230 protein-coding genes, 1 tRNA gene, 1 pseudogene and 1 riboswitch (2 of these 233 running past the window's edge) are annotated in these 230,686 nt (G+C 38.2%); of the genes and pseudogenes, 187 read left to right on the top strand and 45 right to left on the bottom strand.

Features of this window, described 5'->3' with window-relative positions; translation table 11 throughout:
• Positions 1-364, top strand: partial view of a beta-phosphoglucomutase gene (gene pgmB, locus OZX60_05405; protein WEV44874.1) — the 3' portion only. The gene continues 305 nt to the left of window position 1, outside the view; only the last 364 of its 669 coding nucleotides appear in the window; its start codon lies beyond the left edge, outside the window; the stop codon is at positions 362-364.
• A gap of 35 nt (positions 365-399) precedes the next feature.
• The gene (locus OZX60_05400) at positions 400-744 is read left to right on the top strand and encodes an arsenate reductase family protein (GenBank protein ID WEV44873.1); all 345 of its coding nucleotides are present in this window, start codon (positions 400-402) and stop codon (positions 742-744) included.
• Between the two features lie 35 nt (positions 745-779).
• On the opposite strand, the gene OZX60_05395 is transcribed toward OZX60_05400, so the two are convergent.
• Positions 780-1,607: an exodeoxyribonuclease III gene (locus tag OZX60_05395; protein ID WEV44872.1), complete on the bottom strand. Its 828-nt coding sequence runs from the start codon at positions 1,605-1,607 to the stop codon at positions 780-782.
• A gap of 101 nt (positions 1,608-1,708) precedes the next feature.
• Here OZX60_05395 and metG point away from each other — a divergent pair, with 101 nt between their 5' ends.
• From metG to gyrB, 22 genes are all read left to right on the top strand, one after another.
• A complete protein-coding gene (metG, locus tag OZX60_05390; protein ID WEV44871.1) occupies positions 1,709-3,712 on the top strand; it encodes a methionine--tRNA ligase in 2,004 nt (667 codons plus the stop codon).
• 3 nt (positions 3,713-3,715) lie between these two features.
• Positions 3,716-3,955, top strand: a complete 240-nt coding sequence (locus OZX60_05385; GenBank protein ID WEV44870.1) for a DUF2829 domain-containing protein — start codon at positions 3,716-3,718, stop codon at positions 3,953-3,955.
• The gene (locus OZX60_05380) at positions 3,948-4,664 is read left to right on the top strand and encodes a 3-oxoacyl-ACP reductase (protein ID WEV44869.1); all 717 of its coding nucleotides are present in this window, start codon (positions 3,948-3,950) and stop codon (positions 4,662-4,664) included. Before OZX60_05385 ends, OZX60_05380 begins: the two co-directional genes overlap by 8 nt.
• A 251-nt stretch (positions 4,665-4,915) precedes the next feature.
• Entirely contained in the window at positions 4,916-5,956 is a 1,041-nt protein-coding gene (locus OZX60_05375) for a PhnD/SsuA/transferrin family substrate-binding protein (GenBank protein WEV44868.1), read from the top strand.
• Positions 5,957-6,041: 85 nt separating this feature from the next.
• The gene (gene phnC / locus OZX60_05370; protein WEV44867.1) at positions 6,042-6,800 is read left to right on the top strand and encodes a phosphonate ABC transporter ATP-binding protein; all 759 of its coding nucleotides are present in this window, start codon (positions 6,042-6,044) and stop codon (positions 6,798-6,800) included.
• Complete coding sequence (phnE, locus tag OZX60_05365) at positions 6,787-7,608, top strand: phosphonate ABC transporter, permease protein PhnE (protein ID WEV44866.1); 822 nt, start codon at positions 6,787-6,789, stop codon at positions 7,606-7,608. The genes phnC and phnE (OZX60_05365) overlap by 14 nt, the downstream gene beginning before the upstream one ends.
• Before the next feature lie 19 nt (positions 7,609-7,627).
• Positions 7,628-8,452, top strand: coding sequence for a phosphonate ABC transporter, permease protein PhnE (phnE, locus tag OZX60_05360; GenBank protein WEV44865.1), 825 nt, complete (start codon positions 7,628-7,630; stop codon positions 8,450-8,452).
• A 132-nt stretch (positions 8,453-8,584) separates the two neighbouring features.
• A complete protein-coding gene (manA, locus tag OZX60_05355; protein ID WEV44864.1) occupies positions 8,585-9,535 on the top strand; it encodes a mannose-6-phosphate isomerase, class I in 951 nt (316 codons plus the stop codon).
• A 154-nt stretch (positions 9,536-9,689) separates the two neighbouring features.
• Positions 9,690-12,809 carry a DEAD/DEAH box helicase gene (locus tag OZX60_05350; protein ID WEV44863.1) on the top strand — a complete coding sequence of 1,040 codons (3,120 nt, stop codon included), beginning with the start codon at positions 9,690-9,692 and terminating at the stop codon, positions 12,807-12,809.
• Between the two features lie 55 nt (positions 12,810-12,864).
• A complete protein-coding gene (locus OZX60_05345; protein ID WEV44862.1) occupies positions 12,865-13,530 on the top strand; it encodes a hypothetical protein in 666 nt (221 codons plus the stop codon).
• A 25-nt stretch (positions 13,531-13,555) separates the two neighbouring features.
• Positions 13,556-14,887, top strand: coding sequence for a UDP-N-acetylmuramate--L-alanine ligase (gene murC, locus OZX60_05340; GenBank protein ID WEV44861.1), 1,332 nt, complete (start codon positions 13,556-13,558; stop codon positions 14,885-14,887).
• Between the two features lie 241 nt (positions 14,888-15,128).
• Positions 15,129-15,704, top strand: coding sequence for a cell wall-active antibiotics response protein LiaF (gene liaF, locus OZX60_05335; GenBank protein ID WEV44860.1), 576 nt, complete (start codon positions 15,129-15,131; stop codon positions 15,702-15,704).
• Complete coding sequence (locus tag OZX60_05330; protein ID WEV44859.1) at positions 15,701-16,687, top strand: sensor histidine kinase; 987 nt, start codon at positions 15,701-15,703, stop codon at positions 16,685-16,687. Before liaF ends, OZX60_05330 begins: the two co-directional genes overlap by 4 nt.
• Entirely contained in the window at positions 16,662-17,291 is a 630-nt protein-coding gene (locus OZX60_05325) for a response regulator transcription factor (GenBank protein WEV44858.1), read from the top strand. The genes OZX60_05330 and OZX60_05325 overlap by 26 nt, the downstream gene beginning before the upstream one ends.
• A 78-nt stretch (positions 17,292-17,369) precedes the next feature.
• Entirely contained in the window at positions 17,370-18,170 is an 801-nt protein-coding gene (locus OZX60_05320; GenBank protein ID WEV44857.1) for a Cof-type HAD-IIB family hydrolase, read from the top strand.
• A gap of 12 nt (positions 18,171-18,182) precedes the next feature.
• Positions 18,183-18,824, top strand: a complete 642-nt coding sequence (locus OZX60_05315) for a peptidylprolyl isomerase (GenBank protein WEV44856.1) — start codon at positions 18,183-18,185, stop codon at positions 18,822-18,824.
• Positions 18,791-19,201, top strand: a complete 411-nt coding sequence (locus tag OZX60_05310; GenBank protein WEV45888.1) for a CvfD/Ygs/GSP13 family RNA-binding post-transcriptional regulator — start codon at positions 18,791-18,793, stop codon at positions 19,199-19,201. The genes OZX60_05315 and OZX60_05310 overlap by 34 nt, the downstream gene beginning before the upstream one ends.
• 18 nt (positions 19,202-19,219) lie before the next feature.
• Positions 19,220-19,816, top strand: coding sequence for a TVP38/TMEM64 family protein (locus OZX60_05305; protein WEV44855.1), 597 nt, complete (start codon positions 19,220-19,222; stop codon positions 19,814-19,816).
• Positions 19,817-19,896: 80 nt separating this feature from the next.
• On the top strand, positions 19,897-21,132 hold the full coding sequence (locus OZX60_05300) for an FtsW/RodA/SpoVE family cell cycle protein (GenBank protein WEV44854.1): 1,236 nt from the start codon (positions 19,897-19,899) through the stop codon (positions 21,130-21,132).
• Between the two features lie 154 nt (positions 21,133-21,286).
• Entirely contained in the window at positions 21,287-21,595 is a 309-nt protein-coding gene (locus OZX60_05295) for a PTS sugar transporter subunit IIB (GenBank protein WEV44853.1), read from the top strand.
• A 67-nt stretch (positions 21,596-21,662) separates the two neighbouring features.
• Positions 21,663-22,256: an HAD-IA family hydrolase gene (locus tag OZX60_05290; GenBank protein WEV44852.1), complete on the top strand. Its 594-nt coding sequence runs from the start codon at positions 21,663-21,665 to the stop codon at positions 22,254-22,256.
• A 116-nt stretch (positions 22,257-22,372) separates the two neighbouring features.
• Positions 22,373-24,322, top strand: coding sequence for a DNA topoisomerase (ATP-hydrolyzing) subunit B (gene gyrB, locus OZX60_05285; GenBank protein WEV45887.1), 1,950 nt, complete (start codon positions 22,373-22,375; stop codon positions 24,320-24,322).
• A gap of 43 nt (positions 24,323-24,365) precedes the next feature.
• On the opposite strand, the gene OZX60_05280 is transcribed toward gyrB, so the two are convergent.
• Positions 24,366-26,570 carry an LTA synthase family protein gene (locus tag OZX60_05280; protein ID WEV44851.1) on the bottom strand — a complete coding sequence of 735 codons (2,205 nt, stop codon included), beginning with the start codon at positions 26,568-26,570 and terminating at the stop codon, positions 24,366-24,368.
• 274 nt (positions 26,571-26,844) lie between these two features.
• Here OZX60_05280 and OZX60_05275 point away from each other — a divergent pair, with 274 nt between their 5' ends.
• The 12 genes from OZX60_05275 to OZX60_05220 all read left to right on the top strand — a co-directional run bounded on the left by OZX60_05275 (position 26,845) and on the right by OZX60_05220 (position 38,876).
• The gene (locus tag OZX60_05275) at positions 26,845-28,002 is read left to right on the top strand and encodes a class I SAM-dependent rRNA methyltransferase (GenBank protein WEV44850.1); all 1,158 of its coding nucleotides are present in this window, start codon (positions 26,845-26,847) and stop codon (positions 28,000-28,002) included.
• Positions 27,999-28,676 carry a type I 3-dehydroquinate dehydratase gene (aroD, locus tag OZX60_05270; protein WEV44849.1) on the top strand — a complete coding sequence of 226 codons (678 nt, stop codon included), beginning with the start codon at positions 27,999-28,001 and terminating at the stop codon, positions 28,674-28,676. Before OZX60_05275 ends, aroD begins: the two co-directional genes overlap by 4 nt.
• 12 nt (positions 28,677-28,688) lie before the next feature.
• Positions 28,689-29,561, top strand: a complete 873-nt coding sequence (gene aroE / locus OZX60_05265) for a shikimate dehydrogenase (protein WEV44848.1) — start codon at positions 28,689-28,691, stop codon at positions 29,559-29,561.
• Positions 29,545-30,612: a 3-dehydroquinate synthase gene (gene aroB, locus OZX60_05260; protein WEV44847.1), complete on the top strand. Its 1,068-nt coding sequence runs from the start codon at positions 29,545-29,547 to the stop codon at positions 30,610-30,612. Before aroE ends, aroB begins: the two co-directional genes overlap by 17 nt.
• A 121-nt stretch (positions 30,613-30,733) precedes the next feature.
• The gene (gene aroC / locus OZX60_05255) at positions 30,734-31,900 is read left to right on the top strand and encodes a chorismate synthase (protein ID WEV44846.1); all 1,167 of its coding nucleotides are present in this window, start codon (positions 30,734-30,736) and stop codon (positions 31,898-31,900) included.
• Between the two features lies 1 nt (position 31,901).
• Entirely contained in the window at positions 31,902-33,011 is a 1,110-nt protein-coding gene (locus OZX60_05250) for a prephenate dehydrogenase (GenBank protein WEV44845.1), read from the top strand.
• On the top strand, positions 33,001-34,290 hold the full coding sequence (gene aroA, locus OZX60_05245) for a 3-phosphoshikimate 1-carboxyvinyltransferase (protein ID WEV44844.1): 1,290 nt from the start codon (positions 33,001-33,003) through the stop codon (positions 34,288-34,290). Before OZX60_05250 ends, aroA begins: the two co-directional genes overlap by 11 nt.
• Positions 34,291-34,800, top strand: coding sequence for a shikimate kinase (locus OZX60_05240; GenBank protein ID WEV44843.1), 510 nt, complete (start codon positions 34,291-34,293; stop codon positions 34,798-34,800).
• Positions 34,797-35,636, top strand: a complete 840-nt coding sequence (gene pheA / locus OZX60_05235) for a prephenate dehydratase (GenBank protein WEV44842.1) — start codon at positions 34,797-34,799, stop codon at positions 35,634-35,636. Before OZX60_05240 ends, pheA begins: the two co-directional genes overlap by 4 nt.
• Before the next feature lie 113 nt (positions 35,637-35,749).
• Positions 35,750-36,094: a YxeA family protein gene (locus OZX60_05230; protein ID WEV44841.1), complete on the top strand. Its 345-nt coding sequence runs from the start codon at positions 35,750-35,752 to the stop codon at positions 36,092-36,094.
• 25 nt (positions 36,095-36,119) lie between these two features.
• Complete coding sequence (locus OZX60_05225) at positions 36,120-36,872, top strand: ABC transporter ATP-binding protein (GenBank protein ID WEV44840.1); 753 nt, start codon at positions 36,120-36,122, stop codon at positions 36,870-36,872.
• Entirely contained in the window at positions 36,873-38,876 is a 2,004-nt protein-coding gene (locus OZX60_05220; GenBank protein WEV44839.1) for an FtsX-like permease family protein, read from the top strand. It begins immediately after the preceding gene.
• Between the two features lie 33 nt (positions 38,877-38,909).
• Here the strand turns inward: OZX60_05220 and OZX60_05215 are convergent, their stop codons facing one another.
• Both OZX60_05215 and OZX60_05210 read right to left on the bottom strand, forming a co-directional pair.
• Complete coding sequence (locus OZX60_05215; protein ID WEV44838.1) at positions 38,910-39,236, bottom strand: AzlD domain-containing protein; 327 nt, start codon at positions 39,234-39,236, stop codon at positions 38,910-38,912.
• A complete protein-coding gene (locus tag OZX60_05210; GenBank protein WEV44837.1) occupies positions 39,223-39,930 on the bottom strand; it encodes an AzlC family ABC transporter permease in 708 nt (235 codons plus the stop codon). The genes OZX60_05215 and OZX60_05210 overlap by 14 nt, the downstream gene beginning before the upstream one ends.
• Positions 39,931-40,131: 201 nt before the next feature.
• On the opposite strand from OZX60_05210, the gene OZX60_05205 reads away from it, so the two are divergent.
• Genes OZX60_05205 through OZX60_05190 form a run of 4 tightly spaced genes read left to right on the top strand, consistent with a single transcriptional unit; the run spans position 40,132 to position 43,278 of the window.
• A complete protein-coding gene (locus tag OZX60_05205; GenBank protein WEV44836.1) occupies positions 40,132-40,683 on the top strand; it encodes a helix-turn-helix domain-containing protein in 552 nt (183 codons plus the stop codon).
• Between the two features lie 8 nt (positions 40,684-40,691).
• A complete protein-coding gene (locus tag OZX60_05200; protein WEV44835.1) occupies positions 40,692-41,732 on the top strand; it encodes a VanZ family protein in 1,041 nt (346 codons plus the stop codon).
• A gap of 8 nt (positions 41,733-41,740) precedes the next feature.
• Entirely contained in the window at positions 41,741-42,397 is a 657-nt protein-coding gene (locus OZX60_05195) for a response regulator transcription factor (GenBank protein WEV44834.1), read from the top strand.
• A complete protein-coding gene (locus OZX60_05190) occupies positions 42,394-43,278 on the top strand; it encodes a sensor histidine kinase (protein ID WEV44833.1) in 885 nt (294 codons plus the stop codon). Before OZX60_05195 ends, OZX60_05190 begins: the two co-directional genes overlap by 4 nt.
• 22 nt (positions 43,279-43,300) lie before the next feature.
• Here OZX60_05190 and serS read toward each other — a convergent pair whose 3' ends face one another.
• The 6 genes from serS to OZX60_05160 all read right to left on the bottom strand — a co-directional run bounded on the left by serS (position 43,301) and on the right by OZX60_05160 (position 48,045).
• Positions 43,301-44,569 carry a serine--tRNA ligase gene (serS, locus tag OZX60_05185; protein WEV44832.1) on the bottom strand — a complete coding sequence of 423 codons (1,269 nt, stop codon included), beginning with the start codon at positions 44,567-44,569 and terminating at the stop codon, positions 43,301-43,303.
• An 84-nt stretch (positions 44,570-44,653) separates the two neighbouring features.
• Positions 44,654-44,809: a hypothetical protein gene (locus tag OZX60_05180; GenBank protein ID WEV44831.1), complete on the bottom strand. Its 156-nt coding sequence runs from the start codon at positions 44,807-44,809 to the stop codon at positions 44,654-44,656.
• A gap of 59 nt (positions 44,810-44,868) precedes the next feature.
• Positions 44,869-45,234, bottom strand: coding sequence for a DUF956 family protein (locus OZX60_05175; GenBank protein WEV44830.1), 366 nt, complete (start codon positions 45,232-45,234; stop codon positions 44,869-44,871).
• 50 nt (positions 45,235-45,284) lie between these two features.
• Positions 45,285-46,196, bottom strand: a complete 912-nt coding sequence (locus OZX60_05170) for a PTS system mannose/fructose/sorbose family transporter subunit IID (protein WEV44829.1) — start codon at positions 46,194-46,196, stop codon at positions 45,285-45,287.
• 13 nt (positions 46,197-46,209) lie between these two features.
• Entirely contained in the window at positions 46,210-47,040 is an 831-nt protein-coding gene (locus OZX60_05165; protein ID WEV44828.1) for a PTS mannose/fructose/sorbose transporter subunit IIC, read from the bottom strand.
• A gap of 21 nt (positions 47,041-47,061) precedes the next feature.
• Positions 47,062-48,045: a mannose/fructose/sorbose PTS transporter subunit IIA gene (locus OZX60_05160; protein ID WEV44827.1), complete on the bottom strand. Its 984-nt coding sequence runs from the start codon at positions 48,043-48,045 to the stop codon at positions 47,062-47,064.
• Positions 48,046-48,495: 450 nt separating this feature from the next.
• Between OZX60_05160 and OZX60_05155 the strand changes: the two genes are divergently transcribed.
• From OZX60_05155 to OZX60_05145, 3 genes are read left to right on the top strand one after another with little or no spacing between them, the layout of a single operon-like run.
• Complete coding sequence (locus OZX60_05155; GenBank protein WEV44826.1) at positions 48,496-48,999, top strand: tRNA (cytidine(34)-2'-O)-methyltransferase; 504 nt, start codon at positions 48,496-48,498, stop codon at positions 48,997-48,999.
• Complete coding sequence (locus tag OZX60_05150) at positions 48,996-49,619, top strand: histidine phosphatase family protein (GenBank protein ID WEV44825.1); 624 nt, start codon at positions 48,996-48,998, stop codon at positions 49,617-49,619. The genes OZX60_05155 and OZX60_05150 overlap by 4 nt, the downstream gene beginning before the upstream one ends.
• 60 nt (positions 49,620-49,679) lie before the next feature.
• The gene (locus OZX60_05145) at positions 49,680-52,151 is read left to right on the top strand and encodes an ATP-dependent RecD-like DNA helicase (protein WEV45886.1); all 2,472 of its coding nucleotides are present in this window, start codon (positions 49,680-49,682) and stop codon (positions 52,149-52,151) included.
• Positions 52,152-52,216: 65 nt separating this feature from the next.
• Here OZX60_05145 and rpsT read toward each other — a convergent pair whose 3' ends face one another.
• The gene (gene rpsT, locus OZX60_05140) at positions 52,217-52,471 is read right to left on the bottom strand and encodes a 30S ribosomal protein S20 (protein ID WEV44824.1); all 255 of its coding nucleotides are present in this window, start codon (positions 52,469-52,471) and stop codon (positions 52,217-52,219) included.
• A gap of 275 nt (positions 52,472-52,746) precedes the next feature.
• Here rpsT and OZX60_05135 point away from each other — a divergent pair, with 275 nt between their 5' ends.
• Both OZX60_05135 and OZX60_05130 read left to right on the top strand, forming a co-directional pair.
• A complete protein-coding gene (locus tag OZX60_05135; GenBank protein ID WEV44823.1) occupies positions 52,747-53,352 on the top strand; it encodes an aromatic acid exporter family protein in 606 nt (201 codons plus the stop codon).
• The gene (locus tag OZX60_05130) at positions 53,349-54,044 is read left to right on the top strand and encodes a GntR family transcriptional regulator (GenBank protein WEV44822.1); all 696 of its coding nucleotides are present in this window, start codon (positions 53,349-53,351) and stop codon (positions 54,042-54,044) included. The genes OZX60_05135 and OZX60_05130 overlap by 4 nt, the downstream gene beginning before the upstream one ends.
• A 58-nt stretch (positions 54,045-54,102) precedes the next feature.
• Here OZX60_05130 and OZX60_05125 read toward each other — a convergent pair whose 3' ends face one another.
• Together OZX60_05125 and OZX60_05120 are read right to left on the bottom strand one after the other, a co-directional pair.
• Complete coding sequence (locus OZX60_05125; protein WEV44821.1) at positions 54,103-54,378, bottom strand: LapA family protein; 276 nt, start codon at positions 54,376-54,378, stop codon at positions 54,103-54,105.
• A gap of 72 nt (positions 54,379-54,450) precedes the next feature.
• On the bottom strand, positions 54,451-55,368 hold the full coding sequence (locus OZX60_05120) for a hypothetical protein (GenBank protein WEV44820.1): 918 nt from the start codon (positions 55,366-55,368) through the stop codon (positions 54,451-54,453).
• A 113-nt stretch (positions 55,369-55,481) separates the two neighbouring features.
• On the opposite strand from OZX60_05120, the gene OZX60_05115 reads away from it, so the two are divergent.
• The 6 genes from OZX60_05115 (at position 55,482) to tkt (ending at position 63,299) form a co-directional block, all read left to right on the top strand.
• Positions 55,482-55,811, top strand: a complete 330-nt coding sequence (locus OZX60_05115) for a putative DNA-binding protein (GenBank protein WEV44819.1) — start codon at positions 55,482-55,484, stop codon at positions 55,809-55,811.
• A 31-nt stretch (positions 55,812-55,842) separates the two neighbouring features.
• Positions 55,843-57,390, top strand: a complete 1,548-nt coding sequence (gene ffh / locus OZX60_05110) for a signal recognition particle protein (GenBank protein WEV44818.1) — start codon at positions 55,843-55,845, stop codon at positions 57,388-57,390.
• A 487-nt stretch (positions 57,391-57,877) separates the two neighbouring features.
• Positions 57,878-58,828, top strand: a complete 951-nt coding sequence (glyQ, locus tag OZX60_05105; GenBank protein WEV44817.1) for a glycine--tRNA ligase subunit alpha — start codon at positions 57,878-57,880, stop codon at positions 58,826-58,828.
• Positions 58,828-60,858, top strand: coding sequence for a glycine--tRNA ligase subunit beta (gene glyS / locus OZX60_05100; protein ID WEV44816.1), 2,031 nt, complete (start codon positions 58,828-58,830; stop codon positions 60,856-60,858). Before glyQ ends, glyS begins: the two co-directional genes overlap by 1 nt.
• 77 nt (positions 60,859-60,935) lie before the next feature.
• Positions 60,936-61,199 (top strand): DUF896 family protein, encoded by a 264-nt coding sequence (locus OZX60_05095; GenBank protein WEV45885.1) that lies wholly within the window; start codon positions 60,936-60,938, stop codon positions 61,197-61,199.
• A gap of 114 nt (positions 61,200-61,313) precedes the next feature.
• Entirely contained in the window at positions 61,314-63,299 is a 1,986-nt protein-coding gene (gene tkt / locus OZX60_05090; GenBank protein ID WEV44815.1) for a transketolase, read from the top strand.
• 96 nt (positions 63,300-63,395) lie between these two features.
• On the opposite strand, the gene yidC is transcribed toward tkt, so the two are convergent.
• Together yidC and OZX60_05080 are read right to left on the bottom strand one after the other, a co-directional pair.
• Positions 63,396-64,331 (bottom strand): membrane protein insertase YidC, encoded by a 936-nt coding sequence (gene yidC, locus OZX60_05085; protein WEV44814.1) that lies wholly within the window; start codon positions 64,329-64,331, stop codon positions 63,396-63,398.
• 83 nt (positions 64,332-64,414) lie between these two features.
• Entirely contained in the window at positions 64,415-64,690 is a 276-nt protein-coding gene (locus OZX60_05080) for an acylphosphatase (protein WEV44813.1), read from the bottom strand.
• A 98-nt stretch (positions 64,691-64,788) separates the two neighbouring features.
• On the opposite strand from OZX60_05080, the gene OZX60_05075 reads away from it, so the two are divergent.
• The 3 genes from OZX60_05075 (at position 64,789) to OZX60_05065 (ending at position 67,022) form a co-directional block, all read left to right on the top strand.
• Positions 64,789-65,523, top strand: coding sequence for an RNA methyltransferase (locus tag OZX60_05075; protein WEV44812.1), 735 nt, complete (start codon positions 64,789-64,791; stop codon positions 65,521-65,523).
• Positions 65,524-65,671: 148 nt separating this feature from the next.
• A complete protein-coding gene (locus OZX60_05070; protein ID WEV44811.1) occupies positions 65,672-66,184 on the top strand; it encodes an HD domain-containing protein in 513 nt (170 codons plus the stop codon).
• Positions 66,185-66,335: 151 nt separating this feature from the next.
• Positions 66,336-67,022, top strand: a complete 687-nt coding sequence (locus OZX60_05065; protein WEV44810.1) for a Bax inhibitor-1/YccA family protein — start codon at positions 66,336-66,338, stop codon at positions 67,020-67,022.
• A 92-nt stretch (positions 67,023-67,114) separates the two neighbouring features.
• Here the strand turns inward: OZX60_05065 and OZX60_05060 are convergent, their stop codons facing one another.
• Positions 67,115-67,558 (bottom strand): flavodoxin, encoded by a 444-nt coding sequence (locus tag OZX60_05060; GenBank protein ID WEV44809.1) that lies wholly within the window; start codon positions 67,556-67,558, stop codon positions 67,115-67,117.
• A 328-nt stretch (positions 67,559-67,886) separates the two neighbouring features.
• Between OZX60_05060 and OZX60_05055 the strand changes: the two genes are divergently transcribed.
• The 3 genes from OZX60_05055 to OZX60_05045 all read left to right on the top strand — a co-directional run bounded on the left by OZX60_05055 (position 67,887) and on the right by OZX60_05045 (position 71,358).
• Positions 67,887-69,338 (top strand): peptide MFS transporter, encoded by a 1,452-nt coding sequence (locus OZX60_05055; GenBank protein ID WEV44808.1) that lies wholly within the window; start codon positions 67,887-67,889, stop codon positions 69,336-69,338.
• Between the two features lie 113 nt (positions 69,339-69,451).
• Positions 69,452-70,306, top strand: coding sequence for a methionyl aminopeptidase (locus tag OZX60_05050; protein ID WEV44807.1), 855 nt, complete (start codon positions 69,452-69,454; stop codon positions 70,304-70,306).
• Positions 70,307-70,461: 155 nt separating this feature from the next.
• The gene (locus OZX60_05045) at positions 70,462-71,358 is read left to right on the top strand and encodes a YihY/virulence factor BrkB family protein (GenBank protein WEV44806.1); all 897 of its coding nucleotides are present in this window, start codon (positions 70,462-70,464) and stop codon (positions 71,356-71,358) included.
• 21 nt (positions 71,359-71,379) lie between these two features.
• Here the strand turns inward: OZX60_05045 and OZX60_05040 are convergent, their stop codons facing one another.
• Positions 71,380-71,814 (bottom strand): GtrA family protein, encoded by a 435-nt coding sequence (locus OZX60_05040; protein ID WEV44805.1) that lies wholly within the window; start codon positions 71,812-71,814, stop codon positions 71,380-71,382.
• Positions 71,815-71,842: 28 nt separating this feature from the next.
• Positions 71,843-71,954, top strand: a riboswitch (PreQ1 riboswitch).
• Between OZX60_05040 and OZX60_05035 the strand changes: the two genes are divergently transcribed.
• The 8 genes from OZX60_05035 to rpoE all read left to right on the top strand — a co-directional run bounded on the left by OZX60_05035 (position 71,952) and on the right by rpoE (position 77,603).
• Complete coding sequence (locus OZX60_05035; GenBank protein ID WEV44804.1) at positions 71,952-72,461, top strand: QueT transporter family protein; 510 nt, start codon at positions 71,952-71,954, stop codon at positions 72,459-72,461. It overlaps the preceding riboswitch by 3 nt.
• A gap of 87 nt (positions 72,462-72,548) precedes the next feature.
• Positions 72,549-72,953, top strand: coding sequence for a transcriptional regulator SpxA (spxA, locus tag OZX60_05030; GenBank protein WEV44803.1), 405 nt, complete (start codon positions 72,549-72,551; stop codon positions 72,951-72,953).
• A gap of 21 nt (positions 72,954-72,974) precedes the next feature.
• On the top strand, positions 72,975-73,253 hold the full coding sequence (locus tag OZX60_05025) for a UPF0223 family protein (protein ID WEV44802.1): 279 nt from the start codon (positions 72,975-72,977) through the stop codon (positions 73,251-73,253).
• Complete coding sequence (locus OZX60_05020) at positions 73,222-73,995, top strand: inositol monophosphatase family protein (GenBank protein WEV44801.1); 774 nt, start codon at positions 73,222-73,224, stop codon at positions 73,993-73,995. The genes OZX60_05025 and OZX60_05020 overlap by 32 nt, the downstream gene beginning before the upstream one ends.
• A 76-nt stretch (positions 73,996-74,071) precedes the next feature.
• Positions 74,072-75,340: a UDP-N-acetylglucosamine 1-carboxyvinyltransferase gene (gene murA, locus OZX60_05015; GenBank protein ID WEV44800.1), complete on the top strand. Its 1,269-nt coding sequence runs from the start codon at positions 74,072-74,074 to the stop codon at positions 75,338-75,340.
• 9 nt (positions 75,341-75,349) lie between these two features.
• On the top strand, positions 75,350-75,526 hold the full coding sequence (locus OZX60_05010; GenBank protein WEV44799.1) for a DNA-directed RNA polymerase subunit beta: 177 nt from the start codon (positions 75,350-75,352) through the stop codon (positions 75,524-75,526).
• Positions 75,527-75,636: 110 nt separating this feature from the next.
• Positions 75,637-76,920, top strand: a complete 1,284-nt coding sequence (gene tig, locus OZX60_05005) for a trigger factor (GenBank protein WEV44798.1) — start codon at positions 75,637-75,639, stop codon at positions 76,918-76,920.
• A 104-nt stretch (positions 76,921-77,024) separates the two neighbouring features.
• Positions 77,025-77,603, top strand: coding sequence for a DNA-directed RNA polymerase subunit delta (rpoE, locus tag OZX60_05000; protein ID WEV44797.1), 579 nt, complete (start codon positions 77,025-77,027; stop codon positions 77,601-77,603).
• A gap of 38 nt (positions 77,604-77,641) precedes the next feature.
• Here rpoE and OZX60_04995 read toward each other — a convergent pair whose 3' ends face one another.
• Positions 77,642-78,991, bottom strand: coding sequence for an aspartate kinase (locus OZX60_04995; protein ID WEV44796.1), 1,350 nt, complete (start codon positions 78,989-78,991; stop codon positions 77,642-77,644).
• A gap of 93 nt (positions 78,992-79,084) precedes the next feature.
• Here OZX60_04995 and OZX60_04990 point away from each other — a divergent pair, with 93 nt between their 5' ends.
• From OZX60_04990 to sufB, 8 genes are all read left to right on the top strand, one after another.
• Positions 79,085-79,729 (top strand): HAD family phosphatase, encoded by a 645-nt coding sequence (locus OZX60_04990; protein ID WEV44795.1) that lies wholly within the window; start codon positions 79,085-79,087, stop codon positions 79,727-79,729.
• Between the two features lie 51 nt (positions 79,730-79,780).
• A complete protein-coding gene (locus OZX60_04985; GenBank protein WEV44794.1) occupies positions 79,781-80,494 on the top strand; it encodes an adaptor protein MecA in 714 nt (237 codons plus the stop codon).
• Positions 80,495-80,587: 93 nt separating this feature from the next.
• The gene (locus OZX60_04980; protein WEV45884.1) at positions 80,588-81,748 is read left to right on the top strand and encodes an MraY family glycosyltransferase; all 1,161 of its coding nucleotides are present in this window, start codon (positions 80,588-80,590) and stop codon (positions 81,746-81,748) included.
• Between the two features lie 122 nt (positions 81,749-81,870).
• A complete protein-coding gene (sufC, locus tag OZX60_04975; GenBank protein WEV44793.1) occupies positions 81,871-82,644 on the top strand; it encodes a Fe-S cluster assembly ATPase SufC in 774 nt (257 codons plus the stop codon).
• A 10-nt stretch (positions 82,645-82,654) separates the two neighbouring features.
• A complete protein-coding gene (sufD, locus tag OZX60_04970; protein WEV44792.1) occupies positions 82,655-83,944 on the top strand; it encodes a Fe-S cluster assembly protein SufD in 1,290 nt (429 codons plus the stop codon).
• On the top strand, positions 83,941-85,170 hold the full coding sequence (locus OZX60_04965; protein WEV44791.1) for a cysteine desulfurase: 1,230 nt from the start codon (positions 83,941-83,943) through the stop codon (positions 85,168-85,170). The genes sufD and OZX60_04965 overlap by 4 nt, the downstream gene beginning before the upstream one ends.
• The gene (locus OZX60_04960) at positions 85,157-85,615 is read left to right on the top strand and encodes an SUF system NifU family Fe-S cluster assembly protein (protein WEV44790.1); all 459 of its coding nucleotides are present in this window, start codon (positions 85,157-85,159) and stop codon (positions 85,613-85,615) included. The genes OZX60_04965 and OZX60_04960 overlap by 14 nt, the downstream gene beginning before the upstream one ends.
• Positions 85,616-85,666: 51 nt before the next feature.
• Entirely contained in the window at positions 85,667-87,061 is a 1,395-nt protein-coding gene (gene sufB, locus OZX60_04955; protein ID WEV44789.1) for a Fe-S cluster assembly protein SufB, read from the top strand.
• Positions 87,062-87,109: 48 nt separating this feature from the next.
• Here sufB and OZX60_04950 read toward each other — a convergent pair whose 3' ends face one another.
• Positions 87,110-88,099, bottom strand: coding sequence for an ETX/MTX2 family pore-forming toxin (locus OZX60_04950; GenBank protein WEV44788.1), 990 nt, complete (start codon positions 88,097-88,099; stop codon positions 87,110-87,112).
• A gap of 477 nt (positions 88,100-88,576) precedes the next feature.
• Between OZX60_04950 and OZX60_04945 the strand changes: the two are divergent.
• Both OZX60_04945 and OZX60_04940 read left to right on the top strand, forming a co-directional pair.
• Positions 88,577-88,786, top strand: a pseudogene (locus OZX60_04945) (SufD family Fe-S cluster assembly protein).
• Positions 88,787-89,016: 230 nt separating this feature from the next.
• On the top strand, positions 89,017-89,307 hold the full coding sequence (locus OZX60_04940; GenBank protein ID WEV44787.1) for a hypothetical protein: 291 nt from the start codon (positions 89,017-89,019) through the stop codon (positions 89,305-89,307).
• A gap of 28 nt (positions 89,308-89,335) precedes the next feature.
• Here the strand turns inward: OZX60_04940 and OZX60_04935 are convergent, their stop codons facing one another.
• Positions 89,336-90,415, bottom strand: a complete 1,080-nt coding sequence (locus OZX60_04935; protein ID WEV44786.1) for an LD-carboxypeptidase — start codon at positions 90,413-90,415, stop codon at positions 89,336-89,338.
• A gap of 169 nt (positions 90,416-90,584) precedes the next feature.
• Between OZX60_04935 and OZX60_04930 the strand changes: the two genes are divergently transcribed.
• Positions 90,585-91,118 (top strand): DUF4865 family protein, encoded by a 534-nt coding sequence (locus tag OZX60_04930; GenBank protein WEV44785.1) that lies wholly within the window; start codon positions 90,585-90,587, stop codon positions 91,116-91,118.
• A gap of 85 nt (positions 91,119-91,203) precedes the next feature.
• Here OZX60_04930 and OZX60_04925 read toward each other — a convergent pair whose 3' ends face one another.
• Entirely contained in the window at positions 91,204-91,869 is a 666-nt protein-coding gene (locus OZX60_04925) for a DUF4767 domain-containing protein (GenBank protein WEV44784.1), read from the bottom strand.
• Positions 91,870-92,354: 485 nt separating this feature from the next.
• Here OZX60_04925 and OZX60_04920 point away from each other — a divergent pair, with 485 nt between their 5' ends.
• Positions 92,355-94,259, top strand: a complete 1,905-nt coding sequence (locus OZX60_04920; protein WEV44783.1) for a beta-glucoside-specific PTS transporter subunit IIABC — start codon at positions 92,355-92,357, stop codon at positions 94,257-94,259.
• Positions 94,260-94,366: 107 nt separating this feature from the next.
• Here the strand turns inward: OZX60_04920 and OZX60_04915 are convergent, their stop codons facing one another.
• Complete coding sequence (locus OZX60_04915) at positions 94,367-95,464, bottom strand: hypothetical protein (GenBank protein ID WEV44782.1); 1,098 nt, start codon at positions 95,462-95,464, stop codon at positions 94,367-94,369.
• 157 nt (positions 95,465-95,621) lie between these two features.
• Between OZX60_04915 and OZX60_04910 the strand changes: the two genes are divergently transcribed.
• The 10 genes from OZX60_04910 to OZX60_04865 all read left to right on the top strand — a co-directional run bounded on the left by OZX60_04910 (position 95,622) and on the right by OZX60_04865 (position 106,386).
• Positions 95,622-96,029, top strand: coding sequence for an NUDIX hydrolase (locus tag OZX60_04910; GenBank protein ID WEV44781.1), 408 nt, complete (start codon positions 95,622-95,624; stop codon positions 96,027-96,029).
• Between the two features lie 182 nt (positions 96,030-96,211).
• On the top strand, positions 96,212-99,349 hold the full coding sequence (locus tag OZX60_04905; GenBank protein ID WEV44780.1) for an HsdR family type I site-specific deoxyribonuclease: 3,138 nt from the start codon (positions 96,212-96,214) through the stop codon (positions 99,347-99,349).
• A 64-nt stretch (positions 99,350-99,413) separates the two neighbouring features.
• Positions 99,414-101,087 (top strand): type I restriction-modification system subunit M, encoded by a 1,674-nt coding sequence (locus OZX60_04900; protein WEV44779.1) that lies wholly within the window; start codon positions 99,414-99,416, stop codon positions 101,085-101,087.
• Complete coding sequence (locus OZX60_04895) at positions 101,087-102,286, top strand: restriction endonuclease subunit S (protein WEV44778.1); 1,200 nt, start codon at positions 101,087-101,089, stop codon at positions 102,284-102,286. The genes OZX60_04900 and OZX60_04895 overlap by 1 nt, the downstream gene beginning before the upstream one ends.
• A gap of 170 nt (positions 102,287-102,456) precedes the next feature.
• Entirely contained in the window at positions 102,457-102,915 is a 459-nt protein-coding gene (locus tag OZX60_04890) for a TFIIB-type zinc ribbon-containing protein (GenBank protein WEV44777.1), read from the top strand.
• Positions 102,905-103,717: a hypothetical protein gene (locus OZX60_04885; GenBank protein ID WEV44776.1), complete on the top strand. Its 813-nt coding sequence runs from the start codon at positions 102,905-102,907 to the stop codon at positions 103,715-103,717. The genes OZX60_04890 and OZX60_04885 overlap by 11 nt, the downstream gene beginning before the upstream one ends.
• Positions 103,718-103,901: 184 nt before the next feature.
• Positions 103,902-104,597: a DUF4767 domain-containing protein gene (locus OZX60_04880; GenBank protein WEV44775.1), complete on the top strand. Its 696-nt coding sequence runs from the start codon at positions 103,902-103,904 to the stop codon at positions 104,595-104,597.
• A gap of 202 nt (positions 104,598-104,799) precedes the next feature.
• Positions 104,800-105,606 carry an MBL fold metallo-hydrolase gene (locus tag OZX60_04875; protein ID WEV44774.1) on the top strand — a complete coding sequence of 269 codons (807 nt, stop codon included), beginning with the start codon at positions 104,800-104,802 and terminating at the stop codon, positions 105,604-105,606.
• A gap of 21 nt (positions 105,607-105,627) precedes the next feature.
• Positions 105,628-105,972, top strand: a complete 345-nt coding sequence (locus tag OZX60_04870) for a MoaF N-terminal domain-containing protein (protein ID WEV44773.1) — start codon at positions 105,628-105,630, stop codon at positions 105,970-105,972.
• A gap of 69 nt (positions 105,973-106,041) precedes the next feature.
• Positions 106,042-106,386, top strand: a complete 345-nt coding sequence (locus tag OZX60_04865; protein ID WEV44772.1) for a DUF4357 domain-containing protein — start codon at positions 106,042-106,044, stop codon at positions 106,384-106,386.
• 228 nt (positions 106,387-106,614) lie between these two features.
• Here the strand turns inward: OZX60_04865 and OZX60_04860 are convergent, their stop codons facing one another.
• Together OZX60_04860 and OZX60_04855 are read right to left on the bottom strand one after the other, a co-directional pair.
• Entirely contained in the window at positions 106,615-107,865 is a 1,251-nt protein-coding gene (locus OZX60_04860) for a CapA family protein (protein WEV44771.1), read from the bottom strand.
• Positions 107,866-107,943: 78 nt separating this feature from the next.
• Entirely contained in the window at positions 107,944-108,798 is an 855-nt protein-coding gene (locus tag OZX60_04855; GenBank protein WEV44770.1) for a hypothetical protein, read from the bottom strand.
• A gap of 170 nt (positions 108,799-108,968) precedes the next feature.
• Between OZX60_04855 and OZX60_04850 the strand changes: the two genes are divergently transcribed.
• From OZX60_04850 to OZX60_04800, 11 genes are all read left to right on the top strand, one after another.
• Positions 108,969-109,040, top strand: a tRNA-Arg gene (locus OZX60_04850).
• 309 nt (positions 109,041-109,349) lie between these two features.
• Positions 109,350-110,279 (top strand): ribonuclease Z, encoded by a 930-nt coding sequence (gene rnz / locus OZX60_04845; GenBank protein WEV44769.1) that lies wholly within the window; start codon positions 109,350-109,352, stop codon positions 110,277-110,279.
• The gene (locus OZX60_04840; GenBank protein WEV44768.1) at positions 110,279-111,040 is read left to right on the top strand and encodes an SDR family oxidoreductase; all 762 of its coding nucleotides are present in this window, start codon (positions 110,279-110,281) and stop codon (positions 111,038-111,040) included. The genes rnz and OZX60_04840 overlap by 1 nt, the downstream gene beginning before the upstream one ends.
• Positions 111,041-111,063: 23 nt before the next feature.
• On the top strand, positions 111,064-113,286 hold the full coding sequence (gene recJ, locus OZX60_04835) for a single-stranded-DNA-specific exonuclease RecJ (protein ID WEV44767.1): 2,223 nt from the start codon (positions 111,064-111,066) through the stop codon (positions 113,284-113,286).
• Positions 113,276-113,788: an adenine phosphoribosyltransferase gene (locus OZX60_04830; GenBank protein ID WEV44766.1), complete on the top strand. Its 513-nt coding sequence runs from the start codon at positions 113,276-113,278 to the stop codon at positions 113,786-113,788. Before recJ ends, OZX60_04830 begins: the two co-directional genes overlap by 11 nt.
• Before the next feature lie 100 nt (positions 113,789-113,888).
• Positions 113,889-114,602: a DnaD domain-containing protein gene (locus tag OZX60_04825; GenBank protein ID WEV44765.1), complete on the top strand. Its 714-nt coding sequence runs from the start codon at positions 113,889-113,891 to the stop codon at positions 114,600-114,602.
• A 20-nt stretch (positions 114,603-114,622) separates the two neighbouring features.
• Positions 114,623-115,282, top strand: coding sequence for an endonuclease III (nth, locus tag OZX60_04820; protein WEV44764.1), 660 nt, complete (start codon positions 114,623-114,625; stop codon positions 115,280-115,282).
• Positions 115,269-115,955, top strand: a complete 687-nt coding sequence (locus OZX60_04815; protein ID WEV44763.1) for a tRNA (adenine(22)-N(1))-methyltransferase TrmK — start codon at positions 115,269-115,271, stop codon at positions 115,953-115,955. Before nth ends, OZX60_04815 begins: the two co-directional genes overlap by 14 nt.
• Positions 115,952-116,734: a Nif3-like dinuclear metal center hexameric protein gene (locus OZX60_04810; protein WEV44762.1), complete on the top strand. Its 783-nt coding sequence runs from the start codon at positions 115,952-115,954 to the stop codon at positions 116,732-116,734. Before OZX60_04815 ends, OZX60_04810 begins: the two co-directional genes overlap by 4 nt.
• Before the next feature lie 139 nt (positions 116,735-116,873).
• Positions 116,874-118,100: a peptidase T gene (pepT, locus tag OZX60_04805; GenBank protein WEV44761.1), complete on the top strand. Its 1,227-nt coding sequence runs from the start codon at positions 116,874-116,876 to the stop codon at positions 118,098-118,100.
• Positions 118,101-118,179: 79 nt separating this feature from the next.
• The gene (locus OZX60_04800) at positions 118,180-118,686 is read left to right on the top strand and encodes an EbsA protein (protein ID WEV44760.1); all 507 of its coding nucleotides are present in this window, start codon (positions 118,180-118,182) and stop codon (positions 118,684-118,686) included.
• Here the strand turns inward: OZX60_04800 and OZX60_04795 are convergent.
• Entirely contained in the window at positions 118,676-118,882 is a 207-nt protein-coding gene (locus OZX60_04795; GenBank protein ID WEV44759.1) for a ferredoxin, read from the bottom strand. The genes OZX60_04800 and OZX60_04795 overlap by 11 nt on opposite strands.
• A 57-nt stretch (positions 118,883-118,939) precedes the next feature.
• Here OZX60_04795 and OZX60_04790 point away from each other — a divergent pair, with 57 nt between their 5' ends.
• Together OZX60_04790 and cmk are read left to right on the top strand one after the other, a co-directional pair.
• A complete protein-coding gene (locus tag OZX60_04790) occupies positions 118,940-119,491 on the top strand; it encodes a LysM domain-containing protein (GenBank protein WEV44758.1) in 552 nt (183 codons plus the stop codon).
• Positions 119,492-119,499: 8 nt separating this feature from the next.
• The gene (gene cmk / locus OZX60_04785) at positions 119,500-120,168 is read left to right on the top strand and encodes a (d)CMP kinase (protein ID WEV44757.1); all 669 of its coding nucleotides are present in this window, start codon (positions 119,500-119,502) and stop codon (positions 120,166-120,168) included.
• 50 nt (positions 120,169-120,218) lie between these two features.
• Here cmk and OZX60_04780 read toward each other — a convergent pair whose 3' ends face one another.
• Positions 120,219-121,028 carry a Cof-type HAD-IIB family hydrolase gene (locus OZX60_04780; GenBank protein ID WEV44756.1) on the bottom strand — a complete coding sequence of 270 codons (810 nt, stop codon included), beginning with the start codon at positions 121,026-121,028 and terminating at the stop codon, positions 120,219-120,221.
• Positions 121,029-121,217: 189 nt separating this feature from the next.
• On the opposite strand from OZX60_04780, the gene OZX60_04775 reads away from it, so the two are divergent.
• The gene (locus OZX60_04775; GenBank protein ID WEV44755.1) at positions 121,218-122,663 is read left to right on the top strand and encodes an NCS2 family permease; all 1,446 of its coding nucleotides are present in this window, start codon (positions 121,218-121,220) and stop codon (positions 122,661-122,663) included.
• Between the two features lie 96 nt (positions 122,664-122,759).
• On the opposite strand, the gene OZX60_04770 is transcribed toward OZX60_04775, so the two are convergent.
• Positions 122,760-123,290: a DUF402 domain-containing protein gene (locus OZX60_04770; protein ID WEV44754.1), complete on the bottom strand. Its 531-nt coding sequence runs from the start codon at positions 123,288-123,290 to the stop codon at positions 122,760-122,762.
• 143 nt (positions 123,291-123,433) lie between these two features.
• Between OZX60_04770 and queG the strand changes: the two genes are divergently transcribed.
• From queG to ftsX, 4 genes are all read left to right on the top strand, one after another.
• Entirely contained in the window at positions 123,434-124,558 is a 1,125-nt protein-coding gene (gene queG / locus OZX60_04765) for a tRNA epoxyqueuosine(34) reductase QueG (protein WEV44753.1), read from the top strand.
• Positions 124,559-124,588: 30 nt separating this feature from the next.
• Entirely contained in the window at positions 124,589-125,686 is a 1,098-nt protein-coding gene (gene prfB / locus OZX60_04760; protein WEV44752.1) for a peptide chain release factor 2, read from the top strand.
• Between the two features lie 148 nt (positions 125,687-125,834).
• Entirely contained in the window at positions 125,835-126,527 is a 693-nt protein-coding gene (gene ftsE, locus OZX60_04755; protein ID WEV44751.1) for a cell division ATP-binding protein FtsE, read from the top strand.
• Positions 126,520-127,455 (top strand): permease-like cell division protein FtsX, encoded by a 936-nt coding sequence (gene ftsX, locus OZX60_04750; GenBank protein ID WEV45883.1) that lies wholly within the window; start codon positions 126,520-126,522, stop codon positions 127,453-127,455. The genes ftsE and ftsX overlap by 8 nt, the downstream gene beginning before the upstream one ends.
• 39 nt (positions 127,456-127,494) lie before the next feature.
• Here the strand turns inward: ftsX and lepB are convergent, their stop codons facing one another.
• Both lepB and rnhC read right to left on the bottom strand, forming a co-directional pair.
• The gene (lepB, locus tag OZX60_04745; GenBank protein WEV45882.1) at positions 127,495-128,085 is read right to left on the bottom strand and encodes a signal peptidase I; all 591 of its coding nucleotides are present in this window, start codon (positions 128,083-128,085) and stop codon (positions 127,495-127,497) included.
• Between the two features lie 12 nt (positions 128,086-128,097).
• Positions 128,098-129,018: a ribonuclease HIII gene (gene rnhC / locus OZX60_04740; protein ID WEV44750.1), complete on the bottom strand. Its 921-nt coding sequence runs from the start codon at positions 129,016-129,018 to the stop codon at positions 128,098-128,100.
• 105 nt (positions 129,019-129,123) lie between these two features.
• Here rnhC and OZX60_04735 point away from each other — a divergent pair, with 105 nt between their 5' ends.
• The 4 genes from OZX60_04735 (at position 129,124) to OZX60_04720 (ending at position 132,680) form a co-directional block, all read left to right on the top strand.
• On the top strand, positions 129,124-129,687 hold the full coding sequence (locus OZX60_04735) for a CvpA family protein (GenBank protein ID WEV44749.1): 564 nt from the start codon (positions 129,124-129,126) through the stop codon (positions 129,685-129,687).
• Between the two features lie 34 nt (positions 129,688-129,721).
• On the top strand, positions 129,722-132,058 hold the full coding sequence (locus OZX60_04730; protein ID WEV44748.1) for an endonuclease MutS2: 2,337 nt from the start codon (positions 129,722-129,724) through the stop codon (positions 132,056-132,058).
• A gap of 91 nt (positions 132,059-132,149) precedes the next feature.
• Positions 132,150-132,467: a thioredoxin gene (trxA, locus tag OZX60_04725; GenBank protein WEV44747.1), complete on the top strand. Its 318-nt coding sequence runs from the start codon at positions 132,150-132,152 to the stop codon at positions 132,465-132,467.
• Between the two features lie 87 nt (positions 132,468-132,554).
• Positions 132,555-132,680, top strand: a complete 126-nt coding sequence (locus OZX60_04720) for a DUF4044 domain-containing protein (GenBank protein WEV44746.1) — start codon at positions 132,555-132,557, stop codon at positions 132,678-132,680.
• A 116-nt stretch (positions 132,681-132,796) separates the two neighbouring features.
• Here the strand turns inward: OZX60_04720 and OZX60_04715 are convergent, their stop codons facing one another.
• The 6 genes from OZX60_04715 to OZX60_04690 form a co-directional block, all read right to left on the bottom strand.
• The gene (locus OZX60_04715; GenBank protein WEV44745.1) at positions 132,797-134,515 is read right to left on the bottom strand and encodes a phospho-sugar mutase; all 1,719 of its coding nucleotides are present in this window, start codon (positions 134,513-134,515) and stop codon (positions 132,797-132,799) included.
• Between the two features lie 76 nt (positions 134,516-134,591).
• A complete protein-coding gene (locus OZX60_04710; GenBank protein WEV44744.1) occupies positions 134,592-135,182 on the bottom strand; it encodes an ECF transporter S component in 591 nt (196 codons plus the stop codon).
• Positions 135,169-135,723 (bottom strand): phosphopantothenoylcysteine decarboxylase, encoded by a 555-nt coding sequence (coaC, locus tag OZX60_04705; protein ID WEV45881.1) that lies wholly within the window; start codon positions 135,721-135,723, stop codon positions 135,169-135,171. The genes OZX60_04710 and coaC overlap by 14 nt, the downstream gene beginning before the upstream one ends.
• Positions 135,720-136,418 (bottom strand): phosphopantothenate--cysteine ligase, encoded by a 699-nt coding sequence (locus OZX60_04700; GenBank protein ID WEV44743.1) that lies wholly within the window; start codon positions 136,416-136,418, stop codon positions 135,720-135,722. The genes coaC and OZX60_04700 overlap by 4 nt, the downstream gene beginning before the upstream one ends.
• Positions 136,419-136,481: 63 nt before the next feature.
• Positions 136,482-137,678 (bottom strand): cation:proton antiporter, encoded by a 1,197-nt coding sequence (locus OZX60_04695; protein ID WEV44742.1) that lies wholly within the window; start codon positions 137,676-137,678, stop codon positions 136,482-136,484.
• Between the two features lie 47 nt (positions 137,679-137,725).
• Entirely contained in the window at positions 137,726-137,908 is a 183-nt protein-coding gene (locus tag OZX60_04690; GenBank protein ID WEV44741.1) for a 4-oxalocrotonate tautomerase, read from the bottom strand.
• A gap of 176 nt (positions 137,909-138,084) precedes the next feature.
• Here OZX60_04690 and OZX60_04685 point away from each other — a divergent pair, with 176 nt between their 5' ends.
• From OZX60_04685 to OZX60_04570, 24 genes are all read left to right on the top strand, one after another.
• Positions 138,085-138,666: a thymidine kinase gene (locus OZX60_04685; protein ID WEV44740.1), complete on the top strand. Its 582-nt coding sequence runs from the start codon at positions 138,085-138,087 to the stop codon at positions 138,664-138,666.
• Positions 138,666-139,739: a peptide chain release factor 1 gene (prfA, locus tag OZX60_04680; GenBank protein WEV44739.1), complete on the top strand. Its 1,074-nt coding sequence runs from the start codon at positions 138,666-138,668 to the stop codon at positions 139,737-139,739. Before OZX60_04685 ends, prfA begins: the two co-directional genes overlap by 1 nt.
• A 15-nt stretch (positions 139,740-139,754) precedes the next feature.
• Entirely contained in the window at positions 139,755-140,573 is an 819-nt protein-coding gene (gene prmC, locus OZX60_04675) for a peptide chain release factor N(5)-glutamine methyltransferase (protein ID WEV44738.1), read from the top strand.
• A complete protein-coding gene (locus tag OZX60_04670) occupies positions 140,563-141,171 on the top strand; it encodes an L-threonylcarbamoyladenylate synthase (protein ID WEV44737.1) in 609 nt (202 codons plus the stop codon). Before prmC ends, OZX60_04670 begins: the two co-directional genes overlap by 11 nt.
• Positions 141,168-142,421 carry a serine hydroxymethyltransferase gene (locus OZX60_04665; protein ID WEV44736.1) on the top strand — a complete coding sequence of 418 codons (1,254 nt, stop codon included), beginning with the start codon at positions 141,168-141,170 and terminating at the stop codon, positions 142,419-142,421. The genes OZX60_04670 and OZX60_04665 overlap by 4 nt, the downstream gene beginning before the upstream one ends.
• A 7-nt stretch (positions 142,422-142,428) precedes the next feature.
• Positions 142,429-143,409, top strand: coding sequence for a nucleoid-associated protein (locus OZX60_04660; protein WEV44735.1), 981 nt, complete (start codon positions 142,429-142,431; stop codon positions 143,407-143,409).
• Between the two features lie 27 nt (positions 143,410-143,436).
• The gene (locus tag OZX60_04655) at positions 143,437-144,048 is read left to right on the top strand and encodes a lysozyme family protein (protein ID WEV44734.1); all 612 of its coding nucleotides are present in this window, start codon (positions 143,437-143,439) and stop codon (positions 144,046-144,048) included.
• Positions 144,049-144,180: 132 nt separating this feature from the next.
• Positions 144,181-144,870 carry a phosphoglycerate mutase family protein gene (locus OZX60_04650; protein ID WEV44733.1) on the top strand — a complete coding sequence of 230 codons (690 nt, stop codon included), beginning with the start codon at positions 144,181-144,183 and terminating at the stop codon, positions 144,868-144,870.
• A gap of 34 nt (positions 144,871-144,904) precedes the next feature.
• The gene (locus OZX60_04645) at positions 144,905-145,510 is read left to right on the top strand and encodes a glycoside hydrolase family 73 protein (GenBank protein WEV44732.1); all 606 of its coding nucleotides are present in this window, start codon (positions 144,905-144,907) and stop codon (positions 145,508-145,510) included.
• Positions 145,511-145,628: 118 nt separating this feature from the next.
• Complete coding sequence (gene hrcA, locus OZX60_04640) at positions 145,629-146,666, top strand: heat-inducible transcriptional repressor HrcA (protein ID WEV44731.1); 1,038 nt, start codon at positions 145,629-145,631, stop codon at positions 146,664-146,666.
• A 22-nt stretch (positions 146,667-146,688) separates the two neighbouring features.
• Positions 146,689-147,216: a nucleotide exchange factor GrpE gene (gene grpE / locus OZX60_04635; protein ID WEV44730.1), complete on the top strand. Its 528-nt coding sequence runs from the start codon at positions 146,689-146,691 to the stop codon at positions 147,214-147,216.
• A gap of 89 nt (positions 147,217-147,305) precedes the next feature.
• Positions 147,306-149,129, top strand: a complete 1,824-nt coding sequence (gene dnaK, locus OZX60_04630; GenBank protein WEV44729.1) for a molecular chaperone DnaK — start codon at positions 147,306-147,308, stop codon at positions 149,127-149,129.
• Between the two features lie 160 nt (positions 149,130-149,289).
• Positions 149,290-150,189 carry an ABC transporter ATP-binding protein gene (locus OZX60_04625; protein ID WEV44728.1) on the top strand — a complete coding sequence of 300 codons (900 nt, stop codon included), beginning with the start codon at positions 149,290-149,292 and terminating at the stop codon, positions 150,187-150,189.
• Positions 150,182-151,411, top strand: coding sequence for an ABC transporter permease (locus tag OZX60_04620; protein ID WEV44727.1), 1,230 nt, complete (start codon positions 150,182-150,184; stop codon positions 151,409-151,411). Before OZX60_04625 ends, OZX60_04620 begins: the two co-directional genes overlap by 8 nt.
• A gap of 66 nt (positions 151,412-151,477) precedes the next feature.
• Positions 151,478-152,146: a helix-hairpin-helix domain-containing protein gene (locus OZX60_04615; GenBank protein ID WEV44726.1), complete on the top strand. Its 669-nt coding sequence runs from the start codon at positions 151,478-151,480 to the stop codon at positions 152,144-152,146.
• Between the two features lie 11 nt (positions 152,147-152,157).
• Positions 152,158-154,386, top strand: coding sequence for a DNA internalization-related competence protein ComEC/Rec2 (locus OZX60_04610; GenBank protein WEV44725.1), 2,229 nt, complete (start codon positions 152,158-152,160; stop codon positions 154,384-154,386).
• Between the two features lie 198 nt (positions 154,387-154,584).
• On the top strand, positions 154,585-154,800 hold the full coding sequence (gene atpE, locus OZX60_04605) for a F0F1 ATP synthase subunit C (protein ID WEV44724.1): 216 nt from the start codon (positions 154,585-154,587) through the stop codon (positions 154,798-154,800).
• Positions 154,801-154,827: 27 nt separating this feature from the next.
• The gene (gene atpB / locus OZX60_04600; GenBank protein WEV44723.1) at positions 154,828-155,544 is read left to right on the top strand and encodes a F0F1 ATP synthase subunit A; all 717 of its coding nucleotides are present in this window, start codon (positions 154,828-154,830) and stop codon (positions 155,542-155,544) included.
• Positions 155,545-155,556: 12 nt separating this feature from the next.
• Positions 155,557-156,066: a F0F1 ATP synthase subunit B gene (gene atpF, locus OZX60_04595; protein WEV44722.1), complete on the top strand. Its 510-nt coding sequence runs from the start codon at positions 155,557-155,559 to the stop codon at positions 156,064-156,066.
• Between the two features lie 8 nt (positions 156,067-156,074).
• Entirely contained in the window at positions 156,075-156,602 is a 528-nt protein-coding gene (locus tag OZX60_04590) for a F0F1 ATP synthase subunit delta (GenBank protein WEV44721.1), read from the top strand.
• A gap of 15 nt (positions 156,603-156,617) precedes the next feature.
• Positions 156,618-158,123, top strand: coding sequence for a F0F1 ATP synthase subunit alpha (atpA, locus tag OZX60_04585; protein ID WEV44720.1), 1,506 nt, complete (start codon positions 156,618-156,620; stop codon positions 158,121-158,123).
• 11 nt (positions 158,124-158,134) lie between these two features.
• Positions 158,135-159,010, top strand: coding sequence for a F0F1 ATP synthase subunit gamma (locus OZX60_04580; protein WEV44719.1), 876 nt, complete (start codon positions 158,135-158,137; stop codon positions 159,008-159,010).
• A 41-nt stretch (positions 159,011-159,051) separates the two neighbouring features.
• A complete protein-coding gene (gene atpD, locus OZX60_04575) occupies positions 159,052-160,458 on the top strand; it encodes a F0F1 ATP synthase subunit beta (GenBank protein ID WEV44718.1) in 1,407 nt (468 codons plus the stop codon).
• 32 nt (positions 160,459-160,490) lie between these two features.
• The gene (locus OZX60_04570; protein ID WEV44717.1) at positions 160,491-160,913 is read left to right on the top strand and encodes a F0F1 ATP synthase subunit epsilon; all 423 of its coding nucleotides are present in this window, start codon (positions 160,491-160,493) and stop codon (positions 160,911-160,913) included.
• A gap of 14 nt (positions 160,914-160,927) precedes the next feature.
• On the opposite strand, the gene OZX60_04565 is transcribed toward OZX60_04570, so the two are convergent.
• The gene (locus OZX60_04565) at positions 160,928-162,517 is read right to left on the bottom strand and encodes an ATP-binding protein (GenBank protein ID WEV44716.1); all 1,590 of its coding nucleotides are present in this window, start codon (positions 162,515-162,517) and stop codon (positions 160,928-160,930) included.
• 3 nt (positions 162,518-162,520) lie between these two features.
• The gene (locus OZX60_04560) at positions 162,521-163,216 is read right to left on the bottom strand and encodes a response regulator transcription factor (protein ID WEV44715.1); all 696 of its coding nucleotides are present in this window, start codon (positions 163,214-163,216) and stop codon (positions 162,521-162,523) included.
• Between the two features lie 181 nt (positions 163,217-163,397).
• Here OZX60_04560 and OZX60_04555 point away from each other — a divergent pair, with 181 nt between their 5' ends.
• From OZX60_04555 to OZX60_04515, 9 genes are all read left to right on the top strand, one after another.
• Positions 163,398-164,276 carry a phosphate ABC transporter substrate-binding protein gene (locus tag OZX60_04555; GenBank protein WEV44714.1) on the top strand — a complete coding sequence of 293 codons (879 nt, stop codon included), beginning with the start codon at positions 163,398-163,400 and terminating at the stop codon, positions 164,274-164,276.
• A 139-nt stretch (positions 164,277-164,415) separates the two neighbouring features.
• Positions 164,416-165,276: a phosphate ABC transporter substrate-binding protein PstS gene (locus OZX60_04550; protein ID WEV44713.1), complete on the top strand. Its 861-nt coding sequence runs from the start codon at positions 164,416-164,418 to the stop codon at positions 165,274-165,276.
• Positions 165,277-165,306: 30 nt separating this feature from the next.
• The gene (gene pstC, locus OZX60_04545; protein ID WEV44712.1) at positions 165,307-166,230 is read left to right on the top strand and encodes a phosphate ABC transporter permease subunit PstC; all 924 of its coding nucleotides are present in this window, start codon (positions 165,307-165,309) and stop codon (positions 166,228-166,230) included.
• Positions 166,231-166,254: 24 nt separating this feature from the next.
• A complete protein-coding gene (gene pstA / locus OZX60_04540; protein ID WEV44711.1) occupies positions 166,255-167,145 on the top strand; it encodes a phosphate ABC transporter permease PstA in 891 nt (296 codons plus the stop codon).
• A gap of 2 nt (positions 167,146-167,147) precedes the next feature.
• On the top strand, positions 167,148-167,951 hold the full coding sequence (gene pstB / locus OZX60_04535; protein WEV44710.1) for a phosphate ABC transporter ATP-binding protein PstB: 804 nt from the start codon (positions 167,148-167,150) through the stop codon (positions 167,949-167,951).
• 9 nt (positions 167,952-167,960) lie between these two features.
• The gene (gene pstB / locus OZX60_04530; GenBank protein ID WEV44709.1) at positions 167,961-168,719 is read left to right on the top strand and encodes a phosphate ABC transporter ATP-binding protein PstB; all 759 of its coding nucleotides are present in this window, start codon (positions 167,961-167,963) and stop codon (positions 168,717-168,719) included.
• Between the two features lie 32 nt (positions 168,720-168,751).
• The gene (gene phoU / locus OZX60_04525; GenBank protein WEV44708.1) at positions 168,752-169,405 is read left to right on the top strand and encodes a phosphate signaling complex protein PhoU; all 654 of its coding nucleotides are present in this window, start codon (positions 168,752-168,754) and stop codon (positions 169,403-169,405) included.
• 179 nt (positions 169,406-169,584) lie between these two features.
• Positions 169,585-173,010 (top strand): pyruvate carboxylase, encoded by a 3,426-nt coding sequence (locus OZX60_04520; protein ID WEV44707.1) that lies wholly within the window; start codon positions 169,585-169,587, stop codon positions 173,008-173,010.
• 41 nt (positions 173,011-173,051) lie between these two features.
• Positions 173,052-173,249 (top strand): hypothetical protein, encoded by a 198-nt coding sequence (locus OZX60_04515; protein ID WEV44706.1) that lies wholly within the window; start codon positions 173,052-173,054, stop codon positions 173,247-173,249.
• A gap of 35 nt (positions 173,250-173,284) precedes the next feature.
• Here OZX60_04515 and OZX60_04510 read toward each other — a convergent pair whose 3' ends face one another.
• Positions 173,285-173,728 (bottom strand): NUDIX domain-containing protein, encoded by a 444-nt coding sequence (locus tag OZX60_04510; protein WEV44705.1) that lies wholly within the window; start codon positions 173,726-173,728, stop codon positions 173,285-173,287.
• Positions 173,729-173,917: 189 nt separating this feature from the next.
• On the opposite strand from OZX60_04510, the gene OZX60_04505 reads away from it, so the two are divergent.
• From OZX60_04505 to glsA, 5 genes are all read left to right on the top strand, one after another.
• Positions 173,918-175,660 (top strand): ribonuclease J, encoded by a 1,743-nt coding sequence (locus tag OZX60_04505; protein WEV44704.1) that lies wholly within the window; start codon positions 173,918-173,920, stop codon positions 175,658-175,660.
• Between the two features lie 78 nt (positions 175,661-175,738).
• Positions 175,739-175,975, top strand: coding sequence for a preprotein translocase subunit SecG (gene secG / locus OZX60_04500; protein WEV44703.1), 237 nt, complete (start codon positions 175,739-175,741; stop codon positions 175,973-175,975).
• Between the two features lie 59 nt (positions 175,976-176,034).
• Entirely contained in the window at positions 176,035-178,416 is a 2,382-nt protein-coding gene (gene rnr / locus OZX60_04495) for a ribonuclease R (GenBank protein WEV44702.1), read from the top strand.
• Positions 178,379-178,843, top strand: a complete 465-nt coding sequence (smpB, locus tag OZX60_04490) for an SsrA-binding protein SmpB (protein WEV44701.1) — start codon at positions 178,379-178,381, stop codon at positions 178,841-178,843. The genes rnr and smpB overlap by 38 nt, the downstream gene beginning before the upstream one ends.
• A gap of 51 nt (positions 178,844-178,894) precedes the next feature.
• Positions 178,895-180,754, top strand: coding sequence for a glutaminase A (gene glsA, locus OZX60_04485; protein WEV44700.1), 1,860 nt, complete (start codon positions 178,895-178,897; stop codon positions 180,752-180,754).
• 86 nt (positions 180,755-180,840) lie between these two features.
• On the opposite strand, the gene OZX60_04480 is transcribed toward glsA, so the two are convergent.
• Positions 180,841-181,929: a Xaa-Pro peptidase family protein gene (locus OZX60_04480; GenBank protein ID WEV44699.1), complete on the bottom strand. Its 1,089-nt coding sequence runs from the start codon at positions 181,927-181,929 to the stop codon at positions 180,841-180,843.
• A 221-nt stretch (positions 181,930-182,150) separates the two neighbouring features.
• Here OZX60_04480 and ccpA point away from each other — a divergent pair, with 221 nt between their 5' ends.
• From ccpA to radC, 21 genes are all read left to right on the top strand, one after another.
• Entirely contained in the window at positions 182,151-183,146 is a 996-nt protein-coding gene (gene ccpA / locus OZX60_04475) for a catabolite control protein A (GenBank protein ID WEV44698.1), read from the top strand.
• Positions 183,147-183,282: 136 nt separating this feature from the next.
• Entirely contained in the window at positions 183,283-183,963 is a 681-nt protein-coding gene (locus OZX60_04470) for a response regulator transcription factor (GenBank protein WEV44697.1), read from the top strand.
• On the top strand, positions 183,950-185,251 hold the full coding sequence (locus tag OZX60_04465) for a HAMP domain-containing sensor histidine kinase (protein WEV44696.1): 1,302 nt from the start codon (positions 183,950-183,952) through the stop codon (positions 185,249-185,251). The genes OZX60_04470 and OZX60_04465 overlap by 14 nt, the downstream gene beginning before the upstream one ends.
• A 1-nt stretch (position 185,252) precedes the next feature.
• Positions 185,253-186,272: a DNA polymerase III subunit delta gene (gene holA / locus OZX60_04460; protein ID WEV44695.1), complete on the top strand. Its 1,020-nt coding sequence runs from the start codon at positions 185,253-185,255 to the stop codon at positions 186,270-186,272.
• A gap of 209 nt (positions 186,273-186,481) precedes the next feature.
• Positions 186,482-187,324, top strand: a complete 843-nt coding sequence (locus tag OZX60_04455) for a transporter substrate-binding domain-containing protein (protein WEV44694.1) — start codon at positions 186,482-186,484, stop codon at positions 187,322-187,324.
• Between the two features lie 29 nt (positions 187,325-187,353).
• On the top strand, positions 187,354-187,965 hold the full coding sequence (locus OZX60_04450; GenBank protein WEV44693.1) for a superoxide dismutase: 612 nt from the start codon (positions 187,354-187,356) through the stop codon (positions 187,963-187,965).
• Positions 187,966-188,122: 157 nt separating this feature from the next.
• Entirely contained in the window at positions 188,123-189,463 is a 1,341-nt protein-coding gene (locus tag OZX60_04445; GenBank protein ID WEV44692.1) for a DEAD/DEAH box helicase, read from the top strand.
• Between the two features lie 32 nt (positions 189,464-189,495).
• Complete coding sequence (locus OZX60_04440; GenBank protein ID WEV44691.1) at positions 189,496-190,344, top strand: transporter substrate-binding domain-containing protein; 849 nt, start codon at positions 189,496-189,498, stop codon at positions 190,342-190,344.
• Positions 190,345-190,359: 15 nt separating this feature from the next.
• A complete protein-coding gene (locus OZX60_04435; protein WEV44690.1) occupies positions 190,360-191,169 on the top strand; it encodes an amino acid ABC transporter permease in 810 nt (269 codons plus the stop codon).
• A complete protein-coding gene (locus OZX60_04430; GenBank protein ID WEV44689.1) occupies positions 191,162-191,923 on the top strand; it encodes an amino acid ABC transporter ATP-binding protein in 762 nt (253 codons plus the stop codon). The genes OZX60_04435 and OZX60_04430 overlap by 8 nt, the downstream gene beginning before the upstream one ends.
• Positions 191,924-191,937: 14 nt before the next feature.
• A complete protein-coding gene (locus tag OZX60_04425) occupies positions 191,938-192,168 on the top strand; it encodes a DUF4059 family protein (GenBank protein ID WEV44688.1) in 231 nt (76 codons plus the stop codon).
• Positions 192,169-192,263: 95 nt separating this feature from the next.
• On the top strand, positions 192,264-193,175 hold the full coding sequence (gene trxB, locus OZX60_04420; GenBank protein ID WEV44687.1) for a thioredoxin-disulfide reductase: 912 nt from the start codon (positions 192,264-192,266) through the stop codon (positions 193,173-193,175).
• Positions 193,176-193,276: 101 nt separating this feature from the next.
• Positions 193,277-195,574 carry a DNA helicase PcrA gene (pcrA, locus tag OZX60_04415; protein ID WEV44686.1) on the top strand — a complete coding sequence of 766 codons (2,298 nt, stop codon included), beginning with the start codon at positions 193,277-193,279 and terminating at the stop codon, positions 195,572-195,574.
• An 81-nt stretch (positions 195,575-195,655) separates the two neighbouring features.
• Positions 195,656-196,573, top strand: coding sequence for a tRNA pseudouridine(55) synthase TruB (gene truB, locus OZX60_04410; GenBank protein ID WEV44685.1), 918 nt, complete (start codon positions 195,656-195,658; stop codon positions 196,571-196,573).
• 11 nt (positions 196,574-196,584) lie between these two features.
• The gene (locus tag OZX60_04405; protein ID WEV44684.1) at positions 196,585-197,532 is read left to right on the top strand and encodes a bifunctional riboflavin kinase/FAD synthetase; all 948 of its coding nucleotides are present in this window, start codon (positions 196,585-196,587) and stop codon (positions 197,530-197,532) included.
• Positions 197,520-198,638 (top strand): radical SAM family heme chaperone HemW, encoded by a 1,119-nt coding sequence (gene hemW / locus OZX60_04400; GenBank protein ID WEV44683.1) that lies wholly within the window; start codon positions 197,520-197,522, stop codon positions 198,636-198,638. Before OZX60_04405 ends, hemW begins: the two co-directional genes overlap by 13 nt.
• 120 nt (positions 198,639-198,758) lie before the next feature.
• The gene (locus tag OZX60_04395; protein ID WEV44682.1) at positions 198,759-199,562 is read left to right on the top strand and encodes a glycoside hydrolase family 25 protein; all 804 of its coding nucleotides are present in this window, start codon (positions 198,759-198,761) and stop codon (positions 199,560-199,562) included.
• Between the two features lie 185 nt (positions 199,563-199,747).
• Entirely contained in the window at positions 199,748-200,497 is a 750-nt protein-coding gene (locus tag OZX60_04390; GenBank protein WEV44681.1) for a thioesterase, read from the top strand.
• Complete coding sequence (locus tag OZX60_04385) at positions 200,487-201,251, top strand: TIGR01457 family HAD-type hydrolase (protein WEV44680.1); 765 nt, start codon at positions 200,487-200,489, stop codon at positions 201,249-201,251. The genes OZX60_04390 and OZX60_04385 overlap by 11 nt, the downstream gene beginning before the upstream one ends.
• A 118-nt stretch (positions 201,252-201,369) precedes the next feature.
• Positions 201,370-201,999 (top strand): TIGR01906 family membrane protein, encoded by a 630-nt coding sequence (locus tag OZX60_04380; GenBank protein WEV44679.1) that lies wholly within the window; start codon positions 201,370-201,372, stop codon positions 201,997-201,999.
• Positions 202,000-202,083: 84 nt separating this feature from the next.
• The gene (gene radC / locus OZX60_04375; protein WEV44678.1) at positions 202,084-202,764 is read left to right on the top strand and encodes a DNA repair protein RadC; all 681 of its coding nucleotides are present in this window, start codon (positions 202,084-202,086) and stop codon (positions 202,762-202,764) included.
• Positions 202,765-202,796: 32 nt separating this feature from the next.
• Here radC and OZX60_04370 read toward each other — a convergent pair whose 3' ends face one another.
• The gene (locus tag OZX60_04370; protein WEV44677.1) at positions 202,797-203,453 is read right to left on the bottom strand and encodes a redox-sensing transcriptional repressor Rex; all 657 of its coding nucleotides are present in this window, start codon (positions 203,451-203,453) and stop codon (positions 202,797-202,799) included.
• A 538-nt stretch (positions 203,454-203,991) separates the two neighbouring features.
• Here OZX60_04370 and OZX60_04365 point away from each other — a divergent pair.
• From OZX60_04365 to OZX60_04320, 10 genes are all read left to right on the top strand, one after another.
• Positions 203,992-205,908, top strand: a complete 1,917-nt coding sequence (locus OZX60_04365) for an ABC-F family ATP-binding cassette domain-containing protein (GenBank protein ID WEV44676.1) — start codon at positions 203,992-203,994, stop codon at positions 205,906-205,908.
• A 133-nt stretch (positions 205,909-206,041) separates the two neighbouring features.
• The gene (locus OZX60_04360; protein WEV44675.1) at positions 206,042-206,818 is read left to right on the top strand and encodes a hypothetical protein; all 777 of its coding nucleotides are present in this window, start codon (positions 206,042-206,044) and stop codon (positions 206,816-206,818) included.
• 42 nt (positions 206,819-206,860) lie between these two features.
• Positions 206,861-208,132, top strand: coding sequence for an LCP family protein (locus tag OZX60_04355; GenBank protein ID WEV44674.1), 1,272 nt, complete (start codon positions 206,861-206,863; stop codon positions 208,130-208,132).
• A 97-nt stretch (positions 208,133-208,229) separates the two neighbouring features.
• Entirely contained in the window at positions 208,230-209,591 is a 1,362-nt protein-coding gene (gene rlmD / locus OZX60_04350) for a 23S rRNA (uracil(1939)-C(5))-methyltransferase RlmD (protein ID WEV44673.1), read from the top strand.
• 312 nt (positions 209,592-209,903) lie between these two features.
• Positions 209,904-210,719, top strand: a complete 816-nt coding sequence (locus OZX60_04345; GenBank protein WEV44672.1) for a DUF6287 domain-containing protein — start codon at positions 209,904-209,906, stop codon at positions 210,717-210,719.
• Between the two features lie 298 nt (positions 210,720-211,017).
• A complete protein-coding gene (locus tag OZX60_04340) occupies positions 211,018-213,960 on the top strand; it encodes an AMP-binding protein (GenBank protein WEV44671.1) in 2,943 nt (980 codons plus the stop codon).
• A 20-nt stretch (positions 213,961-213,980) separates the two neighbouring features.
• On the top strand, positions 213,981-215,228 hold the full coding sequence (locus OZX60_04335; GenBank protein ID WEV44670.1) for an MFS transporter: 1,248 nt from the start codon (positions 213,981-213,983) through the stop codon (positions 215,226-215,228).
• On the top strand, positions 215,221-216,861 hold the full coding sequence (locus tag OZX60_04330) for an ABC transporter ATP-binding protein (protein WEV44669.1): 1,641 nt from the start codon (positions 215,221-215,223) through the stop codon (positions 216,859-216,861). Before OZX60_04335 ends, OZX60_04330 begins: the two co-directional genes overlap by 8 nt.
• Positions 216,862-216,882: 21 nt before the next feature.
• The gene (locus OZX60_04325; GenBank protein WEV44668.1) at positions 216,883-217,263 is read left to right on the top strand and encodes a DUF488 family protein; all 381 of its coding nucleotides are present in this window, start codon (positions 216,883-216,885) and stop codon (positions 217,261-217,263) included.
• 55 nt (positions 217,264-217,318) lie between these two features.
• Positions 217,319-217,633, top strand: coding sequence for a helix-turn-helix transcriptional regulator (locus OZX60_04320; protein ID WEV44667.1), 315 nt, complete (start codon positions 217,319-217,321; stop codon positions 217,631-217,633).
• A gap of 72 nt (positions 217,634-217,705) precedes the next feature.
• Here OZX60_04320 and OZX60_04315 read toward each other — a convergent pair whose 3' ends face one another.
• Positions 217,706-218,551: a hypothetical protein gene (locus tag OZX60_04315; GenBank protein WEV44666.1), complete on the bottom strand. Its 846-nt coding sequence runs from the start codon at positions 218,549-218,551 to the stop codon at positions 217,706-217,708.
• Positions 218,552-218,723: 172 nt separating this feature from the next.
• On the opposite strand from OZX60_04315, the gene OZX60_04310 reads away from it, so the two are divergent.
• The gene (locus OZX60_04310) at positions 218,724-219,269 is read left to right on the top strand and encodes a TetR/AcrR family transcriptional regulator (protein WEV44665.1); all 546 of its coding nucleotides are present in this window, start codon (positions 218,724-218,726) and stop codon (positions 219,267-219,269) included.
• A gap of 23 nt (positions 219,270-219,292) precedes the next feature.
• Here OZX60_04310 and OZX60_04305 read toward each other — a convergent pair whose 3' ends face one another.
• Positions 219,293-219,868, bottom strand: coding sequence for a TetR/AcrR family transcriptional regulator (locus OZX60_04305; GenBank protein ID WEV44664.1), 576 nt, complete (start codon positions 219,866-219,868; stop codon positions 219,293-219,295).
• Between the two features lie 213 nt (positions 219,869-220,081).
• On the opposite strand from OZX60_04305, the gene OZX60_04300 reads away from it, so the two are divergent.
• Entirely contained in the window at positions 220,082-221,230 is a 1,149-nt protein-coding gene (locus OZX60_04300; GenBank protein WEV44663.1) for a hypothetical protein, read from the top strand.
• A 176-nt stretch (positions 221,231-221,406) separates the two neighbouring features.
• On the opposite strand, the gene OZX60_04295 is transcribed toward OZX60_04300, so the two are convergent.
• Positions 221,407-221,553: an HIT domain-containing protein gene (locus OZX60_04295; GenBank protein ID WEV45880.1), complete on the bottom strand. Its 147-nt coding sequence runs from the start codon at positions 221,551-221,553 to the stop codon at positions 221,407-221,409.
• 164 nt (positions 221,554-221,717) lie between these two features.
• Here OZX60_04295 and OZX60_04290 point away from each other — a divergent pair, with 164 nt between their 5' ends.
• Positions 221,718-223,697, top strand: a complete 1,980-nt coding sequence (locus tag OZX60_04290) for a DUF262 domain-containing protein (GenBank protein ID WEV44662.1) — start codon at positions 221,718-221,720, stop codon at positions 223,695-223,697.
• A 101-nt stretch (positions 223,698-223,798) separates the two neighbouring features.
• Here the strand turns inward: OZX60_04290 and OZX60_04285 are convergent, their stop codons facing one another.
• Positions 223,799-224,656: a helix-turn-helix domain-containing protein gene (locus OZX60_04285; protein WEV44661.1), complete on the bottom strand. Its 858-nt coding sequence runs from the start codon at positions 224,654-224,656 to the stop codon at positions 223,799-223,801.
• A 131-nt stretch (positions 224,657-224,787) separates the two neighbouring features.
• Between OZX60_04285 and OZX60_04280 the strand changes: the two genes are divergently transcribed.
• The 6 genes from OZX60_04280 (at position 224,788) to OZX60_04255 (ending at position 230,211) form a co-directional block, all read left to right on the top strand.
• The gene (locus tag OZX60_04280) at positions 224,788-225,771 is read left to right on the top strand and encodes a hypothetical protein (GenBank protein ID WEV44660.1); all 984 of its coding nucleotides are present in this window, start codon (positions 224,788-224,790) and stop codon (positions 225,769-225,771) included.
• A complete protein-coding gene (locus OZX60_04275; GenBank protein ID WEV44659.1) occupies positions 225,764-226,015 on the top strand; it encodes a phosphopantetheine-binding protein in 252 nt (83 codons plus the stop codon). The genes OZX60_04280 and OZX60_04275 overlap by 8 nt, the downstream gene beginning before the upstream one ends.
• Entirely contained in the window at positions 226,012-227,262 is a 1,251-nt protein-coding gene (locus OZX60_04270; GenBank protein WEV44658.1) for an ATP-grasp domain-containing protein, read from the top strand. The genes OZX60_04275 and OZX60_04270 overlap by 4 nt, the downstream gene beginning before the upstream one ends.
• Before the next feature lie 2 nt (positions 227,263-227,264).
• Positions 227,265-228,482 carry an MFS transporter gene (locus OZX60_04265; protein WEV44657.1) on the top strand — a complete coding sequence of 406 codons (1,218 nt, stop codon included), beginning with the start codon at positions 227,265-227,267 and terminating at the stop codon, positions 228,480-228,482.
• Entirely contained in the window at positions 228,476-229,924 is a 1,449-nt protein-coding gene (locus tag OZX60_04260) for an AMP-binding protein (protein WEV44656.1), read from the top strand. Before OZX60_04265 ends, OZX60_04260 begins: the two co-directional genes overlap by 7 nt.
• Positions 229,925-230,055: 131 nt before the next feature.
• A complete protein-coding gene (locus OZX60_04255) occupies positions 230,056-230,211 on the top strand; it encodes a hypothetical protein (GenBank protein ID WEV44655.1) in 156 nt (51 codons plus the stop codon).
• A 34-nt stretch (positions 230,212-230,245) separates the two neighbouring features.
• On the opposite strand, the gene OZX60_04250 is transcribed toward OZX60_04255, so the two are convergent.
• Positions 230,246-230,686 carry the end of a dihydroorotate oxidase gene (locus OZX60_04250; protein ID WEV44654.1) on the bottom strand. 504 nt of this gene lie beyond the right edge of the window, so only the last 441 of its 945 coding nucleotides appear in the window; its start codon lies off the right edge, out of view; it ends in the stop codon at positions 230,246-230,248.

Here is a 230,686-nt window from a genome sequence, read left to right as displayed (position 1 = left end):
GGATTTAAAGAAAAATAATTTTAAGATTGCCCTAGCTTCTGCCAGTAAAAATGGTCCTGTCCTTCTTGCCAAAATGAATCTCCTTTCTTATTTTGATGCCATTGCAGATCCTAATAAAATTGCTGCTGGAAAACCTGCGCCTGATATTTTTCTTGAAGCAGCAAGGGGCCTTGGAATCCAGGCGAGTATGGCCATTGGTATTGAAGATGCTAAGGCAGGTATTGAAGCCATCAAAAAATCTGGTGCCCTTCCTCTAGGTGTTGGAAATTCTAAAAATTTAGGGTATGATATTCCTATTGTCGCAAGTACAAGCGACTTGAACTTAGAATTTTTAAAGAAAACCTGGCTAGAATACAGGTCATAATGGATGACTTGTTAGGACGGCTGATAGGAGAAGACATGTATACATTTTATTGCTATAGCAAATGCTCAACCTGTAAAAAGGCAGAAAAAGACCTCAAGGATCTTGGAATTGACTATAAAAAAATAGATCTTAAGGAAAATCCACCAACTAGCGAAACAATTGAAGCTTGGATCAAGGAAAGTGGTCTGGATAAGAAAAAGTTTTTCAATACCAGCGGAATGAAATACCGGGAACTTGGGCTTAAAGACAAGGTGGCTGCCATGTCTATTGAGGAAGCCAGTAAACTTCTTGCCAGTGACGGGATGCTTATTAAAAGGCCAATCCTTCTTGAAGGAGATAAGGTCGAACAAATTGGCTACCGCAAGGCCTATGAATTATAAAAAAGCTAGGATATGTCCTAGCTTTTTGCTTTTTACTAAAGATTAATTTCAAGGATTACTGGAGTGTGGTCCTGCCTATCACCACTATTAATCATAGCTGATTCTTCAACCTTATCAGCCAGACGATTGCTGACAAGCCAGTAGTCAATTCTCCAACCAGAATTATTGATTTTGCTGGTCTTGCTCCTTTGGGCCCACCAAGTATATTGGTCTGGAATATTTCCATGAAGGTACCTGAAGGTGTCGGTAAAACCAGCAGCTAAAAGACTTGTAAATTTAGTCCTTTCTTCAATTGTGAAACCGGCTGATTTTCTATTGCTGGCAGGATTTTTAAGGTCAATTTCTTCGTGGGCTACATTAAAATCCCCGCAGGCCAGAACCGGCTTATCCTTGTCCAGCCCTTGAAGGTAGGCCCTGTAGTGGTCATCCCAAATTTCACGTTCAGGTAGACGTTTGAGATCAGTTCCAGCATTGGGTGTGTAAACCTCTGTCAGGTAGAAATTATCAAATTCAAGGGTGATAATTCGCCCTTCATCATCCATGGTTGAAGGGGCTCCAATTTGAGGGAAATGAGCCTTTGGTTGAAGTTCTTTTTTATAAAGGAACATGGTACCAGAGTATCCCTTGCGGGCAGGTTCATGACTAGATGACCAGACAATTTCATAGTCTGGGAAAAGTTCATTTAAAATTTTAAGGTGTTGCTTGGTGGGACCGGTATCCTTTAATTTGGTTTCCTGAAGACCTAAAACATCAGGCTTCATTTGGGCAATATCTTCTAAGACCCCAAAGGTCATTTTTCCGCGGTCAGAACTAGCAGTAAGCCCTGCATTTAAGGAATCAATATTCCATGATATAAGTTTCATTTATAGTCATCCATTTCATTTTTTAATATCCCCACAATTATAACAAAAATTAGTCTGGGATTGTGTTATAATGGATTCAAAATGATTTTTTTGGAGGGAACATGACAAACAAAACATACTATATAACAACTCCTATTTACTACCCATCAGGGAAGTTACATATCGGGAATGCCTGCTCAACTGTACTTTGCGACATCTTGGCTCGTTATAAACGTTTAATGGGCTTTGACGTCTTCTACTCAACAGGGACAGACGAACACGGGCAAAAAATTGAACAAAAAGCCCTTGAACAAGGAATCTCGCCTCAGGAATATGTGGACGGTATGGCTAAAGGAATGCAAGACCTTTGGAAACTGCTAGAAATCACAAATGACCGTTTCATTCGTACAACTGACGCTGACCACGAAGAAGTGGTAGGAAAAGTTTTCGAACAACTTCTGGCTCAAGGTGACATCTACCTGGGTGAATATGAAGGATGGTACTCAGTATCAGACGAAGAATACTTTACTGAGAGCCAACTGGCTGAAGTCTTCCGCGATGAAAATGGAAAAATTATCGGTGGTATTGCCCCAAGCGGAAATGAAGTTGAACTAGTAAAAGAAGAGTCTTACTTCTTTAAAATGAGCAAGTATGCTGACCGTCTGCTTGAATACTATGAGGAAAATCCTAACTTCATTACACCAGAATTCCGTAAGAATGAGATGATCAACAACTTCATTAAACCAGGACTTGAAGATCTTGCGGTTACCCGTACTTCATACTCTTGGGGTGTTAAGGTACCAAGTAATCCTAAACACGTGGTTTACGTGTGGATTGATGCCCTTTTAAACTACATCACTGTTCTTGGCTACGGTACTGAAAACGACGAAAACTTCAAGAAATTCTGGCCAGCTGATGTCCACATGATTGCTAAAGAAATCGCCCGTTTCCACACTATTTACTGGCCAATCATGCTCATGGCTCTAGATCTTCCTCTTCCAAAAATGGTTCTAGCTCACGGATGGCTAGTCATGAAAGATGGAAAAATGTCTAAGTCTAAAGGAAATGTAGTATACCCAGAAATGCTTGTTGAGCGTTACGGCCTAGATGCCCTTCGCTATTATTTAGCTCGTGCTATAACTCTTGAAAACGACGGACAGTTTACACCAGAAGACTTCATCGACCGCATCAACTATGATCTAGCAAACGACCTTGGAAACCTTCTTAACCGTACAATCGCCATGATCAACAAATATGATGGTGGAATAATCCCTGAATACAAGGGAGATGTTACTGACTTTGACGGACAACTTCGTGAAGTAGCAACTCAAGCTATCGCTGACTACCATGCAGCCATGGATCGTAATGAGTTCTCACAAGCCCTTGATGCTGTTTGGGTGCTTATCCGCCGTGCCAACAAGTACATCGATGAAACTGCTCCTTGGGTGCTAGCTAAAGATGAATCTAAAAAGGCTGAACTTGATTCAGTAATGGTTCACCTGGCTGAAAGCCTACGTATTGCAGCCCTTCTTCTTCAACCAATTCTTACTCACGCTCCAAGAAAAATCTTTGAGCAACTGGGTCTTGAATTTGAAGAAAACTATGAAAACCTAGCATTCGGTAAAATCCCAGCCAACTCAACTGTAGTTGCTAAGGGAACACCAATCTTCCCACGTCTCGATGCAGCTGAAGAAGTAGAATACATCAAGGATCAAATGCGCGCAGGCCTGCCATCTAAAACTGAGGAAGAAGATGTTTTCGTACCCGAAGATACAAAACTTGTTTCAGCCAAAGAGAAAAGGGTTAAGTTCGAAGACTTCGACGCAGTAGAAATCAAGACTGCTGAAGTTATCGCAGTAGAGCCTGTTGAAGGGTCTGACAAACTGCTTAAATTCCGCCTGGATGCAGGAGACGAGGGCCACCGCCAAATCCTTTCAGGAATTGCTAAATATTATCCAAATCCAGAAGAATTAGTTGGTAAGAAACTACAAATCGTAGCCAATTTAAAACCACGTAAGATGATGGGTCATATCTCTCAAGGGATGATTCTTTCAGCTGAAGACGCTGACGGAAGTCTTCGCCTGGTTGAAGCACCAGACGTGGCAAACGGATCGATTGTAGGTTAAGCTATGACTTTTGAAGAAATTCTACCGGATTTAAAGGCCGGTCAAAAGTTTGTCCGTACAGGCTGGGGTGGAGCTGAAAACTTCGTCAAGCTCTATGACAGCATCACTCTGGAAACCGGGGAAAAACTTACCGTTACCCCCTACTTCCTAATCAATGTTACAGGTGAGGGTGAAGGCTACTCAATGTGGTCACCAACTCCCTGTGACGTCCTAGCAACAGACTGGGTTCTTGTCAATGACTAAGAATGTTCAAAAAAATGTGCTCGTAACAGGAGCAGCAAGTGGAATAGGCAGGGCTCAGGTCGCTGCCTTTCTTGCTGAGGGCTATAAGGTCTACGGGCTGGATAAAAATCTGGCAGATCTCGTTCACGAAAACTTTGTCTTCCACCAGCTTGATGTAACCACAGGGGAACTTGAAGATCTAGTTGGAAGGCTTCCAGCAATCGACATCCTCTGCAATACGGCAGGGGTTCTGGATGCCTATAAACCCCTTTTAGAGCAAACAGAAATGGAGTTCGCACAAGTCTTTGAGGTCAACTTCTTGGCTGCAGTCCGCCTGACCCGGGCCATCCTGCCCGGCATGATTGACAGGAAGTCTGGTGTAATCATCAATATGGCAAGTATCGCAAGCCTGGTTGCAGGTGGTGGGGGCGCTGCCTACACGTCAAGTAAGCATGCCCTAGCTGGCTTCACCAAGCAGCTGGCCCTCGATTATGCCCGGTCTGGCGTTCAAATCTTCGGGATTGCCCCAGGAGCCATCCAGACGGGTATGACAGTAGAAGACTTTGCTGGAGACGGTAAAATGGCCCAGTGGGTGGCTGATGAAACACCCGTGGGCCGCTGGGCCCAGCCTCAAGAGGTGGCTGATCTAACCATCTTTTTAGCATCGGGCAAAGCCAGCTATATGCATGGCAATATTATCCCAATTGATGGCGGCTGGTTGCTTAAATAAGTTAGATAAGAAATTTTACTAGAAATACTCAGGTTAAATAATTTTTAAAAAAATATAAATTATGTAATTATTTTGTAAGAATGTATGGAAATATTTCTGAAAATAGATGGTTGTATAAATTCTAATATAATAGTAAAATGTAATAGCCGAATGATAAGTTTAATTTAAGGAATATAAATATGTAATTTTTTAATTACAAAATTAACTTAACTAGCAAATTTTTACGAGGAAATAGGAGAAAGTTTTTTAAAATGAAAGCTAAAAAATTGTTTACAACAGGTGCAGTTTTTGCCTTAGCAGCATCACTACTAGTTGGTTGTGGATCAAAATCATCTGATAGTTCAAAGGACGAGTCTAAGATTGATGACCTATCAATTATGTTTGTACCATCAAAGAATCCTGATGATATTGTTGCGGCAACTGGTCCTTTAAGTGGTCTACTTAAAGATGAGCTTGCTAAAGAAGGTGTCGAAGTGAAAAACGTTGACATTTCTGTTGGAACAAGTTACGAAGCTGTTGGAGAAGCCCTAAGTGCTGGAACTGCGGATGTTGGTTTTGGGGTTTCTGGAGGAACTTATGCTCTTTATAAGGACGATACAGATGTAATCTTAACTGCAACTCGTGCTGGCCTAAACAAAGATAGCGATAATGCAAAAGACTGGAATGACGGTAAACCAACTGAAGCAACTGACAAACAGGCTAAATCATATCGTTCACTTATCATTGCTGGACCATCTAAAAAAGGTCAAGAGTTAGCTAAAAAGGTTAACAGCGGTGAAAAATTAACTTGGGACGATTTAAATAGTGCCAACTGGGGAGTTTCATCAACAACTTCATCAGCAGGATACATCTACCCATCATTATGGTTAAATGAAAATGTTAACCACAGCGTTGGAGATTTAAGTTCAAAAGTTCAAAATGATTCATATGGATCAGGACTTGCTCGTCTAGCTTCAGGACAAATCGACGTTTTACCAATCTATGCAGATGCAAGACGTGACTTTGCTAAAGCTTGGACAGAAGAGTACGGAAAATCAGATATCTGGACTGAAACAAATGTAATTGGTGTAACTGAGCCTATTTACAATGACGCAATCATCGTTTCTAAAAAATCTGACAAGATGACTGATAAAGTTAAGGGAGCTCTTCAAAATGCTTTAATCAACCTTGCGAAAACTGATGAGGGTAAAAAAGTAATCAAAGTTTACTCACATGAAGGTTATGAAAAAGCAACTGATGAAGACTACCAAAGTGATATTAAAATTCAGAAACTATTAAAATCTGAAAAGTAAGTGAGTAATATAAAAAATAGGGCCGGAGCATCTTGCTCAGCCTATTTTTTAGGTAATTATTAAAGAAGAGAGTGAGTAATCATAAATGATTGAAATGAAAAATGTCTCAAAGGTTTATCCAAATGGGACGGTTGGTTTAGATAATATTAACCTAGAAATTGAACAGGGTGAATTTGTTGCTATCATTGGAACAAGTGGGGCTGGTAAATCAACTTTAATCAGAACCATCAACCGTTTAACTGATATAACTGATGGAAGCTTAACAGTCAACGGGGTTGATATTTCAAAACTTAAAAGAAAAGAATTAAGGAAATTTAGACGCTCTGTTGGAATGATTTTCCAATCATACAACCTAGTACCAAGGATTTCTGTTATTAAAAATGTTTTGAATGCGCGTGTAGCTGACATGAGTTTCTTAAACGTTCTTTTTGCAAGATTTTCAAAAAAAGACAAGGAACTTGCGCTTGAGTCACTTAACCGTGTGGGAATTCTTGATAAGGCCTTTGTAAGGACTGACGAGCTTTCTGGTGGTCAACAACAACGTGTATCTCTTGCGAGAACTCTTGCTCAAGACTCTCAAATTCTTTTAGCCGATGAGCCTGTAGCAGCCCTTGACCCAGTAACTGCAAATGAAGTTATGGACAACTTCAAAAAAATTAACCAAGAACTTAATAAGACAGTTCTAATTAATATTCACCACGTGGACTTGGCCCTTAAATATGCAGACCGTATTATTGCTATCCGTAAGGGTAAAATTGTCTTTGATGGACCAAGTTCAGAAGTTACCCAAGATATTTTAGATGAAATTTACCAAAAAGAGGAAGTAAAAAATGGCCAAGCATAAAAGTATCCTTCCGGAAAAGGAGTGGGTTCTTGAAGATGGAACAGTGGTTGTAGAAAAGAGGTCTTATACCTTCTTATACACCCTTCTATTTTTAGCCCTCCTTGTTTTTTCAGTTCATATTGTAAACTTTAATTTTTCAAAGGTTTTTAAAAATCTTTACAAATTTGTTGATATTCTAGTATCAATGTTTCCACCAAACTGGAGCTACTTTTCAGCCATTATGAAACCCTTGGCTGATACCATCAAAATGAGTTTTATCGGCTCACTTCTAGGAAGCCTACTGGCTGTACCTTTTGCCTTCCTAGCTGCCAGCAATATTGTGGAGAATAAATTAATCAATGGTCTCGTAAGAATGGTCTTTACAGCACTTAGAACCCTTCCTTCCCTTGTAACAGCTCTAATTGCTACTTACATTTGGGGACTTGGGACTTTTGCTGGAACTGTTGCCATTTTCCTATTTTCTTTCAGCTACATTGGAAAACAATTGTTTGAGCAGATTGAAACCGTTGATATGGGTGCCTTTGAGGCTCTTGAGGCTCTTGGAAGTAGCAGAAGTAAGGCTGTTGTGGCAACTATCTTCCCGCAACTGATGCCTATTTATATTTCAACCTCACTTTATAACTTTGAAGGTAACGTTCGTTACGCTGCCATTCTTGGATATGTGGGAGCTGGTGGTATCGGTGTAATCCTTAATGAAAATATTGGATGGCGTGAATACAGCAATGTAGGTATGGTTCTAATCGTCCTCTTTGTGACAGTTGCCATCATCGAGCAAATCAGTCAGTTTGTTCGTAAAAAATTAACATAGGTTGGTTGAAGGAGAAAAAATGGAAACAAATAAAAAAAATAATTCAATTAGCGCTGTGTTAAGCCAGGAAAAAAGTTCAAAGAGATACTTGTTATTAATTTTATTAATAATTGTAGCCCTCTTTGTCTGGTCTCTGTCAGTTATTCAGATTAAACCCTTATCAAAAGAAGGGGTTGTTATTGCCAAGAATATTTTTTCAGGGATCATTAATCCAGACCTTGATTTCTTGATCAACTTTACTAAAAAAGGAGTTCCTTATCTTTTAGTTGAAACAATTGCAATCGCTGTTCTTGGAACTCTCTTTGGATCAATTTTAGCCCTACCGATTGCCTTTCTTTCGGCTAAAAACATTGTCCCTAAACCTTTAGCTCTTGTTATGCGTGGTCTTAATATGGCCATTAGAACAGTTCCATCATTTGTTTATGGGCTTATGTTCATTCGTGTTACAGGACCTGGAGCGTCAGCTGGTGTTCTTACATTAGCCCTTGTATCGATTGGGATGATTGCTAAAATGTTTACTGAAACAATTGAGGATTTGGACCAGGGAATTCTTGAATCTCTTGAGGCTTCGGGTGCTTCTACCTTTGAAAAAATCCGCTTCGGAGTTATCCCGCAGCTTAAACCTGACTTTTTATCTCTTCTTTTATATCGTTTTGATATGAACCTAAGGGATGCGACCATCCTTGGTCTAGTAGGAGCAGGTGGTATTGGAGCTCCGCTGATTTTTGCCATGAATGCTTACCGCTGGAAGCAGGTTGGTGCCATTCTAATCGGTTTATTCCTTCTAATTTTCCTAGTAGAAATCTTCTCTTCTAAAATTAGAAAAAAATTACTGCACGGATAAAATAAAAAAGTTAGTTCTTTCTTGGAGAACTAGCTTTTTTTGTAGAAATTGTGATAAAAATAATTTAGTCTTTGTAAACTAGCTAAAACAAATGTTATAATGAAAGCGATAACAAAATTAAAGGAGACTATTATGTCAGAACCGTTGTTTTTAAGGGCTGCCCTCCAAGAAAAAATTTGGGGCGGGCAAAGATTGGAAGAATTTGGTCTAGATTTACCTTCTAATAAGGTAGGAGAGGCTTGGTCTATTTCGGCCCATCAAAATGGTTTATCAGTCATTGAAAATGGAGAATTTAAGGGCCTAAGTTTGGACCTTTTATATAAGGAAAGACCGGATCTTTTTGGTCAACCCAAGGATTCAGTCTTTCCTCTTTTAACTAAAATTTTAGATGCCAATGAATGGCTAAGTGTTCAGGTTCATCCAGATGATGATTATGGTTTACGAGTTGAAGGTGAACTTGGTAAAACAGAATGCTGGTACATTATTGATGCTCTTCCTGGAGCTGAGATTATCTATGGCCACAATGCTCAAAGTAAAGAAGAATTGGAAACTATGCTTGAAGGCGGGAAGTGGGAGAGCCTCCTAAGGAAGGTTCCAGTTAAGAAGGGGGACTTTTTCTTTGTGCCAGCAGGAACTGTTCATGCTATAGGCCCTGGAATTTTAATTCTTGAAACCCAGCAATCAAGTGATACTACCTATAGGTTATATGATTTCGACCGGGCTGATGATAATGGTAATTTAAGGGAGCTCCACCTGGATAAGGCCCTTGATGTAATAACTGTTCCAGCCCTTGAAAATTCCTTGCAAGCCAATGTTTCAATCTATCCAGATGGTCAAATTACAAGTCTTTTGGAATCAGAGTTTTTTGATGTTGAGAAATGGGATGTTGCAGGAGAGATGACCTTCATCCAGAAGAGCCCCTACAGTCTAGTAACCGTCCTTGAAGGATCGGGTCAATTGGAACTTGAAGGAACTAGTTATCCTTTGGCTAAGGGTCAAAGTTTCATTTTGCCAAATGATATTAAAAAGTGGCAAATATCTGGCGAATTAACCCTTTTAGCAAGCTCAATTTCTAATAAATAAAAAATTAAAGGGAGGTTATAGACTTCTCTTTTTTTCATGGAAAAAAGATGATAATTTGTTAGGCAAAGTTAAGGTTAAGCTAATGATGGCAAGTTTTCCAGGTATATGGTATAATATCCACAATTAAAAATGGGTTTATCAAAGGGTGTAAAACATGAGTAGAATGATGCCTGCTTACATTAGAGCAGAAGGTATAGAATTATATGAAAATCATAAGGTAACAGACGTCAACTTGGGCGACATGGTCTTGTCGGCTAATGTCGATGGGGAGCTTGTTAGCTATGATTTGGACGGAGAAAATGACTTTTGTAGTTGTCAGGTTTTTGCAAGCAAAAAATACTGCCAGCATATAGCTGCCATTGAAGAATATTTAAAACAAGATCAAAAATCAAACAGTTCCAACCAAATTTTGGAAATGGCTGAAAGAACTCAAAAGTTTAATCAGGAGCTAAGTTTTGGTTCTAATTTCCTAAAGGAAATCAATGAAATTGATGATGACTATGAGGATAGTCTTAGTCTTGGTGTTGAAATTTTTGAGACGGCTTCATCCAGTCAATTTTTAAATCACGGTGATGGTTTGGCCCTTACCATTAAAATTAGAGCAGCCAAGGCCAGCAGGTCCTACATAGTCAAAGATATTCCTCATTTTTTATCTATTGTAGAAAAAAATGAGCTCTACCAGCTGGGTAAGGACTATCTGGTAAGGCTTAACATTAGTAATTTTGATGAAAGTTCCCAGGACTTCATTCGTCTTCTTATAAAATTATCACCGGCTGAGGTATTTATTGAAAACGAGACCTATCAAAAAAATGGTCGTTTTTTAGTATTACCGTTTGGAAGTCTAGAGACTATTCTTGATCAGGCCTATCTTTTACAAGACTTCAAATTAACTATCAGCTCCCGTGATTTACCCTTCTTTTCATTCTTAGACCTTGACGGTGAGGCCAAGTTATTTACCTTTAAGATTGAACCCCAAGACGATAATATAAGCCTTAAATTAAGCAAAAAGGATTTTAAAGAGTTTTACAGTGGTAAGGTCATTAATTTTGAAAATTATTTTTATCTCCTAAGTATTGAGCAGGTAAAATTAGTTGAGCGGATTAATAAAATAATTGATCGGGACTTAAAATCAGGAATTGAGCCTAGGATAATTTTTGACTACAAGGACAAGGATCAATTATCCATGGCCCTTGAGAGGCTAGAGACCATTGGAGAGGTCAAGGCCAATAAATCCTTTAGGATTCATAAGTTTAAACCTATTTTCTACTTTGATTTATCAAATCGCCTTGATTTGTCGCTAGTTTTCGACTATGGTGATTTCGAGGTAACCAGTTTAAAGGAACTTGAAGAACTTGATTTTTCAAGGGACCTCCTAATGGAGAAGAAAATTTTCACCTGCATGACCAATCTTGGTTTTCCAAGAGGCTTCAAATCATCTCAAATTCGCCCCCTAAATGATAAGTTATATGAATTTTTTACTAAAACAATTCCAGAATTTGAGTTATTAGGCCAGGTCGTCTTATCTCCAGCCCTTAAAAATCTAAGAGTTGAGGCAAGTGATGATCTTGAAATATCAACCAGCGGAAACCTACTTGATATCAAATTTGATTTTTCAGATATTGATGATAGCGAACTTGAAAAGGTAATTAAAAGGCTTAGAAATAATGAAGACCACTATGTAACGGACTCTGGTAAGATTCTTCTATTTAATAAGAAGAAGTTTAAGCCAATAAGAGAGGTTTTAACTGAGCTGGGTGATTCCCTTGCTACCAAAGACGGCAAGTTAACTCTTCCAGTTTATAGAACCTTCCAGGTGGCCCGAATCTTTGAAGGTGTCGAATCTGTAAAATACTCCAAAGAGTTTAAAAATCTCTACCAGGACTTGACCCATCCAGAGGAGTTTCCCTTTGATCTTCCTGAGGAAATTAATGCCGAATTAAGGCCCTATCAGGTAGACGGGGTTAAATGGATGAAGATGTTAACCAGTCATCACATGGGAGGAATTCTTGCTGATGATATGGGACTTGGAAAAACCTTGCAAGCAATTACTTATTTGGCCTCAAGCATGCAAGATGGTAACAGGTCTTTAATTGTTGCGCCGTCTAGTTTAATTTACAACTGGGAAAGTGAGTTTAAAAAATTTGCTCCCCATATTAATCTTGTAGTTGTCGAGGGAAATAAAAAGGTCAGGGAGCAGATAATAGCTGATGACCATCAGGTTTATGTTACAAGCTATGGATCTTTTCTTAAGGATTTACAAGCCTACCAGGAAAGGGAGCTTACCTTCCTTTTAATGGACGAGGCTCAGACTGTTAAAAATGCTCAAAGTAAGACCAATAAGGCCTTATCTCAATTAAAGGTCGATACGGTCTTTGCCCTAAGTGGAACTCCTATTGAAAATCGTCTTGATGAAATGTGGGCCCTCTTTAATATTGTGATGCCTGGGCTTTTTGGAGACAAGAAGAAATTCATTAAAACATCTTCTGAAAATATAGCAAGGGCTATTAAGCCGTTTATTATGCGCCGGAAGAAGGATGAGGTTCTTAAAGAGCTACCTGATAAACTTGAAATGGTTCATTATAGTGAGCTTTTAGAGGAACAAAAGGTTATTTACCTAGCCCAACTTCAGACCATGCAGGATAAAATTCGGTCCATGGATAAAAGTGAATTTAACCGTAATAAGATTGAGATTTTATCAGGAATTACAAGATTGAGGCAGATTTGTGATACCCCAGCTCTCTTTATGCCTGACTATGAAGGAAGTAGCGGAAAACTGGAGCTTTTAACCAATCTTTTAGAGCAGATCAAAGAAAATGGTCACAGGCCCTTAATCTTCTCCCAATTCACTAAAATGTTTGACTACATTGAAGAGGGAATGAAAAAAGTTGGTCTTTCAAGCTATAAACTTACAGGGGCTACGCCAGCAAAAGACAGACTTCATATGGTTGAGGCCTTTAATGCTGGAAGTCGAGATGCTTTTTTGATATCTTTAAAGGCAGGAGGGACTGGTCTTAATTTAACCAGTGCTGACGTTGTGATCCTAGTTGACCTTTGGTGGAATCCATCAGTTGAAGAGCAAGCTATTTCTAGGGCCCATAGGATGGGGCAAAAGAGTACTGTTGAGGTAATTCGTTTGGTCACTCGAGGTACCATTGAAGAGAAGATTCAAGAGATTCAAAGTAAAAAACAAGATTTGATAACAACTGTTCTTGATGGAGGTCTATCAAATCGTAATATTACAGAAGATGAGATAATGGAAATTCTTGGCTTATAGCTTTAAATGGCGGTTGTTTTAGGCTATAATTAAAGGGTAGAAAAGGAACAACAGCATGAGAGAAAAAAAGAATAAAGTTCAATTTCCTTGTATTCCAGATGATGTCCTCTTAGAAATTGATGACAGAGTCCTATATACAAATGATGAACTTTTAACCAGTAAAAAAAATCAGTGGTCAGAGGTGGAGGAGCTTGACTACTTTCCCAGACCCAACAGGGCGAAGTATCAGAAATCAAGTGACACTTTTACATCGCCTACTAAAAAGGAGAAGGGGAGAGTTAGAACCCAGGAAGTAAAACTTCCGACTCCAGCTTCTAGGAAAAAATCATATCAGGCTCCTGAAAGGCCTAAAGGATATGTTTATCCAACTGACCGCATGTCTAATATTGGAAATTCAGGTTTTAGCCAGCGTCCCTTGGGTGCAGGTAATAATACCAAAACAGTCAAGGCCTGGAGCCAACTTCCTCTGCCTGTTACTGTAGAGGTTAAAAACCCTTTGGAAAATAAGTTCGAAAGACCTGGAACGATAAGCTCCCGTGTTCTTTCATCAAACATTCCTCAAAATAAACATACAAGTAGCCCCAGAAATTTTGATACCTTAGCCCAGGACTCAAGGGCTATTCAAGAAGGAAAGAAGAAAAAAGAGTCAATTTCTAAGGGCCTTGGAAAAGATTATTTTGAAAGAAAAAGACAAACTCTTTTTGAAAGAGGAAGTTATTAAAAAAAGTATTTAAGAAGGAAAAAAAATGTCAAAAACGTATCACTTTATTGGAATTAAAGGCGCTGGGATGAGCGCACTTGCATTATTATTAAATCAACTAGGAGAAAGTGTCCAAGGAAGCGATAGCACTGATTATTACTTCACACAGCGCGGTTTAGAGTTGGCTAATATTAAGATTCTGCCTTTTGCTGAAAAAAATATTACTGCAGATACTGAACTTATCGCTGGAAATGCCTTCCATGCTAATAATAATGTTGAAGTTGCTTATGCTGAAAAGAACGGTTTTAAATATAAAAGATATCATGAGTTCCTAGGAGAATTTATGAGACGTTTTACAAGTATTGGTGTGGCAGGAGCCCACGGTAAAACTAGTACAACTGGACTTTTATCACATGTCTTACACAATATAAGTGATGCTAGCTATTTGATTGGTGATGGAACTGGTCATGGAAATGCTGACAGTGAATACTTTGTTTTTGAAAGTGATGAGTATGAACGTCATTTCATGCCTTACCATCCTGAATATTCAATTATTACTAATGTAGACTTTGATCATCCGGACTACTTTACAGGAGTTGAAGATGTTTATTCTGCATTTGAAGATTATGCTAATCAAGTAACAAAAGGTGTTTTTGCCTACGGGGAAGATGAATACCTAAGAAGACTTAAAACTAAGGCGCCGCTTTACTTCTATGGTTTCGAAGACAATGATGACTACTTGGCTAAAAATGTAAAAAGAGCAACTGATGGTTCAACCTTTGATGCTTATTTCAGGGGAGAATTTCTTGGAACCTTCGAGGTACCAACTTACGGTAAACATAATATCTTAAATGCCTTAGCAGTGGTTGCAGTTTGTCACAATATTGGTCTAGATCTTGAAGAGGTCAAAAAAGACATGAAGACCTTCACAGGTGTTAAACGTAGGTTTACAGAAAAGATGGTCAATGAACACATAATTATTGATGATTTTGCCCATCATCCAACAGAGATTGAAGCTACAATTGATGCAGCCCGTCAAAAGTACCCAGACCGTGAAATTGTTGCTGTCTTCCAACCTCATACTTTTACAAGGACAATTGCCTTAATTGATGACTTTGCTAAAAGTTTAAATCTAGCTGATTCAGTTTATCTGGCTGAAATTTATGGAAGTGCCAGGGAAGCAGACCACGGAGATGTTAAGGTAGCAGACCTTGCTGCAAAAATTGATAAGCCAGCGCAGGTGATTTCGGTTGATAATGTTTCACCTCTACTTAATCATGAAAATGCCGTTTATGTTTTCATGGGAGCAGGAGATATTCAAAAGTATGAATATGCCTTTGAAAAATTATTAGGTCAATTGACTAATAATGTGCAATAAGAAAGGCTCGCTTTATTAGCGAGCTTTTTTTAAAAGATAAATATTTATTGACTAATTTTTTTGACGATATTTAAATATCAGTCAATAGACTCAGGAAAAAGGAAAGTATTTTTGGTAGAATGATTATATGAAGACCAGATTATTTATAATTTCAGAGCTAATATTTTTAATTGCGGGCCTAATAACCTTAGTTAAGGAGCCGATATTTTCAGTCTGTCTAATTTTGGCTGTTGTCACGGGCATGCTTTTATCAAAGTTTGATTGGTTTATTTTTAAGGTGACCCTTACAGTTTTAGGACTTATTATGACTATTTTTGTCCTTGAAAATTTCTTCTTTTGGTTGGCTTTAATCTTAGGGGTTATTGCCATCGTCTATTTTGTAAAGGTACCCAAGAAGCAGCAAAATTTTGATATGATTGACACCTATTATGACGAGTGGGATGAGCGAGTTTTTACCAAGGAAAGTCTTGATTTTTCTAAGCTTTCTAATGAAGAACTTTACCGCTTTGATGATATCAATATGATAAAGGCTGTGAGTGATGATGTAATTGACCTTGAACGGACCAATTTTAGGCAGGACGAGAATGTTGTAATCCTTAGAAAATTTATGGGTGATACCAAGATAATTGTTCCTAAGGGAATGGCTGTATCAGTTGATTACTCAAGTCTTAAAGGAACGGCCAACCTATTTGGTGACAGATCCAATTTAAGCAAGGAGCGAATCAGATACTACTCAGATGATTTTTCAGAGAATACCAGACACCTTAAAATATGCGTTGATGTTTTTGTTGGTGACTTAACGGTGATTTGCCTATGATGAAACAGTCAGTTTTTAAGACCTTTTTCTATGGTTTTTTTGCGGGTCTAGTTTCAATCTTGATTGTTATCTATACTCTATCAATCACTTCTAGAGGCTTTTACCAGGTTTTGGTCAGCCACTGGCGGGCCTCTTGGATTATTTTTTCCGTTAGTGCCATTTTGAGTTTAACCTTTACAATCTATAATTACGTTGGTCAAAGAAGGATTGTTCGCAGCTTCAATAAGGATGTCAGCCAGGCCCTAAGGGGAGAGGTAACGGATAACAATGATTTAAACAATCTTACCTTAAGAATTAGGAGTTTAACCAATCAGCTTCAGGAGGCAAGTAGGGAAGATACTGTCAGGCAGGTTGATATCGTGACTGAGGAGCGCAAGCGTATTTCAAGGGAGCTCCATGATTCAGTCAGCCAGCAACTCTTTGCTGCAACGATGATTTTATCAGGGGTTGTCGGCAATAAAAATTTGAGTGCTGAGCAGATGACAACCCAGGCAAAGCTTGTGCTTAAAATTTTGCATGAGGCCCAGAATGAAATGCGGGCCCTTTTACTCCATTTGCGACCGGTTGAACTTAATGGTAAATCCTTAATTGACGGGATTACAGGCCTGGTTGATGAGCTTCAAGCTAAGATATCAGGTAAAATATCTTGGGTCTATGACCCTGATATAAAACTTTCAAAAACGGTCGAGGATAATATTTTTAGGATAATGCAGGAACTCTTAAGCAATGCCCTAAGACATTCCAAGGCTCAAAAGATTGATATCTCGCTAGTTTCAAGGGGAAAATCAGTTATTTTAAGGGTTGAAGACGACGGAGTAGGTTTTGACACCAAGGAAACAAAAGCAGCAAGTTACGGTTTGAAAAATATAAGGGAAAGGTCGGTACTTCTTGGCGGGGAGGCAAAAATTATTAGTGCACCCAACCAAGGTACAAGTATAGAGATAAGGATTCCACAAAATGAGCATAAAGGTAGTGATAGTTGATGACCATGAGATGGTTAGATTAGGACTTTCAAGTTTTTTAAATATTCAAGATGATATTGAGGTAGTCGCAGAAGCTTCTGACGGGACTATTGGCGTGGAGTACGCTAAAAAATATAATCCAGACGTTATTTTAATGGATCTTGTCATGGACGAGATGGACGGGATAGAAGCCAGCCAGACAATTCTTGCTGAAAATCCTCAGGCAAAAATTTTAATCCTGACCAGCTTTTTAGATGATGAGAAGGTCTTTCCAGCTCTTGCTGCTGGGGCCAAGGGTTATATTCTAAAGACTTCTCAGGCAGATGAAATTGCTGAATCGATTAGAAAGATATATTCTGGTGAGGATGTTTTAAGTGAAAGTGTCCGTCAAAAAATCTATGAAAAAAATCATAGGGCACCTGAGCTTTATGATGATCTAACAGCCAGAGAGCTTGAGGTCCTTCGTGAGCTCAGTAAAGGTCTTAGTAATCAGGAGATTGCAGATACCCTTTTTATTAGCTTAAAGACTGTTAAAACCCATGTTTCAAATATTCTAGCAAAACTTGAGGTAGATGATCGGACACAGGCCGTAATCTATGCCCTCCAGCATGGCCTAGCTGGCTAGATTCTTTATTTTAGTTGGATTTTTTTCTATAATTAAGACGAGAAAGTAAGTTTTATAATATAGAAAAGGTGGATACTTATGGAAGACTTATTAAAGCGGGCACAAGGTATAAAGATTATTTTCTTTGACATCGATGACACTCTTAGGGTAAAGGATAGTGGATTTATTCCAACATCGATCACAGATGTCTTTAGGCGACTAAAGGAAAAGGGAATCCTGACTGGTATTGCAACTGGTAGGAGTTTTACTGGGGTTGTTCCAGAAATTCGTGCCCTCAAGCCAGATTTTTTTGTTACAATTAATGGTAGCCATGCTCAGGATAAAGACCAGAAGGTTATTTACAAGAACCCCTTTTCAAGGGAGCTAATTGAAGAAATTATCGCTTGGGCTAAGGGTGAGCAAATTGACTATGCCTTTGTTGCCAATGACCGAGTTCTTATTAATAAATGGGGCCAGTTAGCCGAAGAGGCAATTATGCCAATTTATGGTAGAATTAAAGAGGACGAAGACTACTACAAAAAAGATGACATCTATCAGATGTTGACCATAACTGAGCGAGATGTAGATGATAGTCTACCAGGTAACCTTAAGGACAAGGTACGTCTAGTTAGGTGGCATGAATATAGTAGTGATATTGTTCCCTATCTTGGAAGTAAGGCCCTAGGAGTATCTAAGGTTCTTGAAAGCTTAGGCCTTACCAGGGAGAATCTTTTGGTCTTTGGTGATGGTTTAAATGACCGAGAAATCTTTGATTATGCTGGGATTTCAGTGGCCATGGAAGTATCTCACCCTGACCTTAAAAAACGAGCAAGCATGGTAACATCAACTGTTGAAGCTGATGGTATTAAAAAGGCTCTAGAGCAATTAGAAATTATTTAAGAAGGAAACAAAATGACAAATACAAATTATCCACAGGTTGATATTCAAAATGCACCTGGACAAATCGCAATTATTAAAACAAATCAAGGTGACATGAAGGTAAAACTATTTACAGATCTTGCACCAAAAACAGTTAAAAACTTTGTTGAGCTAGCAAAAGAAGGATATTATGACGGAATCATTTTCCACCGCATCATTTCTGACTTCATGATTCAAGGTGGGGACCCAACTGGTACAGGTATGGGTGGAGAAAGCATTTACGGAGCTAAATTTGAAGATGAGTTTTCAAATAAGGTCTTTAATGTCCGCGGTGCCCTTTCAATGGCCAATGCTGGACCAAACACAAATGGCAGCCAGTTCTTTATCGTTCAAAATGAACACATGGCTTATTCTAAAGATGTTCTTGTTAATGGTGGATGGCCTGAAGAAATTGCAGAACTTTATACTGGCGGAGGAACACCTCACCTAGATGGCCGTCACACAGTTTTTGGTCACCTATATGACGAAGCTTCTTATAAGACTCTTGATAAGATTGCAAGTGTTCCAACAGGTTTCCAAGATAAGCCAGTTGATGATGTAGTTATAAACAAAATTGAAATCGTTAACGATGCTGACGGAAAATTCATCGACAACTCAAAAGTAAAAAAAAACTAAAGATAGGTGATGTAGTTGAGGCTACAATTACTGGGATTCAAACCTATGGTGCCTTTGTAAAGTTTTCAAATAACTGCCACGGCCTAATTCATATTTCAGAAATTAAGTCGGGCTATACAAAAAATATCATGGATACAGTGACTCTTGGCCAGGAGGTGAAGGCACAGATTATTGATATTGATGAGTATACAGGAAAAGTTAGCTTATCCCTTAGGACCTTAGAGGAGAAGCCCCAGTTGCACCACAATAAAAAGAAAAGAAGATACAAGCAAAAGCACAATCAACCTGGTTTTACAAGTCTAGCCAATCAACTTGATAAGTGGGTTGAAGAGAACACAGAATATTTAAAGGGTCAGGGTAAGGTGAATCATCAATAAGAGAATTTGGAGGAAAGTTTGAAAAGTGTAGAATACAGGCAACATGTTGTCAAGGTAATTTCAATTGTAGCTATCTTAGGCTCACTTCTTCTGGGTTATTATCTCTATAGGCTGGGCATCTTCAATAGCGATAACATTATTAAGTCAACAGCTAACGACCATCCCTTTTTAGGGGCTCTGTTAATAATTGGCCTGCAAATCATCCAAGTGGTGGTGTCCTTTCTACCTTCAGGTATCCTTTGTGCCTCTGCTGTCTTAATTTATGGTCCTATTCAAGGTTTTTTCTACAATTACCTGGGAATAGTCATTGGAAGTATCATCTTGTTTTATCTAGGACGGGAGTTTGGTAAGCCCTTTGTTCAGACCTTTGTCTCAGATAAAACCTATAATAAATATGTATCTAAGGTTGACCAGGGAGAAAAATTTGATAAGTTCTTCTTTTGGGCTATCTTTGCTCCCTTGGCACCTGACGATGTTTTGGTTTTAATTGCTAGTCAGACCAGAATGACCTATAAGTTTTTTATTAAATCAATTTTAATAGGTAAAATATTTGGTGTGGGTATTTACAGCTACGCATGGACATCAGGTCTTGAGTGGTTGCAAAAACTCCTTTAAAATAACCAGTAAAAAGGCAGATTGCCTTTTTCTTTGCCCTTAAAATAGTGTATAATATTTTAAGTTGAAAGGATTTACTGATGAAAAATAATAAAAAATCTTTAGATTTAAGAATTGATTATGCACTAATACTACCAGTCCTCCTCCTTTTAATTATAGGACTTGGATCAATATATATAGCCATAAGTCATGATCACCCCACGCAAGCTGCAAGACTAGTCACCCAGCAGGGTATTTGGGCCATGCTTGGTGTAGCTGTAGCAGTGGTGGTCATGCATTTTAATTCCAAATACTTGTGGAAGATGACCCCTCTTTTTTATCTCTTAGGGATTGCTCTTATGATAATGCCACTTGTTTTTTATGATAACGCAGTGGTTGCGGCAACTGGGGCCAAAAACTGGGTATCTTACCACGGAAAAACCTACTTTCAACCATCAGAATTGATGAAGATATCTTATATCTTGATGATGGCAAGGGTGGTTACCAGCATGCAGGGCCGACTGGATCTAAATAATATAAAGGATTCCTTCAATTTAATTTTTAGACTTTTCCTAGTGACCCTCCCAGTAATTATTCTTTTACAGCTACAAAATGACTTTGGAACCCTGTTGGTTTTTATGGCCATCTATGCGGGTGTTGTCTTTGTTTCTGGAGTTCCCTGGAAGATTATTCTACCGATAGCTCTTGTTGCCATCTTAGTCGGTGGTGGAATCCTTTATTTGACGACTATTGACTGGGGACGCCACTTTTTAATGTCCATGGGAGTTGAAAAGTACCAGCTGCAAAGGATAGATGCCTGGTTCCATCCCTTTGAAAATGCTCAAAGTACAACCTACCAGCAGGCTCAGGGTCAAATATCAATCGGTATCGGTGGTTTATTTGGCTATGGTTTGGATGTGGCAACCATCCCTGTCCCTGTACGGGAAAGTGACATGATCTTTACTGTAATTGCTGAGAATTTTGGTTTTGTTGGTGGAACCCTTTTGATTCTCCTTTACTTTTTCCTAATTTATCAAATGCTGCGGGCGACTTATAAGTCGAATAATCAATTTTATACCTATATCTCAACTGGTATTATTATGATGATTCTCTTCCATGTGTTTGAAAACATTGGGGCAACAATTGGAGTTCTTCCTCTGACAGGTATCCCCCTACCTTTTATATCACAGGGTGGATCTAGTTTGATAAGTAATTTAATTGGTGTTGGTCTGGTCATGTCTATGACTTTCAATCAAACTGATGAAAGTATTGATATTCCAGTTCCTATTGATGAAAATGGTAAAAAAATCTATCGAAGAAGTGGTGTAAGCAAGTAGCTTGCACCTTTTTCTTGTTCTCTTATTTTTAATCTGATATATAACAAAATAAGTGATATTTTTATCAAATAAATTGATAATTTTTTCTCAAAGTGGTAAATTATAGTAGAAGAATAAAAAACGTTTCCCAAGAGGAAATGAGGAGGAAAAAGAAATGTCTACAGTTGTTAATTTATTTTGTTCAGCAGGTATGAGTACATCAATGTTCGCTAAAAAAATGCAGGATGAGGCTAATGCACGTGGTCTTGACTACAAGGTTACAGCTTACGGTCTAGCAGAGGTTGATGACAAAGGTCAAGAAGCTGATGTTATTATGGTTGGCCCACAAGCTCGTTACATCGTTGATGAGGTTGCTAAAAAATTCCCTGAAACTCCAGTAAAAGATATTCCAATGCAAATGTACGGATTAATGCAAGGAGACAAAGGTCTTGATTTTGCCATCGAACTTTTAGAAGCTAAATAAATTAATGAAAAAAAGATTTTAAGGGGATATCTCTTCCTTATAATCTTTTTTGTGATATAATTAGCACATGAAATATGATGATTATATCTGGGACTTGGGCGGAACGCTTTTAGATAATTATGAAACATCAGCTCAAGCATTCGAAAAAACCTTAAAAAAATTTGGTATAAGTGTAAGACACCAGGAAGTTTACGATGCTTTGAGAAATTCGACCGACTATGCCGTAGATAAATTTGCAAGTGCTATCCCTGATTTCTTGGCAAGTTACAAGGAAGAGGAAAGGCTTTCGCTTGAGAAACCTGTTCTTTTTGACGGGGCCTATCAGGTATTAGAGGCTATCACGAATAAGGGTGGTAGAAACTTTATGATTAGCCATAGGAATAATCATGTTTTAGATATTTTAAAGGCAGCTGGTATAGATAAATTTTTTACAGAAGTGGTTACTAGTGATAATGGTTTTCCAAGAAAACCAAGTCCCCAATCGATTCTTTATTTAGTTGACAAGTATCAGATGGATAAACCTGTGATGATTGGTGATAGACATCTTGATATTGAAGCTGGAAACAATGCTTCAATTCCTACAATTTTCTTTTCTCTTGACGGAGAAGATAAAGAAGCAAGTTACAATGTTAAAAATTTAGAGGAGATCCTTTCTTTATAAGGATTTTCTTTTTTTTGTTGTTTAATTGGGGAATATTTGCTGGGACCAATTGCCAGGAAAAAAATTGAAGAATATGGTATAATGAAGCTAATACAATGAACACAGGAGTAAGTAAATTGGCTGATGAAATCAAAGATTTAAAAGAAAGAGCACAGGAATATGATGCTAGCCAAATACAGGTTTTGGAAGGTCTTGAAGCAGTTAGGATGCGTCCAGGAATGTATATTGGGTCAACCAGCAAGGAAGGTCTCCATCATTTAGTTTGGGAAATTGTTGATAATTCAATTGATGAGGCCCTAGCAGGTTTTGCAAGTCATATTGAGGTTATTATTGAAGCTGACAATTCAATTACAGTAATTGACGACGGACGAGGAATCCCAGTTGATATCCAGGAAAAAACTGGTCGACCTGCTGTGGAAACGGTCTTTACTGTTCTTCACGCTGGAGGAAAATTTGGCGGCGGTGGTTATAAGGTTTCAGGAGGGCTTCACGGGGTTGGTTCATCCGTAGTTAATGCCCTATCAACCCAGCTTGATGTTACCGTTCATAAAAACGGACACAAGCACTATCAGGAATATAAAAGAGGGGTTGTAGTTGATGACCTGAGGGTAATTGGTACTACAGATCTTCACGGAACGACCGTCCACTTTACTCCGGACCCTGAAATTTTTAAGGAAACAACAGAGTTTGACTTTAAGAAACTTTCAACACGGGTTCAGGAACTTGCTTTCTTAAATCGTGGTCTTAGAATTTCCATTGAGGACAAGCGGGCTGAGGATGAAAAGATTTTAAGCTACCACTATGAGGGTGGAATTCAGTCTTATGTATCCTTCATTGATGAGAAGAAGACAGTTCTTTTTGATCCACCGATTTATACCGAAGGTGAGATGGAAGATATCTCCGTTGAAGTTGCTATGCAGTATACTAGTGACTATACTTCAACAGTCCTAAGTTTTGCCAATAATATCAACACCCATGAAGGTGGAACTCATGAACAAGGATTCAGAACAGCCTTAACCCGAGTGGTAAATGATTACGGGCGTAAGAATAAACTTCTTAAGGACAATGAGGACAATCTTACAGGAGATGATATCAGAGAAGGTCTTACTGCTGTAATTTCAGTTAAGCACCCTAATCCGCAATTTGAAGGGCAGACCAAAACAAAACTAGGTAATAGTGAGGTTTCAAGAATTGTAAACCGTCTCTTCTCTGAGGCTTTAGAGCGTTTCCTTCTAGAAAACCCGCAAATTGCTAGAAAAATTGTTGAGAAGGGAATTCTTGCTAGCAAGGCCCGAATTGCTGCTAAAAGAGCCCGTGAGGTAACTCGTAAGAAATCAGGTCTTGAGATATCAAACCTACCAGGGAAACTTGCTGACTGTTCTTCAAATGATCCTGAACAAACGGAATTATTCATTGTCGAAGGAGATTCAGCCGGAGGTTCTGCAAAATCAGGACGTAACCGTGAATTTCAGGCCATTCTTCCCATTCGAGGTAAAATCCTAAATGTTGAAAAAGCCAGCATGGATAAGATTCTTGCCAATGAAGAAATTCGTTCCCTTTTTACAGCCATGGGGACAGGTTTTGGAGGAGACTTTAATGTGGAAAAAGCTCGCTATCAAAAACTAGTAATCATGACTGATGCCGATGTGGACGGAGCCCATATTAGAACCCTTCTTCTAACTCTTTTCTACCGCTATATGCGTCCAATTGTTGAAGCAGGTTATGTCTATATTGCCCAACCTCCAATTTACGGGGTTAAATCTGGCAAGACAATAAACTACATTCAACCTGGTGAAAACCAGGAAATTGAGCTTCAAAGAATGGTTGAAGAGATGTCAAATGGTCGTAGTAAGCCAGTTGTTCAAAGGTATAAAGGTCTTGGGGAAATGGATGATCACCAGCTTTGGGAAACAACCATGGATCCAGAGCATAGAACTATGGCGCGTGTCACTGTTGAGGATGCTGCAGAAGCTGATATGATTTTTGACATGCTGATGGGGGACCGGGTTGAACCTCGTCGTGACTTCATTGAAGCCAACGCAAAATACAGTACCATCGATATTTAAGATAAAAATAAAAACCTAGATTATTGTAATCTAGGTTTTTATTTTATTTTCCCTCAACTGTAGGTTCTTCTTCAGTACTTGATGATGAAGTGTTTTGTTGGTTTAAGTTGAGCTCAGGATGAAGTTCCTTATAGCTGTAGTTTTTAAAGAGATCAACGGTTGAAGTATTGTTATTTTTACTGAAGATACTTGTTGATTTATCTCCTAGTTCTTTTTCAATTTCTACTTCTTTTTTGTAACCATGGTTATAGACATAATCATCAGGATCAACTGCTTTTAAGTTGTCCTTGTCATAGAACCTTAAAAGGTCCCCACGGGTTAACTTATCACTAATGGCCAGCTGCTCAGACGCTTTAGCAGTATAGGTATCGATTAGATTCTTGGTTTCAGGTGTTGGATTTGTAATCTCTTCTCCTGTGTCAGTCTTATAGATTCGGTCGTTATAAACACTATAGTCGCTAGCAACAAAGTTTCCATTATCCCTAAAGGCTACAAGATTTTCATGGTCTTTACTTAGGAGGTCTTGTCCTAGTTGTAGGTACTTACTTGTATCAATTCCCAGTAGGTGAAGCATGGTAGGTAGGTTATCAACTTCTCCGCCAAAGGTGTGGTTGACGTAACCCTTATCTTGACCCGGTAGTACAATCATATAAGGAACCCTTTGGAGCATGGCATTGTCATAAGATGACCAGGTTTCTTTTTTCTTACCAAGTAAGGCCGCAAGATCTGGATTTCTTGAATTTGATATTCCGTAGTGGTCTCCGTAAAGGACGATCATTGAGTTATCGTAAACGCCAGTTGCCTTTAAGTAATCAAAGAATTCCTTAACAGCTTGATCAAGGTAGTTTGCTGTCGCAAAGTAGCCATTGATGGTATCATCATCAGTTTTGGCAATAGGGAAACCTTCATCTTCGTTTTTAAATTGCGAGTAAGGATAGTGATTACTTACAGTAATAAATTTTGTATAAAAGGGCTGTTGGAGGTGTTCAAGATACTCGATTGATTGACCGAAGAAATACTTGTCGTGAAGGCCGTACTGGAAGGAGTTGTCCTTTGTAACGTCAAAGTAACTTTGGTCAAAGAAGTAATCGTAGCCCAGGTGTTTATAGGTTTCATTACGGTTCCAGAAGGTCCCGGCATTTCCGTGGAAGACAGCACTAGTATAGCCAGCTGTTTGGTCCAGGATGGCAGGAGTCGCCTGGAAGGTATTTTTTCCACCGTTTTGAACAAAGAGGGACCCTTGGGTTAGTCCAAAGAAGGAATTTTCCATTAGGGTTTCAGCGTCAGATGTTTTTCCGGCCTTAACCTGGTGGAAGAAGTTATCAAAGGCAAAGGTTTCCTTGCCGTGGAAGAGTGAGTTTAAAAAAGGTGTGACCTCGTGTTCAACTCCCTGTTCGTCTTTTAGTTTGTAGTCAATTAGAAACTGCTGGAAGCTTTCCAGGTGAATGTAGATGACATTGCGGCCCTTGGCTATTCCGTAGTAGTCAGGATTAGGGTTGGCATAGTGTTTACTAACGTATTCTTCGACTGAGTTTAGGTCCTCAGGGGTAGCTACATTTCTAATTTGATTGATTTTATAGGTATTTATGGCATCGTAGGTAATAAATGGTTGAAGACCCAAGTATCTTACGATATAGGTGTTTGAAAATCCCCTGGTTAGAAGCTCAGGACGGTCAACCTCTGCTAAAAAGAGATTCATCGAAAAAAGAAGGATTGAAAACATTGAAATGGCAATGCTTGCTTTTTTCTTAATCGGACGAGAGTCCCTTTTGATAAACTTGGTTCTAAATAAAAGAGCCAGGATAGGGAAATCAATGATATAGAAGAGATCCCAGGGGCGGAAGAGATTAATGGCTGATTCCCCAAGTCCAGCGGATACCTTACTTGATCCCTTGATGGTATTTAAGGTAATAAAATCAGAGAATTCTCTAAAGTAAACTGAGTTAGAAAAGAGCCAAAGGGATAGAGCTATGAAGATTATCCATTCTAGGCTGTAGAAAACTTTTGAATTCTTAAAGTAAAGGGGGAGGGCTAAAAGGAGGATGGCTGTTGGTAGCGGGTTAAAGATAGCCAAAAGAGTCTGATAGGAATTCTCAAGGTCAAGGTTAAAATCAACAAAGTATGCAAACATTGATTTTAGCCACAATAAAATAACCAGTAAAAGAACAAAACCAAGACGCGTTCCTATAATGTTTCTTATTTTTTTCAACAAAATTAACACCTGAATTCTATAAAATATTTCTGTCATGAATCTTTGTGCCTTAGAAGGCACAGTCATTTCTTTATTTTACTATTTACCTTTATAAAAAGCAAAGTAAATTGCGATTGCGCCCTATATGCTAGTCCTTTAATCCTAAAGTAACCTTAAAGTATTCTTAAAGTTTACAACCGGTGAATAATCAGTAGACCAGCACCTAATTTTACTGGACGATTATAGGAGGAAGGAGATAGGTTTTTATGTTATAATGTTAACTAATTAAAGCAAGAAGAAGCTTTTTGGAGTTGAGGAGTAAACTTTTTATATGATAAATTTACAAATAAATAAAAAATTTGAGCAAAAGATTAAATCTGGTGTTGAGTTGATTGATGAGAAGGATATCTCTCTCTTACCAGCTGATGGATATGCCAGGTTAACCTTTAATGGAGAATTTAGGGCCTTGGCTTATTTTTCACCGCAAAATAAGGGGATTGGCTGGATTATCAGTAAAAGGGAGAAGGAAGTCTCTCTTGATTTTCTGAAGGAAATTTTTACTAGGGCTAAGGCCAAAAGAAGTCATTACTACAGGGATGAATTGACAACAGCCTTTCGTTTATTCAATCAGGATGGTGATAATTTTGGTGGTCTGACCGTTGACCTCTATAATGATTTTGCTCTTTTTTCTTGGTATAACCCCTTTATCTATAGCCAAAAAGAACTTATTGTTAAAGCCTTTAAGGAGGTATTCCCAGAACTTTCTGGAGCTTATGAAAAGTTAAGATTTAAACCGGCAAGCCATGAATCGGCTCATCTTTACGGGGAGCAGAAAGAGGGTAAATTTACCATTCTCGAAAATGGCGTTAGCTACTCAGTCTTTTTAGATGACGGTCTTATGACAGGGATTTTCTTGGACCAACATGAGGTGAGAAATCAGCTGGTTGAAGGGTTTGCTGCAGGTCTTGATGTTCTAAATACCTTTAGCTATACAGCAGCCTTCTCAGTAGCAGCAGCAGCTGGTGGAGCAAGGTCAACTGCTAGTGTGGACTTGGCTAAAAGAAGCATTGAATTATCAGGAGATAATTTTTTAGCAAATGGTTTTAGCCTTGATGACAATAAATTTGTGGTCATGGATATCTTTGAATATTTCAAGTATGCCAAAAGACATAATCTGAAATTCGATGTGATAATTTTAGATCCACCAAGTTTTGCAAGGAATAAAAAACAGGTATTCTCAGTGGCCAAGGACTACCACAAGTTAATATCTGAATCTCTCTCCCTTTTAAATAAAGGTGGAAAGATCATTGCAAGCACTAATGCTCAAAATCTAAGTTCTAAGAAGTTTGAAGAGCAGTTGCAGCTTGGTTTTGGTAGTAAGAATTTTAAAATCCTTGAGAAAATGTCCCTTCCAGCTGATTTTGCCATCAACCAGCATGATAAATTCAGTGACTATTTGAAAGTTTATTTATTAGAGGTGGTTAAATGACAGAGCTAGTTGTATCCATTAATCCAAGAAATATTCAAGATATAAATTCGATTCAGGTAAAAAACCTTGCAGGAGCTGACGTAATTGAATGGCGGGCTGATTATCTGGGAAGCCAGGAGGAGATATTTGAACTGGCACCATTGATTTTCGAAAAATTCATCGGCTTAAATATTTTATTTACCCTAAGAACCATTCACGAAGGTGGGCTTATGAATGTTTCTAGTGAGGAATACATAGACATATTAAAGGGAATCATGGCCTATTCTCCGAGATTTATCGATATTGAGTATTTTTCTTATCCAGAAGCCCTCGAAGCCCTATCAGACTATAAGGACCAGATTGTTCTAAGTTGCCATGATTTTGTCAAAATCCCAGAGGATTTATCAAACAAACTTGAAAAGATGATTGCAGCTGATTGCTATCTAACCAAATTTGCTGGTATGCCAACCTCTAAAAGGGATGTTCTTGATTTGATGACCTTAACTGAAGAGATGACAAAGGCTCATCCTAAGGTTAAGATTGCTACTATTGCCATGGGTGAACTTGGCAAACTTTCAAGAATTTCAGGTTATTTAACTGGAAGTGCTTGGACCTTTGTAAACCTCGGTAAGGAGACAGCACCTGGTCAGATTCCTTTAAATGATGCCCGTAAGATACTAGATATTTTAGAGTAGGTAGGTGGCCAGATGGAAATAAATGGTTATACAAGACTTGCGGCAGTTGTCGCAAATCCCATTAAACATAGCAATTCCCCCTTTATTCATAATAGGGCCTTTGACCTTACTTCTGTCAACGGGGCATATCTTGCCTTTGAAGTAGAAGCTGATAAATTAAAGGATGTAATTTCAAGCATTAAAAGCTTAAACATGTACGGAATCAATCTATCCATGCCCTATAAGAAAATGTCTTTGGAATATGTTGATGAATTGAGCCCTGTAGCATCCTTAATTGGTGCCATAAATACCATTGTTTTGAGGGAAGATGGTAGTTTATTTGGCCATAGTACTGATGGGCTTGGTTTTTTCAAGAGCCTGGGTTCTTATCAGGTTAAAAATCAGGAAATAACTATCTTGGGTGGTGGAGGTGCAGGCCTTGCCATAATTGCTGAAGCCTGCCTTCAAGGGTCTAAAAAAATTAATGTCTTTAATAGGAAGTCGCAAAACTTTGCTCCTTTGCAGGAAAAACTAGGTCAAATAGCTGAGGCAACTAAGACGCCAATCGAATTGTACGACTTGGCTGATCAGGATATCCTGCAAGAGGCTATTAGTAGATCAAGTCTTTTAGTAAATACGACAAGTATTGGTATGAAAGATCGTACCCTCCCCCTTTCTGAAAGGATTATCCTTAATCCTCAAATTTTAGTAGCAGATATTATTTATGAACCATCTGAAACTGCCTTTCTAAGCTGGGCTAAAAAGCAGGGCGCCAAAACAATAAATGGTTTGGGGATGCTTGTTTACCAAGCCGCTGAGAGTTATAAGCTATGGACAGGCTTTGAAATGCCTAGTGAACTTATAAAAGAAGAACTGGAGAAGAAAATTTATGAAACTAGAAGTTAATTTAAAAACCCATCCCTATGAGATTTTAATTGAAAGAGGTTCTTTTGATAATTTAGGAAGCTGGGTTAAAAGCCTTTGGCAACCACAGAAGATAGTGATTATTACTGATAATAATGTTGGTGATTTGTATGCTGAAAAGGCCAAGTTACTTTTAGAAGAAGCAGGCTTTGAGACAGAAGTTTTCTGCTTCTTACAAGGAGAAGCCAGCAAGAATCTTACAACTGTAAGTTTGGCCTATGATTTCTTAGCAGACTTTGGTATGACACGCTCAGATGGAATTATTGCCCTGGGTGGTGGTGTTGTCGGTGATTTGGCAGGATTTGTGGCTTCTTCTTACATGAGGGGAATCCATTTCTTACAAATTCCAACGACTTTGCTGGCTCAAGTTGATAGTTCTGTTGGTGGAAAAACAGGGGTTAACACCAAGAAAGCCAAGAATCTAGTTGGAGCCTTTGCTCAACCTGACGGAGTTTTAATTGACCCTAACCTTTTAAAAACCTTGGATGACCGAAGAATTAGAGAAGGTATTGCAGAGATTGTAAAGGCAGCTTTAATTGCTGATGAAAATCTTTGGCAAGAACTCCTTGAAATGACTGATGAACATGATCTTTTGGACAATCACGCAGAAGAAGTAATTCTTGCAGCCTGCGAGGTTAAAAGAGCAGCTGTCCTAGAAGATGAATTTGATAATGGTCAGCGTCTTACTCTAAACTTTGGCCATACTATCGGTCATGCCATTGAAGCAATCTCAGGTTACGGGGTGGTAACCCACGGTGAAGGGGTGGCCCTTGGAATGAGCCAGATGAGTAAGGTTGCTGAGGAAAAAGGACTTATGGCTCAGGGAATTACCAAAAAAATCACCGATATGCTTGAAAAATTCAACCTTCCTACAAGTAAGGATGATTGGGATGAAGAAGTTCTATATGAAGCCCTAACCCTTGATAAAAAAGCACGCGGAAGCAAGATTAAGACCATTATTGTCCCAGAAATTGGGCAGGCAAAAATTAATGTCATTGACCTAGTCGAAATGAAAGATTACTTAAAAAAATAAAAAGGCCGTGAAAAGAAGATCCTTTTCACCCCTTTTATTAGAGGGCAAGAAGAAAAATTACAGATTTATCTAATTAGTTAGCAGCTTTACAAGATAGATTTGATTTTAAAAGGAGAGATTGATGAGATACTTTACAGCAGGTGAGTCCCATGGACCAGAACTTACAGCAATAATAGAAGGCCTACCAGCAGGACTTAGCCTAACTGATGAGGATATAAATGTTGAATTAAAGAAAAGACAAGGTGGTTATGGCCGCGGCGGCCGAATGAAGATTGAAAGCGACAAGGTTCGTTTTACAAGTGGTCTTCGCCACGGAAAAACTCTGGGAAGTCCCCTGACTATGGTAGTAGAAAATAAGGACTTTAAAAACTGGACTGAGATTATGGCTTCTTATGAGGTTGATGACAAGATCAAAAAACAAAGAAGGCTAACCAAACCAAGACCCGGGCATGCAGACCTTGTTGGTGGTATGAAATACAAGTTTGATGATTTGAGAAATGTTCTTGAAAGATCAAGTGCTAGGGAAACAACCATGAGAGTAGCCATTGGAGCGGTGGCTAAAAAACTTCTAGCAGAGCTTGGGGTTAATATTGCCTCTCATGTGGTAAACTTCGGTGGAATTGAGGTTGTCCTACCAGAAGAGCTTACTGTATCTGACATTAAAAGGGAAACTGAAAAATCTGAGGTTAGGATTGTAAACCCTGCTCATGAAGATCAAATTAAAGTCTATATCGATGAAATCAAAAAAAATGGTGACACCATTGGTGGAGTCATTGAGGTCAGGGCAGAAAATTTACCAGCAGGTCTTGGATCATACGTTCAGTGGGATAGAAAACTTGATGGAAAAATTGCCCAAGCTGTTTTGTCAATCAATGCCTTTAAGGGAGTCGAGTTTGGTCTAGGCTTTGAAAGCGGGAAAAGACCTGGTAGTCAGGTCATGGATGAAATAGTCTGGTCCGAGGAAGAAGGTTACACCCGTTCTTCTAATAAGCTTGGTGGCTTTGAAGGGGGAATGACTAACGGTGAGGATATAATCGTTAGAGGTGTGATGAAACCAATTCCTACCCTTTATAAACCCCTTATGAGTGTTGATATGGAAACCCACGAGCCTTATAAGGCTCAAGTAGAAAGAAGTGATCCAACGGCAGTTCCAGCGGCAGGTCTTGTTATGGAAAATGTTGTTGCCACTGTACTTGCAGCTGAAATCTTAGATAAATTTACTAGTGATAATTTCTCTGATTTAAAGGCAAGTTTTGAGGCCTACAAGTCAGGATTAAAGGACTTTTAAAATGAGTAAAAAAGTCTTGATTGCAGGTATTGGATTAATCGGAGGTTCCCTGGCTCTAGCCATTAAAAAGACGCATCCAAGCTATCAAGTTCTTGCCTTTGACTCAAATCAAGAGTCTCTCAAGCAGGCCCAAGACTTACAAATGATTGATGGCTTTATAGGAAAAAATGAATTAGCATCTGAGCTAGCAAGTTTTGACTATATCATCCTGGCCCTTCCAGTTGAAAAATCAATTGACTTGCTGGAATTTATCAGCCAGTTTGATCTTAAACCAGGGCTTATTATAACGGATGTTTCCTCAACCAAGGCTCTAATTGTTAAAAGAGCTGAGGACTTGTTTGCAGGTAGAGATGTAAGTTTTGTCGGAGGTCACCCCATGGCTGGGAGCCATAAGTCTGGTGTCCTTGCTGCAAATCTAAGTCTCTTTGAAAATGCCTACTATGTTTTGTCAAAAAGCCAGGTATCAAAGGATGCAGATCTTGATAAAATTAAGAGTCTTCTTGCAGGCAGTGGAGCAACTTTTATTGAGCTATCAGCTTCAGAACATGACCAGGTGACCAGTCAACTAAGTCACTTCCCCCATGTTCTAGCAGCCATGCTGGTTAGGCAATCCAAAAATTATGCCAAGGATCATCCAGCGACTGAATTTTTAGCTGCTGGAGGATTTAGGGACATGACCCGAATTGCTTCAAGTGATGCTCAGATGTGGACAGATATCTTGATGACCAACAAGGAGTATGTGGCAGAGAGAATTAATGACTTTGCAGGTCTTTTGGGCGACTTAAAAGATAGTATTCTTGCAGGAGATCAACTTGCCCTCTATGAATTTTTTGACGGGGCGCGTGAGCAAAGAAAAAGCATGCAAATTCATAATGGAGCCATACCTAATTTTTATGATCTTTATGTTAATGTACCAGATAAGACTGGGGTTATTCATGAAATTTTAGGTTATTTAACCGATGCTGGTATTTCGATTATAAATATAAGAATTATCGAAAACAGGGAAGAAATTATGGGTGGTCTAAAATTATCCTTTAGAAGCTCTAAAGATTTAGACAAGGCCCAAACAATTATAGAAGAAAAGACAGGATATAAGGTATATGAAACTTAAGACAAATAGTAGGGGACTTAGGGGGACAATCAAGGTTCCAGGTGACAAATCGATATCACATAGGTCAATTATTTTTGGATCAATTGCTCAAGGTGTAACCAAGGTTCATGACATCCTAAGAGGAGAGGATGTTTTAAGTACCATTGGAGTCTTTAGGGATTTGGGTGTACCAATTGAAGATGACGGTCAGCTGGTAACAATTACAGGTAGGGGTTTTGATGGCTTTAAAAAACCTAACAAGGCCCTAGATATGGGAAACTCTGGAACAAGTATTAGACTTATTTCAGGAGTTCTTGCTGGAAGTGACTTTGAGGTTGAAATGTTTGGCGACAAGTCTCTTTCTAAAAGACCCATGGACAGGGTGGTTGATCCTCTAAGTGACATGGGTGTTGATATTCACGGGCAGACTGAAAAAGCCTTTCCTCCACTGACAGAAAAGGGAACATCAAACCTTAAACCAATTAACTACAAGCTTCCTGTAGCAAGTGCCCAGGTTAAATCAGCCTTAATTTTTGCTGCCCTCCAGGCTGACGGAGAATCAACAATTATTGAGAAAAAATTGACTCGTAACCATACTGAGGATATGATTGTCCAATTTGGTGGTCAGATTGATATCGATGGTAAAACAATTAAGGTCAAGGGAGGCCAGAAGTTACAAGGGCAGGAAATTACTGTTCCAGGTGACATCTCAAGTGCTGCCTTTTTCCTAGTAGCTGGTTTAATTACACCAAATAGTAAGATTGAGCTTGAAAATGTAGGAATCAACCCAACAAGAACTGGAATTCTTGATGTTATCAAAAACATGGGCGGAAAGATTGACATCAAGGAAAATCCTTCCAAAGCCAATCTTTCAGCGACTATTACCGTTGAAACAAGCGAACTTAAGGGCACTGAAATTTCAGGTGATATTATTCCAAGGCTGATTGATGAATTACCTATTATTGCTCTTTTAGCAACCCAGGCTGAGGGTGTTACAGTTATTAAGGATGCAGCAGAACTTAAGGTTAAGGAAACTAACCGGATAGATGCTGTTGCAGCAGAACTTACCAAGCTTGGAGCTGATATAAAACCAACTGATGACGGACTTATTATTACAGGTCCAACAAAACTTAAGGGAGATGCCGGTCTTTTAAGCTACCATGATCATAGGATTGGGATGATGGGAGCCATTGCTGCCTTGATAGTTGAGGAAGGTTCAGTTGATCTTGAAGGATCAGAGGCCATTCCAGTGAGCTATCCTAACTTTTTTGAAGACCTGGCAAGTCTAGAGGAAAAATAGATGGCGATTATCCTTTTAGGCTTCATGGCTAGTGGAAAAACAACCCTTGGTAAAAAACTTGCTGAAGAACTTGATTTAGCTTATATTGACTTGGACCAAGAGATTGAAAAAGAACTTGGAATGACCATCTCTGAATATTTTAAAGAGGCAGGTGAGGAGTCCTTTAGAAAGATTGAAAACCAGCTTTTAAGGGATTTATCAGATCAAGAGGCAATTCTTGCTACAGGTGGTGGAATCGTTGAACTTTCAAGTAACCGAGATATTTTAAGAACTAACAACCAAAATATCTATCTTGCCGCTGATTTTTCTGACCTCTATCAAAGGATTGCAGCGGATAAGAACAATGTTAGACCCCTCTTTTTAAATAACAGTAAGGGTGATTTGGAAGAAATCTACCAAAGAAGATGTCCATTTTATAGTAATCTAGCTCATCTGACAGTTGACGTAAATCGCCCTCTGGCTGATATTATGCCTGAGCTAGTAGCTTATGTTAGGGAGGAGGACCAATGAAAGTAGGTTTTTTAGGTCCCAAAGGATCATTTACTTATATGGCCAGTCACCTAACCTTCCCCCAGGAAGATTTGATCGCCCAAGCAAGTATCACCTCTTTGATTAAGGAGTATGAGGAAGGCCTTCTTGACTATGCAGTTGTTCCCCTTGAAAATTCGATAGAAGGTAGTGTCCATCAAACAGTGGACTATCTTTATCATCAGGGTGATTTAAAGACTGTAGCTGAACTTGTTCTACCTATTAGGCAGCAGCTTATGGTTAAGGGACAGGTGGTAGAAATTGAAAAAATTTATTCCCATCCGCAGGCTCTCGCCCAAAGCGAGAAGTTTATCCAGGAAAATTATCCCGCAGCTAGCCTTGAAATAACAGAAAGTACGGCCCTTGCCGCAAAATATGTTTCTGAAAATCCAGGTAAAAATATTGCAGCTATTGCTCCTAAACTTTCTGCTAGGACTTATGGCTTAGAGATTGTAGCTGAGGATATTCAGGAGATGGAGGATAATAATACTCGTTTTTGGATTCTTGGTAGGAAAGATTTAAATTTAGATCTTATAAATAATGAAATTAAATCTTCCATTGCCTTTACCTTGCCCAATAATAATCCGGGTGCCCTTTATCAGGTCCTTAAGGTATTTGCTGACAAAAAGATTAACCTTTCAAAAATTGAATCTAGACCACTAAAAACCGTTTTAGGGGAATATTTCTTCTTGATTGACTTTATCAGTGATAAGACCGAGGCCGACCAGGTTATTGAGGGTATTAGACTTGCTGGTTCACAGGTTAAGGATTTGGGTAGCTACAAGGTTTATAATCTCTCTATGGATAATTTACTTTAAAAGTTTTGTCTGACAAATTTGTAAGAAAAAAAAGGTATCATGTAAGCTTTTGATACCTTTTTTGGTATATAATGACTACATAAAAGTGTAAGAAAGAGAGAAATTATATATATATGAAAAAATTTATTGCTAGTCTGGTTGTAGTCTTTGCCCTGATTTTTGCTGGAGGTTATGCATGGTATCAAGCAAGCTACGGCGGACAAACTTACTATGTACAGGTTCAAGGAGAAGGTGAAAGAAAGACTGACACAGATTCTCAAGGTAAGGTTTACGGGTCTTATGAATATACCCTTGAAGGGAAAGATAAGTCTGGTAACAGCAAAAGTTTAACCTTTGAAAATGGGCAAGACAAGCCAATGAAGCAAAATGCTTGGCTTAAGGTTACCTATAATAAGGACAAGGGAGTAACTAGCTGGACTGAGGTTTCCCTAAACGATGTACCTGAAAAGGCAAAATAATAATTAAGGAAAAAGGAGTAATATTATGTTATTAGAAGTAAATCACTTACAAAAAGTATTTAAAACTCGTTTCTCAAAAGAGGAAACAACAGCCCTTCGTGATGTAAACTTTACGGTTGAAGAGGGTGAATATATTGCTATCATGGGTGAATCTGGATCAGGTAAGACAACCCTATTAAATATCCTTGCAACCCTTGAAAAACCAAGTGGCGGACGAGTGGTCTTAAATGGGGAAGATATTACTAAAATCAATGAAAAGGATCTGGCTAAATTTAGGCGTAAACACTTAGGATTTGTCTTCCAAGACTTTAACCTACTTGATACTCTATCAGTACGTGATAACATTTACCTACCAATGGTTCTTTCAAGAGCTAAGGTTAAGGAAATGGAAAGACGCCTTAATATTTTAGCACCTAAGCTTAATATTACAAAACTGCTTAACAAGCAACCATTTGAATTATCAGGTGGACAAAAGCAAAGGGTGGCTGTTGCGCGTGCCTTGATTACTCAACCTGAGATGATCCTAGCTGACGAACCAACAGCAGCTCTTGACTTTAAAAACAGTGAAGACTTACTAGATTTATTTGAGGAAATTAACAATGAAGGACAAACAATCCTTATGGTTACTCACTCAAGTCTGGCTGCAAGTCACGCTAAACGTGTTCTTTTCATTAAAGATGGTCAAATCTTCCACCAACTTTATAAGTCAGACAAATCAGCCGCTGAATTTAACAAGGAAATTAACCTCACAATGAGTGTCCTACTAGGAGGTGAGTAAATGTTTTATCTAAAACTTGCTATCAACAATATTAGAAAGTCATTTTCTAATTTTGCTCCCTTCCTGCTAGCATCAACAGTTATGTATGTTATGAACTTAATCATAGCAACCATCCTTTTCAGCCCAAGTATTGATAACATGAAGAGTGGTGCCACTGTTGTAAGGACCCTTATGGGGATGGGGCTGGTTATAATTTCAGCCTTTGCGGTTGTAATTCTTGTCTATGGTTATCGTTTCCTGGTTAAAAGAAGAACCAAGGAATTCGGTCTTTATGAGATCTTAGGACTCAGTAAGGCCCAAATAGCTCACATTTCCCTTGATGAGTTGATTATCCTGTTTGTGACAACTGTCCTTGCAGGTACTCTTATCGGTTTAATCCTAGCTAAATTCCTTTTCTTAATTTTAGTTAGTTTGATTGATGGAAGTAACTTTGGTCTTGAATTTTCAAGCCAGGCGATTATCGTCGTTAGCTTGATTTTCCTAGCTATTTTCTTCCTGTTAGCTATCATTAGTACCATAACCATCCAAAAAAATTCTTCCCTTAACCTCCTTAAGGAAGAAAGTCGCGGTGAGAAGGAACCTAAGGCCAACTTTATCTTTGCCTTTCTAAGTGTCATCCTAATCGGTATCGGTTACTATATGGCAGTAACTGTTAAAAATCCAATGACAGCTTTAACTAACTTCTTTATAGCAGTAATCTTAGTTATCGTTGGTACCTACCTATTCTATTTAAGCTTTACCATCTGGCTTTTAAGACGTCAGAAGGCTAATAAAAATTACTACTACCAACCTAAACATTTCATTACTGTAAGTTCTCTACTTTACCGAATGAAACAAAATGCGGTAGGACTTGCAAATATCACAGTTTTAGTTGCTATGACCTTTGTAACCCTAGCCATCACAGTTGGTCTTCATACAGGGGTTAAGGATGTTGTAAACCAAGCCTTCCCTCAGGATACTAATACTCATGTTGGAGCTTCTGGTGTCTCTGTAAATGACTTTGATTTAATTGTAAAAAGCACTACAGCAGCACCAAAACTTAGCGTTCAGTATATGGAAGCTAACTCAACAACAGTAATTGCACCAGATCAAACTGACTTAGTAGTTGACGGTTCTTCAGATAATGTAAGCATTACTAACTTTGCAAGCCTTAAATTCTTAGCCCGTGAAGATTTAGTTAAAATCGGTAATGAGGACCTACCAGAAATTTCTGGTAATGAGGTTATCCTTGTTAACGCAGTTGGAAAATCACAACTTAAAAATATTGACTGGTATGGTCAAAAGTTAGTGGTTAAAGACATTGTAGAAGATATTAAAAATGTATCAAATGAAATGTCAGGTGTTAACAGTTTCTACCTTATTTTCCCAACTGAAGAAGCTTTAAATAACTTTGTTAATGCTTCTAATGAGAAGAATGAGGAGCTTGGAGCAAGTACAGGTTCATTTAGTCTAATGCTTGCAAGCATGCAAGGATTTACAAATGTTTCAAGCCAGGATCAAGCAACCTTCAAGGAAGAATTTGAAAGAAATGTCAAGGCTGTTCAACAAGGAACAGGACAAAGTAATTTAACTATGGCTTACAAGTCAGATCTTAAAGCAAGTATGAATGAATTTACTGGAAGCTTCCTCTTTATCGGATTTACCCTTGGTGTAACCTTCATTCTTGGTGCTGCTCTAATCATCTACTACAAGCAAGTATCAGAAGGTGCTCAGGATAAACGTAACTTTAAGATTCTTCAAGAGGTTGGACTATCAAAAGAAGAAGTTGCTTCAACTATTAAGAGTCAAGTTGTTATGGTCTTCTTCATGCCAATAGCCCTTGCTATTACCCACTTTGCCTTTGCCTTTATCATGATTAAAAAATTACTTGCCATCTTTGGTGTAACAAATGGTAATTTAATTCTTATGGTAAGTTTAATTACAATTTTAGTTGTGGCTGTAGTCTACTACCTAATCTACAAACTAACATCAAAAGTTTACTACAACATAGTTGAAAGAAATTAAATAGCAAAAAGCCTATCTACAGATAGGCTTTTTTTACATGGTCATCCTGATAAGGGCAAGGGATATGACCCCAATAATGACAGTGACCAAGAGGCTTTTACTAATAATTGCTGCTAGAACAGTTGGTAGAGAAGCCAGTAGGTTTTCCTGGTTAAGACTTGGCAGGTGACCAAGTTTTTGAACAAAGAGGCTATTAAACCAAAGGGCTGACATAATTACTATGGGAACAAAAGATAGATATTCGCTAACAGCCTTTGGCAGGTCAAAATTCTTTAATAAGATAAAGGGTAGAACTCTTGAAAGCCAGGTTACTAGGGCACAACCTAGGATGGTTAAAAGAACATAATTAAAAGAAGGCATTTTTAAGAAACACTCCAATTCCACATGAGATTACTGTAACAAAGATGATTAAAAGAGATGACGGAAGAAAGATAAGACCCAAATAAACTAGTACCAGTGTCAAAAGAATGACAATAATCTGTAAGCTTTTAACCATGGTCTGATCAAAGATTACTTGCAGGTATAAAAGTCCAATAAACATGGCAACAATGGCAAAATCAAGTCCTAATTTATCGGGATTTTCAATAAATCCTCCAAGGAGGGCACCTGCAATGCTTGATAAAAACCAAACAAAATAGGCGATTAAATTGGAAGCATTAAGCCAATCAAAGGATAATTTATTGCCAGTAAAATTTAACTTATTAACAGCAAGGGCAAAACTCTCATCAGTTAGGAGGCTACCGATGCTTATATTTTTAATTAAGCTTTCTTCCTTAAAATAAGGGGCAAGGGTCATGCTCATTAAAATCATCCGGGAGTTAATTAAAAAGGTTGAAAGGATGATTGGGATGATAGGACTTCCCGCAGCAAGCATGCTAACTGCAATAAATTGTGCACCCCCAGCATAAACTAGGGCTGACATCAGTCCAACTAAAAGAACTGACAGGTGGGCAGCATGACCAATGATTCCAAAAGCCAGACCTACACCAATGAAACCAAAGACCGTTGGTAGGGTTTCTTTAATTCCTGATTTGAAATCAAGTAGATTATTCATTATATGATTCCTTTTGTAAACTTTCTATTTTTATTTGGAGGAAAGGATTCCTGTAGCTAATTTGCTTATTAGGGCTTAAAACTCTATAATTAAGGTAAATAAAATCGATTAAAGATATAAGACTTTTGTTTAATAAACAAAACTTAATGTTTATTATATTAAAAATAAAAGAATTGTCAATATATGCATTGGGAGAATTTCGTGGATATCAATAAGATAATAGGTAAAAATTTAAAGAGAATCAGAGCTTCAAAGGGTATCTCTCTTGCTAGTCTGTCAGACCTGTCAACCATCAGTAAGGGTATGCTTTCTCAGATTGAAAATGGAGAGACTAATCCGACAATAAATACCATTTGGAAGATCTGTAGTGGCCTAAATATTCCCTATACTGCCCTTTTAGAGGAAAATACGGAGGAAAGTGTCAGGGTTATTAGAAAGTCTGAAACTTCCATTCAAAAGATTAATAATGACAAGATTTCCCTCTTTTTTTACTACGGGGAAAATGCTGATCGAAATTTTGACTATTTTCAAATGGAGATTGAAGAAGGGGTTAGCCATACCTCAGTTGGTCATTCCTTAAATACAGAGGAGTATTTAATGGTTCTTGAAGGAGACCTTTTAATGACAGTTGCAGGGGAAAGCTACGAGCTTTCTTGTGATGATGTTATTTCCTTTGATGCCAAGGAAGCACATACTTATACTAACCTGGGAGAGGGAGTTCTTAAGCTTTCAATTATTATCTACTATAAGTAGGAGGAAGTATGAATCTTTATATTGAGCCAATTCAAATCGGAGTCATGGCCTTTTTTGGGGTTGCCCTTTTGGCCATTCTTCCTTATTTTGTCATTCAATACCGCAAAAAGGGTGGGGTTGGATCTTGGAAGCTTTTAGTTACCTTTTCTTTCATCCTTTATATTCTTTGTGCTTATGCCCTGACAATCTTTCCTCTGCCAAGTCTTGAAGAGGTTAAAAAGATGATAGGACCTAAGGAGAACCTCCATCTCTTTGCCTTTGTAGAATATTTCAAGGAATATAGCCCCTTTGTTTTAACGGATAAATCAACCTGGTTAGCTGCCTTAAAACATTGGACCTTCTTTCAACCATTTTTTAATGTGCTTTTAACCCTTCCCTTTGGTTTTTACTTGGCCTATCTTTTTAGGAAAAAATTTTGGTCAAGTTTAGTTTATAGTTTTCTTTTAACCTTATCCTTTGAATTGATTCAGCGGTCAGCCCTCTTTGGCTATTATCCAAGACCTTACAGGCTTTTTGATGTGGATGACCTTCTTTTAAACACCACGGGAGCCATACTTGGCTATAGTTTTACCAGATTGATAGAAGGTTTCCTACCCAAACTTGATAAAAATAACTTTGATAATTCAAAGGTAACATTTACTAGGAGGTTTACTGGCCTAGTTATTGACGGGATGATTTTTGGTCTCCTTTGCCTTTTTCTTAGGACTTACCAGGCTTACTTACTTGTTTTTCTTTTGATACCTTTTTTATTAAAAGGAAGTTTGGGGCAACATTTGGTTAAGATCTCTATTGAAGGAAATAATCGTTTCCGAATTTTCTTGAGGCTAGTTTTTATGACCTGCAATTTTATCCCCCTTCTTTTAATCTTTTATTTTTTGGATAGATTAGGGGCCAGTGATTCGACCAAGTTACCGGAAATTTATGTGGAACTTATGGTAAGTTTGTCTCTTTTTTTAATTGAGTTTTTAGATTTAATTTTAGCCTGGATAAATGGCTCTAAAAGATTGTGGTTTGAAAGAATTAGCCACACTAGACTGATAGGTGAGTAGTGATGAGTATGAAAAAAATTTTTATTGTTGAAGATGATGATTCAATCGTTAAAAGTTTGAAACTTTCTCTTGAAGAAGAATTTGACGTTCAAAGTGTTAAAAACTTTAGGAGCGTCAGCCAGGAAATTAAGGAGTATGTTCCAGATCTTATTTTGATGGACATGACCCTGCCTTATTTTAATGGTTTTTACTGGACAACTGAGGTTAGAAAAACCAGCAAGGTACCAATTATTTTTATATCAAGTGCCACTGATGAGATGAATGCCATTATGGCCATGGATATGGGAGCTGATGATTTTGTATCCAAACCTTTTTCTCTAGAAGTCTTAAGGGCTAAGATTCATGCCCTCTTAAGAAGAACCTCTGATTTTTCAAACTCATCCTTAACCTTCTCAGGCTACACTTTATCATTTGACGGTCAGGTGAGTGCGGGGGATAAAAAAATTAATCTGACAGCTACTGAAAATAGGATTATGCGTCTTTTATTTGAAAAGGCTGGTTCAGTTGTCACCAAAGAGGCTCTTTTGGCCAAATTATGGGAGGGAGATGACTTCTTTGATGCCAATACCCTTCAGGTAAATATTGCAAGGCTTAGAAAGAAGTTGGCAGAAATTGACTTTAACTTCATTCATACAGTTAGGGGAGTGGGGTATGTTTTAAAATGAGACGACATTTAAAAGATTATTTTAAGGATAACTTTCTTCTAGTATGGGTTCTTTTGTTTATTTCTTTGATTTATTTGGCCTTTTTTAGCTTGTGGGACCTGGATCCAGAACCCTTGATCAGTGCTAGTTTAATAGCCTTTTTAGCCATTAGTTTTTACTTTATCTTTGATTTTAGAAGGTGGCGGAAAAAGAAGATTGAAGAAGCTGAACTTTTAGAGGAACTTCAAAATATTTCTGACAAGTTGGATGAAACCATTCTTTTTGACAAAAATTTGACCGATATCGTAAGAATTTGGAGCCATCAAATGAAGGTTCCCTTGGCTTCAATTGATTTAATGGTTCAAACGGGAGAAATTGATCCCTTGGTTCTTAAAAATCAAACCTTTCAAATTGATAATTATTTAGGTATCCTTCTTGAATACCTAAGACTAAATAATGTATCAACGGACTTTCGTTTTGATAAATTTGACGTTAAGGATCTTGTGGTCAAACTTGTAAAAAAATACGCCAATCAATTTATTGCCAAGGATTTAACGGTTGAGATTAAAGGTTCCTGGGTTCTTGTAACTGATAAAAGATGGTTTTCAGTGGCCCTTGAACAGATAATTAACAATGCTGTCAAATATACCAACCAGGGAAGTGTTAAATTTATCTTAGAAGATAACTCCCTTTTGATTGAAGATACAGGGATTGGTATTTTATCAGAAGATATTCCAAGGCTTTTTGAACATGGTTTTACAGGCTACAATGGCCGCTTGGAGAAAAAATCAACAGGTTTAGGCCTTTATCTTTCAAAAACAATTCTTGATAAATTGGAGCTTGATGTCAGTGTTGAGTCTCAAGTTGATCAAGGAACCAAAGTATTAATCCATAAAAAATAAGCTAGCTAGGCTAGCTTATTTTTTATTTGATGATTTCAACTCCACCCATGTAAGGACGAAGTGCTTCTGGAACAGTAACTGAGCCGTCTTCATTTTGGTAGTTTTCAAGGATGGCAGCAACAGTACGACCTACTGCAAGACCTGATCCGTTAAGGGTGTGAAGAAGGTTAACTTTTCCATCTTCGTCACGGTAGCGGATTTGCGCACGGCGGGCCTGGAAGTCTTCAGTGTTTGAACAGCTTGAGATTTCACGGTAGGTATTTTGAGCTGGAATCCAAACTTCAAGGTCATAAGTTTTAGCAGCAGAGAATCCCATGTCTCCAGTAGATAGGGCAACCACACGGTAGGCAAGACCAAGTTTTTGCAGGATGTTTTCAGCGTTGGCTGTCATTTTTTCAAGCTCTGCATATGAATCTTCTGGTTTTGAGAATTTAACCATCTCAACCTTGTTGAACTGGTGGAGACGGATTAGACCACGGGTGTCACGTCCAGCAGAACCAGCTTCACTACGGAATGATGGGCTAAGCGCTGTGAAGTAGATAGGCAGATCTTTTCCGTCGAGGATTTCCCCGCGGTAGTAATTTGTAAGGGGAACTTCAGCGGTTGGGATTAGGACATAGTCAGAGTCCGCAAGTTCAAAGGTATCTTCCTTGAATTTAGGGTATTGACCAGTACCAAACATTGAATCGTGGTTAACCATGTAAGGAGGGATAACTTCTGTATATCCTTCTTTTCCGTGCTCATCAAGCATGAAGTTGTAGATGGCACGTTCAAGACGAGCTCCGAGTCCCTTGTAGAAGAGGAAGCGGCTACCAGTTACCTTAGCCCCACGTTCCCAGTCCAGGATATCTAGGTCTTCACCGATTTCCCAGTGTGGTTTTGGCTCAAAGTCGAATTCAGGTGCCTCACCCCAAGTGCGGACTTCAACATTGTCGTCTTCATCAGCTCCAACAGGTACATCATCATGTGGTAGGTTAGGTAGAACTGTGATGATTGAGTTGATTTTTTCCTCAACTGAAGCAAGTTCAGCGTCAAGTTTTTTGATTTCAGCTGATACTTCCTGCATTTTAGCGATTAAAGCAGAAGCATCTTCCTTGTTGCGTTTTGCAATCGCAATGGCTTCAGATTCTGTATTGCGCTCTTTTTTGAGCTCTTCAGCCTTAACAATAAGCTCACGACGAGTAAGGTCAAGAGCGTTAAGGTTATCAAGAACGGCAACTTCAACTCCGCGAGATTCAAGTTTTTTAGCAACCTCTTCAGGATTTTGACGGATTTTTTTAATGTCTAACATGTGTAACTCCTTTAATTTTTTATATATAAAAAGCGGCAGTACCCCTGTTATTAACAGGGCGTACGACCGCGGTTCCACCTATTTTTATTTACTGGAAGACCAGTAAATCTTAATTGCTGTAACGTAAGCATACGGTTTTGTTTTAGCAAAACTTTTTACATGAAGTAGATATCTTAGGCTTCCCTGCTTGCTTTCACCAGCCGCAAGCTCTCTAAAAGTTTCCCCTAATATTGTCTTCACTCTTATATCTTATAAATTCTTATCTAGATAAATTGTAACAGATTTATTTTGCTTGTCAATTATCTATTTTTCCGCTTAAAGGCAGATAAAATCGTTCCTAGGAATGTGTGTCCCTTGACCACCTTATCATTACCCAGATAGTCCCTAGCAATTTTTAAGATTTTTCCAGCTTCCTTGGATGAAAAGCTGACACTTGAATTATTGTTTAAGACGATATTAAAACGTCTATCAACCTTTCCTTTGGAAACATAGCCTTCCATTTTTTTAATTTGAGACCAGGGGATAACAATATTATCCTTAAGGCTCCGGTCATTAAAAAATTCGAAGGCTTGATCTCCAAGGAGGATTTTTCCGTATTTTGCAAAGCCCAGGTAGGCGATAGCAGGACCAGAATAATCTGCCCTTGTATTGAGGGATTGAACCATTTCTTACTTTCTCCTTTTGTAATAAGTAAAAAAGCGCCAAAGCGCTCTTTTTACATGAAACCAAAGTATTTTCCGATGATACCAACAGCGAATAAACCGAAGATGATAACGATTGGAGAAACTTTTTTCTTAAGAAGCCACATACAGAAGAAAGTAAGTAGTAGGGCCATCAGACCTGGAACTAATTGGTTAAGGTTGTCTTGTAAACTTGTTACCTTAGTTTGGTCAAGGGCAAGTCCTCCTGATTGAAGTTGAAGGGCTTCCTTAATTCCTTCAGCACCAGCAGGGATTTCCTTCCAGTTGATGTAAGCTCCGTCTTGAAGTTTGATTTCAGAGACTTTAACGGCATCAAAACTGATGTTAACCCAGCGTTCAATCAGAACTCCTAGGACAAACATTCCAAGGATTGAAGCACCCTTAGTTAGTTTTTGTAGAAGTCCACCTGATAAGTCTTCTGTGATTTTGCTACCTTGTTTGTAACCAAGCTCTTGAGTGTACCACTGGAAGGCAATTCTGATAATGTTCCAGGCTACAAAGAAGAAAATAGGTGCGATAAGAGAACCACTAACAGCAAGACTTGCAGCAATGGCACCTAAGATTGGACGAACTGTGAACCAGAAGACAGGGTCTCCAATACCAGCAAGAGGTCCCATCATACCAATCTTAACCCCTTGGATGGCAGCATCATCAATTGGTGCACCATTAGCACGTTCCTCTTCAAGGGCTAGAGTTACACCAAGGATAGGTGATGCCACATATGGGTGAGTGTTGAAAAACTCAAGGTGACGTTTAAGAGCAGCAGCAGCCTCTTCTTTACCAGGGTAAAGTTTTTTGAGGGCTGGAATCATTGAGAATGCCCAACCAGCATTTTGCATACGTTCATAGTTCCAAGAACCTTGTAGGAAGAATGAGCGGATGAGGACGCTACGACGAGTCGCTTTATCTATTTTATGTTCAGTCATAATTTTCCCCTCTCTAGTAATCGTTTAGGATATCGCCGATTGGATCACCTGATCCGCCGCCATTTGAATCGTTGTTTGAACCACCTGATGATTGTAGAGCAAGGTAGATGAAGGCCATAGATAGACCAATCATTCCCATAGCAATCAGAGTAAGTTCTTTAATTGGGGCAAGGGCAAATCCTAGGAAGAAGAAAGGCCAAACTTCACGGCTAGCCATAAGGTTGATAACCATAGCGTAACCTACGGCAACTACCATTCCTCCACCAATGGCCATACCATCTGTAAACCAAGTTGGTAGTGATTGAAGGGCATCAGTAAGGATTTCTGGTTGGATAATTAGAAGAAGCCCAGCTGGAACTGCAATACGTAGACCTTGCATCATTAGGGCCACAAAGTGCCAAAATTCTACACCACGGTAGCTTCCAAGTTCAGCCGCAGCATCAGCCCTGTGGATGATTGCAACTGATAGTAGACGTACCAGAGTTGTAAGGATAAGTCCTGCAGTAGCAAGAAGAACAGCGATACCGATGATTGAGTTAATTTCCCCAAGGGATACGGTATTAGACTCAGACCAGTCGTGTGATTGGACTAAGATAATTGCTGAGGCAACTGAGGCAAGGGCAGCATCTGGGGCAACGGCTGCTCCAATATTTGCCCAACCGGCTGCAAGAATCTGAAGCGTTCCACCTAAGATTACACAAGGGGCAACGTGTCCTGTAGCGATACCAATTAAAGAACAGGCAATAATTGGCTGGTGAAGTTGAAATGAATCGAGAATTCCCTCAAGACCTGCTAAAAAGGCAAAGAAGAGAACCAGGATTACACTAATTAAACCATATGTCATTTTTAGTTTCTCCTTTAAAAATTATTTAACGTTTGCCTTGTTGATAAGGGCAAATAAGTCAGCTTTAGAATCATTTGGCACCTTACGGACGTCAAATTTAACTCCTAAATCTTTAAGCTTTTCGTAGGTCTTAACATCATCCTTATCCATTGAAAGAACATTGTTAACCATTGTTTTACCAGTTGAGTGGGCCATTGAACCAACATTCAGTTCAGTAATTGGCACGCCACCTTCAATTGCTTCAAGAGCATCTTGTGGTGTTTCAAATAGTAGTAAAGCTTTAGTATTTCCGAAACGAGGATCCTTAGCGACTTCAATCATTTTCTTAATAGGAACAATATTTGCCTTAACTCCTGATGGGGCAGCTTGCTCAATTAATTTTTTACGAAGGTCGTCTTTAGCAACCTTATCAGAAACAACGATAATACGGTCTGGTTTAACAGCTGGTGTCCATCCTGTTGCTACCTGTCCGTGCAAGAGACGAGAGTCAATGCGGGCAAGAGGAATTTTAATTTTCCCATCACCAAGAACAGTTCCTTCAGGAATAGGACCACTTGCTTTTTCAGTAGTTTCTTCTTTAGCAACCTCACTTACAGGTTGAAGGTCTTCTGGGCGAACACGAACTCCACCAGTTGCTTCCTTCATAATGTTACCTACAACATCATGTAGTTTTGCTTCTGGATTAAAGCGTTCAGTGTAGGCTTGAATTAACATAGGCAGGTTTAGGCCTGCGATAATAGCCATTCTGTCCTTACTTTCTTCAAAGATGCGGTTTGCTTGGTTGAAAGGAGATCCTCCCCATAAGTCAACTAAGAATAAAACCTCATCATCAGCCTCGAAAGTTGCGACAGCATCAGTTAGCTTTTGGTACAAGTCATCGGGTCCTTCATTTGGCATAAAAGTTACAGATTGAACTTTTTCTTGATTACCAAATATCATAGAACCAGATTGTTTGATTCCATCAGCAAATTCGCCGTGGCTCGCAATAACAATTCCGATACTCAATTGTGTTTCCTCCTAAAAATATAATGGTGTATGCTTAACTGGCTTATAAGAAAGACTTTTTCATAAAATTATCCCAAGGAAGTTAAAGAACATACTTAATACCTAGTCATTATACAACTAAAGTCCTAGACATGCAAAGGATATAAAATCGTTTTCAATTATTTTTTAAAAGCTTCTAGAGTACTTTGTTAAAACGCTTTCAAAGTGATTTAAGGGATTATCGATTGTGATTGAAGCCCTAAAGAACATAAAAAAACATTTTGAAATAATATTGTAATTAACTGTCCCTTTACAAGGTGTCTAACCTGTGTTATCATTACCAATGAATTAGTTTGTTTCAATCTTTCCTGTTATGATTAAAGCAAATTAACCTGTAACTAGGATGCTTGCCGAGACTGACTCCGAGCATCCTAGTTTTTTTATTTATATAGACTTTTAAGGAGATTTGTCGTGAATCATATTGTTTTATTTGAACCTAGAATTCACTTTAATACAGGAAATATTGCAAGAACCTGTGCAGCCACTAATACTGTCCTTCACTTGATTGAGCCCTACGGTTTTGAGATTACTGATAAAAACTTAAAGAGAGCAGGACTTGACTACTGGGATAAGGTGGATATCAGATATCATAAAAATTTACCTGATTTTTTAGCCCAGGCTGATGGAAAACTTCATTTGATTACTAAATTTGCTGAAACCATTTATTCAGACGCCGATCTTTCAGATTCAGAAATTAATCATTATTTTCTTTTTGGCCGGGAAGATACTGGTCTACCAGAAGATTTTATGCGTGAAAATCCAGATAAGGCCTTAAGGATTCCTATGAATGACGAGCATGTAAGAAGTATTAATCTTTCTAATGCAGCAGCCATTTTGATTTATGACTGCTTGAGACAGCAGGGTTTCCCAAATCTTGAATTAACCCACACCTATGAAAAGGATAAATTAAAATGAAATTATATTTTGTAAGACACGGAAAAACGGTTTGGAATTTGGAGAGACGTTTCCAAGGAATGACAGGAGACTCTCCGCTTTTAGAAGAAAGCCATGCAGAAATTAAGGCCTTAGGCGATTATTTATCTAATGTCGAATTCAAACAGGTATTATCAAGCCCATCAAAAAGGGCCTATGATACTGCTAAGGGAATTGTTGAGGTTAACGCCCTTCCTAAGGAAATCGAAAAAGATGAGCGCCTTTATGAGTGGAATCTAGGCAGCCTAGAAGGCCGTGAGATAGAAAAGGTTGGTCAGGAGTATCCAGATGCCCTTCATGCCTTTAGAAATAATCCTGAGGCCTTCCAAGGTCAGATCTTTGATGCTGAAAATGTTGACGACGTAATAGCAAGAATTAGTCATCTTGTAAGGGAGCTAGCTGAAGACGAGAATTTAGCAGAAGACGATAATGTGCTTTTGGTTGGTCACGGTGCAGCTTTGACCTCATCCCTTCAGAGCCTTTTAGGGGTTCCAAAGAGTAGGCTTAGAAAAGACGGCATTCTCTCTAATTCAAGTTTGACCATTCTTGACGTTAAAAATCTAGACCAGATTGAACTTATCGAATGGAACAAAACAGTTTAAAAATTAATTAATTTTTAAGTAGGGAAATCAGCCTGGAGATTAATAGATATAGGAAGAAAGATAATGGATAAAATATTTTTTACCGGGAGTATAGAAGCAGTTTTCTTTGAAAATCCAAGTAATTTTTATAAGGTTCTTCTTATAGATATAACTGATACGAACTCTGATTATTTGGGAACTGAGATAGTTGTGAATGGGACCATTGGAGATTTGATAGAAGGTGAGACCTATACCTTTTTTGGTCATTTAACCAACCATCCCAAGTACGGAGAACAGTTGAAGGTTACAAGTTATGAAAAGGAGGCTCCCTCAGATAGCAGGGGCTTAATCAACTATCTTTCGAGTGAACATTTCCCAGGGATTGGTAAGAAGACGGCTGAAAAAATCCTTGCCAGTTATCCAGAAGATACCATTGACAGTATTTTAAATGACAGTAGTAAACTAGATCCTATTTTATCCCCGGCCAAAAAGACAAGCCTTTTGCGTAGGTTATCTGAGAACCACGGCATGGAAAAAATTCTTGCCAAACTAAGTGAATACGGACTTTCATCCAAGATAAATTTTCAGATATATGATTTTTATAAGGAAGAAACCCTGGATGTTATCAGTCAGAACCCTTATCAGCTGGTTGAGGATATAAAAGGTGTTGGCTTTAAAACAGCCGATAGAATGGCAGAAAGTCTTGGTATTGAAGCCAATTCCAGGGCCCGCTACCGGGCTGGTCTCCTTCACCTTATTTTTGAAAGTGCCCAGGAAACTGGTAATACCTATATTGAAGCTAAGGAACTTCTTGATAGGACGGTTAGTTTGTTGGAAGATTCAAGAAATGTTGAGGTTCTTTACGATGACCTGGCTCAGACCATTTTAGAACTAGTAGAAGATGGTAAAATTCAGCAGGAAGGAACTAAGCTTTTTGAAAATTCCCTGTTCTTTGCTGAAGCAGGAATTGCTAAAAATATCGAAAAACTGCTCTCTAGGAAGTCGGAAAAAATTCAGACAAGGGAGCTGGACCGGGTAATAGGCGAGGTAGAAGAAGAATTTTCAATTTCCTATGATAGCCTGCAAAAAACGGCCATTAAGGATGCCTTGGACAATCAATTCTTCATCCTAACTGGAGGACCTGGGACTGGGAAGACAACAGTTTTAAATGGAATTATCCATACTTTCGCAAGAATTAATGACTTGGACCTTGATCCAGCTTCCTATGATGAGGAAGTCTTTCCCATTTTATTAGGGGCACCAACGGGACGAGCTGCTAGAAGGATGAATGAACTTACTGGCCTACCTAGTGCCACCTTGCATAGGCATCTGAGAATTGGAACAGATGAAGATAACAACCTGGATGAAAGTCCTGATGAACTGAGCGGTAGGCTTTTAATTGTTGATGAGTTTTCGATGGTGGACACCTGGTTGGCCAATAGACTTTTTGATAGTATCCCACCTGGTATGAAGGTCATAATTGTAGGTGATGCAGACCAGCTTCCTTCTGTTGGACCTGGACAAGTTTTGGCAGATCTTTTAAGGATAGCTGAACTCCCATCTGTCAAACTTGAACGAATATTTCGTCAGGATGAAAATTCAACCATTACAAGTCTTGCCCACTCAATCAAAGACGGTAAATTGCCGGCAGATTTTAGGGAGAGAAAGGCAGACGGGAGCTACTTTGAAGCCTTTGGTAATCAAATTCCAGAGATTATTAGACAGATTGCTGTTTCTTGGAAGAATAAGGGAAATAATCCCTTTGAATTTCAGGTCTTAATTCCTATGTATAAGGGTGTTGCTGGAATTATCAATATTAATACCATCTTGCAGGATATATTTAATCCGTTAGAAGGGGGCCTTCAGTTTGACTTCCAGGACAAGGTCTTTAGGCGGGGAGATAAAATTCTACACTTGGTCAATGAGACCAGTCTGAATGTTTTTAACGGTGATTTGGGTCATATTATTGATCTAATTCCTGCTAAGGATAGTGAGAGCAAGCAGGACGAGATTCTAATGAATTTTGATGGTTCTGAAATTTCCTACCCAAGAAGTGAGTGGTACAAGATAACTTTAGCCTATGCCATGAGTATTCATAAATCCCAGGGTAGTGAATTTGCTACAGTTCTAGTTCCAATGATTTCAAGCTATAATCGTATGCTTGAGCGTAATCTTTTGTATACTGCTATAACCAGGGCCAAAAAAAGTCTAATTTTAACTGGCGAGTATCAGGCCTTTAATCAGGCTGTTAGGAAAGTTGGCTGTAATAGAAAGACCTATCTCTTAGAGCAATTTAAAGGGCTTGAAGGAAATGGTAAATCAAGTAAATCAACTGAATCTGTTTCAGATCAAGCTATTTTCGAATTTAGTGAGTCTAGTCTTTCTAGTGAAACTAGTTCTGAATCTAGCTTTGAAGTCAGAGAAGATGTAAGTTCTTTTATAGACCAGGAGCCAGAAGAGTTAATTTTAAGTCAGGAATTAATAGAGGGGAATAAGATAAGTCCCATGATTGGTATTGGCCAAGAGGACTTAAAAATATTTTCGAAAAATTAAAGACAAAAAAAGGTTTGGGACATGTCCCAAACCTTTTTCATAAAAAAATAACTCGGTAAACCGAATTATTTTGCAAGTTTAGCAGCTAGACGAGATTTGTCACGGCCTGCTTTATTTTTGTGGATTAAACCTTTAGTTGCAGCTTTATCGATTGCAGCAGATGCTTTTTGGAAAAGCTCTTGAGCGTCGTCAGCTCCTGCAGCCACAGCAGCATCAAATTTCTTGATTGCAGTACGCATTGCTGATTTTTGTTTTGAGTTTAATTCATTTGCTTTAACGTTAAGTTCAGCACGTTTGATAGCAGATTTAATATTAGCCATATTTTCCTCCAATTATTAATATTACTTGCCAATTATACAGAAAAAAATTATGTTTGACAAGACCTGTCAAGTTTTTTTCTTTACCTTCTTCAAAAATATCTCTTCAAGGAAACATGATAAAAAATACACAATATTTGATAAATTTATTAATAATCTTAAATTTACGGGCGGATTATACATTTAAGGTAAATAAATATACATTGATAAGCCCAATATAAGCTAAACTTATCAGTAAAAATATGTTACAATGAAGAAAAAATTAAAGGTAAGGTAGTATGAGCATACAGTTTGGCCGCTTTAGGCTAGGTTTAAGAACAATAAAAACAGCAGTTGCAATAGCATTAATTATAATTTTCTTTCAGATAACTCACAGACCACAAGGGGTCATGGCAGCTGGAGTATCGGCCGTAGTTGCCGTAAGAGGAGATTTTAAGACAACCATCAGTGTATCGGGAGCAAGGTTTGCAGGAGCAGCTCTTGGTGGAATTTTATCGACCATCTTCTACATGACTTATTCCCACTTTGATCATAGCTTCTGGATTAAACTTATCATGGTTCCCTTGGCCCTCTTGATTATCATCGTAATTATGGATGGTTATAATTTAAATACAGGACTTGTTGGGGCCTGTTCATCATTTCTAATAATTGCCCTAGGAACCCCTGATGGAGAAACTGTCCTGTACGTTATAAACAGGGTGCTTGATACCTTTATTGGGGTTGGTTTTGCCATTGTTGTTAATCTGGTTGGAACCCATGATGCGCCGGTTAGGGTGGTTAAAGAAAGGATTATAAAACTCAATAAGAATAATGAGATTGAGGTTGATTTAGTTGAAGTTGTGAAGGAAAAGGAGCCTGAGAAGATCAACAAGGAGGAAAAATGAAGCCCGTCTATATTAGAATCCATGATGAAATAAAAAAAGAAATTGAAAATGAAAGCTGGGAGTTAGGAGCTAGAATTCCCAGTGAAAGAACCCTGTCTGAAAGGTTTAACGTAAGCCGGATGACTTTAAGACAAGCTGTGACCGCCTTAGTTGATGAAGGAATTTTGGAGCGCAGGGCGGGTAGTGGAACCTATGTTTCTAGTAAAAGGGTTCGAGAAAAGATGCGCGGAACCACAAGTTTCACGGAAATTATCCAAAAGCAGGGAAAAACCCCTAAAAGCATTGTTCTTGCTTATACTAAGACCTTGGCTAATGAAATTGAGCTTGAAAAATTGAAGTTAAAACCAGGCTCGCAAATTATAAGGATGGAGCGCATTCGTTATGCTGATAGCTTACCTATCTGTTATGAGGTAGCAAGCATTCCTTATCTTTTAATCGCAGACTTTGACAAGCAAGACATTACCAATCATTTTTTTAGAACCTTGGAAAACAATGGTTTTGAGATTGGAAAGAGTGAGCAGGTTATTTCTGCAAAAAATGCAAGCAGTAAGATAGCTGATCACTTACAAATAAAAAGAGGCCAAGCCATTTTGAGTTTAACTCAGACCTCGCATTTTGTAGACGGTACTCCCTTTGAATTCGTACTCAGCCAATATGTGGGCGATCGTTTTGAATTTTTCCTAGAGAGATAAAAATAAATAAAAAAACAGCCCCTGTGGGCTGTTTTTGTTTGCTTAACTTACTTAAGTTCTAACTGTCAATTAAATCTTTGATATTTTTGATAGCCTCATCAATACTTGTTTGAACCTTCTCAGACCTTCTACTAATGTCACCTAATTTAAAAATCCAACCGATAACAAGACCCAAAATGAAAATTACTCCTATTAGAAGGGCTAGGGGTGTTTCAATTGACCAAGTAAGGATGGAGATTGAAACATCCTTTGAATTTGCTGCTATAACTAGAATGGATAAAATTAGAACAATTAAGCCAATAATTTTTCCCGTTGTATCAAGTGCCTTTTTCATGGTAAACCTCCCTTTTGTCACACATTCTATAAAAAAAACTTGAAAATATCAAAAAATAAGTTAAGAATATTCTTAACTTATTTTTTTATAATTGGTGACCTCTTCCATACTAACTAGGATATTATTGGTCAAATCGGGAATAGGTGCTAGGTGGACCAGGTAGTCTGCCCTTTTATAACCAAAGTGAAATTCCTGCTTAGATGCCTTGGGATCAACGAGCTTAGTAACCAGAAAGCTTAAAAAGTCACTATCTGAGGAGAACATATCGATACTTGTTCCCTTTGAAAAATCATGTTCAAAGGCCTTATTATAACGTTTTATTGCCCCTTTACCGTTATAGATAAAGATGGGGAAGTTAAATAGTTCAATGAATTCATATAGATTTTCTTTTTTGGGTTTGGTCGATTCAGCTCGCTGCTGGATTTTTTCCCCCAAACGGTTGAGCTCCTTAGTTATAGGATCAGTCTCTTCTGTAATAATATAGCTTTGTTCCAAAGGATTACGAGATATGGCCTTAATTTTAGCAACAATTGCTTCCTGATAAATCTCGTAACGTTTAGCCTTGATAAAATACTGAACAATCCAGAGGAGGTAGAAGAAGCTTGCAAAGATAACAAAGACGGTTTTTATAAAAAAAGTATCAGTTTCGTGTCCTGTAACCCTTAAATAGCCAATAATCTGGCTGTTCTCATAGCGGGGAATAGCAACAGAAATCTTCTTATTACTAACAATACGAGCAGTAGGAGCCCCTTCCTTTAGGATTTTAATATCCGAAGCTGTATCTTCATCTTTAGAAAATGTTTCAACAGAGATATCATCAAAGCGACTAGGCTTGCCGTTATTTAAATCCTCATCAACCTTATAGGCGATATTGGTAAGATTATCAGTATCCTTTGCCAGGTAGTAGTTATTGGTTATAAGAATAACCGTTAGAATCGACAAAAAATAGAGAATGGCATAGGCTAAGAGGTTTTTTACTTTGGTTTTCATAATTTGCCCTTAATTTTTTAATTTTATGCTTCTTATTATAATCAAAATTTTGCTATAATGGAAAGGGAAATTGAAAATATTTATTTTTAATTATTTTATAAAAGGAGCGAATCTTGGAAATCGAAAAAACCAACCGAATGAATTCACTCTTTGAATTCTACGCAGCTCTTTTGACTGAAAAACAGATGAATTATATTGAGCTTTACTATGCTGACAATTATTCTTTAGCAGAGATTGCAGAAGAATATAGCATTAGCCGTCAAGCTGTTTATGACAATATTAAACGGACAGAAAAGGTTCTTGAAGGTTATGAACAAAAACTTCACCTCTACTCTAATTATATCGTTCGTGGTCAACTGATTGATGAACTTTTAGAAGAGTACAAGGGTGACGATCATCTGAAGGAAAAACTTCAAGAGCTTCAACTCATTGATGAAGAGTAAAAAATAAATTAAGTAACAGATAGGAAAAGAAATGGCATTTGAAAATTTAACTGAACGCATGCAGAATGTCTTTAAGGGACTGCGCGGCAAAAGAAAACTAACTGAAGACGATATTGCACAGGTCACCAAGGAAATTCGCTTGGCCCTTCTTGAGGCCGACGTTGCCCTTCCAGTTGTTAAAAGCTTTGTTAGACGAATTCGTACACGCGCCCAAGGTGTTGAGGTCAGTGAAGCCCTAGATCCAGCTCAACAGGTCTTAAAAATTGTTGATGATGAATTAACTGAAATTCTTGGTGGCGGAGAATCAGAGCTTCAGAAATCACCAAAAATTCCAACCATTATTATGATGGCGGGTCTTCAAGGGGCTGGTAAAACAACCTTTGCTGGAAAATTAGCCAATCGTTTAAAAACAGAAGAAAATGCAAGACCTTTAATGATTGCAGCAGATATTTACCGTCCAGCAGCCATTGAACAACTTAAGGTGTTGGGTTCTCAGATTGATGTACCTGTTTTTGACCAGGGGACAGATGTTAGTCCAGTTGAGATTGTTCGTCAAGGACTTGAGCTTGCTCGTACCAATAAAAATGACTATGTTCTAATTGATACAGCTGGTCGTTTGGAAATTGATGACAAGTTGATGAATGAGCTTGAGGATATCAAAGAGCTTGCTCAGCCGACTGAAATTCTTTTGGTTGTCGATTCAATGACTGGACAGGTTGCAGCCCAAGTTGCTAAAACCTTTAATGAACGCCTGGATATTACAGGGGTAATCCTTACAAAACTTGATGGTGATACCCGCGGAGGAGCGGCCCTTTCAATCCGTGAAATTACGGGAAAACCAATCAAGTTTGCAGGGACTGGAGAAAAACTAACTGATATTGAAGTCTTCTATCCAGATCGTATGAGTAGTCGAATCCTTGGAATGGGTGACCTTCTTACCCTGATTGAAAAAGCCCAAAAGGACTTTGATGAAGAAAAAAGCCTTGAGCTTGCTAAAAAAATGAAGGAAAATACCTTTGACTTCAATGACTTCATCGAACAACTTGACCAGGTAACCAATATGGGACCACTTGATGAAATCCTTAAGATGATTCCTGGAATGAATCAAGTTCCTGGCCTTTCTGATGTTAAGGTTGATCCAAAGGAAATTGCTAGAAAACGCGCCATGGTTTTATCAATGACTCCAGAGGAGCGTGAAAACCCAGAAATCCTAAGTCCAAGCCGCCGCCGCCGTATTGCAGCAGGAAGTGGTAACTCTTTTGTTGAGGTTAATAAATTAATTAAACAGTTCAACCAGTCTAAGCAAATGATGCAAGGTATCATGAACGGGGACATGAATGCTATGATGAGCCAAATGGGTATGGGTGGTCAAATGCCAAACATGAAAAACATGCCTAAAAATATGCCTGGAATGCCCGACATGTCTGAACTTGAAGGTATGATGGGTGAAGGTGGTATGCCTGATATGAATTCCCTTTTTGGCGGTGGAATCAAAGGAAAAATGGGTAAAATGGCTATGAATGCAGCCATGAAACGTGCTCAGAAGAAGATGCAAAAGGGTCGTAAGAAGAAAAAATAAGAAGTCGCAGCCGCACTGGAGTGTGACTCCAAGCTTTTTTCAGAAAATTTGAGAGGGTTTAATCTTTTTGACCCTCGATAGATCTCGGCCAAAAACGTCTTTGACGCCATTTTACTTGGCCTTCGGAATACCTCGGCCAAAAACGCCTTTGATGCCGTTTTATTTGGCCTTCGAAATATCTCGGCCAAAAACGCCTTTGATGCCGTTTTATTTGGCCTTCGAAATATCTCGGCCAAAAATAATTTGACAAACCAACAATTTTTGTTAAACTGTTTATTATATTAAGAGACATTAGAAGTTGACCAAAGCTAGCGAGTGCGGACAGTGAAAGCGCACATCGGGAAACGAGGCCGTCTTACAACTTTGAAAAATCACACGAATGAAGGCAGAGAAATCTGTAAATCAGGGTGGAACCGCGATATAGTCGTCCCTGTGCTTAGGCACAGTGGGCGATTTTTTTATACATTTGACAAACAAAGGAGAAACTATGAGTGAACAACTAAGCTTCCAGGATATCATCCTAACCCTCCAAGAATTTTGGAGCAACCAAGGGGCCAACCTTATGCAGGCCTATGACAATGAGGTAGGAGCAGGGACAATGAGTCCTTACACCTTCCTTCGCGCTAACGGTCCTGAGCCATGGAACGTGGCCTATGTACAACCAAGCCGCCGTCCAGCAGATGGACGTTACGGGGAAAACCCAAACCGTCTTTTCCAACACCACCAGTTCCAGGTTATCATGAAACCAAGTCCAAAAAACATTCAAGAGCTCTACCTAAAATCTCTTGAAGCCCTTGGAATCAACCCACTTGAGCACGACATCCGTTTTGTCGAAGACAACTGGGAAAACCCTTCAATGGGATGTGCCGGAATCGGTTGGGAAGTTTGGCTTGACGGGATGGAAGTAACTCAGTTTACCTACTTCCAACAGGTTGGGGGAATTGAGGTTGACTCAGTAACTTCAGAAATCACTTATGGTCTTGAACGTCTTGCAAGCTACATTCAGAAAAAAGACAGCGTTTATGACCTTGAATGGGGTAACGGGGTACTTTACGGGGACATCTTTAAAGAGCCTGAGTATGAGCATTCTAAATTTGCCTTTGAAGACAGTGACCAGGAGATGCTCCTAACACTTTTTGACACCTATGAGCGTGAGGCTACAAAACTTCTTGACCTAGGACTTGTCCACCCAGCCTATGACTACATCCTTAAGTCATCACATACCTTCAACCTGCTTGATGCGGCTGGTGCCGTGTCAGTTACTGAACGTGCTGGTTACCTGCACCGCGTGCGTGCCATGGCCCGTAAGGTTGCAAAAACCTTTATCGAAGAACGTGCAAAACTTGGTTTCCCACTTCTTAAGGAAGAAGTACTTCGCGACAAGTACCTAGGGGAAAATGGAAAATATACAGAAAAAGAAACTGAGGGAGAAAAATAATGGCAGAATATTTACTAGAAATTGGTCTTGAGGAAATGCCAGCACACCTGGTTACTCCTTCAATCAATCAGCTTGTAGAGCGCATGGAAAAATTCCTTGTGGAAAACCGTGTTCAATTTGATTCAGTTGAGAAATTCTCAACACCGCGCCGTCTGGCAGTCCTAGTTAAGGTCCTTGCTGACCAGTCTGAAGAAATGACTGAACGTGTTAAAGGACCATCAGCTAAAATCGCCCGTGACGCAGAGGGTAACTGGTCTAAGGCAGTCCTTGGATTCTCACGTGGTCAAGGGGTAAATCCAGACGACTTAGTTGAAGAAAATGGCTACCTATACGCTGACAAACACACAGCAGGTGTGGCAACTCCTGAAATCCTTAAAAATGTGGGAGCTGAAGTCATTGAAAAAATGAACTTCTCTACCTACATGAAGTGGGGAAATAACACCCTTCTATTTGTTCGTCCAATTCAATGGCTGGTTTCACTTTACAATGACCAAGTGGTACCATTTAGCATCTTAGAAGACGTGGCATCTAATGTCAGCCGTGGCCACCGTTTCCTAGCCAACAACGACATCGTAATCAATTCAGCTTCTGACTATGAAAAAGCTCTTGCTGACAACTTTGTTCTAGCTAACGCCGAAAAGCGTAAGAACATCATCACTGGTCAAATCGAAGATTTGGCTAAGAAGAATGACTGGACAATGTACCTTGAACCTGGTCTTCTTGAAGAGGTCAACAATATCGTTGAGTACCCAACTGCCTTTGTTGGAAGCTTTGAGGAAAAATATCTGGAAGTTCCGGACGAAGTTCTTGTAACCAGCATGCGTGAGCACCAACGTTACTTCGAAGTACGTGACGCTGGCGGAAACCTGCTTCCAAACTTCGTAGCTGTTCGTAACGGAAATGCTGAGCACCTTGAAAACGTCATCTCAGGAAATGAAAAGGTTCTTGTGGCCCGTCTTGAAGATGGAGAATTCTTCTGGCGTGAAGACCAAAAACTTAAGATTTCTGACCTTGTTGAAAAACTTAAAAAAGTTACTTTCCACGAGAAAATCGGTTCAATCTACGAGCACATGATGCGTACAAAAGTTATTGCTGACATCATCGCTGAAAAACTTGGCCTATCTGACACAGAGCGTAAAAACATCGCCCGCGCAGCTGACATCTACAAGTTTGACCTTCTTACTAACATGGTTGGTGAGTTCCCTGAACTTCAGGGTGTTATGGGGGAAAAATATGCCCTTCTAGCTGGTGAAAACAAGGAAGTTTCTGCAGCCATCCGCGAGCAGTACCTACCACTTTCAGCTGACGGAGCACTACCAGTCGAGGTTGAAGGAGCAGTCCTTTCAATCGCTGACAAGCTTGATACATTATTAAGCTTCGTAACTGTTGGACTTACTCCTTCAGGATCAAACGACCCATATGCTCTACGTCGTGCCACTCAAGGGGTTGTCCGCATCATTGAAGACAAGAACTGGGATCTAAAACTTGATGAGCTAATCAAGGACTTCTACAGCCTTCACATCAATGGCTTCAGCTATGAAAACCAAGCAGCAGTAATGGACTTCATCCGCGCCCGTGTTGCTAAGATGCTTGAGGGTACAGCCCGCCGCGACATCATTGAAGCTGCCATTGAGTCAAGCACTCTTGATGTTGCAAACATTGCAGCTGCTGCTAAAATCCTTACTGAAGAATCTGCAAAAGAAGGCTTCAAAACTTCTGTTGAGGCCCTTGCCCGTGTAGCCAACCTGGCTGCAAAACTTGAAACAGAAGTAGCTGTTTCTTCAGAACTTCTTGAAAACGACAGCGAACGTGCCCTTTACACAGCGGTGCAAAACCTTGTCCTTTCTGACAATGTAGCAGAAAATATCGCAGCCCTATTTGCCCTTGAAGAAGTTATCGCAAACTTCTTTGAAAACACAATGGTTATGGCTGAAGATGAGGCAGTTAAGAACAACCGTCTAGGTCTTCTAGCAAGCTTAGCTAATAAAGCTACAACAATCGCTGATTTTACAAAAATTAATACTAAATAGTATTAAATCTTTGCAAGCAGTTAACAAGTCCGCTATACTAATCGTAGAATTTACCGAAAGAGAGAAATATTATGACAATTACTGATGAACATATTAACCGTATTAACGAGTTAGCCCGTAAGAAAAAGGCAGAAGGTCTTACTCCGGAAGAGACTGAAGAGCAAGCTAAACTACGCAAACAATACATTGAAGGTATCAAAGGTAGTTTGCGTTCACAAATTGAAGGTGTTAAAGTTGTTGACGAAGAAGGTAACGACGTAACCCCCGAAAAACTAAAACAAGTTCAAGCTGAAAAAGGTATTCACGGAAGAAGCCTTGAAGATGCTGGTGATAAAAAATAAAGTTTCTATAATCTCCTGGTTTACTCCAGGGGATTATTTTTTTAAATATGGTATAATGGGAGAGAATATAACTAAAATCTTTGGTTATTTTGATAAAAGTATGGAGAATAAATCATGAAATTTGACAGTACAGATCAACTTGCAGTAGATACACTAAGAACCTTATCTATTGATACCATCCAAAAAGCTAATAGCGGTCACCCAGGCCTTCCAATGGGAGCTGCTCCTATGGCTTATGTCCTTTGGAATAAATTTTTAAATGTAAACCCTAAAACTGGTCGTAAGTGGTCAAATCGTGACCGTTTTGTCCTTTCGGCAGGTCATGGTTCAGCTCTTCTTTACAGCCTTTTACACACAGCTGGTTATAACTTAACAATTGAAGACCTTAAAAACTTCCGTCAGTGGCAATCTAAAACCCCAGGTCATCCAGAAGTGGACTGGACTGACGGTGTGGAAGCAACGACTGGTCCTCTAGGACAAGGAATTGCTAATGCTGTAGGTATGGCCATGGCTGAAGCTCACCTAGCTGCAACTTACAATAAACCAGGTTTTGATATTGTCGACCATTATACTTATGCCCTAAATGGAGATGGGGACTTGATGGAAGGTGTTTCTCAGGAGGCAGCAAGTCTTGCCGGTCAACTTAAATTAGGAAAATTAGTCCTATTATATGATTCAAATGATATTTCCCTTGATGGGCCACTTGATAAGTCATTTTCTGATGACGTCAAGATGCGCTTTGAATCTTATGGTTGGCAACATATTCTTGTAAAAGATGGAAATGACCTAGAAGAGATTGCAAATGCCCTTGAAGCTGCTAAGGCTGAAAGCACAAAACCTACAATCATTGAAGTTAAGACAATCATTGGTTTTGGAGCTGAAAAACAAGGAACATCAGGTGTCCACGGAGCTCCTCTTGGAAAAGACGGAAATGACTTTGCTAAAAAAGCTTATGGTTGGGATTACCCAGAATTCACAGTTCCAGATCAAGCTAAGGCTCGTTTTGAAGAAGGTATCGAAGCGCGCGGAGCAAAACTTGAGTCTGAATGGAATGAGCTTTTTGCAAAATACTCAGAAGAATACCCTGATTTAGCTGAACAATACGCTCATGCTTTTGACGGTCTAACTCCTGAACTTGAAATCAAAAAATATGAAGAGGGAACATCAGCTGCTAGCCGTGTGACCAGCCAAGAAGTCATCCAACAACTAGCTGCTCAAATGCCTGATCTTTGGGGTGGATCTGCTGACCTTTCAGCATCAAACAACACTATGATGAAGGCTGATGAAGACTTTGAGGCAGGAAACTATAAGGGACGTAACATCTGGTTTGGTGTTCGTGAGTTTGCTATGACTGCTGCCATGAACGGGATTGCCCTTCACGGAGGAACTCGTGTTTACGGTGGTACCTTCTTTGTCTTCTCAAACTACATGCTGCCTGCAATCCGTATGGCTGCTATCCAGGATTTACCTGTAACCTACGTTTTAACGCATGATTCAATCGCTGTAGGTGAAGACGGTCCAACCCATGAACCAGTTGAACAATTAGCAAGCCTTCGTTCAATGCCAAACATTGATGTCATTCGTCCAGCTGACGGTAATGAGGTAATTGCAGCTTGGAGACACGCTGTTAACAGTAAAACTCGTCCAACAGCGCTTGTTCTTACCCGTCAAAACCTACCTGTAATTCCTTATACAGCAGAACTTGCTGAAGAAGGTCTAAACCGCGGTGCTTACATTATCGCAAAAGAATCAGGAAATCTTGATGGAATTCTTATTGCTACAGGTAGTGAAGTGGCTCTTGCCATTGAAGCTCAAAAAGAACTTGAAAAAGCAGGAAAATCAATTCGTGTGGTATCAATGCCTTCACAAAATATCTTTGACGAACAAGATGCTTCTTACCGTGAAGAGATTCTTCCGGCAGCAGTTCGTAAACGTATTGCCATTGAAGCTGGATCAAGCTTTGGTTGGGGCAAATATGTTGGATTTGACGGTGATACTGTAACCATTGATAAATGGGGAGCAAGTGCTCCAGGTACAAAAGTATTTGAAGAATACGGCTTTACTGTTGAAAATATCGTTAATAAATTTAATAATCTATAAAATAAAAGGGAAGCGAAGGCTTCCTTTTTTCTTTTGTAATTGTCTTATTTTATCCATAAAAAAATTCCCTTAATTTATTTAAGGGAATTTAAAAACTTATTTTTTCTTTTGTTTACCTGAATTGCGCCCTTTTTTGTTAGAGTTAAGATCACGTTTGATATTAGCTTCAACTTTGGCCTGAGCAGCGCTTTGGGTAACATCTTTAATGTCTTTAGTATTGACCTTTGGAGGGTTGGCTTCAAACTCAGCGTCAATTTTTTTCTTCAAGTGAGGTTTAATCATGAAGGTTGTAATCAACTGTTGGATGATTCCGAATGCTCCACCGACAACCCAGTAAAGAGTAACACCAGCAGGAGAAGTCCAAGACATGAAAACAATCATTAAAGGACTAATGTAAAGCATTGATTTCATCTGTGCCTTTTGTTCCTCAGACATTCCAAAGGTTGAAAGCCATGATTGAGCAAAGTAGAGCATACCTGCGATAATTACAAAAGGTAGGCTTCTTTGGCCAAGATTCATACCAAAGAAGGTACTTCCGTCAATTCCTGGTGTATAACGAGCTGCATAGAACAGGGCTGAGAAGAAAGGCATTTGGATTAGAAGCGGAAGACATCCAATTCCACCAAACATGTTGATACCATTATCCTTTTGAACCTGCATTAACTCCTGTTGGGCAGCCATTTTAGCTTCAGGTGTAGCAGCATTTTTCATCCTATCTTGGATAGGGCCAAGGATTGGTTTTAGGTAGGCCATTTTTTCCTGTTGGTAGCTTGATTTATAAGCCTGGTTAAGTCCAAGAGGAAGGATTAAAAGGCGGACGATGATAGTAACTCCAATAATAGCAAGTCCGTAACTCCAACCCCAGTTGTTTACAAAGTATTCAATGACTGATGACATTGGTTTTACTAGCAGGTTGTAGACCCAACCATTACCAGTTGGTTCACCGTTTTTAGTTTGGACACACCCTGTAAGCATAAGTAGCGCTGTTAGGGCAAATCCTGAATACATGATTCTTTTGATATTTTTTTTCAATTTCGATCCATTCTCCTAATTTTTATAGACCGTTTAATTATATATTAAAACAGTGGTTTATTCAATAAGTCCAAGGTAGTAGATTACAGGCGTACATTAAAGTCCTTAAAGCTTTTAAAGTCAGCTGGTGTTTTTTCAAGGTAGTCAACTCTTGCCAGGGAATTAACTCCCTCCCTAAGTTTTTTTTCAAACAGTAAAAGTTTACTAGCGGAATCTGCTTGGGCCAAAATTTCGACACTGCCGTCATCATTATTCCAAACCTGTCCTTTGATTCCTAGCTCTCTAGCAAGACTCTGGGTGCTCCAACGAAATCCTACTCCCTGAACTCTTCCTGAAACGATAAATCTTAATTTAATCATACTTGCCTCCTTTTTGTTTATTTTAGCACAAAGTATTTTACATCTAAAATTTTTATAAATTGATTGTAAATGACCCTAATTTTACTTATAATTTTGATATGGATATTATAAAATCAAAGGATAACAAGGCAGTTAAGGCTGCAAGAAAATTATTACAAAAAAAGCATCGGAAGGATTCCTACCTAATTGAAGGTTTCCATCTCTATGAGGAAGCTAAAAAGGCCCATGCTCAGATTGAGGATGTTTTTGTCTTAGAAAACTACTATGAGGACTACCCAGAAGCAAGTCTTGTCTCAGAAGAGGTCTTAAAATCAATTACTGACAGTAAAAGTCCCCAGGGACTGGTTGCTGTTGTTAAAAAAGATGACCTCAGCTTGGATAATCTTTCTGACTTGAAAAGGGTTCTAGTTCTTGACGGGGTTCAAGATCCAGGCAATGTTGGTACCTTAATCAGAACAGCAGATGCCGCAGGGTATGATGCTGTCTTTCTATCAAAGGACTGCGCTGATTTGTACAGTCCTAAGGTCTTAAGAAGCATGCAGGGAAGTAATTTTCATTTACCTATTTTTTCAATGGAGCTTGCATCAATTTATAGCTTTTTGAAGGGTAAAGGAAGCAAACTTCTTGTGACCAGTTTGGAAAAGGATTCGGTTTCTTATAAGGATCTTGATTTTACTGGTAATTTTGCTCTAGTGCTTGGAAATGAGGGTCAGGGAGTTTCATCTTTTAGTAAGGAGCAGGCAGATTACATTGTTCACATTGACATGCCAGGTCAGGCAGAATCCTTAAATGTAGCTGTTGCTGGTGGGATTTTAATCTTTGCTTCCCTTTAAAAAGAGTTGAAAAGAATTAAAAAAGAAGGATAGCTTTTAGTCTTCTTTTAGGAAAAGATAATAAAATATAATCATAAACAAAAGAAAAATTAAAAATTAGTGGTATAATTAGACCACCGCTAGACACTACTAAAGAAGAGGAAGTTAAATGACATTCTACGATAAACCTTGGGAAGATGATTCAGAATATATGGAGTTGATTGCAGACTTACTCGTAAAGCCTGAGGTTCAAAAGCTTGATGAGTATGTTCACCACCACCATACAACAAGACTCATCCATTCCCTAAATGTTAGCTACCAAAGTTTTCGAATCGCTAGAAAATTTGGTTGGAAGAAAAGAGAAGTAGCCCGTGCTGGCCTTCTGCACGATCTTTTTTACTACGACTGGCGGGAAACCAAGTTCGAAGAAGGAAGTCATGCCTATGTTCACCCAAGGATTGCTTATAGAAATGCCCTTAAGCTAACTGAATTATCAGAGCTTGAGCGTGACATTATTATCAAGCATATGTGGGGAGCAACCATTGCACCACCTAAGTACAAGGAAAGTTTTGTCGTAACCTTTGTGGACAAGTATTGTGCTGTTAAAGAAAGATACATTCCTCTAGCCAATAAATGGCGTGAATTTAGGGGAACTTCAAAGAAGATTGGTATTGATTCTTAAGTACAACATCTACAAATAATTTAGGTCCCAGGGCGGATGAAAAATTTAAGGATTTGGTGTATCCTTATGAGAAAGAAGTTTTACTAGGTTTTAGAAAAATATATAAATTAGAATCTATAGTCCTAGTTAATGAGCAAATAGGAGGGTTTATATGAATAACCAAATAGTTAATGAAAGAAAGTTTACTTTAAACGATTTTTATGCAAGAATTTACGCCCTAATGGGTATGGGTATTACAGTTAGTGCTGTTGTATCATTTTTAACCTTGACGGTCTTCCAGGCCAACATGGTCAATATCTTAAATAATCATTTCTGGATTCTTCCAGTTACTTGGGTCCTTGAACTTGTAGTTGTTTTTGCCCTAAGTTCTAGTACAAGACGTGATAGTAGTTTAGCCCTACCAGGCTTTATCTTCTATTCAGCCCTGAATGGTTTTACTTTAAGTTTTACTCTGGCTTACTATCAACTGGGTTCAGTTACTCAAGCTTTCGTGGTAGCTGCCGTTATGTTTTTTGCCTTAGCCTTCTATGGTAGTCGCACTAAACAAAGTCTAACTGGGGTTGGTAAGGCTGCGCGTGCCGGATTAATCGGTTTAATCCTTGCTGGTATCGTTTTTATCTTTACCGGTGGACAAGTTTTTAACCTTTTAATTAGCTTTGCAGGGGTTCTGATCTTCTCAGGTCTTATCGCCTATGACAATCAAACCATTAAAAATGTTTATAATAGCATGCAGGGAGATGTAACTGATGGACAAGCTATTAGCCTTGCTCTAAGTCTTTACTTGGACTTCATCAACCTCTTCATCTATCTTCTAAGAATCTTTGGGAACAAGGATTAGTAGACAAAGAAAAGCAAGACCTGAAGGTCTTGCTTTTTTATTTACTGATTTTTAAAGGAAAAAGGATTTCACAAGGAAATCCCTATTGTTTTTTAACCAACTTTTGCGACAAGCTCGTCAGCAAATTTTTCAAGAGCTTGAATGTCGTCTTCTTCAGCAGCTAAATCAACCTTAACATTTTCAGCACCTTTTGTAGCTCCAGTAGAAGCAAAAGCACTATCAAAGTCATCAACAGACTTACAGAATTCATCGTAGAAGGTATCTCCTGATCCAACTACCCCGTAAATTTTACCTGTTAAATCAAGGTCTTTTAAGTCATCGTAAAAGTCAACGATTTCATCAGGTAACTCACCATCACCATAAGTGTAGGTTGCGACAATGTTAATGTCAAAATCTAATAAGTCCTCAGCGTCAACAGATGTACATTCATCCATCTCAACTTCAATACCTTTATTTTCTAAGGCTTCACAAACGATATCAGCGATTTCCTCTGTGTTACCTGTCATACTTGCATATACAATCTTAGCTGTTGCCAAAATAAAAAACCTCCTCTAAGTCTATAAGCGAATTATAGCAAGGTTTTTAACAAAATAAAAGAAAAAAATACTTAGTTTAATTTTATAAAAACTAATTATATCCTTTTGTGGATTGATTATTTAAAAGTGATTTTTATGCCATTTAATGGAAAAATATACATTTTTTATTTATTAATATTTTCCTTCCTATATTTTAAAAACTAGCTTAAATGTTGATATAACAAAGAATATAAATCTTTTAAATAATTTTTATTTAAAAATAATTTTGAAACTTTCAGAATAATGTGGTAAAATATACAAGATATTTCAGATTGAAAGGTATTATACAATGAATTCTAAAAAAGAATTTTTAGGGCAGCCTCGCGGCTTGCAAACCCTATTTTTTACAGAAATGTGGGAGAGATTCTCCTACTATGGTATGAAAGCCATCCTTCTTTACTACATGTGGTATATGATTGGAAACGGCGAATTAAATTTCCCTAAGACAACTGCAGCATCAATCATGGCTATTTATTCAAGCCTAGTTTACCTTACTGGAGTTGGTGGTGGATTTATTGCCGACCGTCTTATTGGACAAAGAAGGGCTGTATTCTGGGGTGGAGTTTTAATCATGCTAGGTCACATTGCTCTAGCTACACCTTTTGGTGCACCAGCACTCTTTGTTTCAATGGCTCTTATTATCATCGGAACTGGACTCTTAAAACCAAATGTTTCAAGTCTAGTTGGTGAGCTTTATACAGCTGAGGATCCTCGTCGTGACTCAGGTTTCTCTATCTTTGTTTTTGGGATTAACCTTGGAAGCTTTATCGCTCCACTAGTTGTTGGTTGGGCTCAAGCTCAGTGGAACTACCATGTGGCCTTTTCAATCGCTGCAATCGGAATGTTCCTAGGTCTTGTCCAATTTACTCTTGATGGGAAAAAATACCTACCTGCTGATGGTTTAGAACCAGTTAATCCTTTAACAGCAGATGAGAAGAAAAGCTTTTATATTAAGTCGGTTGTAGCAACTTTAGCTCTTGTTATTGCCTTTGGTCTACTTGCAGTCCTTAAGGTTCTAACGTTAACTTTATTCATCAACCTACTTACAGTCTTTGCAGTACTTGCGCCAGTTTACTACTTCGTTAAAATGTACCGCTCTGAAAAGACAACAAGCGAAGAAAAATCTCACGTTTTAGCCTACATCCCACTTTTCATTGCAGCAGTAATCTTCTGGGCACTTGAAGAGCAAGGATCAATCGTTCTTGCAACCTTTGCGGCTGACCGTGTTAACTACCCATCTTGGTTCCAAGCATCATACTTCCAGAGTTTAAACCCTCTATTTATCATGCTTTATGTGCCACTATTTGCAGTTCTTTGGACTAAACTTGGTAAAAAACAACCTAGTTCGCCAGTTAAATTTGCTATCGGTCTATTCTTTACGGCTGTATCATTCTTAATCATGGCAGTACCTGGACTTATGCATGGAACAAGCATTAAGGTTGGGCCTTGGTGGTTAGTAGCTTCATGGGCTCTAATCATTATTGGTGAAATGCTTATCTCACCAATCGGTCTATCAGTAACAACAAAACTTGCGCCTAAGGCCTTTACAGCTCAAATGATGGGAATGTGGTTCCTATCAAGTGCAGTTGGATCAGCTCTTAATGCACAAGTCGTTCAACTTTACACAGCGGATACTGAGGTTATGTACTTCATCATCCTTGGAGCAATTACCCTAATCTTTGGTGTAGTAGTTCTTGCTGTTTCTAAGAAGATTGAAAAATTAATGGGAAGCGTTAGATAAGAGCTTTCCTAATAAAAGGGTTCCCTTAGAGGGAGCCCTTTTTGAAAAATCTCGCTAGGCGTGGTAGAATAGGGAAAGTTTAATAAAGAATAAATACAGAAGAGGTAGAATAAATGATTACTTTAAAGAGTCAAAGGGAAGTCGATATGATGGATGAGGCTGGAAGCTTTCTAGCCAGCGTTCACATTGGTCTACGTGATGTCATTAAACCAGGAATTGACATGTGGGATATTGAAGAATATGTAAGAAAGCGTTGTAAGGAAGCAAATTACCTGCCCCTTCAAATTGGAGTAGACGGTGAACTTATGGATTATCCATATGCCACTTGTTGCTCCCTTAATGATGAGGTAGCTCACGCCTTCCCTCGTCACTTAACCCTTAAAGATGGTGACTTAATCAAGGTTGACATGGTTCTCGGGAAAGCACCTGAATCTTTAAATGTCGCTAAACTTGATTTCAATAATGTTAAAGCCATGAAAAAACTTACTGAAGGTTTTTCAGGTTATATTGCTGACTCATGTTGGGCTTATGCTGTAGGAACTCCATCTGATGAGGTTAAAAATCTGATGGATGTTACCCGTGAGTGTCTTTACCGCGGTATTAAAGAAGCTCGTGTTGGCAACCGTATGGGAGACATCGGTGCTGCCATCCAGGAATATGCAGAATCACATGGTTACGGGGTTGTTCGTGACCTAGTTGGCCACGGGGTAGGACCTACCTTCCATGAAGAGCCAATGGTTCCCCACTACGGGACAAGGGGCAAGGGTATTCGCCTGCGTGAAGGAATGGTTCTCACAATTGAGCCTATGATCAGCACAGGTACCTGGGAAATTGATACAGACTTCAAGACTGGTTGGATGCATAAAACTCTTGACGGTGGTTTATCTTGCCAGTACGAGCATCAATTTGTCATTACAAAAGATGGACCTGTTATCATGACAAGTCAGGGTGAAGAAGGAACTTACTAGAATTTGAACTGACCTAACCAATAAGTTATTTATAAAAATCTTAGGTAATAGGTTGTTTCAAGACTTACTAGTAATCACTTCAACTAAAAATATTTATGAAAAAGTTAGAGAAAATATTTGTAGGAGCAAGGAAAATTCCTATAATAAATCCCTTAATGAGTTTTTATAAAAGTTCTGAGATGGATCTTTCAAGTATTGCAGTTGCCTATTACTTTTTGCTGTCAACATTTCCCATTTTGATGACCTTTGCCAATATCCTGCCCTATCTTAATTTAGATAGTAGTTATGTTCTAAAACTCTTTCACGATGTTTTACCAGAGCAGCTTTATGGCATTGTCGAAGTCCTTATAAAAAGTTTTTTAGACAAGCCCTCACCTGGACTTCTAGGAATTGCTATTGTTTCAGGTTTTTGGACCTTCTCTAAAGGACTTTCAGCCCTTCAAAAGGCCATGAATAAGGCCTACAAGGTTGATAAGCATCGGGACTTTATTTTAAGTAGGTTGATTGGTCTTGTAAGTAGCTTTGGGATAATAATCTTAATAACCCTAGCAATTATGGTGCTCACCTTTGGAAAGACTGCCCTGACCATTGTTTATAATAATATCAGCTTTGACCGGGGGATTTACGAAACTCTTTATAATATGACCCTTCCGGTCATTACCCTTTTGGTCTTCACAGCCCTATCCCTCCTCTATTTTTTACTTCCCAATGTGAAAATAAAGAAGTGGCGCTATGTGATTTCAGGGGCATCATTTTCAACCTTTGTTTTGGTTTTTCTAACCAAACTTTTTGGAGATTATGTTAATAGATATGTTAACAAGATGATGGACTTTCGTATGGTTGGGAGCTTGCTTACCTTTGCTCTTATGCTGTGGTTCATCTTCATTGCAAAAATTTTAATCTTTGGAGCAATAATTAACGCTTCAGTTCAAAGTCTTTATGTTGACGAATTCGAAACCAGAAGGGGTGAATTTGTATCTATTATAAGGAGCTTTGGTCAAACTGATCGTAAGACAAACAAAAATCCAGGAAAATTTTTCAGAAAAAAATAAAGGAAATCAGCTGATTTCCTTTTATTTTTGCCTAAAGATTAAAAATTTACTAAAAAGATAGTTGCTTACGATTGTAAAAACCTGTAGGGCAATGGTTAATAGAAGAACTGTCTCTTCCTTATTTGTTGCAAAAATTTTGCCTAGTAAATCTGGGTTTTTATCGATAAAGTACCAGTTTACAAGAGAAGCTAGAAAGGTCAGAAGAAGCCTTGTAGATAAGAATTCAAAGAATTCAACATGGGTCTTTTTTTGCTGGCTGGCTTTAAAGACAAAAAATTTGTTGGTCAAGAAGGCAAAGATAATGGCCAAGGCTTGGGCGACTATCTCACTAATTAGCCCACTTTTAAAGAGCTTGTAGCTAAGCATTTTGGCCATGATAAAGATAAGGGTGGTAAGGACACCAAAGAATAGATAGGAGAACACTTCCCCTTGGAATAATTTTTTAAGTGATTTCATAGATATACTATACCAAAAGTTATTAATTTATGTTAATATACAAGTTGGTCTTTGACCCCTTGCCACTTACTCACTTTGGGCAAGCATATTACACTTACGCCTTAAAATAAAAACCCAGGCGTAACAAAGGAGAAATCATGGAATATAATAAAAGCAGTCTTTTGTCTTTTACAAAGATGGCACTTGTAACAGCAATGTACGTAGCAATTACGGTAGTTTTGGGTCCTCTTGGAAGTGGAGCCATTCAATTTAGGCTAAGTGAACTTTTTAATTTTCTAGCTTTTTATAATAAGAGATACATCTATTCAGTGACCTTAGGATGTATAATTTCTAACTGGATGGTATCAGGTCCAGTTGATGCAGTGGTTGGATCCCTATCAACCTTTATCTTTGTAAGCCTTGGTGTAAAATTCTTTATGCCGTATATGAAGGACAGAATCTTTAAGGGACTCTTAAATAAGGCCTTCTTCTATTTTTCAATTTTCTTCTCATTGAGCATGTTTACCATTGCCCTTGAGTTAAAAGTTCTCTTTGAACTTCCTTTCTTTTTCACATGGTTAACAGTAGGTTTGGGGGAATTCTTATCCCTTATCATTGGTTCTATAATCATTGATGCCATCTCAAAAAGAATTGATTTGAGTGAATAGAAGATATAAAAAAAGATTTAATAAGGTCTTTTTTTTATGTATTAATTTTGTTAAAATAGTATTAAAGGAAAGAAAGTAGGACTTTGTGTGATAGATTTATATATTTCCCCAAGTTGTACTAGTTGTCGTAAGGCAAAAGCGTGGCTAGCTGCACATAATGTTGAAAGCAGGGAGCACAATATCATGACTCAGCCCATGACGGCAGATGATTTGAAAGCAATACTTGCAAAAACGGAAAACGGAACTGAAGATATTATCTCAACTCGTTCTAAGATTTTCCAAAAGTTAAATGTTGATATTGATGAGCTTACCTTAAACCAATTAATCAAACTAATCAGTGAATATCCAAGTCTTTTAAGGCGTCCGATAATCGTTGATGATAAGAAGATGCAAATCGGATTCAATGAAGATGAGATAAGAGCCTTTCTCCCGCGTGAATACCGTCGTGCAGAGATGCGTGACGCCCAGTTTCGTGCGGAGATGGAAAGTTAATATAAATAATAAGAGGATAAGATGAGTTCAAATTACAGCTATCCGATTGATTATTCGTGGAGCACGCAGGAAATGACCGACGTGCTCTCTTTTTTTAATCATGTGGAAAAATATTATGAAAGTAAGACTTTAAGAGAAGATTTTTTAAAGTCCTACAACAACTTTAAAAAAATTGTGCCCAGTAAAATGCAGGAAAAGCAACTAGATCGAGAATTTGAAGCGACTAGTGGCTATTCGACTTACCGGGCTGTACAGGAGGCGAAAAAAAGTGACAAAAAATTTATCAGTAATTCAAGATAAGTTAAATCTGGCAAGGGAATGGATTTTAGAGGCAGGTCTTTTTATTAGAGAGGAGCTTGATCAAGAGCTTGAAATCGATGAAAAAAGTGATCATACAGACCTTGTGACCAATATGGATAAGGCTGTTCAAGCAAGGCTTGTTAAGCAAATAAAAGAAGCCTTTCCTGGGGACAATATCTTAGCTGAAGAAGATGATCTAAAGGCTCCTATTGACCAAGGAAATGTTTGGGTAATTGACCCTATTGATGGCACAGCAAATTTTGTTGCCCAAGGGGATGACTTTGCGGTCCTTTTGGCTTATTTTGAAGCAGGTCAAGGAAAATTTGGGCTAATTTTAGATGTCATGAATGAAAATCTCTACTGGGGTGATGGTAAATCGGTTTATAAGAATGCCCATAAACTTGAAAAACCTCAAGTTGATTTGAAGCATTCCTTAATTGGGGTTAACTCAACCATGTACAGAACCAATGATCACGGTCTTTATGACTACTCACGAAACACACTTGGTATCAGGGTTTTTGGTAGTGCTGGGATTGAATATGTTAAGCTGATTGAAGGTAAAATCAGCGGTTATTTTTCTAACCTGTCTCCCTGGGATTACGCTGCTGGTACGATAATTTTATCAGCCTTTGATTATGTAACAGAGGCCATGGACGGAGGACTTCCAGCTTATGACGGGCGTGAGAAGGTTTTTACCGTCTCAAAAGATAATCTTTCTCTGGTCCGAGATTTTATCAAATAAAGCAAAAATACCTGATGAAAATTTTTATTATGGTATAATCGAACAATAAACTACTTGTCGGAGGAATTTTGTCTAAATGGATAAAATAAAAGTTCGTGGAGGCAATACACGCCTTGAGGGAATCGTTGAAATAGAAGGGGCTAAAAATGCCGTCCTTCCTTTACTTGCTGCTTTAATCTTAGCAGGTGAGGGTGAGGTTGAACTATCAAACGTTCCCATTTTGTCAGATGTCTACACTATGAATGAGGTGATTCGCCATCTTAATGTTGATGTAGAATTTGATGAAGTTAATAAACTTGTAAGAAGTAAGGCAGCTAAAGAGGTTGCCATTGAAGCTCCTTATGAATATGTAAGTAAAATGAGGGCATCAATCGTTGTTATGGGACCAATTTTGGCCCGTAATGGTCGTGCCCGTGTTTCTATGCCTGGGGGTTGCTCAATTGGAAGTCGTCCTATCGATCTTCATTTGCGTGGTTTTGAAGCCATGGGAGCAAAAATAACCCAAAATGCAGGCTATATTGAGGCCCATGCTGAACAACTAAAGGGCGCAGATATCTACCTTGATTTTCCAAGTGTTGGAGCCACTCAAAATCTGATGATGGCAGCAACTCTTGCTGAGGGTACTACAACCATTGAAAATGCTGCAAGGGAGCCTGAAATTGTTGATCTTGCAAATCTTTTGAACAAGATGGGAGCCAAGGTTCAGGGAGCTGGAACAGACACTCTTGTTATAAAAGGTGTTAAAGAAATGCACGGGGCCAGTCATTCAGTCATTCAAGACCGAATCGAAGCTGGTACCTTCATGATTGCAGCAGCTATGACCCAGGGGAATGTTCTTATCAAGGATGCTATTAGAGAGCACAACCGTCCTTTGATTGCTAAATTACTTGAAATGGGCGTTGAGGTTGTTGATGAGGAAGCTGGAATTAGAATTATTGGTCCTGAACAAATCAAGGCTGCTAATGTTAAAACCATTCCTCATCCAGGCTTTCCAACAGACATGCAGGCTCAAATGACTGCCCTTCAGGCTGTTGCTCAAGGTGAAAGCAGTACTGTTGAAACAGTTTTTGAGAATCGTTTCCAGCACTTGGAAGAAATGCGTAGAATGGGACTTGATGTTGAAATTTCAAGGAATACAGCTCTTATTCAAGGGGGAGGTTTCCTTCAAGGAGCAGAGGTAAAATCAACTGACCTTAGGGCCTCAGCTGCCCTCATCCTTCTTGGAATGGTTGCCCAAGGGGAAACTTTAGTAGGTGAATTAAAGCATTTGGACCGAGGTTACTATAATTTCCACGGCAAGCTAAAATCCCTGGGTGCAGATATTGAGAGAATAACAGTTTCTTAAGGAGTGGCGATGCGAGTAATAAGATATTTGGGAACGAGAATTAATCTCATTCTTTTAGTGGTTGTTCTAGCAATTGTAGCTGTAGCTGGTGGCCTAATGGTCGGCTACGGGGTACTTGGTGATGGTTCAGCTAAGGACATTTTAGAGCCATCAAAATGGACAAGCATAATTGACAAACTAAAATAGGTATTTAAACTAAAAATATTGTGGAAGCAGGCCTTCTATGCTATAATACGGGTATATACTAATATCTCTGTGCCTGGGCATGGATTTTATAATAAAGGAGAAAATATATAATGACTGCAAGTTTTGAAAAAACTGGCACTAATAACGGTGTTGTAACATTTTCAATTGATCAAGAAACAATCAACAAAGGGTTAGATAAAGCTTTCAACAAAGTTAAGAAAAACCTTAACGTACCTGGATTCCGTAAGGGTAAAGTATCTCGTTCAGTATTTGATAAAATGTACGGAGAAGAAGCTCTTTACGAAGAAGCTTTAAACGCTGTTCTTCCAGAAGCTTACACTAAAGCAATTGATGAAGCTGGAATTGATCCAGTAGCTCAACCAAAAATTGACGTTAAATCAATGGATAAAGGTGCTGACTGGGTTATCACTGCTGAAGTTGTAGTAAAACCTGAAGTTAAACTTGGTGACTACAAAAACCTTGAAGTAGCTGTTGACTTTGATAAAGAAGTAACTGATGCTGAAGTTGAAGCTAAAATTGAAGCAGCCCGTAATAATCTTGCAGAATTAGTAGTAACTGAAGATGCTGCTAAAGAAGGTGATACTGTTGTTATCGACTTTGTTGGTTCAGTTGACGGTGTTGAATTCGAAGGTGGAGCTGCTGACAACTTCTCACTAGAACTTGGTAGCGGACAATTCATCCCTGGTTACGAAGAGCAACTAGTTGGACACAAAGCTGGTGAAACTGTAAATGTTGAAGTTACTTTCCCAGCGGAATACCAAGCTGAAGACCTTGCAGGTAAAGATGCAGTATTCGTTACAACTATCCACGAAGTTAAAGCTAAAGAAGTTCCAGCTCTTGATGATGAACTTGCTAAAGACATCGATGATGAAGTTTCAAGCCTTGATGAGCTTAAAGCTAAATACAAAGCTCAATTAACTGAGTCTAAAGAAGCTGCTTACACTGAAGCTGTTGAAAATGCTGCAATCGAACTTGCAGTTGAAAACGCTGAAATCGTTGAACTTCCAGCTGAAATGATTGAAGAAGATGTACACCGCGCTATGAACGACTTCTTCAACAACATGCAACAACAAGGTATTTCTCCAGAAATGTACTACCAAATCACTGGTACTACTGAAGAAGATTTACACAAACAATACGAATCAGATGCTGACGCACGCGTTCGTACAGGTCTTGTAATCGAAGCTGTAGCAGCTGCTGAAGGTTACGAAACAACTGATGAAGAAATCGAAGAAGAAATTTCATCACTTGCTGACCAATACAACATGCCTAAAGAGCAAGTTGCATCACTTCTTTCAGCTGATATGCTTAAACATGATATCGCTATGAAGAAAGCAGTAAATGCAATTACTGAAACTGCAGTAGTTAAATAATTTCAGATAGGCTAGGAACTCCTAGCCTGTTTTTGAATGATATACGAATTTTATATTTATGTATTTCATAAATACCATAATAAAAAATTGTAGGGGAAATAGATTTGAAAATAAAAGTATTTGAAGGACAAAACAAGAATGAACTTTCAATGATCGAAGTAGCTCATGCTATGCTTGAGCAACATGGTAAGGAAATGGAATTTTCTGTTCTTGTAAATGCCATTCAAGATTACCTAGGACGTAGCGATGCTGACATCCGTGCTAATCTTTCAACTTTTTACACTGACCTAAACACTGATGGAAGCTTCATTCCACTTGGTGGAAATGTTTGGGCCCTTCGTGCTTGGTATGCAATTGACGAAATCAATGAGGAAGTAATCGCCCTTGATGAGGTTGATGACGAAGATCGTCCTAAGAAGAAACGTAAAAAAGTTAATGCCTTTGCAGACATTGATGATGTTATCGACTATTCTGATGATGATCCTGAGGATGATGACTATACTGAAGAAGACATTCATTATGACGATGAAAATCCTGATGATGAGAAAAATGAAGTTGAAGCCTACGACTCAGAATTAGCAGAAGTTGTTGTTGATGAAGACAGCGAAGACGGTGAATACACTGGTGAAGACGCTGACGACGACGATGATGAAGATGACGACGATAGCGAAGACGACAAATAAACAATAAAAAGCTTTGCCCAAAGGCAAAGCTTTTTTGTTTACTTAAAGAAGGCATTATATAAGGCTGCAATAGCTTCTTGTTCCTGTTCACCCTTAACAACGAACATGACAGAAACCTCACTTGATCCCTGGCTGAGCATTTCAAGGTTGATTCCAGCATCTGATAAGGCCCTTGTTGCAGTTGAGGTAACCCCGATGTGTTCCTTCATGTCTTCACCAACGATTACGATAATTGAAAGATCTTTTTCAATATTGATGGTATCAGGATTTAGCTCTTGGCTAAGGTTAGTGATGATCGTATCTTCAAGTTCAGGAGTTAGGAAACGATTCCTGACAATTACTGATAAGTTGTCAATTCCTGTTGGCATATGTTCAAAACGAACATCCAAGTCTTCTAAACTTTGTAAAACCTTACGTCCAAAACCAACCTCCCTATTCATCAGATATTTTTCAATATTGATACTTAGGAAGTCTCCCTCGGCAGCTATCCCGATTACTGGAGTCTTACCAACCTCCCTTTTAGTTGTGATCTTTGTCCCAGGGTGTTCCGGGTTATTGGTATTTTTGATAACAATAGGAATACCAGCACGGTAGGCAGGAATAAGAGCTTCATCATGAAGGACTGAAAAACCAGCATAAGACAACTCTCGCATCTCAGTGTAGGTTAATTCTTCGATTGAATTTGGATTATCTATAATTCCAGGATGGGCTGAGAAGATACCATCGACATCAGTAAAGTTTTCATAGATACTTGCGCCAGTACCAGCTGCGATAAGGCTTCCTGTAATGTCACTTCCTCCGCGGGAGAAGGTACAAATCTGGTCGTCTTCTGTAACCCCGAAAAATCCAGGAATAACAAGGATTCCTTCCCTTTGATTAAGATCCTTAATCTTATCATTACTAGAATCTAGCAGGCGGGCATTTCCTGGTTCTTTGGTAACAATAATCCCTGCTTCCTTTGGATTAACATAGCTTGCATCTAACCCCTCTTGGGCAAAATATTGAGCAATTAAAAAGGCATTGTTATTTTCACCAGCAGCTAGGAAGGTATCATAGGCAAACTTATTGTCTTCAAGGTCTAAGTCGGCAAGATCTGTGATATTTTTCTTGATGGTAAGTAGGGTATCTACTGGAAGGTTTAGACCTTCTGTAATCTCCTCATACCTTTTTATCAACCAATCTTGGCTTTCCTTGACAGACTCTTTGTTTTTAACATCGTTAAAGTACTTAATCAAGGCGTCTGTTACCTTGGTATCTTCAGGAAATCTTTTCCCTGGTGCACTAACTACGACAAACTTACGCTCTGGATCACTTTTGACAATGTTAAAAACTTTATCAATCTGGCCAGCGCTAGCAACTGATGAACCTCCAAATTTAACTACCTTCATAATTCCTCCAATAAAAATGTATAAGAAGAATTATAGCAAAATTCAGACCATTTTCAAGCAGTTGTGGTCTAGTTGTGATATAATTATGTAATTATGAATAAGTATAAAGCAGTTATTTTTGATATGGATGGTGTCCTAGTTGATACCGAGCAATTTTACTATGATAGACGCGAAACATTTATGAATTCACAAGGGATTAGCATCAGTCATTTGGCTCCCTCATTTTTCATTGGGGGAAATATGAAAAATGTCTGGTCAAAAATTCTCTTAGATGATTATGACAAGTGGGATTTGGTCAAGCTTCAGGCTGATTATGTGGCCTATAAAAATAGCCATCCCCTGCCTTATAAGGAGCTTCTTTTCCCGCAAACAAGGGAAGTCTTAGAGGCTTTAAAACAAGCTGGCTATAGACTTGCCCTAGCATCAAGTTCTACCAATCATGATATTAAAAAAATGCTTGCAGATAATAAGCTTGCAGACTATTTTGAGTTCACCTCAAGTGGGGAAGATTTTAAGGAAACAAAACCTAATCCTGAGATCTACCAGGTAACCATGGACAAGCTTGGTCTTAAGCCTGATGAGGTTTTAATCGTTGAGGACAGTGAAAAAGGTATTCAGGCAGGGGTTGCAGCTGGTGCTACTGTCTGGGCTATTGAGGACAAGAGATTTGGCATGAATCAGGAGAATGCAAGTAGATTAATTGCAAGTCTTGATGAGCTAAGAGACGAGCTTGTATAGATAAATTGTGGTATACTATGAATACTACTCTTATAGTAAAGTGAGGTCATTATGGAATTAGAAAACATTAATGAAAATACAATCAAAATAAAGATGACATTTGACGACCTACGTGAGCGAGGAATAAATCTTTCTGAATTTCTAACCAATCAGGATGCCGTTGAAGAATTATTTTATGATATCTCATCAGAGCTTGATATTACTGAGCAATTTTTAGAAAGTGATGTTGTAAGCTTTCAAGTAAGACCAAATTCCAAGGGAATTGATCTGATGGTGCGAGGCGAGAAGGTTAATATGGATGAAATAGATTTCCCATCTGACCCTGAGGAATTCACAAAAGCCATTGAAAATATGATTAAAAATCGGACTGAAGCTGGTGATAATCCGGAATTTCCGGAGATCAGCCAGGCAGCTGAGATGTTATTTGAAAATAATCGGAGTCAAAAGAAGGAAGAGGATCTTGACGAAGAAAATCTACCTGAATTCACCTATTTTACTCTAAAATTTAGGAATCTAGACGATGCTATTGATATGGCTAAAACCATCAATCAAGAGGTCGAAGAAAGTGAGCTTTATAAATACGCTGACAAGTACTACATGACCATCTTACAAAATCAAAAGCTTAAGGGTCGCGATTTTGTTAAGGGTGTTTACGCACAGATGCTTGAATTTGGTCAAGATGAAAAAACACCAAGGGAAACTTTGATTGAATATGGTAAGTCAATCTTTGAATATGATGCCTTGGAGCTTCTAAGACAAATGTAAATTTATTAAATTGGTGGGTATACCCGCCTTTTTTTGTTATAATAAAAAGTGATAACTAAAAAACAACAATAAGTGATAGATTTGAGTGAAAATATGCCCTTTATTTTGAAATATTTAATAGTTTTAGGTCTTACTTTTCTTATAAGTTTGATCATAACACCTTTTGTAATAAAATTTTCTAGAAAAATTGGAGCGGTTGACAATCCAAATGCTAGAAGAATTAACAAGATACCCATGCCTAGTGCCGGTGGCCTTGCAATCTTTTTGGCCTTTACCTTTAGCGGGCTCTTTATTCTGCCTCATGTTGTCGGAAATATTGATGGCCCGCATGGACTTATGACCTATATTAACTATGTTATTCCGCTTATCTTGTCCAGCCTGATTATAATCATTACAGGTCTCATTGATGATGTGAGGGAGCTTTCACCCAAGTGGAAGATGCTTGGGATTGTTCTTGCGGCTATAAGTATCTGGACCTTTTCAAAATTCCGTTTTGATAATTTTAAGATTCCCTTTGGTGGTCCTCTATTAGAGTTTCCTTGGTGGTTGTCCTTAATTTTAACCATTATCTGGATTGCCTCTATTACAAATGCGGTAAATATTATCGATGGTTTGGACGGCCTAGCAAGTGGGGTTTCCCTCATAAGTTTGTTAACCTTGGGAATAGTAGCCTATGCCTTCCTAGGAAATATTAATATCTACCTACCGATTACAATCTTTGTGTTGGTTGCGGCCATCGCTGGATTTTTGCCCTATAATTTTTATCCAGCCAAGGTTTATTTGGGGGATACAGGGGCCCTTTATCTGGGCTTCATGATTTCTGTTCTAAGTCTTCAAGGGCTTAAAAATGCGACAGCAGTAGCTATTTTGACACCCATGTTAATTCTTGGAGTCCCTGTTACAGATACCCTAGCAGCCATTATCAGACGAAAGCTTAACAATCAGAAGGTATCTGAGGCAGACAAGATGCACCTGCATCATAGACTTTTAGGGATTGGTCTTAGCCACAGGGCAGCAGTCCTTGTGATTTACGGGATTGCCCTTATCTTTTCAATTATTTCAATTATCCTAAACTTTTCTGGAAGAGTTGGAGGAATCCTCCTTCTAGTAGCTAGTCTTTTAGGTCTTGAAATCCTTCTTGAATCCTTAGGTGTTTGGGGGGAGAAAAGACAGCCCCTGTTAAATCTATTTACCTATGTTGAAGGCCCACATGAGGACTTGAAAGAAGAAGAAAAAAACACTAAGAATGAATAAAAATGTTCGGACAGAATTTTTGAAAGCCTGTCCGAATTTATTTATAATGTAAATTGATGGTTGCTACAATCATTTTACAAGTATGTTTATTAAATTAATGTATTTATTAAGAGAGGAAAATTATGTCAGTTTTAGAAATTAAAGATTTACACGTGAAAATTGAGGACAAGGAGATTTTAAAGGGAGTTAACCTTGTTATCAATACAAATGAGATCCACGCAATCATGGGACCAAATGGTACTGGTAAATCAACACTTTCAGCAGCAATCATGGGTAACCCAAACTATGAAGTAACTCAAGGGGAAATCCTTTTTGACGGAGAAAATATCCTTGAACTTGAAGTTGATGAAAGAGCTCGTCTTGGACTTTTCCTAGCTATGCAATACCCAAGTGAAATCCCAGGAATCACAAATGCTGAATTCATGCGTGCAGCAATCAATGCTCGTCGTCCTGAAGATGATAAAATTTCAGTCATGGACTTCATCACAAAACTTGATGAAAACATGGATCTGTTAAACATGCACGAAGATATGGCTGAACGCTATCTAAATGAAGGTTTCTCAGGTGGTGAGAAAAAACGTAATGAAATCCTTCAACTTTTAATGCTTGAACCAACATTTGCCATCCTTGATGAGATTGACTCAGGTCTTGATATTGATGCCCTAAAAGTTGTATCAAAAGGAATCAATGCCATGCGTGGTGAGGACTTTGGTGCCCTTATCATTACCCACTACCAACGCCTACTAAACTACATCACTCCTGACGTTGTTCACATCATGATGGACGGAAGAGTTGTAATGACAGGAACAGCTGACTTAGCCCGTCGTCTTGAAGCAGAAGGATATTCAGGAATCAGCCGTGAATTAGGTATTGATTACAAAGAAGACGAAGCTTAAGGAGATTCAAATGAAGGAAAATTATAAGGAATACAAGACTTCGGTTGAAAAATTCTCTAAATTTAAGAATGAACCTGCTTGGATGGGTCAACTTCGTCTAGACGCTCTTGAAAAGATGGATGAGCTTAAATTACCACTTATTGAACGTGTTAAATATGAGCGCTGGCCACTTTTTGACTTTGATAAAACTAACCTTTGTCAAAGTGATGAGCTTGAGATGGAAGCTGCAGTTGAGGAATTTAGCCATGGAACTCTGATTCAAAAGGCAACTGCTAAAGCGTCTGTTCACTTAACAGAAGAATTAATCGAAGCTGGAGTTATCTTCATGGACTTATTTGCAGCCATGGAAGAGTACCCAGAACTTGTTCAAAAATATTATATGACTCGTGCAGTCAAGGTTGATGAAGACAAGATGACAGCAGCTCATGCAGCCTTTATGAACGGAGGAGCCTTCCTTTACGTACCAAAGGATGTTGTTATCAAAGAACCCCTTGAGTCACTTTTCTACGGAGGTTCTACAAATGACCGTGACTTTAGACACGTTTTAATTGTAGCTGGTGAAAATAGTAAGTTTTCATATCTAGAACGTTTCCAGGAAGCCCTTGAAGGCCAAGGACCAAAAACTGCAGCTAATATTGTAGTTGAGGTTATTGCGGAAGCAGGAGCTCAGGTTAAGTTCTCAGCCATTGACCAACTTGGAGCCAACTATACAAGTTATATGAACCGCCGTGGTCACCTAGAACGTGATGCATCAATTGACTGGGCTATCGGTGTGATGAATGAAGGTAATGTTGTTGCTGACTTTGATTCAGACCTTATGGGAGATGGAAGCCATGCAAGAATCAAAGCCGTAGCTGTTTCAAGTGGTAAACAAATCCAAGGGATTGATACTCGTGTTACTAACTATGGTAAAAATTCAGTGGGACACATCCTCCAACACGGAGTAATCCTTGAGGCTGGAACACTTACCTTTAACGGAATTGGTCACATTATTCGCGGTGCCAAGGGTGCTGATGCCCAACAAGAAAGCCGTGTTCTTATGCTTTCAGACAAGGCCCGTAGTGATGCCAACCCAATTCTTTTAATTGATGAAAATGACGTAACAGCAGGACATGCTGCTTCAATCGGACAAGTTGACCCAGAGGATATGTACTACCTCCAAAGCCGTGGACTTGATGTTGATACAGCAGAAAGACTTGTAATTCGTGGATTCTTAGGTTCTGTTATCACAGAAATCCCAATTAAAGAAGTACAAGCTGAAATGGTCCAAGTTATCGATAGGAAGCTGGATAAAAGATGATTAAGGCCCATCAAATTCGTAAGGATTTCCCAATTTTAGATCAAATCGTTAATGATGAGCCCTTAGTTTATCTAGATAATGCAGCAACCACCCAAAAACCTAAGGCTGTTTTAGACAAGCTTAGAGATTATTATGAACATGACAATGCCAATGTCCATAGGGGTGTTCATACCCTGGCTGAACGAGCTACTCATGATTATGAGGCTGCAAGGGAGAAGGTCAGAAACTTCATTGGAGCTGGATCAACCAAGGAAGTCATCTTTACTAGAGGAACAACAACCTCTCTTAACTGGATTGCCTCATATGCTGGTCAAATCCTTAAAGAGGGTGACGAGATTGTAATCTCTATCATGGAGCATCATTCAAATATTGTACCCTGGCAAGAGGCTGCTAAAAAAACAGGAGCTATCCTTAAGTATGTCTACCTTGATGACAAGGGAGAACTTGATATGGCAGGGCTTTATGAGGCCATCGGTGATAAAACAAAATTTGTATCCATCACTCATGCTTCAAACCTTTTAGGGGTAATCAATCCTGTTAAGGAAATAGCTGCCCATACTCATAAACATGGGGCTTTGATGGTCGTTGACGGGGCTCAGTCTGCTCCTCATATGAAGATTGATGTTAAGGATTTGGACTGTGACTTCTTTGCCTTTTCAGGTCATAAGATGGTCGCGCCAACTGGAATTGGAGTCCTTTACGGGAAGGAAAATCTCTTACAGGAGATGACCCCTCTTGAATTTGGTGGAGAAATGATCGACTTTGTTTATGAACAGAGCGCAAGCTTTAAGGATCTACCATGGAAGTTTGAAGCTGGAACTCCTAATATTTCTGGAGCTATCGGTCTTGGCGCAGCCATTGACTATTTAGAAAACATTGGTATGGACGAAATTCATGCCTATGAGGCAGAGCTTGTAAACTATCTAATGCCTAAGCTCTATGAAATTCCAGGACTTACCATTTATGGACCCCGTGATCTATCAAAGAGAAGTGGAGTTATTTCCTTTAATCTTGATAATATCCACCCCCATGATGTAGCTACAGCCCTTGATATGGAGGGAGTTGCGGTAAGAGCAGGCCACCACTGTGCCCAGCCTTTAAACAACTACCTGAATGTAGCAGCAACTGCAAGAGCCAGCCTTTATTTTTACAATACCAAAGAGGACTGTGACAAACTTGTCGATGCGCTCTTAAAGACAAAGGAGTTTTTCAATGGCACTTTCTAGACTAGATAATTTATACCGGGCAGTGATTTTAGATCATTCAAGCCATCCGCATAACAGAGGGGTTCTTGAATCAGTCACACAGATTGATTTAAACAATCCAACTTGTGGGGATGTAATCAAGCTTTCAGTTGACTTTGAAGATGATAAAATCTCTCAAATTGCCTTTGAAGGGAACGGCTGTACTATTTCAACAGCAAGTGCTTCAATGATGACAGAAGCTGTTCTTGGTAAAACAAGAGATGAGGCCAGGAATTTAGCTGATATTTTTTCAGACATGGTTCAAGGTAAAGATGACCCAGATCAGGATAAATTAGGCGAAGCCAAATTCCTTTCAGGTGTTGCCAAATTCCCCCAAAGGATAAAATGTGCGACCCTTGCTTGGAATGCTCTTAAAAAGGCCCTTGATAATCAAGAGGCCCTGGCAGTAAACTTAGACGAACACTAAAAACTAATATTAAAATTTATAATTTACACGGAGTAAATAGAAAGGACTTGTATGGCAGAAGTACCTGAACTACAAGAGTATAAATACGGCTTTCACGATGACGTAAACCCGATTTATTCAACAGGAAAAGGACTAACAGAAGAGATTGTCCGCCAAATTTCCGCAGAAAAAAATGAACCTGAATGGATGCTTGACTTCCGTTTGAAATCTTTTGAGGCCTTCAATAAGATGAGCCTTCCAGATTGGGGACCAGGATTAGATGATGTTGATTTCGACGATATTATCTACTACCAAAAACCATCTGACAAACCAGCCCGTGATTGGGATGATGTTCCAGAAAAAATCAAGGAAACCTTTGAAAAAATCGGTATCCCTGAAGCAGAGCGTGCCTATCTTGCCGGAGCAAGTGCCCAGTATGAGAGTGAAGTGGTTTACCACAACATGAAGGATGAGTTTACAAAACTTGGAATTATCTTTACAGATACTGACTCAGCCCTTAAAGAATACCCTGAAATCTTTAAAAAATACTTCGCAAAACTTGTACCACCATCAGACAACAAGCTTGCGGCTTTAAACTCTGCCGTTTGGTCAGGTGGAACCTTCATCTATGTACCAAAAGGTGTTAAGGTAGATGTACCCCTTCAAACTTACTTCCGTATCAACAATGAAAATACTGGTCAGTTTGAGCGTACTCTTATCGTTGTTGATGAGGGAGCAAGCGTTCACTATGTTGAAGGATGTACAGCACCGACCTACTCATCAAACAGCCTCCATGCAGCGGTTGTTGAAATCTTTGCCCTTGAAGGTGCCTACGTTCGTTATTCGACCATCCAAAACTGGTCAGACAACGTCTTCAACCTAGTTACCAAACGTGCCCGTGCCCTTGATAATGCAACAGTTGAGTGGATTGACGGAAACCTTGGTGCTAAAAAAACCATGAAGTATCCAGCTGTTTACCTTGATGGACCTGGAGCGCGTGGTACCATGCTTTCAATTGCCTTCGCTAACGAGGGACAAATCCAGGACACTGGAGCCAAGATGATCCACAATGCCCCACATACATCTTCATCAATTGTTTCAAAATCAATTGCTAAAGGTGGTGGTGAGGTTAACTACCGAGGCCAGGTAACTTTTGGTAAGCCAAGTAAAAAATCAGTATCCCATATTGAATGTGACACCATCATCATGGATGACATTTCAAAATCAGATACTGTGCCATTTAATGAAATCCATAATAGCCAAGTTGCCCTTGAGCATGAGGCTAAGGTTTCAAAAATTTCAGAAGAACAACTCTACTACCTCATGAGCCGCGGGCTTAGTGAAGGAGAAGCAACAGAGATGATCGTTATGGGATTTGTTGAACCATTCACCAAAGAACTTCCAATGGAGTACGCAGTCGAGCTTAACCGCCTGATCAGCTACGAGATGGAAGGGTCTGTAGGGTAGATAGACATAAAGAAAAGAGGCACAAGCCTCTTTTTTGTGCCAGTTAAGCTAATCTTCAAGGGTAGTAGGAACTACATCCATTACTATGCTATCAACCATAACAGGTTCAGCATCTCTTTTTGTCAGATCGCGAATCTGCATTACAAGTTGCATCCCGTATTCTGCACGATATTCTGCTTTTCCCCAATTTCTGTAGTTCTTATTACCGATGTTAGTCCACATATTCATGTAGGGCCAGCGCTCTGGATTTACAAGATTCGCCTCTAATTCCCGCTGTTCTTTGAGGCCCTGCTTCAGAGATTCTAACAGGGGTGCATTATTCTTCAGTCGATAAGGAATCATCGCACTAACTTGACTTACTAGATCAACCTCACCGGTTGCAAGCCCGGTTTTTAGAACCCAGTCAACCTGATAAGTATGTCCGGCGGGAACCCTTATATTTTGAGCCGGAACATTCCATATTTTAGTTATGGTATTCCTTACTGCATCTGTCGAACTGAAATCGTATTTTGCTTCCATCGTAGTTGTCCCATTTATAAAAGGAAGGTTGATGGTAGCACCAGCGGAGAGCTTTACGCCCCCTCCGTGAGTCACTCTAGTAATGACAGTATTCTGCTGATTGTAAGTGAAGGATCCAGTAAGCATGTTTTGTTCGACGCTACTTCCATTTGTTAAATAGGCACTGTGGGCTGCGAGGGTATTCCCATCCCTAACCTGCATATCTCCTATTTCTAAGATCTTTGTATTACTAGAATAATTAGAGGGAGTGGTGTGACGGCCAGAGGCTATTTCATCATAAGCAAGTAGCCCATCAATCCAAAGATTTCGGCTCCAAGCTTCCGATAATTCCTGAAGTTCCTTTTTCATCTGCTGGTCTGGATTAGTTATCACCTGCGGGTTGATTACTGCGTTAGAAAAAACATCGACTGTCGTGGCTTCAGGAGGTGCCACATCTGCAAATACCGTGCCAATGGGTTTTATGGCTGAATATAATACTAGACTAGCAATCAGTAATTTTCCTCTTTTAAACTTTAACATATGTATCTTCCCTTCTGTAATGGACTAAAAGAATTTTAGTCAAGTTAGAATTAGTGCACGGGGTAATTTGACCCCAAAATATAATTATCATATAATAATTATGTTATATTAATTGTATAACATAAATTAATATATGTCATAAATATTTATATAAAAAGTGAAATAAATTTCAATATTTAAAGTTTTATATGCACAATCAAAGAAAATGATTAGTAGGAAATCATATTATTGAGGAGGACATGGTGGTTATGCTTATAGTTAAAGAATAACTTTGAAATTGTTCTTATCCTTCCTTAATCAGAGTTAGAGAAGGATAACTAAAATTGAATTTCTTTTAAAAGTGGAGGGATGAGAGGTAATAGTCCAATTAAAGGAAGAAAGAAGTAGTTTATGTTTATTGTACTAGGTAGCATAATATTTAAGTGATTGAATGCCGTATATCAAATGAAACCCCTTGAGAAAATTGGGGTGAGGGTTAGCCAAGTTGCCCTTGAGCATGAGGCTAAGGTTTCAAAAATTTCAGAAGAGCAACTCTACTACCTCATGAGCCGCGGGCTTAGTGAAGGATAAGCAACAGAGATGATCGTTATGGGATTTGTTGAACCATTCACCAAAGAACTTTCAATGGAGTACGCAGTCAATCTTAACCCCCTGATCAGCTACGAGATGGAAGGGGCAGTTGGGTAGACTATCTAAATCAAGAGACATCAATATTGATGTCTTTTTTCTATACAAAATCTTCTATTTAATCAAGGCTATTTCCGTACCATTATGCAACTTAGATAAAAGATTATCAAAAAAATATTGAACTATTCACTAACTTAGTGTAGAATTTCTCCTGTAGGCTAGAAAAACTAGCATTTATTTATAACACCTTATTAATCCTACAAATCAATCTGAAAGGAAGGAAATCTCCTATGAATGGGCCAATCTTAGCCGTCATTTCCTTTATTTATATCGTCATCAGTTTTCTACTTAAGAAAAAATCAAAGGTTTGGAATGTTATTAGACATGTCTGTCGTTTAATGTTTTTAGTCTTTGGTGCAGGACTTCTTATAAGCAATAAGCCAGATCTTCCGTCAAATATCTTTTCAACAATATTTGAAAATAACCTAACCCTTGAAAATTGTGCGATTTTCCTTTGTACAACCTTATACATCCTAATAATCTGCGATTCAATCAGTGAGCTTGTAGCACCGCATCATTAAAACCAACCCCTAGGGGCTGGTTTTTTTCTTATTTTCCAAAAACTTCCTCTAAAAACACAATCTCCTGCCTGGTAAAATCGACCTGGGCCTTGATACCTAGGGGGATGATGGTGCGCGGGGTTGCGTGACCGAAGTTGACATTGTAGAGGACGGGAAGGTCTGGGTCAGCTATGACCACCCTGATTACTTCCTTGTATTCTTCATAATAAGCTTCGTCTTGGGGTTTACCAAAGATTATGCCTTCAAGGACCTCAAAAATACCCTGCTCCTTTAGTTTAAGGAGCATTTTTTTGATCATGGCTGGTTTTTCCTTGACCTCTGATGTTTCCAGAAAGAGGATTTTACCCTGCCAGTCCTTGAGACTTGGGAAGATTTCGTATTTTTTAATGACTTGAGGTTGGTCAGGGTGGCTGTAGGGAACAAGCATGTCATAAAGGCTATCCAGGCAGCCACCTAGAAGCTTACCTTCAAATACTGGTCGACCTTGGAGGAGTTCAAAGCCTTTAGAATCTTCGTGACGAACCCGCTCCTGACCACAGGCAGCCTTGGAAAAATCGGTCCTCTCTTCATACCAAACGGGGCTTGCCTTAATTTTTTGGAAATCGTAAGAACTATCTAAGTAGTAGTTGAAATACTCCTCTGTGTAAGGAAGCATGGATTCACTTATCTCACCCAGATCGGTAATAAAGGCCACCCCGTAGTAGCTTACAAGGCCCAGCTTGTAGAACATGAGGTGGTTAGTTGTTGTGTCTGAAAAAACGGTGAAAATCTTAGGATTCTTGTGGACCAGTTCCTTAAATTGGGGGTTATCAAGCAAGTAAGGTAGGGTTTTGTAGGTATCGTCCCCTCCGATAGCGCAAATAATCCCCTTGATGCTTGCGTCCGAAAAGGCGTCAATCAGATCCTGGGCCCTCTTTTCAGGGTGCTCTCTTAGGTAGTCAATCCCCTTGAGGGTGTTAGCCATAAATACAGGCTCAAGGCCAAATTTTCTAAGCCTGGCACAGCCGATTTTAAGGTTATGGCTGACAAACTCTTCTCCTAAAATTCCCCTGGATAGGCTTACAATAGCCACCTTATCCCCTTTTTTCAATCTTTTTGCCTTAAGCATCTGCTTACTCCCTTCCTTAATTTGCTCCTTTGTATACTATAGGCATTATCAGCCCATTAGTTTTACTGGCTATTATAGCATGTTTAGAATAATTATATTTTATTAGATGAAAATATTTTTTTAGTTTATAATGCATCTTGTATTAAATAAAAATTTTTGGAGGCGTCACATGCAAGCAATGCAGTATAAAATCGGTCTACCTGAAGATTATGATATGGATATCATCAGAAAACGAGTTCAAGATAGTGGCCACAAGATGGACGGGTTTGATGATTTGCTGTTTAAGGCATTTTTAATCAGTGAGAAGGCGACAGGAGCTTTTGAAAATAGCTACAGTCCTTTGTATGTCTGGAAGAATACCTATGGGATGAATAAATTTATTTTTGAGGGTTTTTATGACAACATTATAAAATCTTTTGGTTGGCAGCATATTGAAATAGGAGTGACAGCAGAAGTTGATTTGTCATCAGATTTTTCTAAAAGCCGTTACCTTATTGAAGATGAAGAGAACATTTTGCCTCAAAAAACTCTTACAAAAGTTGATTTTACACAGAAGAAGGAAGAGAATGCACTTGGATATGTTCAAGTTTACAATCCAGACAAGTGGATCAAAAAGACCTATACTTTCTTTGAAAGTCTACCTGAAAATCTTGAAGCAGGAAGAAATATTTATACAATTTTACATTTGTCACAAGGAAAATAACCCCTTAGAGCCTCTTAAATCAAGGGAGGTTCTTTTTGGTTTTTACAAACAAAAAAGCACATTCATGATGTGCTTTTTCTTCTTCTTAGCCTTCTTGGACAATTTTTGTAAATTCGTTCTGAAGTTCGGTGATTGAACTGGTTTTGAGTTGTACACGTTTATTTACGACTTCTGTTGATGCTAGTTCTAAAACAACTGGTTTATTATCTGTTATTGCAAAGAGATAAAGATGTTTATCGTGTCCAGGGTTCTCTTCATTTATGTCTCCAAAAGCATCTACAATAACATAGGTTGGCGTCCCAGCGGCTATATATTCTGTTGGTGACCAGTCAGAGTCGACAGGAACACCATCAACACTAATCTGGAGATTCCCATTAATAATTAACTGAGGAAGCTGTAGGCCGTCATAGACACCTGCAAACTGTGGGCTCAATTGCATGCAATTTTGTTTAACTGAAGTGCCCCAAGATCTCATAAAAGTAGCTAGTTGTTGAAATTTTTCAAGATTCCAAGTAGCTGGGACAATAGGAGCTTCTTCCTTGACCTCTGATTTACTCTCTTCACTTGTTTCACTAGAGCTACTAGATTCAATTTTCTCAGCCTGAGAAGACTCTGCAGATTCAGAGGCCTTTGTTACTTGCTGCTCACTCGACTCCTTAGAGCTTGCAGTAGATTTGGTACTTTCCTTAGAACATCCCGCAGCAAGTGTTAAAAGACTTGCGGCCAAAAGGAAACCTGTAATTTTTTTCATAAATCCATCCTTAAATAAATTTCTGAAGGCATATTTATATTTAATGCTATCAGACACTGTTCATCTTATCACATTATTATATGAATAAATATCGCAAAATAGACTAAGAACACTTAAAAAACAAATATTTAAGGAATGATTAACTTCTATTTAAGAAGTTAAGTATGCAAAAAATATTACTTTTGTCATATTACTACAGTATCTAAAATTTTTGAAAGATAAAAGCTTTATCCTTGAAAGAAAAGGCAAGTTTCAGTCTTAATTCATGCTTAAGTAAGTGAAAGTATAGTTTTTTACAAAAATGTTAGCTTATTCTTGCAAACGTTTTCAGAACAATATATAATAATCACATGGTAATAATGACTTATGTATCAAAATATCATAAATCTATGTGAGGAGGATAGTTTATTGTATTGATAGTTAATGGCTACATTTAGTTAGCCATGCTTATGGCCCTTAGGGTGGGGCGAGTATTGGAGGAATGAATGGAAAAATATAAAGATTTAGCGGAAAAAATCGTTAAAAATGTAGGTGGACGTGACAATATTTCAACTGTTACCCACTGTGTTACTAGACTTCGCTTTGTTTTGAAAGATGAATCAAAGGCTAATGATGATGTTTTGAAAAACATGGACGGTGTGGTAACTGTTATGAAGGCAGGAGGCCAGTACCAGGTTGTTATTGGAAATCACGTGCCTGATGTTTACAATACAGTTCTTGAAGTAGCAGGTCTTGGAGATGGATCTTCTGGTTCAGATGATAGTTCAGAGGTTCATATGAATCCTCTTAATAGGGTTCTTGACTTTATCTCAGGAACTATGATGCCAATGATTTCCCTTTTATCAGCATCAGGGATTATCAAGGGTATCAATGCCATGTTGGTGTTTGCCAAAGTTTACAACATGGAAAGCTCATACTACCTTTTACTTAATGCCATTGGGGATGCGATTTTCTACTTCTTCCCAGTGTTAATTGGTTACAATGCAGCTAAGAAATTAAAGACCAATCCTTATGTGGGTATGCTCCTTGGATTAATTCTTTGTTATCCAGCAATCAACGGGGTTGACCTTAACTTCTTTGGCTACACAATGAATGCTACTTACACCACAACAGTTTTACCAGTAATGCTTATCGCAATACTTGCAGCTCCAATCGAGCGCTTCTTTAACAAAATTATTCCAGATGTGGTTAAAGCTTTCATGGTTCCAATGTTTACCTTACTTGTTGCTGTGCCAATTGGATTTACATTAATTGGACCATTTGCTAACTGGATTGGAAGTCTTCTTGAACAAGGAATTAACTCAATCGTAAATATCAGTCTTCCGCTTGCTGGAGCAGTATTTGGTGCTATGTGGCAGATCTTTGTAATGTTTGGAGTTCACGTAGTAATCCTTACTCCATCAATGCAAAGTCTAGCTCAAGGTACACCAGATTCACTTTTCGCCTTCATGGCCGGAGTATCATTTGCCCAAACAGCAACAGTAATTGCTATCTGGCTTAAAACTAAAGACAAAAAACTTAAAGAAATTGCCTTCCCAGCGTGGATTTCAGGTATCTTCGGGGTAACTGAACCAGCTATTTACGGGGTAACTCTTCCAAGGGTTAAAATGTTTGTTATCTCATGTATCGGTGGTGCTGTAGGTGGGGGACTTATGGGTCTTCTAAATGTTAAGGTTTACAACCAAGCAGGACTTGGAATCTTTGCCCTACCAGGCTTCCTTAACCCAGCATCAAGCAGCATACAAAACGTAATAAATGCACTTATTGCAATTGTTGCATCTACAGTTATTGCCTTTGTTCTTGCTTACATTGCTTACAAACCATCAGATGAAAAAACAAATGCAGTAGCAGAAGATACACTTGCTCAAGCACCATCAGATGTTGCCTTCGCTGATGAAGTGGCACCATTCGATTCAGAAAGTCTTTACAGCCCAATGGATGGTCAAGCCATTCCACTAAGCCAAGTTTCAGACGAAGCTTTTGCCAAAGAAATTATGGGTAAAGGTATTGCTGTAAAACCAAGCAAGGGTGAAGCACATGCTCCTTGTGATGGTAAGGTAACAGCTATTTTCCCAAGTAAGCATGCCATTGGAATTACCTCAACAGGTGGAGCTGAGATCCTCATCCACATCGGTATGGATACAGTTAACCTAAATGGTGAATTCTTTGACCTTAAGGTTGTTCAAGACCAAGAGGTTAAAAAAGGCGATCTTCTAGTAACTTTTGATATGGATGAGATTACAAAACGTGGTTACTCACTTGAAACTCCAATTATCGTTACAAACTTCATGGAATATGAAGCAATCCTACCAGTCGCAAATGGTCAGGTAGCAATTGGAGATGAAATCATCCAAGTTGAAGCCAAGGAAGAAGAAAAGAAAGCCAGCTAAGACAAGCTGGTAATATTTGATAGTAATTGATAGTAGTTTTTAAACTTACCCCTTAAATATAGTGAAAAAGACCAGCCCTAAGGTTGGTCTTTTTGCTGTATTTTTAACTATAGTTGTTCGAGATTTTCTTCCTTGAAGTCCTTACCAAAGTCAGCCATCTCCCAAACCGCCTCTGTCTCGTGGTGGTCTGTAATTTCACCTGCCTGATTGTAAATATCAAGGGCAACCTTTCCTGAAAAGCGGAGGTAGGCTCCGTTGAAACCGACAAGTTTAGCTAAAAATTTCTTAAAGCCACTAATTTGGTCAATCATCTTGTCATGGGTGATAACATTTTCGACTGTATAGGTAACCTTATAGTGATTTTTTTGATCATTGTAGTCGTAGACTAATTTTTTATAATAAGTACGGCCAGTTACAGGCTCTGTAGTCTGATCATCTTCTGTATAGGTCATAAAGTCAGTATTATCGGCCAAAATTTCTTCATTGCGAGCCAGAAGAAAGACCGGGATTTCCTTGTGGCCATAAGCCTTTTCACTAAACATGTATGAGTTGATAACAGTATAGTCATCAATATTTGCCCGGCCCCAGTACCAGTGGTTCATAACCTTCATAAGGGGTACATTGCCCCAGTTGTGGTCGTGGTAGCCGCTACCCTTAAGGCTTACTGTCTGGTCCCCTTTTTTAGTAATCTGTACCTCGGTAGATCCCCTTGGAACACTAGGCAGCCAACCAAAGATTGACTCTTCTTGGCCAAAGAGGATACCAATTTCTGGCCTCCAGGCTGGAGTTATACCGTCAAGCTTAATAGTAGCCTCGTACTTGTTACCGAAAAAGCCAATTTCATAGTGGTGTAAATCACCCTTGAAATAATTCTTTCCAATGGTAACATCGCAAGTTTCTTCTGAGGCCTTAAAGTCAGCCGCCTCAAAATCAAGCTTTTCATAGTCCTTACTACCATCCGGGTGGGTCCATTCAAGCTCCACAAAGGGTCTTGCCCCAGGCTTTGGATTTACAATTGACTTAGCATAGTAGGTGATTACAAGCTTTGAGCCATCATCCAAAAGAGCATCATAATACCACCATTCATAAGATTCTTGGTCGGGATCCATCCTCTTACCGTCCTCTGACGGGTGGATATGGTTCCTTTCAAGTCCTGCTTTTTTAAAGTCATCGTCAGTGTTTGCTAGTCTTACCGGTTTTACCATGTCTAGTCCCTCGCTTTCTGTGCCATCATTATAGCACTAGCTGGTTTATAAGCAAAAAATAAGATAGAAAATATTTAAAAATTATATTCTTCCTTTATATTTTGACGGAGAAAGCAAAGGTTATATAATAGGGTAAAAATCAGTGGAGGAAATGAGTATGATTAGAGAATTTTCAAGGGTTATTATCAAGGACGCAGAAGGTGACTACTTAATTTTAAAGGATAGGGAAAGGCCATGGAATTTTCCCGGGGGAAAACAAGAGGCAGGAGAGTTTCCTGAGGACTGTGCCAAACGTGAACTAAAGGAAGAGCTTGATCTTGAAGTCTCAGACCTTGAGGAAATCTATACAGATACCTTTCTTTTTGATAATTTAGAGTGGAAGGCACATTTTTTCTTTGCCGGTAAGGCTTGCGGGAAAGTTACCATCAATGAACCAGGCAAAATCAAAGGAGTTCAATTTGTTTCAGATTTATCAGATGTTGACTTCTCAAAACCCCTCAAGCCCCTTTTAGACTACCTGCAAGAAAGTGGTCCCCTGGATAATAAAACAACCGACTGGTTGTAAAGGTGAGCAGAACTTAGTTCTGCTTTTTTTCTTTTGATGCCTTCTAATAAATTGATTTCTGCTATATAATTAAATTAATAAATAAGTTGATAAATAAGTTGATAAATAAATTATTAAGGGCACAAATTTAAGCTTAAATAGACCTATCAAATAACCAGGCAAGTTTTTAGAAAGGGCAGCAGATGAACGAGGATACCTTTGAAAAAGAGTTAATTAAACATATAACTGAGATTAACGGTAGTAAGCAGTGGTCTTATGAAGAAAATATTAAGGATACGGCTGGACTTTGGGATAATTTTAGAAGGATTCTTAACCAGCACAATCAGGACAAGTTAGAAAACCCTCTAAGTGATCTGGAATTTGCCCAGGTTAAGGATAGGATATCAGCTCTTGAGTCACCCTATCAGGCAGGCCAGTTCCTTTACGGGCTAAACGGGGTGTCTCAGGTTGAGGTTACCCTTGATAAGGGCGACTTGGTTTTTCTTACGGTCTTTGACCAAAGGGAGATTGGAGCGGGAAATACTATCTATCAGGTGGTTAACCAGATTCAGCGGGACCCTGTTATTATAGGCAAGCAAAAAAGGCGCTTTGATACTACTCTTTTGATTAATGGTCTGCCGATTATTCAGATTGAGGAGAAGACGGATTCTCATGATGTCAATGAGGCCCTTAATCAGATGCATCAGTATGCCCATGAGGGTCAATATGGCGATATTTTTTCGACCCTGCAGATTCTTGTGGCCATAACTCCTAATAATGTTAAGTATATGGCCAATGCCCCGGCTGATAAGTTTAATAAGGATTTTGCCTTTAACTGGCAGCGGAAGAGTGATAATTCTATTGTCCGCAACTGGCGCGAGTTTGCGGACGCCATGCTTAGTATTCCCATGGCCCATCAGATGGCGACTAACTACATGATTCTTGACGGAACCAAGAATAAGAATATGCTTAAGGTCATGCGTCCCTACCAGGTTTATGCCACTCAAAATGTTCTTGAGTCCCTTAAAAAAGTTGATTTTGACTTAGGTACAAATAAGGTCGGCTATATTTGGCATACAACAGGTTCTGGAAAGACCATTACAAGTTTTAAAACAGCCTGGCTGGCAAGTAGGATGCCAAAGGTTGATAAGGTGGTTTTTGTGGTCGACCGAATCGCCTTAACCAAACAAACCTATGAAAATTACCTGGCCTATGATCCAGATGGGGATATGGATAATTCACAGCTTGGAAATGTTAAAGGAACAGAGTCGACAAGAGATTTGAAAAGAAAACTTGAAAGTAAGGGACAGGGTATCATTGTGACCTCGGTTCAAAAACTAGTTACCTTAATCAAGGATAAAAACTTCAAGGCACCTGATAAGAATATTGTCTTTGTGGTCGATGAAGCCCATAGGTCAACAGGTGGTGATAGCTTTAAAAATATTCAAGATTTCTTTAAACGAGCAGCTTGGGTTGGTTATACGGGAACACCCATGTTCGATAAGATAATCAAAGGTCAAGGGACAGAGCACATTTTTGGCCCCCTCCTCCATGCTTATACTATCAGAGAAGCCATAGCAGACCGCAATGTTCTAGGCTTCAAGGTTGACTTTGAAACAACGCTTGATGAAGAGAAGATTAGAAAGGTATATCTGCCAGATCTTTATAAGAGAGAGCACCCAGATTGGTCTGAGGCTAAAATTCTTAGGCAGATTGATAAATTATCCCCTGAAGGACTTGATGAGGAATTCGGCCCAACCTTCTATGACCGAAACGAGGAACATGTAAGACTAGTTGTTGAAGATATCTTTAAAAACTGGCGCAACCGCTCCAATGAAGGTAAGTACAATGCCCTTCTAACAACCAAGGTAGGAGGGATGCATCCATCAACTCCTATGGCCATGATGTACTTTAGGGAGTTTCAAAGGGTCAATGAGCTTAACCGTAAACTTGGTAAGACAACCCTTAAGGTAGGAATCACCTTCGCCCAAGATACTTCCAACTCAAATACTCAACTTGAGACCAATGAAGGCCTTCATGAGGCTGTAAGAGCCTATAACAAGGAGTTTGGGACTAGCTTTGATATGGCTGACCTTGCAGGCTACACTCAAGATTTAACCACCCGCCTTAATAAAACAGCCCTTGATAAAAACTACCTGGATCTAGTCATCGTTGTCGACCAGCTTCTTACAGGTTTTGATGCTCCGGAGCTTAATACCCTCTATGTGGACAGGACCCTAAAGGGGGCCGGATTAATCCAGGCCTACTCAAGGACTAATAGAATCGCAAATCTCCAGGAAAAACCTTGGGGCCGGGTTATCAACTACCGCTGGCCTGCTCAAAATGAAATCCTCATGAATGAAGCCTTGGCCATTTATGCCAATAGGGACTCAGCTCAGATGACTGACGAGGAGCGTAAGAAATTTCTTGATAATGAGAAAATTTTAGCTAAGTCCTTTACAGAAGTTATTGCAGGCGTTAAAAAGACCGTAACAGATCTTAGGGAGTTAACAATCGACTTTAATGAACTTCCAAAGGGAGAAGCTGACAAGATGCGCATGGCCGCTCGTCTTGGTTCCTACAATAGGGGAGTCGCAAAACTCAAGCAGTATGACCCAGAAGATGTAGGTGGAGTCATTGAAGGATTTGACTATGATAGACCCGACCTTCTAATCAAAGCCCTTGGAATGTCCCCTCAAGAAGAAAGTAATCTGACGGGGTATTTGGCTAATGAGTTAAAAGAATACCTGGCCGTCAAAGAAGACATCCCGGTCTATCAGGTCGACCTTAAAATGACCCACGTTAAGGATGTCAAAATTAACTATGACTACCTAACTGAGCTAGTCGAACGACTCCTAAATGAAGTCCACTATAACAAGGCCGATGAAGCTCGTGCTACCGGTCAAGAAATTATTCGTTTCGCTGACGGACTTGAAGACAGGGCCTATGCCCACAAGATTAAAAATACCGTTAAGGTCATTATTGACAAGTCCTACGTCCTTGACGCCTATCCTGCCAAGCTTTCAAGTGCAGGACAGGTAATTGAAGAGGCTAATAACAAGGCCCTTGATATAAGATTTAGAGAGTTTCGGATTAACTGGGGGATTGATGAGGTCATAAGTAGCAGGGAACTTAAAAAACTTGTCCTTGGTCACCGCTTTGGTCAGGCAGACCTTGATGATGGAGGTCAAATTACTGATCTAATCACAGACTCAATTGGAAGCTATAAGGAGTTGGCCAAGGATCAATCAGTCAGAGACTTAAGCGGCATCCGCTACCGCAATAGCCTGCGTAAGGCCATCTATGACCTAGCAGACAGCCTAGTCAATAATGAAGAATAATAAGTAATAGTAGTAACTAACAAAGATAAAAAACAAGAAAAATAATAACTAGAATGGATAAAAAATGTCAGAAAATAGATTACAGTCAATAACCTCAAAACTTTGGGCCATGGCTAATGAACTTAGGGGAAATATGGATGCAGGAGAGTTTAAAAACTACATCCTATCCTTCATGTTCTACCGCTACCTATCAGAGCACCAAGAAGCCTATTTGGTCAACCAAAACATCCTTGATTTAAAGCCAGGAGAAAGCCCTAATGATGCCTACCTAAGACTTGCGGTAGGTGACGATTTACAGGATTACCTGGAAGATATTTCATCAAGCCTAGGCTACGCCATTGAGCCAGCTGATACCTGGGTTAGCCTTAATCAAAAAATTGAAAACCTAGAAATCATCCCCAGTGACTACCAGGATCTTTTTGACCACTTTAACAAGAATGTTTCCTTAAACAAGGGAGCAAAGTCAGACTTTGAAGGAGTTTTCTCAGACATCAACCTGGGAGATTCCCGCCTGGGTGCTTCAACCACTGCGCGTGCCAAGTCCTTAAATGGAATTGTAGGCCTTGTTAATGAGATCGAATATAAGTCTGACGAGGGGCGTGATATTCTAGGTGAAATCTATGAGTATCTCATCGGCCAATTTGCGGCCAGTGCTGGTAAAAAGGGAGGGGAGTTCTATACCCCTCATCAGGTCAGCCGCATCCTTGCAAAGCTTGTAACCCGTGACCTTGAAGAAAATGACCAAAGTTTTTCAGTCTATGACCCAACCATGGGTTCAGGATCTCTTCTTCTGACAGTAAGAGATGAGGTTCCAGGAGGAAACAAGGCTGGTAAAATCAAGTTTTACGGTCAAGAACTCAACACCACAACCTATAACTTGGCCCGGATGAACCTTATGATGCACGGGGTTTCTTATAATAATATGACCCTCCACAATGGTGACACCCTTGAATCCGACTGGCCTGACGGAGTTAACGCTCAGGGGATAGACCAGCCTAGAAGCTTTGACGCAGTTGTCGCAAACCCTCCTTATTCAGCCAAGTGGGACAATTCAGAGTCAAAACTCAAGGACCCAAGATTCTCCGACTACGGAAAACTTGCTCCTAAGACCAAGGCTGACTTCGCCTTCATCCTCCACGGCCTTTACCACCTCAATAGTGAAGGAGTCATGGCCATCGTCCTCCCCCACGGTGTGCTCTTTAGAGGGGCAGCAGAAGGTAAGATTCGGGAGACCTTGATTGAAAAGAACTTTTTGGATGCTGTCATTGGGCTTCCCGCTAATCTTTTTTATGGAACTTCCATCCCAACCTCAGTTTTGGTCTTTAAGAAAAACAAGCAAAATCGCGATGTCCTCTTCATTGATGCAAGTAATGACTTTGACAAGGGGAAAAATCAAAATACTTTAAATGATACGCAGGTTGAAAAAATCCTTAAGGCTTATACCGACCGCAAGGATCTTGATAAATATGCTCATTTGGCAACTTTTGAGGAAATCAAGGAAAATGACTACAACCTAAATATCCCACGATATGTCGATACTTTTGAAGAAGAAGAACCTGTTGATATGGTGGCTCTGGCTCAAAGTATGAAGGAGCTTGATGCAGAAATCACGGCCCAAGAGGAAATATTTAAGGGCATGCTTGAAGAGCTTGAAGAAACACCAGAAAACAAGGCCATGCTTGATTTGATGATTGACCTCTTTAGCCCTAGTAAAACTCCAGACAAAGGAGCAGACTAATGGCCAAAAAAGAAAAACCCCAACTAAGATTTAAAGGCTTTGAAGGGGAGTGGGAAGAAGAGAAATTTGATAATTTATTTGATTTGTCAGTTCCGACTAATTCATTATCACGTGAAAATCTAGTATATGATGAAGGAAAAATTAAAAATATCCATTATGGTGATATTTTGACAAAATTTAATTCTGTTTTAGATGCTTCAGATAAGATGATTCCGTATATAAGGGGAGCATCTGAAGATAAATTTAAAAAATCTTTTTTAAAAGATGGAGATATTGTTATAGCGGATGCTGCCGAAGATGAGAGTGTTGGAAAATCCATAGAAGTATGTAATGTTAAAAAACATCCTATTGTAGCAGGTTTACATACTATTGTAGCCCGTCCAAAAAATATTTTTGCTCCCTTATATTTAGGGCATTATCTTAATAGTAAAATTTATCATGAATCATTATATAAATTGATGCAGGGTACAAAAGTTTTATCATTGAGTAAGACAAATATATCTAAAACTTCGGTCTGTTTTCCAGATTATAAAGAACAAGAAAAAATCGGAGCCTTCTTTGCCCAGCTGGATAAGTTAATCGCCTTGTATGAAAAGAGACTGGCAGACCTTAAAGAAATGAAAAAAGGCTACCTCCAAAAAATGTTCCCAGCCCCAGGACAAAAAATCCCACAACTTAGATTCCAAGAATTTGAAGGGGAGTGGGAGATGTGTAAATTAAAAGATAAGAGCGTTATTTCAGCAGGTGGAGATATGCCTAAAAAAGCATCCAAAAAGAGAGGGAAGTACCCAATTCTTGCAAACTCTTTATTGAACAATGGTGTCGTTGGATATTCTGATAGTTACAAGGTAGAAGCACCAGCAGTAACAGTAACAGGTAGGGGAGATGTTGGTTTTGCACGTGCTCAAATAAATAATTTTACTCCAGTAGTTCGTTTGTTGACTATAAAATCAAAATTTAATATTTACTTTTTAGAAAATTATATAAATATATGCAATCCTTTTATAGAATCTACTGGTGTTCCTCAATTAACGGTCCCACAGTTGGGACAATATAAAATAATTTTCCCTTCCCTCCCAGAACAGGAAAAAATCGGAACCTTCTTTGCAGATTTTGATAAAAAAATTAATCAAGCAGAGAAAAAACTTGACCAGCTTAAAACCCTTAAAAAAGGATTTTTACAAAAAATGTTTGTTTAAAAGCACGTAACTACGTGCTTTTTTGTTTGCCAGGTTTTTCGGTCTTGTGGGAATAAATCCACATGGTATCATATAGTATATGGGGGATATTGTTATAAAAATAATTTTAAAATTTTAAAAAAAGAAAGGTTAAATATGAAATATGAAAGGATTTAGGAGGATTATTGTATATGGCTAATGAAAAGATGTTGAGTGTGCCAATTCCAACAGATTTGGATGGTTATTCTGCTTTCCAATGTTCATTGTGTAGCGAGTTATTTAAGATAACACCTACTGACTTTGAAGATAAATCTCAAATTCAAATTTGGTGCCCAAGCTGTGGGTTAATTCCTGATAGTATAATTACTGAGGAAATTAGAGAACTTTCGTTAAAAATTGCTAAGAATCATGTATTAAATCTTTTTAATGGTTTCAATATAAAATTGGAAGAAAGATTCAAAGATGGGAGTATAAAATATAAAGCTGGTAAAAAAATAAAAGAGGAACCTACAGATCAACTTGTTTCGAGAATAGATATTTTAGAAATTCAAACTTATGAATGTTGCCATAAAGAGGCTAAAATTAGTCCAGGTTTGAAAATGATAGGAGGCTATTGTCCTTTTTGTGGAGAAATGCAAAATGGAAATTAACAAAAAAGATTTAAAAAAAATAAGCAAAAGATTTAGATTACTGGCTTCGGGAGTTATTAATGCTCATCACGGTGAGGTTGACTCTAAAATTAAAATGTTTGTTGAATATATTGATAATACACCAATAATTAGTGAATACATCCAAAGTGTTTATGTAGAACGTCCTAATTTGAGAAATGAAATTTTTGAGACATCTCAATATTATGGTTATATTTTGGATACCGGTGATACACCGGAACAAGAAATTAGTTCTATTTACCAAATTTTGAAAGTGATTAGTGAAGATGATTCTGTTCAAACTCATATTCTTGGTCGGGGCTATACATCTTCCAGGAAGTATCAAGATATGGTTAAAGAATTTGGGAATCGAGTCTTTACACCTTTTGTAAATATGGTTGAGGAATATTTATCCGAGATTTCAATAGACATGGGATATGATGAGGAGAATAAATTTGTGATAAATGTAAGTGGTGGTCAAGCCCAAGTAAACATTTCTAATGATAACAGTACTTTAAAGGCAACGCAAAATATTCAGGTAAACCAGTCAGATATTGATGAATGTATTTCTGAATTAAAGGCTAACGTTGAAAAAGAACTATCTGATAATGTAGTTATTCAAGGTGTTATAATGGATAATATTAGACTCATAGAATCTGAGAGAGAGGAAACGCAACCCAAAAAGCAAATTATTAAGACAGCAATTAATACAATCCAGGTTGTATTAAAGGGCGTACCAATGGCAGCTGCTGCAGCTGAGGCTGCCCAAAAATTACATGGCTTAATAATATCTTTATTCAACTAGGATAAATATGAAAATATTATAGTTTGATATTTTATTTTAGTATCTTTGAAAAGTATTCCAATTATACCCCATACTGAATTTTAAAAAAATATTTCTATCAAAAAGCATGCCCTGCATGCTTTTTCTTGTATTTACTACCTGCTCTGCTAGAATTAACCTAATAAGTTATAAAGGAAGTGTATGTATGATGTGTATGAAAAGATTTTTAAGGGTTGGTCTTTGTAGTTCGGGTCTGCTTGCTCTTGCTCTTTTGATAGGGTGCGGGCGGTCGACTGCTGGTCATAATGAAACCAGTTCAAGTAGTGAGATTAAGTCGTCCAGTCAAATATCTTCTGAATCTATTATTGAATCTATTATTGAATCAACTACTGAATCGACTACTAAATCAGATGAGGCGTCATCCAGTCAGTCTTCTCAGTCTTCAAAAGATACACAAGATGCAGCAGTAGCCCAGGACGTGTGGAATGAGGGCAAGGCTCAAGGTTTACGGGACTTTATGGTAACTTGGGGGCAGGAGATGAACCAGACCTACCAGGAGTACGGGCTTGGTAATGATGTTGACCTCTATGGTCTTAAGCTGCCTGATGATATTTTGGGAGCTAGCTCCTGGAAGGCAGCTCTTGACAATGAGCCTCTGAATCTTAAGTGGTCTACAAGTGGTCATGCGGACGGAGCTTACGCCCTTGTTGCTGTCTATTCTGATGCGGCTACCATGCCTTATCTGAAAAAACATGTCTACTTCTTTACCATAAATGAGGGAGTGCCTAAGGTTTTTGTGACCATGCAAAACCAGGGAAATGATAATAGCTATCTGAATCTTTCGGAGACTGAAAATGAGGCTTTAAGGTCTTATTTTAGCCAGCTTGTGACTGCCTCTTAAGCTAGTATATAGTAAGCTTATGTTAGGGCTTTCTTATTTGACTTATAATCCACAAGAGTATAAGATTTAATTGTTAAGAAGATTTATCCTTATGAAAATATATCTGTGTTTTCATAAGAATCTTTCTTGTTTCTTAGCGACTAGTGTGTATGTAGTAATGTAACTATTGTGTTTGTGTTAGATGAGAGAGGGAGGATAAGTAATGTATAAGGAATTAAAGGGTAAGGAAGCTACTTATTATGTGATGAATCCAGATCCTGTTTTTGGGTCAACTGCCATTGTTATTGAAAGGGCAGGTAAGGGGCTTTTGGTTGATACTCAGTTTTCAAAGCACGATGCTGATAAGATTGTAGCTCTTGTTCGTGACCGAGGGATTGAGATTGAAACCATCTATATCTCTTACAGTGATCCAGACTACTACTTTGGAACAGACCAGGTTAAAAAGGCTTTTCCTAATGCGCGTGTTCTTGCGACTGCGTCAAATATTGAACGTATTAAAGACTCTTATGAGGCAAAGCTTACCGTTTGGGCTGATACCTTAAAGGACGGAGCACCAGATAAGATTATTATTCCTGAGGAAGTTAAGGATAAGGTTAGTCTTGAAGGTTTGGACTTTGAAATTTACGGGGCAGATCCTAAGAAACAAACCCTTTATGAAAGACAGGATAAGATTCTTCTAGGTGGGATTTTAGTGGCTGTGGGAAGTCATTTGTTCATGGCTGATACTAAGACTATTGAGAGCCAAAAGGCTTGGATTAAGGATTTAGATGGTTTATTATCTCTTGAGCCTGAGACTGTTATTCCTGGTCACTTTAGAGTGGGAGCTGATTTTTCTGAAAGAAATATCAAAGCAACCCGTGACTATATTGAAAAATTCATCAAGGTTGAGGAAGAAAGCCAAACCAGCCAAGAGATTATTGATAAAATGAAGGAAATCTACCCAAGTCTTCCCGAAGGAAGCCTTGATATGAGTGCCAAGGTTGTAACTGGCGAAATGAAGTGGGACTAAGAGTTCTGAGGAGGACTAGACATGGTAAAGACTTTTAAGGATTTAGTTGGAAAGACTGCAGAAGTTAGGTTTGAAGGAACACAGATTGCCTTTAAACTTGAGTATTTGACTGAGGACTCTATGCGCTGGACTGCTCTTGACCAGGACAAGGGAAATACTGAACTTGAGAAGATTTATCCGGCTGATATTAGAGACGGTGTTATTGCGGTCAACTGGATTGAAAAGGCTGGAGCTAGCGTGTCTCACACCATTGACCTTAAAGAAGGCAAGGTTTGGTCTTTTGTCAACTGGCCTGACGACAAGTCTTACGGGGGACGTGGTCTTGTTTACTACCACGGAAGTTTTAAACTTACAAGTGAGCTGTAAGACTAATAAGACTGATAAGATAGGACAAGATAAGCCGGCTTGCTTGCTTGTTCAATAAAGGAGGTTGTGATGAATAAGGATTTATCAAAAGATAAGGATATAGAAGAACAAGTTTTCTACTTAAAGGCGCGCGGGGCTGATGCTGAGGCTGTCTTTGTGCCAACAAGTGAGGAAATGATGGTACTTGAAGGGTCTCATAGGACACCCAAACCTACCAGTGCAAGTTTTACTAAATATGACCTCCTTGATCAGCTAATCGAGGTTGGAACCATTAATGAAGCTGGTCTTTTCCTCAAGGATTTTACCTTTAACTCACCTTCTGAAGCAGCAGAGATTGTTGCGGGAAGCCCTTATGACGGGCCTAAGGAATGGAAGGACCAGTCAGGTCGAAGTCTTGAAGATTTTCTGGACTAGGTTTAATTAAGATAAGCAAAAAGCTAGATATAATTTCTAGCTTTTTTATAAAATTTTATTGCTTTACTAGAAAATAGGTCTTTAGACTGATGATGACCTTCATATACTGTGCTATCATTTAACCCATAGTCAAGTTACTCCTAGTAAAGACTCCTAAAAATAAACTCTTAAAAAATGAAAAAGCCGAGAAATCTTCTCGGTTTTTTTATTTTTTCTATATTAATAGAATTATTGGGGCCACTTAAGGTTTAAGAGATCCATGGTTTCCTGGTAGGCTGTTTCAATCCGGCTTCTTTTTTCTTCTCCTAGGGAGTTTGCATATTTGCCGCCAGGCAGATAGTCCTCAGCTAGAAGTACCTGGTAGTCATAGGCCTGGTAGCCTTCAAAGTATCTGCCAGGAATGGGTTCTCTTGACACCCAGGTTGGATGGGCCTTAATACTTGTAATGCTTGTCTTGTCGCCTGTTTTTTCAAGGTCAAGATCCATTATAACCCCGCGCTCTGTCCAGTAGTTTTCAAGAGTTTCATAACGTTGGTTGGATAGGAGGTTCCCCATTGAGTAGATAATAAATTTTTTGTCCCCGTTTTTATCAATAATTTCAGTTGGTTCAATAACATGAGGATGTCCCCCAAAAATAATATCTGCCCCCCAGTCAATCATCTGATGGTAAAGGTTTACTTGTTCATCTGTTGGACTGAGTCTATATTCTTCCCCCATTTGGGGCATAACAATCACAAAATCTGCCATTTCTTTGGCTTTTTTGATTTCAGCCTGGACTTTTTCAGGATTTAAGTCCTTGAGGTACTTGTTGTAGTCCTCTGTGCTTATTGATTGTTCAATTCCGTTAAAGCCGTAGCTATAGGCCAGAAGGGCAATTTTTATGCCGTTTACGTCTTTGACAAGGATTTGGTCATCATTAGGACTTACTCCGATGTAGTCCATGCCTGCTTTTTTGATGGCATTTGCGGTATAGGTAAGACCTGATAGACCTGTATCAAGGATATGATTGTGGCCGAGGTCTAAGACGTCAAAGCCTGCGTCCTTAATACTTGAGAGAACTTCTTCTGGGGCATTAAAGATGGGATAGCCTGCAAGTTCCCTTTGGGGGTTGATGGTTCCTTCAAAGTCACCCAGGGCCAAATCGGCTGATGAAATTAAAGGCTTTACTAGCTCATAGTCATTGTCAAAGTCATATCTACTTCCGTCCCAGGCACTCCCGTATACGATATTGTGGTAGAGCATGTCGCCACTTGCGGTGATTTTGGCTTTTTTACTTTCTGTTGTCTCTTTTTTCTGGCTGCTGGTGTCTTTCTTCTTAGCTGTTTTTTGTTTGTTGGTAGTCGTCTCCTTACTTTCAGCCATGGTCTCTGACTTTTTAAGTCCCGGACTGACCAGTAAAACTAGGGGGAGAACGATAGCAGTTGCCACAAGGGCAACCGTTACCGATTTTTTAAGTGAGAAGTGCTGTTTATTTTCCATGGGAGTGTCCTCCTTGTTCTAAGCCCTTAGGCCTTGTTTGCTTTCAATTTTACTTCCTGTTTTGACTAGAACAGGTTTTTATACATTATTTTCCAGTCCAAAGTCTGCCTTTAATAGTTTTTCCAGGACCTGGGCCTGATCAAGCTGGTCGTGAACATTTGAAATAATTAGTAAAATATTTACGGCATCCTGCCTGTTTGAAAAGTCAAAGCGCCTATCCTCTTTTTTGGCTGCTGGCCTATAGATCTTTTGAATCTGCTTGAGGTCATTTACTAGGTCTTTGGTTGACCTGTCCCTCTTAGCTTTTTTGTTATCGCCTTCTTGGGTCCTTAAAATAATGACTGGGTTTTCTTGATTGAATAGCCCTTCAATCAGCATGTGGTCGGAAAGTCTACTTTGACTGAGCTCCCTCAGGTGGGCGAAGACGTCTGCTCCAAGGCTTGAAACCAGTCCGTAGTAGTTGTAAAGGAGGTAGTCTTCGGTAAGTTTTTCCTGAACCCTTTGGTTAATGATCCGTGTGGCCAGGGCTTCCCTAAGTTTTTCCAGACGAATTTTGCTAGAAAGTGCCTCCTCTTCTAGCCTTGGTCCTGAAATTCTACCGTCAGTTGCCAAAAGGTATCCTTCGAGGGCTAGGATTTCATTTAATTTATCCAGCCTGTCCTCCAAATACCTGTCTTCCTTGAGGGCATAAAGGCCAGGGTAGTTGGCCCTTTCAATCAACTTGATGACGGGATAGGGTGACTTGCTGTAGTCACAGATGGTCACAAGAGTTTCTGCCAGTCTCCTTTGTCTGTTATTTGTGAACCTATCTTTTTCATCCTGCTGACTAATAAGGTTTCCTTCTTGTAAAAGTCTTAAAATACTTGCTTCAGGTAGATCTTCCACCAGAATCCGAGTTAGTTCCTCGATTGTTTTTCTATCAATATTATTCATAGCTTAATTTTAGCACTATCTTAGCAAAAGAGCATAAATAAACCTTATAGCCTTTAAAGTATGCATAAATTATAAAAAAAGCAAATGATTTTCAAGGGGGCAAAAATTTTTCAGCCATCTTGCTTTTAGCCCTAATTTTTAGTAAAATTATCAGGTAGCAAAAAAATCATCCACCCTTAGTGTAATGGATATCACGCAAGATTCCGGTTCTTGAGACAGCGGTTCGACTCCGTTAGGGTGGATAATAAAACGGACAGAATCCTTAGGTAGGATTATAAACATTCTTGTTGGCGCAAAATTACTAGTAAAATCAGTAAATCCAGTAAAGCCAGCCAAATAATTGAAAGAACTTAGTCGTAGGCAGGAGGAAAACCTTTAGAACTCTAGCTATAAGTTACAACCCCTAAAGCTTGGATAAATCCTTGAATGTGGTTGACTTTAGTGCTGCTTGCTGACTAGGTGCTTTTATTTGTAGGGCTTGCCTTACAGGGAAATTCAAAGCCAATAAGGTGATGAGATAGTATAAGATAGCAATAGTAAAAGAGGATAAAATGGAATTACAATTTTTAGGTACAGGGGCAGGAATGCCCTCTAGGCAGCGAAATGTGACAAGCATGGTCTTGAAGCTTTTAGATGAGCGTAATGAAATGTGGATGTTTGACTGCGGGGAAGCAACCCAGCACCAAATTTTAGAAACTCCCTTGAAACCACGTAAAATCAATAAGATTTTTATTACTCACATGCACGGAGATCATATTTACGGCCTTCCTGGTTTTCTTTCAAGTAGGGGCTTTCTGAGTGGGGACGAGCAGGTGGACCTTGACCTTTACGGGCCAGCAGGAATTAAGGACTATGTAATGACAAGCCTTAGACTCTCGCAAACTAAACTTCCATATCGGATTAACTTCCATGAGCTGACACCATCTGATGAGGGTCTAATCTTTGAGGATGCGACCTTTGAAGTCTACATGGCCCCACTTGATCACGGAATTATTTCCTACGGCTACCGAGTGGTCGAAAAAGATAAGGTTGGTGAATTAGACGCTAATGCCCTCCGTGAGGCAGGAGTTCCCTTTGGACCACTTTTTGGAAAAATTAAAAATGGTCAAGATGTGGTTCTTGACGATGGTAGAAAAATTGTAGCTGCAGACTTTATCGGAGCTGATAAGCCTGGGAAAATCGTGACTATTTTAGGTGATACCAGAAGGTGTGATTCGACCATTCGCCTGGCCATTGGTTCAGATGTTTTAGTCCATGAGGCGACCTATGAGGAAAGAGAAGCAAGGATTGCTAGAAATCATGCCCACTCAACCACCAAACAGGCTGCAGAAATTGCTAGTGCGGCTCAGGTTAAAAAACTGCTCTTGACCCATATTTCTGCCCGCTATGTTGGTCCTGAGGCCAAAAGGCTTGAGGCAGAAGCCAAGAAGTATTTTGCAAACAGTCATGTAGTCAAAGATCTTGAGGAAGTTGAAATCTAATGAAGCTAGAAACAGTAGTAATTACAGGGGCATCAGGTGGACTTGCAAGTTCTCTTGTTGATCAAATTGAAGCCCGTCATATTATTCTTTTATCTCGCAATATTGAGCCCCTTTTAGAGCGCTATAAGGATAGGTCTAATATCCACATGTATGAGTGTGATATTACTGACGACAAGCAGGTTGGTATTGTTTGTAGTAATGTCAGCAGGCAGTTTGGCCCAGTTGACCTTTTAATTAACAATGCAGGCTACGGGGATTTTAAGAATTTCATGGCCTACTCATATGATGAGATAAATGCCATGTTTGAGGTCAATGTCCTGGCCCTTATGAATATTACCAGAAGGTTTTTACCGGGCATGAAGCAGCAGAAGTCAGGGCAAATTATAAATATTGCCTCAATGGCTGGTAAGATGGCCACTGCCAACTCAAGCATCTACTCGGCAACAAAATTTGCGGTCATTGGCTTTTCAAATGCCCTAAGGCTTGAACTTAAGGGTTCAAACGTCATTGTCACAACAGTGAATCCTGGACCAATTAAAACTAAGTTCTTTGAAAGGGCTGATGAAAGTGGGGACTACCTGAAAAAGGTTGGCTTTATTATCCTAGACCCCAATAAGGTTGCCAGGAAAATTGTTAAAAATATTGGTAAAAACAAGAGGGAAATTAACCTTCCAAAAATCATGGCTCTTGGAGCCCAGGCCTATAATCTTTTTCCAAAATTAGGTGATTTTTTGGCAGGAGGTCTTTTTAACCTTAAATAATCTGCAAGGAATAGGAGGGTTTTATGATAGAAGCAAGTAAGGATTGGATTTTGGACAGTCAGTCCTATGATCCAGCCTTTGAACAAGTAATCAAGGACAATAAATTAAATAGTTTGAGCGGTCAAATCCTTTGGAATAGGGGAATTGATGATGAAAAGAAGGTGGCTGACTTTTTAAATCCAAGTCTTGATGGTCTTCATGATCCCTTTTTACTCAATGATATGAGACCAGCCGTTGACCGAATTTTAGCTGCCATTGAAGCGGGCGAAAATATTTTAATCTACGGGGATTATGATGCTGACGGGATGACCTCGGCCTCTGTTATTAAAACAGCCCTAGATGAGCTTGGGGCTGAGTCTGTCGTCTACCTGCCCAACCGTTTTACAGATGGTTACGGGCCTAACCAGGACGTCTACCAGTACTATATTGATAATGAAGCCATAAGTCTTATTATCACAGTTGATAACGGGGTGGCAGGTCTTGAGGCTATCGCTTACGCCCAAGAACGCGGGGTTGATGTCATTGTAACCGACCACCATGCCATGCCAGAAGTTCTTCCTAATGCCTATGCCATCGTCCACCCAGAACACAAGGGAGCTGACTATCCCTTTAAGCATCTAGCAGGAGTTGGGGTGGCCTTCAAGCTGGCCTGTGCCCTTTTGGAATACATTCCAACTGAGATGCTTGATCTTGTTGCTATTGGAACCATTGCTGATATGGTCAGCCTGACCGGTGAAAATAGGATTTTAGTTAAGTACGGCCTTCAGATTTTGGCTCAAACAGAACGCTTTGGTCTTCTTGAACTGATGAATCTTTCAGGGGTAGACCTAGCTGATGTCAATGAGGATACTGTAGGTTTCCAACTGGCACCAAGGCTTAATGCCCTGGGTCGTTTGGATGATCCTAATCCAGCCATCGAGCTTTTAATTGGTTGGGATGATGAGTTGATCAGCCAAATTGCCAAAGAGATTGATGACAAGAATACTGAGCGCAAGGCCTTGGTTGAAAAAATTACCAAAGAGGCCCTAGATATGATGGATGACGCCCCTGTTCAAATTCTATATAAGGAAGATTGGCACCAGGGAGTTTTAGGGATTGTTGCTGGAAGGCTACTTGAAAAGACAGGCAAACCAATCATTATTTTAAATAATGAAGAAGGAATCCTTAAGGGAAGTGCCCGCAGTCCTCTAGCCTATAATATTTTTGAGGCCCTAGATCCCATGCGGGACCTATTTATCAGCTTTGGTGGCCATGCCCAGGCAGCTGGAATGACCTTCTCCCTTGATAATCTTTTACAAATCAAGGAGGGGATGATTGACTTTATAGAAGAGCAGGAAGTTGATTTAGGCCGCAAGGACACCCTTAAATTAGACGGCGCCCTCAAGCTTTCAGATATCTCCCTTGATTTGGTCAAGGATTTAGACCTTCTTGGCCCTTACGGGATGGATAATCCCCGCCCTAGATTTTTACTGACTGACTATAGTGTTAAGGATGCAAGATCGATGGGTCAAGACGGTAGCCATTTGAAGCTTAAGCTTGAGCAGGATAAAAAAATGGTTGATGCAGTCTTTTTTGGTCATGGTCAAGAGAAGTTTGAATTTGAGCAGGCTGAGACAGAACTTGCCTTTACCCTATCTGTAAATAAGTGGAACGGAGTAAGTAGCGTCCAGCTGATGGTTATGGATGCAAGAGCTCAAGGGGTCCAACTTTTTGACCTTCGTTCTAAAAAAATAAAAATTCCATCAAATGCTTATTTATTTGATGAAAATTTGGATAATAGTGGTATAATAGACAAGGTCTTATATGTGCAGTCGACTCCAGATAATCCTAAGGCTTTGAGTAAGCTCATAAGTAGCCATGATTTTGAGGCTATTTACTTTGAAAATAGGATTAAGGACGAGTTTTATTTAACAGGAGCTGGCTCTCGTGAGCAGTTTGCAAGGCTCTATAAAACAATTTACCAGCATCCTGAGTTTGATGTTCGCCACAAACTTTCAGCCCTTTCAAGTTACTTAAAAATTCCAGGCATTTTGTTAATCAAGATGATTAAGATTTTTGAGGAACTAGAATTTGTTGAAATTCGTGATGGTATTATGACTGTTAATAAAGAAGCAAAGAAAAAGGAAATTTCTGAAAGTAAAATCTACCAGGATTTACAGGGTAAGGTTAAGGTGCAAGAATTGTTTGCCCTAAGTCCCGTTAAGGAAATTTATAGAGAATTAAAGGAAGAAAAAAATGAATCTTAAAGATTATATAGCAAGTATCCCCAACTACCCACAAGAAGGAATCACCTTCCGTGATATCTCGCCTCTTATGGCTGATGGAAATGCTTATAGCTATGCAGTGCGTGAAATTGTACAATATGCGACTGACAAGAAAATTGATATGATTGTGGGACCTGAAGCACGTGGATTTATCGTTGGATGTCCAGTAGCTGTAGAACTTGGAATCGGTTTTGCCCCAGTTCGTAAACCTGGTAAACTTCCACGTGAAGTAATCAGTGCTGACTACGAAAAAGAGTACGGTGTAGATACTTTAACAATGCACAAGGATGCAATCAAACCAGGACAACGTGTTCTAATCGTTGACGATTTACTTGCTACTGGTGGAACTGTTAAGGCTACAATCGAGATGATCGAGTCTCTTGGTGGAATCGTTGCAGGATGTGCCTTCCTAATTGAGCTAGACGACCTTAAAGGACGTGAAGCAATTGGAGACTACGACTACAAGGTTCTAATGCACTATTAATAATAAGTCGCTGTAATGGCGATTTTTTTTGCTATAACACGCCCTAGAACGCAATGTTCTGGGGATGCGCGTGAGTTTTTGAATGAGTTAAGGAGGCAGGATGTCATATTTTAATAAATACCGGGCTGGACACATTGTTCTCCCCCATGAGCTACTAAGTAATTTTCATCAACTATTTGCAAATGAATTTGACTTTGCAGTATGGTTGTTTTTCTATGAAAATGCAGAGGTTGCCCCGAGTGTTATCGCAAGGGCCCTCAACAAGCAAACTTCTGAGGTTAACTGTGCCATTAAAAACCTTCAAGAAGGTGGTTGCCTGAAAGTTACTATTTTTGAAGCTGGTGGAAGTATTGACACCATGTTTGATGCAAGCTATGCCTTTGCTAAACTTGATCAAGTCCTAGCTGCTAGCCAAGGAGACTCTAAAAGTCAAAATCTCTCAGATGGGCTCAGTGACCCAGCGGGTCAAGATATTTCCCAGGATAATTCCTTCAGAGAACTCTTGCAGAATTTTGAAAGTGAAATGGGTTCAATTACCCCCTTCCAAGTAGAGGAGATAAGAAACTGGGTTGTTGAAGATAAGTATGATCCAAATCTGATTAAGCTGGCCCTAAGAGAGGCTGTTTTAAATCGTAAAATCAGCCTTAATTATATCAGGGCCATCCTTAGAAACTGGCGCAGTGAGGGGATAAAAACGGAAGCTGACATTCGTAGAAAGCAGGACGCAAGAGCCCTTGAGGCAAGTAAGCAGGCTTCCAAACAGCCCACTCAAACTACACCTATTCCCATTCACCAGTGGAAGAAAGATGATTAAATTTCGGAAGGAGAAAGTCCATGGCTAGACCAATAGGCAAGAGAAAATTTCGTGAAGTGATGGATATTATTGCCCAGATGTATCCCGATGCCCACGGGGAACTTGTAGCAGCTACCCCCTTTCAACTACTGATTGCGACCATCCTTTCAGCCCAGGCAACAGACAAAGGAGTTAACAAGGCAACACCAGGCCTGTTTGCCAAATACCCTGATGTCCAGTCGCTTGCAGCAGCTGACATATCTGATGTTGAAGCCTTGATTAAGACAATTGGTCTTTATAGAACCAAGGCCAAGAACATTGTTGCGGCTTCTAAAAAGCTGCTTGAGGACTTTGGCGGGGAAATTCCTCTTGATAAAAAGAAACTTGAAACCCTTCCTGGAGTTGGAAGGAAGACTGCAAATGTTGTTTTAGGAGATGCCTTTGGGGTTCCTGGTATTGCTGTTGATACCCATGTAGAGCGGATTTCCAAAAGACTGCCCATTATCAAGCAGTCGGCTAGTGTTCTTGAGGTTGAAAAAAAACTAATGGAATTTTTACCTGAAGATGAGTGGGTTGTTGACCACCACAGGTTAATTTTCTTTGGGAGATACCACTGTACAGCAAGAAATCCCAAATGCTTAAATTGCCCTGTTTACCCTTATTGTGCTTACGGAAAGAAAGAATTAAATGAACAAGGATAAATTATCTTATAGATTACAAGTAGTGGGAGATTTTGTCCCCCAAGATGCCCACCTTTTGGATGTGGGAAGCGACCATGCTTATCTGCCGATTAACCTAATTAAAAGAGGTAAAATCCAGAAGGCTCTTGCAGGAGAAGTTGTGCAAGGTCCTTATGAGAGTGCCCTTAATAATGTTAAAAAAGAAGGTTTGAGTAATCAAATTGAGGTCAGACTAGCCAATGGCCTTGCGGCCTTTGAGCCTGAGGACCAGGTTACAGCCATAAGTATTGCTGGTATGGGCGGAAGCCTAATTGCTCAAATTCTTGAAGGCGGTAAAGAAAAGCTTTCAGGAGTTACAAAACTTGTCCTCCAGCCAAATAATAGCGAGAATAATCTTAGGACCTGGCTTGTGGCTAACGGTTTTACCATTGAACAAGAGGTAATCTTGGAAGAAAATGATAAAATCTATGAGGTTCTTGTAGCCGTCCACGGAAATTCTAGTCTAAGTCCTCAAGAAATCAAATTTGGTCCCTTCCTGCTTCAGGAAAAATCGGCTATTTTTAAGAAAAAATGGTTGAAAGAACTTGATAAAAATCAAAAAATCTTAAAAAACCTTAAGGAAAATAGCAAGGACCAGGACAAGGCCCAGCTAATTGAAGAGCAGATTAAGCAACTTGAGGAGGTTGTAAGATGATAGCTAGTGATTTTTTCAAGGCCTATGAGAGCTTCTGTCCCCAGGAGCTTTCCATGAAAGACGATGCCTGTGGCCTTCAAGTTGGAAGTCTTGATGGTAATCTTAAAAGGGTTCTTGTAACCTTAGATATCAGGGAAGAGACTGTTCAGGAGGCCATTGATCTTAAGGTTGACTGTATCTTAGCTAAACATGCCATAATTTTTAGACCCTTGGCCAGTCTTAATGCTAAAAATCCTCAAGAAAAAATGATTTTAGATCTTGTCAGGGCTGGAATTTCTGTCTATGTAAGCCATACTAACATTGATATTGTTAATGGTGGTTTAAATGATTATTTCTGCCAAGAGCTAGCTATTAAAAATACTACTTATTTGACTGAAACTTCAGAAAATCAAGGTATCGGCCGGATTGGTGACATTGAGGCAGAAAGCCTTGCTTCCTTCATTGAAAGAGCTAAAAAAGCCTTTGACCTTGAGACCATTCGCCTGGTTTCTTATACGGGAGACCAGTCAACAAGTATAAGAAGGGTTGCCATCTGCGGAGGTAGTGGAGGTAGTTTTTATAAGGATGCCCTTAAAAAGGGGGCTGACCTTTATATCACAGGGGATATTTACTACCATACTGGTCAGGACATGCTCAGCCAGGGACTTTTAGCCCTTGATCCGGGACACTATATTGAGAAGGCCTTTATTCCTCTTGTGGCGGCTAAACTTAGGGAGCTTACAAGTGGAGTTGAGATTTTTGAAAGTAGGGCTCGGACAAATCCGTTTATGGACCTGTAATAAAGTTTGAAATCTGACAAAACTTTCAGGTATTTACGGAAATTTTTTGCTAAAATAAGTAGGTAGATTACAAGTTATTAATGTGTCTTTTAGATGGCACAAATCCAATAATAAATATAGAAAAAGGGAGTTTCTAAATATGAAATATGAAAAGTTATTAGACCGTTTTATCTCTTATGTAAAAGTTAATACTCGTTCAGACGAAACAAGCCAAACAACTCCAAGTACTGCGAGCCAGGTTGCATTTGCCCAAAAACTTGCTGGGGAGATGGAAGAGGTTGGACTGCAAAATGTTCATTACCTAGAAAATAATGGCTATGTTATTGGTACTCTTCCGGCAAATACAGATAAAGAAAGTCGCAAAATTGGCTTTATTGCCCACATGGATACGGCTGATTTCAATGCAGAAGGCGTTAATCCGCAGATTATTGAAAACTATGATCTAAGTGTGATTGATCTTGGAGATAGTGGCTTTAAGCTCGATCCAAAGGATTTTCCAAACTTAAATAATTATGAGGGTCAAACTCTAATTACAACTGATGGAACTACTCTTTTAGGGGCTGACGATAAGAGTGGGATTGCTGAAATTATGACAGCAATTGACTACCTGGTTAAGCATCCTGAGGTAAAACACGGGGAAATTCGTGTTGGTTTTGGTCCTGACGAAGAGATTGGGATTGGGGCTAACAAATTCGACGTTGAAGATTTTGATGTTGATTTTGCCTATACTATTGACGGAGGACCCCTTGGTGAACTCCAATATGAAACCTTTAATGCTGCAGGAGCTAAGGTTCACTTCCAGGGTAAAAATGTCCACCCAGGAACTGCCAAAAATCAAATGGTCAATGCCCTTCAGCTTGCCATTGATTTCCATAATGCCCTACCAGAAGGTGCTCGTCCTGAATTAACTGAAGGTCGTGAAGGCTTCTTCCACCTGGCAGATATGTCTGGTGCTCCTGAGGAAGCAACTAGCGTTTACATCATCCGTGATCATGACCGCAAGATTTTTGAAAGCATGAAGCAGGAGATGGTTAATCTGGCTGAGAAGATGAATGAAGCCTATGATACACCTCGTGTTTCTGTTGAAATAAATGACCAGTACTACAATATGGCAGAAATTATTGAACAAGATATGTCAATTATTGACCTTGCCCAAAAGGCCATGGAAAATCTTGAAATCAAACCACTAATTGAAGCAGTTCGCGGGGGAACTGACGGAAGTAAAATCTCCTTCATGGGAATTCCTACACCAAATATTTTTGCTGGTGGAGAGAACATGCATGGGCGTTTTGAATTTGTTAGTCTTGAAACCATGGAGCAAGCAGTTGCGACAATTATTGAGATTGCAAGATTAAATGCTGAATAATTAAAGTTTATAGTAACCGGAGGATTAACTTTGTGTTATTATAAACGTAATTATAAGTTTTAGGAGATTTTGTTTATTAATGATAAAAATTTTTGGGAAATTAAGGTACCACTGGCAGCCTGAATTAAGTCTTTTAATTATCTATTGGAGTTTTGCCTTTATACCGGTGTTTTTGAGTATGGCGCTTTTGTATGAAGATACAACAAGTGCCGAACCTTCCCTGCTGTTTTTCTTGGCCTTTTTAGTTTTAATCATAGCAGGAATTCATAGGTATTTTGAGATTGTTGAAGGAAAAGATGAACTTTTAATCTATTCAAGCTTTCCTGGTTTACCTAAGAGAATTAGAATCACAAGCATTTCTAAGATTGCAGTATCTAAGCACCGCATAAAAATATATTGTGGTCGCTGGCCTAGTGGCCGGGTTTTTTATATGAAAAAATGGACCAAAAAATATTTTCTTGACGCTCTGGTTTCCAATCCTTTCTTCAAGGGAGAAACATATCTAATTGGAAATGCTGATGATTATTTCACAGCCTACGAAGATGAAGAGGCAAGAATTGCAAAAAAAAGAGGCCCTAAAGCCTAATGATTGCGTGAGTCGGGCACTCTTTGATTGATTGAATAACTTGATTGGCCTCAGGTCCTTCAAGATTATCAAGTTCATCTGACTGGTTCTTATAAAACTTAACGATTCCATTATCATGGTAGTCGAAGATTGTAGGGGCGAAGCTATGGCAAAGACCGCAGGCAATGCACTTATCAGGTAATATTTTAATTTTCATATAAAGATAGTAATAGTAAAATTGTAAAAAGTCAAATTAAAGAGAGGATGAGGCACAATGGCTAACAACAAAGAACCATGGAACAAAAAAGTATATCAAAATGATGGGAATCAAGGAGAGGGAAAGACTGCCTCAAAAAAGACAGCAAGTACTAGGTTTCTGACATTTTTAGTAATTGGACTTTTTATGATTATTGGTGTAATAATCGCTACTTTACTGTGGAGTAATCAGGTGACTGATAACTCAAAAATTTCAAATTCCTTCTATACTAGTGACTCAAGTGAACTGGTAGCAAGCACACCAGCAAGTACATCACAAGCAGCAGGAGAATCTAGCCAAGCTCCTGCAGAAAGTACACCAGCAGCATCAAGCACACCTACAAGTCAAGAGGCTGAAAGTTCAGCTCCTCAAGTTTCAAGTTCAGAAGCTGAGGCAACTTCAAGCTCAAGTGAGGTAGCAACTGGTAATACAACAGAAGTTGTAGCTGGAGAAGGTATTAATCAGATTGCAGCTCGTACAGGGGTTCCAGCAAGTCAAATCGCTGCTGCAAATGGAATGACTGTAGACACTTGGTTTGCCTACCCAGGTCAAGTAATTAAGCTTAAATAGGAGTAATAATGAGAGATATAAAGATTGCTATAGACGGCCCTGCTTCAAGTGGTAAAAGTACTGTAGCAAAGATTATTGGTCGAGATCTTGGTTTGGTTTATTTAGACACAGGGGCCATGTATAGGGCCGCAACCTATCTGGCCTTAAATAATGAGACAGAAGATGTAGATCAAATCATCGGTCTCTTGCGGGAAAATCCAATTAGTTTTGGCAATGATGGCAGTGGTCGTCAACTGGTTTATTTGGGAGAAGTTGATGTAACAGATGCTGTGAGGCAAAAAGATGTTACAGCCTCTGTTTCAAAAATTGCAGCCATGCCTGAAATTCGTGAATATCTGGTTGAAGCTCAAAGGTTTATTGCCAGCCACGGTGGTATTGTCATGGATGGTCGAGACATTGGAACCGTCGTTTTACCTGATTCAGAACTTAAAATCTTTTTGGTAGCAAGTGTTGATGAAAGGGCTGAGCGCCGTCACAAACAAAACCTTGAGATGGGAATTCCGTCAGATCTTGAAAGCCTAAAAATTGAAATTTCTGAACGTGACCATAAGGATAGCACTAGAAAAACTTCTCCTCTTGTTCAAGCAGAGGATGCTATTTACTTAGACACGACAGGAATGTCGATTGAGGATGTGGTTAAATTCATTGAAGATAAGGCTCGTGAGCTTACAGCTTAAAGTTAGCGAAAAATAAAAAACCTAGGACATATACCTAGGTTTTTTATTTTTTATAAAAGAATTTTTTCAAGGGTCCGGGCCACCCCGTCCTCATTGTTGGTCCATTCAGTTTGGTTTTTAGCATATTCGAGAAGGACTGGATTAGCATTCTTCATGGCGTAGCTATCCCCTGCTAGTTTAAACATTTCGATATCATTTTGCTCATCGCCAAAGGCCATTAGATTATTTTTATCGACATTTAAAACATTAAGTAGGTGCTTAAGTCCGCTGGCCTTGCTTATATTTTTAGGGACAATTTCAAGGATGGAGTTGGGTCCACCCCAGGCAGCCACACTAATTTGATTTTTATAAAAATCATTTATCTCACGGGCTACCTCTTCCTTATCTTCAGCTGTTGTTTGAAGAAGTAGGGCATTAGGATTATTGGTAAGCTTACTTACCTCTAATTTATGATGGGGGTAAAATTTTTCAATTCCAAAAAGTTCAGGCGTCACGGCCTCAAAGTTATTAATAAAGAATTTCTTACGGTACTCAGTTGCAAGGAAGTCAAGTTGGAAACTTTTTTGATTTTCAAGCAGGCTATGGACAATTTCCCTTTCAATTTGGCTTTCTTTTTTATGGGCCCAATTTTTATGGCCAGGTTTTATGGTCATTGATCCGTTAAAGTTAATCATTGGCGTATCAAGCTCAAGTTCCTTATAAATATCAATTGCCATCCTGTAAGGGCGTCCGGTAGCAATAACAATTGAATGCCCTGCATCTTGAACCCTTTTAAAAACATCTTTGGTATAATCACTGACTGTATTATCAGATTTTAAGGTGGTTCCATCAAGGTCGATGGCGATTAATTTTTTATTCATTTTTAACTCCTGTTTATATCAATTTACCGGTAATTATAACATATTAATTAGTAATTATAAATATCTAGGGGTAAAAGGTGAACAATAGCCAAAAAAATATAGGTTAATTTTAAGAAATTGCTTGAAATTTATAAAAAATAACGTAAAATGGTTATTATAGTTTATAAATGTTTATTTTTAAGGAGACGTATGTTAGAAAAATTTTTCAAACTAAAAGAAAATGGTACCACTGTTGGTACTGAGATTATGGCCGGAATGACAACCTTCTTTGCCATGAGTTATATCCTCTTTGTTAACCCTAGTGTCCTAGGTCAAACAGGAATGCCAACCCAAGCAGTCTTTTTAGCAACAATTATTGCAAGTGTTATTGGGACCTTAATCATGGGGCTTTATGCCAACCTTCCTTATGCTCAGGCTCCAGGGATGGGACTTAATGCCTTCTTTACTTTTACAGTAGTTTCAGCCTTAGGTTATAGCTGGCAACAAGCTCTAGCCATGGTTTTCATTTGTGGGATTGTAAATATTGTAATCACAGTAACTCGCATTCGTAAGGCTATCATGAAGGCTATTCCAATCAGCCTCCAACATGCTATCGGTGGGGGTATCGGAATCTTCATTGCCTATGTTGGGATTAAAAATGCAGGCCTTCTCCAGTTCTTGAGTGACCCAGGTACTTATACAGTTCTTGGTAAAGGAGCTGACGAGGGTAAAGCAAGTATCATTTCAAATAGTGGAATCGTACCTGAACTTGTAAAATTCAATGATCCAGCAGTTCTTCTAGCTCTAGCTGGTATTGCAATCACTATGTTCTTTGTTTTAAAAAATATCAAAGGTGGAGTTCTTCTTTCAATTCTTGCGACAACAGTTCTTGCTGTTTTAACTGGAGTTGTTAAGGTTGATCTATCAACTCTTCTTAAGGAAAACAATATCGGTGTAGCCTTTAAAGAACTTGGAACTACTTTTGGTGCAGCCTTTGGTCATGAAGGAATGGGATCACTTTTCTCTGATAGTTCAAAAATTCCTCAGGTCTTTATGACAATCCTTGCCTTCAGCCTATCTGATACTTTTGATACTCTTGGAACCTTTATCGGTACAGGACGTAAAACTGGTATCTTCTCTGAAGAGGATGAAAAAGCCCTTGAAGAAGGAAGCGGAGTTTCATCTAAGATGGACCGTGCTCTTATCTCTGATGCTGTAGCAACTTCAATTGGAGCTGTATTTGGTACTTCAAATACAACTACTTACGTGGAATCAGCAGCTGGTATTGGTGCAGGTGGACGTACAGGTCTTACTGCTGTAGTTGTTGCCATCTTATTCATGGTTTCAAGTCTTTTCTCACCAGTCCTTGCTATTGTACCTACTCAAGCAACAGCACCTGTTTTAATTATTGTTGGGATGATGATGCTATCAAGCTTTACTGATATTGACTGGACAGACCTTGATGAGGCAATTCCAGCCTTCTTTACAAGTGTCTTCATGGGTCTAGCCTACAGCATCTCATACGGGATTGCAGCAGGATTCATCATGTTCACCCTTGTTAAATTTATCCGTGGTAAATTCTCTGAAATCCATCCAATTGTTTGGATTGTTGTAGCACTATTTATTGCTAACTTCGGAATTCTTGCCATCATGTAAGATATAAAAAAACTATCACTAGGTGATAGTTTTTTTGTTGGCTTTTTAGGGAATAAAAAAATTCCTGGGGTATGAGCCCAAAAGAAAAAGGCAGAATCACTGCCTTAATTGGTTGTAACGATCGTACCAAATTTTAATGTATTCTTCAGAGAAGGGGCCACGCTCATTTTTTATCCAATCAACTAAAATTTTAACATTCTCCTTAAGAACGTAGTCAATTTGGGGGGAATACCCCATTTGTTTTTTGTGGCGTTCATATTCCTCAACATCAAGTAGACGCTTTTCACCATCTGGAAATACCTTTACATCCAAATCGTAGTCAATATACTTTAGGGCTTCATCATCCAGAGTATATGGACTAGCAAGGTTGCAGTAGTAGGAAACACCATTGTCACGAATCATGGCAATGATGTTAAACCAGTATTTCTTATGAAAGTAAACAATAGCAGGTTCACGGGTAACCCACCGTCTTTCGTCTGCTTCAGTAACAAGGGTATGATCGTTAACTCCGATTATAGAATTTTCATTTGTTTTTAGCACCATCGTATCACGCCAGGTACGATGCAAGCTTCCGTCATGTTTATAGCTTTGAATCGTAATAAAGTCGCCCTCACGTAGAGCTTTCATAGTAATACCAACTTTCTAGAATTCAAAGATCTCGCTTTATATTATACCATAGTGTTGTGAAATTGTCTGTATCAAATTGTCAAATAACTTACCAGGACAATAGGGTATAATGGACTTAAGAAATTAAAGTGGATGGTAATGAAATGGATTTAAAAACAGAAATAATAAAATTAGCAGAGGGGCTAAATATCCAAAAGATTGGTTTTACAAGTGCTGATGATTTCGAATATATGAGGCCAGGCCTTGAAGAACAAAAGGAAAAGGGGCATACCTCTGGTTTTGAGCATAAAAATTTAGATGAGAGGCTAAATCCTAATCTGACCTTGAATAAAGCCAAGACCATTATTTCAGTGGCCCTAGCTTATCCCAATAAGTTACTGGAAAAACCTGAAAAAACTGACTATCGAAGAGGTTCTTTTGCTCGGGCCAGCTGGGGCATTGACTACCACAATATCATGCAGGAGAAGTTGGGTCAGTTGATAGCTGGAATTGAGGATTTAATAAGTGGTTTGGACTATAAGGCCTTTGTGGATACAGGCCCTTTGATAGACGTTGCTGTAGCTGCTAGGGCAGGCCTTGGTTTTATTGGAAAAAATGGGCTTTTGGTAACCCGGGAATATGGCAGCTATGTTTATTTGGGTGAAATTATAACTGACCTTGAAATAGCTCCAGACAGTCCAGTAGATTATGGCTGCGGGGATTGCACCAGGTGTCTTGATTTTTGTCCGACCAAGGCTCTTTTAGGTGACGGACGGATGAATGCCCAAAGGTGCCTATCCTTTCAAACTCAAAATAAGGGGATTTTAGCAGAAGAGTACCGGGAGAAGATGAAGACAGTCATCTACGGCTGTGATATCTGCCAGATGGTCTGTCCTTATAATAAGGGGATTGACTCACATTTCCATCCTCAGATGGAGGGAAACCCGGAGCTTGTTCAGCCAGAACTTTTACCATTTTTAGATTTAACCAACAAGGAATTTAAGGAAAAGTTTGGTGAACTCGCCGGTAGCTGGCGAGGTAGGAATGTTCTACAGAGAAATGCCATCTATGCTCTAGCTAATGCAAGAGACAAATCAAGCATTCCCAAACTTTTAGAAATAATTGAAAAAAGCCAAAATGAAATTTTTGTCGCTTCAGCCTTTTGGAGCCTGGGTAAGCTTGTCAAAGAGCCCAGTCAGGAGATGGTAAACCTTGTTTCTAAAAGAAAGTTGACCAATGAGGTCAGCGAGAGCGAACGTGAAAAACTCCTTGAATTATGGTATAGTTAGATAGATAATCTAAGGAGTAAACACTAAAAGATGGAATTATTTGAAATAAAAAAACAACTGGATGACAACCAGACGAAGATTGATAGTTTTCGTGCAAATCTTGACCTAGAGAGGTTGGAAGAAGAGATTGCCATGTTTGAAAATGATATGGCAGTCCCTGGTTTTTGGGATGATAATGTAGCAGCCCAAAAGGTCATTAATGAAAGTAATGCCCTTAAGGCCAAATATGATGATTTTATGAGTATTCAAGACCTTTTTGATGAACTTTGTGTCATGCTTGAAATGCTTGCAGAAGAAGCAGATGACATGATGAAAGAGGAGCTTGAAGAGGGTCTTAAAACGCTTAATGCCCGCATGCAAACCTACGAACTTGAAATGCTTTTAAACCAGCCATATGACCACATGAATGCCATTTTAGAAATTCATCCGGGGGCTGGGGGAACTGAGTCCCAAGACTGGGGCAGCATGCTTATGCGAATGTATGAGCGCTGGGGTAATGCCCATGACTTCAAGGTAGAAATCCTTGACTACCAGGCAGGAGATGAGGCAGGAATTAAGAGTGTTACCTTTAAATTCTCAGGCCACAATGCTTATGGTTTCCTAAGAAGTGAGATGGGAGTTCACCGTCTGGTACGTATTTCGCCATTTGATTCTGCCAAACGCCGTCATACATCATTTTGTTCAGTTGAGGTCTTGCCTGAACTTGACGGGACAGTTGACGTTGAAATTAACTCAGACGACCTAAGAATTGATACTTATAGGGCTAGTGGTGCCGGTGGTCAGCACATCAATAAGACCGAATCTGCTGTCCGAATCACTCATATTCCAACAGGAGTTGTTGTAGCCAGCCAGACTCAAAGAAGCCAGCTAAAAAATAGGGAAGAAGCTATGGGAATGCTTAAATCTAAGCTTTATGCCCTTGAAATGCAGAAGAAACAAGCTGAGGTTGACGAGCTAAAGGGTGACCAAAAAGAAATCGCCTGGGGAAGCCAAATTCGCTCTTATGTTTTCCACCCATATAACATGGTCAAAGATCACAGAACCAACTATGAAACAGGTGCCATTCAAGCAGTAATGGACGGAGATATTGATGGTTTTATTGATGCCTACCTCAAATGGAGCATGTAAGTGCCTACCATTTATTACAAAAATTATCACGGAAAAGTAAATTAATATCATCAAACTGTAATTATTTGTAAAAGACAATAATAATTACTAGTCATTTAAATGATATAATCTAAAATGAAAGGAGTATCTGTCCACACAGAGCACATTTATGAGTATAATTGAATTAAAAAATGTTACAAAAAAATACAGCAATGGAACGACAGCCCTTAGAAATGTTTCCTTGAATGTTGAAGCAGGGGAATTTGCCTATATTGTTGGACCTTCTGGAGCCGGAAAATCAACCTTCATCAGACTACTTTATAGGGAGATTGGGATTGATGCAGGGGACGCCAGAGTTGCTGGTTTTAGCCTGGCTAAAATTAAGGGACGTGATGTTCCTATGCTTCGCAGGTCAGTTGGGGTGGTCTTTCAGGACTACAAACTTCTACCTAAGAAGAATGTTTATGAGAATGTAGCCTATGCTATGCAAGTAGTGGGACGTCCTCCTAGGGAAATTAAAAAGCGCGTTATGGAAGTTTTAGATTTAGTTGGTCTAAAACATAAGGTTAGATCTTTTCCTAACGAGTTATCTGGTGGGGAACAACAACGTGTTGCCATCGCTAGATCTATTGCCAATTCACCTAAGGTCTTAATCGCTGATGAACCTACAGGAAACCTTGACCCAGAAAATTCATGGGGGATAATGAATCTTTTAGAAAAAATTAACCTTCAAGGGACAACAATCCTTATGGCAACTCACAATAGCCAGATTGTAAATACGCTTAGACACAGGGTTATTGCCATTGAAAATGGGCGTATTGTAAGAGACCAACAGGAAGGAGAATATGGTTATGATGATTAGAAACTTTTTTAGGCATCTTCTTGATTCCTTAAAAAACCTTCGTCGTAATGGGTGGATGACTATTGCAGCTGTCAGCTCAGTTACGATAACTTTAACCCTTCTTGGAATCTTCTTATCTGTAATTATGAATACGGCAAAACTTGCGACAGACATTGAAAACAATGTCCGTGTTATGACTTACCTTAAGCTTGATCGCCATGACAATGACAAGGAATATGTTGACCCGCAGGACAAGACAAAGATGGTTGAAAATGCCAACTACCACCAAATTTATGATCAGATTTCTGCCCTTGAGCATGTTGATGGGATAACATTTTCAAGCAAGGAAGACCAGTTAAATAAGCTGACTGATACTCTAGGGGATACCTGGAAATTATTCCAAGGGGATGCAAACCCTCTTTATGATGTCTACATCGTAGAAGCTGATAAGCCTGAAAATGTTAAGGAATTAGCTGCTACCATTAAGGGTATTGAGGGTGTTGAAAAAACCGAATATGGTGGAATCAACACTGACCGAATCTTTAAAATAGCAAGTACAATCAGAACTTGGGGATTTGGAGGAGCAGCCCTACTCTTATTTGTTGCAGTCTTCCTGATCTCAAACACAATCAGAATTACAATTATGTCAAGGAGCCGAGAAATCCAAATCATGAGTTTGGTTGGGGCCAAAAAAGGTTACATCCGTTGGCCATTCTTCCTTGAGGGAGCTTGGGTTGGTATGCTTGGAGCTATTCTTCCAAGTGTTCTTATCCACTACCTATATAGGATTGTTTATAAGAGCTTTACACCATCTCTAATCTCTCAAGGATTAAGCATGCTTAAAGCTGACGCCTTCATCCCGCAGATTATAATTCTTATGGTGGCTATAGGAGCCGTTATCGGATCTCTTGGTTCAGTCATCTCAATGAGGAAATTCCTTAAAATATAAAGAAAAAACTCTAATATTTATTAGAGTTTTTCTTTTTTATTAAATTGATCCGATTGATTTTAGGGGGAAAAGTCTGAACTTAGCCTTACCTAGGATTTCTTCCTTGCTAAAGGTTCCAACCTGGCGACTATCTTTTGAGACAATCCGATTGTCCCCTAGAAGAAGGTACTGATCATCTCCTAAATCAATTTCAAAGTCGGGATTTCCTTCAGAGTCAACCGTGAAAGCCTTAGAACTTGCAGCCCTTTCCTGGAAGAAACTGTCATAGGAGTAGGTTGATTGAAGTTTATCCTTCTTAAATTCAGCTAGATAGTCATCAAGGTAGCTTTCCTTAAAAACTTCCCCGTTGATGGTCAAAACATCATCTTTAAAGACAATTTTATCACCAGGAAGTCCAATGACACGTTTGATGATATCCTTACTTTCTCCGTTATCTGTTTCCTTGGCTACTACGATATCTGAGCGTTTAAAGTCCTTAGAACGAAACATGATTAGATACTGTTTATTAGCAAGGGTTGGGTCCATCGAGTGACCTGATACACTTACCGGTGCCCACAGGTAGATTCTTGATAGTAACATGACAAGTCCTATGAAGATTACAAGTCCCCATTCTCGTATGAATTTCATAATTGTACTCCTTTATTATTGTTTGAGGCCAGCAATTTTTTTAGCCTTCTCCGTATTTTTAAAATGCATTTTAGCAGTTTTTTCGAGGGCTGTCATTCCCCTTCTTGTAAGAATTTGTGCAGCCACCTGGTCACTTTTACTGCCAGCCCCACTTGGAAGCTTTATTGAAAACTCCTTAGACAAGTGGTCAAGGTTTTTCAAAAAGAGGCTTCTTGCAATAATGGAACTTGCGGCAACTGCTAAAAACTGACCTTCAGCCTTTTGAATAAGGGTCGGAACGATCTGAGGATGATTTCTTTCCTTTCTAGCATATTTTTGGTAGTTGGAAGGAGTGGTAAAGGCATCTACCACAACTTGTTTGATGGGAAACTCCCTACTTAATTTTTTTTCTAGAAGAAAGATGGCCTGGTTGTGTAGGGATACCTTAATACTAACAGCATTATAGCCTGCACTGATGGCTTCGTTGTACTTGCTAGGACTAAGTAAAATGGAAGTATGCTTGATTTTTTTTTCAAGTATTGGTGCCAGCTTTAAAATCTGCTCATCCCTTAGATTTTTAGAGTCATCAACACCTAGTTCTTTCAAGTAAGCTATATCTTCATCAGCCACATAGCTTGCTACAACAGCCAAACCTCCAAAGTAGCTCCCGTTACCAACTTCGTCAGTACCAATCATATTAGATTGCATATTAGCTTGGCCTGTAATTTGACTACTGGTCTCAATCTGACTTTCATTTTGATGTCCAAAGGCTTTAGCTGCATCTTGAGCTAAATTGCCTTGGAACATGACCTTGTTAGAAGTATAGGCTGTAACGACTAGGCCTGGCAGTTTAGCCATAAAACTAACATAGGGGTTTTTGGGAGGGACTAAAAATTTTTCATATTTATCTCTGATAGCTTTTAATTCCTGAGGATTTGATTTGATAACTATATTCATGGGCTAATTTTACCACAAAAATGAACAAAAGTTTAAAAAAAGCAAATTTTGGGTTATAATGTACTAAAAGTGCTAGCCACTTAAACTATATGAAATGAGTATACTATGATTTCAATTATAATTATGATACTTTTAGCCTGGGCCTTTTATGTGGGATATTCAAGGGGGCTTTACCTCCAATTATTCTATAGCTTGGGTATAATTTTAGCAGGAGCCTTTGCCCTATCAAATTACCAGACTCTAGCCGCAAAAATTTCTATGTGGGTACCTTTTGCCAATGCGGGTGTGACTAGTCAGCTTAAAATTTTCAAGCAAGATATAATCTTCCAACTCGATAAGACCTATTATGCAGGTATTGCCTTTTTACTAATCTTAGTTGCAGGTTATCTTGCAGCTAGGTTGGTTGGCATCTTCTTTGGCTTTTTGTCAAATTCACAGCCCCTTGGAAAGATCGGATCTCTTATCTCAGGTATCCTAGCCCTCTTAACTACTTACTTTATTCTAGAAACAGGGCTAACAATCCTTGCCATGGTGCCCATTAACAGCATCCAGGATAAGCTATCTTCAAGCGGACTAGTAAAATTTATGATTACTGATACTCCGATTCTTTCAAAATTTTTACTAACAAGCTTCTTTGAAAACATCATCCATCTGAATCCAATCAAATAGGGCTATAGCCCTTTTTTAGATAGTAGGAGAACTAATGAATAAAAAAATATTAACAACCCTTGAGTTTCAAAAGGTTAAGGATCAATTTTTACCCTTTTTAAATACGGCCCAAGGACTTGAAGAACTTACTAAGCTTTTACCGACCACCAAGGAGGAGAAAATCCTAGAATGGTTTAAGGAGCTTTCTGAACTTACAGATGCCGTCCAGGAAAATGGCCCCCTTAAAATTGGTGAAACAGAAGACCTAACAGAAATTCTAAGAAGACTCGATCTTGAGGCCAATCTTAATGGTCCAGAATTAGCCAAAATTAAAAGGGTTATCAGGGTTGTAAGTGAGCTTTTAAATTATTTTTACGACTGCCAAAATGTGAGTTTTGATAGCCTGCAAAATCTTCTAGATAAATTTAGGGATCTTCCTAAGTTAAATGGCCTCTTACAAATCGTTGATGAAACAGGCCATATTCTTGATACTGCAAGTGATAGACTTTTTGAACTCAGGATGTCTTCTAAAAAACTTGAATCAGATATTAGGCAGATTATGCAGGAAAATCTTTCCAAAAATGCCAGTAATCTGAGTGAGTCAATTATAACCATCAGAAATGACCGCCAGGTTTTACCGGTCAAGGTTGAAAGTAAAAACAAGGTTCCTGGTGTGGTTCATGATATGAGTTCTAGTGGTCAAACAGTCTATATCGAACCCAAGCAGGCCCTAGCTTTAAACAATAAACTTTCTCAAAATAAAATTGAAGAAAGAAATGAGATTGAAAGAATCTTAAGTCTGGTATCTGACGCCTTAAGGCCTCACAGTCAGGATCTTAAGCAAAATAACTGGCTTCTAGGTCACTTTGATTTAATTAATGCCAAATACAGGTACAAGCTTGACAGAAAGGGAACCATTCCTGAGCTTAGTTTAGATAAGGATATCATGCTATATGAGGTTCGTCATCCCCTTATTGACGATCAAATGTCAGTAGCAAATACCTTAAAATTTGATGCAAGTATTAATACAATTGTTATTACAGGACCAAATACCGGTGGGAAGACCATTAGTCTAAAGACCCTTGGTTTGGCACAACTTATGGGTCAATCAGGACTTCCAATTCTTGCTGAAGAGGGAAGTAAAATTGGTATCTTTAGGGAAATTTTTGCAGACATTGGTGATGGCCAGTCTGTTGAACAAAGCCTGTCAACTTTTTCAAGTCACATGACAAATATCATTGATATTTTAAATCATGTTGACAAGGACAGTTTGGTTCTTTTGGATGAGTTAGGAGCTGGGACTGATCCTAAAGAAGGAGCGGTTCTTGCCATCTCCATTCTTGACTTCCTCCGCCTGTCTAAGACTAAAACCATGGCTACAACCCACTATCCAGAACTTAAGGCCTACGGGGTTGAAAATCCTGGTGTAATTAATGCCAGCATGGAATTTGACCTAGATAATTTCAGGCCAACCTACCGCCTGGTTATGGGGGTTCCAGGAAGATCTAATGCCCTTGAAATATCAAGGCGCTTGGGACTTTTTGATAAGATTATTGAGCAGGCAGAATCTTTGACCGATCAAAATGATCAAGACGTAAACCTTATGATTGCCAATCTAGAGGAGAAGAACTACGCTTTGACTGAAAGTCTTAGCAATATTAAAAAACTTGAAGCTGAGAATTTAAAACTCCATAATGATTTGAGTAAGATGTACAAGGCCTTTAATCGGGACAGGGAACAGGAACTAAATAAGGCAAGGGTTGAAGCTCAAGATATCATTAAACTTGCGACAGAAGAAGCAGATTCAATCCTTAAGGACTTAAATGAGAGAGCTCAACTTAAACCGCATGAGATTATAAATGCCAAGACTGAACTTTCAAAACTTGCCCCTCAGATAGTTGATTTATCAAAGAATAAGGTGCTTAAAAAAGCCAAGAAGGCGCGGGGGCTTAAACCTGGGGCTGAGGTTATAGTTAATGAATATGGTCAAAAGGCTACCCTTGTTAAACTTGAAAAGGATGGGCGCTGGCAGGTGCAGATGGGTCTTATTAATACTCGCCTAAGAGAAGATGAATTTGAACCTATCAAGAAAGAGGAGCAGAAGGCTTCCAAGAAGGTGAACGTTGTTAAAAGGAGCCAAGGTAAAACCCTTAAGGGTCAACTTGATCTCAGGGGGATGCGTTATGAGGAAGCTGAACGAGACCTTGAAGAGTACATCGATCAGGCCCTCTTAAACAATATGGGTCAAATTACAATTGTCCACGGGATTGGAACAGGGGTAATTAGGGAGATGGTTCAAAAATACCTGAGAAGAAACTCTCATATCAAGTCCTTTGACTATGCCCCGCAAAATGCAGGTGGTAGTGGTGCAACCATAGCCATTTTAAAGTAAGTCTTTAGGCGAGCAATTTTTAAAAAAATTTAGTAGAATTAAAGCAGATGGAAAGCTATCCATAAGCAAAAGTAAGCAGGAGGAAAATAGAATGGTATTAGCAGTTACTGATAAAGATTTCGTAGAAGAAACAAAAGAAGGTTTAGTCCTTGTTGATTTTTGGGCAGCATGGTGTGGTCCATGTCGTATGCAAGGTCCTATCCTTGATCAACTTTCAGAAGAAATTGATGAAAGCGAACTTAAAATCGTTAAGATGGACGTAGATGAAAACTCTGAAACACCTTCACAATTTGGTGTTATGAGTATTCCAACCCTTCTTTTCAAAAAAGATGGGGAAGTTGTTAAACAAGTAGCAGGTGTTCACACTAAAGAACAAATCCTTGCTATTGTTAAGGAACTTGAAGCTTAAGAACGAGTTATCTTCAAAATTTAAGGATTTAGGAGAGCTTGCAAAAGAAGGAAATTTTTGATAAACTAGCCATGAAATGAGGTAGTTATGGCATATCAAGAACGTAGTAAAACGAAAAGTCCCTTTCAAAAAATGGTAATAGCTGTGGCATGGATTATGCTTATCCTAACCCTTGCAGGAGCTCTTGGAGCTGCCCTGTCAGCTATTTTATAAGATTTTTACTGGTTATATTAAAATTAGTAAGTAAAAACCACCCACTTGCCTGGCAGGATAGGGTGGTTTTTTTATATTTCAATCAAAAACCCCCTAGGTTAGTAGGGGGCTATTTTTTATGCTAAAAAGTTGTTAATTTCTGTTTCGATGTTGTTAAGTTTTGCTTGAGCAGCAGCTTCAGTATCAGCAACTACAGCCAGGTAGAATTTGATTTTTGGTTCAGTTCCACTTGGACGAACGGCAATCCAGCTACCATCTTCTAGGTGGTATTTAAGAACATCACTTGGCGGAGTTGTAAGTTTTGTTACAGATCCGTCTTTAGAAGTAGCAGTAAGTTCCTTGAAGTCTTCAGTCAAGACAACGTCCATTCCGTCAAACTGTTTAGGAGCAGAAGTGCGGAACTTGCTCATGATTTCTTTGATTTGTTCGCTTCCGTTGATTCCTTCAAGGGTTACAGAGATTGTTTTCTCCATGAAGTAGCCATATTCAGCATAGATGTCTTGGATTCCGTCGTAAAGAGTTTTACCAAGAGATTTGTAGTAGGCTGCAACTTCACAGATTAGAAGTAAAGCTTGGATGGCATCCTTGTCACGAACGAATGGTTTGATAAGGTATCCGAAGCTTTCCTCAAAACCAAACATGTAAGTGTGGTCACCAGTATCCTCAAATTCTTGGATTTTTTCTGCGATGAACTTGAATCCTGTAAGAACATTCATCATCTCAACACTGTAGCTTTCAGCAATACGAGCAACAAGATCTGTTGATACGATTGATTTTAGGACTGCGGCATTTTCTGGTAGAGTTCCAGCCTGTTTGTGGGCCTCAAGAATGTATTTAGCAAGGATGGCACCAATCTGATTACCTGAAAGTGGTTGGTAGTTTCCGTTTGGTAGAAGAACTTCTACTCCGATACGGTCAGCATCTGGGTCAGTTGCCACAAGCATTTCAGCTCCAACCTCACGACCAAGCTCTTCAGCAAGTTCAAAGGCTGCTTGACTTTCTGGGTTTGGTGACTTAACAGTTGGGAAGTCACCGTCAGGAATTGCCTGCTCTTCAACAACTGCAATCTTATCAAATCCAGCTTGGGCAAGTCCTGCACGTCCTAGCATCTCACCAGTTCCGTGAAGAGGTGTGAAGACGATGTTTAGATCACGACCGAATTCATCGATTAATTTTTGGTTGATAGTGACTGATTTAAGATTTTCTAGGTACTTATCATCAATGGTTTTTCCGATGATTGTAATTAGACCCTCTCTTAGGTAGTCATTAGTATTTCCTGGTTTAACAGAAAAGATATCGTCAATTTCATCAACATATTTTGTAAGAGCATCGGCATCATGTGGAGGCATTTGTCCGCCGTCCTCACCATAAACCTTGTAACCATTATATGGCGCAGGGTTGTGACTGGCTGTAATCATGATTCCGTTTAGGGCATTAAGATCACGCACAGCAAAAGATAGTTCTGGTGTTGGTCTTAATGATTCAAATACGTATGAAGGAATACCGTGAGAAGCAAGAACACTTGCTGCCTCCATGGCAAATTCAGGTGAAAAATGACGTGAATCATAGGCAATAGCTACTCCACGTTTTTTCTCAGCCTCACCCTTACTATCCATAAGACGAGCTAGTCCTTCAGTAGTTAGACGAACTGTGTAGATGTTCATACGGTTGGTTCCAACTCCGATAAGACCGCGTTGTCCGGCAGTACCAAACTCAAGGTTTGTGTAAAAAGCATCCTCAATTTGTTCATCAGTAAGATTCTTTAATTCTTCTTTTAAATGCGAATCAAGATCTTCATTGTTAAGCCATACTTGATAAGTATCCTTGTAACTCATTTAATTCTCCTTTATTATTTCTACAAACTATGTGTAAACATTTACATTCTAACACAAAAAAAGCGTTTTTACACGCTTAATCTTTAATCTTCATAAGAGTTGGAACAATTGCTGCTGTAAGAATTGTTGAACAAATAGCTTCTGCAATTGAGTTTGTTCCAACGATTGAGGCAAGAACCGTTTTAAGGGACCAGCCGAGGACATCTCCGAACATAAAATAAATGGCCGAAAGGACTAAAATTGTATTGGTTAAACTTCCCGCACAACCAGCAAGACCAGCTCCAAATTTTGGATGTTTTTTAAAGGCCTTAAAAACGTAATAGGGAATAATTCCGATTAAAATTCTTGGGACAAAGGCGATTAGAAGAGATCTTAAATCTCCGTGATTAGTCCCAGGAAGTGGTTGAAGGGGGGTAAAAAGAAAACTTGTTGGAGTTGTAATGATGGTCAAGGTTAGACTACTTATCACACCCATTGAAAATCCAAGAAAGGCTCCCTTTTTAGGTCCTAAAATAACTGAACCAATAATAACTGGGATGTGGATTAAAGTCGGTCTTATTGGAAATGGCCAGACGGTAAAGATAATCTGAGTTAGGACATTAATTACAATCATTGAAGCAAGCAGGATCGACAGGATCGCAATATTTGAGGCACTATTTTTTTTCACTGGTTAATAACTCCTTAATTTTATTTTCAATATCAGATAGGTCAGCAAGGGCACCTTTGCCGTAATCACCACAAGCTAGTAAAGAAACCTTGGGTTCGACAAGCTCAAAGTCAACTGACTTTAGAATATCGATATTTCTTTGAGTCAAAGGATTTTCATACATTTTTGTATTCATGGCTGGGGCAATTAATTTTTTAGTCGAGCCATCTAGAGCCAAGGCGACTGAACTTACAATGTCCTGAGCACGTCCCTGGGCAAGTCTACTAATGGTATCGGCACTAGCCGGGGCAACAACAAATAAGTCAGTCCTTTTAGCCAGCTCAATATGATTTACTACCCTAGGTGACTCCTCATCCATAATATCTGTATGGACTGTATTTTTTGAAAGAACTTGGAGGGTCAAGGGGGTAATAAACTGCTGGGCGCTTTGGGTCATGAGAACAGTAATATCATGACCTGCCTTTTTCAAGGAAGAGACTAAATCTGCTGCCTTATAGGCTGAGATACTTCCCGTTACGGCAAGAGTTATGTTAGCCATTATTTATCTCCTTCTGCTAATTGCTTTACTTTTTCAAAGATTAAAGCAGCAATTTCTTTTTTGGTACTTGCTGGGTACTCAGCTTTGTCATCTACCAGGTAGCCCAGGTGCTTGTCGGCATAAATATCCTGTAAATCATTAGCAAAGATATAGTCGGCACGATTTTTTTTAAGGCTTTCTCTAGCGACTTTTAGGAGTTGTTCCTTAGGAACGTCAACAAGAAGCTTGAAACCGATAAGAATGATATCTTCCTTGTAGTTTTTAATTTTACTAATTATCTTGGGATTTTTTTTGAGGAAGAGGACCTGGTAGTCAGAGGCAGAAGAGATTTTCTTGTCAGTATTTTTAAGGTTCAGAAAATCAGCAAGATTATTACTTTCCTCAACTTCTTTAAAGTCAGTCATATAAAGAGGAGAATAGTCACTAACGGCCATGGTATGGATTACAGCTTGGGCTGTAGGGACTAATTTTTTCATTTGCTGATCAAGGTCTTCGGTATCACCAATGGTGATTATTTGAAGATTTTCGTGATCTGGGGGCAAAACAGCATTCCTACCAGCAAGAAGTGTTACCTGGCAATCTTCTTTTAAAAATTTTTCACAAAGTATTTTTCCAAGACTTCCGCTTGCAAAGTTTGTAATTCCTCTAACCTGGTCAATGTTTTCTGTGGTACCGCCTGATGTGATTAGGATCCTCATCAAAATCTCCTTTTGTTTGTGATGATGTCAGACAATTATATATAAATTTTGACAAATTAGCAATTAAGCCAGATTTTCTAGGTCACTTGTTTTGGAAAATTTAAATAAAAATTTAAGCATAAGAGGGGCTAAAATTGTGGTGGCAATTATAACTAAAACAAGCTGAGAATAAAGGTCAGTGGAAAGCATCCCACCCGTTAGTCCTACCCTTGCAATAATTAAGGCCATTTCTCCCCGACTGACCATACCAGTACCGATAATTAAGGATTCGGGTCTTGTGATTTTAAAGATTCTTGCGGCCAAGTAGGCTGGAATAATTTTTGATAGCAGGGCTAGGATTGTAAGAACGATGATGGGTAGAATATTTTGGTCCAAGCCAGAAAGTTCTAGAGGTAGGGTAATAGAGGTTAAGAAGATTGGGATGAAGAAGCTTTGGGCCATGGTTGATATATTATTTTCTACCATATGATGATGCGAACCTTCATACAAGCTTTCCTTTTTTTGGCCCAAAATAAGACCTGCAAAGAAGGCGCCGATAACATCAGACATGCCAATACTTTGAGCAAGAATGGCTAAGAAAAAGCAGATAATAAGAGATAGGCTGGTATCGCTAGCAAAAAGATTAGTTTTCTTACTTATTTTTTTACTTACCTTAAAGATTAAATCTAGTAGATATTTAGAAAGTAAAAAGAGAAAGCAGATAAATAGTAGCTGACCAAGAATTTGAAATCCTATCTTTGAAGGGCTGTTTGAGTGGCTATCTGGTGAAAGTAGGCTAAGTGAGAAAACGGCTAAGATGTCGTCAAGAACGGCGGCCCCCAAAATGACAGCAGCAAATCTAGTATGCATCTTTTTGTATTCTTGGAGAACTTCAATGGTTATTGAAACACTGGTTGCAGCAAAAACAAGTCCTAAAAAGAGAGCCTTTTGATTGTCAAATCCCTGAATCCCCCTCGCATAGGTATAAAAAATTACTAGGGGAAAGAGAACACCAAATAGGGCTACCAAACAGCTTGGTTTAACATATTTTTTTAAAAGTTTTAAGTCAGCTTCAAAACCGGCTAAGAACATTAAAAGAATAACTCCGACTTCTGATAGAAAATCGGTGGTCTGACTCTCCTCTACAAGACCTAAAAGAGGGCCGATTATAAGGGCCATTAAAAGTTGGCCAACAACAACTGGTAGGCCCCATCTTTTGGCTAGTAGGCTAGCTAGAAAAAGGGCTGATAAAATAATTAATATCTGTAAAATAAGTGACATCTTTCCTCCTATATAATAATAAAAAAGTAATACGACCCTAGGTCATATTACTTTTTCTTCATTTGGCCGTGTGGGTAGTAAGTACCTTCAGGCATATCATTAATAAAAACGTGAATGGCTTCAGCTGGGGCACCAGTATTTTTAGTGACAACTTCTGTAATTTCACGGGCTAAATTTATTTTCTGTTCTTCAGTGCGGCCTTCAAAAAGGTCAATGCGGACAAAGGGCATAAAATCCTCCTAAAAATTTTTAAGATTATTGTAACATTAATTTATCAAATAGTAAAAGCTAGTCTGAAAATACAAAAAGCCTGGCTAGAAAAAAAGTCCCTTCTATGGTAAAATCATAAAGGACTTCATTATAGCCTTTGAAGGCTATAAATGATTGGGAAGGATAAATATTAACAATGGCACAGTTATTTTTTCGCTACGGTTCAATGAACGCCGGCAAAACGATTGAAATCTTAAAGGTTGCTCATAATTATGAGGAGCAAGGAAAAAAAGTGGTTCTGATGACCAGTGCCCTAGATACCCGGGACGGGGTAGGGGTGATTTCTTCACGAATTGGAATGAGCAGACCAGCCCTTCCAGTGACAGATGAAATGGATCTTTTTGATTATATCAATCAGATGGAAGAAAAACCTTACTGTATTCTTGTTGATGAATGTCAGTTCCTAAGTAAGAAAAATGTTTATGATTTAGCAAAAATTGTTGATGATTTAAATGTGCCAGTCATGGCCTTTGGTCTAAAAAACGATTTTAGAAATGAAATGTTTGAAGGATCAAAGCAGCTACTACTCTTGGCTGATAAAATTGAAGAAATTAAAACAATCTGCTGGTACTGTAGTAAAAAGGCGATCATGATTCTCCATTTTCTAGATGGAGAGCCTGTCTATGAGGGCGAACCCATTCAAATCGGAGGTAATGAATCCTACCTACCGGTTTGCCGCAAGCACTACTTTAACCCAGATATTAAGGAGAATAACTAATGTATGATCAACTTCAAGCGGTAGAAGACCGTTACGAAGAACTTGGGGAACTTTTAAGTGACCCAGAGGTAGTTTCTGATACCAAACGCTTCATGGCTCTTTCTAAAGAAGAGGCAAGCATTCGCCAAACTGTTGCGGCTTACCGTGACTACAAGAAGACCCTTGAAACAATCTCAGACAGTGAAGAACTACTAGGAGAAAGTGGTCTTGACGATGAGATGATTGAAATGGCCAAGGAAGAGCTGAAAGATGCCAAGGCCCACAAGGAAGAATTAGAAGAAGAAATCAAAATCTTACTACTTCCTAAAGACCCAAATGACGACAAAAACATCATCATGGAAATCCGCGGAGCAGCAGGTGGTGACGAAGCAGCACTCTTTGCCGGAGATCTTTTAAACATGTACCAACGCTATGCCGAAGGTCAAGGTTGGAAGTTTGAAGTTATGGAAGCAAATATTACAGGTGTTGGTGGTTACAAAGAAGTTATCGCCATGGTTTCAGGAGACTCTGTTTACTCTAAGCTTAAGTATGAGTCAGGAGCCCACCGTGTTCAGCGTATCCCTTCAACTGAATCACAAGGCCGTGTCCACACTTCAACTGCCACAGTAGTAGTCCTACCAGAAGCCGAAGACGTGCAAATCGACATCCCAGATTCAGACCTACGTACAGACATCTACCACGCATCAGGTGCCGGAGGTCAGCACGTCAACAAGACTGCCTCAGCAGTCCGTATCGTCCACCTTCCAACTGGTATTAAGGTTGAGATGCAGGACGAGCGTAGCCAACAAAAGAACCGTGAAAAGGCTATGAAAATCATCCGCGCCCGCGTTTATGACCACTATGCCCAAGAGGCTCAAAGCGAGTATGATGCAACCCGTAAGTCAGCAGTCGGAACAGGGGACCGTTCAGAACGTATCAGAACTTACAACTTCCCGCAAAACCGTGTGACCGACCACCGTATTGGTCTTACTGTGCAAAAACTTGACCAGATTATTGCTGGTAAACTGGACGAAGTTGTTGACGCTCTAGTGATTTATGACCAAACTCAAAAACTAGAAGAATTAAATAAATAATCTAAGGAAGTAAGTATGAAATATAGGGAGTTCTTTGAGCAAAAATTAATCGAAGTAAAAAATCAGGAAGACCTGGCTTATGTTTTTCGCTACCTCAAGGAACTTGATACCTTGGATTACGTAAAATTGCTCAACGAGGAGGTTACAGAAGATAACCTCCTTCTTTTAGAAGAAATATCACAGCGGCTTGTAAACATGGAGCCTGCCCAATATATAGTGGGTAACACTGATTTTTATGACCTAAACCTAAAAGTCGATCAAAGGGTTTTAATCCCTCGCCCTGAAACAGAGGAGCTTGTTGATTTAATTCTTAGGGAAAATCAAGGACCAAAGCTTCGGGTGCTAGATTTGGGTACAGGTTCTGGAGCCATTGGTCTGTCCCTTAAAAAGGCGCGTCCAGACTGGGATTTAGTTCTAGCTGACATCTCCCAAGATGCCCTTGATTTAGCCTCAGACAATGCCCAGGCAAATAATCTCCAGGTTGAGTTTATCCAAAGTGATGTATTTTCGAATCTTTCGGGAAATTTTGATATAATTGTGTCCAACCCGCCTTATATCTCCTTTGATGAAGAAGTATATATGGATGAGTCTGTTATTAGGCATGAGCCAGACTTGGCCCTTTATGCTGAAAATTCAGGCCTCCTTATCTATGAAAAAATCGCCCAGGGTGCCCCTGATTTATTGAAGGACCAGGGAAAAATTTACTTGGAAATTGGCTTCAAGCAAGCAAGTCAGGTTAAAAAAATATTTTCAGAAGTCTATCCAGCTAAAAGAATTAGAGTTTTTAAGGATTTGGCTGGACTTGATAGGATGGTAGTAGTCGATGAAAACTGAAATTTTAACAGACAATCAACTCGATTTAGCAGCGACCTTCTTAAAAGAAGGGGAGCTTGTGGCCATGCCCACTGAAACAGTCTACGGATTATTTGCGGATGCTCTTAATGAAGAAGCTGTCAGACAGGTATTTGCTGTCAAAGGAAGAAAGTTAGATCATGCCTTAAATTTAAATATCTCAGGCCTTTCTGATCTTTACAAGTATTCTAAAAATCAACCTGCAAATCTTAAGCAGGTAATTAAAAAATTTTGGCCGGGTCCTCTAACGATTATTCTTGAATCAAGTGATCAGGTTCCTTCCTATATCAATCAAGGAAAGGATACTGTAGGCTTTAGGATGCCAGACAATGCTTTTACTTTAGAAGTTATTAGAAAAGTAGGTGTTTTGGTAGGGCCAAGTGCCAATTTAACAGGGCAACCTAGTCCAAGAAAAGCCGCTCAGGTCATGGAAGATTTTGCAGGAAAAATTAGGGCCCTTAAAGAGGATGATCCAAGTATTAGTGGGCTAGACTCAACCATCGTTGATTTTTCAAAGGGAAGTCCTAGGATTTTAAGGCAGGGAGCAGTGAAATTAGAAAGTATTGAGGAGCTATTATGATTTTTAATGAAGAAGACTATATTTTACAAGACCCTGAATTATGGGCTGCTGTTCGTGCAGAAGAAGACCGCCAGCAACAAAACATTGAATTAATTGCCAGTGAAAATGTTGCAAGCCCAGCTGTAATGGCTGCTCAAGGAAGTCTTTTAACAAATAAGTATGCTGAAGGATACCCAGGACGTCGTTATTACGGCGGAACTGAGGCTGTCGATGTGGTTGAAAATTTAGCCATTGAAAGGGCCAAGGAACTTTTTGGAGCTAAGTTTGCAAATGTTCAACCTCATTCAGGTAGCCAGGCTAACCAGGCAGCTTATATGAGTTTAATCCAACCAGGTGATAAGGTAATGGGAATGGACCTTGCAGCTGGAGGACACTTAACTCACGGGGCAGCAGTAAGCTTCTCAGGTAAGACCTATGATTTTACATCTTACGGGGTTGATCCAAAGACAGAGGAACTTGACTATGAGGCTATTTTAAACATGGCCCGTGAGGTTCAGCCTAAACTTATTGTAGCTGGAGCGTCAGCCTACTCAAAAGCCATTGATTTTGCGGAATTTCGTAAAATTGCTGATGAGGTTGGGGCAAAACTTATGGTCGATATGGCTCACATCGCAGGTCTTGTTGCAGCTGGTCTTCACCAAAATCCTATGGAGTATGCTGACCTTGTAACAACTACAACCCATAAAACCTTAAGGGGACCTCGCGGAGGAATGATTCTTACAAATGATGAGGATTTAGCCAAGAAGATAAATAGTAGCATCTTCCCAGGTATTCAAGGAGGACCATTAGAGCATGTAATCGCAGCCAAGGCTGTTGCCTTTAAAGAAGCGATGGGTCAAGACTTTGTTGACTATCAAACTCAGGTAATTAAAAATGCCCAGGCTATGGTTGAGGTTTTTGACCAAGAAGAAGGTCTTCGTGTAATAAGTGGTGGTACTGACAATCATCTGTTTATGCTAGATGTTACAGGTCTTGATATCAATGGTAAGGAAGCTCAAAATCTTCTAGATGAAGTAAGTATTACCCTTAATAAAAATTCAATTCCTTTTGAGCCCCTAAGTCCTTTTATTACAAGTGGTGTGAGGATTGGAACCCCAGCTATTACTAGTCGAGGCTTCAAAGAGGAAGAATCAAGGGAAGTAGCAAGACTTATCATTAAAGCTTTCAAGAATAAGAATAATCCTCAAGTTCTTGATCAAGTAAAAGTTGAGGTTAAAAACCTAACTGATAAATTCCCCCTATATAAATAATAAGTAAATGTTAGATATATATGTAAAAAAGGCAATTATTCATTCCTTTGATCCAGGCCAAGAGGATTTGGATTTTTCAGAAGACCTACTAGATTTAACCCCCTCCCTTTTAGACTATGTCAGTAAAAAAGTGGAGAAGGTTTATACAGACAAGGCAAAAAGAGGTGAGTTATCTGCTGAAAATAATTTTCTAGCTCTTATCGGTTCTGATTTCCTTCAAACAAGTAAGGAGATTGCAAACCTTTGGCAGGAAGAATATAGGTTGGCTGAAGAGCCCAGGTTAAGTGATTTGCTCTTTGTTGAATTTGAAAAGGATGCCGTTAATCATTTTGCCTTTATGAGGATGGCCCTGCGGGAAAATTTTTCCCACCTGGTTGAAAATCAATCGATTACAATTAAAAGAACCCAGAAGAGTCTACCTGGTGCAGGTAGTCCAGCTGATGAGGCTCTTATCATAAATCTTTCTTCTAGAAGGTATCATTTAATCGAAAAGAGAATCAAATATAACGGAAAAACTTATAACTATCTGTCAGAAAATCTTCTAGCAGATAGTCCTGACCTGTCAATTGATCATGCTATAAAGGCCATTAAAAAAACAGCCCATGCTGTTGCTGGTGAATTCAATAAGGATGACTTTGAATTTTCTTCAAAAGTTCAAAACTTGGTTTATTCGTCAATTGAAGAAAATCAGTCCCTTGATCCAGAAAACCTGGCAGATCAATTCTTTTCAGATAATCTAAGTGCCCGCCTCGAATTCAAGGATAATCTTAAGGAAATTTTACCTGAAAGGGTTGATTTTTCAGAGATTCCTAGTCAAGGACTTGAAAAGAAATTATCCAATCAAAAACTGTCCTTATCAAACGGGATTGAACTCATGGTTCCTCAAAGCCTTTATGATGATGTAAATTCGGTTGAATTCATCCAGGAAGAGGACGGAAGTTATTCAATTTTAATTAAAAATATTGAAGAAATAAAAAATAAGTGGTAAAGCTGCTATTTAGAAGGCAGGTAATGTATGTTTAAACTAATTCGAAGATTAATAATCCTTGCTATTTTGGTATTTTCGGGAATATATCTCTTTGAGGTTCATAAGAATGTTAAGCAGGTTATGACCTATAAGACTTATATTGAAGAAAGCCTAAAGGATCACGGAGTAGAAGGTAATAATGATACTGAACTTGCTTTGGCTATAATTTATACTGAAACAAAGGGTAAGACCGCAGATGTTATGCAGTCGAGTGAAAGTTTGGGTTATGAACCTAACTCCATCTCCAGCCAGGAGGATAGTATAAAGCAGGGGATTATGACTTTATCAGAGCGCCTGCAGGAAGCTTCTCTTGCTGGAGTTGATGTTTGGACAGGTGTCCAGGCCTATAATTTTGGTGAGGCCTACATTGACTATGTGGCTCAAAGGGGTAAGAAAAATACCCTTAAGCTTAGTGAAAGTTATTCAGCTGATGTTCTTGCCAAGTCTTTAGGTAATGAAGATGCAAGTACTTACAGGCATTTGACTCCAATTTCTTTCTTTTTTAATGGAGGTAAGTTGTATGTTAATGGCGGTAATATTTTCTATGCCTGGGAGGTAAGGATTAATCTATATCTTGTAAGATTCATGAGTTGGTTTTAAGGAGCACCCTGCGGGGTGCTTTTTATTTAGGTAAAACAGCCCTAATGCTAGCTAGTTAACAAGATTAAAAAAAATATGCTATAATGTGCCAAACAGGGCGTTTAAATTTAGGTTTATGAAAGGAAGATAAAGATGGTTAAAATTTATTTGGTAAGACATGGGAAAACCATGTTTAATACAATTGGTCGTGCTCAAGGTTGGTCAGATACTCCCCTAACCAAGGACGGAGAAATTGGAATAATTGAACTAGGACTTGGCTTTAAGGATAAGGGAATTAAGTTTGACCGGGCCTACTCTTCAGATAGTGGTCGAACCCTTCAGACTATGAATCTAATTTTAAGTCGATCAGAAAATCAAGATATTCCTTATACTATGGATCCTCGTATTCGGGAGTGGTGCTTTGGAAGTATGGACGGAGCCTATGACGGGGAGTTGTTTGGCGGAGTTCTCCCAAGAACCCAGGCCTTTAAGGGACAAGATATTGAAAAGTTGAGCTATGAGGACATGGCTAATGGAATCATGGAAGTTGATACTGCCGGTTGGGCAGAGCCTTGGGAACTCTTACGAGAACGAATTCTTACAGGCTTTAGGGATATAGCGACTGAGGCAATGGATACAGGGGCAGAAAATATTGTCATTGTTAGCCACGGATTAACTATAGCGACCTTTATCCATCTGATTAATCCAGATCAACCAAGAGTTCAAGCCCTTGATAATGGAAGTGTTACTGAACTTACCTTTGATGGTGATTTTAAGATTGAAAGCGTCGGAGACATGTCTTACCGGACTAAAGGACGTCAATTAATGGGAGAGAAGTCATAAATAAGGACTTATGGAAAAAGATTAGTTACGGAGGATGCGGGTGAGGCGGAAGTTAAAGCTACCATTTTTTATCTTTTTTATTTTGATAGAACTGCTGGTAACCCTATTTATTGGAAATTTTTCCCTGGTGCATACCAGTGGAGTTTCCACTAAGGTTGAAGATAAGATAGTAAAAATTGACCGTACGGAGTTTATTAAAGAAATTGCTCCCTCTGCTGAAGAGGTTCAAAAGGCATATGGGATAAGAGCTTCGTTGATTATAGCCCAGGCTAGTTTGGAGTCAAATTTTGGTCAAAGTGAACTAGCCAGTAAGTATAAAAATTTATTTGGTGTAAAAGCAGACAGCAGCGGTAAACATATTAAACTTGAAACCAAGGAGTATCTAGACGGTGAATGGATTACTGCCACAGGTGATTTTGCTTGGTACGATTCCTGGAGGGATTCAATCATTGCTCATGCAAAACTTATGCGTGAAGGGGTTGATTGGGACAAGTCCAAGTATGCAGAAGTAGTCGCAGCTGATGACTACAAGGAGGCGGCTCAGGCCATCCAAGATGCAGGCTATGCAACTGATCCAACCTATGCAAGTAAGTTAATAGAGTTAATTGAGCAGTATAAATTATATGAATATGATAATTAATTAGATAAATTAGCACTTGATTAAATCAAGTGCTAATTTTTTATGCTTTTTTCTTGACTTTGTATAAAATAGGGTGTATTATATATTCATAGTTAGCAGTCAGGAGGTGTGAGTGCTAATGTTAACAAAAAGACAAGAGGAAATCTTAAGCCTGATTGTAATTAGGTACGGATCTACCCGTATACCTGTTGGATCCAAAGTTTTGATGGATTCAATTAAGGCATCAAGTGCTACTATTAGAAATGATATGAAGGTACTTGAAAATGCTGGCTTTTTAAAGAAAGAGCACCTTTCAAGCGGAAGGGTACCATCGGTTGATGGTTACAAGTACTTTATTGATAATTTCCTAAAACCTGATCAACTTGACCGGGACGCAATTTTTGAAATTATGAATTCTTTTGACCATGATTTTTACAGGTTGAGTGATATTTTTGAAACAGCAGCTAGCTTACTTGCTAGTAGGACTGGACTTACGAGTTTTGTCATGGGAATACCACCCATTGATCAAGTTCTAACAAATTTTGATATTGTTGTCCTTGATAATCATTCGGCACTTGCAGTTATGACTTTAAGTACTGGAATGGTCAAGACTAATCAGTTTGTTCTACCAAGTAGTATGGCGGTTGATGATGTTAAAAAAATTTCAGCCATTGTAAAAAGCAGGTTGGTCGGTAAAAAAGTACTGGATATCCATTATGCTTTAAGGACTGAAATACCTCAAATTTTGGCTAGATTTTTCCAGGTAACAGCTAACTTATCAGAACTCTTTGATTATATCTTCTCTGTTTTATATGAAGAAGATATTCAGATGGTTGATGAGTACAAGTTACTTGATTATGCCAAACACAATGAGAAGTTGTATCAGCTCCTGAGTGACCGGGAAATGTTAGCCCAAAAACTTAGGGGAATCGTAAAAGATGACAATGCAAGGACCATAAAATTAGGCGATGATGATTTATTTGAAAATTTAACTCTTATAGCCCAAAAATTTATTATTCCCTATCGGGGTATGGGAACAGCGCTTGTTATCGCACCGATTGATATTGATTACGACCGAGTGGTTGGTATTGTGGATTTAATAGCTAATATTTTATCAATGAAGCTGGCTGACTATTATAGGTACCTGGATGGTAACCATTATGAGGTCCAGCGGTAGTTGAAAAGATAAGGAGAAGAATGTGTCTAAGGAAGATTTAAAAAACGAAGAAATAACAGAAGAAGTTGAAGAAAATTTAGCTGAAGAGGCCCAGGAACTTGTTGAGGAACTAAGTGAGCTTGAGCTGATTCAAAAGAAAGCTGATGAACTTGAGGATAAATACTTGAGAACAGCAGCTGAAATGCAAAACATTCAGCGCCGTGGTATCGAGGAACGTCAAACTCTTCAAAAATATCGTTCACAAGATTTGGCCAAAAAAATTATTCCAAGTCTTGATAACTTAGAGCGTGCCCTCCTTGTCGAAGGAATGGATGACTCTGTTAAAAAAGGAATTGAGATGGTTCAAGAGAGCCTATCAAATGCTTTAAAGGAAGAAGGAGTTGAAGAAATTTCAACTGAAGGAGCTTTTGATCCTAACTTCCATATGGCAGTCCAAACTGTTCCAGCAGATAATGAGCACCCTGCAGATACGATTGTTCAGGTCTTCCAGAAGGGTTATAAACTTCATGACCGTGTGTTAAGACCAAGCATGGTAGTGGTAGCTCAGTAATCAACAAAATTTTTGACTGAAATGTCTTTAAACTATAAAATTAGAATTGAAATAAAATAATAGAAATAAAAACAAAGGGGAAAAGTAATATGTCTAAAATTATTGGTATTGACTTAGGAACAACTAACTCAGCAGTAGCAGTCCTTGAAGGTGGAGATGCTAAAATCATTCCAAATCCAGAAGGAAACCGTACAACTCCATCAGTTGTAGCCTTCAAAAACGGAGAAATCCAAGTTGGTGAAGTTGCTAAACGTCAAGCTGTAACAAACCCTGATACAATTGCGTCAATCAAACGTCACATGGGTGAAGACTACAAGGTTGAAGCTAATGGTAAATCTTACACTCCACAAGAAATCTCAGCTATGATTCTTCAATACCTTAAAGGTTTTGCTGAGGACTACCTTGGAGAAAAAGTTGATAAAGCGGTAATTACAGTACCAGCTTACTTCAATGATGCACAACGTCAAGCTACTAAAGATGCTGGTAAAATTGCAGGTCTTGAAGTTGAACGTATTGTAAATGAACCAACAGCAGCAGCGCTTGCTTACGGTCTTGATAAAGCAGAAGATACTGACGAAAAAGTTCTTGTATTTGACCTTGGTGGTGGTACATTTGACGTATCTATCCTTGAACTTGGAGACGGAGTATTCGACGTACTTTCAACAGCTGGAGATAACCACCTAGGTGGAGATGACTTTGATAACAAGATTATCGACTGGATGGTTGCTGAATTCAAGAAAGAAAACGGAATTGACCTTTCTAAAGATAAAATGGCTATGCAACGTCTAAAAGACTCAGCTGAAAAAGCTAAAAAAGATTTATCAGGTGTAAGCTCAACTCAAATCAGCCTACCATTCATCACAGCTGGTGAAGCAGGACCTCTTCACTTAGAGTTAACTCTTACTCGTGCTAAATTCGATGAACTTACAAGTGATTTAGTAGAACGTACTAAAGAACCAGTTCGCCGTGCCCTTTCTGATGCAGGACTTAAAGCTTCAGACATCGATGAAGTTATCCTAGTTGGTGGATCAACTCGTATTCCTGCAGTAGTTGAAGCTGTTAAGAAAGAAACTGGTAAAGAACCAAACAAATCTGTTAACCCTGATGAAGTAGTAGCTATGGGTGCTGCCATCCAAGGTGGAGTTATCACAGGTGATGTTAAAGACGTAGTTCTTCTTGACGTAACACCACTTTCACTTGGTATTGAAACAATGGGTGGAATTATGACTAAACTTATCGATCGTAACACTACTATCCCAACAAGTAAATCACAAGTGTTCTCAACTGCAGCTGACAACCAACCAGCAGTAGATATCCACGTGCTTCAAGGTGAACGTCCAATGGCAGCTGACAATAAAACTTTAGGTCGCTTCCAACTTACAGATATTCCAGCAGCTCCTCGTGGTATCCCACAAATCGAAGTAACATTTGATATTGATAAAAATGGTATCGTATCAGTTAAAGCTAAAGATTTAGGAACTGAAAAAGAACAAACAATCGTTATCCAATCTAACTCAGGACTTACTGATGAAGAAATCGATAAAATGATGAAAGAAGCTGAAGCTAATGCTGAAGCTGATGCTAAACGTAAAGAAGAAGTAGATGCTCGTAATGAAGCTGATTCACTTGTCTTCCAAGTTGGTAAAACTCTTCAAGATCTTGAAGGAAAACTTGATGAAGCTCTTGTTAAGAAAGCAGAAGATGCGCGTGAAGCTCTAGTTACAGCCCTAGAAGGTGACGATATCGAAGATATCAAAGCTAAAACAGCTAGCCTTAATGAAGTTGTTCAAGAACTTTCTGTAAAACTTTATGAGCAAGCAGCAGCTGAACAACAAGCAGCTGGTGGAGATTCATCACAAGCTTCATCAAATGATGATGTAGTTGACGGTGACTTCGAAGAAGTTGACAAATAAGAATCTTGAAAAGAACACCCTAGGGTGTTCTTTTTTTTATTTTATAATGTTATAATGTCCCCAACATTGACCTAAGGATAAAAAAATAAAGATAAATTAAATCTAAAAGCTTTGCAAGCTTTTATTTGGGGAGATGAATGAATAGAAAAGAGGAGCTTTAATGACTTTAGAGTTAGAAGGTGTAAGTAAGACCTTTGGGACCAAAAAAGCTGTTGATAATTTAAATATGACAGTAAGGCCTGGTGAGGTCATGGGGCTCATTGGACAAAACGGAGCTGGTAAGACAACAACCTTTAGGATAATCTTGGATTTTATAGCTGCCGATAAGGGGTCAAAAATTAGCTGGCAGGGTCAAAAAATTACGGGAGCTGTCAAAAAGAAGATTGGTTTTTTACCAGAGGAAAGAGGTCTTTACCAGAAGGTAAGTATTGAGGATCAAATTGTTTATTTTGCGGAACTCCATGGGATGAAAAGAGCTGATGCCAAGGAAAAACTATTAAAATGGATGGATACCCTTGAGGTTGTTGGCAAGGTAACGGATAAGGTACAGAGTTTATCCAAGGGAAATGCCCAAAAAATCCAGTTAATCGCAACCATTATCCATGAACCTGAATTTCTAATATTAGATGAACCCTTCACAGGTCTTGATCCAGTTAATACAGCCCTTATGATGCAGGAAATTAACCGTCTTAAGGAAGAGGGGGCAGCTATTATTTTCTCAAGCCACAATATGGACGGGGTTGAAAAATTATCAGATAATCTAACCATGCTTAAGCAGGGAAGACCAGTACTTCAAGGAGAGGTTGGTCAAATTAGAAATCAGTTTGGTCGAACTGAAATTTATCTGGAAGCCCCTGATTCTGACGAAAGTCTTTTGGCCCTAGACGGTGTTTCTAGTGTTGAAAGAAGTGGTCAGGGAAGAATTTTGAAATTAACTGATGAAGAGGCAGGCTACGGGGTTTTCACCTATGTTAGTCGAAATGGCTATGTTCAATCATTTGTCCAGGCGCCGCCAAGTCTTGATGAAATCTTTCGTAGGGAGGTTGCTGTAAATGATTAGAGAAACACTTATTGTCGCAAGACAGGTCTATAAGTCAAGAATTAAAACCATTGGTTACTGGGGAATTGTTTTATCTCCTTTAATTATTACCTTGATTGGAGTGGGACTAGTCTTTATATTTATGACCACATCGGACTCAAGTTCGCCAAAACTTGGAATCGTAAATGACTCAGCCCTAACTCAATTTATTAAGAAGGACGGCATGCAAAATCTAGACCTTTCGGATTTAGAAAATATTCAAGTCGCTCAAGAGCAGCTAGACAAGGGTGATATTGACGGTTATCTTGAAAAATCTGATGACAAGTATACCTTAATAGTTACCAGTGAAACCAATGCCAAACTGGACGAGGGTTCAATTCGAAAAATTTTAAATCAATATCAATTTTTGGCCCAAGCAGCCCAACTTAATCTAACCAGTGACCAAATTGCTGCCCTGGAAAAAAATGCTGATTTGACTGTGAAAAGTTTAGACAAAAAAGGAGATGATACGGTTGGAGGAGATCTGGCAAACGGAGCCAACTCTCTTGTAGGGACAATTGCAGGAATCTTTATCTTTACCCTTTTGACCATCTATGTGGGAATGATTGCCCAGGAGATTGCCAATGAAAAATCTTCAAGAATTATGGAAATCCTTCTGGCAGCTACAGGTGCCAAGGTTCAGTATTACGGAAAATTAATCGGTGTCTTCTCCCTGGCCTGCACGCAAATTCTAATCTATCTGTTTAGTGGATTTACTGCCTATTTCCTCTTAAGGAAAAATGAACTTGTGGCCATGGGAATGAAGTTTGTAACAGGTGTTGATTTAGGTTTTCTTGCAGTTACTGTTACCATGGTCCTGATTTCCCTCTTTGGATATCTAGTTCTGGCTTCAATTGTGGCTTCTTTAGTTAATGATCAAAGTCAGGTCCAACAGGCAGTTACTCCAGTTACCTATCTTTCAATGGTCGGCTATCTTATTGGACTAGGAGTCTCTGGATCTCCTGGAAACTTAGTTATTAAGGTTCTATCATATGTCCCTTTTATTTCACAGTCCTTAATGCCTACTAGGCTTGCTATTCACTATGCTGACATGAAGGAAGCTCTTGTGGCCCTTGTAATTGAACTAGTTGCTGTAGTTTTGATTGCCAAGGGAGCTGAAAAGATATATGCTAAAAATGTTTTAAGTTATAGCGATGACAAGATTATCCGTCAGCTGATTAATAACTTTAAAAAAAATAGATAGAAGTAAAATCCTCAAGGAAATTTGAGGATTTTTTTCGTATATATTTAAAAAGGAGTTTTGTAAAAGATGGAATTAAAAAATTACCTGCAAAATTTAAGAAAAAAGAGATATTTTATCCCCCTTGTAATTGCTAGTGGCCTGCTGTTTTTGGGGTTTTTTGCTTATTTTTTAATCAGTCCCAGTAAAAAATCTGATTTTGAAAGTAAAGATGGGTACAATCTTTCTGGTAAGATTGAGCAATTTGAACAAGACAGTGATGGTGATGATCTTGTTGGTGAGGACGGGGATGGATTTTTAGTTGTTGATGTTAAGGGCGAGGTTGTGAATCCTGGAATCTATAAACTAGCTTCTAATGCAAGGGTTGATGATGCCCTAAAACTTGCAGGAGGTCTTAATAAGGAAGCCGACAGTAAATCTGTGAATCTAGCCCAGAAGTTGACAGATGAAATGGTGGTTTATGTAGCAAAGGTCGGAGAAGCTAGCACCTCTTTTGAGAACCTTCAAAATCAACCCACCGATAATAATGACAAGCAGGAATCTACTAAGGTAAATATAAATACAGCTGATTTAGGCGAACTTCAAAAGCTACCAGGAGTCGGGTTGAAAAAGGCTCAAGATATCATTGATTACCGCAAGGAAAATGGGAACTTTAAAAGTATTGAAGATCTACAAAAGGTTGGAGGCTTTGGAGCTAAATCCCTTGAAAAGTTAAAGGATAGTATTTTTATTAAGTAGGGGGAGAAATCATGAAAAAGATTTATCTAGTTTGTCCTTTAACCTTAAGTTATTACTGTATTTTTTCCTTTAACTTTTTGTGCCTGGGACTGTTAATTCTTTCTCTTTTTTTGATTTGTAAGAATTTTGGCTACCGCTATCTTTTGGTGGTGGTTCTTTTCAGCGGATATTTTTTCCTGGTAGATAAATATAATCAGATAAAAATAAGAGCAGCAAGTAGCCCAGGAGCGGTGGATACCATAAGGGTTAAGATTGACAGCTTAGATATTAACGGGGATCAGCTATCCTTTATTGGACGAAATAAGTCCCAAAAGTATCAAGCCTTTTACAAAATTAAGTCCGAGGCTGAGCAAAAAAGCTTAAAATCACTATCAACTAATGTATCCTTTGATATTTCAGCCAGTCTGAGTGAACCTGAAAAAAGGCGCAATGAAAATACCTTTGATTATCAAAATTATTTAAAGACCAAGGGAATTTACCAGCTTCTTGAAATCCAGGAGATAAAGAAAGTAAGACTAAGAAAGGGATTTAATCCACTGGAAAAGTTGGAACTTATGAGGAAGAAGTTGATTAATCATATTGAAGGACTTGTTCCAGAACCGATGAATAAGTATATGCTAAGCCTTCTTTTGGGCTTTTATAGTAGGGATTTTTCTGAGGTTCGGGATATTTACACAGGTCTTGGCCTGGTACACCTTTTTGCCCTAAGTGGCATGCATATTAACTTTTTTATTAGTAATTTAAGGAGGTTGATTTTAAGGCTTGGCTTAAGCATTGAGGGAACAAATCTTTTGTTAATTCCTTTGTCTCTTATCTACGGTGCTCTAACAGGTTTTTTAGTATCTGTAAGTAGAAGCCTACTTCAGAAAAACTTATCAAATTATGGAATTAAAGGACTTGAAAATTTTGCCCTAACTCTTATGGTTTTTATGCTTGTAAGACCTAGTTTTCTTTTAACTGAAGCTGGTGTCTTATCTTTTTTCCTATCATTTGCCATAACCCTTCTTTCACAGACTAAAAAATTTAAAAATGAGTTACTGGATAATCTTTTTAAGTCAACCCTCCTTTCAGTTCTGGCAGCTCCTCTTTCCATTTACTTTTTTCATAGCTTTCAGCCCTTGTCCCTTATTTTAACGCCTGTATTCTCCTATCTTTTTATTCATTTCTTGCTGCCCCTATTAGCCTGCAGTCTACCAGTAAGTTTTTTCTTGCCGAAGATTCTTAGCTTTCCCAACTATCTCTTTGTTTATTTGGAAAGGCTTGTCAGCCTACTTAATGATAGGATCATGAAGCCTATCATTTTTGGTAAACCTTCCATTGTTATTATCTTCCTTGTATTTTTACTTCTTTTTTATTTGATTGATTATTTCAGCTGGCGAAAGCTGACGTTTTTATCTCCTTTAGTAGTCTGTCTCCTTTTTTTGACTAAATTTTCTTTTATCCCATATATTTCAGTTGTTGATGTCGGGCAAGGTGATAGTATCTTTTTAAGGGATAGGTTTAATCAGAATAATGTCCTAATTGATGTCGGAGGACGGCTTGATCTTCCTTCCAAGGAAAAGTGGTCTATAAGAAAAAAAGATTCAAATGCTAAAAGAACATTGATACCTTATTTAAACGGTAAAGGGATAGGAAAGATTGATAAGTTAGTTATTACCCATGCCCACGAAGATCATATGGGAGATCTTTTGGAGCTAGCAGAAAATTTTAAAATCAAGGAAATTTGGTTGGCCAAGGGAGCTCTAAAAAGTAAGAATTTACTTGAAAAACTAGAAAAAATCGGTGGTGAAACAAGGATTCATCCGGTAAAACCAGGGGACGACTTTAAAATCTTTGGTTCTCGTTTGACAGTTCTTGGCCCCCTAAAGACTGGAGACGGGGGAAATAATGATTCGGTCGTCCTTTACGGCAAGCTTTTATCCAAGAACTTTCTTTTTATGGGGGATGCCGAAGGAGAAGAGGAGAAATCCTTGATGGAAAGTTATAAAAAGCTTCCTGTTGATATTTTAAAAGCCGGCCACCACGGTAGTAAAACCAGTTCATCTGAGGACTTTTTAAGGCATATAAAAACTCAAGTGGCTCTGATCTCCTGCGGGAAAAATAACCTTTACAAACATCCTAACCTAGAAACCTTGGACCGATTTGAAAAAAATGGTATAGATATTTTTCGAACAGATTTAGATGGTCAAATAATTATGAAGGAGAAGGAGGGGCATTTTACCATTGTGAAAATGAGATAAAAAAAGGCAAATAGTCTTATGTGAAAATGAGATAAAAAGGACCAAATAGTCTTAAAAAATCGACTTTTAGTAAGTACAAAATTATTTTCAATAAAAGCTAGAAAACTATTTGACAAAAGGAAAAAAAAGGTCTAGAATTTCATTGTTCAATTGATATCTTACACTTATATCAAAAATAAAAGAAAGAGGTTTTTACACATGGTAGGAATTGGTGTCGGCTTAGTTGCTGGACTTGCAGCTCTTGGAGCAGCTATTGGGAATGGATTGATTGCATCAAGCTTTATACAATCAGCAGCACGTCAACCAGAAATGGAAGATAAGCTTCGTGGAGCAATGTTTATTGGAGCAGCCCTTGTCGAAGGACTTGCAATCATTGCGATCGTTATTGCATTCTTACTTCTAGGTAAATTTTAATAGTCAAGTATAACTGGAGGTACAGTAATGGGTGACGAAAAAGACCTAGTCTTTAATATTGGCCCTATTTATTTTGATGGTACCGTTCTTTTGATGACCGTCTTGGCTTGTACAATTGTATTTGGTTTAGTCTTCTGGGCTAGCCGCAATATGAAAATCAAACCCAAGGGTAAACAGAATGTCCTTGAGTGGGTTGTTGATTTCACTAATAAGATAGTAAAAGATAATGCAGGAGCAGGTGAGGTTAATAAATTTGGTCCTCTAGCTTTCGTTCTTTTCAGCTTCTTATTAGTTGCAAACAACATCGGTCTGGTCACAAAATTAGTTACAAAAGATGGAGTTTCCCTTTGGAAGAGTCCAACAGCTGACCCAGGGATTACCCTTGGTTTGGCTTTAATGGTTGTTCTTTTAAGTAACTTTATGGGTGTTGAGCACTTTGGATTTAAGAAATATATCAAAAATAGTTTCCTAACTCCAATTGTTACATCACCTTTTAATGTCTTAGAAGAATTCACAAATTTCTTAACCCTTGGTTTACGTTTATATGGTAATATCTTTGCGGGTGAAATTTTACTAGGACTCTTAACTAGCATGGGACACGGAAACCCAATCATGTTAGGACTTGCCCTTATTTTGGAAGTTCTATGGACTGCTTTTTCAATCTTTATTTCATGCTTGCAGGCATACATCTTTGTAACGCTAACAATGGTTTACATTTCACATAAAATAGAGCTAAAAGATTAAGGGGTAGGTAAAATGTTTATAATGTTGGAAGCTACTGAAAAAAGCACCATGCTTGGAGATATCTTTGTAGCTACTGGGGCTGTCCTAATCTTGATGGTCCTTATTAAGAAATTTGCTTGGGGTGCGATTACAAATATCTTCGAGCAAAGGGCTAAAAAAATATCAGATGATATTGATGGTGCAGAAGCAGCTAGAGCAAAAGCTGAAGAGCTTGCTAAGCGTCGTGAAGCTGAACTTTCAACTAGCCGTAAAGAAGCTAGTCAAATTTTAAAGGACGCGACAGCTACTGCTAATACAAGTAGTGATAAAATAATTACAGAAGCACGTGAGGAAGCTATAATCCTTAAAAAACGTGCGGCAGAGGAAATTTCAAGAGAACATGATGAAGCCCTCTTAAATGTTAAAGGTGAGATTGCTGATATTTCAGTTAGACTTGCTGAAAAACTAATTGGGAATTCGCTTGATGAGAAGTCACAATCAGGACTGATTGATGCTTACCTTGAAAAACTAGGCAACGAGTAGGAGAGCGTATGAGTTTAATTGTATCAAATAGGTACAGTAAAGCCTTGCTGGAAGCTTTTGCTGATGCTGGAAAAATTGATGAACTTACTGAGGAAGTAAAAGCTTTAATTGAAATCATTGATCAGACAGATTTAATGACCTTCATCCTCAATAATTCATATTCAGAAACTAAAAAGGAAGAGATTATTAATAGCCTTGGTGAAAATTTTTCTAAAGAATTAGCTAATTTTCTTAAACTATTAATAGTAAATAAAAGAATTTCTTCATTAGAAGAGATTTTGAAACAAACCCTTTTAAAAATCGATGACCTTAAGGGAATTGCAGAAGTAGAGGTTGTCTCAGCTGTCCCTCTAACAAGTGAACAACTTGAGAAAATACAAGCTATTGCAATCAAAAAATTTAACCTAAAAGGTGTTGAAATTGTTAATACCTTGAATCAAAGCATTATCGGCGGAATGGTTTTAAAAAGCCGTGGTAAGATAATCGATTCAAGTATTAAAGCACAATTATTAAAATTAACGCAGGAAATAATGTAGGAGGCGGTGAAAAATTTGGCTATTAATGCTAATGAAATCAGCTCGCTCTTAAAAGAGCAAATTGAAAATTTTACTCCAGATTTTTCAGTTGCTGAGACAGGTATAATTACATATATTGGGGATGGTATTGCTCGTGCGCATGGTCTTGAAAATGCGATGAGTGGTGAACTATTAGAGTTTTCAAATGGTTCATACGGTATGGCTCAAAACTTGGAGTCAACTGATATCGGTATCATTATCCTTGGTGATTACAGCTCTATTCGTGAGGGTGATACTGTCAAAAGAACTGGTAAAATCATGGAAGTTCCAGTTGGTGAAGCACTGATTGGACGTGTTGTAAATCCACTTGGACAACCAATCGATGGTCTTGGTGAAATCAAAACTGATAAGGCTCGTCCGGTTGAATACCCAGCTCCTGGAGTAATGCAACGTAAATCAGTTAACCAACCACTTCAAACAGGTATTAAGGCGATTGACGCCCTTGTTCCAATTGGACGTGGTCAACGTGAACTTATCATCGGTGACCGTCAAACTGGTAAAACAAGTATCGCAATCGATACAATCCTTAACCAAAAAGGTAAGGATATGATCTGTATCTACGTGGCTATTGGTCAAAAAGAATCAACTGTCCGTAACCAGGTTGAAACCCTTAAAAAATACGGTGCCATGGATTACACAATCGTAATGACAGCTGGTGCTAGTCAACCAGCTCCCCTTCTATATCTAGCTCCTTACTCTGGGGCAGCTATGGGTGAGGAATTCATGTATAACGGAAAACATGTCCTAATCGTTTATGATGATTTAACAAAACAAGCCGTTGCCTACCGTGAACTGTCACTTCTTCTTCGCCGTCCTCCAGGTCGTGAGGCCTACCCAGGGGATGTATTCTACTTGCATTCACGTCTTCTAGAACGTGCTGCTCAACTTTCTGATGAACTTGGTGGTGGTTCAATGACTGCCCTTCCATTTATCGAAACTCAAGCAGGGGACATTTCAGGATATATTGCGACAAACGTAATTTCAATCACTGACGGACAAATCTTCCTAGAAACAGACTTATTCTACTCAGGTATTCGTCCAGCCATTGATGCCGGATCTTCTGTATCCCGTGTTGGTGGTAGTGCACAAATTAAAGCAATGAAGAAGGTATCAGGAACTTTACGTCTTGACCTTGCAAGTTATAGGGAATTAGAAGCCTTCACTCAGTTTGGTAGTGACCTTGATGCTGCAACTCAGGCTAAACTAAGCCGTGGTCGCAGAACGATTGAAATCTTGAAGCAACCACTTCACGAACCACTTCCAGTTGAAAAAGAAGTTTTAGTTCTTTATGCTTTAACACATGGTTTCCTAGATAGCGTTCCAGTGGATAACATTCTAGAATTCCAAGATCAATTATTTGATTTCTTTGATACCAAGCATGCAGATCTTTTACAAACAATTGTTGAAACAAAAGATTTACCAGATCAAGCCTTGCTTGACGGAGCAATTGAAGAATTTAAAAATACTACAAGCTTTAAATAGGAGGGCAGACAATGGGTGCTTCTCTTAATGAGATAAAAACAAAAATTGAATCAACAAAAAAGACTAGTCAGATAACTGGTGCCATGCAAATGGTATCAGCAGCAAAACTTTCTAAATCAGAAGAAAGTGCTAAAAACTTTCAAATATATGCTCAAAAGATACGTGCAATCACAACTGATTTACTAGCTGGTGAGCATATAAGCGACAGTCAAAATCCAATGTTGATTAGTCGTCCTGTTAAAAGCACAGGCTACATTGTAATTACTAGTGACAAAGGACTTGTTGGAGGTTATAATTCAACAATCCTTAAAACAGTTATGCAAATGTTAAATGATGATCACGAGAGCCAAAATGAGTATTCAATTTTAGCTCTAGGTGGAACAGGAGCTGACTTTTTCAAGGCACGTGGGATTGAAGTAGCTTATGAGCTACGTGGCCTTTCAGACCAACCATCATTTGATGAGGTTAGAAGTATTGTGTCTACGGCTGTTGGAATGTATCAAAATGAAATTTTTGATGAGCTCTATGTATGTTATACCCACCACATAAATAGTATTACAAGTCAGGTGCGGGTTGAAAAAATGCTACCAATTAGTGATATTGATAGTAACGAAGCCCAAGTTCACCACAAACAGTTTGAACTTGAACCAGACCGCGATGCTATTTTAGAAACACTTCTTCCTCAGTACGCTGAAAGCATGATTTATGGATCAATTATTGATGCCAAAACAGCTGAACATGCTGCGGGGATGAGTGCCATGAAGACTGCAACCGACAATGCTAAGAATGTAATTGGTGACCTTACTATTCAATATAATAGGGCCCGCCAAGGAAGAATAACTCAAGAAATTATTGAGGTTGTTACTGGAGCAGCTGCTTTAGATTAACATTATTATCCAAACTCCAAATAATCAATAGGAGGAATAAAATGAGTTCTGGGAAAATTTCTCAGGTAATTGGACCGGTCGTTGACGTTGAGTTTGCGTCAACTTCAGACCTACCTGATATTAATAGTGCCTTAGTTGTCTACCGCGACAATAACGGCGAAAAACAAAAAATAGTTCTTGAAGTTGCTCTAGAACTTGGAGATAACGTTGTAAGAACCATTGCAATGGAATCAACAGATGGACTTACACGTGGTTTAGAAGTAGTAGATACTGGTAAACCAATCAGTGTTCCAGTTGGTACTGAAACTTTAGGACGTGTTTTCAATGTTCTAGGTGACACAATTGACCTTGAAGCTGACCTTTCAGATGTTAAGAGAAATCCAATTCATAAAAAGGCTCCTGCCTTTGATGAATTATCAACTTCAAACGATATTTTGGAAACAGGTATCAAAGTTATCGACCTTCTTGCTCCTTACCTTAAGGGTGGTAAAGTTGGACTATTCGGTGGTGCCGGAGTTGGTAAAACCGTTCTAATCCAAGAACTTATCCACAACATCGCCCAAGAGCATGGTGGTATCTCTGTATTTACAGGGGTTGGAGAAAGAACACGTGAAGGTAATGACCTTTATAACGAAATGAAGGAATCAGGAGTTATCGAGAAAACTGCCATGGTATTTGGTCAGATGAACGAGCCACCTGGTGCCCGTATGCGTGTAGCCCTAACAGGTCTTACGATTGCGGAATACTTCCGTGATGTAGAAGGACAAGACGTGCTTCTATTCATCGATAACATCTTCCGTTTCACTCAAGCAGGTTCTGAGGTATCAGCCCTTCTGGGACGTATGCCTTCAGCCGTAGGTTACCAACCAACACTTGCTACTGAAATGGGACAACTTCAAGAACGTATCACTTCAACTAAGAAGGGTTCTGTAACTTCAATCCAAGCGATCTATGTACCAGCCGATGACTATACTGACCCGGCTCCAGCTACAGCCTTCGCCCACTTGGATTCAACTACAAACCTTGAGCGTCGTCTTACTCAGATGGGTATCTACCCAGCCGTTGACCCACTAGCTTCAACATCACGTGCTCTAGCTCCTGAAATCGTTGGAAAAGAACACTATGAAGTTGCAACTGAAGTTCAACGTGTTCTTCAACGCTACCGTGAACTTCAAGATATCATCGCCATCCTTGGTATGGACGAGTTATCTGATGAAGAAAAAGTTCTGGTTGGACGTGCTCGTCGTATGCAATTCTTCCTTAGCCAAAACTTCAACGTGGCTGAACAGTTTACTGGTCAACCAGGTTCATACGTTCCAGTTAAGGAAACTGTTAAAGGATTCCGTGAAATTCTTGATGGTAAATACGATGATATTCCTGAAGAAGCCTTCCGTAGTGTAGGTCCAATTGAAGACGTACTTGAAAAAGCGAAAACACTTCAAGTTTAAGTTTCTCAAGAAAAGTAAATAAGAGGTGAATTATGGACTACATGACAGTACAGGTTATAACGCCTGCAGGAATTATTTATGATCACCACGCTCAGTTTGTACTTTTAAGTACAGAATCAGGGGAACTTGGTATTTACCCTAAGCACGTTCCGATTATTGCACCCTTAAAAATTGAAGAAGTTAAAATCAAGAGGATTGATGATGACTCACACGTTGATTGGGTAGCCGTTAACGGAGGAATTGTTGAGGTTAATGATAATCTGATAACAATTGTAGCCGATTCAGCTGAACGTGAAAGAGATATTGATACTAGTCGTGCCGAAAGAGCAAGACAAAGAGCTGAAAGAATTATTGAAGCAGCTAAGGCTAAACAAGATATTGATGAAGTCAAACGTGCAGAAGTAGCTCTTCACAGAGCCCTTAACCGTATTAATGTATCAAAACATTTAGAATAAAATAAAAAAGAGTCCTAGGACTCTTTTTTGCTTGGAAAAATTACCTCAAAACTACTACCTTCATTTAATTTCGAGGTAAGTTGCACCTGGCCTCCGAGAAGGGAAGTATTATGTTGAACAATTGGTAGGCCAAGCCCAGTTCCTTCAGTTATATTTTTTCTGGCACTATCAACCCGGTAAAATCTTTCAAATATCTTTTTCTGGTCGATAAGGGAAATTCCAGGACCATAATCTTTTACCTGGAAATGAAGCTTGCCATCTGACTCCTGCAAATCAATAATTACTTCCTTAGCAGGTGGGCTGTAAAAAATTGCATTTTCGATTAAATTTTTGGCAATCCCGTAAAAAAGGTCATAGTTTGTTAGGTATTCTAGAGGGGATAAATTTTTAATAATTAGCATCTGCTTGTCTTTAATCTGAATGGATAAATTATCCAGTACATCTTGGACTAAAAGATCAATTCTTATTTTTTCTTTGGCAATTTCTTTGGTATTTTTGGTCAATTTAAGGGTATCTTGGACCAGGTTTTCTAGTCTTCTGGCTTCCTTTTCAATAATTTGACCGAATTCCTTGACCTGATTTTGGTCAAGGTTCTGATTGGCTATTAAATTAGAAAAGCCAATGATCGAAGTAAGGGGAGTTTTTAACTCATGGGAGACATTGGCGACAAAATTATCTTGGCTTATCTTTGCTTTGATAAGAGTTGTTACCTCCTGCATGCTGGCTAGGTAATTATAAGATGACCCAGAAAGGGGACTATTAATTTTGGCCAGTTTAACCTGATAATATTTATCCAAATCTTGAAAGTAAAATTGCCCCTGCCCCTCACTTTTACTGATTAAACTTGCTAAAAGAAAGCTGATAAATTCACTTTCAGAACCAAAGGAGCTGATTTTTTCAATATGAGGAAAGATTTTTAAAAAGGCCTCGTTTTTACCTAAAAGCTTTCCCTCCTTATCGTAGGTGAAAATCGGAAATTCAAACTTATTAATTAGCTTGTGGAGGCTTTTATCCTCCCATTTTTTACTGGTAAGGACTGCATGGACCTCTTGGGAGTAGCTATTAAATTGTTCAAGAACGGGGTCATCGTTGTTAATAATAGTATGTTCCTGATAAGGTTTTAACCTAAAGTTTTCAATCAACTTTTGACTTTGCCTAAGTTCTAGCCTTGTCCTAGCTTGGACCTTGAAATAATAGGCGGAAAAAATTAGATAAAGGACCAGTAAATAAGAGAAAATCAGGCTTAGAAGACCCAAATGAGAATCAAATGTTTGGCTAATCCTAATTACCTCAAACTGATTTTGGCTGGCTTTAAGAGGAACAGACAGGTAAAGTTTGTTTCCGGAAAGTAGATTTGAACGCTTACTGCCCTTAAAGACATTTTCGACATCAGAAGGCAGCTTTTCAGTTGAACTATAGATTTTAACATTGGCAGGTAGGATAAAATCACTGTTGCTAGTAATATCTGAACTAACCTGATTTAACTCCCCTTCTAGCCTATTTAAATCTGAATTAAGAAGGGCCTGGTAGCTTGCATATACTAAAAGAAAGGAAGTTAAAAGATAAATTAGGGAGTAGGAGGTAAATTTACTTTTATTTTTCATACTTTATTTGTCAGCTTCCTTGAAGATGTAACCAAATCCTCTTTTTGTTTTAATATACTGGGGATTTTTAGGATCCTTTTCAATTTTTTCCCTTAATTTTGAAATGTGGACTTCGACAATCCTCGTATAGGCTATATCATTTGATTGACCCCAAAAACGGTCTAAGATTTCAGACCTTGATAGGGGGATATTTTGGTTTTCAATTAAATAGGAAAGGAGGTCAAATTCTCTTTTGGTCAGATTAATCTCTTGGTCAGCCAAATAGACTTGTTTTTTTATTAAATCGACCTTAAGATCATCAATTTGAACAAATTTCTCATCTTTTTTCTGGTAGTTAAGGCTCCTTCTAATTAGAGATTTAGTCCGTGCAAGAAGCTCAGGTGTTGAAAACGGCTTGTACATGTAATCGTCAACACCAGAATCAAAACCTTTGAGCATGGTTGTTGAATCATCCTTGGCAGTTAAAATCAAGATAGGGGTGTAGATATTATTTTTCCTTAATTTTTGACTGACCTCAATTCCTGAGAGTCCTGGCATCATGAGGTCAAGAACCAGAGCATCAAAAACTCCAGTCTGGGCAAGTTCGTAGGCCATTAGTCCGTCCTCAACCGTTATAACTTCAAAATTTTCTTGATTGAAGGTAAATTCAAGTAGGAAGCGGATTGATTTATCGTCATCAGCAATTAATATTTTTTTCATATTTTTATTCTATCAAATAAGCACATAAAAATAAATTCGATTAAGAAAATTTATTTCAGGATTTTCCCCTTGATTTACATAAAATTTACATTTACTTTATATAGACTTTACACACGAAAGGCCTCTTATGGGTTAGAATATAAGGGTAGTAAAAATTAAAACAAAATTTTCGGGGGAAAAAATGAAAAAGAGTATAAAACTTGCTGGTCTACTTACAATCTCACTTATGGGTCTTGCGGCATGCGGATCAAAAACTAGTGGGCAGACAGCAAATGATGAACAAATAAAAATTACAGCAGCTGGATCAACTGCCCTTCAACCTTTAGTTGAAAGTGCCAGTGAAGGATTTATGGAAAAAAATTCTGGTTCACAAATTACCGTTCAAGGGGGCGGATCTGGTTTTGGTCTTTCTAATGTCCAAAATGGAGCTGTTCAAATCGGAAATTCAGACCTTTTTGCTGAAGAAAAAGATGGAATTGATGCCTCTTCTTTAGTTGATTACAAGGTTGCTGTTGTAGGAATTGTTCCAATTGCTCACAAGGATAGTGGAGTTGAAAACCTAACAAGTGCCCAACTTAAAGATATTTTCACAGGTAAAATTACCAATTGGAAGGAAGTTGGAGGAGCTGATCAGGCAATTACTGTTATCAACCGTGCTGAAGGATCAGGAACGCGTTTCAACTTTGAAAAATACGGTCTTGGTGAAGGGGTTAAAGTTATCAAATCTCAAGAGCAGGATTCATCAGGTGCTGCTGTTAAGATGGTTGAACAAATTCCAGGAGCAATTAGTTATGTAGCTCTTTCAAACATTAAAAACTCAAGTGTTACTCCGCTTTCAATCGATAAGGTTCAAGCAAATGAAGAAAACATTGAGAAAAATGAATGGAAAATTTGGGCCTATGAACACATGTATACTTTAAAAGCCAAAGAAACTGATGGCGAAAAGAAATTTATCCAATATGTAGCTGATAGTCATGATGCCATTGAAAAACTAGGTTATCTTCCAGTTGATGGAATGAAAGTCGTTCGTGATGCAGAAGGAAAAGTAACAGATAAGTAATACCTAATCCAAGGTAGAATAAATATTATCTCCAATACTAGACTACAAAGGACATTTATTGTCCTTTTTTCCATAAAATATATATGATATTTAGTATTTTTTGGTAAAATAGAAATGAAGTCTAAAATATGGAGATACTATGGATAAAAAAATTATAAGTTTAGTGAGTTTATTAGGAGCCTTGTTCCTAATGACAGGTTGTGCCAAATGGATTGATAAAGGTGAATCAATCACAGCAGTAGGGTCTAGTGCCCTCCAACCCTTAGTTGAAACAGCAGCAGAATCATATTCACAAAAGAATCCAGGACGTTTTATTAATGTCCAAGGTGGTGGATCAGGTACTGGTCTTTCACAGGTTCAAGCAGGTGCTGTTGAAATCGGAAATTCAGATTTATTTGCGGAAGAGAAAAAAGGAGTAGACGCTTCAAAACTTGTTGACCACCGTGTGGCAGTTGTTGGAATCGCCCCAATTCTTAACAAGGACATTCAAGTTGATAACCTAAGTGTTGAACAACTCCGCAAAATCTTTACCGGCGAATATACCAACTGGAAGGAAGTTGGCGGTCAGGATGAAAAGATTGTCCTAATCAACCGTGCTGCAGGAAGCGGAACTCGTGCAACCTTTGAAAAATGGATTATGGACGGGAAGGCTGCAAAAGCCAGCCAGGAACAAGATTCTTCTGGAATGACCAAACAGATTGTTGCCCAAACTCCTGGAGCTATAAGCTACCTTGCCTTTTCAAATATTGACGATTCTGTCAAAAAAATCAGCCTTGATGGTGCAGAGGCAACTGACGAAAATATAACTATAAATAAATGGCCAATTTGGGCATATGAACATATGTATACCAAGGGTGAGCCTGAAAGTCTTACCAAGGAGTTTTTAGATTATATTTTAAGTGATGAAATTCAGGGTTCAGTCGTTGAAAAAATGGGCTATATCCCAATCACAGCCATGACCATTGAACGTGATGTTGACGGAAATGTAACTAAAAAGTAGGACTTAATTTTTTAAGTATTAAGGAATAATATGGAAAACGTAAAAATTAAAGAAAAATTATTATCAAAGTCAAAAAATTCTAGACTGGAAAAGTTTGGTAAAAGTATTACTTTTATCTGTATGGCTTTAATCGTCTTTGTTGTTGCAATGATTTTCTTGTTTGTTGCACAAAAAGGACTTTCAACTTTCTTTGTTGATAAAATTAATCCCTTTAACTTCCTCTTTGGGACCACTTGGAATCCAAGTGAATTAGGGCCTGACGGTAAACCGATGGTCGGTGCCCTTCCTATGATTATGGGGAGTTTGATTGTAACGATTTTATCAGCCCTTCTAGCAACTCCCTTTGCCATTGGTGCAGCTATCTTTATGACAGAGATCTCACCAAAAAGAGGAGCTAAGATTTTACAACCAGTAATTGAGCTTCTAGTTGGTATTCCATCAGTAGTTTACGGATTCGTAGGTCTTGCTGTTGTCGTGCCTGCTGTTCGTAAAACTTTTGGAGGAACAGGGTTTGGTATCCTAGCGGGGGTTTTTGTCCTCTTTGTTATGATCCTACCAACAGTAACAAGTATGACTGTTGATGCCATGAAGGCAGTACCTAGACACTACAAGGAAGCATCTCTTGGTCTTGGAGCAACCAGATGGCAAACCATCTCGAAGGTTCTTTTAAGAGCTGCAACTCCTGGGATTTTAACGGCCATTGTTTTTGGGATGGCCCGTGCCTTTGGTGAAGCTCTAGCCATTCAAATGGTTGTGGGAAATGCTGCTATCATGCCAACTAGCTTGATTAAGCCAGCAAGTACCCTAACAAGTGTCCTTACTCAAGGAATTGGAAATACCATCATGGGTACTGTTCAAAATAATGTCCTTTGGTCACTTGCGCTCATATTACTTGCCATGTCACTCGTCTTTAATATTATTATGAGACTGATTGCCAATCGTGGTAAATTTTAGAAGGAATTAGTAGGAGATTAAAAAGTGAGTCCTAAAAAAGCAGATAGGATTGCGACACATGTCTTGTACGCAATCTCAGGAATAATCGTCTTGATTTTATCAGCCCTATTACTATATATTTTGGTTAGAGGGTTACCCCATATTAGCTGGAAGTTCTTAACAAGTCCTGCTAAAGCCTATGAAGTCGGAGGAGGGATTGGAATTCAGCTCTTCAATAGTATCTTCCTTCTGATTATCACAATGTTAATTAGTTTTCCTCTTTCACTTGGAGCAGGAATTTACCTTTCAGAGTATGCCAATCAAAAGAGCAAACTAACAGGTCTTGTTAGAACATCAATTGAAATCCTAAGCTCTCTACCATCAGTTGTAGTTGGACTTTTTGGATTCCTAATCTTTGTTGTTCAATTTGGTTACGGATTTTCAATCATTTCAGGTGCCTTGGCTCTTACCGTCTTCAACCTTCCTCTTATGACAAGAAATGTCGAGGAAAGTTTAAAGGCTATCCACCATACTCAAAGGGAAGCAGGTCTTGCCCTTGGTTTATCACGCTGGGAAACAGTTATCCATGTAATTGTACCGGAAGCTCTTCCAGGAATTATTACAGGGGTGGTTCTAGCCAGTGGACGTATCTTTGGTGAGGCAGCAGCCCTTATCTATACAGCAGGTCAATCAGCACCAGCCCTTGACTGGTCAAACTGGAATCCACTTTCAGTAGCAAGTCCAATCAGTATCTTCCGTCAGGCAGAAACTCTTGCCGTTCACATTTGGAAGGTTAACAGCGAGGGAACAGTTCCAGACGGAGCAGCCGTTTCAGCTGGAGCAAGTGCTGTCTTAGTATTATTTGTTCTACTATTTAATTTCTCAGCTCGTTTCATCGGTAAGAAATTACACAGTAAACTTACATCTGCGGGGTAAACATGTCTAAATATAATTGGGATGATCGTCACATCATAACCTTTGACGAAAAAAATATAGCCTTATCAACTAAGGATTTGAGAGTCTTTTATGGAGATTTTGAATCAATCCACGGAATTGATATGCAGTTTGAAAAAAATAAGATAACAGCCTTAATCGGACCATCAGGATCAGGTAAATCAACCTATCTAAGAAGTCTTAACCGAATGAATGATACCATTGATATCGCCCGTGTTACTGGTGAAATCAATTATGAGGGTGTAAACATTAATGATAAAAATGTTAATGTTTATGAGGCTAGAAAATGCATCGGGATGGTTTTCCAAAGACCAAATCCTTTCTCAAAATCAATCTATCAAAATATAACTTTTGCCCTTGAACGCCAAGGAATTAAAGATAAAAAAATCCTTGATGAGGTTGTTGAAACATCACTTAAGCAAGCAGCCCTTTGGGAGCAGGTTAAAGATGACCTCAATAAGTCGGCTTTAGCCCTTTCAGGTGGTCAGCAGCAGCGTCTATGTATCGCCCGTGCCATTGCTGTCAAACCTGATATTCTTCTTATGGATGAGCCAGCCAGTGCCCTTGATCCAATCTCAACCATGCAGATTGAAGAAACCATGGCTGAGCTTAAAAAGGATTATACAATTATCATCGTAACCCACAACATGCAGCAGGCAGCTCGTGCTAGTGATTATACTGGATTCATGTATTCAGGTGATTTAATTGAGTATGACAAGACAAGTAAAATCTTTACTAATCCTAAATTAAACTCAACAGCTGACTATGTATCAGGACATTTTGGATAGGAGAAAGCAATGAGTGAGCCAATTTTAAATGTAAAGGATTTTTCACTTTACTACGGTAAAAAGAAAACCCTTAAAGAAATTACAATGGATTTTTATCCGAATGAAATAACTTCCTTAATCGGACCTTCAGGATCAGGTAAATCAACCCTTTTAAGATCGATTAATAGGATGAATGATCTGGTTCCAGGTGTTACAACAACTGGAACAATCACCTATGATGACCATAATATTTACGGGCCAAGAATGGATACAGTTGAGCTTAGGAAAAATATTGGGATGGTTTTCCAACAACCAAATCCCTTCCCTTTTTCAATCTATGAAAATGTGGTCTATGGTCTCCGCCTAAAAGGTGTTAAGGACAAGGCTATTTTAGATGAAGCAGTTGAAAACAGTCTGAAGGCTGCAAATATTTGGGATGAGGTCAAGGACAAGTTGCACAAGTCAGCTCTTGGTCTTTCAGGTGGACAGCAACAGAGGGTTTGTATTGCCCGTGTTCTTGCTGTTGACCCTGATATCTTGCTTTTAGACGAACCAACAAGTGCCCTTGATCCAATCTCTGCAGATAAGATTGAGTCAATGTTGCTTGAACTTAAGGAAAAGTATACAATATTAATAGTTACACACAGCATGCAACAGGCAAGTCGTATTTCAGATAAGACAGCCTTCTTCTTGGACGGTGACTTAATTGAATATGATAGGACAAAAGAAATTTTCCTAAATCCAAAGGATCAAAGGACAGAAGACTACGTTACTGGAAAATTTGGTTAAATCTAGGTAGGTTTAGTAGAAAGAGGGTAGATATGTTAAGAACACAATTTGAGGGAGAGTTAAACAAACTCCACAATCAATTTTACTCAATGGGAACGCAAGTTAGTGCCCAGCTTAATAAGGCAGTTCGTGCCTTTGTAAGTCATGATCAGGAGTTAGCTGATGAGGTTATTCTTGATGATGAGGCTATAAATTATCTTGAAACAAAACTTGAGAAAAAATCTCTTGAAATGATTGCCCTCCAGCAGCCAGTTTCAAATGACCTAAGAACGATTATCACTGTTTTAAAGGCAAGTAGTGACCTTGAGAGAATGGGGGACCATGTAACCTCTATTGCCCGCTCAATCATCAACCTTGAAGGGGAAGAACGAATTGAATCGGTTGAAGAAGACATTACAATCATGGGTGAAAAGGTAAAAAATATCGTTGATGCAGCTCTTAATGCTTACATGCAGGGAGATGAAGAGCGTGCGCGTGAGATTGCTACCTGGGATAATGATGTTGATGAAATGTTCTCTGAAATTCAAAACAAGGTTTTAGAAGGCATGAAAAGCAATACTGAAACCATCCATACTGGTAAGGAATACATAATGACCCTTATGTATCTTGAACGTATTGGTGATTATGCGAAAAACTTGTGTGAGTGGATTGTCTACCTTAAGACAGGTAAGATTGTCGAACTTTAATCATAAAAAAGAAGGATTTATCCTTCTTTTTTTATTTGCACAAAATATTTTGATTATCAAAGTTATTTTAATATCAAGAAAGCACTTTCTTTAAATTAAACAAAACAATGCACAAGATTCGTGCTATACTGATGAAGTAGTTATTTCATTATAATAGTCGAGTTAAGGAGAGACAATACATGCAGAAAGTTTTAGTTGCCAATAGGGGCGAGATTGCCACACGTGTATTTAGAGCTTGTACTGAATTAAATATCTCAACAGTTGCCATCTATGCAGCCGAAGATGAGTATTCAGTTCACCGCTTTAAGGCTGATGAGGCTTACTTGGTTGGTGCAGGAAAAAAACCAATCGAAGCCTATCTAGATATTGAAGATATCATTAGGATTGCAAAAGATACTAATGCCAGTGCCATTCACCCAGGTTACGGTTTTCTTTCTGAAAATATTGATCTTGCTAAAAGATGTGAGGAAGAAGGAATAATCTTCATTGGTCCAAGTATTCACCACCTGGATATTTTTGGGGACAAGATTAAGGCCAAACAAGCAGCCTTGGATGCAGGAATTAGCCCAATTCCTGGAACCAAAGGATCTGTTGCAGGAGTTGAAGATATTCTTGAATTTGCCGACAAGTACGGCTATCCAATCATGATCAAGGCAGCCCTTGGTGGGGGAGGACGCGGTATGCGTATTGCCCGTAACGAAAAAGAGGCTAGAGAGGGTTATGAAAGGGCAAGAAGTGAGGCCAAATCAGCCTTTGGAAGTGATGAAGTTTACGCTGAAAGATATATTGGTCAACCTAAGCACATTGAGGTTCAAATTTTAGGGGACGAGCACGGTAATGTGGTTCATCTTTTTGAAAGGGACTGTTCTGTTCAAAGAAGACACCAAAAGGTTGTAGAAGTTGCACCCTGTATTTCTCTTACAGATGAGATGCGAGACAAAATTTGTCAGGCAGCCGTTCAGATTATGAAGCATGTGGGCTATGTTAATGCAGGTACTGTCGAATTCTTAGTTGAAGATGATGATTTTTACTTTATCGAGGTAAATCCTCGTGTCCAAGTTGAGCATACTATAACTGAGATGATTACAGACATCGATATTGTCCAAAGTCAAATCCTAATTGCCCAAGGTCTAACCCTTGAAGAGTGTGGTATTCCTAAGCAGGAAGAGATTACCCACAAGGGAGTTGCTATTCAATGTAGGATTACCACAGAAGATCCCCTCAATGATTTTATGCCAGATACTGGTAAAATCGATACCTACCGCTCTCCAGGTGGGTTCGGAGTCCGTCTTGACGTTGGGAACGCCTACGCAGGGGCAGTAGTAACACCTTACTTTGACTCCCTTCTGGTAAAAGTTTGTACCCATGCAAGTAGTCTTGAACAGGCCATCCAAAAAATGGAGCGCTGTCTAAGGGAATTTAGGATTCGCGGAGTTAAGACAAATATTCCCTTCATGCAAAACGTAATCAATCATGAAGCCTTTAGATCAGGTACTGCCCTTACAACATTTATTGACAATGAGCCTGACCTATTTAAGTTCTCAGCCACTCGTGACCGCGGGAATAAAACTTTGAAATACATTAGTCAAATCACAGTTAATGGTTTTCCAGGAGTTGAAAAATCGAAAAAATTTATCTCAGATAGGTATCTACCAAAGGATTTAAATCTTCCTGATAAAAAAATTATTACTGCAAAAAATGTCTTAGATCTTGAAGGGGCTGATGCTGTTTCTAACTGGGTTAAAGAAGAGAAGAAAATTTTACTAACAGATACAACCTTTAGGGATGCCCACCAAAGTCTTCTAGCAACCCGCCTAAGAACCAAGGATTTACTCGAAGTAGCTTCCCTGACAGAAAAAGCCTTTCCTAACCTCTTTTCAGCTGAAATGTGGGGGGGAGCAACTTTTGATGTGAGCTACCGTTTCCTAACTGAAGATCCGTGGGAAAGACTTAGAAAATTTAGGGCTGCCATGCCTAATACCTTAATGCAAATGCTCTTTAGGGGGTCAAATGCTGTAGGTTATTCAAACTATCCTGATAATGTCCTAGTTGAATTCATTAAGGAAGCAGCTAGCCAAGGTATTGACGTCTTTAGAATTTTTGACAGCTTAAACTGGGTCGAGCAGATGGATAAATCAATCCAAGCCGTTAGGGATGCTGGTAAGATTGCTGAGGCAACAATTTGTTACACTGGAGATATCAATAATCCTAACAGGCAAAAATATTCTCTTAAATACTATAAGGAATTGGCACGTGAACTTGAAGCCCTAGGAGCTCATATTATTGCCATCAAGGACATGGCTGGTCTTTTGAAACCGCAAGCTGCCTATGAGCTTATTTCTGAACTTAAGGATGTAACAAGTCTTCCAATCCACCTTCACACTCATGATACAAGTGGTAATGGAATCTTTACCTATGCAGAGGCTGTCCGTGCGGGTGTCGATATCGTTGACCTTGCCATCCCAGCTATGAGTAGTGCTACAAGTCAACCAAGTATGACTAGTCTTTATTATGCCCTTGAAGGTTCTGATAGAAAACCAGACTTTGATGTGGAAAATGCTGATAAGATTAACCAGTACTGGCAGGGAGTTCGTGCTGACTACAAGGCCTTTGAAAACGGCATGACAGGTCCTAATCCTTCTGTTTATATGCATGAGATGCCAGGGGGACAATATTCTAACCTCCAGCAGCAGGCCAAGGGTGTAGGTCTTGGAGATCGTTGGGATGAGGTAACTAAGATGTACCAAACTGTTAACATGCTTTTTGGTGATATTGTAAAAGTTACTCCTTCATCAAAGGTTGTAGGTGATATGGCCTTGTTCATGGTAGAAAATGGACTAAATGAGGAAAATATCTACGAAAAAGGGCGTGATTTAAGCTTCCCAGATTCTGTAATTTCCTTCTTTAGGGGTGACCTTGGTCAACCGGCCTTTGGTTTCCCTAAGGAGCTTCAAAAATTAGTCCTTAAGGACCAAGAAGCTTACACAGTAAGACCAGGAAGTTTAGCCAAGGAAGTCGATTTTGAGGCTCTTAGTCAAGAGCTTGAAGGGCTGATTGGTTATAAACCTAAGCAGGAAGAGCTGTTAAGCTATATTATGTATCCTAAGGTCTTCCTTGATTATAGAAAAAACTATGATCAGTATGCTGACATCAATCTCCTTGATACACCAACCTTCTTCCAGGGTATGGAAGTTGGTGAGGCTATAACCTTTGAACTTGAAAAGGGTAAAAGCCTTTTAATCCGTTTGGATCAGGTAGGGGATGTTGATGACAGAGGAGATAGAACCCTTTACTTTAACCTTAATGGTCAAAGAAGGGAGATTGTCGTCAATGACGCTTCAGCTAAGACATCAACCATTAAAAATCCGAAGGCTGATTCAAGTAATGATCAAGAAATCGGTGCTACGATGACAGGTTCTGTCTTGAAGGTTCTTGTCAAAGCAGGTGATAAGGTACAAAAGGGAGACGGGCTTTTCATCACAGAAGCCATGAAGATGGAAACATCAATTCAAGCACCTTTTGCAGGAACTGTTAAAAGGGTTCTTGTTCAAGACGGTGATAGGATTGAAACAGGAGACCTTCTAGTTGAACTAGAAAAAAATTAGGAAAAATAAGAAAAGCAAGGAAATAAGGAGAGCCATATTTTATGAAAAAAAATGATCATACTTTACTTTTAGTTGTTTTAGTAGTTGTTTTCTTTGGTCTAAGTTATTTTACAAAAAACATTTTCTTTGTTATCTTCTTTATCCTGGCTTGGTTGGCCTTTAAGGTATACGGCCTTTATATCATGGCCACTTATGTTAACCAGGTGGAAGATTCTAAGGATTCCCAAAAGCAAGAATAAAAAAATCCCTAGCTAGATTGGTAGACGAGTAAAATCTAATCCCTGTTGACTAGGTGTAGGGGATAATCTTTAGGCTTTAAATCAATCAAATTTAAAAGAATTTTAGGTTTTACTTGGGCCATCTCTTCTTTACTTATCCATTTAAGTTTCATAAATTCTTCTTCAGATTCATAGTTATCTAAGATTTCAATTTGACAGCTATAAATAAACAAGAGTTCATGGTAATTACTAGCATTTTGATAAAAGTTTTCCACAAGGGCCATGAGCTGAAAGTTCTTAAGCACCTGTCCGCTTTCTTCTAAAACCTCTCTTTGTAAGGCTTCTTGGCTACTTTCGCCAAATTTGATTCGACCTCCCATGAGGGACATGTTGCCATTTGGAAATTCGGCTACTAAAAATTTATCATGAGCTTCAATCCAAGCAGCCACTCGAAGATTGAGCCTGCCGCTTTTACTGTCAAGAGTTAAATCTTCGGTCATAACTTCTCCTTAAATATTTTCTCAGTTAATGTATTTTATTATATCACCAGTACATTATATCTACCAAACAAATCTATCAAAATTGAAAATTTTTTCAAAAAATGCTATACTTGAAAAAGTGTATTAGACAGTAGTAACTAATAGTAGTTGCTTGAAAAAAAGATTTTAAAATATATTGGAGAAAAATAAATGAGTGATATAAAAATAATTCCCTTAGGTGGGGTTCGTGAATTCGGAAAAAATATGTATGCTGTCGAGGTAGATGAATCAATCTTTGTCCTTGATGCCGGTTTAAAATATCCTGAAAGTGAGATGCTTGGGGTTGACTTTGTAATTCCAGACACAACTTTTTTAGAAGAAAATGCTGACCGTGTTGCGGGTATTTTCTTGACTCACGGTCATCCGGATTCAATTGGTGGCTTACCTTATTTACTTGCCCAGGTTGAAGCACCAGTTTTTGGAAGTGAACTTACAATTGAGCTAGCTAAAATCAATGTTAAGGCTTATGACTTAACTAAAAAATTCAATGATTTTCATATTGTTAATGAAAAGACTGAAATTGACTTTGGAACAGCTAATATTTCTTTCTTTAGTACAACCCATACAATTCCAGATAGCCTGGGTATTGTAATTGGAACCGAGGAAGGGAACATCGTCTATACAGGTGACTTTAAATTTGATCCAGCAGTTCCAGCAGGTTATAAGACTAATCTAGGACGACTAGCTGAAATTGGTAGCCAGGGAGTTTTAGCCCTTCTAAGTGATTCGGCTAATGCCCTAGCAAGTGCGCCGTCATCTGGTGAAAATGAAGTTGCTGAAAAAATATTTGACGTAATTTCAGACTGGGAAGGTCGTGTAATTGTAGCAAGTGTTGCTGGAAACTTGGCCCGAATTCAACAAACAATTGATGCTGCAGCAAGAGCTGGAAGGGTCGTATCTTTTACAGGCCATGACATGGATCAAATAGTAAAAACTGCCCGTCGTTTAGGTAAATTAAATGTTGATGATGCCATGATTATCCCCTTAAAAGAACTTAAAAAGTATCCAGACGATGAGGTCTTAATTCTTGAAGCTGGTCGTATGGGTGAGCCTATTAGATCGGTTGCTGATATGGCCACTGGTCGTAACAGGCAGGTAAAAATTAAAGAGGGTGATTTGGTCTTTGCTGTTACAAGTCCAACTGTCTCAATGGAAACCTTTGTTGCTAAAACAGAAAATATTGTTTACAGGGCTGGTGGAGTGATGAAACTCCTTACTAGTGAGATAACTGTATCAGGACATGCAAATTCTCGCGATTTGCAAACAATGATTGATATCATGAAACCTCAAAACCTTATCCCAGTCCAAGGGGAATATAGGGAACTTGAAGCCCATGCTGAGCATGCCATGGAGGTTGGAATCAAGCCTGAGGATATCTTTATCCTAAAACGTGGGGATGTTATCTCTTACGAGGATGGTGTTTTTGTACCGGCAGGAGTTGTAACTGCTGAAAATATCATGATTGACGGAAGCGGTGTTGGTGATATCGGAAGTATTGTACTACGTGACCGTAAGATTTTATCAGAGGATGGAATTTTCATTGCTGTGATTACAATCAGCAAAAAAGAAAAGAAAATTATCAGTAAGGCTAAAGTTCACACTAGAGGTTTTGTTTATGTTAAACAAAGTCGTGATTTAATCAAAGATAGTTCAGACTTAGTCAACCAAACAGTTATTAATTATCTTGAAAAGGGTGATTTTGACTGGACTGAAATCAAACAAGATATTCGTGATGCTCTTGGTAAATACCTTTATGATCAAACTAAACGTCGCCCAGTTATTTTACCGGTGGTGATGGAAGTTAGATCTGAAGAAAATCTTAATAAGAGCACCCGTAAGAAACCTAAGAAGAAAAAACCAGCCAAGGCTAAGGTAGAAGATAAGCAGGATTAGGCATAAGTTTAAGACTTAATGCTGATAAAAAAATAAATTTATGCTATAATATGCATATTGAAAAACTCAGGAGAAGCTATGTATAACGCACTTGTAACAATTTTACTTATTTTATCAGTGATTATCATCATTTCAATTATCATGCAACCATCTAAACAGGATTCAGCAGCCAGTGCTTTATCAGGTGGTGGTGAGCAGTTGTTTGAAAGGCGAAAGGCGCGTGGATTTGAGGCCGTAATGCAAAGATTTACTGCCCTTATGGTTACTGTTTGGTTGATTATTGGTTTTGTGTTAGTAATATTATCAAGTAAGTAAATAAAAAAGCTAAGTTGGGGGATTCCCAACTTTTTTTGAAAGAAAAATAAGAGAAGAGAATGAATATTAAAATAAAAGATAAAATTAAAGAATGCTTGGCTGATGGAAATCCTGTAAACATTCAAGAATTAGCAGGAAGTTTGGGGCTTGATCAGGCCCAAGACTTTAAACAGTACTTAAAAGTTATTGCCCAGATGGAAGCAGAAGGTGACTTAGCCTTTACTGATTTGGGGGAGATTTATGGGGTTGATAAGGCAGCAAAACAAGCTCCTGTAGGAATTGAAGGAATTTTTCATGCCAATGCTAATGGATTTGGTTTTGTAACTATTGCCTCAGATGAGCCAGACGTCTTTATTCCGCGGGGAAATACCCTTCTTGCCCTTGACCGAGATACGGTTCAGATTGAAATAACAAAACCTGCCAATGATCTGCAAGGAACTTCAGCTGAAGGGAAGGTTGTAGGAATTGTTAGCCATGACCTTAAGCAAATGGTAGGTCAATTTTTTGCCTTTTCTAAGGAAGAGGAAGAAGAAAGTGACTTGATCGGTTACATCAAAAGTAAAAATAAAAAGGTACCCTTCAATACCTACCTAAGCCCTAAAGGACTAAGACCAGAAGATGGACAGATTGTTAAAGTTGAAATCACCCACTATCTTGATGAAGAGTTTCCAACTTCCATGCAGGGACTGGTAACAGAAATTATCGGAAACCCAACAGACAAGGGGATTGATGTTCTTGAAGTTCTTGAAGGAATGGATATTAGAAGTGAATTTCCTGAAGAGGTTATTGATCAGGCGAATGCGGTTCCTGAAATAGTTTCAGAAGATGACCTTATGGGTCGTGTTGACTACAGGGATCAGATTATTTTTACCATTGACGGAGCAGACGCCAAGGACCTTGACGATGCGGTTCATATTAACCTTTTACCAAATGGAAATTATGAGTTGGGTGTTCATATTGCAGACGTATCCCACTATGTGACCAATGAGTCACCACTAGACAAGGAGGCCTATGAAAGAGGAACCAGTGTCTATGTTACAGACCGTGTGGTTCCTATGCTACCAGAACGCCTGTCAAACGGGATTTGTTCTTTAAACCCTAAGGTTAATCGTCTGACACAGTCATGTGTTATGGAGATTAATCATGAGGGTCGTGTTGTTGACTATCAGATTTCTCAATCAATCATTAAGACAACAGAACGGATGACCTATAGTGATGTTAATAAGATAATTGCAGGCGATGATGAGCTGACAGAGAGATATGAAGTCCTTCTTGAAAGCATTAAACTCATGGCTGACTTGCACAAAATTTTAGAAGCCATGCGTAAAAGGCGCGGAGCAATTGACTTTGATACCGAAGAAGCTAAAATTATTGTCGATGAGGCCGGAAACCCAATTGATATTATTAAACGTAATAGGGGAGTTGCTGAAAGATTAATTGAAAGCTTCATGCTGGTTGCTAACGAAACTGTAGCTGGTCATTTTTCAAGTCTAAATCTTCCTTTCATTTACCGTATCCATGAGCATCCTAAGGCTGACAAACTTACCAGGTTTATTGATTTTGCTTCAGCCTTTGGAATACCAATTAAGGGAACAGCCCAAAAGATGGGACAAAAAGATTTACAGCAGTTTATGGAGAAAATTAAGGGTAAACCAGGTGAGGAAGTCCTTGCAACCATGCTGTTAAGATCAATGCAACAGGCCAGATACGATGAAAATAATGAAGGTCACTATGGTCTAGCTGCAGAAAATTATACTCATTTTACAAGTCCAATCAGAAGGTACCCAGACCTAATTGTTCACCGCTTAATTAGAGAGATGACTTCTCCAAGTGAGCAAGTAATTGAATACTGGACAGAGAAGATTCCTGAGATTGCCAAACATTCTAGTCAAATGGAGCGTAGGGCTGTTGATGCTGAGCGTGAAGTTGAAAAGATGAAAAAAGCCGAATACATGGAGCAATATGTTGGCCAAGAATTTACAGGTGTTATTTCATCAGTTACGACCTTCGGTTTCTTTGTTGAACTACCAAATACCATTGAAGGCCTGGTTCATATCAAGTCTTTAGGCAAGGAATACTTCCGCTATCATGAACGCACCATGACCCTTGAGGGGGAAAAATCAGGTCTTATCTTCAAGGTAGGTCAAGAGGTTAAAGTTGGGCTTACTAAGGCTGATCGTAATACGGGAGATATTGACTTTGAACACCTTCCAAGCGATCTAGACGTTCATGAAAAAAGAAGCAAGAAGGCTGGTAGATCAAGGGATAAATCTAAAGGTAATGACAGGGATAAGTCCAACCAGCCTAGAAGAGATTCAAGAAACAAGAGAAAATCTTCTGGAAGTAAAGATAAAAAACCTTTTTACAAGCAAGTAGTAAAATCTAACAAGAAGGGGAGAAACAATGCCAAAGGGTCAGGGAAACGTAGTCGCACAAAATAAAAAAGCAAGCCACGATTATGAAATCGTCGAAACCTTTGAGGCAGGGATTGTCCTAACTGGTACGGAGATAAAAAGTATTCGTGCAGCTAGGATTACCCTCAAGGATGGTTTTGCCCGGGTTAGAAATGGAGAGGTTTGGCTGTCTAATGTCCATATCTCCCCTTATGAACAAGGAAATATTACAAATGTTGATCCTGTTAGATCTAGAAAGCTCCTCCTTCATAAAAAACAAATTGCAAAAATTGCAGGTGAACTTTCAACAAATGGGATGACCTTTGTTCCCTTAAAAGTTTACCTTAAAGATGGTTTTGCCAAAGTTTTAATGGGCCTTGCGCGAGGTAAGAAAAACTATGACAAACGAGAAACTATCAAACGTAAGGAACAGAACAGGGAAATTGCCCGACAATTAAAAAACTATAACAGATAACTTTCCTAGGAGAGTTATTTTTAATCATTTTAGGGAAAAGGGGGCAGGCAGATGACTAAATCACCAATAGAAAAATACCTAAAGGATATTTATAATCGCTTTAAAAACGATAGGGAAGGGAAGGTTGCAAATTATATCCCAGAACTAGCTAAGGTGGATCCTGATAAATTTGCGATAGTTTTAGCCACAGCTGATGGACAGGTCTACAAGTACGGCGATACCGATCAACTTTTTACCATCCAATCAATCTCAAAACCTTTCACCTATGCCTTGGCCATTTCAGACAATGGTTTTGAAACGGTTGATAAAAAAATTGATGTAGAACCATCAGGAGATGCCTTTAATGAAATATCTTTAGATGCTAGGTCCAATCGTCCTAAAAATGGGATGATTAATTCAGGTGCCATAACCAGTACATCCCTTGTTAAGGGAAGATCTTCTGAAGAACGTTATGAGAGAATAAGAAAATTTTATTCAGATTTTGCAGGGCGGGAACTCCATCCTGATTTTGGTGTCTTTCAATCAGAGTCTGAAACTGGGCATAGGAACCGGGCCATTGCCTGGATGCTTAAAAATTTTGGCATTATTGAGGGTAATCCAGAAGAAGTGCTGGCTGCTTACTTTGAACAATGTTCAACCTTGGTTAATGCTGAAGACTTGGCCCTTATGGCCGTAACCCTTGCAAATGATGGAATCCATCCCCTGAGTAAAAAAAGAATTGTTAGTCCAGAAATTGTCGAACGTGTGCTTTCAGTTATGATGACAGCAGGTATGTATGATGGGGCTGGTGACTGGATGACCTCTGTTGGTCTTCCAGCTAAGTCAGGTGTTGGAGGTGGAATTATTGGAGTTCTACCAGGGCAGTTAGCCATAGCTGTCTTTTCACCAAGACTTGATAGCCACGGAAATTCTATTAGAGGGGTTAAAGCCTTTGAAGCCATGAGTAGGGAGCTTCACCTTCATATCATGAACATTGCCCGAGCTGCCTCATCAGCCATCAAGGCAATCTACACGATTGATGAAAGACCCTCTATTTTAAGACGGACCAAGGAAGAAGAAGATATCTTAATTCAATATGGACCAAGAGCTAAGGTAATTGAAGCCCAGGGAGACATCCTTTTTTCTGGTGCGGAAAAATTAATTAGAGAATCCCTCCAAGAATCTGAGGGAGTTGATACTTTTATTTATGATATAACCTTTGTTGATTCTGTTGCAGATGGAAGTAATAGTGATATTGTCAGATCCATGCTCTATAAAATTGCCAAGGACCAAATTGAGGACGGAAAATCAATTGCCATTATCGATCCCAAGTTTAAGTCAGAAAACTTAAGTAATATTCCTGAGGGTTTAAAATTATTTAAACTTAGTGAATCAGCTCTCCAGTGGGCAGAAAATCAAATCCTTGATAAGTATTCAGATGATTTACCCTTAGAGGATGTGGAGACAACACCCTTAAAGGATTTTGAGTTTTTTGATTATTTTTCAGATCAGGAAAAAGATAGATTTGTGGCTTATCTCGAACCGATTTTTTATCCGGCCAAAACGCCTATTTTTGAACCTCATACATCAAAATCAGGCATTTATTTCATAATGAAGGGACGAATTTCCGTTGAGCTTTCTGGTGATAGGGATAATCTTGAAAGAAGGGTTGTTGCTGTCTTAATGCCAGGAATGACAATCGGTGAATATACCCTAATTCATGAAAATAGTGGTGATTTTACGGTAAAAAGCCAAACAGATAGTAATCTTTTTTACCTTTCGCATGAAGCCATTGAAAAAATGAGGCAGGAAGACCTAGGTCTTTCAATCGCCTTGTGGCAGGCAGTTGCTAGGGGAGGTTATGAACTTTTTGACCGAACCATGTACCAACTGTCAGCTCGGATTGATCAGGAATTAAAGGACAAGGAATAGAAAAAAACCGAAGAAGTTCTTCGGTTTTTTTGATTTTACTATTTTATTGTTGCCTTCTTATTGCTGGACTAACTGGTAGTTAGTGACTAATAGCTAAGTAATTTTTTGCTGGTATTTGTAAGGGACTTGCAACCGTCTTTTGTAACATAGACACAGTCTTCAATACGAACACCAACTTTTCCTGGAATGTAGATCCCAGGTTCAATTGAAAAGCACATGCCCTCTTCAATGGTAATGTCATCGACTCCCCCGATTGATGGAAACTCGTGAACATCCATTCCAATTCCATGTCCTGTTCTGTGGTTGAAGTACTCCCCGTAGCCAGCTTTTGTAATCACGTCACGGGCTACCTTGTCGATTTCGTTAGCAGTAACACCTGGTTTTACAAAGTCCATGGCAGCTAGTTGAGCTTCAAGAACAATATTGTAGATTTCCTTGTCAAAGTCAGAAGGAGTTCCAACAGCGATAGTTCTTGTCGCATCACTTGCGTAGCCCTTGTACATGGTACCTAGGTCAAATAGGAGCAAGCGGTCGCGCTCAATTTTGTTAACTCCAGGTTCACCGTGTGGATTTGCTGCATTATCTCCAGTTAAAACCATAGTGTCAAAGCTCATTTTTGAAATTCCTAGGCGTTTTAATTCATATTCAATTTTGGCAATAACATCCATCTCAGTGGCATCAGGATTTTCAGCAACAAAATTAAAGCCAATTTCAAAGGCCTTGTCAGCAAAGGCTCCAGACTCCTTCATGATTTCGATTTCTTCAGGTGATTTAATCAGACGTAGTTTTTGAATCAAAGGAGTAATATTTACAAAGTTATTTTGGAAAACTGATTGCAGTCCTTCAGACTTTCTAAGAACAATATCATCATACTCAACAGCGATATTTTTGATATCAGCATCTACCAAATGGTTTTTAATAACCTGCCAAGGATTTTCGTTATCAGTATAGCCAAATACTTCAAAATCAACTGTATTTTTAGCAGGTTCAACTTCAAGGGCAGGGGTAAAGAGGATAGGTTCCTTGTCTTTAAAGATCATAAGACCCATAATACGTTCATGGGGATCTGATTCAAATCCTGTTAGATAATTGATTGTTGTGGGATTTGTAAGAAAGGTCATATCGCTATCGTTAGCCTTAAGAAATTCCTGAATCTTTGCAAATTTTTCTTTCATGTAAGTCTCCTTTTAAATTTTATTTTTGATTAGCTACTATTATAACATTTAAAAAAATATTTTGTATCCTGGTAAAAGGTTGGATATTTTAAATTGGATAATTTCTAAATAAATTAACTTGAAAATGCTTACATAAATTGTTATACTTGGTTATACAAATCGTTTTCACAGTATTTTCAGTAAACGAATACATATTCATTTGAAGAAAGGGAAAATAAAAAATGGAAGATACAGCAATTACAATTTATGACGTTGCTCGTGAAGCAAATGTTTCCATGGCAACGGTTAGTCGTGTTGTTAATGGTAATCCAAATGTTAGAGAAACGACCCGTAAAAAGGTTTTGGAGGTAATTGACCGCTTGGACTACAGACCTAATGCCGTAGCCCGTGGTCTTGCCAGTAAAAAAACAACAACTGTTGGAGTAGTTATTCCTAATATTGCAGATACTTATTTTGCAACTCTAGCGCGTGGTATCGATGATATTGCAACCATGTATAACTACAATGCCATTATTGTTAATAGTGACGGAGAAGATAACAAAGAAGTTTATGTTGTAAACACCCTTTTGGCCAAACAGGTTGATGGAATCATCTTTATGGGAAATCATATCTCAGAAAGAGTTAGGGCTGAATTCTCTCGCAGCAGAACGCCAGTTGTTTTAGCGGGAACTGTTGACGGGGAAGCGCAATTTGCTTCTGTTAACATTGACTATGAAATGGCAGCTTATGATGCTGTAGAGAAACTGGCTGAAAACAATGAAAAGATTGCCTTCATTACAGGATCACTTCTTGATGAGATCAATACAGGCCGTTTAAATGGTTATAAGAAGGCTCTAGCAGACAATAACCTTAAATTTACTGAAGGACTAGTCTTTGAAAGTAATTACAGCTATGATGCTGGTATTGATATTGCTAAGAGAATTATGGCCAGCGGGGCAAGTGCAGCCTATCTAGCAAATGATGAGTTAGCTGTAGGTCTTTTAGATGCCCTACTAGACCTTGGGGTAAACATTCCTGGTGATTTTGAAATCATAACTAGCAATAATTCACCAGTAACTAACTATACTCGTCCAGCAATTTCTAGTATCGAGCAGCCCCTTTATGATATTGGTGCCGTTTCAATGCGCCTATTAACTAAATTAATGGGTAAAGAAGAGATTGATGAGAAAACTGTAATTCTACCTCACGGAATTGCTAGTAAAAAAACAACAAAATAAGTTAAGAATGAGCTAAGAGAGGCAAAAGTCCCTGTCTTGGCTTTTTTAGTTTATTTTTTTAAGAGCAGCCTGTTAAAGTTACTTTAAGGTCAAAATACTAGGATAGGTAAAAATATGATAGAATGGAAGTATGAAAATGTTTAAAATATTATTAGTAGAAGATGATTTAAGTCTATCTAATTCTGTCTTTGACTATTTAGATAACTTTGTTGATGTTACTCAAGTATTTGACGGAGAAGAGGGCTTGTATGAAGCTGAGTCAAGAATTTACGATTTGATTCTTCTCGATCTAATGCTTCCTGAAAAAAATGGGTTTGATGTATTAAAAGAATTAAGAGCGAAGGGAGTGGATACGCCTGTTCTTATCATGACGGCAAAGGAAAGTCTGGATGATAAGATGCATGGTTTTGAAATTGGTGCTGACGATTACCTGACAAAACCTTTTTATTTGGAGGAGCTTAAGGCCAGGATTCAGGCTCTTTTAAAAAGAGCAGGTAAGCTTGAGGATACCAATCTAACTTACGGGGACTTACATGTTAACCCCAACAATAATACAGTCAAACTTGGCGATAAGCCAGTTGAGGTTTTAGGTAAGGAGTTTGATCTTCTTTTATACCTCCTTCAAAATCAAAATGTTATTTTACCCAAGGAGCAAATTTTTGACCGAATTTGGGGCTTTGATAGTGATACAACTGTTACAGTTGTTGAGGTTTATATCAGTAAGCTCCGGAAGAAACTTAAGGACAGTGAATTTGCTAAAAATTTAAATACCCTAAGAAATGTTGGGTATATTTTAAGAGAATATGAAAAAAATTGATTTTAGATCCTTTCTCAATTTCTTTATCGCTTTTACGGTAATCTTTGCCTTTCTAACAGCGATAATTCTTCAGGTTCTTTCTAGTGGGGTTTATAATTCAACGGATGAAAATATTGGTAAGCTTTCATCAAACCCTTCTTTACTGGTGTCAATTGCCCTCCAATCAAATAGCAGTAGCGACAGTGACAGCGATAGCTATAGTGAAGGTTATAGCGGCCGGACAAGTAGTATGAAGCCTACGGGGAATTTTGGGACCAATGAGACTATTATTGTCTATGATTCTAAGGGTAATATCTTGAATCCCTCTAGAATGAGCCTTACGGATACGGTAATTTTTGATTCAATTGGCCTTGATAAGTCCAGTCTAAATACCATTAAATCCATCTCCATTCCTAATCCCTATGGGCCTGAGATGCAGTTTAGGACAGAAACCATACCAGTTACAGGCTTTAAAAATATTGCCTACATCCAAATTCTTTCCTCAACCAATCAGTTGACTGAGAGTTTGAGTCGAAGTAGGATGGTTATTATCTGGGTTATGATTGCCTTTTGGCTCCTATCACTTGGGGCTTCAATTTACCTTTCCCAGTGGAGTAATAGGGTACTTGTGGATGCCTACGAAAGACAGAAGAGCTTTGTCGAGAATGCCAGTCATGAGTTAAGAACGCCTTTAGCCATTTTACAAAACCGCTTGGAGCTTCTTTTCCAGCATCCTAATGCAACCATTATTGATGAATCAGAAAATATTTCTGAAAGTCTTAATGAGGTTAGAAATATGAGGATTCTAACCAGTAACCTCCTTAATCTGGCCAAAAGAGATGAGGGTTTGAAGGTTCAATTAACGACAGTTGATGCAAGTTTTTTTGAAAATCTTTTTTCTGGTTATGAAATTCTTGCTGAGGACAAGGGCAAGGTTCTTACTAGTTCAGTTTCCCTGCCTGGGCACATTGAAATCGATGAAAGCTTAATTAAGCAGGTTTTAACAATCTTATTTGATAATGCCCTTAAATATACGGGTGAAGATGGCAAAATTGACATTAAAATCACTGAAAAAAATAATTATTTGACCATGGCGATTTCTGACAATGGTGAAGGTATTAGTCCTGAAAATAGGGAGAAAATATTTGACCGCTTTTACAGGGTGGATAAGGCAAGGACTAGGGCAACAGGTGGCTTTGGTTTGGGTCTTTCCCTTGCCAAGCAGATTGTTGACCACTTGCATGGTAGAATTCAGGTTGCAGAAAATCACCCCAAGGGTTCAGTATTTACAGTTAAGTTAAAGGTATAAGATGACTATTTTTGATCAGATAAATAAAATTGATGCCAGGCATTTGGCACCCCTCTACTTGATCTTTGGGGAGGATGAGAGTCTCTTATCAGAGGCCAAGACCCAGTTGTTAAAAAAGGTAGGTTACCAGGCTGATAATTTAAGTCAGGTTTACCTTGATTTGGTTGAAGCAGATACTAATTTTGCCTTAGAAGAGTTAGAAAGTCTTCCCTTTTTTGAGGATCAAAGGCTTGTAATCTATGAAAATTTATGGGATATTTCAACGACCAAAAAATCCGTTTTTAAAGATTCTGAACTTTTGCGTCTGGAGTCATATATTGATAATCCAGTCGACACAACTGTTTTATTGATTTTTGTTCACGGAAAACTTGACAGTAAAAGAAGGATTGTAAAAAAATTAAAGCAAAAGGCAGTTCTTTTAGAGGCCAAAGCTTTGACGGAATTTGAATTAAAAAATTATTTTATGGCCTATGCTAATTATCTAAATCTAAGAATAGAGGGGCAAAATCTTACCTATGTGTTTGAAAGGTCATCTTATAATTTTTCCTTGATTAAGAAAAATTTGGAGCTACTAAAGCTCTATAAGGATGATAAGCCAGTAACCCTTGAAGATTTGGATTCAATCCTTCCTAAAACCCTCCAGGATAATATCTTTAGCCTAACTGATATGATCTTAGGTCAAAATATTAACGGGGCCAGAGCTCTAGTATCAGACCTCCAGATACAAGGGGAAGATACCATAAAACTTTTGGCTATCTTGACTGGAAATTTTAGAATTTTTTACCAGGTTAAACTTCTTCAAACTAAAGGATATAATCAAGCTCAGATTACTGAGTTTATGAAGATTCATCCCTACCGGATTAAGCTTGCCCTTAAGACAATTAAGTCATTTTCGGTAGATTTTTTAGCACATACTTTAAAAAATTTAATTGAACTTGACTACCAAATTAAATCAGGTTACGGTGATAAGGATTATCTTTTTGATACCCAGCTTATTAAAATAGCCCTCAGATATAATTAAAAGGAGACTTAGGTCTCTTTTTTTGTAAAAGTAATTTCAAAGCCTTTAGGCAACTTGTGAGCTTATTATTTGACGATATGACTGAATTATTAGACAATATCTTTGTAAACGTTTATACGTTTGAAAATTCCTGCTATCCATGTGGGGTTTATTTATGCTAACAGTTTATAGGTTTCCTATAAGTGATTAAGAAATAGTAGGAGGTTTTAGTGAGATTTAAGAAGTTTTTAGCAGTAGGAGCAATCCTTTTAACAAGTACGGCGGTTCTTGCAGCATGTTCAACGAAGAGCTCTAAAACTGAGACTAGTAGTTCTGATGACAAGGTGACCAAGATAACTGTCGCACAGACAGCTGATTCAAGGCCTTATTCATATATGGATGGTGACAAGCTTACAGGTTTTGACATTGAAGTATTGAAAGCCATTGATGAAGCCCTACCCCAGTACGAGTTTGACTACAAAAAAGTTCCTGATGAGACTATTTTGACAGATATCGATACTGGACGTGCTCAGATTGGAGCCAATAACTTTGGGAAAACTCCTGAGCGTGAGAAAAAATACCTTTTCTCTTATCCTATTTCACAGAATGTGAATGCTATTTTCTCAAGAAAAGAAGATAATTTCACAAGTATCGCTGATTTGGTTGGTAAGAAAACATTAGTTCCTACCGGATCAAACTACGGTGCTATCTATGAGCAGTGGAACAAGGAGCATCCAGACCAAAAGATTGATTTTTCTTATTCAGAAGATCCACTTAAGGTTAGGATGGAAGCTGTTGAATCAGGGAAAATTGACTTTATGTTTGCAAGTAAGTCTAACGGAGAAATCCTCCTTAAAAATAATGGACTTGACTTGGTTAACAATGTTCCAGATCTAGCAGATTATCCAGTTTTCCAAACCTATGAATACTTTATTCTAGGTCAAGATGATACAGATTTACAAAAAGCCGTTAACACAGAGGTTAAGAAACTTGCTGAAGATGGTACCCTTAAAAAACTTTCAGAAGAGTTTTATGGGGATGACTATGTTCCAGGTGCTGACCAATATAAATAATACAAAATAGAAGAAAAGAGGATACTACCATGGCATTTACATTACCAGAATTACCTTACGCATACGACGCTTTAGAACCTTACTTCGATGAAGCTACAATGAGACTCCATCACGACAAACACCATCAAGCTTATGTAGATAACTTGAATGCAGCCTTAGAAAAACACCAAGATTTAAAGGTTGAAAGTCTAGAAGCGCTTATTGAAGATCTTGATATGGTTCCTGAAGATATTCGCGGAGCTGTTCGTAATAATGGTGGTGGTCACCTAAATCACTCATTCTTCTGGGAAATCCTAGCTCCAAAAGCAGGTGGACCTGCAAATGGTGAAATTGGGGATGCTATTGCTGAAACATTTGGATCATTTGAAGACTTTAAAGAAGCATTCAAACAAGCAGCTGTTAGTCGTTTTGGTTCTGGTTGGGCTTGGCTAGTTGTCGATGAAGACGGTAATTTAAAAATCGTTTCAACAGCTAACCAAGATTCACCAATTACTGATGGATTAACACCAGTTTTAGGACTTGATGTTTGGGAACATGCTTACTACCTAAAATATCACAATGTACGTCCTGACTATATTGCAGCTTTCTTTGATCTAGTAAATTGGGATAAGGTTAACGAGCTTTACGCAGCAGCAAAATAGTATTTTCTGTAAAAAGCACGTCATAAGGCGTGTTTTTTTGATATATGTTATAATGTTCTAATGAGCAATTTTCAGACAAAAATATCTGTAAATTAGCTTGATTATTTCCAAAATTCACTGACAAGTGTTTGTTAACCGGAAAATGAGAGAGGACACTATGAAATTTACAGATTTTAAATTAAAACCATTTATTAACAAGACTTTAGAGGATATTAACTTTAAAGAGGCTACTCCTGTTCAGGAGAAAATTATTCCTTTAATTTTACAGGGAAGGGATGTTGTTGGAGAATCTAAAACAGGAAGTGGAAAAACCCATACCTTTTTAATCCCAATCTTCCAAAAGATTAATCCAGAATCTGACACAGTTCAAGCAGTAATAACTGCCCCAAGTCGTGAGCTTGCTACTCAAATTTATAATGCAGCCATGAAATTTGTGGAAAATGATGAACGTATTAGAGTTGTTAACTATGTTGGTGGAACAGACAAGAACCGCCAGATTGAAAAATTAGCTAATAACCAACCTCATTTAGTTATTGGGACACCTGGTCGTGTACTTGATTTAGTAAATTCACAGGCTTTAAAAACTTATACAGCAAGTACTTATGTTGTCGATGAGGCAGATATGACACTTGATATGGGATTTTTAACAGATGTAGATAGAATTGCAAGTACCTTTGATAAAAAAGTTCAAATGCTTGTCTTTTCAGCGACAATCCCTCAAAAATTACAACCATTCTTAAAGAAATACCTTAACAATCCAGTTGTTGAAAAAATTGCAAGTAAAACAATCATAAGCGATACCATTGATAACTGGCTTATTTCGACCAAGGGTAAAAATAATAACAGCCAACTTCTTGAAGTTGTTAAGACTATCAATCCTTATCTGGCAATGATTTTTGCCAATACCAAGGAACGCGCTGATGAAATCCATGCCTTTTTAGTAAATAACGGCTTGAAAGTTGCAAAAATTCACGGAGGAATTCCACCGCGTGAGCGTAAACGTATCATGAAATCAGTTCAGAATCTAGACTATCAATATGTGGTAGCAACAGATCTTGCGGCTCGTGGGATTGATATTGAAGGGGTGAGTCATGTTATAAACGACGCCATTCCGCGTGATCTTGAATTCTTCATCCACCGTGTAGGTCGTACAGGGCGTAATGGTCTTTCTGGGACTGCTATAACCCTTTATTCACCAATGGATGACTCAGCAATTCGTGACCTTGAAAAAATGGGAATTAAATTCCAACCTAAGGTAATTAAAAATGGTGAGATTGTTGATACTTATGACCGTGATCGTCGTGAAAAACGTGAAAAATCTAAACAAGACTTAGATATTACAATGATTGGTCTTGTTAAGAAGAAAAAGAAAAAAGTTAAACCAGGATATAAGAAAAAAATTGGCTGGGCCATTGATGAGCGTAATAAAAAACAACGCCGTCAAGAACAACGTGCCCGTGGACGTGCTGAACGTAAGGCTAAGAAGCAAAGCTTCTAAGGAGACTTTCAGCTAGAAATAGGGAAGTTTTTATGAATAAAAAATTTAAGGGACTGAGTCTTGGACTTGTTTTTCTTACACTAGGACTTGGGCTAGCTGCTTGTTCTAATAAGAGTAGCCAAAAGCAAGACGAAGATAAGAAGACAACAGTTGTTGTAGCAACTGACGGAAATACCAAGCCCTTCACTTATACGGTAGATGGCAAGGCAACAGGTTATGATGTTGAGCTTGCTCGTAAGGTTTTTGAAAAATTACCTGAATATGATTTAAAGGTTGAGGTTACAGATTTTGAAGCCATTTCTGTAGGAATTGACTCTGGTCGTTATCAAATGGGAGCAAATGATTTTGCCTGGAATGAAAAACGTGATGAAAAGTATTATTTTTCATATCCTGTTTCAAAAACGGATAGCTCTGTAGCTACAAGACCAGGTGACAAGGTAGCAGATATCTCTGACTTGGCTGGTAAGTCGACTGAGGTTTCGACTGGAGTCAATTACACGGAAATTCTTCTTGATTGGAATAAGGCCAATCCCTCTAAAGAAATTAAACTTAATTATATAGATAATATTCCACTAGCTACAAGGCTTGGGGATATTGAAAGTAAGAAAATTGATTTTATGCTTTATGACACCATATCTCTAAATACCGTCATTAAGGAACAAGGTTTTAATTTGGAAGTTCAACCAATTGATTTGAATCAAGATTTGGGGATTCATTCTGGTAAGGAGTATTTTATCTTTGCCAAGACAGATGATGGACGCGTACTTCAAGAAAAGGTAAACAAGGTTCTGGCTGAATTTAGAGAAGATGGCACACTTGAGAAGTTATCAAAAGAATTCTTTGCAGGAGATTTTGTTCCAGACGCAAGTGAATTCAAGTAGCCAAGGAGGTAATTTATGCAAGGTAAATATACCTTCCAAGAATTTTGGAGCATGTTCTTTGATAAGATATTTAACTGGAATGCCTTTGTTGAGGCCTTTCCAAATGTTATCAGTCGTATTCCAGTATCCTTGGAAATAACCCTCATATCAATGTTTTTCGGGCTAATTATTGCTTTACTTTTAGCCCTTGTAAGCATTAATAAGATACCAGTTTTAAACCAATTGAGGGGACTTTTTGTAAGCTTTATGCGGGGAACTCCCATCTATGTTCAGTTGCTGTTAACCTATAATGGAATTCCCTTGATTTTAAGGGCCATTAATATGAACTACGGGACCACTTATAATATAAATAATATTAGTCCCTTATTATTTGTCATCTTAACCTTTACCCTTAATGAGGCGGCATTTAACAGTGAAACAATTCGTTCAGCCATCCAATCAGTTGACAGTGGTCAGATTGAGGCTGCAAAATCACTTGGGATGACCAATTTTCAAGTATTTAGAAGGGTGACTTTACCTGAAGCTGCAACCGTAGCTCTAGCTCCCCTTGGAAATTCATTGATTGGTTTATTTAAAGGTACCTCTTTAGCCTTTGTTGCAGGGGTTATTGAAATGACCGCTGAGGCAAAAATTTTAGGGGGAAGTAACTATAGGATTTTTGAAACCTACTTTGCCCTAGCCTTAGTCTACTGGGTTATTAATATTGTTTTTGAGAAGGTTATTTCCTTCATTGAAAAAAAACTTGAAATTAAAGATCCAGAAGTTCCTAGAAAAAAAGGGCTCTTTGCTAACCCCTTTGATCATGGAGGTAGAGTAAGTGATTAAAATAAAAAATTTGAGTAAGAAATTTTCAAATGTTAAAGTTCTAGATGGAATTTCTCTTGATGTGAATCAAGGGGATGTTATTGCAATCATTGGTGCTAGTGGGGCTGGTAAGTCGACCTTTCTAAGAAGTATCAACTACTTGGAAAAACCTGATTCTGGAGAAATTGAAATTAATGAGTTCAAGGTAAATTTTAAAAAAATCAGCAAGGAAGATATTCTAACCTTGAGAAGAAAAACAGCCATGGTCTTTCAGCAGTTCAATCTTTTTAAAAGAAGAACAGCCCTTGAAAATGTCATGGAAGGTTTAGTGATTGTAAAAAAAATGTCTAAGCTTGAAGCTCAAAAGATTGCTGAAGAAGAACTTGTTAAGGTGAGTATGATTGAAAAGAAGGATTCTTATCCTCAATTTCTATCAGGGGGCCAAAAGCAAAGGGTAGGTATCGCACGTGCCCTAGCTATGAAACCCAAATTACTCTTACTTGATGAACCGACTAGCGCCCTAGATCCAGAGCTTGTTGGTGAGGTTCAGGCTTCAATTTTAAGGGCTGCAGAAGAGGGTCAGACGATGATTCTTGTAAGCCATGAAATGGACTTTGTCTATAATGTGGCAACTAGGGTTCTTTTCCTTGAGCACGGGAAAATTATCGAGGAAGGAACCCCTGAGGAAGTATTTAATAATCCGAAAAACCCAAGAACCAAAGAGTTTTTGAATAAAAACATAAATAGTGGTATACTTGAGGTAATTGAAAATTAATAAAAGGATTTTAAATGTTTTATACAACCCTAACATTATATGTGGAAGCCTTCTTTATAACAGCGGTTCTTGCCTTAGTCGCTAGTGTTTTGTATCTTTTAGGGTATATGGCTCGAGGCGGCCAAAAAAAGACCCTCATGCAGAGGCAAAATAAAATACTAGATGTTCTTTTGGTGGATGTCTTAACAATTCCAGTGGTATCTTTTGCCATCTTGGCATTAATTGTTACCCTTAAATCACGTTAGATAAAGAAAAAGCTCGCTGTGAGCTTTTTCTTTGGTTTTTAAGGCGAGACATATTAGAATATAGGTAGATTAATAATAAGAATTAAGGAGAAATAATGTACGATACAATTGTAATTGGAGCAGGACCTGCTGGAATGACTGCAGCCCTATATGCTGCAAGAAGTAATATGAGTGTTCTTTTATTAGAACAAGGAGCTCCTGGTGGACAGATGAATAACACTGCTGAGATTGAAAATTATCCAGGTTTTGAAAACATCATGGGACCAGAATTATCAATGAAAATGCATGAACCTCTTGAAGGTTTAGGTGTTAAAAATGCTTACGGTATTGTAAAAGCGGTTGAAGACATGACTGATTACAAAAAAGTTGTGACTGAAGACAGCGAATACGAGGGCCGTACAGTAGTTATTGCAACAGGTGCCAACCACAGACATTTAAATGTTCCTGGTGAAGAAGAATACGGTGCGCGCGGTGTATCTTACTGTGCGGTATGTGATGGTGCCTTCTTTAGAAACCAAGATATCATGGTTGTAGGTGGAGGGGACTCAGCTATTGAAGAAGCAATCTTCCTAACTCGTTTCGGTAAATCAGTAACAATCGTTCACCGCCGTGATGAACTTCGTGCTCAAAAAATTATTCAAGAACGCGCCTTTTCAAATGAAAAAATATCATTTATCTGGGATAGCGTAATTGAAAAAATTGAAGGTGACGACAATAAAATTACTCACGTTGAACTTAAAAACCTTAAGACAGGTGAGCTTAGTCAAAAGGATGTAGGTGGTCTCTTTATCTATGTCGGTTTGGATCCAATGACTAAGGCAGTTGAAAATCTAGGGATTACTGATGATGCAGGTTGGATTATCACTAATGACAAGATGGAAACATCGATTCCTGGAATTTATGCCATTGGAGATGTCCGCGCTAAGGACCTTCGTCAAATCACAACAGCTGTAGGAGACGGAGCTGTAGCCGGTCAACAAGCCTACCACTATATTAGTAACTTATAAGTTTTTATCAAGGAAATCTAAAAGCGAGCAAAAGATACTCAATGGGAATATTGGGTATCTTTTGATATAATGGAGAAAGATTTTTTGACAAGGAGAAAAAAATGAATCCCTTACTTGAGAGTATGAATGACCGGCAGGCTGAAGCTGTTCGAACAACCGAAGGCCCCCTTTTAATAATGGCTGGAGCAGGTTCTGGAAAGACCCGTGTTTTGACCCACAGGATTGCCTACCTGATTGAAGAAAAACTTGTAAATCCCTGGAATATTTTGGCTATAACCTTTACCAATAAGGCAGCTCGTGAAATGAAAGAGAGGACAATAGCTCTTACACCAAGAGCAGAAGAGTCATTGATTGCGACCTTCCACAGCATGTGTGTTAGAATTTTAAGGCGAGATGCTAATCACATTGGTTATAATAGGAATTTTACAATCATTGATCCAGGTGAGCAGAGAACCTTGATGAAAAGAATTTTAAAAAATCTTAATCTGGATCCTAAAAAATGGGATCCTAAGAGTATTCTTGCGACAATCTCAAATGCTAAAAATGATTTACTGACAGCAGAAGCTTATAGGGATAAGGCTAATAACCTTTATCAGGAAATTGTTGCCAAATGTTACCTGGAATATGACCGTGAGCTTAAACGAAGTGAGACCATGGACTTTGATGATTTAATTATGAATACTTTGAGATTATTTGATAACCAAGAAGTCTTAAATTATTATCAGGGACGTTACCAGTACATCCATGTTGATGAGTATCAAGATACCAACCATGCCCAGTATCAGCTTGTAAAAGTTCTATCAGAGCGTTTTAGAAATATCTGTGTGGTGGGGGATGCTGACCAGTCAATTTATGGTTGGCGCGGGGCTGACATGCAAAATATCCTTGATTTTGAAAAGGACTATCCAGATGCTAAGGTCGTCCTTCTTGAGGAAAACTACCGGTCATCAAAGACAATTCTTGAGGCAGCTAACGGAGTTATCGAAAATAACAGCAATCGTAGGGATAAGAAGCTTTGGACCAGCAGGGACCAAGGTGAGAAAATTGTCTACAACCGGGCAAGTGATGAACGGGATGAGTCAAACTTCGTGGCTGACATGATTACTCGTGAACTTAGGAAAAAGGAAGGCAGAGATTATAGTGATTTTGCAGTCCTTTATAGGACCAATGCCCAAAGTAGGACCATTGAAGAGGCTCTCCTCAAGTCAAATATCCCTTATACCATGGTGGGTGGAACAAAATTCTATAGCCGTAAGGAGATTAGGGATTTAATTGCCTATCTTAATATTATTGCCAATGACCGAGATGATATGAGTTTTGAGCGGGTAATAAATGAGCCTAAGAGGGGAATTGGTCCTGGAACCATTGAAAAATTACGAGATTTCGCAAGAACTTATGATTATTCTCTACTTGAAGCAGGCTTAAATGTTACCTTAAGTGGTCTTAAAGGTAAGGCGGCCCAAGGGATTTATGATTTTTCTGAACTGATTACAGGCTTTAGGGAAAAAATGGATGGCTACTCAATCAGTCAATTGACTGAAGAAGTTTTGGACAAGACAGGCTATATGACCTTCCTTGTCAATCAGAATAATTTGGAAAGTCAGGCAAGGATTGAAAACTTGGAAGAATTCTTTACAGTTACTAAAAGCTTTGATGATAAGGCAGAAGGTACAGAAGATGAGAGTGGTTTGGAACGCCTTAGCCGCTTCCTAAACGATTTATCCTTAATTGCTGATACAGATAGCTACGAAGAAGAACAGAGTCAGGTTACCCTTATGACCCTACATGCGGCCAAGGGACTCGAATTTCCAGTCGTCTTCATTATTGGTTTAGAAGAAGGAGTCTTTCCTTTGAGTAGGGCAAGTGAGGATCCTGATGAACTTGAAGAAGAAAGGCGTCTGGCCTATGTTGGAATCACGAGGGCTGAGGAGGTTCTTTACTTGACCAATGCTTCAAGTAGGCTTATGTATGGTCGCTCAAGCTATAATAGACCTAGCCGCTTCTTAAATGAAATTAATCCAGACCTCTTAAGTTATGTCGGTCAGGCCAGAGCAAGTAATGGAAGTAATTCCTTTAATGCTAGCTATCAAAATAGATCAAAAGATCAATTTGTAAATGGACGAGGTTTAAGCCTTTATCAGATGATGGCAGGAAAAGGAGCTTCGAAAAGACCGGGAGCTACTGGTTCAGCAAGCTCTAATAAAAACATTTCCCCAGCAGGCCAACTTGAATCTTGGGCCATTGGCGACAAGGCCGTCCATAAAAAATGGGGTGTGGGAACTGTTCTAGATGTAAAAGGCGAGGGAAGAAGTATGGAGCTTAAAATATCATTTCCTGAGGTTGGTCTTAAAAGACTGCTAGCTCAAATGGCTCCAATTGAAAAACAAAAAGAAGACTAAGAAGATAGAAGTTATTATAGAAGTTACTATAAAATCTACTACAAACAACTTTAATATCTTTTAGTTATAAAGGAAGAAGTAATGAACGGAATAATAAATCTTTATAAGGAAGCAGGAATGACCTCCCATGACTGTGTCTTTAAACTAAGAAGGATTTTAGCTACAAAAAAAATTGGTCACGGGGGAACACTTGATCCTGATGTTGCAGGTGTTTTACCGATTGCTGTTGGTAAGTCGACCAAGGTGCTTGAATTTATGACTGAATCAGGCAAGGTTTATGAGGGTGAGGTTACCCTGGGCTTTTCAACAGAAACGGAAGATGCTTCAGGAGCCCTTGTTGAAGAAAAATATCTTGATGCCCCCCTTGATGAAGCCATAATTGATCAAACTATGGAGGAATTTCTTGGTCAGATAGAACAAATTCCCCCCATGTATTCTGCAGTAAAGGTGAATGGTAGAAGGCTATATGAGTATGCTCGTGCTGGTCAAGAGGTAGAACGTCCAATTAGGCAGGTAACTATCTATGATTTCAAAAGGACAAGCCCAGTTACCTATGAAAAAGGCTTAGCTCGTTTTAGCTTTAGGGTTGCCTGCAGCAAGGGAACTTATGTCAGGACCCTTGCAGTTGATTTGGCTGATAAACTAGGTTATCCAGGACATATGTCACGCTTGGTTAGAACGGCAAGTGCTGGCCTTGAACTTGAAAATGCCCATAAACTACAAGAAATTGAAGAATTTATGGCAGAGGGAACAATCGCTAACCTATTAATGCCTATGGAAGATGGAGTTAGGGACTTACCAGCCCTTGAAATTAATGATGAGCAGTATCAGAAGGTTAAGGTTGGAAAATTTTTAGACCTTGAAGAGATTCCAGAGGAAGTTCGACTGGAGCAGCAACTTTTGGCAGTCTTCTATGAAGGAAAACTTGTGGCCATCTACATGCCGCATCCTAACAAGAAGGAATTTTATAAGCCCAAGAAGGTTCTGATAGAAAATTAGGTGTAATAGTTATGGAAATAATCGAATTAAAGTCAATCTATGACATAAAAAAAAATAAGGATGGTCTAATCCTAGTTTTGGGTTATTTTGATGGCCTACATAAGGGACATAAGAAGCTTTTTGAGGAGGCTAAAAAACTAGCCCAGATTTTAAATTTAAAAATTGCAGTTTTAACCTTTCCAGAAAGTCCCAAATTAGCTTTTAGCCGTTTTAGTCCGGATTTATTACTCCACCTTTCAAGCCGCAAGGACCGCCTTGAAAAGTTTGAGGATTACGGGGTGGACTACCTTTATTTAACTGACTTCACCTCAAATTTTGCAAATATTAAGGGTGAGGATTTTGTTAAAGACTATCTTGAAGGACTGGGAGCCAAGGTTTTAGTAGCAGGATTTGACTATAGTTTTGGCCATGAAAAATTAGGGGTTGACGAACTAGGTAAAATCTTTACTGGAAAAACACTTACAGTTTCTCCTGTTAAAGAAGAACTTGAAGCAGGTGAAAATAAGGAATTAACCTCTAAGGTATCATCATCAAGAATTAGAGATGCTCTTGACCGAGGAAATATCAGGCTTGCTAACAAGCTCTTAGGCTATCATTTTAAGAATGAGGGTCTTGTTGTCCACGGAGATGCCAGGGGACGGACCTTAGGCTATCCAACAGCCAATATCGCCCTAACTGAAGCTATAAGACTACCTGCTGACGGAGTTTACATTACTGACGTCATTTATCAGGGAGAGACCTATCGTTCAATGACAAGTGTTGGGAAAAACTCAACCTTTGATGGTCATGAACTGAGGCTTGAGGTTAATATTTTTGATTTTTCAGGTGACCTTTACGGGGAGAGAATTGAAATTATTTGGCTGGATAGAATCCGAGATATGGTTAAATTTGACGGGATTGATTCTCTTGTTGCCCAGTTAGAAGATGATGAAAAGAGAGCTAGATTATGGGACCAGTAAAAAGTGCCTATGTTCATATCCCATTCTGTACCCAAATTTGCTATTACTGTGATTTTTCGAAGGTTTTTATTAAAAATCAGCCGGTTGATCAGTACCTAGATTCCTTGATTGAAGAATTTGACTCCTATAAAATTAAGGATTTAAGGACCCTTTATATTGGGGGAGGGACTCCAACGGCCTTAAATGCAGATCAACTTGATAGGCTAATCAAGGGTCTTACTAAAAATCTGGATTTAAGTAAGCTTGAAGAATTTACGGTTGAGGCAAATCCTGGAGACTTGGATGATGAAAAAATAGCTGTTTTAGCCCAAAGTCCAGTTAATAGAATTTCTCTTGGAGTTCAAACCTTTAATGATAAACTTCTTAAAAAAATTGGTCGCAGTCATACAGCGCGTGATGTTTATCAAAATATTGCCTTACTTAGGGAAAATGGATTTGAAAATATTTCAATTGATTTGATTTACGCTCTGCCTGGTCAAACTTTTGATCAGGTTAAAGATGATTTAATCAAGCTTTTAGAGCTTGATTTACCTCATGTGGCCCTTTATAGTTTGATTTTGGAAAACCATACTATTTTTATGAATCGAATGAGAAGGGGGAGGCTTAATCTTCCTACTGAGGATGCTGATGCTGAGATGTACCAGTACATTATTGATCAACTTGAGCTTGCAGGTTATGACCATTATGAGGTTTCTAATTTTTCTAAGGCAGGTTTTGAGAGTAAGCATAATTTGGTTTACTGGAATAATGAAGAGTATTACGGAATTGGTGCTGGAGCCAGCGGCTTTTTGAATAATATCAGATATAAAAACTTTGGCCCAGTCCATCATTACTTGTCCCATGATAAGAAAATTGTTACAGAAGAGCCCCTTGATAAAAAGGCCCAAATGGAAGAGGAAATGTTCCTTGGCCTAAGAAAAAAATCAGGGGTTAAGATTGAAAGTTTTGAAAGTAAATTTGATACCAACTTTGATCAGCTTTTTGGTCAAGAGGTCAAAAGGCTAAGGCGAGAAGGACTTCTTGATTTAGAAGAGGGTAGGATTTTTATGACCAAGAAGGGATTTCTTTTAGGAAATGAAGTTTTTGAAAGCTTCTTGCTGGATTGATTAGCCTGTAATATTTTGACATATTTAATCAATTGTTTTGATATGGAAGCTTCTTGCTATTAATGGTAAGCTTATTCTTAATACGCAAAATGTGTAAATTCAAGATTGGTTGTTAAAATTATGATTAAATCCTTTTTCAATAAAATTTTTAAAATATTTGTCGTCATCATTTTATTAATTTTTGCCTTTAATAAATTTATCAGGCCAAGCTCTAATCTTTTTGGGGGTGAAAATTTTTTATCTTCCTTAACAAGTGGAAGTCAGATTGCTAAGAATCCAGCTCCTTCAAAGCCAATTATTGATTTGTCAGGTTGGCAACTTCCTGGGCAGATTGATTATGATCTCTTAAGCCAGCAGATATCAGGAGCCATTGTACGTGTTCAGCACGGCGGAGACAATCAGCTGGTTAATGCGGCGGCCTATACTAATGGGGAGGATAAGTCTTATCAGACTCATATTGTAGAGCTTCAAAGGCGTAATGTTCCGGTTGCTGTTTATGCCTATGTCAGTGGAACCAGCCTGGAAGATATGAGGCAGGAGGCTCGCGATTTTTATGAACGAGCCTCTGCTTTTTCACCTAGCTTTTGGTGGCTTGATGTTGAAGAGGAAACTATGGATGATATGAATGCTGGTATCGAAGCTTTCAGGTCAGAACTTGCAAGCCTTGGAGTTAGTAATATTGGTATTTATAGTCAGGACTGGTTTTTAGAAAATCTAGATATTGAGGTGGATAATTTTAAGGCCCTCTGGTTTGCCCATTACGGGGCTGATACAGGCCAGGTGGATTCAAAACCAGATACCCTTAGAGATTATGCCCTTCATCAATATACTTCTAAAGGACGTCTCCTTGGTTTTTCAAATGATTTGGACTTAAATCAGGCCAGCAGCATGGAAGACTACCAACAAATATTTTCAAGCAAGTGAGTTGAATAAATGATTTAATAATTATCAAATAGATAGAGATGGATTTATTTTTCGTCTTTTTCTATTTTTTTACTGATAAAACCTTACAAAAGCTTACAAAATCTTAGTATTTGGGAAAAATTCCTCCGTCCGAGGACAGTTTGAGTCTTTTATGTTAGAATTAACACTAGAAAGTGAGAGTTTAAATGGGATTAAAGTATTCTAAAGATTACCAAGTTTCTTATTTTGATACAGATGTGAATGGCAATATGAAATTGCCTCATATTATGAGTGTAGCTCTTGAAGTATCAGGTGAGCATGGTAGAATGTTGGGTAGAAGTGATAGCTACATGCTTGAGGAATATGGCTGCGGCTGGATTGTTCTTGAATATCGTTTTGAGATTAACCGTTTGCCCAAGCATGATGAAATTGTTAGGATTGAAACTGAAGCAACAAAATTCAATAAATTTTTTACCTATAGGGATTTTACCTACTATGATGCAGATGGGCAGGAATTAATTAAAATTTATTCAACCTGGTCATTAATGGATCTTGCAAGCAGAAAAATTGTTAACATTACCGATGAAATTGTCGAACCTTATCAAACTGAGAAGATAAATACGATTATCAGAGGAAATAAATATAAGAAATTATCTGAGGTAAGTTTAGAACAAGAGTACAATGTTCGCTTCTATGATCTTGATATCAATGGTCACGTCAATAATACAATCTACTTTGATTGGATGCTTGATGTACTGGACCGTGACTTTTTAACAATTTTTGAACCTAAGACCCTGCATTTTAAATACCTTAAGGAGATTCATTACGGCAGTAAGGTTACAAGTAAGGTCTTGCTTGAAGAAGATGATCTAGTAAGTTACCATGAAATTTGTTCAAGTGACGAGAAAAACGCCCAGGCAGAAATAATTTGGAGAAGAAGAAATAATGAAGTATAAAGGTTACCTCCTGGATTTAGACGGGACTATCTACCTAGGAAATGAAAAAATTGAAGCTGGAACAGCCTTTGTTCACAGCCTGCAAGAAAATAATATCCCCCACCTTTTTGTAACTAATAACACAACCAAGACACCTGAGGAAGTTAAAGGTCGTTTGGATCAATTATTTGATATAAAAACAGACCTTGAAACTATCTATACAGCAAGTCTTGCGACAGTTGATTATATGGACGAGTTAGATCTTGCTAAGACTGTTTATGTGATTGGTGAAAAAGGTCTTAAGGAGGCTATTTATAGTAGAGGTTATGTGGAAGATACGGAAAATCCAGCCTATGTTGTAGTAGGACTTGATACAGAGATTACTTATGAAAAGCTAACTCTTGCTACCCTTGCTATTGAAAATGGTGCGGTCTTTATCGGGACAAACCCAGACCTTAATATCCCAACTGAAAGAGGGCTTTTACCTGGTGCAGGTAGCCTGCTTAAACTGCTTGAAGCAGCGACAAGGGTTGAACCAACAATTATTGGAAAACCCCAAGCAATTATTATGGATAAGGCCATTGAAAGAATTGGTCTGCCTAAGGAGGATTTAATTATGGTAGGAGATAATTATCTGACTGATATCAGGGCAGGAATCAATGCTCAAATGGATACCATGCTTGTTCTAACTGGATTTACAAAAAGGGAGGACTTAGGTGAATTACCTGTGACCCCTAGCCATGTTTTAAACAGTTTGGATGAGTGGAGTTTTTAGGATTTAATGATTTAGGAGGAGTTTATGAGAGTTTATCAAGAACCTATTTCCAAGACAGATGACGATGACGAAGATATAGATAGATTAAGTTGTTGGACTAGGAAGGGGGAATGTTTTTTTGAAAAATAGTATTAAGTTAATTTTTACGGTATTATTTGTAATTTCATTTTCAGTTTGCTTGACGATTATTCTAGCAATCCCCCTTTATAGATTTGATATTAACCATTTAAAAATCACAGAATATGCCTATCAGACCAAGAAGACGCTAATGGATAACTTTACAGTCCTGATGAAATACCTGCTAAATCCGAACATTACCAGACTTAACATGCCGGATTTTAAGAGTTCAAGGGAGGGACTTAAGCACTTTAAGGATGTGAAAAACCTTTTCCAGCTAACCTTTATAGTTATGCTTGTGAGTTTACCCTTCTTTCTTTCCTTCATTAAATGTAAACTTAGTTTGATTTACCGAAATGTGCTGAAGATGTTCTTCTATCTCCCTTTCTTCTTAGGAATCTTTACCCTTTTTAATGGATTTGATTCAATTTTTATTGCCTTTCATAAACTAGTGTTTTCTGACGATACTTGGATTTTTAATCCCTATACTGACCCAGTAATCACAATCCTTCCAGAGGCATATTTCATGCACTGCTTTATTATTTTTATCTTGATTTATTTGCTTATCTTTTATTGGCTTTATAAGTTAGCTGAACGAAGGATGAGGTCAATAAAAAAAGCTAGCCAGTAGGCCAGCTTTTTTTGGTTGTTTGGGTTATTTATGAGAATAAATTTCGTATAAGGACATAGTAGATTAGCTGAAAGGAAGATAGTTATGTATGAAATAATAAAAAAGCCCAGACTGCTGAGACCAAGGGAGAGATTGACTTCTATGGGAGCTGAAAAATTAAGTGAGCAGGAGCTCTTAGCTATAATTTTAAGGACAGGGACAAGGGAATTGTCTGCTACTCAGCTTGCTGACCAGATACTTAAGCACTTTGAAAACCTTGCTAGCTTAAAGAAGGCTACGATAGAAGAGCTCCAAAAGATAAAAGGAGTTGGGCCTGCCAAGGCCATTGAAATTTTAGCCATGATTGAACTTGGAAAAAGGATTCAACTATCTGAGACTAAAAAATATGGTCGTATTCTTAATAGTAGGGAGCTGGGTAATCTTTTAATTGAAGAGCTAAGTGATTTGGATCAAGAACACCTAGTAACTCTTTATCTGGATACCAAAAATAATATCATCCGGAAAAAGGTTATCTTTATAGGAACTGTTAATTCATCAACTGCCAATCCCAGGGAAATCCTTTATTATGCCTGCAAATTTATGGCTACAAGTATCATAATTTCCCACAATCATCCCTCAGGAGATTCAACTCCCAGCGGTCAGGATCATGCCTTCACTGAAAAAATAAATCAATCCTGTGATTTGGTTGGGATTAATCTTTTAGATCATATTGTAGTTGGACATACAGGATACTATAGTTATAAGGAAAACAACATGCTTCCATAAAAAAGACCATCCGAGGATGATCTTTTTAAATCTTATTGGGCATCTTTGTTTCTCATGAAGAAGAGAAGAGTTTGTAGCTCACTAGTTAAATCAACTGATTGAACAATAACATCATCTGGCACTTCTAGGCGCCTCGGGGCAAAGTTTAAAATCCCTTTAATTCCAGCGTCAACTAAAAGATTAGCAGCTTCTTGTGATTTTTCACTTTGGACTGATAAGATGGCTGTTTCAATTCCGTCTTTTTCTAAGTTCTTTTTAATGTCTGAAATATTGTAAATTGGGATACCGTCATCAGTTGTAGTACCTACAAGTGGGTTTCCAGCGATATCATAAGCCTGAGTAATTCTCATCTTATTTCTATCATGGAAGCGGTAGTGGATAAGGGCGCGACCTAGATTTCCTACACCGACAAGGGCAATGTTTGTTTCCTGTCCGTCATTTAAAAGTTCAGCAAAAAAGTCACGTAAGGCCTTAGTTTCATAACCATAACCACGGCGTCCTAGTTCACCAAAATAAGAAAAGTCCCTGCGGACAGTAGCTGAGTCAACTCCTAAGCTATCTGCGATTTGACGAGAGTTGGTACGTTCGATATTACCATTATATAATTTTTTAAATAAACGGTAGTAAGCTGGCAAACGTTTAGCAGTTGCTTTAGGCAAAGTTTCATTGTTTTTAGTTTTTGTTTGCATAATATCCTCCTGTGATTCTCATAACCATAATAACAAAAGTTTGTGCATTATACAAATGTTAAAATCGGACTTTCAATTATATCCTAAAAAAAAAATGAATGCAAGAAATTATAAGTTTAAAAGGTGTTCTAAATTACTTGACTTCACTTTCATGAATATTTTCAAGTAAATTTCTGAAACCCTCTTAAAATAAGGCTTCGTTTACATTTCATAAGGTGGTTTTTGATAGGTGATTGTTAAAATAGGTTTTTAATATTTAAAATAATTCACAATACTAATAATAAGATAGTTAATTAAACAATCATCTAAAATTAATACGTTGTCTACTATAACTTATTATGGAAGAAAAAGCAATATCCATTTACTAATAAAATTACAGTAAAAACCGAACGATTGATAAATGAACTTTTTCCTTCAATCTTCTAAAGCTACATTTGTTTTTTTGTTTGTCTTTTTATATAATTATGGAATATTAAACAGATCTTAGAAAATTAAAAGTGAACATCTACTTGATAAAGTGTGATGTGGGAGGTATAAAGTGATCTTACTACAGGGAAATAAGCTGGAGCGAAATTTTGGGGGAGATGTTCTTTTTGAAAATATTAATTTTTCAATAAGTGATACTAGTAAAATTGCTCTTGTTGGGAAAAATGGAGCTGGAAAGTCAACTCTCTTAAAAATAATTGCAGGTGTTGAGGCTCCAAATAAGGGAGAAATTTCAAAAATTAAGAATCTTTCAATGAGTTATTTGGCCCAAGACAGTAATTTCTCGTCAGATAAGACAATCTATGAAGAGATGCTTACCTCTTTTAGTCAGGTCATCGGTATGGAAAAAGAGCTGCGCCGAATGGAAGTTCAGATGTCTGAACTACTAGGAAGTGAGCTTGAATCCCTCATGGGTAGGTATGATAGTCTAACCGAGGAATTTAGGGCTAAGAACGGTTTTACCTATGATTCTGAGATTAGAAGTGTCCTAAATGGATTCAAGTTTCCAGAAGACATGTGGGATATGAAAATTACCAGTCTTTCTGGTGGTCAAAAAACACGTTTGGCCCTTGCCAAGATGCTGGTTGAATATCCTGATCTTCTAATCCTTGATGAGCCGACCAACCACCTGGACATTGATACCCTCTCATGGCTTGAAAATTACTTAAAAAACTACCGGGGTGCCCTTTTAATTGTCAGTCACGACCGTTACTTCTTAGATAAGGTGGTTAATGAGACCTTTGAACTATCAAGAGGCGAGTTAACTAGATATGCCGGTAACTACTCTAAGTATGTTGAACTTAGGGCGGAAAAATTAGCCAGAGAACTCAAGGAATTTGAAAAACAGCAGAAAGAAATTGCTAATCTAGAAGATTTTGTAAATAGAAACATTGCTAGAGCAAGTACCACCAAGAGAGCCCAGTCAAGAAGAAAACAGCTGGAGAAAATGTCAGTTCTTGATAAGCCTGTTAGTCAGGATAAGTCTGTAAACTTTGCCTTTATTCCTGAAAAAGAAAGTGGGAATGTGGTTCTAAAGGTAGATGATGCTGCCATTGGCTATGACGGTGAAATCATGAGTGAACCTGTGGATTTTGAGGAAAGAAAGTTTGATTCAATCGCTATTGTTGGTGAAAATGGGGTTGGGAAAACAACCTTAATTAGATCGATTATTGGTCAAGTTCCTTTTATCAAGGGTCAGGCAAGTTTAGGGGCTAATGTAATGCTTGGTTACTATGACCAGGAGCAGAAGGACTTAACAAAGACAAACACAGTTCTTGAGGAATTGTGGAATGAAAATCGCTTGGTTCCTGAAGCTGACATTAGAACTAGACTTGGTTCCTTCTTATTCTCAGGAAATGATGTTGAAAAGACAGTCGGTATGCTATCTGGTGGGGAGAAGGCGAGACTGCTTCTAGCGAAATTATCAATGAAAAACGATAACTTTTTAGTTCTAGATGAGCCGACCAACCACCTGGATATTGATAGCCGTGAAGTTCTAGAGAGTGCCCTAGTTGATTTTGAAGGGACCCTGCTTTTTGTGAGCCATGATAGATACTTCATCAACAAGCTGGCCACTAAAGTCCTTGAGCTAACTCCTGATGGAAGTAAGATTTATCTAGGAGACTATGACTACTACCTTGAGAAGAAAGCTGAAGAGGCAGCCCTAAAGGAAATTTATGACCAGGAAAATACCCAGGTTAAAACCCAGATCTTAGAAGAAGATGATTACAAGCTTCAAAAGGAAGCCCAAAGATATAGAAGAAAACTTGAACGAGATATAGCAAGTTGTGAAGAAAAAATGGCTTCAAATGATTCTGAAATTGAAAGCATTAATGAATCCATGCTGGTTGAAAAAGATCATCTAGTTCTTATTGAACTTCAAGCATCTTTAGATCAACTAGCACTTGAACAGGAAGACCTCATGGAATCTTGGACAGATTTGATGGAAGATTTGGATCAACTAGCTTAAAAGATGAGATGAGATCTTTGAAAAGAGAGCTGATTACTAAAGGTCTTTCGTTTTTTAGGCAGACTATGATATAATTGTGCTTGTTATATAAAATACTAGCTATTGAATCAAAAATAAATATACGAGATAAAAAATGACAGAAGATATCAGAAAAAAGCTTTCACAGGCAAGGGAAGCAGCCTTAAATAATAGAAAAAACCAAATGGATGAGAAGGAAGCAGATGAATCACTTGATGACCTTGTTCAAGCTGAGCTCAGAGAAACCTATCTGGATGAACAAGAGTTAGATGATCTTGAGATAAAGCAATTCTTTTCAGCTGAGGAAGAGAAAAAACAGGTCGAAGCAGAAAAGAATAAATCCTACATGAACAAGTTTATTCTTGCAAGTCTTGTGATGATGCTGGTTTTTGCGAGCCTTTCTTTGGACATTTTTTCCCTTTCTAGCAAAAAAGAAACCATTAAAACTGATGATTACACCTATGAAGGTAAAGTTAAAAGAGGAAGTTATGATGGGCCTGCAACTCTCACCTTCTCAAATGGCAGTGTTTTAAAGGGTAATTTCAAAAGTGGTAAGCTCGTGGGCAAATTTGAGTATACTGATGCTGATAAAAATCAGGTAACTGGTAGTGTAAGTAGCCAAATATCTGCTAATGTTGTCTTAGCTAACGGTAACAAATTAGATTATTCAAAGGGAACCTTTGAGGAAACAACTAATGAATTTTCTTATGTTGGTGCTTGGGACACACATGGCTTGGTTTACAAGGGTAATATTAAGTTTGCTAACCAGGCTGAATATGATGGTGAATTTTCTCTGGGTGTACCTAACGGTCAAGGCCAATATAAGGCTACTGATGGTCAAGTTTTAAAGGGAAATTTTGTTAATGGTGTATTAACTAACGGGGAGGAATAATCTAAGTTTTCTTTCTTGGTTTTCCTTAGTAAGGTTTAAATAATGGATAAAAAATTTAAAAGAAGAAGAGAGTATTTGGAAAGAAACTACAAGTACTTGAATCGAAATGAAAAAATTGAATTAGAACGATTAAAAAGAATCGAGCAAAATGAAAGGGACTACCTTCAAGAGGAAGATTTTGAAGATTTTTCTGAGGAGTCTTTACCCTTATTAGAAGAAGAGAGGGACCAAGGCTTTTACTCAGAGGAAGAAGATGAGGAAGCAGCTGATTTCGAGCCTGTAAAAAAAGTCAAGCGACCTAAGAAGGTTAAGGCCAGGAAAAAGAGATCTTTGGGTAAAATTATCCGTAATTTATTTCTTGTGATTGTTCTTTTAATGTTAGCCTTCTTTGCCTTTGGTTACTTTAAAGTAAAAAGTAGTCCAGCTGGCAATTTTGAGGTAGAGGAATTTAACGGAACTAAGACTCAAAGTGGTGCTATAAATATCCTGATTTTAGGAACTGATCAAAGGGACTATCAGTCAACGGGAGATGCCAGAAGTGATAGCATGATGGTCCTTCAAATCGGTGCTTCTGATAAGAAGGTGAAGCTGGTGAGTTTCATGCGGGATACCCTGGTTAATATTCCTGGTTACAGTCCCGAAGGTTGGGAAGATAGTAAACTCAATCTGGCCTTTAATCTGGGAGAGCAGGAAGGTAATAAGGGGGCAGAATTGGTCAGAGCTACCCTTAAAGAAAATTACGGCTTAGACATCCAGTACTATGCTATGGTTAACTTTACAAGCTTTGCTGAGGTTATTAACTCCCTTTTCCCTGGCGGGGTTAAGATTGATGCTCAATTTTCAACTGTGGGTGGAGAACAGGTTAGTGAGGTTAGCGTTCCAGATGACTTGAACTGGACTCCTGAACATCAAGATCCTGTCCAAATTATTAAGGTGGGTAGCCAAAAGATGGACGGTCGTACCCTGCTTAATTATGCTAGGTTTAGAAAGGACGATGAGGGCGATTACGGTCGTACCAAACGCCAGCAGCAAGTTCTTTCAGCCATCTTGTCACAAGCAAAAAATCCAATGACCCTCTTCACTGGAGCAAGTGCCATTGGAACCATTAAGGCCCTAACATCAACAGATGTTCCTGATTCCTTAATTTTAACCAAGGCCCTTCCGACCCTCCTACATGCAAGAAATGGGATTGAAAGCTTTACAGTACCTGAACTTGGGGACTGGGTTGATGTGATGGATAAATATGGTGGTGCAGCCATTGCAGTTGATTTTGACAAGTATAAACTTAAACTACAAGATACTCTAGGAAATTAAATAATTAAAGCAAGGTTAAATCTTACGATTGACCTTGCTTTAATTATTTATAGGACAATCGCAATAAATCTTTGTAAAATCATGGTATAATAAGGGTATGATAAATTTAGTAAAAAACGATATAATCGAAACAGAAGTAATTGATTTAACCCACGAAGGTAGTGGTGTTGTGAAAATAGATGGTTATCCTTTCTTTGTAGAAAATACCCTTCCGGGTGAAAAAATTAAGATGCGTGTCTTAAAGGTTGGTAAAAAATTTGGTTTTGGCCGAGTTGAGGAGTATCTTACAAAATCAGCTGACCGTGTTGAAGACTTAAATATTGACTACTTGCGTACAGGTATTGCAGACCTTGGTCACTTAAAATATGACAAACAGGTTGAATTTAAGGCTAAGCAGGTCAAGGAAATTCTTAAAAAAACAGCTGGACTGGCTGATCTTGACCTAAATCCAACTCTTGCAGCAGAAAATGCTACCAAATACCGTAACAAGGCCCAAATTCCAGTAAGACGTTTTAAAGGTCAAACTGAAACAGGTTTCTTTAAAAAAGGAAGTCATGATTTAATTCCAGTTGAAGATTTCTTCATTCAAGATGGCGAAATTGATGAAATCGTAATCTACGTGCGTGATTTATTACGTCGCTTTGACCTTAAACCATATAATGAAATTAACAAAACAGGTTTAGTTCGTAACATTATGGTTCGCCGTGGTTTCAATACAGGTGAAATTATGGTTACTTTAATCACTACTAAGAAGAAAATTTTCAGGGTTGATCAGATTGTTGAAAAACTAGTAGAAAAGTTCCCAAATATTGTCTCAATCATGCAAAATGTGAATGAAAGCAGTGGTAATGGTCTTTTTGGTCCTGATTATTATGTTCTTTATGGACGTGATCACATTGAGGACACCATGCTAGGTAAAAAATATCAGATTTCAGCTCCTTCTTTCTACCAGGTTAATACTGAAATGGCTGAAAAACTTTACCAAGAAGCTATTCGTATGGCAGATTTATCAGAAGATGATGTAGTTATTGATGCTTATTCAGGTATTGGTACTATTGGTCTATCTTTTGCTGACCGTGTGAAAAAAGTTTACGGGGTGGAGTCAGTTCCATCAGCTGTTGCTAATGCACAAATCAATGCTCAGATTAACGGACTTGATAATGTTGAGTACAAGCTTGGTAAGGCTGAGCGTGTTATGGCTGAATGGGTAGCAGAAGGTATTAAGCCAGATGTTATCTTTGTTGATCCGCCGCGTAAGGGACTTGACGAATCATTTATCGAAAGTGCTAGCCAAACAGGAGCTCGTGCTGTGGTCTACATTTCATGTAACCCTGCAACCTTTGCCCGTGACGTAGAACGTTTCGCTGCCCGTGGTTACATGCTTCAAGAAGTTACCCCAGTTGACCTCTTCCCGCAAACCCACCACGTCGAAGTGGTAGGACTACTCACACGAGCGTAATCAATATTGATAAAGTGAAAAACAATCCAAGAATTTCCTTGGGTTGTTTTTTTGTATCAGACTCAAAATCTAGTTATCATTAACCAAAGCTTGAAGCTTAAAATTATGGCTCAAATGATGAGACAAAACAATAACGACTGGACCCAGGATTTGGCATATAATCATCAAAAAGAGATGTTTAAAATTTTGAGTGAAGATTAATGCATATTAAGAAAAATACATCCTTTACAAGGTATTTTCTTTTTTGACATTTTTTTAAAATATAAATAAAATTAAGCTATAATGGTGCGGTTATTAAGGGGAGGGTAGAATATGGAAGGAAAAATTTTTCAAGTTCTAATTTTAGTAGCTTGCTTGATGCTCACTGCTTGCAGTAAGCAAACGGAGAATACAAGTAGTGATTCAGAAAGCAGTGTAGCCAGCGTGCAGGACGAAAGTAGTAAAAGTAGTGGAAATGCTGAAAGTTCATCTGCAACGTCCCAAGCTACAGCAGCTGAAGACGAAGAAGATCTTACCGGATATTATTATGCAAAAGATGGCACCCAGGCTCTTGTTAAAAAAATCGGGCCGTCCCAATGGAGGATTGATTACGGTGATGTTTATGGAACTTTTACAACTGATTTGACGTGGACAAATGGGGAGTTTTATTCCAAATCACCTATGATAAAATCAGATGGTTATCAGGGATTTACAGTTAATATTGTAAAAAGTATCCAGGATTTAACCATAAGTCTTTTGGATAAAAATACCAGCCATAATTTAGTTTTTGCAAATCATAAGCCAGGTAATTTTGAGGGTGGAGAGGTTGATCTAAATTCCCAAGCCATTATGAGTGGCGATTTAACAACCCTTATAGGTGCTTGGGTCAATGGGAAAGGTGAGGTTCTTGTAATTAATCCAGATGGGACAACAAGCATTAACTCTATTATTGAAACAGGTTCAGGAGGAGCAAATAGTAAGGTACCCTTTGTTGGCTTAAGGAGTGGTATAGCAGGGGCTGCCCTTGGTCTTTATCAAATAGGTTTTGAAAATCCAGATGGAGACCAATCTAACACAAGAAGACCACGTTTAATAATTACCCAACAAGGTGGAAATTACCCAGCTGATACTTATTATTACCGTCAGTAAAAGTTTGAATAATCTATTAGATTAGGCAGAAACAAAAAAGACTCCCACAGTCTTTTTTTGTTTCCAAGAAATAAGGTTTTTAAATGGATATTTTCAGTAAAAAATGCAATAAGTTTTAATTTTTTTCATAAAAAGAAAGAATCACTATAAATTTTATGGATTGATAAAAATTTATGCTTTAATAGAGGGTAACAGTAGTAATTAACTAAGGTAAGTAAGGTTTTTCTATTTTAAAAAATAGGCTTTAAAAATTAAAAAAAGGGTTTAATTTTAACATATTGAAAGAAGGGGTTTGAAAATGAATAGATTATTGAAAAAATATGAAAAAGTGGTTGAAAAAAGAGCACAGAAAATTATGTTGAAATTGTCTAACGGCAGTTCTTTGACCTATAAGGATTTTGATCAAAAGGTAGATCTACTAGCAGCATTTATAGAAAAAGAGTTTGAGGGTTTAGACATTGTACCTATTCTTTCAAATGATAACTTAGACTATTTGACGGCCATGCTTGCGGCTTGGAAGGTGGGAAAGATTTATATGCCCATCAACAGCAATACTCCGCCCAAGAAGGTGGAGAACATGCTTGAAGCCATTAAAAGTAAGTTAATTTTGACGAGAAATTATGAAGGAACTTTAGACAATATAAAAGAGCTTTCCTTTGAGTCTTCACAGTCAGGGAAATATGCTTTAGGTATTAACCAGGTAGCCAGCCAAAGCGGGAGTGATACTGCCTATATCCTATCAACTTCAGGCACTACAGGAAATCCTAAGATGGTTCAGGTGACTTTTGACAACCTTTACTGGCTCTTAGATCAAATGAATGAACTTGTGCCCTTTACAGAAGGTGACACCTTTATCATCTCAACTCCGCCTCAGTTTGATGTTTCCTTCCATGAAAGTCTGTCCTTTATTTTTGGCACAGGTAGCTTGCAGTTTATGGAGCCAGGCACCCCCATTCAGCAGTTTAAAAACCTTAAAAAAATCCTATTGGATGGTTCTATAAGCCACATTGCCCTTTCTCCTACTTCCTTAAAAACTCTTCTTGCCATGACCCGCAGCGACTTTAGGGATACAGGACTTAAAAACATTATCCTAGCAGGTGAAGCCCTGCCTGTTAATTTAGCCAACCAGCTCTTAACCTTAATGCCTGAGCTTAACCTTTTTAACTGCTATGGTCCAACAGAAACAACCATTTATGCTAGCTACTATCAGATTAAAAATCAAGTTGAGACTTCAAGTGTTCCAATCGGTCAGCCTTTAAAGGGAGCAGATATTAAATTTTATCAAGACCAGTTGACGAATCCAAATCAGGGCGAGATTTTGATTGGAGGTTGCGGGGTAAGTCGAGGTTATTTCGGTAATCCTAAATTTACTGCTGAGCGTTTTATAAATCTTGATGGGAAAACCTACTACCGAACTGGAGATTTGGGCTATAAGGAAGATGGCCTAATTTATTACCAGGGTCGGGAGGACAAGCAGGTCAAGATAAACGGAATTAGGATTGAGCTGGCAGAAATTGAGCAGGCCATTCATTCTTACATTGATGATTTTACTAGTTTCAATGTCTTAAAAATTGATAATAATTTAGTGCTTTTTTCTGATAGATGGCTTGATTTTTCTTATCTAAAAAACTGCCTAGAAAATCATTTACCTAGCTATATGATTCCCTCTTATCATATTCTAGTCAAGGAATTTAAATTAACGGCTAGTAATAAGCTTGACCTTGCCTTCCTGGAGGAAGAATTCAAGCAGAATTACCAAGTAGATTGGCAAGGATCAGATAAGCTAGAAGAAAAGAGGCCACGGACTGAAAGTTTAAACTCTCTCATTGCAGGCATTTTGAATCTTCCTTCATTAGACGATGATAAGAATTTGAGGCTTTTGTCCCAGATGGATTCTCTAACAGAAATTGAGGTAATTATGGCCCTTGAAGACTACTATGGTCTTAATTTATCTGAGGATTTCTTAAAGCAAAACCAGACCATAAAGGACATAAAATCGAGTCTTACGGGCAATTATAGAACTGAAAGTTATGACAAGGACCAGCTGACGGATTTCCAGAAGGCTAACTACTATGCCAACCTTAAAAATATTAGAGAGTTAAATAAGATTATTCTTAAGAGGGGCGCGCGTGAGCTTAAGGATTCTTACTACCTGCAGAAGGCTTATTTGGCCGATGACTTCCGTCAAGTTTTAGAATTAAAGCTTGTACTACCTAAAGAAGTTAGAGAAATTGAGCAAATTGAGGGGCTTGTGGATAAGGTCATTGAAAAATCTGAACTCTTGCGTTCTTTCATTAGACAAGATGAAGGGCAAAAGTTAGCAGTCTATGAACCTTACAGGCATAAAATTCCTGTTATCTCCCGAAATACCTTAGAAAATCTTAGGGACTTAATCATTAAAGACCTGGAGGATGTGGTTTTTGATCGTCTTTTGTGGGAGGTTTACTTTGTAGAAGACACCTCAGAACTCCACTTTTTCATCAATCATTTGATTACTGACAAGTCGTCTTTAAGTATCCTTGAAAGAGATATTTTGACGTCCCTTGAAGGAGGAACCTTAGAAAGTAACCCAACTTACAGTGATTTTATTCGTTTTATCGATGAAAATTCTAGGCCAGAAAGTCTTGAAGCTGTCTGTAGTCAAGGCTTTGAGCTAGTAGCAGGAGCTGATTTTTATAGCAAATCTTACGGGGAAACTAAGAACTATCTGAGGGTGAAAACACCCTACAAGAATCACTATGACAACATTTTTTACGGAAACTTTATTCTGGCAAGACTTCTGTGCCAGTCCCAGGATCAAAACATTGTCGCAGGATCAACCATCATTAACCTGCGTCAGTTTGACGGGTACGATTTTAGCCAGGTCTTTGGTGATGTTCACACAACCCTGCCCTTTGTTTACCGCAAAGAAGACAGTGAAGAGAGCTTTAGGAAGTCTTATGACCTCATCTACTCTTACTTTTTAAGGGGAGACAACTTAAACAATAGCATTTATAAGGCCTACCCTTATATTCCAGAAGATCTGAAAAAGTATGAATTTTACTTGGATGATAATTTAAAATTTAGCAGTAATTTTTTAGGAGCCATTAGAGAAAAAGACTTGGAAGAGACCATTGAAGAGCTATGCAAGCAGCAGTACTCACTTGAGAATTTTTCAAGGGCCAAACTTTACATAACCTACTTTTCTTGCGGTGAGGATTTAATTTTCCTACCAATCACCCAAGGACTTATTAACATTTAAGAGGAGTCAAGGAGAAGAATTTGAAGAAAGACAATTATTTTAAGCTATTAGTTAACCGAATTTTATACCAGGTAGGAAGTGTTACCTATGACTATGCCAACAGTGTTTGGATTGCCTCCATGGGTTCCTTGGGTCAAAAGTATCTAGGAATTTATCAGATGTCAGAAACTCTGATTTCCATCTTTTTTAATCCCATTGCAGGAGCTGTGGCGGACCGCTTTAAGAGAAAGAAGATAATCCTATTTACGGACCTTGTAAGTTTTTTTGCCTGCCTCTTAATTTCTTTAATCGGAGATGACAGATTGATGCTTTACGGGATAGTGGTCGCAAACATTATCCTTGCCATCATGTACTCCTTTGCCAGTACGGCCTTCAAGTCCCTAATTCCTAATGCCATTGAAAAAAGTAAAATTCTTTCTTTTAATTCAGTTTTAGAGACAATCATGCAAGTTTTTAGCGTTCTGTCCCCTCTCATGTCCTTTTATATTTATAATAGCTTTGGGATTCGGGCGACCCTACTTGTGACTGCTTTAAGTTTTCTAGCCTGCTACTTGGTTATGCTGACTGTTTTTGAGAATACAGGCTGCGAGAAAGAAGAGGAGGTATCAAGTTCCCTTCAATCTCATCCATCCCATCAATCTAATCAGGAAAAAGCAAGCATTAAAAGGAATTTTGCAGAGCTTTTAGAGGATATAAAAGACGGTCTAAAATATATTAAATCGGATAAAAGGCTCTTTGAGCTTCTTGTGACCTCAGCCTTTGTTAACTTTTTTATTTCCTTTTATAACTATTTGATGCCCTTTTCCAATCAAATTTTTGGTGACCAGGAATTTTATTCTAAACTTTTGACCTTTGGGGCCATAGGTTCAATTTTAGGGGCCATTTGTGCCAAGTTCTTGCCCAATACAAGGTTTGCCCTTTTGAGTTCTCTAGGACTTAGTGGCCTGGGGATAGCCATTATTGCAGCTCCAAGTTTTATTTCTTCTGGATCTTTAATTTCTTATTTAGGTAATCTGATTTTTATGTTCTTTTTGACCATCTATAATATTCATTTTGTAAGTAGCATTCAGTCTAAGGTAGCTGATGATTATTTGGGACGTGTTTTTTCGACAGTCTTTACCATTGCCATTCTTTTTATGCCATTTGGAACAGCCCTGATTACCCTAATTCCCCAAGCTGTACATAGCCTGACCTTTATTTTAGTGGGGCTTGCTATTTTCTTACTAGCTGTAGTTTCGATTCTTCTAGGGGGAAGGGAAAATGAGTAGGTTATTAAAAAAGGAGCTTGGTAAATTTACAAGCTACGGTATTTTTCAAGTTATCTTGGTTCTTATTCTTACAGCTATTGAAATTTCAACCCCTCTTTTGGAAGGAATGCTGATTAATAATCTGGTTGCAGGTACTCTTTCTAAAACATATATCTATCTTTGCCTGGGAGGAGTAGCCATCTTTGTGGCTAGACTTATGGTTTCTTATTTCTCAAGCCGGATTGAATATGTGAGTCTTGTTGAAGTAAACTACAAATTGTATCAGTTTTTGGTGAATAAGATTTTTCAAAAGGATTATTCCAGCCTTGAAAACTATGAGGGGCAGTACTTAAATTCAAGAATAAACTCTGACCTTGAAATTGTTGTCCATTTTCTCTTTGTCAGACTACCTAAATTTATCAAGGATGTCTTGACCCTTGTAGTAATCTCCCTTATCCTCTTTTATTTGCAGAGGCAGGTCTTTCTTTACTTTTATCTGATTGTACTAGTTTATATTGGAATTTACCTGTACTTCCGCCAAAAAATGTACTCGTCCTTTAATATAATCAGGGAAAGAGATAATCATTTTGCGGCCGGTAAAAGCAGTATTTTCCAAAGATTATCTGAGATTTTTATTCAAAGGACGGAGGAGCTTGAAGGAGCAAGGCTTAACAAAAAATGGACCCCCTTTATGGAATCCGTTAAGGCAAATTTTGGCCTAAGATATACGATTTCAACTATCCAAATTGTCACAACCTTCCTAGCACAGGCTCTTTTCTTCTGGATGGGTGGTGTGTCAGTTGTTCAAAAGAAAATGACAATTGGTAGTTTTACCGCAGTTATTCAGTATTTTAGCACCTTTATTTCATCAGTTGACAATTTCTTTTACCTGGCTGTTGACCTGGAAGAGTATAGGGGTGCTGTAGCCAGATTAAATGAACTTCTAGACCTGCCCCAAGACATAGAAGGGGATATTTGCCCCCAAGAGATCAATAATCTTTCAGTGACAGATCTTAATCTTTCTAGGTCAGCTGGAGATATAGAGGACCATCTTTATACAAGTAGCTTGACCGCAAACTTTAAAAGAGGTCAAATCTATTTCATTAAAGGGAAAAATGGTAGTGGAAAAACTACCCTCATGAAAACTCTCGTCGGACTCCTTAAAAATAACTACGAGGGCTCGATTAAGATTAATACTCAAGATATCAGCGCCTTAGATCTAAGATCCCTTAGGAAAAAATCAATTTCCTTTATGGTTCAAAATAATGTTTGCCAGACTATTTCAGTGGCCGATGTTCTTGAGACCTATTTACCAGAAGATGACTTGAAGAAAATTTTGAGGACCAGCCCATTTGACAAGTTTAGCAATTTTTTACCCAGCCTGATGGATTTAAACCAAGATTTTGACTCCTACCGTCATAAAAAATTTGAAAACCTGTCAGGGGGTGAAAGGCAGCTTATTAATTTACTGGTTACCTTGACCAAGCCACAAGCTCAGCTGATTATCCTGGATGAACCATTTTCAAACATATCAAATAAGTTATATCCAGATTTATTAAAAATCATTCAAGAATGTGCCAAAGACAAGATTATACTTATTATTTCTCATGATAAGTTAACGGATACTGCTACTAATATCTTGTATGTTGGTTAAAAAGAAAGGTTGGAAGTTATTATGGGAAAAATTATTTTAGAAAGAATTTACGATAAGGATGAGAGCCAGGAAGTAAAAGACGGTTTTCGGATACTTGTTGACCGTTTATGGCCCAGAGGAGTTTCCAAGGAAAGGGCAGATCTTGATCTGTGGGCCAAGGACTTTGCCCCAACAAATGATTTAAGAAGGTGGTTTAATCACATAGCTGACCGCTATCCTGACTTTAAAAGTCGCTACCAAAAGGAGCTGGATGCAAATCCCAAAACTCCAGAACTCCTAAGTTTGATTGACGAAAAACTCAAGGAAGGCAATGCGGTGTTTCTATACGGCGCACGTGACACCGAGCACAACGAAGCAGTAGTCTTGAAGGATTATGTGGTGGGGAAGTTGGGGGAGAATTAAAATAAACAGTGATATGAATAATAAGGAAATAATATCTTCGAACATAAAGAGATACATGGATAATAAGGGATTAAAAAATGTAAAGCAGCTTTCTGATAAATTGGGTTTGAAATACTCAACAGTCTTAGATTGGATAAATGCTAAAACTTATCCCCGTATAGATAAAATAGAATTAATGGCAGATTTTTTTGAAGTTGATAAATCAGATTTAATAGAATCTTATAAATCTGTGGACGATAAAGATCCAATCAATAAAATAGAGCAGCTTCTTTCCATGTACAATAAACTTGAAGATAATCGAAAAATACAAGTTATGAATTTTATTGATTATCAAATTTATGAACAAAGTAAAGAAATTGGTAGTAAATAATTATCGTGCAGGTAAATGATAAGCCTTTAAAAGAACATAAATAAAAAACCTTTCGTTATGAAAGGTTTTTATTTATTTCTTTTTCATTCTTTTAATGGCTGCTCCAAGTATGGCCTTTTGGATGAAGTTGGGTTTTTCTTGAGCTGCTATGTGGAGGCCGTTGTTAAATTCAACTAAAAGGTGCCACTTGTGACCTTCGGCAATTTCTTTGGGGGCATTTGCTGGGAGAAAGACTCCAAGTTTGACCTTCATTCCCTTTGAATCTGCAGTCATTTGGTGCATGCCAAGCATTTTAGTATCCTCTCCAGTGTTCATAAGGAAAGTTTTACCGGTCATGACAAAGTCGACATCCTTATTAACAGGAGCAGGTCTGTCTTCCTTATTTCCAGGTCTAAGATCAAGGTAGGAAGGGTCCTTGTACATTCCAAAGGTTTCAACTATCACCTGGCGGCCGCTTTTTCTATCTGCATCAAAGTAGTAATGCTCAGGATGGATGGTAGAAGGTAGGTACAGATTATTTTCCTTCATTAATTTTTGATTGAACATTAAAAATTGAATCAAGGAGATATTTTCAGTTTCAACCTCAACATAAGCTTCCTGGTAGCCAGCATTTTCTGGAGCTTGTTCAGCTATTTCCTCCCACATGAAATCTCCTTGATTTATTTCATGCGCAAAAACTTGAAGTGTTTTTTTCTTTCCCATCTTTTCTCTTGTTTGGGCAAGGGCGATTTTAGCCTTTTCAAGGGTTAAATTGAAAAGTTCATTTTGACTGAGTTGTTTACCATCTAGGGAAATTGGAATTCCTTTTTCCGCAAAAATTTTGAAAACATGGTGGTATCTTGAAAGTTCCATTTCAAGGATTTCTTCTTGGCTAATGACTTTTCCATCAACTGTAAATTTTATTTTGTAGTCTTGCATTTTATATTCCCCCGGTGTTATTTATAGCTTTATTATAGGTTAAACCTATATAATGATAAGTTCAAGTTTCCAACTTTTGTTAATTAAAACGACATGTTGTATAATGTGGTCTAATAAAGTTTAATAAGTCTAATAAGTTCAATAAAATCTAATAAAATTTGAGGAGGCTAATATGTCCGATTTACGTTTTGAAAGAACTGAAAAATTACTTCATTTGAGCTTCTTGGAGCTCCTTGAAACAAGTGATTTTAATGATATAACCGTAGCAAGACTTGCCAGGAAAAGTTTAATCAACCGAACTACTTTTTATGCCCACTATGAAAATATTTCAGAATTAGCCCAATCTTTAATCAATCAGTACCTTGATCATTTAGAAGAGGTTTTTGAAGAAAATTTTAAAAACAAGCAGAAGCAGAAAACCTTTGACAGCTATTCCTTTTTTACAAATGAACTAATCAGCTACTTTCAGGATAATAGGAGGGAGATAAATCTTTTAAGAAATTTAAATCTTGGCCAGGATGGTTTTGATAGTAAGTTGCGCAGCCTCTTTAGTCAAATTTATACTAAAACCTTTTCCTTAGAAGATGATGACTTTGCAACTTTCTTACTGACTAATATTGCCTTTAGTAATGTTGATTTTATCCTTGATGGACGAACTCCTCCAACTAGGGATGAGTTGAAAAAAAGTCTTCTTGTAATCACAGATTCTTTAAAATAGGAAATTTTTCTAATTAATAATATTTAGTACATCTTGATGATTATTTTTACCAATTGGTCTACAGCTTCATTTTTGTCAATCTTTTGGCGGTTTTCAAACCACCAGCGGGAAACTTGAACACTTGCTCCAAGGATTGATTGGGTGATAATTTCTTTTTGGAGGGTGGAAGTATTTTGATTGGAGAAGTCTTGGCTGATTTTTCTTCGAATATTATCTTCTAATTCCTTTGAACTTGTATGCATAATTGTTGTTAGGAGGCTATTTGACTCTACTTTTTCAACCAAAGAGGCATGCTCCTCAAGGAAGGTAAAGCCACCGGTAAAAATAATTTTAAAAAATTCATCTGGGCTGTTACTTAAATCATTTGCTGCAGCCTGATCTAGTCTTTCAAAACGAAGTTCAGCTATCATTTGATCAAAACAATCATATTTATCAGAAAAATGGTTATAAAAGGTAGCAGGCCGAGTTTGTGCCCTCTTGCATAGGGCAGTAACTGTTATTTTTTCAAAATCTAGCTCTTCAAGCATTTCTTCAAAAGCCTGAAAAATTGCAGTCTTGGTTTTTTGAATTCTTAAATCAGTAGATTTATTAGTGATCATTGTGTTAGTTTCCTTTATTAATTTTTAAAAATTAGGCTAATCTTGTAGATAAAGCGTAACAAAATAGGGTCATATGTCAATTAATTAATACCTGTCCCTAGTTAGTATCTTGAATGAGGTTGTCTCTTGTTTTATTATAGGCGGGTGCAAGTGAGTCAGACAATAAATGATTTAATTTTATATCACTAACAAAAAGTAAAAAGGAGAAATACTATGACTAACGCAAGACTAATGAATCGCCCTGAAGACTTTAAACGTTTTGGAATTAATCCAGAGAAGGTTGAACCTTGGGAAGATGGTATTAGAAATTCTGATGATATTGGTAATAATGAAGTTTGGTACTTTGATGCTAACTTAGATGATGGAAGTAAGGTTGTTGTTGCCTTTAGGACTAAGACTGTTGATGGGATGTATAAAAAAGGATTTACTCCTAACTTCAATTTGGATATAACAAGGCCTGACGGACGAACTACTCAAGAATTCGGTTTTGCGACCATCGAAGAGAGCTCTATGAGCAAGGAAAAATGTGACGTTCACTTTGGAGATAGCTACTGTACCGGGGACTTTAAAAATTACACCATTCATATAAAAACAGAGACCCTAGCTTGTGACCTTCACTACAAGGCTTTAACTGTACCCTTCCGTCACGGAACTTCAGCCATTGCCTTAGGAGATGAGGATGAGTACTTCTATACAGACTTATCAGTGCCTAAATGTCAAGTTACTGGAAGTCTTACCTATGATGGTAAAGAAGTTGAGGTTGAAGGCCAAGGCTATCATGACCATCAATGGATGAATATTACTCCGCTTAATGCCTTTCATCACTGGTTCTGGGGACGTATGTACACTGAAAAATATGTAGTCTATATCTATGATTTTGTGGCATCTCCTAAATATGATTATAAGAGAATTACTTATTTTATGGTCGCAGATAATGAAACAGGAGAATTGGTATTTGAAACCAATGGAAATGTCGAACTTGAGACTGACCTTGAAGAAATGAGTGTTGGTAAAAAATATCCTAAAACCAGCAGATATAAATTTGATAATGGATCTGACAAGGCAGAATTTACTGTCACTTGGGAGCAAATACTAGAAACACGTGATATTTACGGTGCGGCACCTAAGGATGCTGAAGAAGCTGTAGCTAGAGCTAAAAAAGCTGGCCTAACAAATATCGAACGAGTTATGGGAGGAACTAAAGAAGCCTTTGATCAACTTGGAATCATGCCTTCATACATGAGATTCTTTGCTGAAGGTGATATTAAATTAACTTTAAACGGCAAACAAACTGAAAGTTCAGGTGATATGATTTATGAATACAATTATCCTGGAACAGAAGACGAAAAAGCCGGTGTATAAAATATATAAATAAAGAAAAACACAGCTCATCGAGCTGTGTTTTTTTCTGCCACTAAAATAATCGTCACTCATCGTTTTCCTTTTCAAAGCAAAAAAATGGATTACTGACTATTTCTTTTCCAACAATTTAGTGTACTTATTTTTAATATACATAAATGGCCATAGTTAGTTTATTTTTAATAAATTATAAGCTTCCTCAGTAGAAACGAAAGAACCATCAAAATTAGGCCATGCATTAATATTGTCATTCTTTTTCTTGGTATTAAGTGAATATGAAGATGAGGAATAGATTGGCCAGCATCTTCACCGCTAGCATTTAGCAAATTAATAAACAAAATAAAGAGATTGATAATGAATAATTATTAGATGTAAAGGATTGTTGATTATAATTTTATTAAATTTTCTATTTTTGTTACAATAAGTTGGTAATAAAATTATGGTTTCAATATATATTAAAACAAGAAAGATTATGGGGGGGTGTAAGCTAATGGAAGTTTCTAAAGGATATCTTTTAAAATATTTAAAAAGTGGAAATGTAACCTTTTTTATTCCGCCTTACCAGCGAAATTATGAATGGGACTATGAACAGTGTTCGGTCTTTTTTGATGACATTTTAAAAACGGCAGAGTCAAATATATTAGGGATCACAGCTGAGCATCTTTTTGGAAGTATAGTATATGTACAAGAAGATACGCCATATGGAGAACCAGATAAACTTATTTTAACAGATGGTCAGCAGCGTATTACCACTACTATGATTTTTCTTGTTGCTCTTAGGGATATAATTGACAATGATAATTTTAAACAAATTATAGATAATAAATTTTTAATGAATCAAGACATATCTAATAATGTGGATTCTGAGTATAAGATCAAATTAAAACAGGTTGAGAGTGACTGGTCAGCTTATAAAAATATTATTACTAATGAGGAACTGACCGATGATGATAGGAATTCAGCTGTTTTTATAAATTATGAATATTTTGTAAGGAGACTAAAAGATTTAAAATCAAAAAAACCAGAATTTATTCTTGAAAATTTGATTGAAAAGGGGCTTGAAAAATTTAGTATTGTAATGATTCAGCTTGAACCTGTGAAAAATAATTGGGAAAATCCTCAAGAAGTATTTGAATCAATGAATTCTTTAGGGAAACCCCTCTCTCTTGCAGATTTAGTGAGAAATTATCTTCTTTTAGGGGAGAGTACTGAACGACAAATTTATCTTTATGAAAAATATTGGCTCTATATTGAAAAACACTTATCTGGTGAGGTTTCAAATTTCATCCGTGATTTCATGCAATTGAAAGATGAAAAGAATTTTAAAAAAGCTACACCAACAAATTTTAAAGAATTATATGCTGAATTCAAAGTTTTATTTGATGGATACTCTACTGAAAATTTTTTAAAAGAATTGAAGGTATATTCAAAATATTATGCGTACATAGTTATGGGAAAAAGTACAGGAAATGAGTATATTGATTCTAAATTGATTGATCTTCGATCAATAAATGTAACAATACTTTATTCTTTTCTACTCAGTATATTTTCTGAATGGGATAATGAATTTTTGACTGATATGGAAATTATTGAAATATTAGATGTGCTATTTATTTATTTCTTACGTAGGCGTATTATTAAGCTTACTCAAGCTGAAAACAAAGCCTTTCCTCTTCTTATAAAGAAGGTAAAGACCTTGGTTAATGAAGATGATAAAAGATTAGGCATGTTTAAAATACTAGCTAATCAAGAAAATACTCTTCGATTACCGAATGATTATGAACTGTTATCAGGTCTTGAAGTGATGAATTTCGGTGATTTCGGATATTGCAAATTTATTCTATCACTTGTTGAAGAAAGGATGACCAAATCACGTCCTTCTAAAGAAGATAAAAAACTTCAAATAGAGCACATTATGCCTCAAGTTTTAAATGAATCTTGGAAAAAAGAGCTAGGTAGTAATTACGAAGAAATTCATCAAAGGTGGTTAAATAATATTGGAAATTTGACTTTAATACGGCATAACCAAGAACTTGGTAATAAATCTTTTGAATTTAAAAGAGAGATTTATGAAAATAATTCAGGACTTCAAATCGCAAAATCTTATATTACAGATAAGAATATCTGGAATGGAGTAGCTATTAAAGAGAGAAGTAGTAAATTATCTCATTACATTGTTGATAATGTACTTCCAATTCCAGTAGATTTTAAAAGGAGGAATAATTATGTGGCTAAAAGAGGAAAATTTTCTTTTGTTGAGTTAGATTTAATTGGGGAAGTTATTAATTTTATTTCAGATAAAACATTAAAGGCAAAAGTAACAAGTGACAAAGAAGTGGAATTTGAAGGTAAAAAATATAGATTACTTCCACTAACAAAAATTCTTAATGAAAGACTTGGAATACCAGCCCCCTCTAATCAGGGTAGTCGATATTGGGAGTATGATGGTATTAGATTGTCTGATGTCTGATAGTTGATAATACTACCACTATGGTTTAGTTTGATGAATTGTATAATTTAAAAAAATAAATAAAGAAAAACACAGCCCATTGAGCTGTGTTTTTCTTATTTTTAATGGGTTAGTTCAATCCTATTTTCAACATTCTTTAAATAGTGTTTTAAATAAACCTTGAGGAGGGAATCCTTGTTGAGGTATCTAAGGATTTTTAGGGAACGAACCATATTTTTCTTACCGGATAAGGATCCTGTTTTAAAGTTTAAATAACCTCTTGCATACATAAAAATCGTATCTTCATACAGGTAGTTTTCGCTTTTTAAGAGCTCTCTTAAATTTCTGATTAAAAACTTTGAATTGCCAAAAAAGCCAAGATCAATACTTATCATTAAAGTATTAATAGCCAATTGAATAATCAGGAGTTTGTTTGCTTGATTGGAAGTAAAATCAGAAGAATCTGTTATCAGCTCCTTGGTCAATAAATACAGGGTGTTGTAGTTGATGATAGAAGCAGAGTCGTTAAGGAGGTTGATTTCGAAATTACCCCATAAATCAATGTCAAATAGATAATCTGTCAAAAGATTAATCTCTTTTTGCGAGGGTTTTGAGCTTTGGTTTAAGGAGTAAATCATGACCTTAATCATTACTTTCTCTAGTTGATTGGAATGGGTGTCTTCTAGTGTTTGGAGGATGCCCTCAAGTTGCTTTAAGTCCTTATTAATATGGATTCTTTGAAGATTAACTGTTGAAGGTAATTTATTTGATTTTTGTAGATTGTGAAAGCCTATAAATTCATCTAATCCGATATTTAAAACATCCAGAATTTTAATAAATCTCGAGCAAGAAATTTCTGATTCCCCGCGTTCAAATCTTGATATCTGGGACTTTGAAAGTCCACAAACCTCAAGCTGACAAATACTTACATTTTTTCCTCTTCTTATTTTTCTGAGGGTTCTTCCAAAATCTGATTTCATAAAATTCCCACTTTCACAACAAATTAAAGTCTAACTTGATAATTATTATACAATATTAACTAGAGAAAGGAAAAATTATCATAAAATATTTTGAAAATATGGAAAAGTTTAGGGAATTAAGGGGTTGAAAAATGGAACTTACTGATTTAGAACACGAGGATAGTCTTGCTTATGTTTGTTATGACCGAACAATGTTTCATTATCTGGAGAGAATCCAAAAATTTTCTTTGTTTAAAATTCTTTTTATGGATAGATATCTAGGTTTTGATCTTTTAAGCGGAAATGAGCCTATCATTCCTTTAAATTCAAATGGTTTTGATAGATTAAAAAAAGAGTTTGAAGAAGAAATTACTTGTTCAGAAATAACTTTGGAAAATACCTTGAAGAATAAGTTTCGTGAAGGTTGTACGGCCTATGCCATGCTTGCTAATAATCATAAGGATGGGTCAATCTATTTTACTAGCACTTTGATTGAAGATATTAAAGGAAATCAAGTATTTTTGACTAAGACAAATGAAACTAATCGGAATTTAAAAGTCCCTTTTACCTTGGAGGATTTTAAATTGAAATTCGGACCTGAAGAGTTAAAGGATTTTAATCTCGTTTTCCTTAATGCTTCGAAGATTAATCTCTTTTTAGAAAGAATCACTTGGGCTAATATTTTCGAAAAAATTATGTTTGGGAAATATGCTTATACTTGTAAAAATGGAAATTTGTACCAAAATGGGCAAATAGTTGAGCCAAGTAGACTAGCCTTAGATGGACTTTATGAATACTATAGGGATAGACGGTCAAAAATATTTGATGAAGGTCTGGCAAAGAGTGATCAACTTAGGATGTATAAACACATAGCCAATAAAATTGAACCTATTTTGAACTGTTGGGAGGAGGTATTTTCTTTTTATGGGGCAGAAATTGAAAGTACTAAACAAATCAATCATGTGAGAAATGACTTAAAAGAACTTTTTAAGTGGTTTAGTTTTTTAAATGCTAGGCAGTCACCTTCCATATATGATAAATATTTAGTCAGCTTGAAAAATCTTGGGAATAGTTACGCACTTTTACAGAAGTCAATTCATGCTTTTGTTTTAAAAGAAGGAGAAAAGAATGGTTAAGGAAATTTTTAGGGGTTTTTTAAGTGAGGCTACTATTGAAGATATAAAGGAAAACCAAGAAACTTATGAACAAACTCCCATAAAAAATCTGGGAATTGATAGTCTAGCTACCATGGATCTTGTGTTACGGATTGAAGATCTTGTAGGTAGGGAATTTGATTATGATATCTTTGATATTGATGACGTTTCTACTGTAGGTAGGGTCATCAAACTTTATGAAGATTTTAAGGGGGATCAAAAATGAAGGAGGTTTTGATTCTAACAGAAAGTACAAGCGTTCCCTTTATCGCTAAAGAAGTTATGGACTTAAATTACCAACCAATTTTTATATATTCTTTGGATAACTGGGATATTGATGAATCTTATACTTATGAAACTATTGATTTTTCAGCAAGTAGCCAGGAGATATTTGATTTTCTAGCAAATAAATATAGAAACGTTAGAGGGATTGTTAATTGTATTGAACAATTGACCTATAAAATGGCTGAAATTGCTGAAAAATTTGGAGTAGCCATTAATGATAAATATTCCTATCTTTTATTGAGGGACAAGGGGCTTATGAAGGCTAAGTGGGAAGAGGAAAATGTACCTACCCCAAAATTTTACGGTGTATTTACTAATTCTGATATTAGTCACTTAGATTTGACCTTTCCTTTAATTGTAAAACCAGTTTTTGGAGCTGCAAGTGCTGGGGTTAGAGAAGTCCATAACATGGAAGATTTGAAAAAGCAGATTAGAAATATTTTAAGATTTAATTTGACAAGTTTAGGGCAAGAGAAAAAGGGAAAATCAGGCTTTATAATTGAACAATTAGTAGGTGGTAAAGAATATTCGGTTGATACTATTTGGATTGACGGCAAGCCTATTTTAAGCGGGATTTTAAGTAAGGGAACCCCAGTTGGCCCAAATTTTCCAGACAGAATTTACTATACTGATTCAGATTTATCTGAGGAGATAAGAAAAAGAATCCTTCAGACCAGTTACGATGGGGTAAGGGCGTGTGGCGTAAAAAATGGATGCACTCATACGGAGCTTAGAGTCATGGATGAAACCCCTTATATAATTGAAGCGGCCTTAAGACCAGGGGCAGGGGGAGCCCTATATAGGATTTTAAGTGATGCGCTAGGAATCAGTTTTTATAATTACCTAGTAGCTGCTAGTATTCCTGAATGTCAGCAGTCAGTTAATCATTTAAAAAATCCCAGTCCCAGTCCCATCCACCGTAAATTTTGGTACAATGCGGGCTATCAAGGCTTTGGAAAAATTAAATCCTTAGAGGTTGAAGAAGGTTTTCTAGAGGGAAATTCTAATATCACTAGTGTTACTTTTAGAAAGGATGTAGGAGCTTATTTGCCAAAGGAAGGGGATTCTTTGTCCTATCTAGCTTGGCTGATAGGTGATCTGCCTGACCATATTAAAAGTGAAAGTGATTTGACAGATTATATGAAATTTATGGATCAAAATATCCTACTCTCTTTTGAAGGAGAATAATTATGTTCACTAAAAATCCAAAAGCTGTTATACCAGCAGGTATGCTTATCTCAAACATTGGTAATGGGATGTACACCTTATCCATCGGTATTCTTCTTTATAACCATACAGGAAAGACATCAAGTTTTGCCCTTATTGTTGTTTTACAGGCTGTTTTATCATTTCTTACTCAATCTTTTGCAAGTGTTGTGAGTGACAAGGGTTTCGCTCAAGTTTCAGCCGTTCTAGCAGAATTTCTAAGAGGGTCTTTAATTTTGATTTTTGGTATCTTGTCTTATTTTACCAGTCCAAACCTTCTTATTATCTTAGCTGCCCTCTTAAGTTTCTTTCAACCCTTTTATAGGACATCTGTCTTTGTAATAGCACCCCTAATAGCATCCGGTAGTGATTTAGCCAAATATAATGCCAGAGTTTCAGCCTTCCAGCAAATTGGTCAGCTGGTTGGAGCAGGGGTTGCTGGTTTTATCATCTCCTTCCTATCTCCCTACGGTGCTATTTTTGTCAATGGGTTATCCTATTTGGTTTCAGCCTATACCATGCATATGGTAACCATACCAACACAAGATACTAAGGTTTTTGATTTTCTAAAGTCCCTTCATCATTTTAAAATTTCAATGGTCTTAAATGATTGGAAGACTTTATTTAATCATTTGAGCTTGCAAAAATCTCTCTTTTTCCTGGCATTTTTTGGGGTCATTGATGCTGTGATTGCAAACTATATAAATATTTTATATGCTCCGATGCTTACTTATTTTAATGCCCAAAATTACTGGCTATCCATTTGGGACGGGTTATTTGCTGTGGGGGCAATAGTAGGAGTTGAAATTTTTGGTCGCTTAAATAAATTTCATGAAAATATTCTTCTTTCAATGTTTGCTTTAACAATGGAGCTCGCTTGCTTTTTAATCCTATCAATTAGTAGCCTGCAAATGGTAGCGCCAGTCATGCTTATTCTAGGGCTAAATAATAGCCTCTCTTCAGCAAGTTTCAATTTAACCCTACAAACAGCTGCTAGACAAGAGTTTTTAGGTAAAATATCTGGCTTAAGGCAGATGAGTATCTCACTTTCAACTGTTTTAATCATTCCCCTTTTAAGTAGTGGTTTAAATAAATCATTTAAGCTTGGAAACTCCTACATGGCATTTGTAATCTGCTTTGTCATTTGTGCTTCCTTTGGATGCTTAAAAAGATATATGAAAATGGGTAATAAGATTTGTTAAAAAAATATATTTTAAAAAGTTTTAATCTGTATGCTTCTAAGCTTGCTGTAAAAGATGAAAAAAATCAACTGACCTATAAAGAACTTAAGGATTTAATAGTGGTAAACATGATATCACTACAGGATTCTAAGCTAGCAGGTATTTTGACAGGACATAATGTTTACGGGTTAGGAGCAGAACTTTTATGCCTTTACAGTGATACTGTTTTTGTACCTATTGTTGATAATTTACCCCTAAAAAGAATTTGTCAGATGATTAAAATATCAAAGATTGATACATTGATAGTAACCAGTGAAAATACTGATTTAATAAATGAGCTAAAACTTATATTCCCTAAGATGAAAATTGTATTTTTAAAGGGAAATGCTAGGGAGAATGACCGAGATAATTTTTTAGATGAGCAAATAGATATCTCTAACGAGTCTTGTGATACCATGTATCATCTTTATACATCTGGCACAACAGGAATCCCCAAAGCAGTAATTCAAGGAAAAAAGGCAGTCTATCATTTTGCTAAAGAATATATAAATAATCTATCAATATCTGGGAAAGATAATTTAACACTTTTTTCAAGCCTAGCCCATGATGCATCAATAGTCGATATTTATTCCTCTCTTTTGGCTGGTGCTAGTCTTTTTATGGTTGATGTCACAAATCCTATAAGAATAAAAAGTTTAAACAGATGGTTAATTAATAATAGTATTACCGTTTGGCATAGTGTACCAACATTGTTTAGGAGTTATTTTAGGTTGTCGCAAGAAGTAGCAGGTACCCAGCTTAGACTTATGGTATTTGGAGGAGAAGTTCTTTTAGAGTCTGATTTTTCAAGGGCTCAGGAAAGATTTCCAGTCTTAAAAGTCTATTCTTTGTATGGACAAACCGAACACTCTTATAGCTCAGGGCTTTTTATTAATAATACAGGAGATATTGGAAAAATCGGTACCCCAATAAATAAGGTTAACCTTAAATTTGAATTTTTAAAGGCCAATAATTATAGTTTGATTTTAGAGTCTCCCTATATTTTTAAGGGTTATCTTACAGAGGATGGTCTTATAAAAAATTTCACAGATTATTTTGAGACAGGAGATCTTGTTGATGCTCCAAATAAGGCTTCTTATTATTTAGGACGAAAAGATAGGGAAGTTAAAATTAGAGGTTATAGGGTTAATTTGACAGAGATTGAATCTTTAGTGCTTAAGCAGTTTTTACAGATTGATATTTGGCTACTTCCCCTAAAAATTCATGACACTCATAAATTAATAGCTGTCTATAAGGGTAGCAAGTTAGACCTTTATGAAATTAACGAGCTTATAAGCGAGAATCTTCCTTCCTATAATCTAATAAGTAAACTTCTTTTTTTAGAAGAAGAGTTTCCAAGAACAATTACAGGTAAAAGGGATTTAGTAGCTCTTGAACGGCTTCTTTTTCAAAGATACCTATAATTAACCAATCATTTATTCCAAGAAAGCCTTTTAATCCTACAGACGAATGCTTAGAAAAGTGGTAGAATAAGGTGAAATAAATGAAATGAGTCTCCTAAAATTTTTAAGGGAGTCTTGAATAGAGGTAAGGTATGACAGAAGTTACAAGTAAAAAAGAATTAACAACCAAGGAAAAAATGGCTGAAATCATTAAGAATAAACAGGGTGGTGGTAGATCAAAGACAATGCCAGCTCCTAAAAATGCTCGCACAAATATGAGAAAAGGTCCAAAAATATTTAATAAATAAAAAAAGTACCCCATCAGGTACTTTTTATTTTAGCTTAATCCAAGGTCTTAAGTTTTCCTTTGAAATCATCAATTGACTCATATCCTTTAGCTTCAAGGATTTCAAGAAGTTCTTGGTTCAGGCGGTCAAACACACCGAGTCCTTCTTTTTGAAGCTGAGTTCCAACTTGTAGCATAGAAGCTCCACAAAGGAGGTGTTCATAGGCATCACGACCACTTATAATCCCACCTGTCCCAATGATTTCAATACTTGGGTTTAGACGTTGTTTAAGGGCGCGGACATTAGCAAGAGCTGTAGGTTTGATATATTCGCCTCCAATTCCTCCGAAACCACCCTTTGGTTTGATGACAACAGTGTCTGTTTTTTCATCGATATAAAGTCCATTACCAATTGAATTAACGCAGTTAACAAATTTTAAGTCAAATTGGTTAAGGACGCTAGCAATTTTATCAAAGTGCATGATGTCAAAGTAAGG

Source organism: Streptococcaceae bacterium ESL0687, assembly GCA_029392475.1.
Classification (GTDB): Bacteria; Bacillota; Bacilli; order Lactobacillales; family Streptococcaceae; genus Floricoccus.
The sequence above is the reverse complement of the archived record's forward strand: the minus strand, read 5'-3'. Positions and strand labels throughout refer to the sequence as shown.

Bases quoted from the DNA above. Each gene is read 5' to 3' on its own strand.
- OZX60_05400 (WEV44873.1), top strand. From the start codon at position 400: ATGTATACATTTTATTGCTATAGCAAATGCTCAACCTGTAAAAAGGCA.
- OZX60_05395 (WEV44872.1), bottom strand. From the start codon at position 1,607: ATGAAACTTATATCATGGAATATTGATTCCTTAAATGCAGGGCTTACT.
- metG (WEV44871.1), top strand. From the start codon at position 1,709: ATGACAAACAAAACATACTATATAACAACTCCTATTTACTACCCATCA.
- OZX60_05385 (WEV44870.1), top strand. From the start codon at position 3,716: ATGACTTTTGAAGAAATTCTACCGGATTTAAAGGCCGGTCAAAAGTTT.
- OZX60_05380 (WEV44869.1), top strand. From the start codon at position 3,948: ATGACTAAGAATGTTCAAAAAAATGTGCTCGTAACAGGAGCAGCAAGT.
- OZX60_05375 (WEV44868.1), top strand. From the start codon at position 4,916: ATGAAAGCTAAAAAATTGTTTACAACAGGTGCAGTTTTTGCCTTAGCA.
- phnC (WEV44867.1), top strand. From the start codon at position 6,042: ATGATTGAAATGAAAAATGTCTCAAAGGTTTATCCAAATGGGACGGTT.
- phnE (WEV44866.1), top strand. From the start codon at position 6,787: ATGGCCAAGCATAAAAGTATCCTTCCGGAAAAGGAGTGGGTTCTTGAA.
- phnE (WEV44865.1), top strand. From the start codon at position 7,628: ATGGAAACAAATAAAAAAAATAATTCAATTAGCGCTGTGTTAAGCCAG.
- manA (WEV44864.1), top strand. From the start codon at position 8,585: ATGTCAGAACCGTTGTTTTTAAGGGCTGCCCTCCAAGAAAAAATTTGG.
- OZX60_05350 (WEV44863.1), top strand. From the start codon at position 9,690: ATGAGTAGAATGATGCCTGCTTACATTAGAGCAGAAGGTATAGAATTA.
- OZX60_05345 (WEV44862.1), top strand. From the start codon at position 12,865: ATGAGAGAAAAAAAGAATAAAGTTCAATTTCCTTGTATTCCAGATGAT.
- murC (WEV44861.1), top strand. From the start codon at position 13,556: ATGTCAAAAACGTATCACTTTATTGGAATTAAAGGCGCTGGGATGAGC.
- liaF (WEV44860.1), top strand. From the start codon at position 15,129: ATGCTTTTATCAAAGTTTGATTGGTTTATTTTTAAGGTGACCCTTACA.
- OZX60_05330 (WEV44859.1), top strand. From the start codon at position 15,701: ATGATGAAACAGTCAGTTTTTAAGACCTTTTTCTATGGTTTTTTTGCG.
- OZX60_05325 (WEV44858.1), top strand. From the start codon at position 16,662: ATGAGCATAAAGGTAGTGATAGTTGATGACCATGAGATGGTTAGATTA.
- OZX60_05320 (WEV44857.1), top strand. From the start codon at position 17,370: ATGGAAGACTTATTAAAGCGGGCACAAGGTATAAAGATTATTTTCTTT.
- OZX60_05315 (WEV44856.1), top strand. From the start codon at position 18,183: ATGACAAATACAAATTATCCACAGGTTGATATTCAAAATGCACCTGGA.
- OZX60_05300 (WEV44854.1), top strand. From the start codon at position 19,897: ATGAAAAATAATAAAAAATCTTTAGATTTAAGAATTGATTATGCACTA.
- OZX60_05295 (WEV44853.1), top strand. From the start codon at position 21,287: ATGTCTACAGTTGTTAATTTATTTTGTTCAGCAGGTATGAGTACATCA.
- OZX60_05290 (WEV44852.1), top strand. From the start codon at position 21,663: ATGAAATATGATGATTATATCTGGGACTTGGGCGGAACGCTTTTAGAT.
- OZX60_05280 (WEV44851.1), bottom strand. From the start codon at position 26,570: ATGACAGAAATATTTTATAGAATTCAGGTGTTAATTTTGTTGAAAAAA.
- OZX60_05275 (WEV44850.1), top strand. From the start codon at position 26,845: ATGATAAATTTACAAATAAATAAAAAATTTGAGCAAAAGATTAAATCT.
- aroD (WEV44849.1), top strand. From the start codon at position 27,999: ATGACAGAGCTAGTTGTATCCATTAATCCAAGAAATATTCAAGATATA.
- aroE (WEV44848.1), top strand. From the start codon at position 28,689: ATGGAAATAAATGGTTATACAAGACTTGCGGCAGTTGTCGCAAATCCC.
- aroB (WEV44847.1), top strand. From the start codon at position 29,545: ATGAAACTAGAAGTTAATTTAAAAACCCATCCCTATGAGATTTTAATT.
- aroC (WEV44846.1), top strand. From the start codon at position 30,734: ATGAGATACTTTACAGCAGGTGAGTCCCATGGACCAGAACTTACAGCA.
- OZX60_05250 (WEV44845.1), top strand. From the start codon at position 31,902: ATGAGTAAAAAAGTCTTGATTGCAGGTATTGGATTAATCGGAGGTTCC.
- aroA (WEV44844.1), top strand. From the start codon at position 33,001: ATGAAACTTAAGACAAATAGTAGGGGACTTAGGGGGACAATCAAGGTT.
- OZX60_05240 (WEV44843.1), top strand. From the start codon at position 34,291: ATGGCGATTATCCTTTTAGGCTTCATGGCTAGTGGAAAAACAACCCTT.
- pheA (WEV44842.1), top strand. From the start codon at position 34,797: ATGAAAGTAGGTTTTTTAGGTCCCAAAGGATCATTTACTTATATGGCC.
- OZX60_05230 (WEV44841.1), top strand. From the start codon at position 35,750: ATGAAAAAATTTATTGCTAGTCTGGTTGTAGTCTTTGCCCTGATTTTT.
- OZX60_05225 (WEV44840.1), top strand. From the start codon at position 36,120: ATGTTATTAGAAGTAAATCACTTACAAAAAGTATTTAAAACTCGTTTC.
- OZX60_05220 (WEV44839.1), top strand. From the start codon at position 36,873: ATGTTTTATCTAAAACTTGCTATCAACAATATTAGAAAGTCATTTTCT.
- OZX60_05215 (WEV44838.1), bottom strand. From the start codon at position 39,236: ATGCCTTCTTTTAATTATGTTCTTTTAACCATCCTAGGTTGTGCCCTA.
- OZX60_05210 (WEV44837.1), bottom strand. From the start codon at position 39,930: ATGAATAATCTACTTGATTTCAAATCAGGAATTAAAGAAACCCTACCA.
- OZX60_05200 (WEV44835.1), top strand. From the start codon at position 40,692: ATGAATCTTTATATTGAGCCAATTCAAATCGGAGTCATGGCCTTTTTT.
- OZX60_05195 (WEV44834.1), top strand. From the start codon at position 41,741: ATGAAAAAAATTTTTATTGTTGAAGATGATGATTCAATCGTTAAAAGT.
- OZX60_05190 (WEV44833.1), top strand. From the start codon at position 42,394: ATGAGACGACATTTAAAAGATTATTTTAAGGATAACTTTCTTCTAGTA.
- serS (WEV44832.1), bottom strand. From the start codon at position 44,569: ATGTTAGACATTAAAAAAATCCGTCAAAATCCTGAAGAGGTTGCTAAA.
- OZX60_05175 (WEV44830.1), bottom strand. From the start codon at position 45,234: ATGGTTCAATCCCTCAATACAAGGGCAGATTATTCTGGTCCTGCTATC.
- OZX60_05170 (WEV44829.1), bottom strand. From the start codon at position 46,196: ATGACTGAACATAAAATAGATAAAGCGACTCGTCGTAGCGTCCTCATC.
- OZX60_05165 (WEV44828.1), bottom strand. From the start codon at position 47,040: ATGACATATGGTTTAATTAGTGTAATCCTGGTTCTCTTCTTTGCCTTT.
- OZX60_05150 (WEV44825.1), top strand. From the start codon at position 48,996: ATGAAATTATATTTTGTAAGACACGGAAAAACGGTTTGGAATTTGGAG.
- rpsT (WEV44824.1), bottom strand. From the start codon at position 52,471: ATGGCTAATATTAAATCTGCTATCAAACGTGCTGAACTTAACGTTAAA.
- OZX60_05135 (WEV44823.1), top strand. From the start codon at position 52,747: ATGAGCATACAGTTTGGCCGCTTTAGGCTAGGTTTAAGAACAATAAAA.
- OZX60_05130 (WEV44822.1), top strand. From the start codon at position 53,349: ATGAAGCCCGTCTATATTAGAATCCATGATGAAATAAAAAAAGAAATT.
- OZX60_05125 (WEV44821.1), bottom strand. From the start codon at position 54,378: ATGAAAAAGGCACTTGATACAACGGGAAAAATTATTGGCTTAATTGTT.
- OZX60_05120 (WEV44820.1), bottom strand. From the start codon at position 55,368: ATGAAAACCAAAGTAAAAAACCTCTTAGCCTATGCCATTCTCTATTTT.
- ffh (WEV44818.1), top strand. From the start codon at position 55,843: ATGGCATTTGAAAATTTAACTGAACGCATGCAGAATGTCTTTAAGGGA.
- glyQ (WEV44817.1), top strand. From the start codon at position 57,878: ATGAGTGAACAACTAAGCTTCCAGGATATCATCCTAACCCTCCAAGAA.
- glyS (WEV44816.1), top strand. From the start codon at position 58,828: ATGGCAGAATATTTACTAGAAATTGGTCTTGAGGAAATGCCAGCACAC.
- tkt (WEV44815.1), top strand. From the start codon at position 61,314: ATGAAATTTGACAGTACAGATCAACTTGCAGTAGATACACTAAGAACC.
- OZX60_05080 (WEV44813.1), bottom strand. From the start codon at position 64,690: ATGATTAAATTAAGATTTATCGTTTCAGGAAGAGTTCAGGGAGTAGGA.
- OZX60_05075 (WEV44812.1), top strand. From the start codon at position 64,789: ATGGATATTATAAAATCAAAGGATAACAAGGCAGTTAAGGCTGCAAGA.
- OZX60_05070 (WEV44811.1), top strand. From the start codon at position 65,672: ATGACATTCTACGATAAACCTTGGGAAGATGATTCAGAATATATGGAG.
- OZX60_05065 (WEV44810.1), top strand. From the start codon at position 66,336: ATGAATAACCAAATAGTTAATGAAAGAAAGTTTACTTTAAACGATTTT.
- OZX60_05055 (WEV44808.1), top strand. From the start codon at position 67,887: ATGAATTCTAAAAAAGAATTTTTAGGGCAGCCTCGCGGCTTGCAAACC.
- OZX60_05050 (WEV44807.1), top strand. From the start codon at position 69,452: ATGATTACTTTAAAGAGTCAAAGGGAAGTCGATATGATGGATGAGGCT.
- OZX60_05045 (WEV44806.1), top strand. From the start codon at position 70,462: ATGAGTTTTTATAAAAGTTCTGAGATGGATCTTTCAAGTATTGCAGTT.
- OZX60_05040 (WEV44805.1), bottom strand. From the start codon at position 71,814: ATGAAATCACTTAAAAAATTATTCCAAGGGGAAGTGTTCTCCTATCTA.
- OZX60_05035 (WEV44804.1), top strand. From the start codon at position 71,952: ATGGAATATAATAAAAGCAGTCTTTTGTCTTTTACAAAGATGGCACTT.
- OZX60_05025 (WEV44802.1), top strand. From the start codon at position 72,975: ATGAGTTCAAATTACAGCTATCCGATTGATTATTCGTGGAGCACGCAG.
- murA (WEV44800.1), top strand. From the start codon at position 74,072: ATGGATAAAATAAAAGTTCGTGGAGGCAATACACGCCTTGAGGGAATC.
- OZX60_05010 (WEV44799.1), top strand. From the start codon at position 75,350: ATGCGAGTAATAAGATATTTGGGAACGAGAATTAATCTCATTCTTTTA.
- tig (WEV44798.1), top strand. From the start codon at position 75,637: ATGACTGCAAGTTTTGAAAAAACTGGCACTAATAACGGTGTTGTAACA.
- OZX60_04995 (WEV44796.1), bottom strand. From the start codon at position 78,991: ATGAAGGTAGTTAAATTTGGAGGTTCATCAGTTGCTAGCGCTGGCCAG.
- OZX60_04990 (WEV44795.1), top strand. From the start codon at position 79,085: ATGAATAAGTATAAAGCAGTTATTTTTGATATGGATGGTGTCCTAGTT.
- OZX60_04985 (WEV44794.1), top strand. From the start codon at position 79,781: ATGGAATTAGAAAACATTAATGAAAATACAATCAAAATAAAGATGACA.
- OZX60_04980 (WEV45884.1), top strand. From the start codon at position 80,588: ATGCCCTTTATTTTGAAATATTTAATAGTTTTAGGTCTTACTTTTCTT.
- sufC (WEV44793.1), top strand. From the start codon at position 81,871: ATGTCAGTTTTAGAAATTAAAGATTTACACGTGAAAATTGAGGACAAG.
- sufD (WEV44792.1), top strand. From the start codon at position 82,655: ATGAAGGAAAATTATAAGGAATACAAGACTTCGGTTGAAAAATTCTCT.
- OZX60_04965 (WEV44791.1), top strand. From the start codon at position 83,941: ATGATTAAGGCCCATCAAATTCGTAAGGATTTCCCAATTTTAGATCAA.
- OZX60_04960 (WEV44790.1), top strand. From the start codon at position 85,157: ATGGCACTTTCTAGACTAGATAATTTATACCGGGCAGTGATTTTAGAT.
- sufB (WEV44789.1), top strand. From the start codon at position 85,667: ATGGCAGAAGTACCTGAACTACAAGAGTATAAATACGGCTTTCACGAT.
- OZX60_04950 (WEV44788.1), bottom strand. From the start codon at position 88,099: ATGTTAAAGTTTAAAAGAGGAAAATTACTGATTGCTAGTCTAGTATTA.
- OZX60_04940 (WEV44787.1), top strand. From the start codon at position 89,017: ATGAATGGGCCAATCTTAGCCGTCATTTCCTTTATTTATATCGTCATC.
- OZX60_04935 (WEV44786.1), bottom strand. From the start codon at position 90,415: ATGCTTAAGGCAAAAAGATTGAAAAAAGGGGATAAGGTGGCTATTGTA.
- OZX60_04930 (WEV44785.1), top strand. From the start codon at position 90,585: ATGCAAGCAATGCAGTATAAAATCGGTCTACCTGAAGATTATGATATG.
- OZX60_04925 (WEV44784.1), bottom strand. From the start codon at position 91,869: ATGAAAAAAATTACAGGTTTCCTTTTGGCCGCAAGTCTTTTAACACTT.
- OZX60_04920 (WEV44783.1), top strand. From the start codon at position 92,355: ATGGAAAAATATAAAGATTTAGCGGAAAAAATCGTTAAAAATGTAGGT.
- OZX60_04915 (WEV44782.1), bottom strand. From the start codon at position 95,464: ATGGTAAAACCGGTAAGACTAGCAAACACTGACGATGACTTTAAAAAA.
- OZX60_04910 (WEV44781.1), top strand. From the start codon at position 95,622: ATGATTAGAGAATTTTCAAGGGTTATTATCAAGGACGCAGAAGGTGAC.
- OZX60_04905 (WEV44780.1), top strand. From the start codon at position 96,212: ATGAACGAGGATACCTTTGAAAAAGAGTTAATTAAACATATAACTGAG.
- OZX60_04900 (WEV44779.1), top strand. From the start codon at position 99,414: ATGTCAGAAAATAGATTACAGTCAATAACCTCAAAACTTTGGGCCATG.
- OZX60_04895 (WEV44778.1), top strand. From the start codon at position 101,087: ATGGCCAAAAAAGAAAAACCCCAACTAAGATTTAAAGGCTTTGAAGGG.
- OZX60_04890 (WEV44777.1), top strand. From the start codon at position 102,457: ATGGCTAATGAAAAGATGTTGAGTGTGCCAATTCCAACAGATTTGGAT.
- OZX60_04885 (WEV44776.1), top strand. From the start codon at position 102,905: ATGGAAATTAACAAAAAAGATTTAAAAAAAATAAGCAAAAGATTTAGA.
- OZX60_04880 (WEV44775.1), top strand. From the start codon at position 103,902: ATGATGTGTATGAAAAGATTTTTAAGGGTTGGTCTTTGTAGTTCGGGT.
- OZX60_04875 (WEV44774.1), top strand. From the start codon at position 104,800: ATGTATAAGGAATTAAAGGGTAAGGAAGCTACTTATTATGTGATGAAT.
- OZX60_04870 (WEV44773.1), top strand. From the start codon at position 105,628: ATGGTAAAGACTTTTAAGGATTTAGTTGGAAAGACTGCAGAAGTTAGG.
- OZX60_04865 (WEV44772.1), top strand. From the start codon at position 106,042: ATGAATAAGGATTTATCAAAAGATAAGGATATAGAAGAACAAGTTTTC.
- OZX60_04860 (WEV44771.1), bottom strand. From the start codon at position 107,865: ATGGAAAATAAACAGCACTTCTCACTTAAAAAATCGGTAACGGTTGCC.
- OZX60_04855 (WEV44770.1), bottom strand. From the start codon at position 108,798: ATGAATAATATTGATAGAAAAACAATCGAGGAACTAACTCGGATTCTG.
- rnz (WEV44769.1), top strand. From the start codon at position 109,350: ATGGAATTACAATTTTTAGGTACAGGGGCAGGAATGCCCTCTAGGCAG.
- OZX60_04840 (WEV44768.1), top strand. From the start codon at position 110,279: ATGAAGCTAGAAACAGTAGTAATTACAGGGGCATCAGGTGGACTTGCA.
- recJ (WEV44767.1), top strand. From the start codon at position 111,064: ATGATAGAAGCAAGTAAGGATTGGATTTTGGACAGTCAGTCCTATGAT.
- OZX60_04830 (WEV44766.1), top strand. From the start codon at position 113,276: ATGAATCTTAAAGATTATATAGCAAGTATCCCCAACTACCCACAAGAA.
- OZX60_04825 (WEV44765.1), top strand. From the start codon at position 113,889: ATGTCATATTTTAATAAATACCGGGCTGGACACATTGTTCTCCCCCAT.
- nth (WEV44764.1), top strand. From the start codon at position 114,623: ATGGCTAGACCAATAGGCAAGAGAAAATTTCGTGAAGTGATGGATATT.
- OZX60_04815 (WEV44763.1), top strand. From the start codon at position 115,269: ATGAACAAGGATAAATTATCTTATAGATTACAAGTAGTGGGAGATTTT.
- OZX60_04810 (WEV44762.1), top strand. From the start codon at position 115,952: ATGATAGCTAGTGATTTTTTCAAGGCCTATGAGAGCTTCTGTCCCCAG.
- pepT (WEV44761.1), top strand. From the start codon at position 116,874: ATGAAATATGAAAAGTTATTAGACCGTTTTATCTCTTATGTAAAAGTT.
- OZX60_04800 (WEV44760.1), top strand. From the start codon at position 118,180: ATGATAAAAATTTTTGGGAAATTAAGGTACCACTGGCAGCCTGAATTA.
- OZX60_04795 (WEV44759.1), bottom strand. From the start codon at position 118,882: ATGAAAATTAAAATATTACCTGATAAGTGCATTGCCTGCGGTCTTTGC.
- OZX60_04790 (WEV44758.1), top strand. From the start codon at position 118,940: ATGGCTAACAACAAAGAACCATGGAACAAAAAAGTATATCAAAATGAT.
- cmk (WEV44757.1), top strand. From the start codon at position 119,500: ATGAGAGATATAAAGATTGCTATAGACGGCCCTGCTTCAAGTGGTAAA.
- OZX60_04780 (WEV44756.1), bottom strand. From the start codon at position 121,028: ATGAATAAAAAATTAATCGCCATCGACCTTGATGGAACCACCTTAAAA.
- OZX60_04775 (WEV44755.1), top strand. From the start codon at position 121,218: ATGTTAGAAAAATTTTTCAAACTAAAAGAAAATGGTACCACTGTTGGT.
- OZX60_04770 (WEV44754.1), bottom strand. From the start codon at position 123,290: ATGAAAGCTCTACGTGAGGGCGACTTTATTACGATTCAAAGCTATAAA.
- queG (WEV44753.1), top strand. From the start codon at position 123,434: ATGGATTTAAAAACAGAAATAATAAAATTAGCAGAGGGGCTAAATATC.
- prfB (WEV44752.1), top strand. From the start codon at position 124,589: ATGGAATTATTTGAAATAAAAAAACAACTGGATGACAACCAGACGAAG.
- ftsE (WEV44751.1), top strand. From the start codon at position 125,835: ATGAGTATAATTGAATTAAAAAATGTTACAAAAAAATACAGCAATGGA.
- ftsX (WEV45883.1), top strand. From the start codon at position 126,520: ATGATTAGAAACTTTTTTAGGCATCTTCTTGATTCCTTAAAAAACCTT.
- rnhC (WEV44750.1), bottom strand. From the start codon at position 129,018: ATGAATATAGTTATCAAATCAAATCCTCAGGAATTAAAAGCTATCAGA.
- OZX60_04735 (WEV44749.1), top strand. From the start codon at position 129,124: ATGATTTCAATTATAATTATGATACTTTTAGCCTGGGCCTTTTATGTG.
- OZX60_04730 (WEV44748.1), top strand. From the start codon at position 129,722: ATGAATAAAAAAATATTAACAACCCTTGAGTTTCAAAAGGTTAAGGAT.
- trxA (WEV44747.1), top strand. From the start codon at position 132,150: ATGGTATTAGCAGTTACTGATAAAGATTTCGTAGAAGAAACAAAAGAA.
- OZX60_04720 (WEV44746.1), top strand. From the start codon at position 132,555: ATGGCATATCAAGAACGTAGTAAAACGAAAAGTCCCTTTCAAAAAATG.
- OZX60_04715 (WEV44745.1), bottom strand. From the start codon at position 134,515: ATGAGTTACAAGGATACTTATCAAGTATGGCTTAACAATGAAGATCTT.
- OZX60_04700 (WEV44743.1), bottom strand. From the start codon at position 136,418: ATGAGGATCCTAATCACATCAGGCGGTACCACAGAAAACATTGACCAG.
- OZX60_04695 (WEV44742.1), bottom strand. From the start codon at position 137,678: ATGTCACTTATTTTACAGATATTAATTATTTTATCAGCCCTTTTTCTA.
- OZX60_04690 (WEV44741.1), bottom strand. From the start codon at position 137,908: ATGCCCTTTGTCCGCATTGACCTTTTTGAAGGCCGCACTGAAGAACAG.
- OZX60_04685 (WEV44740.1), top strand. From the start codon at position 138,085: ATGGCACAGTTATTTTTTCGCTACGGTTCAATGAACGCCGGCAAAACG.
- prfA (WEV44739.1), top strand. From the start codon at position 138,666: ATGTATGATCAACTTCAAGCGGTAGAAGACCGTTACGAAGAACTTGGG.
- prmC (WEV44738.1), top strand. From the start codon at position 139,755: ATGAAATATAGGGAGTTCTTTGAGCAAAAATTAATCGAAGTAAAAAAT.
- OZX60_04670 (WEV44737.1), top strand. From the start codon at position 140,563: ATGAAAACTGAAATTTTAACAGACAATCAACTCGATTTAGCAGCGACC.
- OZX60_04665 (WEV44736.1), top strand. From the start codon at position 141,168: ATGATTTTTAATGAAGAAGACTATATTTTACAAGACCCTGAATTATGG.
- OZX60_04660 (WEV44735.1), top strand. From the start codon at position 142,429: ATGTTAGATATATATGTAAAAAAGGCAATTATTCATTCCTTTGATCCA.
- OZX60_04655 (WEV44734.1), top strand. From the start codon at position 143,437: ATGTTTAAACTAATTCGAAGATTAATAATCCTTGCTATTTTGGTATTT.
- OZX60_04650 (WEV44733.1), top strand. From the start codon at position 144,181: ATGGTTAAAATTTATTTGGTAAGACATGGGAAAACCATGTTTAATACA.
- OZX60_04645 (WEV44732.1), top strand. From the start codon at position 144,905: ATGCGGGTGAGGCGGAAGTTAAAGCTACCATTTTTTATCTTTTTTATT.
- hrcA (WEV44731.1), top strand. From the start codon at position 145,629: ATGTTAACAAAAAGACAAGAGGAAATCTTAAGCCTGATTGTAATTAGG.
- dnaK (WEV44729.1), top strand. From the start codon at position 147,306: ATGTCTAAAATTATTGGTATTGACTTAGGAACAACTAACTCAGCAGTA.
- OZX60_04625 (WEV44728.1), top strand. From the start codon at position 149,290: ATGACTTTAGAGTTAGAAGGTGTAAGTAAGACCTTTGGGACCAAAAAA.
- OZX60_04620 (WEV44727.1), top strand. From the start codon at position 150,182: ATGATTAGAGAAACACTTATTGTCGCAAGACAGGTCTATAAGTCAAGA.
- OZX60_04615 (WEV44726.1), top strand. From the start codon at position 151,478: ATGGAATTAAAAAATTACCTGCAAAATTTAAGAAAAAAGAGATATTTT.
- OZX60_04610 (WEV44725.1), top strand. From the start codon at position 152,158: ATGAAAAAGATTTATCTAGTTTGTCCTTTAACCTTAAGTTATTACTGT.
- atpE (WEV44724.1), top strand. From the start codon at position 154,585: ATGGTAGGAATTGGTGTCGGCTTAGTTGCTGGACTTGCAGCTCTTGGA.
- atpB (WEV44723.1), top strand. From the start codon at position 154,828: ATGGGTGACGAAAAAGACCTAGTCTTTAATATTGGCCCTATTTATTTT.
- atpF (WEV44722.1), top strand. From the start codon at position 155,557: ATGTTTATAATGTTGGAAGCTACTGAAAAAAGCACCATGCTTGGAGAT.
- OZX60_04590 (WEV44721.1), top strand. From the start codon at position 156,075: ATGAGTTTAATTGTATCAAATAGGTACAGTAAAGCCTTGCTGGAAGCT.
- OZX60_04580 (WEV44719.1), top strand. From the start codon at position 158,135: ATGGGTGCTTCTCTTAATGAGATAAAAACAAAAATTGAATCAACAAAA.
- atpD (WEV44718.1), top strand. From the start codon at position 159,052: ATGAGTTCTGGGAAAATTTCTCAGGTAATTGGACCGGTCGTTGACGTT.
- OZX60_04570 (WEV44717.1), top strand. From the start codon at position 160,491: ATGGACTACATGACAGTACAGGTTATAACGCCTGCAGGAATTATTTAT.
- OZX60_04565 (WEV44716.1), bottom strand. From the start codon at position 162,517: ATGAAAAATAAAAGTAAATTTACCTCCTACTCCCTAATTTATCTTTTA.
- OZX60_04560 (WEV44715.1), bottom strand. From the start codon at position 163,216: ATGAAAAAAATATTAATTGCTGATGACGATAAATCAATCCGCTTCCTA.
- OZX60_04555 (WEV44714.1), top strand. From the start codon at position 163,398: ATGAAAAAGAGTATAAAACTTGCTGGTCTACTTACAATCTCACTTATG.
- OZX60_04550 (WEV44713.1), top strand. From the start codon at position 164,416: ATGGATAAAAAAATTATAAGTTTAGTGAGTTTATTAGGAGCCTTGTTC.
- pstC (WEV44712.1), top strand. From the start codon at position 165,307: ATGGAAAACGTAAAAATTAAAGAAAAATTATTATCAAAGTCAAAAAAT.
- pstB (WEV44710.1), top strand. From the start codon at position 167,148: ATGTCTAAATATAATTGGGATGATCGTCACATCATAACCTTTGACGAA.
- pstB (WEV44709.1), top strand. From the start codon at position 167,961: ATGAGTGAGCCAATTTTAAATGTAAAGGATTTTTCACTTTACTACGGT.
- phoU (WEV44708.1), top strand. From the start codon at position 168,752: ATGTTAAGAACACAATTTGAGGGAGAGTTAAACAAACTCCACAATCAA.
- OZX60_04520 (WEV44707.1), top strand. From the start codon at position 169,585: ATGCAGAAAGTTTTAGTTGCCAATAGGGGCGAGATTGCCACACGTGTA.
- OZX60_04515 (WEV44706.1), top strand. From the start codon at position 173,052: ATGAAAAAAAATGATCATACTTTACTTTTAGTTGTTTTAGTAGTTGTT.
- OZX60_04510 (WEV44705.1), bottom strand. From the start codon at position 173,728: ATGACCGAAGATTTAACTCTTGACAGTAAAAGCGGCAGGCTCAATCTT.
- OZX60_04505 (WEV44704.1), top strand. From the start codon at position 173,918: ATGAGTGATATAAAAATAATTCCCTTAGGTGGGGTTCGTGAATTCGGA.
- secG (WEV44703.1), top strand. From the start codon at position 175,739: ATGTATAACGCACTTGTAACAATTTTACTTATTTTATCAGTGATTATC.
- rnr (WEV44702.1), top strand. From the start codon at position 176,035: ATGAATATTAAAATAAAAGATAAAATTAAAGAATGCTTGGCTGATGGA.
- smpB (WEV44701.1), top strand. From the start codon at position 178,379: ATGCCAAAGGGTCAGGGAAACGTAGTCGCACAAAATAAAAAAGCAAGC.
- glsA (WEV44700.1), top strand. From the start codon at position 178,895: ATGACTAAATCACCAATAGAAAAATACCTAAAGGATATTTATAATCGC.
- OZX60_04480 (WEV44699.1), bottom strand. From the start codon at position 181,929: ATGAAAGAAAAATTTGCAAAGATTCAGGAATTTCTTAAGGCTAACGAT.
- ccpA (WEV44698.1), top strand. From the start codon at position 182,151: ATGGAAGATACAGCAATTACAATTTATGACGTTGCTCGTGAAGCAAAT.
- OZX60_04470 (WEV44697.1), top strand. From the start codon at position 183,283: ATGTTTAAAATATTATTAGTAGAAGATGATTTAAGTCTATCTAATTCT.
- OZX60_04465 (WEV44696.1), top strand. From the start codon at position 183,950: ATGAAAAAAATTGATTTTAGATCCTTTCTCAATTTCTTTATCGCTTTT.
- holA (WEV44695.1), top strand. From the start codon at position 185,253: ATGACTATTTTTGATCAGATAAATAAAATTGATGCCAGGCATTTGGCA.
- OZX60_04450 (WEV44693.1), top strand. From the start codon at position 187,354: ATGGCATTTACATTACCAGAATTACCTTACGCATACGACGCTTTAGAA.
- OZX60_04445 (WEV44692.1), top strand. From the start codon at position 188,123: ATGAAATTTACAGATTTTAAATTAAAACCATTTATTAACAAGACTTTA.
- OZX60_04440 (WEV44691.1), top strand. From the start codon at position 189,496: ATGAATAAAAAATTTAAGGGACTGAGTCTTGGACTTGTTTTTCTTACA.
- OZX60_04435 (WEV44690.1), top strand. From the start codon at position 190,360: ATGCAAGGTAAATATACCTTCCAAGAATTTTGGAGCATGTTCTTTGAT.
- OZX60_04425 (WEV44688.1), top strand. From the start codon at position 191,938: ATGTTTTATACAACCCTAACATTATATGTGGAAGCCTTCTTTATAACA.
- trxB (WEV44687.1), top strand. From the start codon at position 192,264: ATGTACGATACAATTGTAATTGGAGCAGGACCTGCTGGAATGACTGCA.
- pcrA (WEV44686.1), top strand. From the start codon at position 193,277: ATGAATCCCTTACTTGAGAGTATGAATGACCGGCAGGCTGAAGCTGTT.
- truB (WEV44685.1), top strand. From the start codon at position 195,656: ATGAACGGAATAATAAATCTTTATAAGGAAGCAGGAATGACCTCCCAT.
- OZX60_04405 (WEV44684.1), top strand. From the start codon at position 196,585: ATGGAAATAATCGAATTAAAGTCAATCTATGACATAAAAAAAAATAAG.
- hemW (WEV44683.1), top strand. From the start codon at position 197,520: ATGGGACCAGTAAAAAGTGCCTATGTTCATATCCCATTCTGTACCCAA.
- OZX60_04395 (WEV44682.1), top strand. From the start codon at position 198,759: ATGATTAAATCCTTTTTCAATAAAATTTTTAAAATATTTGTCGTCATC.
- OZX60_04390 (WEV44681.1), top strand. From the start codon at position 199,748: ATGGGATTAAAGTATTCTAAAGATTACCAAGTTTCTTATTTTGATACA.
- OZX60_04385 (WEV44680.1), top strand. From the start codon at position 200,487: ATGAAGTATAAAGGTTACCTCCTGGATTTAGACGGGACTATCTACCTA.
- radC (WEV44678.1), top strand. From the start codon at position 202,084: ATGTATGAAATAATAAAAAAGCCCAGACTGCTGAGACCAAGGGAGAGA.
- OZX60_04370 (WEV44677.1), bottom strand. From the start codon at position 203,453: ATGCAAACAAAAACTAAAAACAATGAAACTTTGCCTAAAGCAACTGCT.
- OZX60_04360 (WEV44675.1), top strand. From the start codon at position 206,042: ATGACAGAAGATATCAGAAAAAAGCTTTCACAGGCAAGGGAAGCAGCC.
- OZX60_04355 (WEV44674.1), top strand. From the start codon at position 206,861: ATGGATAAAAAATTTAAAAGAAGAAGAGAGTATTTGGAAAGAAACTAC.
- rlmD (WEV44673.1), top strand. From the start codon at position 208,230: ATGATAAATTTAGTAAAAAACGATATAATCGAAACAGAAGTAATTGAT.
- OZX60_04345 (WEV44672.1), top strand. From the start codon at position 209,904: ATGGAAGGAAAAATTTTTCAAGTTCTAATTTTAGTAGCTTGCTTGATG.
- OZX60_04340 (WEV44671.1), top strand. From the start codon at position 211,018: ATGAATAGATTATTGAAAAAATATGAAAAAGTGGTTGAAAAAAGAGCA.
- OZX60_04330 (WEV44669.1), top strand. From the start codon at position 215,221: ATGAGTAGGTTATTAAAAAAGGAGCTTGGTAAATTTACAAGCTACGGT.
- OZX60_04325 (WEV44668.1), top strand. From the start codon at position 216,883: ATGGGAAAAATTATTTTAGAAAGAATTTACGATAAGGATGAGAGCCAG.
- OZX60_04320 (WEV44667.1), top strand. From the start codon at position 217,319: ATGGATAATAAGGGATTAAAAAATGTAAAGCAGCTTTCTGATAAATTG.
- OZX60_04315 (WEV44666.1), bottom strand. From the start codon at position 218,551: ATGCAAGACTACAAAATAAAATTTACAGTTGATGGAAAAGTCATTAGC.
- OZX60_04310 (WEV44665.1), top strand. From the start codon at position 218,724: ATGTCCGATTTACGTTTTGAAAGAACTGAAAAATTACTTCATTTGAGC.
- OZX60_04305 (WEV44664.1), bottom strand. From the start codon at position 219,868: ATGATCACTAATAAATCTACTGATTTAAGAATTCAAAAAACCAAGACT.
- OZX60_04300 (WEV44663.1), top strand. From the start codon at position 220,082: ATGACTAACGCAAGACTAATGAATCGCCCTGAAGACTTTAAACGTTTT.
- OZX60_04290 (WEV44662.1), top strand. From the start codon at position 221,718: ATGGAAGTTTCTAAAGGATATCTTTTAAAATATTTAAAAAGTGGAAAT.
- OZX60_04285 (WEV44661.1), bottom strand. From the start codon at position 224,656: ATGAAATCAGATTTTGGAAGAACCCTCAGAAAAATAAGAAGAGGAAAA.
- OZX60_04280 (WEV44660.1), top strand. From the start codon at position 224,788: ATGGAACTTACTGATTTAGAACACGAGGATAGTCTTGCTTATGTTTGT.
- OZX60_04275 (WEV44659.1), top strand. From the start codon at position 225,764: ATGGTTAAGGAAATTTTTAGGGGTTTTTTAAGTGAGGCTACTATTGAA.
- OZX60_04270 (WEV44658.1), top strand. From the start codon at position 226,012: ATGAAGGAGGTTTTGATTCTAACAGAAAGTACAAGCGTTCCCTTTATC.
- OZX60_04265 (WEV44657.1), top strand. From the start codon at position 227,265: ATGTTCACTAAAAATCCAAAAGCTGTTATACCAGCAGGTATGCTTATC.
- OZX60_04255 (WEV44655.1), top strand. From the start codon at position 230,056: ATGACAGAAGTTACAAGTAAAAAAGAATTAACAACCAAGGAAAAAATG.